The sequence below is a fragment of the Streptomyces sp. NPDC002232 genome (assembly GCF_042890295.1).
Taxonomy (GTDB): domain Bacteria; phylum Actinomycetota; class Actinomycetes; order Streptomycetales; family Streptomycetaceae; genus Streptomyces.
Genome location: NZ_JBIARV010000001.1, coordinates 1,081,309 through 1,306,950, shown reverse-complemented (window position 1 = coordinate 1,306,950; position 225,642 = coordinate 1,081,309). Strand labels below are relative to the sequence as shown.

Sequence of the window (225,642 nt, the reverse complement as noted above, 5' to 3'; positions counted from 1 at the left end):
GCGCAGTTCGCTCTCGCGGGCGGTGGAGGTGGTCAGGACGTGGTCGGCGTACTGGGTGACGGGGCCGTCCGGGCGGCCGGTGACGGCGACCGTGGTGGCGCCCCGGTCGAAGGCCACCCGGAGCGGTTCTATGACGTCGCCGGTGGAGCCGGAGTGGGTGATGGCGAGGGCGACGTCGCCGGAGCGGAGCTGCACGGCGTTGGTGACGGCGAGGTGCGGGTCGCTGTGGGCGTGCGCGACCAGGCCGATCCGGAGCAGCTTCTGGCCGAGGTCCTGGGCGACGAGGCCGGAGGCGCCGACGCCGTAGATGTCGATGCGGCGGGCGACGGCGAGGGCGGCGACGGCGGCGCCCAGCTGGACGGTGTCGAGTCCGGCGGCGGTGTCGGCGAGGGTCTGCTGCTCGTCGTAGGCCAGCTTGGCGACGACGTCGGCGATCGGGTCGTCGACGGCGATGTCGGCGGTGACGGCCGGGGCGCGGCCGGACTGCTGCTGGGCGGCGAGTCCGGCGAGGGCGAGGCGCAGGTCGCGGTAGCCCGGGTAGCCGAGGAGCCGGGCGGTGCGGACGACGGTCGCCTCGCTGGTGCCGGTGAGCTCGGCGAGGCCGGTGACCGTGAGGGCGGCGCAGCCGGCCGGGTCCCCGGCGACGGCCTCGGCGACCCGCTGCATGGAGCGGGTCATGGACGGCGCGAGGGTGCGCACCTTGGCGGCGAGGGCGGCCGGGGCGGGCGGCGCCGCGCCGGTGAAACTTTCCTTCACGTCATTGGTCACACCTGAAAGATACTTTCGCCGCGGGGGAGCGACAAGACCCCGAGGGTCCCGGATCCGGCGGGACTTCCGGCCGTGGTTCCGGCCGGACGTCCGCCGGGATCCGGGAGGGGGCCTTCGCCCTGTCCGTCGTACGGGCGACAATGAGTGCATGGACGACATCGACCCCGTGGAGCAGGCGCTGCACACGGCGCGCGCGCTGGTGCTGGCCGACCTGGTGGCCCGGGAGGTCGCGGCCGCCGAGGTCGTGTCGATGGTCGAGGACGCGGTGACCCACCGTCGCTGGTGGGTGGAGCAGTGGCCGGAGGGGGTGTCGTACGTGGCCGGGCTCGTCGCCCAGGACGTGCAGGACGCCCTGCTGGAGCAGTACGGCCGCTGGCCGCTCTGCCCGGTCTGCTCCTCCGGCGACCCGCACGCCCTCGACGTGGAGCCCGAGCTCGGCCCGGACCCGCACTGGGTCTGCGGCAAGCAGGGCGTGGTGGTGGCCCCGGTGGGCGGCCTGACATGACGGGAGCCCCCGGGTGAGCCTCTACATCGACCCGCCGACCTGGCCGGGCCACGGCCGCATGTGGTCGCACCTGGTCAGCGACGCCTCCTTCGAGGAGCTGCACGCCTTCGCCGCGTCGATCGGCGCGCCGCCGCGCGCCTTCGAGCGGGACCACTACGACATCCCCTCCGACCGCTACGCGGACGCGGTGGCGGCGGGCGCGATCGAGGTCGGCTCCAAGGAACTGCTCCGCCACCTCACGAGCGCGGGCCTGCGCCGCCCGAAGAACCGTCCGGTGTCCTGAGCGGGCGGGTGGGCCTGCGCCGCCTGAAGAGCCGTCCGGCGTCCTGAGCGGGCGGGTGGGCCCGGCGACCCCTCGGTGAGCCGCCCCTAGGCGAGCGCGGCGACGATGGCGCGGGCGCAGTCCAGGGACTCGGTGTGCGTGGTGTCGACCTCCAGGTCGTACTCCACGCCCTCGTGCACGATCCGCGCCTGCCGCGCCGCCATTCCCGCGGTCCGGTCCCCGCGGGCGGTCTCGCGTCCCGCGGCGACCGCGGCCTCGCACCGCACCCCGACCCACAGCACGGGCAGGTCGCCGAGGGCCTCGCGCCAGCGGCGCTGGGAGGCGGCCCCGCCGAGGAAGACGTCGTCGACGACGATCCCGGCACCGGCCCTGGCCATCGCCACGAGCCCTCCGGCCCAGGCGGCCTCCAGGGCGCGGAAGCCCGCTCCGACGCCGACCCCGCCGTCGGTGTCGAAGACGATCCCGTCGTCGGAGTCCCGCATGCTCGCGGGCAGGGCGTCGACGAACGAGTCGACGCCGAAGGCCAGCCAGGGCTCGGGGAGCAGGGACTGAAGGCACCGCACGATCCCGGACTTCCCCGAGCTGGAGCCGCCGTTGAGAAGGATCATCCGTGTCGTCACCGCGCCACCCTAGGGGCACGCGGTGACGGGTCGCAGCCGGATTCCGCCGGCCCTCGCCCCCGCCCTCAGCAGGGGACCTCGGCGCCCTGTTCCGTCTTCCGCCCGGCCGCGCTGGACGTCACGACGCGGGACGTCGAGCGGTGGAGCCGGAGGGCGACCGCCGCGGTGGCCAGGCCGACGGCCGTCATGGCGGCGCCCGCCCAGGCCGTGGAGGCGTAGCCGAGGCCCGCGTCGATGACGGTGCCGCCGAGCCAGGGGCCGCCGGTGTTGCCGAGGTTGAAGGCGGCGGTGGTGGTGGCGCCCGCGAGGGTGGGGGCGGCGCCGGCGACGTTGAACATGCGGGCGTTGAGGGCCGGGGCGGTGTAGAAGGCCGAGACGCCGAGGAGGAAGGTCAGCAGGACCGTGGCGACGGGGCTGGGGGCGAGGAGGGCCAGGGCGGTCAGGAAGACGGTCGAGGCGGCGATGCCGGTGAGGAGGACGCCGAAGAGATGGGCGTCGGCGACGCGTCCGCCGATCGCGGTGCCCACCAGCGCGCCGATGCCGAAGAGCCCGAGGACGCCCGAGACCCAGCCGGCGTCGAGTCCGGAGACGTCGGTGAGGAGCGGCGCCAGGTAGGAGAAGGCGCAGAAGACGCCGCCCGCGGCGAGGGCGGTCATCGCGACGGCGAGGAGGACCTGGCGGTCGCGGTAGATGGCCAGCTCCCGCCGGAGGCGGGGCCGGGTGGCGGGGAGCGGGAGGTGCGGGATGCGGGTGACCACGCCGACGAGGGCGATCGCGGAGGCCGCGCCGACCGCCCAGAAGGCGGAGCGCCAGCCGAGGTGCTCGCCGAGGAAGGCGCCGGCCGGGACGCCGAGGACGTTGGCGATGGAGAGGCCGCCGATCATGACGGCCATGGCCTTGGCGCGGGAGCCGACGGGGACCATCGCGATGGCGACGGCCGCGCCGACCGCCCAGAAACCGGCGCAGGCGAGGGCGCTGACCACGCGGGAGGCGAAGAGGACGGCGTAGTTCGGGGCGAGCGCCCCGGCGACCTGCCCGAGGCCGAAGACCGTGATGAGGGCGATCAAGGTCGTCTTGCGGGGCAGCCGGAGCGTCGCCACGGCGAGCAGGGGCGCGCCGACGACCATGCCGATCGCGAAGGCGGAGATGAGGAGCCCGGCCCGGGGGATGGAGACGTTCATGTCCTCGGCGATGGGCGGCAGGAGTCCGGAGAGCATGAACTCGCTGGTGCCGAGGGCGAAGACGGACAGGCCGAGGATGTACACGGCCAGGGGCATACGGGTGGGGGGTATGGTCTCGGGCGTCGAGGGGGCGGCGGCGGTGGGCTCGGCAGAGGGAGACGGCATGACATGCGTCAACCCTCGATTCGCACCTGTCATTCCGTGGCGCCGGGATGTCTTGGTATACGAGACGAGCGGCCTCGGCCCGCGTTCTTTACGCCGGGTAACAAGATGATCAACGACGGGGTCGGTTTATCCGGCCCTGGGTCCCGGCGTGGCCTTGGTCCCCTTTATTTGATCTTCCCGGACGGGACCCGGCGTGGCATCGTCGCAGGGTAAGCGGCAGTGCCGGTTCGTGGGGGAGAACCGAGTGCCGGCATGTGTCGCGATCCGGGGGGACCGTGCCCGTGGGCATGCCGTCCTCTGTCATGCCCATGTAAAAGCGCTGCCTCACGATCGAGAGATTGTCAGGCCACATGTCCCTGTTCAGAGACGTCGGCAGACGCCGGCGTCGCCTGCGGTACGCCCTCACCCGGGCCACCAGCGCGACCGCGCTGGTCACCGCCACCGCCGTACTCACCGGCCTCGTCCAGGCCTCGCCGGCCGCGGCCGACACCACACCCGAGACCGACACCGGATACGGCCGCAACACCATCGGCCAGGACCGGCGGCTCGACCGCTGTCTCGCCGGCGTCGCGCTGCACGTCGGCGGCCCCCTGATGAAGGCCAAGGCCGTCGAGGGCCTCACCGGCACAGAGCAGCAGCTCCGCGACGCCATTGGGGACCGTGGCTGGATCGGCTACGGACCCCTGGGCCAGGCGGCCGACGCCGACAAGGACCAGCGCTCCGTCCAGTTCGCCGCCGAGACGGCCCGCACCACGGCCCTCGACGATGCCAACAAGCCCTACCGCGAGTCGGCGTGGGCCAGCGACCAGATGGAATGGCACGCGCCGAAGTTCGCCGACGCGATCACCCGGCACGCCGTCGTCGCCCAGACCGAGCTGGCCTGGCGCCTCGGCAAGGACGAGCACAGCAAGGCCAGTCCCGAGGCCGTCGCGCGCGCCAAGGCCGTCGCCCAGGAGAACCACGGCAAGGACGACTGGCACGACTTCTACTCCGACTGGATGCTGGAGGACAGCGAGGTCCGGTGGGACTACTTCGGTGGCACCACGTCCAGCGACATCGCCGCCTACCTGAAGCGCGGCGGCTACGCCGTCGAGGCACCCGCCAAGGACTCCGCCGCCTACCGCATCGAGGTCGAGGACCTCAAGCAGGCCTGGGCCGCCTGTGACTGGCAGAACCCGGTCGACCCGCGACGCAAGCTCAACGAGCCCGTCATGAACGCGATGGTCGAGTGGGAGCAGGAGTACGCCGGGCAGGCCACCCAGCGCGCCGCGATCATCAAGGCCGAGGTCGAGGCCTCGGTGGCGGCCCGCGAGGCCACCGACCTCATGATCCAGTCCATCGAGCAGGCCTGGTTCGCCGACCAGATCCTGACCTGGCGCAAGTACTGGGCGGACACGCTCGCCCGGGACCCGAACACGATCCTGGGCAAGCCCGACCAGGCGTTCTACGACAAGGCCACGGCCGACCTGGCCCGGACCCGGACCAATGTCAGCGGCCTGGTCACCTCCGCCAAGGCGCAGGCCGTCAAGGCGGCCACCGCCGCCCAGAAGGCCGCCACCGCCCAGCAGGAGGCCTGGGGCGTCGCCGACGCCACCCACGTGCCGCGCGGCCGGGGCCTGATGTACGCCCAGCAGTCGGTGCAGGTCGCCCGCGCGTCCTCCGCGGTCGCCGCGGCCGCGTCGAAGGCCGCCGAGACCGCGCTGAACGCCGCCAACGCGACGGTCGCCACCAGCGACACGCTGCTCGCCAAGGCGCAGACCGAGTCGCACGCGATCGACACCGAGTTCCGCCGCGTCGCCGCCCAGGAGGCCGCCGCCCAGGCGAAGGCGGCCGCCGACAGCGCCGAGGCCAACGCCACGGCCGCCGCCGCGAGCGCGAACACCGCGAAGGCCGCCCGTACGACCGCCGAGGACAAGCGCGACAAGGCCAAGACCGCCGCGAGCACCGCGGCCACCGAGCGGGCCAAGGCCCAGACGGAGAAGGCCACCGCCGTCGCCTCCCGCACCAAGGCCGCCACCGAGCGCGCCAAGGCCGCCGCGGCCGAGCAGCGCGCCGCCGCCCAGCAGACGACGGCGACCGCCGCCGACACGGCTGCCGGGACCGCGACCTCCGACGCGCGGGCCAAGCGGACGCTCGCCGACACGAAGGCCGAGGCCGCGCAGACCGCGCGCGAGAAGGCCGTGGTCGCCCTCCAGGCCAAGAAGGCCACCGCCGCCCGTGCCGCCGCCCTCGAAGCCGCGGCCACCGCCGCGGCGGGTACCGCGGCCGCCACCGAGGCCCGCACGGCCGCGACCGAGGCCCGTACCGCCGCCACCGCCGCCGCCCAGGCCGCCACCGCCGCGCAGACCGCCGCGGACCAGGCGACCACCGCGGCCGTCACGGCCCGCTCCGCCGCCACCACGGCGGAGGGCGCCGGGGCGCGCGCCCGGGCGAGTGCGACCGCCGCGTGGTCGGCGTACCGCACCTCCCTCGACGAGGCGTCCACCGCGCACGCCGCCGCGGCCACCGCGCTCGACGCGTCGAAGGACGCGGCGATGCGCGCGGACAACGCCGCCACGGCGTCGGAGAACGCCACCGGGCTCGCGAAGAAGGCCGAGCAGGAGGCGATCGCCGCCGGGACCGGGGCCGCCGAGGCCGTGAAGTCCGCCGGGACCGCCACCGGCCGTGCCTACGCCGCCGGCCAGGCCGCGCTCGCCGCCCGCGACAGCGCCACCGCCGCGGTCACCGCCGCCGGGGACGCCGTCTCGTACGGCGCGCCGTACCAGGAGAAGGACAGCGCGGCCGCGTTCGCCGTGCTCGTCGGCCAGTCGACCAAGACGGTCGCCGAGCAGCAGGCCGCCGCCGCCGAGGCCAAGGCCCATCAGGCCGAGCAGGCCGCGGCGTCCGCGCGGGAGACCGCCGCGCAGGCCTCCGGGGACGCGAAGCTCGCCGCCCAGGTGGCCGCCGCCGCGGCCGCAGACTCGGCCCGCGCCGTCGAGGCCGTCGCCCGTGCCCAGACGTCGGCGGCCGACGCCGCAGGCGCTCAGCAGGGTGCGAAGACCGCGTCCGACGCCGCCGCCGACCACGCCGCACAGGCGGGGAACGACGCCGCCACCGCCCGCCTCACCGCGGACGGGGCGAGCGACGCCGCGACCGAGGCCGAGCGCGAGGCCACGGACGCCGAGCGGCACGCCGCCGAGGCGAACGAAAAGGCCGGCCGGTCCGGTGACGCGGCCAAGGAGGCCGCGGAGAAGGCCGCCCAGGCGGAGAAGGACGCCAAGGACGCCGAGAAGAAGGCCGGCGACGCCTCGGGCGACAGCACCGCCGCCGAGGAGGCCGCGAAGAAGGCCGAGCAGGAGCAGCGCGAGAAGAACGAGGCCGCGCACAGGACCGCGCTCGCGGAGGGCAACACGCCCATCGAGGGCGGCGCGTCCAACTGGCCCGCGCTCGGCGCGCGCGAGGAGAAGATCCTCCTCGACGCCTGTGGACAGACCTGTGTCGACGACTACCGGAAGGGCCTCGCGGCCGTCTCCGTGAACGTCGTCGAATGGGCCGACACCCATGGCGGGCGGATCCTCTTCGAGCAGCTCGACGCCGCCAAGGTGAAGACCTGCCTGGCCGGGTCTGACGTCGACGACTGCCTCTGGGGGCTGGTCGACATCCCGTCGTCCGCCGTGATCGTGGGCCGCGTGCCCGCGCTCGCCCAGGCGATCGAGAAGGTCTCCGACGGCATGCGGACGATCTTCCGCGACGCCGACGACGCCCTGCGGCGGCTCAACGGACTGGCCGCCGTCATCAGTGACGTCCGCTCGACCCCGCGTCTCAACCGGTGCCTCGCGGGTGTCGCCCTGCACGTGGGCGGCGCCAGGACGAAGGCCCTCGCCATCCAGGGCCTGACCGGCGGCGACGCCCAGCTGGAAGCCGTCGTCGGCGACCGCGGCTGGATCGGCTTCATGCCGCTGGGGCAGGCCAACGACCAGGATCGCAAGGACGGTTACGCCTACCTGGACGCGTTCGCGGCCCAGAAGGCGATCCTGGAGGACGCCAACAAGCCGTACGCGATGAGCTCGTTCGACGACGGGATCACGCTGCACGCGCCGGAGTTCGGCGCCGACATCAGCGCCTTCACCGCCGCCACCCAGGCGAAGCTGGCCGACCGCATCGGCTGGGACGCGCACACCAACGCGAGCCCCGAGGCGATCGCCAAGGCCCGGCAGATCACCGAGCAGAACCGCGGCAAGGACAGCTGGCACGACTTCGCGGCCGAGTACATGCTGCGGGACTCGAACGTCAACAACACCCGCTTCTCCGGTGGCACCACGTCCTCCGACATCGCCACCTACCTGCGGCACGGCGGCTTCCCCGCCACGAAGGTCGCCGAGGGGACGCCCGAGTTCCGCGTCGAGGTCGAGAGCCTCAAGCAGGCGTGGGCCTCGTGCAACCACGCCGACCCGGTCGACCCGCGCAACGCCCTGAGCGAGGCCGCCTCCCAGGCCTCGTACGAGTGGGAGCTGGAGTACGCCGGTCAGGCCGCGCCGCGCGCCGTCATCATGCAGGCGGAGGCCGACGCCGCCGCCGCGACCCGGTCCGCCACCGCCGCCATGATCCAGGCCATCGGCCAGGCGTGGCGCGCGGACCAGATCCTGCGTTGGCAGAAGTACTGGCACGACAAGCTGGAGGCCGACCCGGACCACATCCTCAAGCCGAAGCAGGCCCTCTTCGACAAGGCGAAGACGGACCTGGCGAACGCCCGGGGCAAGGTTCAGGCGCTGGTCACCACCGCCAAGGACCAGGCCGCCGCCGCCAACGCCGCCGCGCAGCGCGCGGTGACCGGCCAGCAGCAGGCCTGGGCCATCGCGGACGCCTCCGAGGTGCCGCGCGGCCGGGGCCTGATGTACGCCCGGCAGTCCGTGCAGGTCGCCCGTGCCTCGGGCGCGGCCGCGACGGCCGCCTCCAAGGCGACCGAGACGGCCCTGAACGCGGCGAACGCCACCGTGTCGACGTCCCAGGCGCTGCTCGCCCTGGCGAACACCGAGGCGCACGCCGTCAACACCGAGTTCCGCCGCATCGCCGCCCAGGAGGCCGCCGCCCAGGCGAAGGCCGCCGCGGACAGTGCGGACGCCTACGCGGCCTCGGCCGCGGCGAACGCGGAGACCGCCAAGAAGGCCAAGGCGAAGGCCCTCGCGGAGGAGCAGGACGCCAAGAACGCGGCGGCCGACGCGCAGGCGCAGCGTGCCGTCGCCGAGCTGGAGCGCGCCAACGCGGCGGCGTACCGTGCGACCGCCGAGCGTGAGCGGGACAAGGCGGCCGGCCACGAGGCCGACGCCGTCGCGCAGGGCCGGATCGCGAGCGACGCGAGGGTCTCCGCGGAGGCGGCCGGATCCACCGCCTCCTCCAAGCGGGCCGTCGCCGAGCAGTCGGAGCGCGACGCGGTCGCCGCCCGCGACAGGGCCCTCGAGGCCGAGCAGCGGCGGGACTCGCTGAAGGCGAAGGCGGCGGCCCTGGAGGCCCAGGCAGACGCCGACGACGGTACGGACGCCGCCGAGGCGTCCCGTGCCGCCGCGACCGACGCCCGTGCCGCCGCGAACACGGCGACCACGGCGGCCACCAACGCCCGCGCGTCGGCGAACGCGGCCACGGCCGCGGCCACCAGTGCCCGCGAGGCGGCCACGAAGGCGCAGGGCTCCGCGTCCCGCGCCAAGGCGGCGGCCGACAGCGCCTGGTCGTCCTACATGATCGCGGCCGGCTCGGCCGCCGCGGCGCACGCGGCGGCCGCCGAGGCCATCGACGCCTCGGAGGCGGCGGCGGCCGACGCGAAGGGCGCCAAGGAGCAGTCGGCGAAGGCCTCCGCGGCGGCGAAGACCGCCAAGACGGAGGCGGCCGCCGCCCGTTCAGAGGCAGCGCAGACCGCGTCCTGGGCGGCGACCACCGCGGGCAAGGCGCTCGCGGCGGTGCAGTCGTCGCTCGCGGCGCGGGACTCCGCGGCCGCGGTGACCAGGCCGGCCAACGAGGCGATCGCGCTCGGCGGTCCGTTCCAGGAGGCCGACAGCTCCGCCGCGTTCGCGGTGCTGACCGGCCAGCAGTCGCTGACGATCGCGCAGCAGCAGGCCGCCGTCGCGGCGGCCACGGCGAACCAGGCCGAGGGGTTCTCCGCCGAGGCGAAGGCCCTGGCCGAGAAGGCCGCCGCGGACATGAAGCTCGCGGCGCAGGCCTCGGCCGCGGCCGCGGCGGACGCGTCCCGCGCGGCCAAGGCCTACCAGCGGGCCCAGGCGTCGGCCGCCCAGGCGGCGAAGGACGCCAAGGAGGCCCAGGCGGCGGCGGGCCGCGCCGACGGCTACGCGATGGCGGCCGGCGAGGACGCCCTGAAGGCGTCGTCGGCGGCGTCGGACGCCCAGTCGGACGCCAACGCGGCGGACGCGGCGGCGACCGAGGCGGAGAAGGACGCCGCTCACGCCCGGACGGTGGCGGCCAAGGCCGAGGAGGACGCCGCCAGCGCCCGCGCCACCGCCACCAAGGCGGAGGAGGACGCGACGGCGGCCGAGACGGCCGCGGCCGGCGCCCGGGACGCGGCGGAGGAGGCCCAGGCCGCCGCCGACCGCACCGAGAAGAACGGCAGCAACGAGCAGATCTCGCAGGGCGTCACCACCGGTATCGGTGGGGTGTGGGCCGTTCTGGACCACATCGAGTACATCGGCGAGCCGCAGAACGTCGTCAAGGACAACTGCAACCCGATCATCCACGTCGGGGACTGCAGGATCACGGCGACCGTCACCTACAAATCGCACGTCGACCTGTTCATATGCCTGGCCTCGCCGGAGTCGTACACGGGCAGCTGCCCGGACGCGGACACGGTGTACCTCGGTCCGGACGTCACGGACCCCAAGACCGACCGCATGACGATCACGCTGACGATGGCCGAGTTCAACTCGGGCATCGATCCGGTGGACATCCTGCTCGGTGACTTCATCGGCTGCGCCAAGCTGATCACCCCGGGGGTCTCGGGAGGCAGCTGGGGCGACTGCGCGTGGGCGGCGAGCTGGTTCGTCGCGGGCGCGCTGTTCAAGACGGCCAAGGTCGCGGTGACGGCGATGGACGCCGCCATCAGGACGGGCATCGGCTTCGCCGATGCCTGGAGGGCGCTCCGTACGGTTGGTCTGACCGAAGCCGCGGTCCAGGGCATGGTCGCCCGGATCGTCCGCAAGCTGAACGACACCTGCAAGACCGTCGGCAGGGCGACCTCCGGCGCTTCGTTCAGGACGGCCTCGTTCTCCGCGCCCTCCTTCGCGGCCTCGGCCGGCAACACCGGGCCGGGCTGCTGGATCGGTGGCCTCAACGGACCGGGATTCTGGGCCGCTGAGAACGAGGGCATGGAGGCCGCCGCCGCTGCCTACCAGGCGCGGGTGACGGGCGGAGTCCCGCAGGGCTTCGTCTACAAGCTCAAGATGAAGTACCCGGTGGCGGGCCGCAAGGGCGAGTACGTGAAGCTCGACGGCTACCAGGACGGCAAGCTGATCGACGCGAAGTTCTGGAGCGACAGCGGCGTCATCGACCCGGCGACCGGAAAGTTCAAGTTCTTCGTCACGGCTCCCATCAAGGAAGCCAAGGCCCAGGTCGCCGGAGCCAAGGCGGCGGTCGGGGACACGTATACGCCCATCGTGTACTACGTGAGCTCTCCGGAGGCGGCGACCGCATTCCGGCACATGGTCGCTGACACTCCCGAACTCGCGGGAAAGATCGACGTCATCTACATGCCGTAGCATGCGCCGTCGGTGCGGCCTCCCGGGGGCAATTCGCTTTCCCGGGGGCCGCACCCTGATGATTCGAAAACACTCCGATGAGGATCCAGCAATGAGTCGCATGCTTTTCGTGCTCCGCTATCGGGACGGCGAACCGGAGCCCCTCGACATGAAGCTCGTCAGGGAGGTCCTGGAGCCGTACCTCGTCGCCGCGGGCGAGGACCTCACGGAGGGGGTGCTCATCCGGACCGCCGACGGGCACGAGGTCGATGTGGACGTCAACGACGTCTGCGTCTCCGTCAGCCGCTTCCCGACCGGGCAGTTCTTCGACATCCTCGCCCGGTTGGTGGACCGTCTCGGGGCGGCCGTCCTCTCGTCGGACCGGCCGGTGGTCATCCGTGAGGAGCGGGACCGGGCCGGTCTGTCCGAGGACATCCGTGAGGGCGCGGTCGTCGTCGCGGTGACGGGACCGGCCCTGGAAAGCCACTTCACCGGTTCCTGACCGGGAGCCGACGACCACGAAGGGGGTCTGCCCGGTGCTCACGCACCGGGCAGACCCCCTTTCCCGTACGTCCGACGGCGCCGTCAGCCCCTGACGTCCGCGAGCCGCTTCAGCTGGGCCTCGACCACCGGCTCCGGGATCGCGGCGTGCTTCGGGTCCAGCATGTTCACGCCGTAGAAGGCGGCGACGACGCCGCCGCTGCGGACCACGGTGTACGTCATGGGCACCTGCTGCTTGCCGATGTCGCCGGTGATCCGGTAGGCGACGGTCTCGTCGGCGCCCGCGCCGAGCTTCGGCGCCGGGAGGCCCTCGACCTTGCCGTACGTCAGGCCGAGGGTCTTGAAGCCCTTGGGGCAGGCGGTGACGGCGGCGCGGAGTTCGGTCATGACACGGCCGGCGTCGGCTTCCGAGTGGGAGGCGAGCCACATGGAGCCGACGGTGGCGTTCTTGGCGTCGACGGGCTGGAGGGTGCGGTGGGCGGTGCCGACCGCAGGGAGGTGCGTGAAGCCGCCGATCAGGCTGGCGAGGGGCTGGCAGGCCTTGGTGTCGGACCGCATGCCCTTGCCGGCCTCGACCTCGGACCTGGCGATCTTCTTGGCGTCGAATCCGGCGGCTCTTCCGGTGAGGGCGGCCTTTTCGAGCCGCTCCGCGTCGAGCGCGCCGAGGCGCTTCGCCTCCGCGGAATTCTTCCTGTCGGCGCTGCCGGCGGTCGCCTTCGGCTTTTTGTCGCCGGATTCATCGGATTTCCCGCTGCACGCGGACGCCAGAAGCAGGGCCGGGATGACGGCGGCGATCGGAAGGGCCCTGTGCAGTTTCATTTTCTTTTACTTTCCTGGCGTCTCTCGCGGGTGAAGAACAAACGAAATGATCTTACCGGCGGTAGTGCGCCCCTCTCATTACGTTTCGGCGTCGGAGGGGTCCGTCCGGCCGGTCCGCTCAGCCCTTGCCGGACAAGTCCGTCAATTCCGCCAGCTCCCGCTCCAGGTTCTCCCGCGCCCGCCCCTCCCAGACCGCCGCCCCGTACGGGGTGCGGAAGAGGCGGGGGAGGCCGAGGAGGTGGCGCAGGACGGCGGCGCGGCCCTCGCGGAAGGCCTCTTCCGGGATGAAGGCGTACTCCTCGCGGACCGCTGCCGCATACCCCCGGTAGGTGTCCGGGGCGGTGGCGAGGATCGCCAGGTCGGCGTCGCAGAGGGTCTCGCCGTTGAGGTCGCCCGGGGCCGGGTCGTGGCTGATCGTGAGGCGGACCAGGCGGGCCACCTCGGCCACCTCGTGCGGGGTGAGGCCGGCCTCGGTGAGGGCCTTCTCGGCCAGGAGTGCCGAGCGCTCCTCGTTCTCGGAGCGGTCCGGGCGGTAGACGGCGTCGTGGAACCAGGCGGCGAGCCGTACGAGCTCCAGCTCGCCGCCCTCGCCGCCCTGGTCGGTGAGTTCGTCGACGCGGTCGAGGACCGCCCGCAGGTGGTCGACCGTGTGGTAGCGGCGCTGGGGTTCGGCCCAGCGGGACAGCAGGTTCCGGCCGTACGGGGTGGGGTCGGGGCCTTCGCGGCCGGAGCGCGCGGCGCGCAGGGTGGCGTTCCAGCGGCGGAGCAGTGCGGGGTCCTGGTCGGGGTGCGGCGCGCGGTCCTGGTCTGCGGTCATGGGGGCATTCTGCCCGGCCGGGGGTGCGGAGGGAGTGCTTCCCACGCGCCCTCACCTCACTCTTACATACCCCCCATGGGTATGCTACGGTGCTCCGCACAGGTACCCCCTAGGGGTATGCAGCAGCGAGTGAAGGGTCAGGGCAATGTCAACCGTCAATCCCCGGCGCTGGTGGGCACTTGTCGTGCTCGCCGCCGCTCAGTTCATGGTCATCATGGACACCTCGATCATCGGGGTCGCGCTCCCCGAGATGCAGAAGGACCTGGGCTTCTCGCAGAGCGAGCTCCAGTGGATCTTCAACGCCTACGTGATCGTCTTCGGCGGCCTGCTGCTCCTGGGCGGACGCCTCTCCGACCTCGTCGGAGCCCGGAAGATCTTCGTCACCGGCTGGGCGGTCATGATCGCCGGCTCGGTCGTGGCCGCGGCCGCGCAGACCGCCTGGGTCGAGATCGCCGGGCGTGCCGTCCAGGGCGTCGGCGGCGCGCTCATCGCGCCCTCCGCCATGACCCTGCTCATGATGCTCTTCATGCACGACCCGAAGGAGCTCGGCAAGGCGATGGCGCTCTACGGCGCCGCGGCCCCCGCCGGCGGCACCGCGGGCGTCTTCCTCGGCGGTGTCTTCACCGAGTGGATGAGCTGGCAGTGGGTCTTCATCATCTACATCCCGATCGGCCTCGCGACCCTCGCCGCGACCAAGCTCCTGCCGGACGTCCAGTCCCGCCGCGGCTCCGTCGACGTCCTCGGCGCCGTCGCCGTCACCGCCGGTCTCGCGCTCGCCGTCTTCGCCGTCGTCCGCGCCCCCGAGGTCGGCTGGGGCGCCACCGCCACCGTCCTGGAGCTGGCCGGCGCCGCCGTCCTCCTCGTCCTGTTCTTCGTGATCCAGAAGAGCATCCGCGAGCCCCTCATGCCGCTCAGCGTCTGGCGGGTCCCGCGCCTCGGCTCGGCCAACCTGGCGATGACGCTGCTCGGCGCCGCCTGGATCCCGATGTGGTACTTCCTCAACCTGTACCTCCAGCAGGTCCTGGGCTTCGGCGCCTTCGAGTCCGGTGCGGCGCTGCTCCCGATGACCGTGCTCCTCATGATCTTCATGACGGCGATCACGGCCCGGCTCATGATGAAGGTCGGCGCCAAGCCGCTCATCGCCGGCGGTCTGCTCGTCCTCGCCGCGGGCCTGGTCTGGCTCGCCGCCGTCCCGCCCACCGGCTCCTTCCTGGTCGACGTGCTGCCGGCCTCGCTCGTCGCCGCCCTCGGCATGTCCCTCGCCTACATCCCGGCGATGATCGCGGCCATGTCCGGCGCCCCGCAGGAGCAGGCCGGTCTCGCCTCCGGCATCGTCAACACCACCTACAACGTCGGTTCCGCGCTGGGCCTCGCCGCGCTGACCGCCGTCGCCATGTCGCAGGGCGCCGACCAGCTCGGCAACCTGCCGAAGCTGACCGACGGCTTCTCGTCCGCCTTCGTCGGCGCCGCGATCGTCGCCGCCGTCGGCGGTGTCGTCACCCTCCTCGTCATGAAGAGCGACAAGGCCGTCGCGGCGGAGGCCGCCGCCGCGCCCGCGCCGCAGGGCGAGAAGGTCTCGGCCTGAGCCCCGCCCCCGAGGGGCCGCCCGACGTCCGCGCCGCGGACGCCGGGCGGCCCCTTTCCCGTATGTCCCGAATTTCGCGTACTCCGAAAGGAAAGCCGTGGAACTCCGCACCCGCGCCGTGCACGTCGTCAACGAGCCCATGCCCGGCGGCAGCCGGCCGCTCTCCGTCCCCCTCGTGCAGTCCTCCGCCTTCGCCTTCGACTCCGCCGCCGACCTCGCCGACGCGATGGCCGGCCCCGACGGGCGCTACGTCTACAGCCGCCGGGGCAATCCGACCGTCCGGGCCCTGGAGCAGACCCTCGCCGGTCTGGAGGGCGGCGAGGGGGCCATCGCCTTCGCCTCCGGCATGGGCGCGATCAGCGGCGTGCTCCTCGCCCTGCTGCGGCCCGGCGACCGGGTGGTCGCCCAGCGCTGCCTGTACGGCGGGACGCACGCGGTCCTCTCGGACCTGGCCGAGCGGTACGGGATCGAGGTCGTCCGGATATCCGGCGACGACCCGGCCGAGCTGGAGGCCGCCGCCGTGCACCCCGCCACCCGGCTCCTTGTCCTGGAGACGATCGCCAACCCCACCGGCCAGGTCCCCGACCTGCCCGGACTGCTCGCCGCGGCCCGTGCCCTCGGGGTGACGAGCCTGGTCGACAACTCGCTCGCCTCGCCCGTGCTGTGCCGCCCCCTGGAGCTCGGCGCCGACGTCGTCGTCCACTCCACCACCAAGTACCTCTCCGGGCACTCGGACGTCCTCGGCGGCGTCGCCGTCTTCGCCGACGAGGCGCTGCGCCGCGGGGTGTGGCCCCGGACGGTCGAACTCGGCGCCTGCGCCGACCCGTTCGCGGCCTGGCTCACCCTGCGCGGGATCCCGACGCTGCCGCTGCGGATGCGCGAGCACTGCGCCAACGCCGCCGCGCTCGCCGAGCTGTTCGCGGCCCGCGCCGAGGTGGCGGCCGTGTGCTACCCGTGGCGCCCGGACCACCCCTCGTACGACACCGCCCGGAAGGTCCTGGCCGGCGGGGGCGGGCTGCTCTCCGTGCAGCTCGCGGGGGGCCGGGAGGCCGGCCGGGCCTTCATCGAGCGGGTCCGGCTCGCCCGGCTCGCGCTCTCGCTCGGCGGCGTGGAGACGCTCGTCGCCCATCCGGCGTCCACGTCCCATCGCGAGCTGGACGAGGACGCGCTGGCGGCCGCGGGGATCGCTCCGGGGCTCGTGCGGATGTCCGTCGGCATCGAGGACGTCGAGGACCTCTGGGCCGACCTGGAGCAAGCCCTTCAGGACGGGCCACCGGCCCGTCTTTTGGGTTGACAAAATAAAGGGCTGATTCGTAGATTTGGAGGTGCCAGGAAAAGACACTCCTAGGTCAAGGGGGGCGCGCGATGCGCTACTTCGAGGACTTCCGGCCCGGCGACGTCCACGAGCTGGGCACCGTCACCGTCACGGCGGAGGAGGTGCTGGAGTTCGGCAGGCGCTTCGACCCGCAGCCCTTCCACACGGACCCCGGGCTCGCGGAGGAATCCCCGTTCGGCGGACTGATCGCGAGCGGGTTCCACACCCAGGCGATGTTCATGCGGCGCTACGTCGACGGACTGCTCGCCTACAGCGCCTGTACGGGCTCGCCCGGCATCGACGAGGTCCGCTACCTGCGGCCCGTCCGCCCGGGTGACGTGCTCACCGCGCGCGTCGAGATCCTCGGCTCCACCCCGTCGCCGTTCAACCCCGCCACCGGCACCGTCAAGCCGCGGTGCACGCTCGTGGCCCCCGACGGGACGGCCGTGTTCAGCATGATCCTGCACAGCATCTTCCGCCGGCGGCCCGCCGGCTCCGAGGCCGGCCATCTGTCGTCGATGCCCGCGGCCGAGGATCCCGTCGCCTGTGCGCGACCGGCCAAGACCTGTGTCCCGGTCATGAGCGCCTGACGGACCGTCCGTCCGTCGGGCCCCGAGCACGGCCGTCCGTACTTCCCGCAACCCGACCCGAAGGGGGACCTCCTGTGGAGGCCGTATCCCGCACCGCCCAGTGGACCGCCGCCGCGCGCGCCCTGGAGACCGAGCGCGAGGACCGGCTGTTCGCCGATCCCTACGCGCGCACCGTCGCCGACGAGACCGGCTTCGAGCTGCTCGCGCGCTACGACGGGGGCGGCATCGTGCCGTTCCTCGCCATCCGCACCACCTACCTCGACCGGGCCGTCGTGAAGGCCGTGGAGGAGCGCGGCATCCGTCAGGTCGTCTTCCTCGCCGCCGGCATGGACACCCGCTTCTTCCGGCTGCCCTGGCCGGACGGCGTCACCGTCTACGAGCTCGACCGCCCGGCCCTCCTGGAGGCCAAGGCCGAGATGCTCAAGGACGAGCCCCGGCCCGCCGGACGGACCAGGGTCACCGTCCCCGTCGACCTCACCCAGGACTGGACCGGACCCCTGAAGGAGGCCGGCTGGAAGAGCGAGGAGCCCGTCCTGTGGGTGGTCGAGGGCCTGCTGTTCTTCCTGCCGGAGCAGGCCGTACGGACCCTCATCTCGACGCTCTCCGCGCACGCCGCGCCCGGCTCCGTGCTGCTCGGCGACGTCATCTCCAAGTCGGCCCTGGAGAACCCGCTCGCCCGCGCCTTCATGAAAGCCCTGGAGGAGGACGGCAACCCCTGGCTCTTCGGCACCGAGGAGCCCGAGGCGCTGCTCGCCGACTGCGGCTGGGCCGTGCGCGAGGTCAGGCAGCCCGGTGAGGACGGCGCCGCGTTCGGCCGCTGGCCCTACCCGGTCCCGGCCCGCACCGTGCCGCGCGTCCCCCGCTCCTTCCTGTTCACCTGCGACCTGCCGACGTACGAGGAGGAGACGGCCGCATGAGCGCCCACGACTTCCACCAGAGGGTCATCACCGACGCCGGCGCGGCCGTCCGCGGCCTGACCGTCGCCCTCGGCGAGCGCCTCGGCCTCTACCGGGCGCTGGCCGAGCGGGGCCCGCTCACCGCCGCCGCCCTCGCGGCGGCGACCGGCACGGACGAGCGGTACGTCGAGGAGTGGCTGCACGCCCAGCTGTCCGCCGGCTACGTCGAGCGGCACCCCAGCTCCCTCACGTACACGCTCCCCGCCGACCACGTCGAAGTCCTCGCCGACCCCACGGCCGTCACCTACGCCGCCGGGTTCTTCACCGCCCTCAAGGCGCTGTACGCCACGGAGGACCTGCTCGTCGACGCCTACCGCACCGGCGACGGCGTCGGCTGGGCCGAGCACGACGCGGCCCTCGACACCGGCATGGGCTCCTTCTTCCAGCCCACGTACGAGCACAAGCTCGTGCCCGACTGGCTGCCCGCCCTGCACGAGGTCACCGGCAAGCTCGACGCCGGAGGCACCGTCGCCGACGTGGGCTGCGGCGTCGGACACACCACCCTGCTCATCGCGAAGGCCTTCCCGCACGCCACCGTCCACGGCTTCGACTACTCCGAGGAGGCCATCTCCATCGCGCGGGAGCTCGCCGAGGAGGCCGGCCTGTCCGACCGGGTCGTCTTCGAGGTCGCCTCCGCCGACGACTACCCCGGCTCCGGCTACGACCTGGTGTGCTTCTTCAACGCCCTGCACGACATGGGCGACCCGGTCGCCGCCGCCCAGCACGTCCACAAGTCCCTCGACGCGGACGGCACCTGGATGCTCGTCGAGTCCAACGTCTCCCCGCAGGACATCGACACCCAGACCCCCGCCGCCCGCATGTTCATGGCCCTGTCCGCCGTGATGTGCCTGCCCGTCGCGGTCGCCCAGCGCGGCCCGCACGCCCTCGGCAACCACTCCGGCGAGAAGGCCTTCCGGGCCATCGCCGAGGAGGCCGGCTTCACCCGCTGGCGGCGCGCCACCGAGACCCCGGTCAACGCGGTCTACGAAGTCCGGCCGTAACCCCCGAAGTCAGCGAGGAGAACCGTCATGGGCGTTGCCGCCCTGCCCGTCACCGACCGCTTCATGGAAGTCCTGGAGCGCCTCAGCGAGCGTTCCGTCGAGGACTACTACAACCCGTACCAGACCTTCCAGTGGCCCGAGACGCTGGAGGAGGACCGCTTCTGGATGACGCCGGAGCTGCTCACCGTCTACGGCACCGAGCACTACGACACCCTCGGTGAGGAAACGCTTCGGCGCCTGTCGAAGTGGGAGTCCGTCAACTTCTACAGCCTCAACGTGCACGGCATCCGCGAGCTGCTCATCGAGGTCGTCGGCCGCATCCACATGCCCGGCTTCGAGGTCCCCTCGGACTTCTTCCACCACTTCATCGGCGAGGAGAACGAACACATGTGGTTCTTCTCCGAGTTCTGCCGGCGCTACGGCCACAAGATCTACGGCTCCACCGCCATGCGCGCCGACGCGGCCTGGGAGCCCGAGGTCGAGAACTTCCTCGTCTTCACCCGCATCCTCTTCTTCGAGGAGCTCGTCGACCACTACAACGCCCGGATGGCGAAGGACACCTCCCTCTGCCACACCATCCGCGAGGTCAACCGCATCCACCACCAGGACGAGTCCCGCCACATCGCCTTCGGGCGCGAGCTGGTCTCCCTGCTGTACCAGCGGATGTGCCAGGCCGTGAGCGCCGAGCGGGTCCGCGAGGTCGAGGCGTACCTCAAGCGGTACGTCGTCTACAGCATCAACTCGCTCTACAACCCCCACGTGTACAAGGACGCCGGCGTCGCCGACCCGCTCGCCCTGCGCAACGCGCTGATCGCCGACGGCTCCCGCCGCGCCCACGAGCGCAAGGCGATCCGCAAGCCGCTCTCCTTCTTCCTGAAGACGGGGATCTTCGCCGACGACACCCTGCCCGTCCTCTGAGCGACCCCCCTCACCCGAGAGCCCTCACCTGAGAGGTGCACCGACCATGACCGTGACGACCCCCGAGACCGTCGGGGAGACCAGGGGCCTGCCCACCCTCGGCCCGGAGGCGACCCGCCTGCTGCGGCTCCTCGACGACACCTTCGAGGGCTGGGGAGTGGCCGCGGGCGCCCGTCCGATGACCATGCCCCCGCTCCTCCCGGCCGCCGACCTGGCCCGGCTCGACTACTACGACAACTTCCCCCATCAGGCCGTCGTCGCCGCCCCGCTCGACCTGGAGCGCCGCGCGACCACGCCCTTCTCCGCCGAGACCGGCTGCTTCCCGAGCGAGGCGCTCGAACCCGCCGCGCTCGGACTGCCCTCGGCGTCCTGCTACGCCGTCTACCTCACCCACCAGGGCACCCGGGTCGCCGACGACACCCTCGTCACGATCTGCTCCTGGTGCTTCCGCAAGGAGACGCACTACGAGGGCATGCGGCGCCAGCTCGGCTTCCGCATGCGGGAGATCGTCGCCCTCGGCGGCCGTGAGCACGCCGAGGACCACCTCGCCGCGTTCACCACCCGCATCCAGGCCTTCGCGGAGGCCCTCGACCTGCCGCTGCGCAGGGAGGCCGCCTGCGACCCCTTCTTCGACAAGGGCAGCTCCAAGGCGGTCCTCCAGCGCCTCACCCCGGTGAAGCACGAGTTCCTGTACGAGGACCTGGCGATCGCCTCGGTCAACACGCACCGGAACTTCTTCGGCGAGCGCTGCGACATCACCCTGGAGTCCACCGGCGGCCCGGCCTTCACCAGCTGCGTCGCCTTCGGCCTGGAGCGGTGGCTGTCGGCCCTCACCCGCCGGCACGGCGGCTGGGAGGCCGCCACCCGGGCGGTGCTCGACGCCACCCGCGGGGCGTCGGCCGGCACGAGCGTCGCGGCCGGGCCGGTGATCTGACGTGCCGGCCCGTCCCGCCGCCCCGCCGGCGGGCGGCCTGGGGTGGGCGAACCTCGGCATGGACATCGTGTCCGTCAACCGTGTCCGCAGGCTCCTCGCCCAGTACGGGGAGCGGTTCTTCGAGCGGATGCTCACCCCCGGCGAGCTCGCCGACTGCCGCACCTCCTCCGGGCTCGACGTCCTGAGCCTCTGCGGACGGATCGCGGCGAAGGAAGCGGCGTTCAAGACCTTACGGGTCCGCGGCCGGTTCCTGCCGTGGCCGGACATCGTGGTGCGGCGCTCCGAGGGCGGCTGGCCGCTCGTGGAGCTGCACCGGACGGCCGCCGAGATGGCGGCGGAGTCCGGCATCACCGAGATCACCGTGTCCATCAGCCACGACGTGGACTACGCGGTCGCGGTCGCCGCGCCGATCATCGCCCCCACCCCTTACGTATCCCACAGCAGCTGACAAGGAGCGCAACCATGGCCGACGGCCTGCAGACGGTGAAGAGCTGGATCCTCGAGCGTCACCCCGAGCGCGACGACATCGCGTCCGACCTGGACCTGATCGAGAACCGCCTCATCGACTCGCTGTCCTTCGTCGAGTTCGTCTTCCTCCTGGAGCAGGAGAGCGGCACCGCCATCCAGATGGAGACCCTGGAGGTCGACTCCATCCGCACCCTCGGCGCCATCGAGCAGCACTTCTTCAAGACCCCGGCGGAGGCCCAGGCATGAGCCGCCGCCTCTTCACCTCGGAGTCCGTGACCGAGGGGCACCCCGACAAGATCGCCGACCGGATCAGCGACACCATCCTCGACGCCCTGCTCGCCGAGGACCCGCACTCCCGGGTCGCGGTGGAGACCCTGATCACCACCGGCCAGGTCCACATCGCCGGCGAGGTCACCACCTCCGCGTACGCGCCGATAGCCCAGCTGGTGCGCGAGGCCGTCCTCGACATCGGCTACGACTCCTCCGCGAAGGGCTTCGACGGCGCCTCCTGCGGCGTGTCGGTGTCCATCGGGGCGCAGTCCCCGGACATCGCGCAGGGCGTCGACACCGCGCACGAGGCCCGCGTCGGCGGCGCGGACGACGAGCTGGCGGCCCAGGGCGCCGGCGACCAGGGCCTGATGTTCGGCTACGCCTGCGACGACACGGCCGAGCTGATGCCGCTGCCGATCGCACTCGCCCACCGTCTGTCCCGGCGGCTGACCGAGGTCCGCAAGGACGGCACCGTGCCCTACCTGCGGCCGGACGGCAAGACGCAGGTCACCATCGAGTACGACGGGGACCGCCCGGTTCGCCTGGACACGGTCGTCGTCTCCTCGCAGCACGCGGCCGACATCTCCGTCGACGGCCTGCTCACCCCGGACGTCCGCGAGTACGTCGTCGAGCACGTCCTGAAGCAGCTCGCCGAGGAGGGCGTCGGCCTGGAGTCCGACGGCTACCGGCTCCTGGTCAACCCGACCGGGCGCTTCGAGGTCGGCGGCCCGATGGGCGACGCCGGACTCACCGGCCGGAAGATCATCATCGACACGTACGGCGGGATGGCCCGGCACGGCGGCGGCGCCTTCTCCGGCAAGGACCCGTCGAAGGTGGACCGCTCGGCGGCCTACGCGATGCGCTGGGTCGCGAAGAACGTCGTCGCGGCCGGTCTCGCCCGCCGCTGCGAGGTGCAGGTCGCGTACGCGATCGGCAAGGCGGAGCCGGTCGGCCTCTTCGTCGAGACCTTCGGCACCGGCACCCTCCCCGACGAGACGATCCAGGAGGCGGTGTCGGCCGTCTTCGACCTGAGGCCGGCGGCGATCATCCGCGACCTGGACCTCAAGCGGCCCGTCTACGCGGCGACCGCGGCGTACGGCCACTTCGGACGCGAGCTGCCCGAGTTCACCTGGGAGCGCACCGACCGCGTGGCGGCCCTCAAGAAGGCGGCGGGGGCTTAGGGCATGCGCCTCGCTGTCACGGGATCCATCGCGACCGACCATCTGATGACCTTCCCCGGCTGGTTCAGCGAGCAGCTGCTCGCCGACCGGCTCGACCGGGTCTCCCTGTCGTTCCTCGCCGACAACCTGGAGGTCAGGCGCGGCGGAGTGGCAGCGAACATCGCCTTCGGACTCGGCGTCCTCGGCCTGCGGCCCGTCCTCGTGGGCGCGGTCGGCGCCGACTTCGAGCCGTACCGGGTCTGGCTCAAGGAGCACGGTGTGGACACCGACGCGGTGCGCGTCAGCGCGTCGCTCCACACCGCCCGCTTCGTCTGTACCACCGACCGGGCCCAGAACCAGATCGCCACCTTCTACGCCGGGGCGATGGCCGAGGCGCGCGAGATCGACCTCCGCGAGGTCGTGGCGCGCACCGGTCGCCTGGAGCTGGTCCTGGTCTCCCCGGACGACCCCGAGGCCATGCTCCGGCACACCCGCACCTGCCGTGACCTGGGGATCCCCTTCGCCGCCGATCCGTCGCAGCAGCTGGCGCGGCTCGACGGGGCAGAGGTGCGGGAGCTGGTGGACGGGGCCCGGTTCCTCTTCACCAACGAGTACGAGACGGCTCTCCTCCTGGAGAAGTCCGGCTGGACGGAGGCCGAGGTGCTGCGCCGGGTCACCACCTGGGTCACCACCCACGGCGAGGCCGGCGTCCGCATCCGGGGCGAGGGCCGCGACCCGCTCGCCGTCCCGGCGGTGGAGGTCCCGGCCGTCGTCGACCCGACCGGTGTCGGGGACGCCTTCCGGGCCGGTTTCCTCGCCGCGACCCTGTGGGGCGTGCCCGAGCGGTGCGCGGCGCAGCTGGGCTGCGCGGTCGCGGCGACCGTCCTCGACTACGTCGGGACGCAGGAGTACCGGCTGCACCGGGACTCCCTCCTGGACCGGATCAGGACGACGTACGGGGTGGGCTGCACGGCCACCCTGGTCACCCATCTGAGGGGGCTCACATGAGACGGTCCCTGCGCGAGGAGTTCGCCACGCGGGTCGTCGTCGCCGACGGGGCGATGGGCACGATGCTCCAGGCCGCCGACCCGTCGATGGACGACTTCCGGAACCTGGAGGGCTGCAACGAGATCCTCAACCTCACGCGCCCCGACGTCGTCGCGGCCGTCCACGACGCCTACTTCGCCGTCGGCGTCGACTGCGTCGAGACCAACACCTTCGGGGCGAACCTCGCCGCGCTCGCCGAGTACGGCATCGAGAACCAGGTGTACGAGCTGTCCGAGGCCGGCGCCCGGATCGCCCGCGCCTCCGCCGACGCCCACACGGCCGGCGACGGGCGGCCCCGCTGGGTCCTCGGCTCCATGGGGCCCGGCACGAAGCTGCCGACCCTCGGGCACGTCCCGTACGAGCCCCTCCGGGACGCCTTCCAGCAGAACGCGGAGGGCCTGATCCGGGGCGGCGCCGACGCCCTGCTCATCGAGACCTCGCAGGACCTGCTCCAGACGAAGGCGGCCGTCATCGGCGCCCGCCGGGCCCTGGACTGGGTCGGCGCGGACCTCCCGGTGATCGTCCAGGTCACCGTGGAGACGACCGGGACGATGCTGCTCGGCTCGGAGATCGGGGCGGCGCTGACCGCGCTCGAACCGCTGGGCATCGACATGATCGGGCTGAACTGCGCGACGGGCCCGGTGGAGATGGCCGAGCACCTGCGGCACCTGTCGCGGCACGCGCGGATCCCGATCTCGGTGATGCCGAACGCGGGCCTGCCGGTGCTGACCTCGGACGGCGCGCACTATCCGCTGTCGCCGACCGAACTGGCGGACGCCCAGGAGCAGTTCGTGCGGGAGTACGGGCCGGCCCTGGTGGGCGGCTGCTGCGGCACGACCCCGGAGCACCTGCGGGAGATCGTGGAGCGGGTGCGGGGCGCCGCCGTCCTGGAGCGGCGCCCGGTCACGGAGCCGGGCGCGTCCTCGCTGTACAGCCACGTGCCGTTCCGGCAGGACACCTCGTACCTGGCGATCGGCGAGCGGACGAACGCCAACGGCTCGAAGAAGTTCCGCGAGGCCATGCTCGAAGGCCGCTGGGACGACTGCGTCGAGATGGCCCGCGACCAGATCCGCGAGGGCGCGCACCTGCTCGACCTGTGCGTCGACTACGTGGGCCGGGACGGCGCCGCGGACATGGCGGAGCTGGCGGGGCGGTTCGCGACCGCCTCCACGCTGCCGATCGTGCTGGACTCCACCGAGGTGGGGGTGCTGCGGGCCGGTCTGGAGAAGCTCGGCGGGCGGGCCGTCATCAACTCGGTGAACTACGAGGACGGCGACGGCCCCGAGTCCCGCTTCGCGCAGGTCACCGCGCTCGCCAAGGAGCACGGCGCGGCGCTCATGGCGCTCACCATCGACGAGGAGGGGCAGGCGCGGACGGCCGAGCACAAGGTCGCGATCGCCGAGCGGCTCATCGGCGACCTCACGGGCAACTGGGGGATCAGGGAGTCGGACATCCTGATCGACGCCCTGACCTTCACGATCTGCACGGGTCAGGAGGAGTCCCGCAAGGACGGCGTCGCCACGATCGAGGCGATCCGCGAGCTGAAGCGCCGCCACCCCGAGGTCCAGACGACGCTCGGCCTGTCGAACATCTCCTTCGGGCTCAACCCGGCGGCGCGGATCGTCCTCAACTCGGTCTTCCTCGACGAATGCGTGAAGGCCGGGCTGGACTCCGCGATCGTGCACGCGTCGAAGATCCTGCCGATCGCCCGCCTGGAGCCGGAGCAGGTCGAGGTCGCGCTCGACCTGATCCACGACCGCCGGCGGGAGGGGTACGACCCGCTCCAGCGGCTCCTGGAGCTGTTCGAGGGCGCGACGGCGCAGTCGCTCAAGGCCGGAAAGGCGGAGGAGCTGCTCGCGCTGCCGCTGGACGAGCGGCTGAAGCGGCGGATCGTCGACGGCGAGAAGAACGGCCTGGAGGCCGACCTCGACGAGGCCCTGACCGCGCGTCCCGCGCTGGAGATCGTCAACGAGATCCTGCTCGACGGCATGAAGACGGTCGGCGAGCTCTTCGGCTCGGGTCAGATGCAGCTGCCGTTCGTGCTCCAGTCCGCCGAGGTCATGAAGACGGCGGTGGCCCACCTGGAGCCGCACATGGAGAAGTCGGACGCGGACGGCAAGGGCACGATCGTCCTGGCCACCGTGCGCGGCGACGTCCACGACATCGGCAAGAACCTGGTCGACATCATCCTGTCCAACAACGGCTACAACGTCGTCAACATCGGCATCAAGCAGCCGGTCTCCGCGATCCTGGAGGCCGCGGAGGAACACAGGGCGGACGTCATCGGCATGTCCGGTCTCCTGGTCAAGTCCACCGTGATCATGAAGGAGAACCTGGAGGAGCTGAACGGCCGGGGACTGGCGTCCCGCTTCCCCGTGATCCTCGGCGGCGCCGCCCTCACCCGCGCCTACGTCGAGCAGGACCTCCACGAGATCTACCAGGGCGAGGTCCGCTACGCCCGCGACGCCTTCGAGGGCCTGCGCCTCATGGACGCCCTCATGGGCGTCAAGCGCGGCGTCCCCGGGGCCACCCTGCCGCCGCTGAAACAGCGCAGGGTGCCGAAGCGGACCGCCCCCCTGGTCGAGGTCCGGGAGCCCGAGCCGGCCGGACGCTCCGACGTCGCCGCCGACAACCCCGTACCCGAGCCCCCCTTCCTCGGGACGAAGGTCACCACCGGCATCCCCCTCGCCGCGTACGCCCCCTGGCTCGACGAGACCGCCCTCTTCAAGGGCCAGTGGGGGCTGAAGGACGACGCGACCATCGAGACCGAGGGCAGGCCGAGGCTGCGGGCCCTGCTCGACCGGATCGAACGCGAGCGTCTCGTCGAAGCGGCCGTCGTCCACGGCTGGTTCCCCTGTGTGTCCAAGGGCGACGACCTGATCGTCCTGGACGAGGACGGAGGCGAGCGGACCCGCTTCTCCTTCCCCCGCCAGCAGCGGGGCCGCCGCCTCTGCCTGGCCGACTTCCACCGCGCCGAGGAATCCGGCGAGGTGGACGCGGTCGCCCTCCAGGTCGTCACCGTCGGATCCCGGATCGGCGAGGAGACCGCCCGGCTCTTCGCCGCCGACTCCTACCGCGACTACCTGGAACTCCACGGCCTGTCCGTCCAGCTGGCCGAAGCCCTGGCCGAGTACTGGCACGCCCGGGTCCGCGAGGACTGGGGCATCGGCGCCGGGGACCCGGCCGGCCTGGAGGGGATGCTGCGCACCGAGTACCAGGGCTGCCGCTACTCCCTCGGCTACCCGGCCTGCCCCGACCTGGAGGACCGGGCGAAGATCGCCGCGCTGCTCCGGCCGGAGCGCATCGGGGTCGTGCTGTCGGAGGAGTACCAGCTGCACCCCGAGCAGTCCACGGACGCGATCGTCGTCCACCACCCCGAGGCGAGCTACTTCAACGCGGGAGGCCGCAGGTGAACCCCACGTACTCCTTCGAGTTCTTCCCGCCGAAGACCGACCGGGGCGAACAGACCCTGTGGGACGCGATCCGGCGCGTGGAGGCGCTCGCGCCGGACTTCGTCTCCGTGACGTACGGCGCGGGCGGGTCGTCCCGCGACCGGACGATCGACGTCACGCAGCGGATCGTGACGGAGACGACCCTGCGGCCGGTCGCGCACCTGACGGCCGTCGGGCACTCCGTCGCCGAACTGCGGTCCATCATCGGCGCCTACGCCGACGCCGGGGTCCGGGACGTCCTCGTGCTGCGCGGCGACCCGCCGGGCGACCCGCGCGGCACCTGGACCCCGCACCCGAAGGGCTTCCGGTACGCGTACGAACTCGTCGAGCTGGTGCGCTCGCTGGGCGACTTCCGGATCGGGGTGGCGGCCTTCCCGGAGGGCCACCCCCGGTCCCGCCACGCCCCGGACGACCTCGCGCACTTCGTCGCCAAGTGCCGGGCGGGCGCGGACTACGCCATCACGCAGATGTTCTTCGACGCCGAGGACTACCTGCGGCTGCGCGACCGGGTCGCCGCCGCCGGCTGCGACACCCCGATCATCCCGGAGATCATGCCGGCCACCGACGTCCGCCAGATCCGGCGCTTCGCCGAGCTGTCGGACGCCGCCTTCCCCGAGGACCTGGCGCACCGCCTGGAGGCGGCGAAGGACGACCCGGCCGCGGCGTACCGCACCGGGGTCGAGCACGCGACCGCGATGGGCCTGCGGCTGCTCGACGAGGGTGCGCCGGGCCTGCACTACATCACGCTCAACAAGTCGACGGCGGCCCTGGAAATCCATCGAACCATCATGAGTGCAAGGAGAGTTGCAGCGCATGTCTGACTTCACCGACTTCAAGGTCGCCGACATCGGCCTCGCGGACTTCGGCCGCAAGGAGATCACGCTGGCCGAGCACGAGATGCCGGGCCTGATGGCCATCCGCCGCGAGTACGCCGAGCGGCAGCCGCTGGCCGGGGCGCGGATCACCGGCTCCCTCCACATGACGGTGCAGACGGCCGTCCTGATCGAGACGCTGGTGGCGCTGGGTGCCGAGGTCCGCTGGGTGTCCTGCAACATCTACTCCACCCAGGACCACGCGGCGGCCGCGATCGCCGCCGCCGGCATCCCGGTCTTCGCCTGGAAGGGCGAGACGCTGGAGGAGTACTGGTGGTGCACGGAGCAGGCGCTGACCTGGCCGGGCGCGGACGGGCCGAACATGATCCTGGACGACGGAGGGGACGCGACGCTGCTCGTCCACAAGGGCGTGGAGCACCGCAAGACGGGTGTGCTGCCGGAGGCGTCGAACGAGGAACTGGCCGTCGTCCGCGCCCTCCTGGAGCGCACGGAGCTGGACTGGCCGGCGATCGCGGCGTCGATCCGGGGCGTGACGGAGGAGACCACGACGGGCGTCCACCGGCTGTACGAGATGCACCGCGACGGCGAGCTGCTCTTCCCGGCGATCAACGTGAACGACGCGGTGACGAAGTCGAAGTTCGACAACAAGTACGGCTGCCGCCACTCCCTGATCGACGGCATCAACCGCGCCACCGATGTCCTCGTCGGCGGCAAGACGGCCGTCGTCTGCGGCTACGGCGACGTCGGCAAGGGGTCGGCGGAGTCGCTGCGGGGCCAGGGCGCCCGGGTGATCGTCACGGAGATCGACCCGATCTGCGCGCTCCAGGCGGCGATGGACGGCTACCAGGTCGCCACCCTGGAGGACGTGGTGGAGACGGCCGACCTCTTCATCACGACGACGGGCAACAAGGACATCATCATGGCGTCCGACATCGCCCGCATGAAGCACCAGGCGATCGTGGGGAACATCGGCCACTTCGACAACGAGATCGACATGGCGGGGCTCGCGCGGATCCCCGGGATCGTGAAGGACGAGGTGAAGCCGCAGGTCCACACGTGGACGTTCGAGGACGGCAAGGTCGTCATCGTGCTGTCCGAGGGCCGGCTGCTGAACCTCGGCAACGCGACCGGTCACCCGTCCTTCGTGATGTCGAACTCCTTCGCGGACCAGACCCTGGCCCAGATCGAGCTCTTCACGAAGACGTCCGACTACCCGGTGGGCGTGTACACGCTCCCGAAGCACCTGGACGAGAAGGTCGCCCGCCTCCACCTGGAGGCGCTCGGCGTCCGCCTGACGACGCTCCGCCCCGAGCAGGCGTCGTACATCGGGGTCCCGGTCGAGGGGCCGTACAAGCCGGACCACTACCGCTACTGAGATGTGTACGGACGACACACGTGACCCGTGGCTCCCGGACCGTCTCCTCCGCACGGAGCGGGACCTGCTGATGCCGCTCCTGCGGCGCACCCCCGAGGAGGCCTACGAGCTCCGCACCGCGTGCCCCGGCTGGACCGCGCGCCAGGTCCTCGCCCACTGCGGTGCGGCGCTCGTCCGGATCGTCGAGGGCCGGCTGGAGGAGGGCGTCTTCCTGCCGGAGGCCAACGCCTGCGACGTCGCCGAGCGCGAGGAGTGGCCCGTCGGCCGGATCCTCGACGAACTCGAACGCGGTCTGACGGAGGCGGGCCCGGTCATCGCGGACCGCGAGGACGGCCGCCTCGACGCGGTGGCGCTCGGTGAGTGGGTCCACGCCGGAGACGTCCGGGAGGCCTTCGGGGAGCCCGGCGCCTACTGCGGCGCGGCGCTCGACCTGGCCCTCCCGCTGCTGTCCGTGACGAGCCGCCGCCGGGAGACGCCGCGCCTGGTCGGCGTCCTCGCGGACCGGGACGACCACCCGGTCTCCCTCGGCAACCCGATCGAGGGCCGGCCGACGGCCCGCTTCCACGGCGACGCGGCGACGCTGATCCGGATCTACGCGGGGCGGCCGCTGGTGCGGACGCGGTACGAACTGACGGGCGCGGCGGAACACGAACTCCTGATCTACCGCTGAGCCCGTGCGGGCCCGCGCGCCGCGCCCGTGTGCCCGCGCGGGCGTGCCCGTGCCGCCGCCCGCGTGGGCTCACCCCCGTCCCGTGCGGGGCGCGCCCCGCGTGGGCCCGCGCCCGTCGGGGCCCGTCGCCCACGCCCGGGTGGCCCCGCGGCCCCGTGTGGGCCTACGCCCCGCCCCCGTGTGGGCAATCGTCCCGCTGGGGCGGGACGGGTGGGCACACGGGACGGCGCCCTCAGCGGGGCCTCCGCGTTCCGTGCCCTGGCCCGCACCACCGGTGTGCCGCACCGGGGGTGCGGGTCCACGCACATGAGCCTCCGGCGCCGGCAAGGGCGCCGTTCCGTTGTGCCCACCCGTTCCGCCCCGGCGGAACGCATGCCCACAACGGGGGTGGGCCCCCACCCGAAGGGACCCCATGAGCACGCTCGACCGGCTTCTGCGCGCGCACGTCGACGCGCACCCGCACACCCCCGCCGTCACCTTCGGCCAGGACACGCTCTCCTACCGGGAGCTGTACGACACCGCCGCCGCCCTCGCCGCGCACCTGCACGCGCTCGGCGTCCGTCCCGACGACCGGGTCGGTGTCCACGTCGAGCCGTCGCTCGGCCTGATGACCGGCATCTGGGGCGTCGTCCTGTCCGGCGGCGCGTACGTCCCGCTCTCCCCGGAGTACCCGGAGGAACGCCTCCGGTACATGATCGAGGACAGCGGCGCCCGGGTCGTGGTGACCCAGGACCGCTTCCGGGACCGGGTCGTGGACCTCGCCCCGCCGGGCACGAGGGTCGTGACCCCCGGGGACGTCCGGCCGGGGAGACCGCCCGCGGGCCCCGCGCCGCACCACCTCGCGTACGTCATCTACACCTCCGGTTCCACCGGCCGCCCGAAGGGGGTGATGGTCGAGCACCGCTCGATCGTGTCCCAGATGCGGTGGATGGAGGCGGAGCACGGGCTCGGCCCGGACGCCGTCGTCCTTCAGAAGACCCCGATGAGCTTCGACGCCGCCCAGTGGGAGATCCTCGCCCCGGCCGTCGGCGGCCGGGTGGCCGTCGGCCCGCCGGGGGTCCACCGGGACCCGGAGGGCCTCGTCGACGCGATCCGGGCGCACGGCGTGACCCTGCTCCAGGGGGTGCCGACCCTCCTCCAGGCCCTCGTGGACACGGAGCGGCTCGGCACCTGCCGGGGGCTCCGCCGCGTGTACTCGGGCGGCGAGACCCTCTCCAGGAACCTCGCCGTGCGGCTGCTGGCCGAGCTGCCGGACGCGGAGCTGGTCAATCTGTACGGCCCCACGGAGTGCACCATCAACGCCTCGTCGTACACGGTGGACCGCGCGACGGTCGCCGACGGACCGGCCGCGATACCCATCGGCAGACCGGCGTACGGCACGACCTTCCGGCTGCGGGAAGGCGAGCTGTGCGTCGGCGGGGTCCAGGTGGCGCGGGGGTACCTGGACCGTCCCGAGCTGACCGCCGAGAGGTTCGTGACGGACGCGGCCGGCGAGCGGCTGTACCGGACGGGCGACCTCGCGCACATCGACGACGACGGCACGGTCCACTTCGCGGGCCGGGCGGACAACCAGATCAAGCTGCGCGGCTTCCGCGTCGAGCTGGACGAGATCGCGCTGGCGATCGAGGACCACGACTGGGTCAGGCACGCGGCGGTCATCGTCAAGGACGAGCCCCGCACCGGCTTCCAGAACCTGGTGGCCTGCGTGGAGCTGTCGCCGAGGGAGGCGGCCCTGATGGACCAGGGCAACCACGGCGCCCACCACCAGTCGAAGGAGTCGAAGCTCCAGGTCAAGGCGCAGCTGTCGAACGCGGGCACCCGCGACGACGCCGAGCTCGCGGGCTGCCCGGTGGTGGAGCTGCCGGGGGCGACGCCGACCGGGCGGATGCGCCGTACGGTCTTCGCCCGCAAGACGTACCGCTTCTACGAGGGGGGCGAGGTCACCCGCGCCGACGTCCTCGCCGCCCTGGCCCGCCGCCCCGAGGGCATCGGCTCCCGGTCGCCCGCCGGTCTCACCGCGGCCGACCTCGGCGAGATCCTGCGCTGGTTCGGGCAGTTCACGAGCGAGGAGCGGCTGCTGCCGAAGTACGGCTACGCCTCGCCGGGCGCGCTGTACGCGACGCAGCTGTCCGTGGAGGCGCGCGGGATCGCGGGTCTGGACCCGGGCACGTACTACTACCACCCGGTCCGGCACCGGCTGTACCGCACGGAGGCGTCGGACGAGCCCGGTGAACCGTTCCTCCGGTTCCGCTTCCACGGCCGGCGGGCCGCGATCGAGCCGGTGTACCGGAACAACATCCAGGAGGTCCTGGAGATCGAGGCGGGCCACATGGTGGGCCTCTTCGAGGAGGTCCTGCCGGGGTACGGCCTGGACGTCAGGCGGTGCGGGGACGGGGCCTGGGAGGTCGTCCCGTACGACGGGGCGAGACGGTCCGAGCCGGAGGTGGACCTCTACGTCCAGGCGCACGGGGACGCGGTCCGGGACCTCCCGCGGGGCCAGTACGTCCACGGGGACGGCACGCTGACCCGGGTCTCGCCCTCGCTCGTCGAGAAGAGGCACGTCATCGCGATCAACCAGGCGGTGTACGAGCGGGCGGCGTTCGGCGTCACGGCGGTGAGCCGGACGACGGACCCGGACCGCGCGTACGTCGATCTCGGCCGGGTCCTCCAGCGCCTCCAGCTCGGCGGGCACGGGCTCGGGTTCATGTCCGCGGGCTACAGCTCGAAGTCGGGTCATCCGCTGCCCGCGGCCCGGCGCGTGGACGAGATCCTGACGGCGGCGGGACGGTGGACGGGTCCTTCGTACTTCTTCGTCGGCGGCCGGGTGAGCGAGGAACAGCGGCTGAGCGAGGGGATGTACGAGGACACGGTCCACATGAAGGGCCCGGCGGAGATGATCCGCGACGACCTGGCGCACCACCTGCCGGACTACATGATCCCGAACCGGGTGGTGGTCCTGGACCGGCTGCCGCTGTCGGCGAACGGCAAGGTGGACACGAAGGCGCTCGCCGGCCTCGCGGTGGTCAACGCGGGACTGCACGGCCGCCCGCACGTCCTGCCCCGGACGCGCACGGAGGGCAGGCTCGCGGAGATCTGGGCGGCGGCGCTGAAGTACGAGGAGACCGGCGCGGTCTCCGTCCTGGACGACTTCTTCGAGTCCGGCGGCAACTCGCTGATCGCGGTGGCCCTTGTCACCCGGATCAACCGGGAGTTCGGCGCGGGGCTGCCGCTCCAGATCCTCTTCGAGCGTCCGACGATCGAGAAGCTCGCGCACCGCCTGGACGGCGCCGCCGCGACGCCCTCCTCGCGTCTGGTGCGGCTCCACGCGGCCGGCGCGGGCTCGCCGGTGTACTGCTGGCCGGGGCTCGGCGGGTACACGATGAACCTGCGGCACCTGGCCGAGGAGGCCGGCGTCGACCGGCCCTTCTACGGGGTGCAGGCGCACGGCGTCAACCGGGGTGAGGAGCCGTACGGGACGATCCGCGAGATGGCCGCCGCCGACGTGTCCGCGATCCGCCGCCGCCAGCCCACCGGCCCGTACACCCTGTGGGGCTACTCCTTCGGCGCCTGCGTCGCCTTCGAGTCGGCGCACCTCCTGGAGGCGGCGGGGGAGCAGGTGGAGAACCTCTTCCTGATCGCCCCGGGCTCCCCGAAGGTCCGGTCCTCGGAGACGGGCGGGGCGTCGTACGGCAATCCGGCGTTCGTGACGATCCTGTACTCGGTCTTCGCCGGGACGATCGACCCGGGCGTGCGGGCCGTGGACCGGGCCGGGTTCGTGGCGCGCGTCGCGGCGGACTTCCCGGCCCTGGACCCGGACCTGATCGGGCGGATCGTCGCGATCGTCGAGGAGACCTTCGAGTTCACGTACACCTTCCGGGAGTTGACGGAGCGGCAGGTGAGCTGCCCGGTGACGCTCTTCAAGGCCGAGGGCGACGACTACTCGTTCCTGGAGGGCGCCACGGGCTGGTCGACCCGTCCGCCGACGGTCGTCGAGCTGGACGCGGACCACTACAGCCTGCTCCGGCAGCCGGATCTGACGGAGCTCGTCAAGAAGATCCGCTACCGCCTGGGTCTGTAGCGTCCTCCTCCGGGTCGGCCGGGGGCTTCGAGTGGAGGACGGCCCGGGCCTGTTCGGCGGCCCGGGCCGTCGACTCGGAGACGAAGTCGAGGAAGCGGGCGACGTTCTCCAGGCGGTGACCGGCCGGAGTGCCGGAGCCGAGCACGGTGACGCCCTGCCGCGCGGTCTCGACGATCTGCGCGATGGACCGGGCGGAGGCCGTCATCGCCTGGTACCAGACGTCGTCGTCGACGGTGTAGCGCTCGCGACGGCGGTCGTCGCGCTCCCGGCGGATGAGGTTCTGGCTGTCGAGGAACGCGACCGCCTTGGAGATGGACGCCGGGCTGACCTGGAGGCGGTCGGCGAGCTCGGACGCGGTGAGGCTGCCCGCGTCGGCGAGGGTGAGGCAGGCCATGACGCGGGCCATCATCTTGGGCATGCCCGAGGCCATCATGACGGTCGTGAACGTCTCCTCGAAGGCGCTCACGGCCTCCGCGTCCCGCCCGTGGGCCTGGGGGACGGCGGCCGTCCCCCGGGCCGCGGCCGGCTTGCGGCGGTGGGCGCGGTGCTCGGTGGCGCGGTGGGCGAGGTCGGCCCGGTAGCCGGTGGGGCCGCCGTTGCGCATGACCTCCCGTGTGACGGTCGAGGTCGGGCGGTCGAGGCGTCGGGCGATCTCCGCGTACGCGAGGCCGTCGGCCAACCCGGTGGCGATCTGCTGGCGTTCGGGCTGGGTGAGTCTGCCTCCCGGCATCGCGGTCTCCTTCGCGGTCCGTGCTCCCTGGAGCCCTCAGCATAGCGTTCACCGACATTCCATTGCAACGCACTGAGGGTGCGCTGTTGCATTAGATTCAGAACCATTGCAATGAAATCGCGTAAGTGACCTGCCAAAACAGGGATTTCAAGCAACAACATGCTTGCCGGACTAGCGAACGCAACGTAGCTTTTCCTTCATCGGAAAGAGCGCGGCGGAACACCGCCCGCCACGACCAAGGAGAAGCACCATGCAGAAGTTCGACACCGCCGCCGCGATCGTCACCGTCCTCGCCGTCCCCGCCGGACGCATCCGCCTCCTCGCCTCCGACCGCGCCGACACGACCGTCGAGGTCCGGCCGGCCGACCCCTCCCGGAGCCGCGACGTGAAGACCGCCGAGCGCACCGAAGTCGCCTACGCCGACGGCGTCCTGCGCATCGAGGTCCCCAAGCCGAAGAACGACCTCCTCGGCGGCGACACCGGCTCCGTCGAGGTCACCGTCCAGCTGCCCGCCGGCTCCCGCGTCGAGGCCCGCGCCGCCGCCACCGAACTCACCACCGCCGGCCGCCTCGGCGACGTCACCTTCGAGGGCGCCTACCGGCGGATCACCGTCGAGGAGGCCGCGAGCCTGCGCCTCACGGCCGCCGACGGCGACATCGAGGTCGGCCGCCTGACCGGCTCCGCCGACCTCACCACCGCCCGGGGCGACATCCGCGTCGCCCAGGCCGTCGGCGGCACGGTCGACCTCACCACCCAGAAGGGCGACATCGAGATCACCGCCGCCGCCGGTGTCTCCGCCGTCCTCGACGCCGGCACCGCGTACGGCCGCGTCACCAACACCCTGAAGAACGACGGCACTCCGGCCCTGACCGTCCGCGCCACCACCTCCTACGGCGACATCGCCGCCCGCAGCCTGTAGCCCATCCCACCGACCGACGCGCAGCCCCTGAAGGAGTACCTCACATGACCACCCAGGCCATCGCAGCGACCGGGCTGCGCAAGTCCTACGGCGAGAAGACCGTTCTGGACGGCATCGACCTGAGCGTCCCGGAGGGTTCGGTCTTCGCCCTCCTGGGCCCGAACGGCGCGGGCAAGACCACCGCCGTGAAGATCCTGTCCACGCTGATCACCGCCGACGCCGGACAGGTCACGGTCGCCGGCCACGACCTGGCCACCGCCGCGCAGTCGGTGCGCGCCGCGATCGGTGTGACCGGCCAGTTCTCCGCGGTCGACGGTCTGATCACGGGCGAGGAGAACATGCTGCTGATGGCGGACCTGCACCACCTGCCGAAGGCGCGGGGCCGCCGGGTCGTGGCCGAACTCCTGGAGCGGTTCGACCTGACGGAGGCGGCGGGGAAGCCGGCGTCGACGTACTCCGGCGGCATGAAGCGGCGGCTGGACATCGCGATGACGCTGGTCGGCAGCCCGAGGATCATCTTCCTCGACGAGCCGACCACCGGTCTGGACCCCCGCTCCCGGCACACCATGTGGCAGATCATCCGCGAGCTCGTCACCGGCGGGGTCACGGTCTTCCTCACCACCCAGTACCTGGAGGAGGCCGACCAGCTCGCCGACCGGATCGCCGTCCTCCACGACGGAAAGATCGCCGCGGAAGGCACCGCGGAACAGCTCAAGCGCCTCATCCCCGGCGGCCACATCCGCCTGCGCTTCACCGACCCGACCGCCTACCGCACCGCCACGACCGCCCTCGCGGACGCGGCCCGCGACGACGACGCCCTGGCCCTGCACCTGCCCAGCGACGGCAGCCAGCGCGCACTCCGACTCATCCTCGACCGGCTGGACACGGCCGGCATCGAGGCGGACGAACTCACCGTCCATACCCCCGACCTGGACGACGTCTTCTTCGCCCTCACCGCCACCGACCAGCCCAAGGAAGTAGTCCGATGAGCACCCTCGCCCTCGCCGCCCGCGACACCACCACCATGCTGCGCCGCAACCTCCTGCACGCCCGCCGCTACCCCTCCCTCACCCTGAACCTGCTCCTCACCCCGGTCATGCTCCTGCTGCTGTTCGTCTACGTCTTCGGCGACACCATGAGCGCGGGCATCGGCGGCGGAGACCGCGCCGACTACATCGCCTACCTCGTGCCCGGCCTGCTCCTGATGACCATCGGCTCCACCACCATCGGCACCGCCGTCTCCGTCTCCACCGACATGACCGAGGGCATCGTCGCCCGCTTCCGCACCATGGCCATCCACCGCGGCTCCGTCATCACCGGCCACGTCATCGGCAGCGTCATCCAGTCCGTCGCCAGCGTCCTGCTGGTCGGCGCGGTCGGCGTCGCGATCGGCTTCCGCTCCACCCACGCCACCCCCCTCGAATGGCTCGCCGCCCTCGGCCTGCTGATCCTGTTCGCCCTGGCCCTGACCTGGATCGCCGTCGGCATGGGCATGGTCTCCCCGAACGCCGAGGCCGCCAGCAACAACGCCATGCCGCTGATCTTCCTCCCGCTGATCTCCAGCGCCTTCGTCCCCGTCGACCAGATGCCCGGCTGGTTCCAGCCCATCGCCCAGTACCAGCCCTTCACCCCCGCCATCGAAACCCTCCGCGGCCTCCTCCTGGGCACCGAGATCGGCCACAACGGCTGGCTCACCCTCGCCTGGTCCCTCGCCCTGACCCTCCTCGGCTACTTCTGGACCAGGGCCGTCTTCCACCGCGACCCCCGCTGACCGCAACCCCGCACGACCCCACGAAAGGCCCGCCGCGGCTCACCCGCGACGGCCCTTCGTCGTGCGGTGCTCACACGGGGGCGGCGGCCGACAGGCCCGCGTCGACGGGACCGACGCCGGCTGAAAACCCTTTGCCGGACCGGGGAGTCGGCCGCCAGTCTCTCGGCATGACCAGTCATCCCGTCCGCCCCGTCGCGGACCTCTTCTCCGCCGACGGGCGCCTCAAGGCGATCCCGCGCCGGCCCGCCCGGCGCGAGGCGCTGCTCGCGCACCTCGCCACGACCCTCTTCGAAGCCGACCGGACCTACCGGGAGCCCGAGGTCAACGAGGCCCTGCGCGCCGTGCACGAGGACTTCCCGGCGCTGCGCCGCCATCTGGTGATCGGCGGCTTCCTCTCCCGTACGAAGGACGGCTCGGACTACCGCCGCCCGTACTGCCCCGACACCCCCGGAGACACGGTCCCCGCCGTCGCGTGATCCCGCCGGCCGACCGGCCACGGCTTCGCCCGGCCGGCGTCAGATCTCGGGCAGGAGCCGGATCGTACGGTCGTGAACGGCTCGTTGTCACGGTCGGAGCGCAAGGCCCGCATCAGCTCCGCCTCGACGAAGTCCGTCCCCGGCGCCTCCGCCCGGTCCCGGGGACGCTCCGGCCGTCAGCGGTCGCGCCGGGCGCCCGCCGTCAGGGCGACCGTGCCCGCCACAGCCAGGACCGCGCCCGCGGCCAGGACGCCGTGGCGGGAGCGCCAGGAGAGGACCGACCAGCGGGACTGGGCGGAGAGCAGGGAGCCGAGGCTCGCCCAGGAGCCGATGGAGGCGACCGAGAGGGCGGAGCCGACCGAGCCGACGGAGAGGAAGGAGCCGACCGAGCCGACGGAGAGGTAGGAGCCGACCGAACCGATCGAGAGCATCGATCCGACCGAGCCCACGGACAGGAACGAGTCCCGCGACCAGAGCGACAGGGACGCGCGCGCGTGACGGGTCTGTGGGGTCATGCCGCGATCCTAGGCAGCATGGGCCGCCGCCGGGAGCAGGCCGGTCCGTGGAGACGCCGGTTCCGGGTGCGGGCCGGTCCGTGGAGACGCCGGTTCCGGGTCCGGGCCTGCCTGCGGAGACGCCGGGTCCTGGCCCCTCCGTGCGGGCCCCGGGTCCGGGTGCCGACCGGTCCCGGGGGCCCGTTCCGGGTGCGGGCCCGTTCCCGGAGGTGGCGGTTCCGGGCGTGAGGCCGTCCCGGTGTGGCTCGTTGGACCAATCGGGCCGTCCGTGCGCATCGCTCCAGGACCCGACCGCAATCGCTGGATGCACCACGCATCGAATCGCGGAATTGGTCTAGTCCAAGTTTGGTCCAGGCCATTGACGTGCTCATGGTGCCCGGGGTTTCGTCGTGACCCAACAGTCGTGCGCGACAAGGACGTTGACGCACTCCCGTACCCCCCCCACACAGGCATTGGATCGCCATGAGACGACGCGTACGTTCGCTCCGCTCGGCCCTCACCGCCGCCGTGACCGCCGTGGCCGCCCTCGGCCTCGCCACCGTCGCGACCGCCCCCGCGCAGGCGGCGACGCCGCTGCCCGCCCGGGTCTTCGCCCCCTACTTCGAGTCCTGGACCGGCGAGAGCCCGGCCGCCCTCAGCGCGCAGTCCGGCGCCAAGCACCTGACGATGGCGTTCCTCCAGACCGCCGCCAAGGGCTCCTGCACCGTCCTCTGGAACGGCGACACCGGGCTGCCCATCGCGCAGTCCTCCTTCGGCGCCGACATCTCGACGATCCGGTCCCGGGGCGGGGACGTCATCCCCTCCTTCGGCGGCTACACGGCCGACACCACCAGCACCGAGATCGCCGACAGCTGCACCGACGTCAACCAGGTCGCGGCCGCGTACCAGAAGGTCGTCACGACGTACGACGTCACCCGGCTCGACATGGACATCGAGGTCGACTCCCTCGACAACGCCGCCGGCATCGACCGCCGGAACAAGGCCATCAAGATCCTCCAGGACTGGGCCGCCGCCAACGGCCGCCAGCTCCAGATCTCGTACACCCTGCCGACGACCACGCACGGCCTCGCCGCCAGCGGCCTCGCGGTCCTCAAGAACGCCGTGACCAACGGCGCCAAGGTCGACGTCGTCAACCTCATGACGTTCGACTACTACGACAACGCCGCCCACGACATGGCCGCCGACACCAAGACGGCCGCCCAGGGCCTCTACGACCAGCTCGCCAAGCTGTACCCCACGAAGACGGCCGCCCAGCTCTGGGGCATGGTCGGCATCACCGAGATGATCGGCGTCGACGACTTCGGGCCCGCCGAGACCTTCACCCTCGCCAACGCCCGCACGGTCTACGACTGGGCGGTCTCCAAGGGCATCAACACCCTCTCCTTCTGGGCCCTCCAGCGGGACAACGGCAGCTGTGCGGGCGGCGCCGCCGCGGACAACTGCTCGGGCATCCAGCAGAACACCTGGGACTTCTCGCACGTGTTCGCGCCCTTCACCAGCGGGACGACCGCGCCGACGGACGACTTCTCGGTGACCACCACCCCGGCCGCCGCCACCGTCACCGCCGGCGGCTCCACCTCCGCCACGGTGAAGACGGCCGTCACCGCCGGTACCGCGCAGACGGTGAACCTCTCGGTCAGCGGCCTGCCCGCCGGCGTCACCGCCTCGCTCAGCCCCACGTCCGTGACGGCCGGGGGATCCTCGACCCTCACCGTGAACACCACGGCGACCACCGTCTCCGGCACCTACCAGATCGTGGTCAACGGGGCGAGCGCCTCGGCCGGGCACGCGGCGGTCCTCTCCCTGACCGTCACCGGCGGCGCCACCCAGTGCACCGCGGCCCCGTGGGCGTCCTCGACCGTCTACACCGGCGGCCAGCAGGTCTCGCACAAGGGCCACACCTGGAAGGCCAAGTGGTGGACGACGGGCGAGGAGCCCGGCACCACCGGCCAGTGGGGCGTCTGGCAGGACCTCGGCGCCTGCTGAACCCACCGATGACCTGACGACAGGGCCCGCCGCGCACCGGCGGGCCCTGCCGCGTTTCCGTGCCGCGCTTCAGCCGAGGCCCTGCCGACGTCTCGGCCGCCGCCCCTGCCGCGTCTCCCTTCGCGGCGGTCCCGGTCGCCGCCGTCCCTCCGCCTCGGGCCACCCGGCGGCCGCTCAGTCGATGTGCACGATCTGGAAGGCCTCCGCCATCCGGCCCGGGGGCAGGCCGCCGGCCGAGGCGTGTTCGCCGAGCCAGTCGCGCAGCAGCCCCGCCAGGTCGTCGAAGTGGGCCGTCTGCGAGGTGTGGATGCGCAGGGCCTCGACCTTGCGGTCGAAGACGGAGGTGACGTCGACGTACTGGTTGGGGGTGGGGCCGGTCATCAGCCACAGTTCGTGGACGGTCCACGGCTCCAGGCCCTCCTCCTTGAGGAGCGCCGCGTGGGCGAAGGGGTTGCGGGCCTCGGGGTAGACGGCGCGCAGGGCCGCGTCGCCGACCGCGCGGTGGTCGGGGTGAAGGTCGGCGACGCGGGCCCAGTTGATCTCGGGCGAGGGGATGACGGCGCGCTGCGGCCGTACCTCGCGGATCACCCGGCACAGGTCGCGACGGAGCTCCACCGAGGGCTCCACGAAGCTGTCGGGGTAGCCGAGGAAGCGCACGTCGGCGACGCCGCTGAGCTTCGCGGAGTGGACCTGCTCGGCGCGGCGCAGGTCCGCCATGGCCTGCCGGGGGAGCGCTTCGTCGTAACCGCCCGCGCCGCCGTCCGTGACGATGCAGTACGTGACGCGGGTGCCGCGCTCGATCCACTGCATGACGGTGCCGCTCACGCAGAACTCGATGTCGTCCGGGTGCGCGGCCACGACGAGCAGGGACTCGGGGGTGGTCCGGTTGAAGTCCTCCATGGGGCCAGCCTGTTGGGGCGGCGGGGGCGTCGCAAGGCCACGTCGTGGCGTGAACAGGACATGGCACTTACGCGCCACTCAAAAGCTTGGTAGATTCAAATCATTGGATAATCCGGGTGACGCGCTTGGAGGGTGACCGGCATGTGCAGGATCCTCGGCTCCTTCGCCGCCGGGGCGGACCGCCCCGAGCCGGCCCAGCTCGCGGCGGTCTCCGCCCGCCAGCGCCACGGCGGCCCCGACGAGCACCAGGTGCTCAGCGGGCCCGGCTGGTCGCTCGGCTGCGACCGCCTCGCCGTCACCGACCCGCGCGGCGGACAGCAGCCCTACCGGCTGCCCCACCTGCCCGGCGTCCTCGCCGTGCTCAACGGCGAGATCTACAACCACGCCGAACTCCGCCGTACGCTCGCCGCCCGGGGCCACCGCTTCCCCGACCGCTGCGACGGCACCCTGCTCCCCGCGCTCTACGCCGAGTACGGGCCCGCCTTCGCCGAGCACCTCGACGGCATGTTCGCGGTCGCGCTCCTCGACCTGCGGCCCGGCAGCACCGGACTCGTCCTCGCCGTCGACGACATGGGCATGAAGCCGCTCCACCTGCACCACGACCCGTACGACGGCTCCACCCGCTTCGCCTCCGAGATCCCCGCCCTCCTCGCCTTCGAAGGCGTACGGATCTCCCCCCGCGAGGACGCCCTCGACACCGTCCTCGCCACCCGCACCTCCTTCTCCGCGCACACCGCCCTCGACGGCGTCGACGTCCTGCCGCCCGGCGCCACCGCGGTCGTGCGCCCCGGCGCCGCCCCCGTCGTCCGCCGCCGGGTCCCGCACCGCGCCGCCCCGCTCGGCGACACGCAGGACGTCCTGCGGCACGAGGTGCGCCGGCTCGCCCGGGCCGAGGTGCCCGTCTGCGCCGTCACCAGCGGCGGCCTCGACTCCGGGCTCGTCACCGCCCTCGCCGCCGAGCAGGCCCGCGAGACGGACGCGCCGCCGCTGCACACCTTCCACCTCACCTACCGGGGCCGCTGGCCCGGCTCCGAGGCCGCCCACGCCCGGTCCGTCGCCCGGCGCGCCCGGACCGTCCACCACGAGGTCGCCGTCGACCCCGACGAACTCGGCTCGCTCCTCACCCGCACCGTGCGCCACCTCGGCCAGCCCAACGCCGACCCCATCACCCTCTCCACGTACGCCCTCTTCCGCGCCGTCCGCCAGAACGGCTTCACCGTCGCCCTCGCCGGCGACGGCGCCGACGAACTCTTCGGCGGGTACGACCGGATGCGGGCGGCCCTCGCGGCGGGCCCCGCGTGGGCCGCCGCCTACACGGACGCCCTGTCCGCCGCCCCCCGGCTGCTCCGCGAGCACCTCTACACCGCCCAGTACCGCGCCTTCATCGCCGACACGGGCTCCGCCGCCGACCGCATCGAGCAGGAGCTGTGCTCGGCCGAGGCGGCCGGCGCGGACCGGCTCACCGCGATCAGCGCCTTCGAGACGCGCTGGCGCCTCCCGGCGTACCACCTGCGGCGCCTGGACCACCTGTCCATGGCGTGGGCGGTCGAGGCGCGCCTGCCGTTCTGCCAGCCGTCGGTGGTGGCGCACGCCCGGTCGCTGCCGGTGGCCGCGCGGACGGGGAAGCGGGCGCTGTACGAGGCGGGCCGGGAGCTCCTCCCGGCGTCCGTCCTGAACCGGCCGAAGCAGCCCTTCACCCTGCCCGTCGAGGCGATGCTCGCCCCCGGCGGCCCGCTCCTCGACCTGGTCCGCGAGCTGCTGTCCCCGGCGCGTCTCGTCCTCGGCGGGAAGATCCGCGCGGACCGGGCGGCGAAGCTGCTCGCCCGGCACCTGGAGCGGCCCACGCCGCAGGCCGCGCTGACCCTCTGGTCCCTCGCCGTCCACGAACTGTGGACGGAGGTCGTCCAGGGCATGCGGATCCCGGTGGGCTGTGCGGCCTGACCCCCCGGACGTCTCCGGCCCCGGACCGGCGCCGTGGGGCGCGACGGCTGCGGGGCCCCGGCGCGCGGCCGCGGACGCCGCCCCGGCCGGGCGCCGGGGCACGGCCGGGCGCGAAGGCACGGTCGAGCGCGGAGGCACGGCCGGGCGCGAAGGCACGGCCGGGCGCGGAGGCACCGTCGAGGCGCTCGTCGTGCGGGCCCACGACGCCCCCGGGCCCACCCTCGTGCTGCGCGTCGACCGGCTTCCGCCCGGGGCGCTCGCCCTCGGCGCCGAGCTGAGGGCCGCCCTCGCCGCGACGCCCCGCCCCCGCCTCCACAAGATCGCCCTGTTCGACCCCCGCACCCTCCGCTACCGCTTCGTCCAGGCCCTCCCCGGCGGTTCCTTCGACTTCCGGGCCGGGTGCGGGCACTCCCTCCTCGCCTGCGTCGTCGCCGACGGGCGTCCCGGGCCCGTCACGGTCCGCGCCGTGACGACCGGCGACACCGTCCTGTGCGAGCCCGAGCGCGCACCGCACCACGACGCGTACACGCTCAGCTTCCTGCGCGCCCCGGACGCCCCCGGCACGCTGCCCACCGGCCGCCCCGTCGACGTCCTGCTGGGCGTGCCCGTCTCCCTCGTCCGGTACGGCAATCCGTACGTCTTCGTCGACGCCCGGCACCTGGACCCGCGGGCGACGGAGCGTCAGCTCCTGGCGCTGCGCGCGGAGGCCGCCCGCCGCCTCGGGCACCCCCCGGCCTCCGCCCTCCCCAAGATCGCCGCCGTCGCCGACGGCCCCGGCGGGCTCTCCGTCCGCGCCCTCACGGTCGGCGGCTGGCATCCCGGGCTCGCGCTCACCGGCGCCGCCGCGCTCGCCGCCGCGGGGGCCATCGACGGGACCGTGGTGCCCGTCCCGCGCGGGCCCGTCCGCACCCCCGCGGGCCCGGTCACCGTCTCCGCCGCACCGGACCGCGTCCGCGTCCACCACAAGCGCGCCGAGGTGCTGGAACGCCTGGAACTGCCGTGGCGTGTCCACGCAACGGCGTGAACGCGCACCCCGTCCACCGGCCCCGCACCCCCGCGCCTCTGCCACGCTGCAAGGGACCGGCCATCGGTATCCGTGGGGACGTGGGGAGAGCAGACGCACATGAAATTCGAGAATCTGCGTGTCGTCGTGACCGGGGCGTCCCGCTACTTCGGCCGCGCGCTCGCCGTCGGATTCGCGCATCTGGGCGCGGAGGTCTACGTGTCGGCGCGGACCGTCGAGGCCGCCGAGCGGACCCGTACGGAGGTCATGGGTTCGGCCCGTGACCGCATCCACGCCTTCGGCTGCGACCTGAGCCGGCCCGCCGAGATCCGGGAGTTCGCGGCCCGGGTCGGCGAACGGACCGACCGGGTCGACCTGTTGGTCAACAACGGGGCGCGCTGGCTCGACGGGATGGACCTGGAGGCGGCCAGCGACGCCGAGATCGTGGAGACGATCGAGTCGACGGCCGGCGGCACGGTCCTCATGGTGAAGCACTTCCTGCCGCTGCTCCGCGGCTCGCTGCGGCCCGACATCGTGAACATGGTCGCCGTCCGCGACGCCGAGGGCGCCTCCGCGGCCGCCGGCGCCGCCCACGAGGCCTTCTGGGCGGCGAAGAGCGCGCAGGCGGGATTCGCGGACATCCTGTCGCGCAGGCTGCGGCCCTCCGGGGTCCGCGTCTTCTCCCTCTTCCCGCCCGATTTCTCGACCTCGGACCCGCGCTTCGCGGAATGGGACGGATCGAATCCGGACGGAATAGCGCCCGACGAGAAACTCACCACGCAGGCCCTTTTCGAGTGCATCGTCTACGCCGTCGAGCAGCCCCGCGACTGCTTCATCCGGTCCTTCCACTTCGAGCCCCGCTGACCGACGGAAAACCGCGTCAAGGAGGTCCCATGAGCACCCCCGTCTGGATCACCGCGACCCCGCCCGCCACCCACGGCGAACTCCACATCGGACACCTCGCCGGGCCCTACGTGGCCGCCGACGTCCTCACCCGCTTCCTGCGCGCCGAGGGCGAGGCCGTCCGGTTCACCACCGGCACGGCCGATCACGCCAGCTCGGTCGAGGTCCGGGCGCTGCGCCACCACCGCAAGCCGGAGGAGGTCGCGGAAGGCTACCGGGCCGCGATCACCGCCGACTGGCTGCGGTCCGGCGTGGAGTTCGACCACATCGTCCGCCCCCGCCGCGACAAGGGGTACGGACGCTGGGTGCGGGAGCTCTTCGCGAAGCTGTACGCGCAGGGCGTCATCGCCCCCCGGACGCGGCTGCTGCCCTACTGCGAGCCGTGCGACCGCTGGCTGCACGGGGCGCACGCCACCGGCACCTGCCCGCACTGCGGCGCGGTCAGCGACGGCGGGATGTGCCACGAGTGCGCCCGTCCCAACGACGGCGGCGACCTGATCTCGGCGCGCTGCGCGCTCTGCGACACCCCGGCGGTCGCCCGCCGCTGCCGCCGGCTGTACGTGCCCCTGGAGCCCTTCCGGGAGACGCTCGCCGAGTACTGGGCGACGGCCGGCCTGCCGCCCCGGCTGGCGGCGCTGTGCGAGTCGCTCGTGGAGGACGGGCTGCCGGACATCGCGGTGGGCCACCCCGCCGAGTGGGGTCTGGAGGTGCCGGTGGAGGGCTTCCCCGAGCACCGGATCGACGGCTGCTTCGAGGCCGCCGCGATGCACCTCTTCGGCTACGACGTGACGGGCCCGCTGCCCCGCCGGGCGATTCACTTCTGCGGCTTCGGGCACGCCTTCTGCCACGCGGTGCTGCTGCCGGTGCTGCTGCTCGCGCAGGACGTCAAGCTGCCGCAGGACTTCAACGTCAACGAGTCGTACGTCATCGAGGAGGGCGTCCAGGAGGGCAACGTCTGGGCGCTCGACCTGCTCACCGAGTACGGCTCGGACACCCTGCGCCGGCACGTCCTCCAGGCCCGTCCGCTGGGCCGCCGCACGGTCTTCCGGCGGGAGCGGCTCGCCACCGCCCGGCGCGAGCTCGACGAGAACTGGAACAGCTGGCTGTCCCGGCTCTTCTCGGCGGTGCGGGAGGAGTGCGGCGGCCTCGCCCCGCAGGCGCTGCCCGGCGGCACCGGCTGGGAGGTCCTGGAGCGGCGGCTGCACCGGGGCGTGGACGACCTGCGCGAGGCGTACGGCCCCGACGCCTTCGACCCGCGCCGGGCGGTCGCCGTCCTGGACGAGATGGTCCGCTCGGCGGCCGACTTCGGTCACGTCAACGCGCACGAGCGGTGCCGTCCCAGCACCTCGTGCCGTCACCTCCCCGCCCTCGCGGCCCAGTTGGCCGTCGCGTCGGCGCTCTCGGCGTGGGCGCGACCGGTGATGCCGGAGGGCGCCGACCGGCTGGCGGCGGCGCTCCGGGTGGAGCCGGGGCGTCCGGTCGGCTGGCAGGCGCTCACGGGCCCGCTGCCGGGGACGCGTCTCGCACCGCCGTCGGGCCCGGTCTTCGGGTTCTGAACGCCCGCACCCGATCCGTACTACTAAGCAACTAAGTACTTCAGTATCCGATCGATCCCCGCCCCCTCCCCGTCGCGTGACCGTGCGCGCGAGCGACGCGCAGGGACACGTGGCCCCCACTCCCCAGGAGCCCCACGTGTCCCTGCGCGTCGCCATGCTCAGCGTCCACACCTCCCCGCTCCACCAGCCCGGGACGGGGGACGCCGGCGGCATGAACGTCTACATGGTCGAGCTCTCCCGCGCCCTCGCCGAACAGGGCGTGGAGGTCGACCTCTTCACCCGCTGCCGGGGCGAGGGCGCGCCCCCGCGCGTCGAGCTGGCCCCGGGCGTCCGGGTCCGCCACCTGCACGCCGGGCCCCGCCGGGCGCTGCCCAAGGAGGCGATGCCCGGCCTGGTGGTGCCGTTCGCGCTGGCCCTGCTCAAGGAGGAGCGGCGCTACGACCTGGTCCACTCGCACTACTGGCTCTCCGGGCAGGCGGGCCGGATCGCCTCGGTGGGCTGGCGGATACCGCTGGTGCACACCGCGCACACCCTGGCCCGGGTGAAGAACGCCTCGCTCGCCGAGGGCGACACCCCCGAGCCCGAGCTCCGGGTCCGCGGCGAGCACCAGGTGGTGGGCAGCGCGGACCGGCTGATCGCCAACACGGCCGACGAGGCGGAGGCGCTGCGCTCGCTGTACGGGGCGGAGGGGGCCAGGACCGAGGTCGTCCGGCCGGGGGTCGACCTGCGCACGTTCCGCCCGGGGGACGGGCGGGCGGCGGCCCGGGCCCGGCTGGGGCTGCCGCCCGGGGCGTTCGTGCCGCTCTACGCCGGCCGCATCCAGCCCCTGAAGGGCCCGGACGTGCTGGTGCGGGCGGTGGCTGAGCTGCTCCGGGAGGCGCCGGACCTGCGCCGCCGGCTGCTCGTGCCCGTGGTGGGCGGGCACTCGGGGGCGACCCGGGAGGGCACGGCATGGCGGCTGGCCGAGGAGCTGGGGGTCACGGACGTGCTGCGGCCCTTCCCGCCGGTGCCGCAGGAGCTGCTGGCGGACTGGTACCGGGCGGCGGACGTGCTGGTCGTGCCCTCGCGCAGCGAGTCCTTCGGTCTGGTGGCGCTGGAGGCGCAGGCGTGCGGGACGCCGGTGCTCGCGGCCTCGGTCGGCGGCCTGCCGACGGCGGTCTGGGACGGGGTGACGGGGCTGCTGGTGCGGGGTCACGACCCGGTGGAGTACGCCCGCCGGCTGCGCTGGTTCGCGGCGCACCCGGAGGCGGTGGAGACGATGGGGGCGGCGGCGGCCCGCCATGCGCGCGGGATGAGCTGGCGGGCGTCGGCCGGGCGGACCGTCGAGGTGTACCGGGGGGCACTGGAGCGTGGGGTGGGGCAGGGGCGGCGGCACGCCCCTGCCCCGGCGGCCCCTCTCTCCTGGAGGAACGAGAAGGCCGTAGCACAAGTCTAGCATCTCTTTTGGTTCGACCAAAGGTATGGCGAGCTCCGGATCGTTCAATTCCGTTGTGCGGATGACGGATTGACGCAATCACGCCATGGCGGGTCCACGCAGAGACAATCTCTGGAATCGCCCCGGAGGCGGCGACAGAATGGAGATGTCTTCAGGGAACGCCCGGCGGCACGGGCCCCCGGAAGGCGGAATTGACATTCCAAGTCCTGGAGGAATCATGTCCGTTGCGCAGAACACCGGAATCCGCAAGGCCGTCCGTCAGCTCCTGGTCGCCATGGTCGCCTGTACGGCCGTCGCGGGCGGCGCCGCCTTCGCCGTCGGCTCGGCCGACGCGCCGGTCACCCCGCAGACCGTCGCCGGCGTCACCGAGGACAACGGCTGGCCGGTCGTCCCCCCGAAGCCGACCCCGACCAACTGAGAATATTCCTCCGGGAATTGACCGGGTAATTCACGCGCTCGACCGGGCCCCGCAATCGCTGCCACGATTGTGGGGCCCCGGTGATTCCCGCACGGCCCCGGAGAAGAAGGCCGGGCAGCCTCCCGGCGCCTTCCCGCACGGCCCCGGAGAAGAAGGCCGGGCAGCCTCCCGGCACCCCCTCCGGGCCGCGCGGACCCGGTCAGTCCAGCCAGCCCAGGCGCACCGCGCGCGCCCCCGCCTCGAAGCGGCTCGTCGCCCCCAGCTCCTGCATGAGTTCCGAGATCATCCGGCTGACCGTCCGCAGCGAAACCCCCAGCGTGCGCGCGATCCGCTCGTCCTTCATCCCCGAGGCGAGCATGTGCAGCGCGGCCCGCTGCTGCTCCGAGAGCCCGTCGCCGCCCGCCTCCGCCGCCGCCTCGTTCCCGTACGGGGTCGCCGTGTGCCAGCAGTGCTCGTACAGGCTCAGATACGGCCGCACCAGGGCGCTGCCCCGGGCCAGGATCGCGCCCTCGCCCGGCTCCTCCGGCCGGATCGGCACCAGCGCGAACTGCTGGTCGGCGATGATCAGGTTCATCGGTACCACCGGCGCCAGCCGGATCTCCACCCCGAGCTCCGCCCGCTGCCCGAGGAACTTCTCCATCTGCGGGTCCGTCGCCTCCTGCCGGCCGTAGATGGCGCGCACCCGCACCCCGTTGGCGAGCTGGCGCCGGTCCCGGTCGAGCATCCGCTCCGGGTTCTCCCGCCCCGGCGTCCCCGGGTGCAGGGACGCCGAACTCTCCTGCATGACGTCGGTGATGTCCTCGATGGCCTGCTGGATCCTGCGGTAGTCGGTCAGCGCCTCGACGTGCGTCTCCGCCCGGGTCAGCGCCTCCGCCCGCAGATAGGAGCCCGCGAGGACCTCCAGCGTGCTGTACGCCTCGTCCGCCTCGGCCAGGTGCTCCCGCAGGCGCTCCCGCTCCCGCTCCAGGAGCCGCAGGAGCGCGATCTCCGGGTCGATCGCCGCCACCGTGTCCGTCTCGGAGCGCCAGCTGCCGTCCTGGAGGGCGGTGATGGTGGCGTGGGCCTGCCCGGTGGGCACGATGAGGCCCAGGGCGAGGAGTTCGCGGCGACATCGCTCGTACTCCTCCGGGGCGAGCCCGAGTGCTCTGCGGACCTCCTCGAAGTCCGAGACGCCTCTTCGGCGCAGTTCCTGGTACACGGAAAGGAGGGCGTCGGTCGTGCCGCCCCCGGTGCCGTCGCCCGCGGTGACCATGGCGAAGTGACCCCCTCGTCCTCCGAGTCGCCCCGCCCTCACCCTCGTACGGCTCGGCGGGAGTCCGACCTGCGCTTGCTGCGGTCCGCACGGCCCCGACGGTCCGTGCGCGTCCCCCATGACATCCGAACTCCCGGTACTAGGCCACGGGTTCCGGCCCCTCGCCGTCGAGCAGTCCGAGCCGGGCCGCCTTGACGCCCGCCTCGAAGCGGCTCGCCGCCCCCAGCTCCTGCATGACCTCGGACAGGAGCCGGCTGACGGTCCGCAGCGAGACCCCCAGGCTGCGGGCGATCTGCTCGTCCTTGATGCCGGAGGCGAGCATGTGCAGGGCGGCCCGCTGCTGGTCGGAGAGGCCGTCTCCGCCGGGCTCCCCGGGCTCCTCGCCGTACCGCGCGGCGGCCTGCCAGCAGTACTCGTAGAGGGCGAGGTACGAGCGGACGAGGCCGGGGCCGCGGGCCAGGATCGCGGGCGAGTCCGGGTCGTGCGGGTCCGTCGGCAGCAGGGCGAAGTTCTCGTCGGCGAGGACCATGTTCATCGGGACCACGGAGGAGAGGCGCAGCTCCACGCCGAGCGCCGCCCGGTCCGCCAGGTGCTGGGTCATCTCCGGCACCGTGCCGACCCGGCGGCTGTACATGGCGCGGACCCGCACGCCGCGGGCCGCCCGCGAGCGGTCCCGCTCCAGCTCGGCGGTCATGTCCTCGCGCCGGACGGAGCCGGTGTGCATGACGTGGACGGCGGTGCGCACGGACCCGGTCAGCTCCGCCAGCTCCCGCAGCACCCGCTGCGGGTCGGTGACGATCTCGACCTCGACCTCGGACCGGGGCGCGGTCCCGGCCCGCAGGAACGGTCCGGCGAGGGCTTCGAGGGCGGTGTGCGCGCGGCTGGTGGCGGCGAGGCGGTCCTGGAGCCGGTCGCGCTCCCGGCGCAGCAGTCCCAGCAGGGCGACGTCGGGGTCGACGACGACGGGTCGGAGGGGGGCGGGGGCGGTGGCGTCGGGGGCGGCGGTGAGTCCTAAGGCGGCGAGTTCGCGCCGACATCGGTCCCGCTCGTCGGCGGTGAGCTCCAGGCGGTCCGCGACCTCGTCGAAGCCGGCCTCGGGGCGGGCGCGCAGTTCCTGATAGACGGCGAGAGCCTGTTCGCTACCCGCGCGGGTCACGGCGGCGTTTCTGGACACGGCGCAGCAGACTCCCCTCGGATCCACGCGGACCCTGTTGAATCGCCCCGCTAGACCCTGCCACAAAATCGAACGACACGCACGGAGTTGACCAGCCCTCAGACGGCTTCGGCGTCCGCCCGGCAGTCGGGGCACAGGCCCCTGAAGACGACCTCCGCGTCGTCCACCCGCCACTGCGGCAGGGCGCCCCGGGGCGGCGTGGGCGCGGTCGCGGACACGTTCTCCACCCGGCCGCACGAGGTGCACAGGGCGTGCTGGTGGGGCGGCCCGGAGACCTCGAACACCGCGGGCAGGCCGGGCCGGTCGAACTTGCTGACCAGACCCGTCTCCTGGAAGTGCCGCAGCATCTCGTACACGGCCTGGCTGGTCAGCGTGCCGAGCCGCTCGCGGGCCGTCGTGGTGATGGCCTCGACGTCCAGATGGCCGCCGGCGGCGAGCACCGTGAGCACCTCCAGGCGCGGGCCCGTGACCCGCAGCCCGACGTCGCGCAGCCGCTGGATCACCGCCTCGCGGCCCGTCAGCTCTTCCACGACTGCCATCTTCTCCGCCCGCCACCTGGTCGGCCCAAACGTTTGTGGGCATCGTACCTCTTGCTCGTCAACCCCGGCAGACTCTCTTCGGCCGTCCGTCCGTACGCGTCAGTCGTCCGTCCGGCAGACCAGGAGCACCGATTCGGTCCGCTCGTCGATCCGGTGCCGCCGCCGCCCCTCGATGTGGAGCCCCGCCGCGTGCAGCTCGGCCGCGAGCCGCTCGGGGTCGACGATCCACTTGTCGGTGGTCAGCACCACCCGCTCCGAGGAGACCTTGCCGGTCCTGGCCGCGTAGTAGGTGATCCGCTCGCTCATCGACGGCAGGTCGAACACCTGCCGGGCCACCACCCACTCGTCGATCCCGTCGAAGCGGGGCACCTGGAAGGCCCAGGTCCGCTGCGGCTCCGCGATCAGCCCCGGCAGCTGGTGCGCGGTGTAGTCGAGGGCGAGCGCCCCGCCCGTCTCCAGATGGGCCGCGACCTCGCGGAGCAGCTCCGGCCGCCCGGCCGGCGGGACGGCCGCGACCATGGCGCCCGCGAGGAGCGCGAGCCGGTAGCGGCCCTCCAGACGGAGCCCGGTGAGCTCGGCGCGGTGGGTGACGACGAGCCCGGCCACCTGCGGGCCGATCCTGCGGGCCCAGCCCTCGAGGCGCTCCAGTGCGGAGGCGTCCCGGTCCACGGCTTCCACGGCGAAGCCGTGCCGGGCGAACGGGACGGCGAGCCGCCCGGCGCCGGAGCCGAGGTCGAGGACGGGTCCGCCGGTGGAGCGGGCGAGGCTCAGATAGCGGACGATGTCCGCGCTGTGCGGGCCGAGCAGGGCGTCGTGCAGCCAGACGGAGCCCTCGTCGGCGGGGGCCACCGATTCGAGCCCGGGAAGGGTGTCGGCGGTGACCCGGATCCCGGCGCCCGGGGCGGGCTCCCGCGCCGGGCCGTATCGGGACGGCAGGACCGGGGCGAGCGCCGCGGGCACGACGGGCAGGGAAGTGCCGCTCGGTGTGTGCATCGCTCCTCCAGGGGCTCGCTCGGTCCATGCCGTCCGGACGAGGTACCCGTGCCGCCGGGCCCGCGCCGCTGAGCCCATCCTGACCTGGGGGGCGAACCCCGATCCACCGGATCGGGCTGCGTGAACACGCGATGGCGTGGATCTGCCACGGTGGGCCCGGGCGGGCGGCCGGCGGGGAGGAGCGACCCACCCTCGGGTGAGCGGGCGGCCAGGGGCCGACGGGTCCGGCCCTCGGATCGGGCCCTCAGACGAGCGGGCGGCTCCACCGTCGCGGCGAGAGGGCCGCGAAGCCCACGTGGGAGTAGAAGGGGAGCGCCGGGTCGGCCTCCGCCGGGAGCTCCACCCGCTGCTCCCGCGCGCCGTAGCCGCGCATCCGCTCGGTCGCGGCGGTGAGCAGGGCCGTGCCGACGCCGGTGCGCCGGGCGTTCGGCCGGACCGCGAGCGCGTACACCTCGCCCTCGCCCGGGACCGGGACGCCGCCGGCGGCCACGCCCACGACCGCGCCGTCCGCGTCCGTGGCGACCAGCCAGCCGAGCCATCCGGGCGCGCCCCCCGGAATTTCAATTTCCGCGCGTATGCGGGGGAGCGCGCATTGGGCCGAGATCAGCCGGCGCATCGGGATTTCGTCCAGTATTCCGGCGTAGCTGCTCCGGATGATGTCGGCAAGCAGTCTGGATATCGTCGTCGCGTCGCCGGCCGCTGCCGTACGAACGCCAGCGAGCTGCATTGGTTTTGCACCCTTCGACGTGCCGAGTCCGAGCCCCAACGTACCCACAATAGCGGCGCATTCCGTGATCCGTGACCGATGCGAAATCTACGAATTCGCTTAGTAAATAACGGTGTTCACGATTACAGGGGGAACGAGCAGCAGGCGACGATCAGGGGGGCCATCGCGAGGCCCGCCGCCGCGATCGTGAGCAGCCCGCGCAGCACGGGGTGTCCCGCGCTGTACGGGGTGAGGATGCGCCGCATCCGGACCGCCGCCGACGGCCCGCCCGCGGCGAACGCCGACCGGGGCGCCCGCCCCGAGGCCAGGGCGTACAGCGCGGTCGCCAGCGCGTCCCTGGTGCACCGGCGCAACGCCCGGTCGTCCGCGGCCATTTCGAGCAGCAGCGGTACGGCGGGGCCGCCGTACCGGGCGAGCGGGAGGCGCGCGAAGACGGACGCGAAGGCCTCCGCCGCCGCGACGAGGAGGTGGTGGTGTCCCGCGATGTGCGCCCGCTCGTGCGCGAGGGCCGCCGCGAGCTGGTCGGGGGTCAGGGCGTCCACCGCGCCCGACGAGACGACGACCCGGCGGGAACGGCCCGGCAGGCAGTAGACGGCGGGCCGGTCGTCGTCGAGGACGGTGGCGCGCAGCTCGGGGTCGTACCGTCCGACGAGCCGCAGCACCCCCGCGTGCCGCGTCCGCATCCGCCGGGCCCGGACGAGCCGGCGGACGAACGCGGCGGTGGGCACCGAGAGCACGAGGAGCGACAGCGAGAAGGCGAACCGCTCCCGCCCGTCCAGGTGCAGGATCTGGTCGGGGGTCGGCGGCCGGAGCGTGAACATCATGTCCGCGAGGCGGTGGCTGCTCTCGGCCGAGAGGACCATCTGCGCGGGCAGCAGCGCGGCGGCGGCCGCGAATCCGGCGCCGCACGCGGCCCAGACGGCGAGCGCGAGCCGGGGGACCTGCTGGGCCCAGCGGGCCCGGACCACCTGCCGGGGCACGGCGAAACCGGTGAGCAGCACGATGCCGAGCGGGACGAGGACGTGGTGGTTCACGCGCCGGCCCCGTCCGAGGGCCGCGGCCCCTCTCCCGGGCGGGCGGTCTCCCCGGCGCGCGGGCCGCCGCCGGGCTGCGCGCCCTGGTCGCCCCGGGCGGTGCGGAGGGCCGCGTCGAGGGCGGCCATGTCCTCGTCCGAGATGACCTCGACGAAGCGGAGGAGGGCGGCCGGGCGGTCCTGGCTGTCGCCGAGGGCGTCCCGCATCAGACCGGCCGTGTACTCCTCGCGGCCGCGCACCGGCTCGTAGAGCCAGGCCCGTCCGGTCTTCTCGCGGCGGAGCCAGCCCTTGCGGTGCAGGATGTCCGCCACCGTCATCACCGTCGTGTAGGCGACCCGGCGTCCCCGATTGATGTCGTCGACGAGCTCGCGGACCGTGGCGGGCCGCTCCCAGGCCCACAGTCGGTCCATGATCTCGGCCTCCAGCTCTCCCAGCCGGCGCACGTGCATCCCCTCCCCTTGCGGGCGGCGCTCATCGTACGGGCCGTTCCGCCTTCTCAGGTATACCCCCTAGGGGTACGGTGGCAGGATGTCGACCCTCATGAAGAACCGCTCCTGCGCGAAGGTCTGCGACTCCGGTCTGCCCGGATCGGTGGAGCTGGTGCTCCTCCGGCGGCTGCTCGGCCTCTGTCTCCGGCTGAGCCTCACGCTGTCCGCCGACTGCCCTTCGCGCACGAGCGGTTGACACTGCTTCGGTACCTCGTCACCTCAGGCCGTCATGACGCCCTCACGCCCTGCGTCATCGAGCCGTCCCGCCGTACCGCCGTCGAGCCGTCACGTCCGGATCAGCCGGGCGATGGCCTTGGACGCCTCGCCCACCTTCACCTTCGCCTGGTCCCCGCCCTGCGCGATGGCCTCCGTGACGCAGCAGCTCAGGTGCTCGTCCAGGAGGGCCACCGCGCAGGACTGGAGGGCCGCGTTGATGGCGGAGACCTGGGTCAGGACGTCGATGCAGTAGACGTCCTCGTCGACCATCCGCTGCACGCCCCTGACCTGGCCCTCGATGCGCCTCAGGCGTCTGATGATGTCTTCCTTGTGCTGTCCGTAACCGGCCATGGCGGGCTCCTCGGGGATGGGCGCGGAAGGGGATGCGTCAGCGGTCGGCGGCCTGGAAGCCGCGCAGGCGGAGGCTGTTGCCGACCACGAAGACCGAGGAGAAGGCCATGGCCGCGCCCGCGATCATCGGATTGAGCAGTCCGGCCGCGGCGAGCGGCAGGGCGGCCACGTTGTAGGCGAAGGCCCAGAAGAGGTTCGACCGGATCGTGCCGAGCGTCTTGCGGGAGAGCCGGATGGCGTCGGCCGCGGCCCGCAGGTCCCCCCGTACGAGGGTCAGGTCGCCGGCCTCGATGGCGGCGTCCGTGCCGGTGCCCATCGCCAGGCCCAGGTCGGCCTGGGCGAGCGCGGCGGCGTCGTTCACGCCGTCGCCGACCATGGCGACCGAACGCCCCTCGTCCTGGAGCCTCTTGACGACGTCGACCTTGTCCTGCGGCATGACCTCGGCGATGACCTCGGCGATGCCGACCTCGGCGGCGACGGCCTCGGCGACCGCCTTGTTGTCCCCGGTGAGCAGGATCGGGGTGAGGCCGAGCGCCTTGAGACGGCGGATGGCCTCGGGGCTGGTGTCCTTGACGGCGTCGGCGACCTCCAGGACCGCGCGGGCCTCGCCGTCCCAGGCGACCGCGATGGCGGTCCTGCCGGCCTGCTCGGCGGCGTCCTTGGCGGACTTGAGGGACGGGGTGAGCTCCATCGCCCACTCCTGGAGCAGCTTCTCCCGGCCGACGAGGACGGCGTGGCCGTCGACGACGCCCTGGACGCCGAGCCCGGGGACGTTGGTGAAGTCCTCGGGGGTGGGCAGGGTGCCCACCTTGGCCGCGGCGCCGGTGGCGACGGCCTGGGCGATCGGGTGCTCGGAGGAGTGCTCCAGGGCTCCGGCCAGGCGCAGGACGTCGGTCTCGTCCGTACCGGCGGCGGTGTGGACCTTGATCAGGGTCATCCGGCCGGTGGTGACGGTGCCGGTCTTGTCGAGGACGATCGTGTCGACCTTGCGGGTGGTCTCCAGGACCTCGGGGCCCTTGATGAGGATGCCGAGCTGGGCGCCGCGGCCGGTGCCGACCATGAGGGCGGTCGGGGTGGCGAGGCCGAGGGCGCAGGGGCAGGCGATGATCAGGACGGCGACGGCCGCGGTGAAGGCGGCGGTCAGGCCCTGCCCCGTACCGAGCCAGAAGCCGAGGGTGCCGAGCGCGAGGGCGATGACGATCGGCACGAAGACGGCCGAGATCCGGTCGGCGAGGCGCTGGGCGGCGGCCTTGCCGTTCTGCGCGTCCTCGACGAGCTTCGCCATCCGGGCGAGCTGGGTGTCGGAGCCGACGCGGGTGGCCTCGACGACCAGGCGGCCGCCGGCGTTCAGGGTGGCGCCGGTGACGGAGTCGCCGACGGAGACCTCGACGGGCACGGACTCGCCGGTCAGCATCGAGGCGTCGACGGCAGAGGAGCCCTCGACGACGGTGCCGTCGGTGGCGATCTTCTCGCCCGGGCGGACCAGGAAGCGGTCGCCGACCTGGAGTTCGGCGGTCGGCACGGTGACCTCGCGGCCGTTCCTGAGGACGGTCACCTCCTTCGCGCCCAGCTGCATCAGCGCCTTGAGCGCGGCGCCCGCCTTGCGCTTCGAGCGGGCCTCGAAGTACCGGCCGGCCAGGATGAAGGCGGTGACGCCGGCCGCGGCCTCCAGGTAGATGTTCCCGGCGCCGTCGGTGCGGGCGATGGTGAACTCGAAGGGGTGCGTCATGCCCGGCGTGCCGGCCGTCCCGAAGAAGAGCGCCCACAGCGACCAGAGGAACGCGGCGATCGTGCCGACCGAGATCAGGGTGTCCATGGTGGCCGCGCCGTGCCGGGCGTTGGTCCAGGCGGCCTTGTGGAAGGGCCAGGCGGCGTAGACGACGACCGGCGCGGCGAGCGTGAGGCTCAGCCACTGCCAGTACTCGATCTGCAGCGCCGGGACCATCGCCATGGCGATGACGGGCACGGCGAGCGAGACGGCGGTGATCAGCCGCTGCTTGAGGGGCCGCAGCTCCTCGTCGGCCCTCTCCTCGTCGGTGGGGCCCCCGGCGTGCTCGTCGGCCTGCGGGGCGGCGGGCTCCTGGGCGGTGTAGCCGGTGGCCTCGACGGTGGCGATCAGGTCGGCGACGTCGATGTCGGCGTCGAAGGTGACCTTCGCCTTCTCGGTGGCGTAGTTGACGGTGGCCTCGACGCCGTCCATGCGGTTGAGCTTCTTCTCGATGCGGGCCGCGCACGAGGCGCAGGTCATGCCGCCGATGGCGAGCTCGACCTGGGCGTGGCCCGGAGTGGTCGTGGTCATTTCCTGCTCCTCGGTGTGGCGCGTTTCGGGGGCCGGGGCCCGGGCTTGGGGGAGGGCGGGCCCCGGCGGCCGGGGTGGTGCGGGCGGAGTCCGTCTGCCGGGCGGACCGTCGGGTACCGGGACGGGGGACGCCGGTGGGGTGTCGGTCGGCCCGGCGGCGGATCAGGCCCGGCCGGTCAGCTCGTAGCCCGCGTCGTCGACGGCCGCGGTGATCGCGGCGTCGTCGGGCTCGCCGCCGGTGGTCACGGTCACCAGGCCGCCGGCGACGTCGACGTCGACGGAGAGGACGCCGGCGAGTGCGCCGACGGACTGGGTGATCGCGGTCCTGCAGTGGCCGCACGTCATGCCGGAGACGGCGTAGACGGTGACGGTGCTCTCGGCGACCGCGACGGCGGCGGTCTCCGTGGTGGTCGAGCAGCTGTTGTCGGGGGTGCAGCAGGAGCCCATGGCTTCCTCCTCGGTCGATTCCACTCGATGAATACCCTCGGGGGGTATCCGGTTCTGCCTCCATGTATACCCCCCAGTGGTATCCGGCGCAAGCGTCGACCCGACTTGACTTGATACCCCCCAGGGGTATGGTGAAGTGCATCGGACGCAGGAATGCCCACGCCACCCACGTACGGGAGAGCAGTCATGAACACCGGAGTGAAGATCACTGCCTTTGCCGCCGCGCTCGCCGCGACCTTCGGGACCGCGTACGGGGTCGGCAAGGGGGTCGGCCCCGTCGGGGAGCCGGAGCGGGCGGGACACGGCGGGCACGCCGCGCAGGAGCCCGCGAAGAAGGCGGAGGGCGGCCACGCGGGCCACGAGGAGGGTGCGACCACCCCCGCCTCCTCCCTCCCCGGAGGCCTCCAGATCTCCCAGGACGGCTACACGCTGGCCCTGGACACCCCCACCCCCGCGCGGGGCCGCAGCACCCTGAAGTTCTCCATCCGGGACGCGGCCGGGAAGAAGGTCACCGCCTTCACCACCGAGCACGGCAAGGAACTGCACTTCATCGTCGCCTCGCGCGACCTCACCACCTTCCGTCACCTCCACCCGGTGAGGGCCGCCGACGGCACCTGGTCGGTGGACGCGGACCTGCCGGCGGCCGGCGCCTACAAGGCCTTCGCCGACTTCAAGCCCGCGGCGAAGGGCGCCCAGGGCATCACCCTGGGCGCGGACCTCTCCGTCCCCGGCGCCTATGCGCCGAAGCCGCTCCCGGCCGCCGCCCGGACGGCGACGGTCGACGGCTACCAGGTCCGCCTCGGCGGAGTCCTGGACCCGGGCAAGGCGGGCGAGCTGCGCCTCACCGTCACCAAGGCCGGGAAGCCCGTCACGGACCTGGAGCCGTACCTCGGCGCGTACGGCCACCTCGTCGCCCTGCGCGACGGCGACCTCGCCTACCTCCACGTCCACCCGAACGAGGGCGGCCCCGGCCCCGACGTCTCCTTCACGGCGACGGCCCCCAGCGCGGGCACGTACCGTCTGTTCCTCGACTTCCAGCACGGGGGCAAGGTCCGGACGGCGTCCTTCACGGTCACGGCGGGCGCCCCGGGCACGGCACCGTCCCCGTCCGCGAGCGGGACGGGTGAGGCGGGGCACGATGCGGGCGGTCACGCGCACGGCTAGTCTGGACATTGGACTAGACCTGTAGCCGTCATTCATGGAGGAATGGGCTCGATGAGCAGCAACCGTGCAGTCCTTGAGGTGATCGCCCTCGACGAGGAAGACGCGGTCGCTGCCCAGACCGGTGGAGCCGACCGGCTCGAACTCGTCACCGACATGGCGGCCGACGGACTCACCCCGTCCACGGCCTCCTTCGCCGCCATCCGGGCCGCCGTCGACATCCCGCTGCGCGTGATGCTCCGCCTCGCCGACGGCTTCGCGGCCGGTGACGTCGACGCGCTCGCCGGCCGCGCCGAGGAGCTGCGCGCGGCGGGCGCGGACGAGTTCGTCCTCGGCTTCCTCACCGTCGACGGCGAGCCCGACCTGGTCGCCGTCGAGCGGCTCGTCGCCGTCCTGGACGGCTGCCGCTGGACCTTCCACCGGGCGATCGACCGCGCCGCCGACCGCGACGGGCTGCGCAAGCGCCTCGCCGACCTGCCCGGCCTCGACACCTATCTGACGGCCGGCGCCGCCACCGGCGTCGACGACGGCCTCGCCACCCTCACGGCCGAGGCCGCCCGCACGGGCGAGCCCGGCTACGAGCCCCAGATCCTGGTGGGCGGCGGCCTCCGCCTCGACCACCTCCCGGTCCTCCGCGCGGCCGGGCTCACCGCCTTCCACATCGGCGGCGCGGCCCGCCCCCGCGGCTGGACGGCCCCCGTCTCCCCGGAGGCGGTACGCACCTGGCGCGAGGCGATCGACGCGTAGCCGCCGGGGGTGGCGGAGGGCCGGGGCCGCGCCCCGGTGGGGACGGCTCCCGCCCGCGCCCCGGGCGGGGGTACGTCCTTGCCCTGCGCCCGCGCCCCGGGCTGAGGTGGTTCCGCCCCGCGCCCGCGCCCCGGTGGAGCCCCCCCCGCGCGAAAACGCCTCGCACCCCCGTCGCCGATCTCGCTAGCCTCGCCCGCGTGACAGCCGACAAGATGCGACCCGGCGAGCTCGACATCGACACCGCGCTCGTCGAGCGGCTCGTCGCCCGGAGGTTTCCCGAATGGGCCGGGCTCGCCGTGCGGGCCGTCGCGTCGGCCGGTACGGACAACGCGATGTTCCGGCTCGGCGACGACCTCGTCGTGCGGCTGCCCCGCGTCCCGGACGCCGCGCACGACGTCGAGAAGGAGCAGCGCTGGCTGCCGCTGCTCGCCCCGCACCTGCCGCTGGACGTGCCCGTGCCCGTCGGGCGGGCCGGGGGCGGCGCGGACTTCCCGCTGCCCTGGTCCGTCTACCGCTGGCTCGACGGCGCCGACGCCCACGCCGTCCCGCTCGCCGACCTGGCGCACACCGCCGTCGAGCTCGGCCGCTTCGGCGCGGCCCTGCGCGCGGTCGACAGCACCGGCGGTCCCGCCTCCTCCCGGGGCGGCCCCGTCACCGCCTGGGAGGACGGCGCCCTGGGGCCGGCCCTCCGGGACCTCGACGTCGACGCGGACCTCGCCGCCGCCGCGTGGGAGTCCGTGCTCCGGCTGCCCCGGTGGGACGGCCCGCCCGTCTGGGTCCACGGCGACCTGCTGCCGGGCAACCTCCTCGGCCGCGACGGGCGCCTCGGCGCCGTCATCGACTTCGGGGCCCTCGGCACGGGCGACCCCGCCTGCGACACCATGCCCGCCTGGACGCTGCTCACCTCCGGCACCCGGCCCCTCTTCCGCGAGGCCGCCGGGGTCGACGACGCCACCTGGGCGCGCGGCCGGGGCTGGGCGCTGGCCTGGGGCCTGGTGACCGAGCACTACTACCGGGAGACGAATCCCGTCCTCGCCGGCATCGCCCGCCGCAGCCGCACGGAGGCCCTCGCCGAGTACGCGGCGACGGTCTAGGACGGCACGCCCTGGTCCGGCGCCGTCGGCGGGCTCGCCACCAGCTCGACCTCGAACCCGTCCTCGTTCTCCAGGTACGCCGCGTAGACGCCCTCGCCGCCCGCGTACGGATGCCGGTCGGCGAACATCAGCCGCCAGCCGTGCGCGGGCGCCTCGGCCGCGAGGGCGTCGACGGCCGCCCGGTCGCCCGCGTGGAAGGCCAGGTGGTTGAGGCCCGGCCGGAGCCGGTCGTGCCGGTCCGACGTACGGGCCGGGGACTGCTCCACGACCAGGTAGCAGGAGCCGAGCGCCCAGCTCCGGCCGCCCTCCCAGGACTGGAAGGGCGCGTACCCCAGGGCCCCGAGCAGCCAGCCGAGGCTCCGCTCGGCGCGCGCCAGGTCGCCCACCCACAGCTCGACGTGATGGAGCGAGCCGACCCGGCTCACAGGGCGCCCAACTGCTCGGGAAAGGGGGCGGAGTGAATGATCGTCAGGCCTGACACCGCACGGGTCAGGGCCACGTACAGCCGCCGCAGGCCCGTCCGCTCGTCCGGCTCGCCGTCGACGACCGCGGCCGGCTCGTCCAGGACCACGTAGTCGTACTCCAGGCCCTTCGCGAGCGAGGCCGGGACCAGCGTGAGCCGCGACTCGGACGTGGTCTCCTCGCCGGGGGAGAGATACGGCAGACCGGCCGCCGCCAGCGCCTCCGCGAGCGGCGCGATCCGCGCGTCGGCGGCGATCAGACCGATGGAACCCTCGTGCGCCAGGGCCTCGACGCAGGCGGCGACGGTGTCCCCGTCGAGGTCCTCCGTGCGGCGGACGGCCAGCGAGCCGGGGTTCTCCCGGACCGACTCCACGGCGGCGAGCCCCGGCGACATGTGCGGCAGGAGCCGAGAGGCGTACGCGATGACCTCGCGCGGCACGCGGAAACCGGCCGTCAGCTCCTCCACCAGGGCCTCCGGCTTCCCCAGGTGCGCGAGGGCCTGCGCCCAGCTCTCCGTCGCCCACGGCGTGGTGCCCTGCGCCAGGTCGCCCAGGACCGTCGCCGAGCCGGTCGTGCAGCGGCGGCCCACGGCCCGGTACTGCATGGGGGACAGGTCCTGCGCCTCGTCGAGGACCACGTGTCCGAGCGAGTGCGTCCGCTCGACCAGGTCCTTCGTCTCGTCGATGAGGACGGCGTCGGCCGCCGACCACCGCGCCGCCTTCACGCTCCGCGCCGGCTTCGCCCACAGCAGCAGCTTCTGCTCGTCGTCGGTGAGCAGCCCCTCGGCGTGCTCGGCGAGGAAGTCGGCGTCGCTCAGGAGCCGCAGGACCAGCTTCGCGGGCTCGACGGGCGGCCAGCACTCCTTCACGAGGGCCTTCACCGCCGCGTTCCGCGCGACCGCGTTCTGCACCCGGTCGTCGGGGGCCTCGCCGGCCTCCTCCATGCGGATCAGGACGGCGTGCGCGACGCGCTGCGGGAGGGCCTCGCGGGCGGCGCCGTAGCGGATGTCGCGGTCGAGCAGCTCCTGGACCATCTGCTCCAGTTCGTACGCGGGGACCCGCCAGCGCCGGGAACCGCGGACCACCATCAGGGCCTCCGTCGGCAGCGAGACGTGCGAGCGGACCGCGCGCCGCAGCACCTCCGCCATCCGGGCGTCGCCCTTCACGACCGCCGTCGGCGCCTCGTCCGTGCCGCGGACCTCGACGTGTGCGACGAGGTCGTCGACCGTCGCCTGCTGCACCTCCAGCTCGCCGAGCGCGGGCAGGACCTGCTCGATGTAGTGGAGGAAGGAGCGGTTCGGCCCGATGACGAGGGTGCCGGTGCGGGCGAGGCGCTCGCGGTGGGCGTAGAGCAGGTAGGCGACGCGGTGCAGGCCGACGGCGGTCTTACCGGTGCCCGGACCTCCCTGCACGCACACGGTCCCCGACAGGCCGGAGCGGACGATCCCGTCCTGCTCGGGCTGGATCGTGGCGACGATGTCGCGCATGGGGCCGACGCGGGGCCGCTCGATCTCGGCCTGGAGCAGGCGGCTGGTGTGCTCCAGCTCCTCGGGGTCGGAGAGGTGCTCGTCCTCGTACGCGGTGAGGTCGCCGCCGGTGTAGCCGAAGCGACGGCGCAGGCCGACGTCCTGCGGGTCCTTCTTCGACGCCTGGTAGTACGGCTGGGAGACGGGCGCGCGCCAGTCGATCACCATGGGGTCGCCGTCGGCGTCGTGGACGTGCCGCCGGCCGATGTAGAAGCGCTGGCCCTCCTGCGTGGTGTGCAGGTAGTCGAGCCGCCCGAAGAAGAGCGGGGTGTCCGCGAGGTCGGCGAGCGCCTTGATCCGGTCCTCGATCTGGCGGCCGAGCACCAGGGAGTTGACCCAGTTCGCGGTGACGTCCTTGATGTCGAGCGCCTCGACGTCCTCGCGCATCGCGCGCAGGGCGGCGCGGGAGGAGGCCAGATGGGCGCGCTCGCGCGCGAGGGGGTCGGAAACGGACACGGTGGGGCCTCCGGGCAGGTGGATACGCGGACACGGCGAGGTGGCCGCCGGTTTCCGACCGGACGGCGGCGCTCCACGAACGGGAAGCGGGGGAAGCCGGAAAGTGTAACTCCGGCCGGACACCGGGGCGAACGGATATCACCCTTAGGGGACGGGATCCGACGCGAGGGGGACCCAGGTTCCATCCCCAGACCGATGTATCCGCAATGTCCGGATTCCATGATGGAGGCATGGCAGCGACGACCTTCACCCTCGTGACCACCGTCCCCCGGCCCCAGCTCCTCGCCACGGCCGTCCGCGCGATACGCGCCTTCGGCGGCGCGGCGACCGCCGTAGTCCTTCTGGGCGACTACGGCCCCCCGGAGGCGGGCGTCAGGGACCCCCGCCCCCGGCACCTCTCCCGATCTGAGTAGGTCCCCGCCCCGGCTGAGTACCCGAACGCCTGCCGGGGCCGGGCCGCCGCCTGCTGTGATCGGCACATGACGACGAAGACCTCGACCCCGACCTCGACCTCGGCCGACGACCTGGCGCGCACCACCCGGACCCTGCGCTTCACCGCCCTCGGGGGCTTCGCCGTGCTGCTCGCGCTGCTGGTCCTCACCGCGGCGCTGGTCCTCGGGGACGCCGTCAGCGGCGACGGCCGTTCCGGGGCCTTCACCACCGCCGCCTTCTGGACCTTCCCCATCGGCGCCGGCGCCGGGCTGACCGCCCTCGCCGTCCCCCGGGACCTGATGGCGACCGGGCCCCGCCGGGCCCTGGTGATCGCCCAGTACGCCCTCGGGGCCGTCGGCGTCCTCCTCCAGCTCCTGGACTGACCCGGCTCCGGCGCCGGTCCGGCTCCGGTACCGGCCGGCTACGGCGCCAGCAGCTCGTCCGCGTCGACGATGCGGTACGCGTAGCCCTGCTCCGCCAGGAAGCGCTGCCGGTGGGCGGCGAAGTCCTGGTCGATCGTGTCCCGGGCGACCACCGAGTAGAAGTGCGCCTGGTGACCGTCCGCCTTCGGGCGCAGGACCCGGCCGAGGCGCTGTGCCTCCTCCTGCCGGGAGCCGAAGGTGCCCGAGACCTGGATCGCGACCGTCGCCTCCGGCAGGTCGATCGAGAAGTTCGCGACCTTCGACACCACGAGCACGCTGATCTCGCCGTTGCGGAAGGCGTCGAAGAGCTTCTCGCGCTGCGCGTTCGACGTCTCGCCCTTGATCACCGGGGCGTCCAGGTGCTCGCCGAGCTCGTCCAGCTGGTCGATGTACTGCCCGATGACCAGGATCTGCTGGCCCTCGAACTTCTTGACCAGCGCCTCCGTCACCTTCCGCTTCGTCGCCGTCGTCGCGCAGAAGCGGTACTTCTCCTCGGCCTCGGCCGTCGCGTACGCGAGCCGCTCCGAGTCGGTCAGGTTCACCCGCACCTCGACGCAGTCGGCGGGCGCGATGTAGCCCTGCGCCTCGATCTCCTTCCACGGCGCGTCGAAGCGCTTCGGCCCGATCAGCGAGAAGACGTCGGACTCCCGCCCGTCCTCGCGCACGAGCGTCGCGGTGAGCCCGAGGCGCCGGCGGGCCTGGAGGTCGGCGGTGAACTTGAAGACCGGCGCCGGCAGCAGGTGCACCTCGTCGTACACGATGAGGCCCCAGTCGCGGGAGTCGAAGAGCTCCAGGTGGGGGTAGATCCCCTTCCGCTTCGTCGTCAGCACCTGGTACGTGGCGATGGTGACCGGCCGGATCTCCTTCCGCGTCCCGCTGTACTCGCCGATCTCGTCCTCGGTCAGCGAGGTCCGCCGCACCAGCTCGTGCTTCCACTGCCGGGCCGACACGGTGTTCGTGACGAGGATGAGCGTCGTCGCCTTGGCCTGGGCCATCGCCCCGGCCCCGACCAGCGTCTTGCCCGCGCCGCAGGGCAGCACGACGACACCGGAGCCGCCGTGCCAGAAGCCGTCCACGGCCTGCTTCTGGTACGGGCGCAGCGACCAGCCGTCCTCGGCCAGGTCGATCCGGTGCGCCTCCCCGTCCACGTATCCGGCGAGGTCCTCGGCGGGCCAGCCCAGCTTCAGCAGCGTCTGCTTGATCTGCCCGCGCTCGGAGGGGTGCACGGCGACGGTGTCCGCGTCGAGCCGCTCCCCGACCAGCGGCTGCACCTTCTTCGACCGGAGGATCTCCTCCAGGACGGGCCGGTCGGTCGAGGTCAGCACGAGCCCGTGCGTCGGGTGCTTGGAGAGCGTCAGCCGCCCGTACCGGGCCATGGTCTCGGCGATGTCGACGAGCAGGGCGTGCGGCACGGGGTAGCGCGAGTACTCGACGAGCGCGTCGACGACCTGCTCGGCGTCGTGTCCGGCGGCGCGCGCGTTCCACAGACCGAGCGGCGTCACCCGGTAGGTGTGGATGTGCTCCGGCGCCCGCTCCAGCTCCGCGAACGGCGCGATGGCCCGCCGGCAGGCCTCGGCGAGCTCGTGGTCGACCTCCAGGAGCAGCGTCTTGTCGCTCTGGACGATGAGTGGCCCATTCACGTGCGATCGGTCCTTCCCGGGCCGCTCCGACGACGGCCAATCCTCCAGTCTGCCCGATCCGGGGCCGTGGTGGGCCGGACGTCCGCCCGATCCGGGGCCGTGGTGGGCCGGACGGGAGCGCTAGACCTGGTCGTCCGCCAGTTCCGCGACGCCCGTGATGCGGTGCAGGGGGTACGTGCGGACCTCGTCGGCCGTGTGGTCGTACCCCGTCACGAAGCCGCCCTCCACGCGGACCGGGGCGATGACGCGCTGGCTCGCCGCGCCCTCCGCGTTCACGTAGCCGATCCAGACGGCCGAGCCGGTCATCGCGGCGGCCTGCACGGTGGCCAGGGTCTCGGCCGCCGAGGTGCGCGGCAGGCCGCCCGCCGCCGTCACGGGCGCCGGCTGCTCCTTGCGCACCGCCGTCGCTGCCCGGTCGCCCGCCCGGATCGCCTTCACCGCCGCGCCGAGCAGGGTGGTGTCCGGGGCGGGCGGGCCGTCGGGGACGGGGACCGGGGCCGTACGCGCCGGGGCGCGGTACGCGTCGGCGCGGGTGATCAGGACGTCGCCCTCGGCGGACTCGGCGGCCGGGGCGTACCCCATCGACCGCAGCCCGTCGAGCAGCGACGCCGGGTCCGTCTGCGCGGCGAGCACCGTCGGCGCGAGCCGGCGCAGGCCCAGGGGCGCGGACCGCCGGTCGGCCAGGATCTCGCCGAGGACGGTGTCGTCGTCGCAGCGCACGTACGCGGAGGCCGCGCCGATCCGCAGGTGGCCGTGTCTCCTGGCCACGTCGTCGATCAGGTACGCCAGCGGCTGAGGCACGGGCGTGCGGGAGTGCGCCGTGAGGAAGTCGTGCAGGTCGGAGGCGGACCGTCCGGAGTCGAGCGCGCGCCGCACGGATCCGGGCGTGAACCGGTAGACCGTCGCGCCACCCTTCGATTCCACGTCCGCCAGGACCGCCAGCGCGTCCGCCAGCGGCCGCCGCAGCGGCCCGGGCGCGACGGCCGTCAGGTCGGCCTGGAGGAGCACGTGGTCGACGGCCTCGGGGAGCAGCGGCGCGAGCAGGGTCGCGGCCCGCCCGGCGGCCACCGACAACTCGACCCGGCCGCCGTGGTCGGCGGGGGCGGCGGCCTCCGCCAGCGGCAGGTTGAGCAGGGCGCGGGCGGGGCCCGCGAGCGCGCCCCGGCCGGTGAGCCCGAGCAGCTCCGCCTCGGCGAGCGTCCAGCGGGCGAGCCGCGCCCGCAGGTCACCGGGGAGGTCGGGGCCGTATCCGGGCGCCCCGAAGCCCTCGGCCGCCGAGCCCGCGCCCACCGCCGTCGGACCGGAGCCGGCGGCCGGGCCCGTGGGGGACGGGAAGGTCTGCGCCGGTGCCGTCTGCGCGGTGCCGCGCGGCGGCCGCTCCCAGCGCAGCCGCGCGAACAGCGACTCCGGCTCCGCCGCCGCGCCGGGCGGGAGCGTCGCGAGGAGTTCGAGGACCCGGTGCCGGACCTCCGGCGCGGGCCCCCGGTCCAGGTCCGGGCCGAGCACGGCGAGCGTGCGGCCCTTCGCGTCGGCGCCGCCCACCAGGCCGGGCGTCCGGGTCGACATCAGCCAGGGCGCGACGAGCCGGGCCCAGCGCTCCGCCGCGGGCAGGTCGAGCCAGTCGTCGTACGCGGGCGTCGGCGCGTACCGCTCGTCCGCCTCGCCGTCCGAGGCGAGCAGTCCCGCCCCGAAGCACAGCTCCAGCCAGAAGGCGGTGAGCTGCTCCGACAGGTCCAGGGCCGTCGCGGTCCGCTTCAGGTCCCGTACGGACATCCCGCCCGCCCGCAGCACCTGCGGGCCGCCTTGGTCCCAGGACTTCAGCAGCTCCTCGACGGTCGCGAGCGCCGCGTACGCCTGCCCGGCGGCCGCGCTGTCCACCACCTGGGGACGGTAGTCGCGCGCCACCCCGAGCTCCGGCGCCAGCGGCTCCGGCGCCCGGTGCGCCCGGCCGCCCCGCAGGTGCAGCGCCACCTCGCGCGGCAGCACCATCGTCCGCGCCGACACCGGCAGCAGCAGGCCACGGTCGCGCAGCCAGCGCACCGGAGGCGCCGGGTTCGCCGTCACCTCGCCGTACGGCGGACCCCACACCAGCCGGTCCAGGACGGACAGCGCCTCCGGGGACGCCTCGTCGAGGAGCGCCCCCATCCTCGCCCGGTCCGTGAACAGCTCCGTGAGCACCCGCACCGCCGACACCGGGTCGTGCGTCGCCGTGAGACCGGCCGTCGCGATGATCTCCTGCACCCGGCCCGGCGACATCCCCGCCGTCGCCTCCGCGACCGTCGGCCCGAGACCGGTCGGCGAGGAGTGCTGCGCCGACGGCGCGAGCAGCTCCCGCGCGGTCCGCACGAGCCGCAGCCGGTCCTCCTCGCCCCACAGCAGGGCCTGCTCGCGCAGCAGCGCCACCGCGCCGGGCAGCGCCGCCTCGATCTCCGGATCGCCCTCGTCGCCGGTCAGCAGCCCGAGCAGGACGGGGTACGGGGCGGGGTCGGGGGCCACGGCGAGTGCCTCCGCCGTCTGGAGGGCGAAGCGGTCGAGCCGCTCCAGGGCCCGCACCACCGAGCCCCGCGTGCCGGCGCGGGTCGCCAGCTGCGTCAGGTCGTTCGGTACGGGGTTGAGCAGGTCGGGGCGGGCACGCAGCAGCCCCGAGAGTCCCTCGTCGCCCCGCGCGCGGAGCGACTCCGCGAGCGTGCGGGGCGCCGCGGCGGCGCCAGTAGCTTCGGGCACGTGCGCCTCCCGGTCGAGCTCACCGATCCCCATCCGCCCCACGTTAGCCGCTGTCCAGGCGCTAACGTCGGGCCGTACCGGGCGAACCGGCCGTGGAGGGGCACCGTGGGGATCGAGAGCGACCGTCTGGTCTACGACTATCTGAGCCGGGTCGGCGATCTGGCACAGCAGCGGCAGCTGCCGGCGAGCGACCGGATGAAGCTCGTGTCCGGGCTGCGGAACGAGATCGACCGCAGGCGCGCCACGCAGGGCGAGGAGAGTCCGGCGCAGGTGCGCGGCATCCTCGGCGCCCTGGGCACCCCGGACGAGGTGGTGGACCGGGCGGACCCCGCGGACGGGGCGCCGGTGCCGAAGCCCCGGGCCGGGGAGGGCCCGCCGACCGGGCCGACGGGGTCGGCCGGGTCGAGCGGCGACGCCGGAAACCCGTCACCGCCGTCCGGCGCGTCGGTCCCGGTCGCCGAGCGGGAGGACCGGAAGCCCGCTCCCGTGGGGGACTGGTGGCGGACGGACGCGGACGCCCCCACCGACGAGGACGGGTTCTTCGGCTTCGTCGGCGGGATCGAGCGGCCGGACCTGTTCGCGCCGCCGCCCGAGCCGGAGGAGGAAGCGGAGGACGCGGCCCCGGCTCCGCCCGTGGGGCGGGCGCGTCGCCTGGCCCGGCTCCTGCGGCGGCGCAAGGCGCCGGTCGCGGCGCCGGTCGCGGTCGCGGAACCGGCCGCGCCGTCCCGGTCCCGCCTGGCGAACCCCTTCGTCCTGCTCGCCGCGCTCCTGCTGCTCGGCGGCGCGGTCTTCGGCTCGCTCGTCGCCCTCGCGGCGGGCTGGCTCCTCGCGTACGCCTCCCGGCGGCTGACCCCCGGCGAGGTCAAGGGCGCGGTCCTCGTGATCCCCGGCCTCAGCGCCGCGGCCGGCGTCCTCTGGCTGTGGGGCCGCGTCGAGGGGCGCTGGGGCGAGGCGGTCCCTGCCGGGGGCGAGGCGATGGGCGCGGCGGTCTCCGAGACGTGGCCCTGGGTCCTCCGCGGCGCGGCGACGGCCTCGGCCCTCTTCCTCCTGTGGCGCTCCCGCCGCCACTGACGGCCCCGCCGGTCCGTCGTGCGCGGCGCCCCCGCGCACCCCGCCCGTCGCGGGCCCGCGCCCACGCGTCACGGGCAGGCGCCCCCGCCGCCCCCCGTTGCGGGCCCGCGCCCGCTCGTTGTGGGCCGCGCCCCGCCGTTGTGGGCAGGCGTTCCGCAAGGGGCGGAACGGGTGGGCACAACGGACCCGCGCCCTACCGGCGCCAGAGGCTCCCGCGCCCTGACCCGCACCGACAGGTCCAGCACGTGGTGGTGCGGGTCAGGCCCGGAACGCGGAGGCGCCGCTAAGGGGCGCCGTCCCGTGTGCCCACCCGTCCCGCCCCAGCGGGACGATTGCCCACACGGGCAGTGGGCGAAGGCCCACACGGCGGCGGCACACGGGCACCGGGCGAAGGCCCGCGCGGGTGCGGGCGCCGGGCCCATGCGGCGGCGGGCACACGGGCAGTGGGCGACGGGCCCACTCGGCGGTGGGCAGACGGGCAGCGGGTGAAGGCCCGCACGGGTGCGGCCGCAGGCACACGGGCGCGGGCGACGCCCCCGCACGGACCACCGGCGGAGGCGGTCGACGGCGCCGCACGAGCGACGGCCGGCCCCGCACCGGCGGCGCCGGCCCACCGGCCACGGCCAGCCCCCCGCCCTCAGCGAAGCGTCGCCGGCTCCGGTTGCCACGGCGCCCCCGGCACCACCAGCGGTGACCCCGTCACCGGGTCCGGGACCACGACCGAGGTGAGGCCGAAGACGTCCCGTACCAGCTCCGCCGTGACGATCTCCGACGGCGGGCCCTCCGCGACGACCCGGCCCGCCTTCATGGCGACGAGGTGGTCGGCGTACCGGGCGGCCTGGTTCAGGTCGTGGAGGACGAGGACGACGGTCCGGCCGCGCAGCCGGTTGAGGCGCCGGACCAGGTCGAGGACCTCGACCTGGTGGGAGATGTCCAGGTAGGTGGTGGGCTCGTCGAGGAGGAGCAGGTCGGTCTCCTGGGCGAGGGCCATCGCGATCCACACGCGCTGCCGCTGCCCGCCGGAGAGCGCGTCGACGGACCGGTCGGCGAGCGCGGCGACGTCCGTGCGTTCCATGGCGTCGGCGACCGCCCGCTCGTCCTCCTCCGACCACTGCTTCCACCAGGCCTGGTGCGGCTGCCGGCCGCGGGAGACGAGGTCGGCGACGGTGATGGCCTCGGGCGCGACGGGCGTCTGGGGCAGCAGGCCGATGGAACGGGCGATCCGCTTCGTGGGGAGCTTCGCGAGCGACTCCCCGTCGAGGAGGACCGCGCCGCCCGCGGGCCGCAGCAGGCGGCCGAGCGCTCGCAGCGTCGTGGACTTGCCACAGGCGTTGGGGCCGACGATCACGGTCACCCGGCCGTCGGGGACCGCGAGGTCGAGCTCCTCGACGACGGTGCGGTCCTCGTAGGCGAGGGTCAGCCCGCGGGCCTGCAATCTGCTCTCGACGCTCTCGACGCTCTCGACGCTCACGAGGTTCCTCCAACGGCTCGGCTCCGGACGATGAGCCAGATCAGGTACGGGGCGCCGACCGCCGCCGTGAGGACTCCCACGGGCAGTTCGACGGGGGAGAGGAGCCGCCGCCCGAGGAGGTCGGCGGCGACGACGATCACCGCGCCGGTGAGCGCGGAGCACAGCAGCGGGATCTGTGCCGTGCGGGTCATGCGGCGGGCGATCTGCGGGGCGAGCAGCGCGACGAAGTCGACGGGTCCGGCGACGCCGGTCGCGACCGAGGCGAGGACGACGCCGACGACGACGAGCCCGAGACGGACGCCGCCGAGGCGGACGCCGAGCGCGGTGGCCGTGTCGTCGTCGAGGGCCGCGGTCCGCTGGGCGCGGGCCGCCCACAGCACGGCGGGCAGCAGCAGGAGCAGCGTCCAGCGGATCGGCGCGGTCTCGTCCCAGCCGCGCCCGTTGAGGGAGCCCGTCATCCAGATCTGGGCCTGCTGGGCGACGAGGTAGTCGCCCTTCGTCATGAAGAGCGTGATGAGGGACCGCAGGGCGATCGCGATGCCGATGCCGATGAGGACGAAGCGGGTGGCGTGCAGTCCGCCGCGCCAGGCGAAGACGTAGACGAGGGCGGCGGCGAGGATGCCGCCGGCGATCGAGACGTACGGCAGGACGGTGTACGAGGTGAGGCCGAAGGTCATCGCGGCGACGGTGACGGCCCCGGCGCCCTGGCTGATGCCGATGATGTCGGGGGAGGCGAGCGGGTTGCGGGCGACGGTCTGGATGAGGCCGCCCGCGATGCCGAAGGCCGCGCCGACGGCGAGGGCGGCGACGAGCCTCGGCACGCGCAGCTCCTCGACGACGAACGCCGACGGCGACGGCTCCCCGAGGAGGATCCGTACGACCTCCCCGGGGGAGACGGCCTTCTCGCCGACGCAGAGGTACGCGACGCAGGCGGCGGCCAGGAGCAGCAGCAGGCCGCCGGCGACGAGGGCCGAGCGCCGGTGGACGAGGAAGGAGGCCCGTCCGGCGCGCACGAGTCCGTATCCGGCGGGGCGGACGGGCCCGGCGGGCCGAACGGGCCGGACATCGAGGGTGGTCACGCGGGCACCGCCTTCCGCCGGACCAGGGTCACCAGGAACGGCACGCCGATCAGGGCGGTCATCACCCCGGCGGGGATCTCGCCCGGCGGGAACAGGATCCGTCCGGCGACATCGGCGACGAGCAGCATCACGGGCCCGGTGAGCGCGGCCATCGGCAGCACCCAGCGGTGGTCGGAGCCGACGACGGCGCGGGCGATGTGGGGGACGGCGAGGCCGACGAAGGCGACGGGCCCGGCCGCGGCGACGGCCGCGCCGGTGAGGACGGTCGCGCCCAGCCCGCCCACGATCCGTATGGTCGCGACGCGCTGGCCGAGGCCCTTGGCGACGTCCTCGCCGAGGGCGAGCGCGTCGAGCCCGCGGGCCACGGAGAGCACGAGGACCGCGCCGAGCAGCAGGAAGGGCCAGATCTGGGCGACGATCGCGGTGTCGCGCCCGTCGAGGGAGCCGATCTGCCAGAACCGGAACTCGTCGAGCGCCGAGGCCCTGGTCGTGAGGACGCCGGTGGTGACGGAGAGCAGCAGCGCGTTGATCGCGGCGCCGCCGAGCGCGAGCTTCACCGGTGTGGCGCCGCCGCGCCCGGCGGCCGCGATCGCGTAGACGGCGACGGAGGCGAGGGCGGCGCCGGCGAAGGCGAACCACACGTACCCGCTCAGCTCGTGCACCCCGAGGAAGGCGATGGCGAGGACGACCGCGACCGACGAGCCCTGGCTGATGCCGAGGATGCCGGGGTCGGCGATCGGGTTGCGGGTGATGCCCTGGAGGGCGGTGCCGGCGAGCCCGAGGGCGGCGCCGACCATCAGCCCGATGAGGGTCCGGGGGACGCGGAGCTCGCGGACCACGTCGGCGTCGGTGCCCGTCGCGCCGTGCAGGAGGGCGTCGAGGACGGTGGACGGGGCGACGGGGCGGGCGCCCACGGCGAGGCTGAGCAGGACCGCGAGGAGCAGGGCGACGAGGGCCGCCGAGGTCGCGAGGACCCGTCTGGTACGGAAAGCGGCTGGCATCGGGACCCATCGGGGGGAGTGCGGGTTTGGTGAGGCTTGCCTGAGTGTAGCCAGCACGCATGTGCGAGCACCCGGGCCGGAGGTCCCGCGACAATGGCCCCATGACGACCACGCCTCCGCAGCCGCCCACCGTCGGCTTCGACCTCGACCTGACCCTGCTCGACACCCGCCCCGGCATCCGGGCGACGTGGGTCGCCTTCTCCGCCGAGGTCGGCGTGCCGGTCGACGCCGACCTCGTGGTGAGCCGCCTCGGGCCGCCGCTGGAGCAGGAGATCGCGCACTGGTTCCCGGCGGAGCACGTCACGGAGATGACGGCCCGCTACCGGGCGCTCTACCCGGAGTACGCGATCGCGCCGACGGTCCCGATGCCGGGCGCGCGGGACGCCATGGAGGCGGTGCGTGAGGCGGGCGGGCGGACGATCGTCGTCAGCGCGAAGAACGGCCCGCACGTCGAGCTGCACCTCGCCCACCTCGGCATCGAGCCGTACGCGGTCGCGGGCGGCCTGTGGGCCGAGGGCAAGGCGGAGGCCCTGCGCGCGCACGGCGCCGGGGTGTACGTCGGGGACCACGTCGGAGACGTCCGGGGCGCCGCCGCGGCGGGCGCCCTGTCGGTGGCCGTCGCCACCGGCCCCTGCCCCGCCGAGGAGCTGCGGGCGGCGGGCGCGGACGTGGTCCTGGCGGACCTGACGGACTTCCGTGCCTGGTGGGAGGGGTACCTGGCCTGAGCGTCAGGCGGTCTGGCCGGAACGGGCCTGCCGACGCTGGGCCGCGACCGACCGGAGCACCCCGGCGGCGGCGAGCAGGAATCCGACGCCCATCAGCATCGACACGAGGTACGCCACGGTGGGGAACGGGTCCGTCTTGAGGAACAGCGGGGCCACGGTGACCAGCGTCGCGACCGCGCCGACCGCGAACACGATCACACCGATCTTGACGAGTCCGTCACCCGGGGCACTGTCGTCCACCGGCACGGCGGGGGTTTCACTACGCATCCGGCCAGGGTAGTTCCCAGGCCGGAGGAACACATCGGCGACGTCTTGTCACCGGCCTCCAGCCCATTAGCCTGGTGCCGGCGGGTCGGTCGACCCGCCGTTTGCCATCCCCATCGACGAGGACGAGGACGAGGACAGACGTGCCTACCGGCAAGGTCAAATGGTTCAACAGCGAGAAGGGCTTCGGCTTTCTCTCCCGCGACGACGGCGGCGACGTCTTCGTGCACTCGTCGGTGCTCCCTGCCGGAGTCGACGCCCTGAAGCCCGGCCAGCGGGTGGAGTTCGGCGTCGTCGCCGGGCAGCGCGGCGACCAGGCGCTGTCCGTCACGATCCTCGACCCGACCCCGTCCGTCGCCGCGGCGCAGCGCCGCAAGCCCGACGAACTGGCGTCCATCGTGCAGGACCTGACGACGCTCCTGGAGAACATCACGCCGATGCTGGAGCGAGGCCGCTACCCGGAGAAGGCGGCCGGCAAGAAGATCGCCGGCCTGCTGCGCGCGGTCGCCGACCAGCTGGACGTGTAGCCCCCGGAAGGGGCCCCGGGTCAGGGGAACCGCAGCGCGTCCGGGCCGAGGGGCGGTACGAGTCCCTCGGCCGCGGCGCGCGTGAGCAGCCCGCGCACCGCCGCGTAGCCGTGCTCGCCGAGGTCGGCCGTGAACTCGTTCACGTAGAGCCCGATGTGCTGGTCGGCGACCTTCGGGTCCATCTCCTGCGCGTGTTCCAGGACGTACGGCCGCGAGGCCGCCGGGTCGTCCCAGGCCATCCGCACCGAGGCGCGGGCGGACGCGGCGAGCCGCTCCAGGGTCTCGGCCCCCAGTGAGCGGCGGGCGACGATCGCGCCCAGCGGGATGGGGAGGCCGGTGGTGGACTCCCAGTGCTCGCCCATGTCGGCCAGGCAGTGCAGCCCGTAGTCCTGGTACGTGAAGCGGGCCTCGTGGATGACGAGCCCCGCGTCGACCTTCCCGTCCCGCACGGCGGGCATGATCTCGTGGAACGGCATCACGACGACGTCCCCGACACCGCCGGGCACGGTCTCGGCCGCCCACAGCCGGAACAGCAGGTACGCGGTCGAGCGCTCGCTCGGCACGGCGACCGTCTTCCCGGCGAGGTCGGCGCCGGTCGCCGCGTCGCGGGTCAGGACGAGCGGGCCGCAGCCCCGGCCCAGGGCTCCGCCGCAGGGCAGCAGGGCGTACTCGTCGAGGATCCAGGGCAGCACCGCGTACGAGACCTTCAGGACGTCGTGGCCGTCGGTGCCGCTCTCGGCCCAGCCGTTGGTGACGTCGATGTCCGCGAAGGTCACGTCGAGCCGGGGCGCGCCCGGGACCCGGTCGTGCGCCCAGGCGTCGAAGACGAAGGTGTCGTTCGGGCAGGGCGAGTAGGCGATCTTGAGTTTCACGGGTGCGGCTCCCACGACTCGACGAGGACGGTGCTGCCGAGCAGCTCGAAGGTGTGCCGGAGGGCGCCGAGGGCCTCGCCGATGCGCCAGGCGGCGCGGTCGCGGGGGCCGACGGCGTTCGACACGGCCCGGATCTCGACGACGGGCACGCCGTGCGCGGCGGCGGCCTCGGCGACGCCGAAGCCCTCCATCGCCTCGGCGGCGGCCGTCGGGTGCCGCTCGGCGAGTTCGGCGGCGCGCCGCGCGGTGCCGGTGACGGTGGAGACCGTGAGCACGGGCGCGAGGGCGTACGGGGGGCCGGCGCCGAGCGCGGCGGTGACGCGGCCGGTCAGTGCCTCGGGCACGGGGTGGACGGAGCGGCCGAAGCCGAGCTCCTCGACCGCGAGGTACCCGTCCGTCGTCTCGGCCCCGAGGTCGGCGGCGACGATCGCCGAGGACACCACGACCGATCCGACGGGCGCGGCCGGCTGGAACCCGCCGGCGATCCCGGCGGACACCACGAGGCCGTAGGGGGCCCCGGTCAGGGCTCCGTGGGCGAGTGCCGTCCCGGTCGCGGCGGCGACGGCGGCGGGTCCGACCCCGCCGACGAGGACGTCGACGCGGTCCTGGTGGCGGCGCAGCGTGAGGCCCCCCGGCAGCGGGAGGAGCACGGGGCCGCCGAGGCCGAGGCCGGCGGAGACGGAGTCCGCCTCCGCCGCCACGGCCGTCACGATCAGGATCCGGTGGACCACCGGCGGATCAGGAGTCCTTCTTCAGCTCGAAGTGCCAGATGCCGGTCAGCTTCTTGCCGGTGTTCTCGACGATGGTCACCTGGGTGCTGTTCGGGGTCTCGCCGGTCTGGGACTGCGAGAAGAAGGCGCTGGCCGGGATGGTCCGGTACGTCTTCTTGTACGGCTCGGGCTCGGCCTGCTGGCCGCCGAGGAAGATCGTCCAGCCGTTGTCCGCGATCTTCGGATCCACGCCGAAGCGGATCTTGTCGTCCGCGGAGACCTTGATGGTCTTCTCGGCCTTCTTGTTGAGGCACTGCTGGATCTGCGACTCCTTGATGGCTTCGCCGTCGTTGTAGCAGGCGGCCTCGGAGTTCACCGATTCGGTCCCGACCGTCAGGGTCGCGAGCGGAGTCGGCTTGTCGCAGGCGGAGAGGACGAGGAGCCCGGCGGAGACGGCCCCGAGGGCGACGGCGGCCCGGCGGCGCGAGCCGGAGAAGAACGCAACGGTCATGAGCCGAAGGCTATCGGGCCGCCGCGTCCGCGCCACGCGGGGGTACGGCGTGCCGCCCCGGCGTACCGCTTCCGCGCGGAGTTCCGGGCCCCGGGGACCGCGATCCGGCCGTACGGGCGGGACGCCTCCGACGGGCAGATCGCGCCCCACGGGCAGGACGCCCCATACGAGCAGGACGCCCCCGACCGGTAGGACGACCCCGCTGGTGGGAAGCCCCGACGGGCAGGAAGCCCCGACGGGCAGGTCGCCCCCCCACGGGCAGGGCGCCCCCGACCGCCGCTAGGCCACCTTCGTCCTCGGGCGGCCGCCCTTGGGGCCCTGGCGGCCGCGGGACGCCGTCAGGAGGCCGCGGACCGCCAGGACCCAGCCCAGGGCCAGGATCCCGGCGGCGACGGACATGCCCAGGGTGCCGTTCAGGGGCAGGGCGATGCCGATCCCGCCGCCCACCACCCACGCCATCTGCAGCGCCGTCTCGGACCGGGCGAACGCCGAGGTCCGCACCAGCTCCGGGACGTCCCGCTGGATGAGCGCGTCCAGGGACAGCTTCGACAGGGCCTGGGTGAGTCCCGCGACCGCGCCGAGGACGGCGACCATCAGGCCGCCGAAGAAGATCGCCGTGCAGATCGCCGTGCCGCAGACCACGGTGAGCATCGTGGCGATGATCACCTCGGGCGCCTGGCCCCGGTCCCGCAGCAGCGAGGCGGCCGCCGTGCCGCAGGCGTTCCCCACGCCCGCCGCCACGCCCACGATCCCCAGCGACACGGCGGCGCTCTGCCCCGACAGCGGGTGCTCGCGCAGCAGGAACGCCAGGAAGAAGATCAGGAATCCGGACAGCATGCGCTGCGCCGCGTTCGCCTCCAGACCGTGCAGCACCGACGGGCCCACCGTCCGCAGGCTCGGCTTCTTCTCGCCGTGCGTCAGCAGGTGCGCCCGCCGCTCGCCCTTCGCCGAGTCCACCTTGTGCGGCATCCGCAGCGCCCAGAAGGTGCCGAGCAGGAAGAGCGCGCACGCCCCGTAGAGGGGCCAGGTCGGCCCGATCATCTGGAGTCCCGCGCCGATGGGCGCGGCGATGCCGGTGGCGAGGAGTCCGGCCAGCGTGACCCGGGAGTTCGCCTTCACGAGCGAGAAGTTCGGTGGCAGGAGCCGGGGCACGACGGCGCTGCGGACCACCCCGTACGCCTTCGAGGCCACGAGGACGCCGAGCGCCGCCGGATACAGCTCCAGGCCGCCCGTCGCCACGGCTCCCGACATGAGGATCGCGAGGACGGCACGGGTCAGCATCGCGCCGGCCATCGCCGCGCGCCGCCCGTGCGGGATCCGGTCCAGGAGCGGACCGATCACGGGGGCGAGGAGGACGAAGGGGGCCATCGTGACGGCCAGGTAGAGCGCGACCCGGCCGCGGGCCTCGTCGGTCGGCACGGAGAAGAAGACGGTGGAGGCGAGGGCGACGGTGATCATGACGTCGCCGGCGCCGTTCACGGCGTGCAGCTCGATCAGTTTGCCGAGACCGGATTCGCCCGCCCCGTGCGCGTGGGTGGCCTTGCGGATGCCCTTCGCGGTCCCGGTGAACGGCAGGTGCAGGACGCGCCCGACCCTCCGGCCCGCTCGGCTGAGCGGCCCGGCTGGATCATGCGATCGTACGGGGGACCGTGCGGCTGCCACTCCGTCATAGTGCCCCACGGGCGCGCCCGGCGAACCGTGCCACGACGGACGAGCTCCGAGGAGAGGTCCGCCGGAAGGCGGCGCGGGACGGCTCCGGAGGACGGGCGGGGGCCGCTCTCCGGACGGGCCCCGGCGGGCGTGTCGCGAGCGGGAGCGGGCCGCGTGCGGGGTGCGTACGGGGTGCGTCCGCGCTGGGTACGGGGCCCGGCGCGGCCCGTCCGCGCCCTCACCCGCCCGGCCCGTGGGCACCCCTCGGACGCGTCCGTTCGGAGCCCGTCCCCGGGTCCGTCTCAAGGCGGTTCGGCGGTGCGCGGCGTCCGCGATCCGGGCCACTTGGGACGGGCAGGTGGGCGGAGGCCCGCGAACGGGGTAGCGTGCGTAGCGCGTCACCGGCGGAATCTCTCGGCCGCGCGCCTCTTCGGCATCCCGCAGAATGGATGACGTTAGGTGTGCCCGAGACGCGCGAGACAAGTCGGGTGCGGACGTCGATGCGGCCCTCTGGTCCGCTCCGCCCGCGGCCCGTGGCTTCGCTCCCGCCCCTCGGCCGGCGCACCCGTGAGACGGCGTAGGAGAGAAGCGAGACCTGTGAGTGCTGCGACGACGCGAAGCGGTACCCCGCGTACCCCGCGAGCCACGCGTATCCCCGACCGCCTGTGCGCGGAGGCCGTAGACCTCGCGCGGGAGGCCGCCGAGGAGGCGGCCGCGCCAGGGATCGTCGGCGCACACGTCGAGGTCGTCGCGGAGGGCGACCGGGTCGTCACGCACTACTTCGAGTCCAAGGAGCCCGGCTACCGGGGCTGGCGCTGGGCGGTGACCGTCACCCGCGCCTCCCGCGCGAAGAACGTCACGCTTGACGAAACCGTCCTGCTGCCCGGCTCCGACGCGCTCCTCGCCCCCGAGTGGGTGCCGTGGAGCGAGCGGCTGCGGCCCGGCGACATGGGGCCCGGCGACCTCCTGCCCACCGAGCAGGACGACCTGCGCCTGGAGCCCGGCTACTCGGGCGAGGACGCGCCGCCGCCGAACTCGGCCGTCTCCGAGGAGATGGAGGAGCACCTCGACGAGGAGGACGCCGAGCTGACCTCGCGCACCCCGTCGCGGGGCGCGATCGCCGCGGTCGCGGACGAGCTCGGCATGCGCCGGGCGAGGGTCCTCTCCCGCTACGGCCTGCACGAGGCGGCCGACCGCTGGGACGAGGCGTTCGGCGCGAAGACGCCGATGGCCGTCGCGGCGCCCGCGTCCTGCGAGTCCTGCGCGTTCCTGGTGCCGGTGGCCGGGTCCCTGAGGCAGGCCTTCGGCATCTGCGCGAACGAGTTCTCCCCGGCGGACGGCCGGGTCGTGTCCCTCGCGTACGGGTGCGGCGGGCACTCGGAGGCCGCGGTCATGCCGAAGCCGCCGCGGCCGGCGCCGCCGGTGCTCGACTCGATGGCGGCGGACGCGTTTCCGCTGCGGCCGGCGAAGGACTCGGGCTCGACGACGGAACCGGACGCGACCTCGGAAGACCTGGGCCACTCGTAGCCCACCGGCCCCTCGGTCCGCCAGGACCTCCGCCCAGGCGGGGCGCCCCACGCGGATGCGGCGCCTGCCGCCCGTGCGGGCCCGCCGGCCTTGCTGGCCGCACCCGTGGCGGCCCGCACCCGTCCGAGCGCCCGCCTCGCGCGCTCGGCGGCCCCGCCGCCCGTGCTGGCCGCACCCGTTGCGGCGCCCGTCGCCCGGCGGTCCCGCCGCCCCGCCCGCGCGGGGGCCCGCCGCTCGTTCTGGCCGCACCCGTGCGGCGCCTGGTGCGACGCGGTCCCGCCGCCCCGCGCCCGTGTGGGCGCTCGCCCGCTGCCCGTGTGCCGCCGTCGCCCGCTGCCCGTGTGGGCAATCGTCCCGCTGGGGCGGGACGGGTGGGCACACGGGACGGCGCGCTGAGCGGCGCCTCCGCGTTCTGGGCCTGGACCCGCTCCACAAAGGTGCCGTCACCGGTCGTGCGGGTTCAGGTCCAGGAGCCTCTGGCGCCGGCAGGGCGCTGGTCCGTTGTGCCCACCCGTTCCGCCCCTTGCGGAACGCCTGCCCACAACGGCGGGGCGCGGGCCCACAACGGTGGGGCGCGGGCCCGCAACGTGGCGCGGCGCCGGTCCGCAGCGGGCCGGCCGCGGGCCCCGAAACCGCAGGCCGCAGGCCCGTCGCGGACCGGTCGGAGGCGGGCCCGAAAAGGGCAGGCCGCAGCTAGGGGCGGGCTCGTCATGGGGCGGGCGTTTCGCGCGGTACCTTCGGGCCCCGGGCATCGACGTCCGGGAACGACCGCCCCGCAGAGTGGAGTCAGACGTGAGCGTCAGCGTCCGGACGACGACCGACGGAACCGACCCCTTCGGCACCGCACGGCTGCGGCGGGGTGTGCTCGATGCCTGGGGCGCGAGCCCCGCCCGCTTCCGTGAGGACGCCAACGCCGAGGAGGACCTGGCCCTCGGCGGCTACCGCGACCGCCTCGTCGTGGAACTGGCCCAGAACGCTTCGGACGCCGCCCACCGCGCCGGCGTCACCGGCCGCCTGCGCCTGACCCTGCATCCGGCGGACCACGAGGGCCCCGCGCTCCTCGCCGCCGCGAACACCGGCGCCCCGCTGGACGCCACGGGCGCCGAGTCGCTGTCCACGCTGCGCGCGTCCGCGAAGCGCGAGCAGACCCACGGCGCCGTCGGCCGCTTCGGCGTCGGTTTCGCCGCCGTCCTCGCCGTCACGGACGAGCCCGCCGTCCTGGGCCGGCACGGCGGCGTCCGCTGGTCCCTGGCGGAGGCGCGCGAACTGGCCGCCGAGGCCGCCCGGTACAGTCCGGGCCTCGGCGACGAACTGCGCCGCCGCGACGGCCACGTACCGCTGCTCCGGCTCCCGCTGCCCGCCGAGGGCACCGCGCCCGACGGGTACGACACCGTCGTCGTCCTGCCGCTGCGGGACACCGCCGCCGAGGACCTGGCGGAGCGGCTCCTCACGTCCGTCGACGACGCCCTGCTCCTCACCCTTCCGGGTCTCGCGGAGATCGTCGTGGAGACCCCTGGGGGTGGCGTACGGACCCTCCGCCGCTCCGAGGAGGACGGGTACGTCCGGATCGACGACACGGGCACCGGCGGCCACCGCTGGCGGACCGTCACCCACGGCGGCCCGCTCGACGCCGGGCTCCTGAAGGACCGTCCGGTCGAGGAGCGGCTCCGCCCGCACTGGTCGGTGACCTGGGCCGTACCGGTGGACCCGGAGGGGGCCCCGAAGTACCCCCGGACGACCCCCGTGGTGCACGCCCCGACGCCCACGGACGAGCCGCTGGGCATCCCCGCCCTGCTCATCGCGTCCCTCCCGCTCGACACGGCCCGGCGGCACCCGGCGCCGGGGCGGCTCACCGACTTCCTGGTGCAGCGAGCGGCCGACGCGTACGCCGAACTCCTCGCGGAGTGGCACCCGGTGACGACGGCGACGCTCGACCTCGTGCCGGGTCCGCTCGGCAAGGGCCCGCTCGACGGGGCGCTGCGGGAGGCGATCCTGGACCGGCTGCCGAGGGTCGCGTTCCTGGCTCCGGCCGCTCCCTCCGAGGAGCTGCCGGCGCTCCGCCCGATCGAGGCGGAGGTCGCGGAGGGCGCGGGCGCGGAGACCGTCGAGGTGCTCGCCGAGGTCTTCCCGACGCTCCTCCCGGCCGGCCTGGAGCGCCGCCCCGAGCTGCGCACCCTGGGCGTGGGCCGGGTCCCCCTGACGGAGGCGATCGACCGCCTGGCGGGCGTGGACCGGGCGCCGACGTGGTGGTGGCGGCTGTACGACTCGCTGGCCGGGGTCGACCCGGACCGGCTGACGGGCCTCCCGGTGCCGCTCGCGGACCCCGCCGACGGCACCCGGATCCGGGCGACGATCGGTCCCCGTCAGGTGCTCCTGCCGCAGGACCGGACGCCCGCCGAGCTGACCCGGCTCGGGCTGAAGGTGGCGCACCCGGAGGCGGCCCATCCGCTGCTGGAGAAGCTGGGCGCCCTCCCGGCCACGCCCCGCGCGGTCCTGACGACCCCGCAGGTCCGGGCGGCGGTCGCGGCGTCGCTGGACGCGGGGGAGATCTGGGACGAGGACGCGGACGCGCTGGACGCGGAGGAGCTCGCCGACACGGTCCTCGCGCTGGTGCGCGACGCGGAGCTGGAGCCGGGCGAGGAGCCGTGGCTGGGCGCGCTGGCGCTCCCGGACGAGGACGGCGAGCTGTCCCCGGCGGGCGAGCTGGTCCTGCCGGGCTCGGCGTTCGCTGCGGTGATGCGGGAGGACGAACTGGCCTTCGTGGACGCGGACCTGGCGGCCCGCTGGGGCGAGCAGCCGCTGGCCGCGTGCGGGGTGCTGGCGAACTTCGCCCTGGTCCGGGCGACCGACCTGGTCCTGGACCCGGACGAGGTGGAGCCCCGTGAGGGCGACTACCCGGAGCCGGACGACGCGGGTCTGCTCGACGCGGTCGACGTGTGGTGCGAGGACGTCCTGGACCGCCTTCCGATGACTCCGGTGCCGCCGGTGGCGACGGAGATCGTGGCGGTGCGGGACCTGGATCTGGTCGACGACGGCGCCTGGCCGCAGGCCCTCGCGCTGCTGGCGCAGCCGCCGCTCAGGGACGCCCTGACGCAGCCGGTGCGGATCCTGCTGCCGGACGGCCGGACGGAGACGGTCCGTTCGTACACGGCCTGGTGGCTGCGCGACCACCCGGTCCTGGACGGCCGCCGCCCGGCGGGCCTGCGCGCGGCGGGGTCGGATCCGCTGCTCGCCGGGCTGTACGACCCCGCCGACGCGACGGGCTTCGAGGACGAGCAGGTCCTGCGGGCCCTGGGGGTCCGCACCTCGGTCGCGGCGCTCCTCGACGAGCCGGGCGGCGGGGCGGAGCTCCTGGCTCGCCTGGCGGACCCGTCGCGGGAGGTGACGGCGGTCCAGCTGCACGCCCTGTACACGGCGCTCGCCGACCTGGACCCCGAGCAGGTGACGCTCCCCGACGACCTGCGCGCGGTCGTGGACGGCGAGCTGGTCGTGGTGGAGGCGTCGGAGGCGCTGGTGGCGGACGCCCCCGACCTCCTCCCGCTGGCGGGCGGCCTGCCGCTGCTGCCGGTGTCCCCGTCGCGCGCCGACGACCTGGCCGACCTCTTCCAGGTCCGGCGTCTGAGCGAGGTCGTGGAGGCCGAGGTGACGACGGCCGGCGAGGAGCACGAGGTCCCGCCGTCGGTCCACGCCCTGCTGGGTCCCGCGACCCCCGCCTCGTACGTCGAGCACGAGGAGCTGCGCGCGGGCGGCGTCGAGCTCGACTGGCGCCGCACCCCGGACGGCGTGGTGCACGCCGCCACCCTGGAGGGCGTGGCCGCGGGCCTGGCCTGGGCGGCCGCCCAGTGGCCCCGCCGCTTCGAGGTGGCGGCCCTCCTGGAGGACCCGTCGCGGACGGCGGAACTGGCCCGCGACCGCTGGTTCGACTAGCGGGCCCCGGCCCGGCCGGCACCCCCGGCCGGGCCGCTACGCCGCGAACCGGTGGTCCACCCAGCGCCAGGCGGCTTCCAGGAGGGCCGCGCCGGCCGCCGCGATGCCGACCGCCGTCCACGGCATGGTCACGCCCACCAGCTTCAGGGCGAAGAAGTCCTGGAGCCAGGGGACGGCGAGGACCAGGAGGAAGGCGGCTCCCATGGCGGCGACCAGGGTCACGCGCCACCAGGTGTAGGGGCGGGCGATGATCGCGAGGACCCACATGGAGACCAGGAAGAGCGTGAGGGTGGCCGCGCTGGTCTCGGCGGCCAGGGCGTCCGGGCCCGTGTAGTGGTGGCGGGCCAGGAGGTAGGTGGTGAAGGTGGCCGCGCCGGCGACGACGCCGCCGGGGACGGCGTACCGCATGACCCGTCGCACGAAGTTCGGTTTCGCGCGTTCCTTGTTGGGGGCGAGGGCGAGGAAGAAGGCCGGGATGCCGATGGTGAGGGTGGACAGCAGCGTCAGGTGGCGGGGGAGGAACGGGTACTCCACCTGGGAGCAGACCACCAGGACGGCGAGCAGGACCGAGTAGACCGTCTTCACGAGGAAGAGGGTGGCGACGCGGGTGATGTTGCCGATCACCCGCCGGCCCTCGGCCACCACCGACGGGAGGGTGGCGAAGCTGTTGTTCAGCAGGACGATCTGGGCGACCGCCCGCGTCGCCTCCGAGCCGGAGCCCATCGACACGCCGATGTCGGCGTCCTTCAGGGCCAGGACGTCGTTGACGCCGTCGCCGGTCATGGCGACGGTGTGGCCGTGGGACTGGAGCGCCGCGACCATGTCCCGCTTCTGCTGCGGGGTGACCCGGCCGAAGACCGCGTTCTCGTCGAGGACCTTCGCCATCTCCTCCCGGTCGGCGGGCAGCCGGCGGGCGTCCACGGTGTTCTCGGCGCCCGCCATGCGCAGCTTTCCGGCCACGGCTCCCACGGAGACGGCGTTGTCGCCCGAGATGACCTTGGTGGCGACGTTCTGGTCGGCGAAGTACGCGAGGGTGTCGGCGGCGTCGGGGCGCAGGCGCTGTTCGAGGACGACGAGGGCGGTGGGGTGGGCGTCGGCGGTGAGGTCGGGGGAGTCGAGGCCGTGGGCCGTGCGGGCGAGGAGGAGGACGCGCAGGCCTTCCTCGTTGAGGTGGTCGATCTCGGGGAGGACGGGGTCCCCGGCCTTCAGGAGGACGTCCGGGGCGCCGAGGAGCCAGGTCGAGTTCTCCCCGTCGCCCTCGCTGAACGAGGCACCGCTGTACTTGCGGGCGGAGGAGAACGGCAGGCTCTCCGTGCAGCGCCACTCCACCGTCTCCGGATAGGCGTCGATGATCGCCTGGAGGGAGGCGTTCGGGCGCGGGTCGGACTCGCCGAGTGCGCCGAGGACCTTCCGTACGTACGTCTCGTCCGCGCCGTTCAGGGGGCGCAGTCCGGTGACGTCCATGCCTCCTTCGGTGAGCGTGCCCGTCTTGTCCAGGCAGACCACGTCGACCCGGGCCAGGCCCTCGATCGCGGGGAGCTCCTGCACGAGGCACTGCTTGCGGCCGAGGCGGATCACGCCGATCGCGAAGGCGACGGAGGTCAGCAGGACGAGGCCCTCGGGGATCATGGGGACGATGCCGCCGACGGTGCGGGCGACGGCGTCCTTGAAGTTGTCGTCCTTCACCACGAGCTGGCTGATGACGAGCCCGATGGCGGTGGGGATCATCATCCACGTCACGTACTTGAGGATCGTGGAGATGCCGGTCCGCAGCTCGGAGTGGACCAGGGTGAAGCGGGACGCCTCCTCGGCGAGCTGGGCGGCGTAGGCCTCGCGGCCGACCTTGGTGGCGGTGAAGGCGCCGCCGCCGGCGACCACGAACGAGCCGGACATCATGCGGTCGCCCGGTTTCTTCACCACCGGGTCCGCCTCGCCGGTGAGGAGCGATTCGTCGATCTCCAGGCTGTCGGCCTCGGCGACCTCGCCGTCGACGACGACCTTGTCGCCGGGGCCCAGTTCGATGAGGTCGCCCAGGACGATCCCGGAGGTGGAGATCTCGGCGGCCGTGCCGTCGCGCCGCACGGTGGGTTTCGCCTCGCCGATGACGGCGAGGCCGTCGAGGGTCTTCTTGGCGCGGAGTTCCTGGAAGATGCCGATGCCGGTGTTCGCGATGATCACGAAGCCGAAGAGGCTGTCCTGGATCGGGGCGACGAAGAGCATGATCACCCAGAGCACGCCGATGATCGCGTTGAAGCGGGTGAAGACGTTCGCGCGGACGATCTCCGTGGTGGAGCGGGAGCTGCGGACGGGGACGTCGTTGACCTCGCCGCGGGCGACGCGTTCGGCGACTTCGGCGGAGGTCAGCCCGGCGGGGCGGTGCACCACGGGCGGCCCGGTCGTCCCCGTTCCGCCGCCGTCCGTGTCGATCTTCGCCCGCTGAGTCATGTTTTCGACGGTACGGCCGGATTCGGTCGTTCACCTGCCGAGAAAGGCGAAGATCAGACCGGGGGAGGAGGGGAATCGTCCCCTGGTCCCACCTGCCGGGTGGGTGTCGTCCGACCGGCGGGGGTCATGCCCCCGGACGCGCCTCGGGGGCCGGGCCGGCCGCCTGGGCCGCCGCGTGCCGCTTGATCGCCGCGTCGCGCTTCCGTACGTACCAGATGCCGATCAGGCCGAGCCCGGCCCCGGCGAGGCAGGTCCACACCCACCAGGTGAGGTCCCGGTCGTCGAACCAGCCGTAGAAGGGGACCTGGACGAGGAAGAGGACGAACCAGAGGATCGTTCCGCCGGTGATGGTGGCGACGACGGGCCCTTCGAGGGGCTCGGGTGCCTCGTGCTTCGGTGTCCACTTCGCCATGGGGCCCAGTCTAGGTGGCGCGTTTTCGGGTCTACGCGCGGAGATGGACTCCCGCTCGTTCATGTGTTCATACTGAAACGGTTTGCCTCTGGCGGGTTCCACTCGTATGAACCGCCAAAAAGGACTTCTCAGAACCTCCGAAGAGGAACCCCCATGAGCACGACGGCCCCCGCCAAGGCCATGCCCCCCGAGACGCCCGGAAACCCGGCCTCCGGACTCGACCGCTACTTCAAGATCTCCGAGCGCGGCTCCACCGTCGCCCGCGAGGTCCGAGGCGGCTTCGCCACCTTCTTCGCGATGGCCTACATCATCGTGCTGAACCCGATCATCCTCGGCAGCGCCAAGGACATGTACGGGCACCAGCTCGACGGCGGCCAGCTCGTCACCGCGACCGTCCTCACGGCGGCCTTCTCGACGCTCCTCATGGGCGTCATCGGCAACGTCCCGATCGCGCTCGCCGCCGGCCTCGGCGTGAACACGGTCGTCGCGCTCCAGCTCGCGCCGAAGATGTCCTGGCCGGACGCCATGGGCATGGTCGTCCTCGCCGGCCTCGTCGTCATGCTGCTCGTCGCCACGGGACTGCGCGAGCGCGTGATGAACGCCGTCCCGGTCGGCCTGCGCAAGGGCATCGCGATCGGCATCGGCCTCTTCATCATGCTGATCGGCCTCGTCGACTCGGGCTTCGTCTCCCGCATCCCCGACGCCGCGCACACCACCGTCCCGCTCCAGCTCGGCGGCTCGGGTCACCTCACCGGCTGGCCGGTCCTCGTCTTCATCCTGGGCACGCTGCTGACCCTCGCCCTGATCATCCGCAAGGTGCCGGGCGCGATCCTGATCTCGATCGTCGTCATGACGATCGTCGCCATGGTCATCAACGCGGTCGCGACCGTCCCGTCCTGGGGCCTCACCACCCCGGAGTGGCCCGGCAACCCGGTCGCCTCGCCCGACTTCGGCCTCGTCGGGCAGGTCAGCCTCTTCGGCGGCTTCGACAAGGTCGGCATGCTGACCGGTGTCCTCTTCGTCTTCACCGTCCTGCTGTCCTGCTTCTTCGACGCGATGGGCACGATCCTCGGCGTCGGCGACGAGGCCAAGCTGATGGACAAGGACGGGAACTTCCCCGGCATCAACAAGGTCCTCCTCGTCGACGGCCTCGCCGTCGCCTCCGGCGGCGCGACCTCCTCCTCCGCCACCACCTGCTTCGTGGAGTCCACGGCCGGTGTCGGCGAGGGCGCGCGCACCGGTCTCGCCTCGGTCGTGACCGGCGCCCTGTTCTCGGTGGCGCTGTTCCTCACGCCGCTCGCGACCATGGTGCCGTCGCAGGCGGCGACCCCCGCGCTGCTCGCGGTGGGCTTCCTGATCCTGGCCGGGTCGATCAAGGAGATCGACTGGAGCGACTACACCATCGCGGTGCCGGCGTTCCTGGCCATGGTGATGATGCCGTTCACGTACTCGATCACCAACGGCATCGGCATCGGCTTCATCACCTTCAGCGTGCTGCGCCTCGCGGCCGGACGGGGCCGTGAGGTCCCGGTGGCGATGTACATCGTGTCGGCGGTCTTCGTCTTCTACTACGCGATGCCGGCGCTCGGCCTCACGTGATCGCCGGGTTCGGCCGCGGGGGAACCGCAGGCCGGACCGTAGAACTTCTCCGTCTCGTCGACCGCGGTCTTGAACCGCTCGTCGAAATCCTCGCGAATGAGCGTCCGGGCCACGTAGTCCTGGACGCTCATTCCCCTTTTCGCGGCGTGACTCCTGAGCCGGTCGAGCAGCTCACCGTCGATGCGCAGGCTGAGCACTGTCGATCCCATGCCGTTCAGGGTCGGGGCAGCCGGGGGCTCTTTGCGTCACTTTCCGGATCCGGCTCACTCGTTCGGGTGATACATGGATGCCGAAGCGTGATCTGGCGTGTGCCGTGCTGTCGCCAGGCGCGGGGGAGGGCGGTGTGATGCGTGTGACGTCCGCCCGTTCCTGTTGGTATTTAGACAGAGTAATGAGTTAGGCTAACAAACATGCCAGATCTGTCCCACGGCACCGCCGACGACGTCGCGGCCGTGAACGCGCTCCGCTCCTCCGTCATGCGACTGGGCCGACGCCTCAAGCACCAGCGCGTCGACGAGTCGCTGAGCCCGACCGAGATGTCGGTGCTCGGCACCCTGTCGCTCTGCGGCTCCGCCACCCCCGGCGAGCTGGCGCGCAAGGAGCACGTCCAGCCGCCGTCGATGACCCGCATCGTCGCGCTGCTGGAGGCCAAGGGACTGGTCCGGCTCGAGCCGCACCCCGACGACCGGCGGCAGAAGGTCGTCAGCCAGACCGAGCAGGCCGAGGCCATGCTGGAGGAGTCCCGCCGCAAGCGGAACGCCTGGCTGGCCTCCCTCGCCGAAGGGCTGGACGAGGACGAATGGGCGAAGCTGCGCGCGGCGGCCCCGGTCCTGGAGAAGCTCGCCCACCTGTAATCCCCTGCGCCAAGGAGGCGACGCACTTTGAGTACGGGACCCGGAGCAGACTCCGCACCCGTCCACCGACCCACCCTCGACACCCGTGGGCGGGGGGAAACCTTCTCCTCGCTCAGGATCCGGAACTACCGGCTGTTCTTCACCGGAGCCATCGTCTCCAACACCGGTACCTGGATGGCCCGGATCACCCAGGACTGGCTGGTCCTGAGCCTCACCGGCTCGGCCGCCGCCGTCGGCATCACCACGGCCCTTCAGTTCCTGCCGATGCTCCTCTTCGGCCTGTACGGCGGTGTCATCGCCGACCGCTACCCGAAGCGGCGCCTGCTGCTCGTCAGCCAGGCCGCCCTCGGACTGTGCGGCCTCGCGCTCGCCGTCCTCACGCTCTCCGGGTCGATCCAGGTCTGGCACGTGTACCTGATCGCCTTCCTGCTCGGCATGGTCACCGTCGTCGACAACCCCGCCCGGCAGGCCTTCGTCTCCGAGATGGTCGGCCCCGGCCAGCTCCGCAACGCCGTCTCCCTGAACTCCGCGAACTTCCAGTCCGCGCGGCTCGTCGGACCCGCCGTCGCCGGTGTCCTCATCGCCGGGGTCGGCAGCGGGTGGGCCTTCCTGCTGAACGGACTCTCCTTCCTCGCGCCCCTCGTGAGCCTGCTGCTCATGCGGACGAACGAGCTCCACAAGGTGGAGCGCGCCCCGCGCGGCAAGGGACAGCTCCGGGAGGGCCTGCGGTACGTCGCCGGGCGGCCCGACCTGCTCTGGCCGATCGTCCTCGTCGGCTTCGTGGGCACCTTCGGGTTCAACTTCCCGATCTGGCTCACCGCGTTCTCCGACGACGTCTTCCACGTCGGCGCCGGCGCGTACGGCTTCCTGAACACCCTCATCGCGGCGGGCTCCCTGGTGGGCGCCCTCGCCGCGGCCCGCCGCGGCTCCACCCGGCTGCGGATGGTGGTCGTCGCCGCGGCCGTCTTCGGCGCCCTGGAGGTCGCGGCGGCCCTGTCGCCGACGTTCTGGCTGTTCGCGGTGCTGCTGGTGCCGGTCGGCACGATCGGCCTCACGGTGAACATCGCGGCGAACTCGGCGGTCCAGATGGCCACCGACCCGGTCATGCGGGGGCGCGTCATGAGCCTCTACATGATGGTCTTCGCCGGTGGTACGCCGATCGGGGCACCGCTCCTCGGCTGGGTCACCGACACGTACGGCGCGCGCGTCGGCTTCGCCGCGGGCGGCCTGATCTCGCTCATCGCGGCGGTCGTCGTGGGCCTGGTGCTGGCCCGCGTGGGCGGCCTCAAGGTCGCGATGGGCTGGCACCGCGGACACCCGCGGGTGCGGTTCGTGGCGCGCGAGCGCCTCGTGACCGCCGCGTAGCCCTCGTGCGGGCGGCGGACCCGGCCCCCAGACGTGGCCCCGGTGCGGGCGGCGACCCGGGCCCCCGACGTAGCCCTCAGGAGGGCGGCGGACCCGGCCCCCCGACGTATCCCGGGGCGGGCGGCGGACCCGGCCTCCCCGCCGTGGCCCCGGTGCGGGCGGCGACTCGGCCCCCCGACATGTCGCCCCGGGGCGGGCGGCGGCACCCGGGTCCTGGTCGGGCCCCGGTCCCGGCCGGGCCCCGGTCCTGGTCGGGACCCGGGACCCCGCGCACTCCCGGGCCCCCGGAGCGGGGCCCGGGGCCTTGTCCCCGGCCCCGGGCCCGGCAAGCTCAGGGCGGCGACGCCGTTCTCAGAGGCGTCGTTCCAGGATCTGGCCCGGCCAGTCGCCGACCCGGAAGGGTTCGGTGCGGGTGAAGCCCTGGCCCTCGTAGTACGCGATCAGGCGGCCCTCACTGCCCGCGAAGCAGTCCACCCGGAGGAGCGAGACCTCCTGGCGCCGGGTCTCCGCCTCCGCGTGGGCCAGAAGCGCCGCGCCCACCCCGTGGCCGTGGAACCGGGCGTCCGTCGCGAGGAGCCGGACGTACACCTCCGGCTCCCCGGCCGGCGGGACGTGCGGGCCCGGGTGCGGGGTCAGCGTCATCGTGCCCGCCGGCACGCCGTCGATCTCGGCGATCCACGGATCGCCCTCGGACATCGTCCGCTCGACCTGCTCCACTGCCTTCGCCCGCGCGGAGAACGACTCCGTGCCCCACTGGGCGGTGATCCCCTTGCCGTTGAGCCACACCACGGCGCTGTCGAGTATCGCGAGTATCGCGGGGAGGTCCTCCGCCCCGCCCTTCCGGATCTTCATCTCCGTGAGACTAGCCGCACAACCCTTCGAGGCGGCCGGAAGTCGTATCCACCGGAAAGATCTCGTAGGGGGAGGAATACGCCTTGAACGCTGCTTCGTCTCGTCGTCGTGTCCCGGTGTCGGTGGGGATCGTCCTGGCGGTGGTCGCGTCCGGCCCGTTCCTCGCCCCGCCCGCCGCCGCGGCGCCCCCGGCCGTGACCGCTCCGGCCGCCGCGGCGCCGATCGCCGTCCCCTTCCTCGCCTCCGGCGGTGAACTGGTCGACGCCGGGAGGACCGGCTTCCTCTCCCAGGACGCGGACGGCCGCGCGCGCTGGACCCGCTACGCGGACGGGGTGTCGACGGTCTTCGAGAAGCACGAGGGCGACTACGTCCTCGGCGGCGGGCCCGGCTCGGACGTCGTCGTGGTCGCGCACGCGGTGAACAACCCCGGGGACGAGGAGATCCCGACCTCGACGGTGCGCGTGTACGACATGGCGACGGGGGCCGCGCCTGTCACCCTCGACCTGACCGCGAGCACGGAGACCCGCGGCTTCCTCGACGCCGTCTCGGGCTCGACCCTCCTGGTGACCGACCGCCCGCGCCGGCAGGTCAAGCTGATCGACCTCGACGGCGGGCGGCCGACCGTCCGCCCGGTGGGCGGCTCGTACGCCGAGCCCGTCTGGATGCCGGACACCCTGTCCGGCACGGCGGTCCTGCGGGACCGCGACCGCGACCAGGTCGTCGACGTGCGGACGGGGCAGCCCACCGGGACGTACCGGACCGCTCCTGACCCCGGCTGGCCGACGCCGTACGTGCCGAGGTCCTCCTTCGTCGCCCCCGACCGGGTCGGCTGGACGGAGCGCACCGGCGGCAAGCTGCTCCTCGCCACGGCCGTACGGGGGCAGGACGAGGTCGTGCGGACCCCGCTCGGTCCGGACGACGCGACCACGATCACCGGCGGCCTGCTCGGCGACTGGTTCCTGTGGGGCGCCGGTCCGGGCAACGCCACTCCGTGGCACGCGTTCTCGGCCCGCTCCCTGAAGGACGGGTCGACGGTGGAGCTCCTCGACCACGCCACGGACGTCGCCCGGGGCCCGGACGGCACCTTCCTCGTCCTCGGGACCAGCGCCGCCCGTGGGGCGGGCGTCTACCGGGTCGCGGTCGGCGCGGACGGGCGCCCAGCGGCCGAGCTGATCGCCGCCACCGGCGAGCCGGCCGGAGCCACCCCCCTGGCGTACGCCGGGGGCGCGCCCGCCACCGTCGACCTGGACGGCGTCGCCAAGGCCCGGCTTTCCTGGAAGTTCTCCACGACCCGGGCGGACCTCACCGTCCGGATGAAGCCGAAGAACGGGTGGGAGACGTTCGAGACGGTCGTCCGGCCCGCCTCCGGCTCCGGCGCCTTCCCGGACGGAAGCCTCGGGTTCGACTGGCCCGGCGAGGTGGGCCAGGGGGAGCCGAGGCCCGCCCCCAACGGCGCCTACGAGTGGACGGTCACCGCCCGGCCGTGGAACGGCATGCCCACGGTCACCGTCTCCGGCACCCTCACCGTCACCCGGTCCCCCAAGGCCCACGACTTCGACGACGACGGGGCGCCGGACCTGGTCGCGAGGGACCGGGACGGCTACCTGGACCAGATCGGCACGCGCTGGGACGACGCGCGGGGACGGCTCGTCCCGCTGAGGAGCAACACCTCCGGACTGCGCGGCTGGAACGTGTACGACCAGGTTGAGGCCACCGGCGACCTCGCCGGTTCGAACGCCGCCGACCTGGTTGCCCGCGACCGGGACGGGGTCCTCTGGCTCCACCGCGGCACCGGCAGCCAGAGCCGGGTCGGCTACGAGCCGCGGGTGCGGATCGGCGGCGGCTGGAACACGTACACCCAGCTCACGGGAGGCAGCGACCTCACGGGGGACGGGCGCCCCGACCTGGTCGCGACGGACAGGGGGGCGACCTGTGGCTGTACCGGGCGACGGGGTCGACGACGGCTCCGTTCGAGGCCCGGAGGAAGATCGGCCACGGATGGGGGATCTACGACCGGATCACCGCCACGGGGAACATCGGCGGCGGTACGGCCGGTGATCTCGTGGCCCGCGACAAGGCCGGGACGCTCTGGCTCCACCTGGGCAGGGGCGACGGCACCTTCGCGCCCCGGACGGTGATCGGCGGCGGCTGGAAGGTGTACGCCGACGTCGTCGGCATCGGTGACGGCGACAAGGACGGGCGCCCCGACCTGTACGCCCGGTCGTCGACGGGCGCCCCGGCCGCGTACTTCTACGCGGGCACGGGCGACTGGAAGGCCCCGTTCGAGCCCCGTGCGACGACCGAGGCCGGAACGGGGGAGAGCTGGGGCGGCGGCGTCGTCCAGCAGGTCTCCTGACCCCGCCCCGGCGTCCCCGCCCTGCCACACTGCTGCCATGAGGCTCTTCGCCGCCGTCGTGCCCCCTCGGGAGTGCCTGGACGAGCTGGAGCACGCCGTCGACCGGCTGCGCGGGCTGCCCGGCGCGGACGGGATCCGCTGGACCGAGCGGACCGGCCGGCACCTCACCCTCGCGTTCCTGGGGGAGGTCGGCGAGGAGCTGCTGCCGGAGCTGGGGACACGTCTGGAGCGGGCCGCGCACCGGACGCCCGCCTTCACGCTGCGGCTGCACGGCGGCGGCCGTTTCGGGCGGCGGGCGCTGTGGGCGGGTGTCGCCGGTGACCTGGAGACGCTGCGGCTGCTCGCCGAGCGGTCGGACGCCGCCGCGCGCCGGGCCGGGGTCCCGATGGAGGAGCACCGCCGCTACCGGGCCCATCTGACCGTCGGCCGCGCGCGGGGCGAGGACGTGGCGCTCGGGGCCTTCGTGGACGGGCTCGGGGGCTTCGAGGGGGCGCGGTGGCGGGTCGGGGAGCTGCTGCTCGTCCGGTCGAACCTGCCGGTGAGCGGGGTGCGGGGCGAGCGGCCCCGGTACGAGACGGTCGCCGCCTGGCCCCTTGAGGGGCGGGAGGGGCGCTCGGGTTAACCTCGTCGGGTGGACCCGAAGACCCGAAACCGGATCATGGCCGGTGTGCTCGTACTGATGTTCGCGATCATCGCGGTGGCCTCGCTGGTGGGCCGCTAGCCTCCCGTACCCCGCCCGGCCCATGCTGTGGGAAGCCCCTTGCTTCGAGTGCGCTCGAAGCAGTTGGCTTGACGTCCATGGAGTACACGCAGCTCGGACGCACCGGACTCAAGGTCAGCCGACTCGTCCTCGGGACGATGAACTTCGGACCCCAGACGGACGAGGCAACCAGTCACGCCATCATGGACACGGCCCTCGAAGCGGGGCTCAACTTCTTCGACACGGCCAATGTGTACGGCTGGGCGGAGAACAAGGGGCGGACGGAGTCGATCATCGGCTCCTGGTTCGCCCGGGGCGACGGCCGTCGCGACCGCACGGTCCTCGCCACCAAGGTGTACGGGAACATGGGCCCCGACGGCGAGGCCTGGCCCAACCACGACAAGCTCTCGGCGCTCAACATCCGCCGGGCCGTCGAGGCCAGCCTGAAGCGGCTGGGGACGGACTACATCGACGTCTACCAGTTCCACCACGTCGACCGTGCCACTCCCTTCGAGGAGATCTGGCAGGCCGTCGACGTGCTGATCCAGCAGGGCAAGATCCTGTACGCCGGTTCCTCCAACTTCCCCGGCTACAAGATCGCCCAGGCCAACGAGACCGCCGCCCGGCGCGGCTCGGTCGGGCTCGTCAGCGAGCAGTGCCTCTACAACCTCTTCGAGCGGCGCGCCGAGATGGAGGTCGTCCCGGCCGCGCAGGAGTACGGCCTCGGGGTCATCCCCTGGTCGCCGCTGCACGGCGGTCTGCTCGGCGGCGTCCTGAAGAAGGAGACCGAGGGCAAGCGGCGCACCGAGGGGCGCGCGGCGGCCACGCTGGCCGACCCGGCGGTGCGGGCGCAGCTCCAGGCGTACGAGGACCTGCTCGACAAGCACGGTCTCCAGCCGGGCGAGGCGGCGCTGGCCTGGCTGCTCACCCGTCCGGGCGTCACGGGTCCGATCGTCGGGCCGCGCACCCCGGAGCAGCTGGCGGGCGCGCTGCGCGCGCTGGAGCTGGAGCTGAGCGAGGAGCTGCTCGCCGGTCTGGACGAGATCTTCCCCGGTCCGGGCCCGTCCCCGGAGGCCTTCGCCTGGTGACGGGCGGGTAGGGCCCCGGTCCGAGGGCGGCGCGGGGGGCTGGTGCGGGTGGTGGCCCCGGCCGGGAGCCGCCCGGCCGACCGGGCCCCGGCCTGGTCCCAGCCCGCTGTGGCCCCGGTCCGGCCCGCTGTGCCCCGGCCTGGGCCCAGCCCGCTGTGCCCCCGGTCCGGCCCGCTGTGCCCCCGGTCAGGGGCCGCCCAGCCAGCTGGTGGCGTCCAGGCGGAACGCCGTCTCCGCGGGGACGACGTTCCGCAGGGCCGCCTCCATGTCCCGGACGCGGTCCGCGCCGAGGGTCGCGGCCCATTCCGCCCGCAGGTCGTCGAAGACCGCGGCGGAGCGGGCGAGGGCGTCGTGTCCGCGGGGGGTGAGGCGGACGAGTTTGCGGCGGGCGTCCTCGGGGTCGTCGGCGCGTTCGGCGTAGCCGGCGGCGAGCAGCCGGTCGACGGTCTTTCCGGCGGCCTGCTTGGAGACGCCGAGGCGGCGGCCGATGTCGCTGGCGGTGGCGCCCCCGGCGCCGATGGCCTGCATGGCGAAGCCGAAGGCGGGGCGCAGGTCGGGGTGGCCCTCCTCGGCGAGCCGGGCGTGGAGCCGGTCGATGAGGGTGCGGAAGCCGCCGAAGAGGAGCAGGGGGAGTTCGTACCCGGGCGTGGCGCGCGCGGGTGCCCCCTTGCCGATATCGACAACCTGGTTTACGTTTTCTCCAGCGACATGGTCAACCATGTTGTCCATTCTATCGTCCGTCCTGGGGGAACCACCGTGTCCGCACCGCTCGACCTGTCCGCCCGCACCGCCGCCGCCGTCGCCCTCCTCAAGGAGTCCCCGGAGACCCTCGACGGCTTCCTCCGGCTCAGTGCGATCTTCGAGTCCACCACCCTCGCCCCGCACTCCCGCGAGACCGTCGTCCTCACCGTCGCCGAGCGCCATCAGTGCCACCTCTGCGTCGACATGCACGAGACGAAGCTCGCCGCCCTCGGACCGGCCCCCGACGCCGAACGCCTCGACGCCGTCAGGACGTTCACCCTCCGGGTGCTCGCCTCGTCCGGAGCCGTGAGCGACGAGGACCTCGCCGCCTTCGAGAAGGCCGGGTACTCCCGCCGCAACGCCCTGGAGGTCGTCCTCGGCATCGGCACCTACACCCTGTCGACCTTCGCGAACCGCCTCACCCGCGCCGCCTGACCCCTCACACGGCGCGGACGTACGGACCGCCGACGCCCCACGCCTGGTGCATCGCTCCGGCGAAGGCGGCGGCCAGCTTCCGCTCCCCGGACGGGCCGGGATGCGTGCCGTCGTAGGTGTCCGCCCGCAGGTCGTACGAGTCCGGGACCGACGCCAGCAGCAGCGGCGACGCGGCCGTGTCCAGGTCCGCGACCGCCTTCGCCAGGAGCTCGTTGAAGCGGGCGCACTCGGCGGCGAACCCGGCGTCGTACCCGGCCCGGACGTTCGGTATGACCGGCAGGAGCACCGCCCGGACCCGCGGGTTCGCCGCCCGGGCCGCCGCCACGAACGCCCGGACGTTCTCCTCCGTCTGGTCGCTGTTCGTGTAGAAGCCCAGGTCGATCAGGCCCAGCGAGACCAGCAGGACGTCCGCGCCCGTGGCCGCCACCGCCTCCCCGATCACCGGCGCCATGTGCAGCCAGCCCTCGCCCCAGCCCGCCAGATGACGCCGGGCCGGAGCCGGGAACGCCGGATCGGGGTACGCCTCCGAGGCCGGCGCGTCGACGGCCGGGTCGTACAGGCCGGAGCGCGGGCCGACGATCTCGTACCCGCCGGGAAGCGTCGCCTCCAGGTGCTCCCACATGCGGTAACGCCAGGTCCAGTCGCCGGCGCGTCCGATGGTCATGCTGTCGCCGACGAACAGAAAACGCATGGTCACATCATCGCGGACCGCGTCCCGGAGCTGCGACGTGATCCGGGACACGGGACCGGGTCAGCCGTTCAGGAAGGACCCGACCCTCGACACGACCCACGCCGGGTCGTCGTGCCACGGGAAGTGCCCCGCCCCCGCCAGGACCGCGCACCCCGCCTTCGGGAAGAGCGCCGCGTACGCGGTCGCCGTCGGCACCGGCGTGTTGACGTCGCCCTCCCCGGCCACCACGAGCACCGGACGGCCGAACTCCGCGAACACCGCGCGCGTGGCCTCCGGTTCGAAGGCGCCCTCGCTCGCGTAGACCGCGGCGCCCTCCGCGTTCCGCTGCCGCTCCGTCGCCGCCTCCCGCTCCCGCGCGGCCTCGTCCCAGGTCCCGTGGAAGAACGGCGCCACCGCCTTGAACGTCTCCGGCGTCCCCCGGCCCTCCGTCAGGTCCTCCAGCGCCACGTACGCCTCCGCGAACCACGGCTCCCCGGTCCGCAGCCGCGCCGCCGCCAGCCGCTCCTCCCCGGACGTCTCCAGGCCGACGGCCGCCGTGCCCGGCGTCAGCAGCACGAGCCGGGCCACCCGCTCCGGATGCCGGGCCGTGTACAGCGCGGCCAGGTTCGCGCCCGCCGAGTGCCCGAGCAGGTCGACCGCGTCCAGACCGAGGTGCGCGCGGAGCGCCTCCACGTCCTCCACGAGCCGGTCGCAGCGGTACGAGTCCGGGTCCTCCGGCACCTCCGAGGCGCCCGTGCCCCGCAGGTCCAGCCGGATCAGGGTGCGGTGGGCGCCGAGCCCGCCGAGCTCGCCGAGATACACCGAGTCCTGGAGGGGGCCGCCGGGCAGACAGATCAGCGGAGCGCCGGAACCGGACACGTGGTAGGCGAGCAGGGTGCCGTCGGGAGCGGAGAAGGTAGGCATGAGCGCGACCCTGGCAGTGCCGTCCCCGCAGGTCAAGCGGGATCCCCCGGGGCCGTGGCACGCTTGATCCCATGCGATCTGCTCTGTGCGCCCTCGGCGCGGCCGCCGCCCTGGTGCTGCTCCCGGCCGCCCACGCCCGTGCCGAAGGGCAGGAACCCGACCGGGACTTCACGATCGAGGACTCCCGGATCACCGAGTCCAGCGGACTCGCCGCGAGCCGCGCCCACCCGGGGATCTACTGGACGCACAACGACCAGGACGCGCCCCTGATCTACGGCGTCGACTCCCGTACGGGAAAGACCGTCGCGACCCTGACCATGGCGGGCGTGGGCACCCCCCGCGACATGGAGGCGATCGCCGTCGGCCCGGACGGCGACCTCTACGTCGGCGACATCGGCGACAACCTCGACGGCTCCTGGGACCACGTCTGGATCTACCGCTTCCCCGAGCCGGCGACCCTGAAGGACCAGACCGTGCGGGCGAAGCAGTACGTCGTGAAGTACGCGGACGGGCCCCGCAACGCCGAGGCCCTGATGGTCCATCCGAAGACCGGCCGGGTCTACATCGCGAGCAAGAAGGAGGACGGCGGCGGGCTGTACGCCGGCCCCGAGCACCTCTCCGCGTCGGGCACGAACGTCTTCCGGCGCGTCGACGAGGTGCCCTGGGTCACCGACGGCGCCTTCTCGCCGGACGGCGACCGGCTCGTCCTGCGCGGCTACTTCAGCGCCAGGGAGTACACCTGGAAGGACGGCCGCCTCGGCGACGAGGGCACCGCGGTCGGCGCCCCCTTCCAGGGCCAGGCGGAGTCCGTGACGTACACCCCGGACGGCTCGGCCTTCATGTTCGGCTCCGAGGGGAGGAACAGCCGGGTGGTACGGGTGGACCGGGCCGACCGGCCCGCGCGGCAGCCGGCCCGGACCCCGGGCGGAGCCTCCGACTCCCCGTCGGCGTCCCCCGCGCAGGGGGGCCAGGGCAGCGTCACCACCGGCTTCCTCGTCCTCGCCGGCGCCACCGTCCTCGTGGTCGGCGTCAAGCGCCTGCTGAGGAAGGGATAGCCGGAGGGCCCGGCACCGAGACGTCTCGGTACCGGGCCCTGCGTGCGACCTAGGGGGTCAGAGCTTCTCGATGACGTAGTCGACACAGGCCGTCAGGGCCCGCACGTCCGCCGGGTCGATCGCCGGGAACATCGCGATCCGCAGCTGGTTGCGGCCCAGCTTGCGGTACGGCTCGGTGTCCACGATCCCGTTGGCGCGCAGCACCTTCGCGACCGCCGCCGCGTCCACGTCGTCGGCGAAGTCGATCGTGCCGATGACCTGCGAGCGCTTCGCCGCGTCCGTCACGAACGGCGAGGCGTACTTGGACTCCTCGGCCCAGCCGTACAGCGCGTCCGAGGACTCCTTCGTCCGCGCCACGGCCCAGTCGAGACCACCCTGGCCGTTGATCCACTTCAGCTGCTCGTTGAGCAGGAACAGCGTCGACAGCGCCGGGGTGTTGTACGTCTGGTTCTTCAGCGAGTTGTCGATCGCCGTCGGCAGCGAGAAGAACTCCGGGACGTGACGGCCGGACGCGTGGATCCGCTGCGCCCGCTCCAGCGCGGCCGGGGAGAAGGCCGCGAGCCACAGGCCGCCCTCGGCGGCGAAGGACTTCTGCGGAGCGAAGTAGTAGACGTCCGTCTCGGTGATGTCGACCGGGAGGCCGCCCGCGCCGGAGGTCGCGTCGACCAGGACGAGCGCGCCCTCGTCGGCGCCCGCGACCCGCTGGATCGGGGCGGCGACACCGGTGGAGGTCTCGTTGTGCGTGTACGCGTAGACGTCGACGCCCGCCTCGGCCACCGGCTCCGGGTGCGTGCCCGGGTCGGAGGAGATCACGGTCGGCTCGGCAAGCCAGGGAGCCAGCTTGGCGGCCTTCGCGAACTTGGAGGAGAACTCGCCGAAGGTGAGGTGCTGCGACTTGTTCTCGATGAGGCCGTGGGTCGCGACGTCCCAGAAGGCGGTCGAACCGCCGTTGCCCAGGATCACCTCGTAGCCCTCGGGCAGCGAGAACAGGTCGGAGATGCCGGCACGTACCTCGCCGACCAGGTTCTTGACCGGAGCCTGGCGGTGGGACGTGCCGAGGAGGGAGGTGCCGGTGGCGGCCAGGGCGTCCAGCGCCTCCGTACGCACCTTGGAGGGGCCCGCGCCGAAACGGCCGTCGGCGGGCTTGATGTCAGCGGGAATCCGGATCTCAGCCACGAGGCGGAGAGTATCGGGTCGGGGAGGGGCCGGTCGCCGGATGTCCGCCCGATGAGACGAGGACTGAGACATCCTGGGCTTGTGGGAAGACACCAGGAAGACCCGTCCGGACTGGCATCCGACCTGCGCGCCGCCGTCGCCGGAGACGTCGACTTCTCCGCCACCGCGAGGGCGCTGACGACCATGGACGCCTCCAACTACCGCCGCGTTCCGGCCGGTACGGTCGCGCCGCGCGACGCCGCCGACGTCGCGGCCGTCCTGGAGGTGTGCCGGGCGCACGGCACCACCCCGGTCGTCGCGCGCGGCGCCGGGACCTCGATCGCGGGCCAGGCGACCGGCACCGGCGTCGTGCTCGACCTCACACGGCACATGGACGGGATCGTCTCCCTGGACCCCTCCGCGCGCACGGCCGTCGTCCGCCCCGGACTCGTCCTGGACCGGCTGCGGGCGGCGGCCCGCCCGCACGGGCTGACCTTCGGACCCGACCCCTCCACGCACAGCCGCTGCACCCTCGGCGGCATGATCGGCAACAACGCCTGCGGGGCGCACTCGGTCGCCTGGGGCACCACGGCGGACAACGTGCGCTCGCTCGATGTGGTGACGTACGGAGGCACGGCGTTGACGCTGGGGCGCGACGGGCGGGGCGCCCCCGACGGGCTCCTCGGCCTGGTCGACCGGAACCTCGCCCTCCTGCGGACCGGATACCCGGCGGGACTGCCGCGCCGCATCTCCGGCTACGCCCTCGACGCGCTGCTCCCCGAGCGCGGCGTCGACGTGGTCCGTTCCTTCTGCGGCAGCGAGGGCACGCTGGGCGTGGTCACGGAGGCGACGGTCGCGCTCGTCCCGCTGCCGGCCGAGCCGGTCCTCGTGGTCCTCGGGTACGCCGACGAGAGCGCGGCGGCGGACGCCGCGGCCGGGCTCCTCCCGCACGGGCCGCTGACCGTGGAGGGCATGGCCGCCGACCTCGTGCGGGGAGCGTCCGGACTGCCCCGGGGCGGGGCGTGGCTGTTCTGCGAGGTCGACGGCGCGGGGGCGGCCGCCCGCCTGGTGCGGGCGGCGGACGCCCTCGACGCCGCCGTGGTGCGGGACCCGGCCGGGCAGCGCGCGCTGTGGCGGATCCGGGAGGACGCGGCGGGGACGGCGACGCGGCTGCCCGGCGGCGGGGACGCGTGGCCCGGGTGGGAGGACTGCGCGGTGCCGCCGGCGCGGCTCGGCGCCTATCTGCGGGACTTCCGCGCGCTCCTCGCGGAGTTCGGCCTCCGGGGAGTCCCGTACGGGCACTTCGGGGACGGGTGCGTGCACGTGCGGATCGACTTCGACCTGTGGACGGAGCCGGGCGTACGGGACTTCCGGCGCTTCTCGGAGGCGGTCGCCGACCTCGTGGTCGCCCACGGCGGCTCGCTCTCCGGGGAGCACGGCGACGGGCGGGCGCGGGCCGAACTGCTGCCCCGGATGTACGGGGACGAGCTGGTCGGGCTGTTCGGGGCGGTCAAGGACGTGTGGGACCCGGACGGGGGACTGAACCCGGGGACGCTGGTGCGGCCGGAGCCGCTGGACTCGGGTCTCCGCTTCACGGGCCTCCCGGTGGTGGCGACGGGGACGGGCGCCGGGGTGGGCAGGGCCGCGGCGAGGTGCGTGGGCGTGGCGAAGTGCCGGGTGGCGGGGCCCAGCACCGGGCCGGGCGTGATGTGCCCCTCGTACCGGGCGACGGGGGAGGAGAAGCACTCCACCCGGGGCCGGGCGCGGCTCCTCCACGAGATGGCGCTCGGCGAGGTGATCACCGACGGCTGGCGCTCGGAGGAGGTCCGGGACGCGCTCGACCTGTGCCTGTCCTGCAAGGGCTGCCGCAGCGACTGCCCGGTGGGCGTCGACATGGCGGCGTACAAGGCCGAGTTCCTGGACCGGCACTACGCGCGGCGGCCCCTCGCGCGGCCCCGCTCGCACTGGACCATGGGCCGGCTCCCGGGGTGGCTCGCGCGGTTCGGGCGGGGGCTGAACGCGGCGATGGCGCTGCCGTTCGCGGCGCGCCTGGCCGGGGTGACGCCGGAGCGGGCGATGCCGAGGGTGGCGGAACGGTCCTTCGTGTCCTGGTTCGCCGAGCGCGCCTCGAACCGCACGCCGGCGCTCACGCTGTGGCCGGACACCTTCACGAACCACCTGGCGCCCGAGGTGGGCGAGGCGGCCGTCCGCGTCCTGGAGGACGCGGGCCTCGGCGTGGAACTGCCGCCGGGGCGGGTCTGCTGCGGGCTGACGTACGTGTCGACGGGGCAGCTGGGGGCGGCGCGCAAGGTGATGCTGCGGACGCTCGACGTGACGGAGGAGCTGACGGGCCCGGTGGTCGTCCTGGAGCCCTCGTGCGCGGCGGCCCTCAGGACCGACCTGCCGGAACTGCTGCCGGACGACCCCAGGGCGGCGCGCCTGGCGTCGTCGGTGGTCACCTTCGCGGAGGCGCTGGAGACACTGGCGCCCGACTGGACTCCGCCGCGCCTGGACCGGCCGGTGACCGGCCAGACGCACTGCCACCAGCACGCGGTCCTGGGCGACGGGGCGGACCGCCGGCTGCGGGAGAGGGCGGGCCTGACGGGCGAGCTGGCGGGCGGCTGCTGCGGCCTGGCGGGCAACTTCGGCTTCGAACCGGGCCACTACGAGGTGTCGGTCGCCTGCGCGGAGGACCAACTGCTGCCGGCCCTCCGCGCGGCGGAGCACCCGACGGTCCCCCGCTCGGCGGAGCACCCGACGGTGCTGGCGGACGGCTTCTCGTGCCGCACCCAGATCGCCGACCTGACGGAACACCGGGGCCGGCACCTCGCGGAACTGCTGGCGGAGGGGTTGGGGGAGGGGTTGTAGGTGCGGGTTTGAGGTTCACGGGGTGGGGCTGGGCGGGGGGTGCGGGCTTCTGAGGCGCATGGGGCGGGGCTGCCTCGTAGGTGTCGGGTGGGACCGCCCTCTCTCCGAGAGTCGCACCTTCCGCCGCCGCGTCAAGGGCGCCTACGGCGTCGCTGCGCGATGGGCTGCGCCCACCCTTGACCCGGCGGCTCCAGGCGCGAAAGACCTCTCGGAGGGCGGTCCGGGGGGCGGGTCCACGCGGGGCTTCGGGCAGTGTCGGGGGTTTGTGTGGCGGGTTGCGGCCCGGTGGGTGGGGGCTGGGTTCGCGGTCGGGGTGGGTGGGACACCGTCCCCGCGCTGTCGGTGCGCGGTCGTGGAATGGGGCGGTGGGGGTTGGCTTGGCGGGTTGCGACCGTCTCGCGGCCGGGCTTCAGGCCCCGCTGGTCATTCCCGGTGGGTGGGGAGGAGCGGGGACGGGTGGGGGGAGTGGGGACGGGTGAGGACGGGGGGTTTCTCCGGGTAACTCGAAGGAATCACCCCATCCAGGCCCCGAAGACGGGCGTTACCGGGAGTAGGTGGGAGTTGCCACCGCGAATGGGAGTGGCAGTGGATGTGCGACGTGGTTTCCCCGGGTAACTCGGAGATCTGACCCCCTGGGACCCTGAGCGAGGAGCGTTACCGGGAGTACGCGGGAGTTGTCACCGCGCATCGCCCCTACTCCTCGTCGGACGGCTTCCCTCACACCTCACCCCCACCCCCGCCCCCTCCCCCCACCCGGAATGACCAGCGGGGCCTGAAGCCCAGCCCGGACCCCGACCCGCAACCCGCCAAGCCCACCCCCGACGCCCCATTCAACGATCGCGCACCGGCAGCGCAGGGAACGCGTCCCACCCACCCCCGCCACAAACCCAGCCCCCACCCACCGATCCGACACCCGCGACCCAAACCCCGGACACTGCCCGGGCCCCCGCGTGGACCCGCTCCCCGGGCCGCCCTCCGAGAGGTCTTTCGCGCCTGGAGGTGACGGGTCAAGGGTGGAGCGCAGCGGAATCGGCGCAGCCGACGCGACGAAGGAGCGCCCTTGACCCGTCGCCGGAAGGTGCGACTCTCGGAGAGAGGGCGGCCGCACCCGACACCCACGATCCCGGACGCGCCCCTGCCGCCCTCGCCTTGGCCCCAGCCCCCCCCGACACACACGCACGCCCTACTCCGCCTCCCGCACGATCTCCCGCGCCATCGTGACCAGTTCCCCCGTCGCCGGGTGCGGGAAGGCGTCGCGCCAGGCCAGGACCAGGGGGAGCGGGGGCGCGTCCGGGAGGGGCCGGTAGGTGACGCCCGGGTGCGGGTGGAGCGCGGCCGTCGAGGCCGACGAGACGCCGATGCCGCGCCCGGCGGCGATCGCCGTCAGCCAGTCGTCCGTGTTGGCGACCGTGAGCGTGCCCGCCGGGCGGGCGTCCGGAGGCCAGAGCGCGAGGGTGGTCGTGCCGGAGACCGTGTTGAGGACGACCGTCTCGGCCGCGAGCTCGCCGAGCGCCAGCCGTGCGCGGTCCGCGAGCGGGTGGTCGGCGGGCAGGGCGGCCACCCGGTGCTCGGTGGCGAGTTCCTCCGTCACCAGGCCGGGCGCGTCCACCGTGCCCCGGAGCAGGGCGGCGTCGACCTCGCCGCGGGCGAGGCCCGCCGTGCGGTCGTCGACGCGGAGGAGTTCGAGCGGCGTCTCGGGGTGGGCGCGCTGCCAGCGCCGGAGCAGGGGGGTGGTGTACGGGCCGAAGGCCGACCAGGCGTGCCCGAGGCGCAGCGGGCGGTGGCGCAGCCTGGCCGGGTCGACGGCGGCGTCGAAGGCGGCGAGGGCGGCGGCGGCCCGGTCCTGGAAGGCGCGGCCCTCGGCGGTGAGCGCGAGGTGGTGGGTGGAGCGGTCGACGAGCCGGGCGCCGAGGTGCTGTTCCAGGGCGGCGAGCGTGCGGGACACGGCGGGCTGGGTGAGGTGGAGCCGGGCGGCCGCCCTGGTGAGGCTGGCCTCCTCGGCGATGGCGAGGAAGCAGCGGAGGTGACGCAGCTCGATGCTCATGCGTCCGGAGCATAACCGCAGCACAATCGGCATTTCCGGTGCCGCGCGAGGGCTCGTAGCGTGGAGGGGAAATCCGGCTGCGCCCGGGACGGGGGTGCATTATTCTGGACCATGGGTCTAATTGAATGAACTTATGTGGGTGAAGGAGCCGTCGGTGGACAGTCCGGTCAAGGAGATGGCCCCGGCCGTCGCGCCCGCGGCAGCCGCGGTGGGGCCGGGGGCGGCCCCGGGCGCGCCCGGCCCTCGCCTCGGGCCCGTCGCGCTCGTCGTCACCGGCGGGCTGTCCGTGCAGTTCGGCTCGGCCGTCGCCGTGCTCCTGATGCCCCGGGCGGGCGCGCTCGGGGTGGTCACCCTGCGTCTGGTGCTCGCCGCCGCCGTCCTGCTGATCGTCTGCCGGCCGAAGGTCCGGGGGTACGGCCGGGCGGACTGGGGGACGATCGTCGCGTTCGGTGCAGCCATGGCGGGCATGAACATCCTCTTCTACCAGGCCGCCGACCGGATTCCGCTGGGTGCGGCCGTGACCCTTGAGGTCCTCGGCCCGCTGATCCTCTCGGTGGTCGCCTCGCGCCGGCTGATGAACCTCCTCTGGGCCGGGCTCGCCCTCGGCGGCGTCGTGCTGCTCGGGGGCGGCGGCTTCGACCGCCTGGACCCGCTCGGCGCGGCCTTCGCGCTGGCGGCGGGCGCGATGTGGGCGACGTACATCGTCTTCAGCGCGCGGACGGGCCGCCGCTTCCCGCAGGCGGACGGGCTCGCGCTGGCGATGGCCTTCGGTGCCGTCCTCAGTCTGCCGCTCGGCATCGCGGAGGCGGGCGACAAGCTCCTCGTGCCGTCGACGATCGGCCTCGGCCTCGCGGTCGCGCTGATGTCCTCGGTCCTGCCGTACACGCTGGAACTCCTCGCCCTGCGCCGCCTGCCCGCGCCGACCTTCGCGATCCTGATGAGCCTGGAACCGGCCATCGCGGCGGCGGCCGGCTTCCTCGTCCTCAGCCAGGCCCTGTCCGCGACGGACGCCCTCGCGATCGCCCTGGTCATCGGCGCGAGCATGGGCGCGGTCCGCACCCAGTCCCGCCGGGCGCGGGCGGAGGTCCCGTAGGACGTGTGGTCGCAGTCCGGTCCGCCCCGCTGGGCGCCGACGGGAGTCCGACGGCGGGCTCGGGGGTCGTCCGGCCGGGTGCCTATGATCCGCGCATGATCGCCGAACTGCAGTGCGTCGTCCTGGACTGTTCCGCGCCCCGCGAGCTCGCCGGGTTCTACCGGGCGGTGCTCGGCGGGGACGTCGACCGGCCGGACGCGCGCTGGTCCCTGGATGAGGGCTGGTCCACGCTGCACGCCCCCGGCGGGCTCGTCCTGTGCTTCCAGCGCGTCGCCGGCCACCGCCCGCCGGTCTGGCCGGACCCGGAGCGCCCCCAGCAGTTCCACCTGGACTTCGGCGTCGCGGACCTGGACGCGGCGCAGGAGCAGGTCCTCGCGCAGGGGGCGCGGCTGCTCGACGACGGGGCGGGCGCGCGGAGCTGGCGGGTGTACGCGGATCCCGAGGGCCATCCGTTCTGCCTGGTCAGGCACTGACCCGATCCGTTCGATCGTTGACCGCGGGGCTGTTGAGGGCGGCGTGGGGCGGTGCGGATCATGGAGGGGTTCTCAGCCGTACGAGGAGGGGGAGCCGACCATGGCCCTGGAGATGCGAGACCGGTGCGAGCGCTGCGGGACGGCGGCCCTGGCCGTGGACGGGCCCGCGCGGATCTGCACGTACGAGTGCACCTTCTGCGTGCCCTGCGCCGACGCCATGGAGGACGTCTGCCCCAACTGCGGCGGCGAACTGGTGGCGCGCCCCCGGCGCGCCCGCGCCTAGGGGTGCGCGGGGGGAACCGTGCGCTGGGCCTGGTGTGCGCGGCCGTCCTGCTGGGCGGCTGCTCGTCGTCCGAGCCCGACGGGACGAGGGCGCAGTGGCGGGAGTACTGCGCCCGGCTGGGGGCCTGGCAGGAGGCGAGGAACTCCGTGGACACCCTCCGGGAGGCGCCCGGCGGGGCCGAAGCGCTCGCCCAGGCCGTGATGTCCGCCGCCAGCGTGCTCGACCGGACACGGCGGGACCAGGACAGCGTCCACGTCCTCGGCGACACCGCCTCCGCCGTCACGGAAGCGGACCTGGTGGCCGAGGGGCGCGTCGTGTCCTCCTGCGACCGGGCCGGTTTCGAGACGCTCGTGAGGTAGGTCGGTAGATCGGTAGATCGGTAGGCCGGTGGCCGGTGGCCGGTGGGTCGGCGGGGCGCAGGGGTCGGGTCGGTGGGCGTCGGGGCTCCGGCGCGCGGGTTGGTGGAGGGGTGGCCGAGGGGGGTCTATACACTCAACGTATACACCGTGCGTATAGTCAGGGCGCATGGCACCGTCCGCACCCACGCCCCTCGGCCCCCGGCTCCTCAAGGCCGTCATCGTCTCCACGCTCGGAGTCGCCGCCGCGCACCTGATCCTGTCCGACACGCTCTATCTGTCGTTCGCCGGTCAGGCGGCCTCGTCGCTGGGAGCGGGGCCGGGCTACTCGGCGGACCAGGCGTTCACGACGGCGCTGATCAACACGTTCCTGGTCATGCCCCTGGTCCTGTGGATCGGGATGCTCGTCAGCGGGGAGCGGCGCGTGGGGCCGATGGTGCTCGTGGGGACGATCGCCTGGGTCACGGCCGTCGGGAACGGCATCGATGTGATCGACGACGCCCCCGACGCGATCCTCCCGATCCGGTCCCTGGCCCTCGTGGTCGTGGTGACGGCCCTGGGGTCCCTGATCCGGAGGAAGAAGCGGGGCTGACCGGCGCCCGCGCCCGCGTCGATGTTGCCCCGCCGAGCCGGTGCCCCGCGTGGCCGTCTGCGGCCGGGGGCGTGCGACGGTCGGGGCCCGGGCCTCAGGCGCCCGCCCGCTACGCGCTTCCGTGCGGCGGCCCGCCTCTCGCGCTTCGCCCCCGCCTGGGCCCGCGCCCGTGCGCCCGACGCTGCGCCCCGCGCCCGTGCGCCCGACGGGGCTGCGCCCCGCGCCCGCAGTGCCCGCGCCGCCCGTGATGGGCCTTCGCCCCCGCGTGCCTATGCCGCCCGCTGCGGGCCCGTCGCCACGCCCGTGTGGGCAATCGTCCCGCTGGGCGGGACGGGTGGGCACACGGGACGGCGCCCTTTCGCGGCGCCTCCGCGTCCTGTGCCTGGACCCGCACCGCCCGGGTGCCGTCACCGGTGGTGCGGGTCGGGGCGCGGGGGCCTCTGGCGCCGGCAAGGGCGCCGTCCGTTGTGCCCACCCGTTCCGCCCCTTGCGGAACGCCTGCCCACAACGGGGTCCGGCATGGGCGCGGGCCACAGTGGCGGGGCGCCAGCTCCGGGCCCGGCCAGCGCCTGCCCGGGGCGGGCCAACGCCCGGGCAGGCGCCCGCAACGGCGGGGCGCGAGCCCCAACGGGTCGGCGTGGGCGGGCCCGCAACGCGCCCGCAGGGACCCGCGCACGCGCCTCGCAGGCGCGAGAAAGTAAAGCAAGCACGCTTGATTGTTTCTGGGGGCGCTGGCATGCTCCTCCGCGAAGGCCCGTGACCGCCCGTCCCCCGAGGGGAGCGCACCGTGTCCGACCCCGTCGTCGTCCTCGACGACCTGCGTGACGAGAGTGCAGAACTCGACCGTCTCGTAGCAGAGTTGAGCGAGGAGCAGTGGGGCACGGCGACCCCCGCGCCCGGCTGGACCCTCGCCCACCAGATCGCCCACCTCGCCTGGACCGACCGGGCCGCCCTCCTCGCCGCCACCGACGCGCAGGCCTTCGCCGCCGAGACGGAGAAGGCACTCGCCGCGCCCGACCGCTTCGTCGACGAGGGCGCCGAGGAGGGCGCGAAGCTGCCGCCCGCCGAGCTCCTCGCCCGCTGGCGCACCGGCCGGGAGCTGCTTCAGGAGGCCCTGCGCGCGGTCCCGCCCGGCGTCAGGTTCCCCTGGTACGGGCCGCCGATGAGCGCCCAGGCCATGGCCACCGCCCGGCTGATGGAGACCTGGGCGCACGGCCAGGACGTCGCCGACGCGCTGCACGCCGTCCGGCCGCCCACGGCCCGGCTCCGGCACGTCGCCTGGATCGGCCACCGCGCCCGCGACTACGCGTTCCTCGTCCGGGGCGTCCCGGCGCCCGCCGAGCCCTTCCGGGTCGAACTCGACGCCCCCGACGGCACCTTGTGGACGTACGGCCCCGAGGACGCCGCCCAGCGGGTCACCGGGCCCGCCCTCGACTTCTGCCTCCTCGTCACCCAGCGCGTCCACCGGGACGACACGGCCCTGGTCGCCGAGGGCGCGGACGCCGAGCGCTGGCTCGGCATCGCCCAGGCCTTCGCGGGCCCGGCGGGCGCGGGCCGCGCCCCCGAGGGGGACCGGTGACCCTCCGCATCGGCAACGCCTCCGGCTTCTACGGCGACCGGTTCGACGCCGTCCGCGAGATGCTCACCGGCGGCGAGCTCGACGTCCTCACCGGGGACTACCTCGCCGAGCTGACCATGCTCATCCTCGGCCGCGACCAGCTCAAGGACCCGGCCGCCGGATACGCCAAGACCTTCCTGCGGCAGATGGAGGAGGGCCTCGGCCTCGCCCACGAGCGCGGGGTCCGGATCGTCACGAACGCGGGCGGCCTGAACCCCGCCGGTCTCGCCGACGCCCTGCGCGCCCTCGCCGCGAAGCTCGGCCTGCCGACCCGGATCGCCCACGTGGAGGGCGACCGGCTGCCCGCCCGGGACGGCGCCCTCGCCGCCAACGCCTACCTCGGCGGCGCCGGCATCGCGGCCTGCCTCGCCGCCGGCGCCGAGGTCGTCGTCACCGGCCGGGTCACCGACGCGGCCCTCGTCACCGGGCCCGCGCAGTGGCACTTCGGCTGGGGCCCGGAGGCGTACGACGAGCTGGCGGGCGCGGTCGTCGCCGGGCACGTCCTGGAGTGCGGCACCCAGGCCACCGGCGGGAACTACGCCTTCTTCCGGGGCCATGACGTGCGCCGCCCCGGCTTCCCCGTCGCCGAGCTGCACGCCGACGGCAGCGCGGTCGTCACCAAGCACCCCGGCACCGGCGGCGTCGTCGACACCGGCACGGTCACCGCACAGCTGCTCTACGAGACCGCGGGCGCCCGCTACGCCGGGCCCGACGTGACCGCCCGGCTCGACACCGTCCGCCTCACCCAGGAGGGCCCCGACCGGGTCCGGATCGACGGCGTACGGGGAGAGGCCCCGCCCCCGACCCTCAAGGTCGGCCTCAGCAGGCTCGGCGGCTTCCGCAACGAGGTCGTCTTCGTCCTCACCGGCCTCGACGTCGAGGCCAAGGCGGCGCTGGTCCGGGAGCAGGTCCACGAGGCCCTGGCGAAGAACCCGCCCGACACGGTCCGCTGGGACCTCGCCCGCACCGACCGCCCCGACGCCCCCACCGAGGAGACCGCGAGCGCCCTGCTGCGCCTGGTCGTCCGCGACCGGGACCCGGAGCGGGTCGGCCGCGCCGTCACGGGCGCGGCGATCGAGCTGGCGCTGGCGAGCTACCCCGGCTTCCACGTCACCGCGCCGCCCGGCAAGGGCGCCCCGTACGGCGTCTTCGAGACGGCGTACGCACCGGCCGGCGAGGTCCCGCACACGGCGGTCCTCCCCGACGGGACCCGCCGGGAGCTCGCCCCGCCCGTGCGGACCCGCGCCCTGGAACCCGTACCGGACCCGGAGCTTCCGCCGCCGCTGCCCGCAGGGCCGACCCGGCGGGTACCGCTCGGCCGGATCGCCGGGGCGCGCAGCGGGGACAAGGGCGGTGACGCCAACGTCGGCGTGTGGGTGCGCACGGAGGAGGAGTGGCGCTGGCTGGCGCACGCGCTCACGGTGGAGCGGATCGTGGAGCTCCTGCCCGAGGCCGCCGGTCTGACCGTCACCCGGCACCTGCTCCCGCGGCTGCGCGCGGTGAACTTCACGATCGCCGGGATCCTCGGGGAGGGCGTCGCCTCGCAGGCCCGCTTCGACCCGCAGGCCAAGGCCCTCGGCGAATGGCTCCGCTCCCGCCACTTGGACGTCCCGACGTCCCTGCTGCCGGACACCGACCCCACCCCGGCCCCGCCGGACATCCGGTCCGTCAACGCCCCGCCCGACACCGACCCGACCCCGGCCCCACCGGACGCCGTCCCCGACCCCGCCTCATCCGCTCCCGGGCCCGCCTCCATCCCGTCCACCCCCACCCCGCCCACCCCCGCCCCGGAGGAACTCCCGTGACCGTCCTCGCCTCCGCCCTCGACACCGGCGGGTCCGACCACGCCTCCCACCGCGCGGCCATGCTGGAGAAGCTTGCCGCGCTCGACGCCGAGCACGCCAAGGCCCTCGCCGGCGGCGGCGAGAAGTACACCGACCGCCACCACCGGCGCGGCAAGCTCCTCGCCCGCGAGCGCGTCGAGCTGCTCGTGGACCCCGACAGCCCGTTCCTGGAGCTGTCACCGCTCGCGGCCTGGGGCAGCGACTACACCGTGGGCGCCTCGCTCGTCACCGGCATCGGGGTCGTGGAGGGCGTGGAGTGCCTGATCACCGCCAACGACCCGACGGTGCGCGGCGGCGCCTCCAACCCGTGGACGCTGAAGAAGGCGCTGCGGGCCAACGAGATCGCGTTCGCCAACCGGCTGCCCGTCATCTCGCTCGTCGAGTCCGGCGGCGCCGACCTGCCCTCGCAGAAGGAGATCTTCATCCCGGGCGGCGCGCTCTTCCGCGACCTCACCCGGCTGTCCGCCGCCGGGATCCCCACCGTCGCCGTGGTGTTCGGGAACTCGACGGCGGGCGGCGCGTACGTCCCCGGCATGTCCGACCACGCCGTGATGATCAGGGAGCGTTCGAAGGTCTTCCTCGGCGGCCCGCCGCTGGTGAAGATGGCGACGGGGGAGGAGAGCGACGACGAGTCCCTCGGCGGCGCCGAGATGCACGCGCGGACCTCGGGGCTCGCCGACCACTACGCCGTCGACGAGGCCGACGCGATCCGCCAGGCCCGCCGGATCGTCGCCCGTCTCAACCACCGCAAGCACCACGCCGACCCGGGGCCCGCCGCGCCGCCGAAGTACGACCCGGAGGAGCTGCTCGGGATCGTTCCCGGCGACCTGAAGACCCCGTTCGACCCGCGCGAGGTGATCGCCCGGATCGTCGACGGCTCGGACTTCGACGAGTTCAAGCCGCTGTACGGGACCTCGCTGACCACGGGCTGGGCCCGGCTGCACGGCTATCCGGTCGGCATCCTCGCCAACGCGCAGGGCGTCCTCTTCTCCGCCGAGTCGCAGAAGGCCGCCCAGTTCATCCAGCTCGCCAACCAGCGGGACGTCCCGCTGCTGTTCCTCCACAACACCACCGGCTACATGGTCGGCAGGGAGTACGAGCAGGGCGGCATCATCAAGCACGGCGCCATGATGATCAACGCGGTGGCGAACTCGAAGGTCCCCCACCTCTCCGTCCTCATGGGCGCCTCCTACGGCGCCGGGCACTACGGCATGTGCGGCCGGGCCTACGACCCGCGGTTCCTCTTCGCCTGGCCGAGCGCCAAGTCCGCCGTCATGGGGCCGCAGCAGCTCGCCGGCGTCCTGTCGATCGTGGCCCGCGCGAGCGCCGCCGCGAAGGGGCAGCCGTACGACGACGAGGCCGACGCCGGGCTGCGCGCCCTGGTGGAGGCGCAGATCGAGTCCGAGTCGCTGCCCATGTTCCTGTCGGGGCGGCTCTACGACGACGGCGTCATCGACCCCCGCGACACCCGCACGGTCCTCGGGCTGTGCCTCTCCGCGATCCACACGGCACCGGTCGAGGGCGCGCGCGGCGGCTTCGGCGTCTTCCGAATGTGAGGCACTGATGATTCTGACCGTACTGGTCGCGAACCGGGGCGAGATCGCCTGCCGGGTCTTCCGCACCTGCCGCGAGCTGGGCATCTCCACCGTCGCCGTGTACTCCGACGCGGACGCGGACGCGCTGCACGTCCGGGAGGCCGACGCGGCGGTACGGCTGCCGGGGGCGGCGCCCTCGGAGACGTATCTGCGCGGCGACCTGGTGGTGGCGGCGGCCCTCGCGGCGGGCGCCGACGCCGTCCACCCCGGCTACGGCTTCCTCTCCGAGAACGCCGACTTCGCGCGCGCCGTGACCGACGCGGGCCTGGTCTGGATCGGCCCGCCGCCCGAGGCGATCGAGGCGATGGCGTCGAAGACCCGCGCGAAGGAGCTCCTCGGCCTTCCGCCGCTGCGCGCGGCGGACGTCACCGCGGCCGATCTGCCCGTCCTGGTGAAGGCGGCGGCGGGCGGCGGCGGCCGAGGCATGCGGATCGTACGCGAACTGGAAGCACTGGAAGGGGAGTTGCGGGCGGCGTCGGCGGAGGCGGCGAGCGCGTTCGGCGACGGCGAGGTGTTCGTCGAGCCGTACGTGGAGAACGGCCGGCACGTCGAGGTGCAGCTCCTGTGCGACGCGCACGGCACGGTCTGGGCGCTCGGCACCCGGGACTGCTCCCTCCAGCGCCGCCACCAGAAGGTGATCGAGGAGGCCCCGGCGCCCGGCCTCCCGGCCGCGCTGGAGGCGAGCCTCCTCGACACGGCCGTCCGGGCCGCGAAGTCCGTCGGCTACGTCGGCGCGGGCACGGTCGAGTTCCTCGTCGCCGACGGCCCCGAAGGTCCCGGCTCCGCCCCCCGGGTCCACTTCCTGGAGATGAACACCCGCCTCCAGGTCGAGCATCCGGTCACCGAGGAGGTGTACGGCGTCGACCTCGTCGCCCTCCAACTGGCCGTCGCCGAGGGCCGCGCCCTGTCGCCCGAGCCCCCGGCGCGCCGGGGCCACGCGGTCGAGGCCCGGCTCTACGCCGAGGACCCGGCGCGGGACTGGGCCCCGCAGACGGGCGTCCTGCACCGCTTCGAGACGCCCGCCGGGGTGCGCGTGGACACCGGGTACGCCTCCGGGGACGCGATCGGCGTCCACTACGACCCGATGCTCGCGAAGGTGATCGTCCACGCCGGGACCCGCGAGGAGGCGCTCCGCAAGCTGGCCCACACCCTGGAGCGGGCCGTCGTGCACGGTCCGGCCACCAACCGGGGCCTGCTGGTCGCCTCGCTGAGGCACCCCGAGTTCGCCGGGCCGGACGCTCTCGACACGGGCTTCTATGACCGGAACCTGGCCGCGCTGACCGCGCCCGCGCCGGGCGGGGAGTACGCGGCGGTGGCCGCCGCCCTGGCCGGGGCGTCCGCCGCCACGGGCCGGTTCGGCGGCGGCTGGCGCAATGTGCGCTCGCGGGACGAGACGAGGACGTACGGCGGCCACGAGGTCCGCTACCGGCCGGCCAGGGACGGCGGGTACGAGGTCACGTCCCCGCAGGGCGTGCGGGTGGTGGCGGCGGCGCCGGACCGCGTGAGCCTGGAACTCGCGGGCGTGGTGCGGCACTTCGAGGTCACCGCGTACGAGGACACGGTCCACGCCGGGGCCCACCGTCTCACCGTCCGGCCCCGCTTCACCGACCCCGCCGATCTCCAGGAGCCCGGCTCCCTGCTCGCCCCGATGCCCGGCACCGTCGTCCGGGTCGCGGACGGCCTCGCCGTCGGCGACCGGGTCACCGCCGGACAGCCGCTGCTCTGGCTGGAGGCCATGAAGATGGAGCACCGCGTCATCGCCCCCGCCTCCGGCACGCTCACCGCGCTCCACGCCGTCCCCGGCCGCCAGGTCGAGGTCGGAGCCCTGCTCGCCGTCGTACAGACCGAAGCACAGGAGGAAGTCCCCGCATGAGCACCCTCATCGAGACCGAAGAGCTCACCGCGCTCCGCGCCGCCGTCTCCGCGCTGGGGCACCGGCACGGCCCCGGCTTCGACCGGGCCGCGCTGTGGGCGGAGGCCGGCAAGCTCGGCTATCTGGGTGTGAACCTCCCGGAGGAGTACGGCGGCGGGGGCGGCGGCATGGCCGAGCTGTCGGTCGTCCTGGAGGAGGCGGGCGCGGCCGGGGCTCCGCTGCTCATGATGGTCGTGTCGCCCGCGATCTGCGGCACGGTCATCGCCCGCTTCGGCACGGAGGAGCAGAAGCGGGCCTGGCTGCCGGGTCTCGCGGACGGGTCGAGGACGATGGCGTTCGGGATCACGGAGCCGGACGCGGGCTCCAACTCGCACCGCATCACCACGACCGCGACCCGCACCGAGGAGGGCTGGGTCCTGAACGGCCGGAAGGTGTTCGTCTCGGGCGTGGACATCGCCGACGCGACGCTGATCGTGGGCCGCACCTCGGACGCCCGCACGGGCAGCCTCAAGCCGTGCCTCTTCGTCGTTCCGCGCGACACGCCGGGCTTCGGGCGGCGGCACATCGAGATGGAACTCGACGCGAACGAGAAGCAGTTCGAGCTGACCCTCGACGACGTGCACCTGCCCTTCGAGGCGCTGGTGGGCGACGAGGACGCGGGTCTGCTGCAACTGTTCGCGGGGCTGAACCCCGAGCGGATCATGACGGCTGCCTTCGCGATCGGCATGGGCCGGTACGCGCTCGCGCAGGCGGTGCGGTATGCGAAGGAGCGCCAGGTCTGGAAGGCCCCGATCGGCGCCCACCAGGCCATCGCGCACCCCCTCGCCCAGGCCCACATCGAGCTCGAACTGGCCCGGCTGATGATGGCGAAGGCCGCGCACCTCTACGACGCGGGCGACGACATGGGTGCGGGCGAGGCCGCGAACATGGCGAAGTACGCGGCGGCGGAGGCCTGCGTGAAGGCCGTCGACACCTCGGTCCACACCCTGGGCGGCAACGGCCTCACGAAGGAGTTCGGCCTCGCGCGGCTGGTCACGGCGGCCCGGGTGGCCCGGATCGCGCCGGTCAGCCGGGAGATGATCCTGAACTACGTCTCCCACCAGACCCTGGGCCTGCCCAAGTCGTACTGACGGGACCGGGGCGGCCTAGCCCGCCCCGCCCGGAGGTCAGGTGGAGTCCGGGCCCGACGAGGTCTCCCCGAGTACCGCCCTCCGCAGTGATCCTGGCGACCACCTTCCACCTCCCCAGGGGGCAACGCATGGTGTTCCACAGCCCGTACGAGCCCGTTCCCGCCGTCTCCCTCCCCATCCACGACGCCGTCCTCGGGCGGGCCGCCGAGTGGGGTGACGCGCCCGCCCTGATCGACGGCGCCGGGGACCTCGCCCTCACCCACGGACAGGTCGACGCCTTCCACCGGCGCGTCGCCGCCGGGCTCGCCGGGGCCGGGGTGCGGAAGGGCGACGTGCTCGCCCTGCACAGCCCCAACACCGTGCTGTTCCCGGTCGCGTTCTACGCCGCCACCCGCGCCGGCGCGGCCGTGACCACCGTCCATCCCCTCGCGACGCCCGAGGAGTTCGCCCGGCAGCTGCGGGACTCGTCCGCGCGGTGGATCGTGACCGTGTCGCCGCTGCTCGCCGCCGCCCGCGCGGCGGCCGAACTCGCCGGCGGGATCGAGGAGATCTTCGTCTGCGACCGGGCCGGGGACGGCGAGGGCGTCCGGTCGCTCCAGGACTTCCTCGGCTGCACCGACCCCGTGCCGGAGATCGACGTCGACCCCGACCGGGACGTGGCCGCCCTCCCGTACTCCTCCGGCACCACCGGGATCCCCAAGGGCGTCATGCTCACCCACGCCTCCATCGCCACCAACCTCGCGCAGCTGGAGCCCGTCGTGCCGATGGGTCCCGGTGACCGGATCCTCGCGGTCCTCCCGTTCTTCCACATCTACGGGCTCACGGCCCTGATGAACGCCCCCCTCCGGTCCGGCGCCACCGTCGTCGTCCTGCCCCGCTTCGAGCTCGACGCCTTCCTCGGCGCCATCCAGAAGCACCGGATCAACGGCCTGTACGTGGCCCCGCCGATCGTCCTCGCCCTCGCCAAGCATCCGCTCGTCGCCGACTACGACCTGTCCTCCCTGGAGTACATCGTCAGCGCCGCCGCGCCCCTCGACGCCGCGCTCGCCGCGGCCTGTTCGGCGCGGCTCGGGCTCCCGCCGGTCAGCCAGGCGTACGGCATGACGGAACTGTCCCCGGGCACCCACGTCGTCCCGCTCGACGCCCCCGCGCCGCCGCCCGGCACCGTCGGCCGGCTGCTGCCCTCCACCGAGATGCGGATCCTGTCCCTCGACGACCCCGCGCGGGACGCCGCCCCCGGCGAGGAGGGCGAGATCGCCATCCGGGGGCCGCAGGTCATGAAGGGCTACCTCGGGCGCCCCGACGCCACCGCCGCCATGATCGACGCCGACGGCTGGGTGCACACCGGCGACGTCGGCCGCGTCGACGAGGACGGCTGGCTCTTCGTCGTCGACCGCGTCAAGGAACTCATCAAGTACAAGGGCTTCCAGGTCGCCCCCGCCGAGCTGGAGGCCCTCCTCCTCACCCACGAGGGGATCGCGGACGCCGCCGTCATCGGCGTGACCGACGCCGACGGCACCGAGATCCCCAAGGCCTTCGTCGTCCGGCGGCCCACCGCGCCCGGCCTCACCGCCGAGGAGGTCGTCGCGCACGTCGCCGCGCGCGTCTCGCCGTACAAGAAGGTCCGCAGCGTGGAGTTCATCGACACCGTCCCCCGGGCAGCTTCCGGGAAGATCCTCCGAAGGGAACTGAGGGAGCGCGCATGAGCCTGGTCGACGTCACCGAGGAGCGGGGCATCGCCACCCTCGCCCTGAACTCCCCGGCCACCCGGAACGCGCTCTCCGCGCCGCTCGTCACCGAGCTCGCCGACGCGCTCACCGCCTGCGGCAAGGACGCCTCGGTCCGCGCGGTCGTCCTCGGCCACACCGGCTCCACGTTCAGCGCGGGTGCCGATCTGAAGGCCCCGCCCAGCCCGTACGCCTTCGTCGACCTGCTCCGGCAGATCGTCGAGCTGCCGAAACCGGTCGTCGCCCACGTCGGCCCCGGCAGCCGCACCCGCGCCGGCGGTCTCGGCCTGCTCGGCGCCGCCGACGTGGTGGTCGCGGGGGAGGGCGCCGACTTCGCCCTCACCGAGGTACGGATCGGGGTCGCGCCCGCCGTCGTCTCCCTCACGCTGCTGCCCCGGCTGGAACCGCGCGCGGCGGCCCGGTACTACCTGACGGGCGAGCGGTTCGGCGTCCCCGAGGCCGTCGCCATGGGCCTCGTGACGGCCGGGGACGAGGAGCTGCCCGCCGTCCTCGACGCCCTCCGCGCCGCCTCCCCGCAGGGCCTGCGCGAGTCGAAACGGCTGGTCACCGCTAAAGTCCTGGAGACCTTCGAACGCGACGCGGAGGACCTGGTGCAGAGGTCGGCCACGCTCTTCGCCTCCCCCGAGGCGCGCGAGGGGATGACGGCCTTCCTCGAACGACGGGACCCCGCATGGCGGCTCTGACCGCGCCCAAGCCCGACCGGAACCCCAAGCAGGACCGGAGCCGCGCCACCCGGCAGCGGCTCCTGGAGGCCGCCGTGTCCTGCCTGGCCGAGCACGGCTGGGCGGGCTCCACGGTCTCGGTCGTCGCCGAGCGGGCCGGGGTCTCCCGGGGCGCCGCCCAGCACCACTTCCCCACCCGCGAGGACCTGTTCACCGCCGCCGTCGAGTACGTCGCGGAGGAGCGCTCGCAGGCCCTCCGGGCGGTCCGCACGGACGACCGCGAGCAGGCCGTCGCCGCCCTCGTCGGCCTCTACACCGGGCCCCTCTTCCGGGCCGCGCTCCACCTGTGGGTCGCGGCCTCCGGCGAGGAGCAGCTCCGCGAGCGGGTCACCGAGCTGGAGGCCCGCGTCGGGCGCGAGTCCCACCGCATCGCCGTCGAGGTCCTGGGCGCCGACGAGTCCCGCCCGGGCGTCCGCGAGACCGTCCAAGGCCTCCTGGACATGGCCCGCGGCCTGGGCCTCGCGACCCTCCTGACGGACGACCGCGCCCGCCGGGAACGGGTGGTGGCCCAGTGGGCGCGACTGGTGAACGAGACACTGAGCGAGTAGCCCGGCGTCCGGCCGCTCGGCGACGCCGCCGAGGCGGCCGAGGCGGCCGACGGCTCCCGGCTCCGGTCCGGCGTACAGCCACGGCGTACGGCCCCGGCGCCGATTCCGCCCGGTGCCCGGCCGCGACCGGCATCCGGGGCTCCGGCCCGGCGCACAGTCACGGCGTACGGCCCCGGCGCCGATTCCGCCCGGTGCCCGGCCGCGACCGGCATCCGGGGCTCCGGCCCGGCGTACAGCCACGGCGTACAGCCCCTGCCCCGATTCCGCCCCGTGCCCGGCCGCGACCGGCATCCGCCGCCGTGTGCATTCTCCTGCCCCGCCGCCCCCCGGCCGGAAGCCTCGCGCGCTCGCGCCGCGCACGGCGGCGATCTTCGCGCGCACCCGCCCTCCGGCGGGACTCCGGCGTGACTTCGAGCCAACCCGGGCCGGACGTGACCGGGGCCACAGCCGCCCGGTCCCCGTCGCAGTACGCTGACTCCATGCTCCTGCTCGTACGCCGTCGCCACGTGGACTTCGTCCGCGTCACGAGCATGAGCTGTCGCCGCTCCGCCTGACCTTCCGGGGTACCACTCCACACCCCTGCGGTCCCTCGTCCGAGCCCCAGCCGACCGGCACCCGTGGCCCCCGCCCCACCCTTGGCGGCCGCCCCGGGCACCCGTACACCCGCGGATGCACCCATGACGAACAGCTCGTACCCCTCGCAGCTCCCGATCGTCGACCTCTCGGCGGCCGACCGGGACCTCCAGGCCCGGAGGCTGCTCCACGCGCAGCTCCACTCGGCCGCCCACGACGTGGGTTTCTTCCAGCTCATCGGGCACGGCATCTCCGAGGCCGAGACCCAGGCCCTGACCTCGGCCATGCACGCCTTCTTCGCCCTGCCCGAGGCCGACCGGCTCGCCCTCGACAACATCAACTCGCCGCACTTCCGCGGCTACACGCGCATCGGCGACGAGCGCACCGCGGGCGCCCGCGACTGGCGCGACCAGCTCGACATCGGCGCCGAGCGCCCCGTGCGCGAGCCCGCGCCCTGGGAAGCCCCCTACTGGTGGCTCGAAGGCCCCAACCAGTGGCCGGCCGCCCTCCCGGAGCTCCGCGCGGCCGCCCTGCACTGGATCGACCGCCTCAGCGGCGTCGCCGAGCGGCTGCTGCACGAGCTGCTCGCCTCCATCGGCGCGCCCGCGGACTTCTACGACGACATCTTCGGCCCGCGCGCCCACCCGCACCTCAAGCTGGTGCGCTACCCGGGCAGCAGCGGCGAGGGCGACGACCAGGGCGTCGGCGCGCACAAGGACTACGGCTTCCTCACCCTGCTGCTCCAGGACCAGGTCGGCGGGCTCCAGGTGCAGCGCGAGGACGGGGACTTCCACGACGTGCCGCCGCTGCCGGGCGCCTTCGTGGTGAACCTGGGCGAGCTCCTGGAGGTCGCCACGAACGGCTACCTGGTCGCCACGAACCACCGGGTGGTCTCGCCGCCCGGAGCGACGGAACGATTCTCCGTGCCGTTCTTCTACAACCCGCGCCTCGACGCCCGGATCGCGCCGCTGGAGTTCCCCTTCGCGGACCGCGCGCCCGGCGTCACGACCGACCCGGCCAACCCGCTGTTCGCCGAGTACGGCCGCAACGAGCTCAAGGGCAAGCTGCGCGCCCATCCGCTGACGACGGCACGCCACCACGCGGACCTGCTGCTCGCCCAGGACGAGCAGGCGCAGCTGGTCTAGCGACCGGCCCGGACGCGCCGGTGGCGCCTGGCGGGGCTGTGCGGGCCCGCCAGGCGCCACCGGCGCGTCATGCGCGTGGAGACCTACCGACCGGCAATGTCGCCGTAGCCCTCGATCTCACGCGGGTCCCGCTGGCCGGGGCCCGTGTAGAGCGCCGAGGGGCGCACCAGGCGCCCGGTCCGCTTCTGCTCCAGGATGTGCGCGGACCAGCCGGCCGTCCGCGCGCAGGTGAACATCGACGTGAACATGTGCGCCGGGACCTCGGCGAAGTCCAGGACGATCGCCGCCCAGAACTCGACGTTCGTCGCGAGCACCCGGTCGGGGCGGCGGTTGTGCAGCTCCTCCAGGGCGGCCTTCTCCAGGGCCTCGGCGACCTCGAAGCGGGGCGCGGCCAGCTCCTTGGCGGTGCGGCGCAGCACGCGCGCGCGGGGGTCCTCGGCGCGGTAGACGCGGTGGCCGAAGCCCATGAGCCGCTCGCCCTTGTCGAGGGCCTGCTTCACGTACGCGGTGGCGTCGCCGGTCCGCTCGATCTCCTCGATCATGCCGAGGACGCGGGAGGGCGCGCCGCCGTGCAGCGGGCCGGACATGGCGCCGACGGCGCCGGAGAGGGAGGCGGCCACGTCGGCGCCGGTGGAGGCGATGACGCGGGCGGTGAAGGTGGAGGCGTTCATGCCGTGCTCGGCGGCGGAGGTCCAGTAGGCGTCGACGGCCTTGACGTGCTTCGGGTCCGGCTCGCCGCGCCAGCGGATCATGAAGCGCTCGACGACGGACTCGGCCTTGTCGATCTCGCTCTGCGGGACCATCGGGAGGCCCTGGCCGCGCGCGGACTGCGCGACGTACGAGAGGGCCATGACGGCGGCGCGGGCGAGGTCGTCGCGGGCCTGCTCGGCGGAGATGTCGAGAAGCGGTTTGAGGCCCCACACGGGCGCGAGCATCGCGAGCGCGGACTGCACGTCGACCCGGATGTCACCGGAGTGCACGGGGATCGGGAAGGGCTCGGCGGCCGGCAGGCCCGGGTTGAAGGCGCCGTCGACGAGCAGGCCCCAGACGTTCCCGAAGGAGACGTGACCGACGAGGTCCTCGATGTCGACCCCGCGATAGCGGAGGGCGCCGCCCTCCTTGTCGGGTTCGGCGATCTCCGTCTCGAACGCGACGACTCCCTCGAGCCCGGGTACGAAGTCGGACATCAGGCGGCTCCTCTATCGATGATCGATCAACCGTGTTGGTCGATGGTGGGGAATCAACAGTCATCCAGCCCAAGAGTCTGTACGGTTCCGATGATGCGGGGAAGCGTGACATCCGGCACACTCCGCTGATTCGGCGAGAGAGGATTAGCGCCCCGTGGTGCCGGGCAGACTGGGCTGCTGCGGCAGGATGGCCCTGTGACCGACGCCCTGGACCCCGCCGACATGCGCGAGCAGTACCGCACCACGGAGCTCTCCGCGGCCGACCTCGCGCCCGAACCGATCGGCCAGTTCGCCCGCTGGTTCAAGGAGACCGCCGCGAACCCGGCGATCCACGAGCCGAACGCGATGATCGTCTCCACCGCGACCCCCGACGGCCGCCCGTCCTCCCGGACGGTCCTCATGAAGCACTACGACGCGGCCGGCTTCGTCTTCTTCACCAACTACGCCTCCCGCAAGGGCAGGGAGCTGGCGGCCAACCCGTACACCTCGCTGCTCTTCCCCTGGCATCCGCTGGCCCGCCAGGTCATCGTCACCGGCCGGGCGGTCCGGATCGCCCGCGAGGAGACGGTCGCCTACTTCCGCACCCGCCCGCACGGCTCCCAGCTCGGCGCGTGGGCCAGCCCGCAGTCCGAGGTGATCCCGTCCCGGGCGGACCTCCTGAACCGCTACGCCGAACTGGCCGCCCGCTACCCGGAGTCCGAGAAGGTCCCGGTCCCGCCGGAGTGGGGCGGCATCCGTGTCGTCCCGGAGGCGGTGGAGTTCTGGCAGGGCCACGAGAACCGCCTCCACGACCGGCTGCGCTACGTCCACGAGGAGGGCGCCGGCTGGCGGGTGGAGCGACTGGCCCCCTGACGGGGCCGGACACGCAGGCGACCCGTGAGTCTTGGCACCGTCCGCCTAGGTTCGGACGGAGCCGGCCGGCCGGACTGCCGGCGACTCACGGGTCGGGTGACTGCGTTGGTGTTCGGCAGAAGGCCTGCCGAGGTGCACAGAGTGCGACTGGCAGGCCTTAGCCCGCAGTCACCTCACGAGTCCGAAAAGAAATCATGTTTTCGGATCACCTCCTTTCGCGTGTACCCACAGCCTAGGAAGCGTCCGCACCCGGCTCAACCCATTTATTCGAGCCCCGGAACTCGCTGAACTTCGCACAACTTCGCGGAACAGGGGTGTGCCCTGCGTCACGTTGAAGTTGAATGGTCCCAGCATGGGGGGTGCCTGGATGAGTGCATTCACGGGGGCCACGAGCGACGCCGTGTCCGTCCCGGGGGCGGGGGCCGATCTGCTGGCCGCGCTGCTCGACGGGATGGACGCCGCGCTCTGCGCGTTCGACGCCGACGGGACGGTCACGCACTGGAACCGGGAGGCCGAGCGGATCCTCGGCTGGTCCGCCGGGGAGGCCGTGGGCCGGCGCGGATTCGAGGGGTGGGCGGCGCGCAGCGCCGACGCCGAGGAGACCCTGGGCCGGCTGATGGGGGCCATGAAGGGCCCCGGGCGGCAGGTCCACGAGTTCGTCCTGTTCCGCAAGGACGGCGGGCGGGTCCTCGTGCGGAGCCAGGCGGCCGGCGTGCGCGGCGCGGACGGCGCCCCGGCGGGCGTGTACTGCGCCTTCACCGAGGTCCACGTCCAGCTGGACCTGGAGCGCTCGGTGGCCCTCAGCGAGGCCCTGTTCGACGACGCCTGCTGGGGCGTCGTCCTCGTCGACGCCGATCTGCGCCCCGCCATGGTCAACGCGCACGCGGCCCGTGCCTTCGGGACCGGGCGGACGGTCCTGCTCGGGCGACCCCTGGGCGAGGTCGTCACGCACGGCGCCGAAGAGCTGGAGGCGGCCTTCCAGCACGTCCTGGCGGAGGGCACGCCGCCCGCGCCGGCCGAGGTGTGGGTGACGCTCGGGGCGGCCGGGGAGGAGCGGCGCCGGTGCTGGCGCAGCGGCTTCCTGCTGCTGTCCTCGCCGATGGCGGAGGAGCCCGTGCCGCTGGGGGTGGCCTGGCTGTTCCAGGACGTCACCGAGGAGCGGCTCGCGGCGCGCGCGGCGGACCGGCTGCGGTTCCGGTGGAGCCAGCTGCACCGGGCGGGCGCGGCGGCCGCGGAGTGCGAGGACCCGATGGAGGCGGCGACGGTCCTGCTGGACTTCGCGCTGGCCGGGTTCGCCGACCACGCGCTGGTGGACCGTCCGGCGGGGGAGCGGCGCCTCACCCGCGCCCTGGCGACGCCCGCGGGCGCCGCTCCTGGCCCGTCCTCGCCGGTCGTGGGCGGCGGCATCCCGCTGCGGTACGGGCCGAGGCACCCGGCGCTCCAGGCCTGGGACCGGGTCGGCACGGTGCGGGCGAGCGCGGGCCGCACCGCCGAGGTGTGGGCGGAGGCGCACCAGTGGCCGGGGGACGCGGCGCACGCCCTGTGCGTGGTCCTGCGCTCCCGGGGCCGGACGCTCGGCGTCCTGACGTTCCTGCGCGCGGCCTGCCGCAAGCCCTTCGAGCGCGAGGACGTGGTGTACGCGGAGTCGGTGGCGTCCCGGGTGGCGGCGGAGCTGGCGCTCGGCTGACCGGCAGGGAAGGGCGCCGGTTCCTGCCGGGGTCCGGCATGGTCGGCGCCCGGCGCCGGGGCGATGATGGGCCCACGTCCGAGAGAGACCGTGGGGGTGGCGCCGTGCTGGCGTGGGTGGTGGGAGCGGGCATGCTCCTGGGAGTGGTGGTGATCGCGCTGGGCGTGGTCACGTACCGGACGTACTGGGTCCCGCCCTGGTCGCGCGGGCACGTCAAGCGGCCCCGGCTGCTGGGCGGGGGGTCGGTGCTGACCGGGCTGGGGGTCCTCCTGCCGGGCCTGGTGTACTTCGGCGTCGTGCCGGACCCCTCCTGGGAGGCCCGGTTCTTCGGCGCGAACGCGCTGATGCTGTCCGGCCTCGCCTGCATCGCCGCGAGCCAGCTCCTGGGGCCGCCGCGCGCGAGGACCCCGCGCGGCGACGGCCCGGTGACGCCGTAGGGCCCGGCCCGGCGGCTAGTGCCGGAAGAAGATCCGGTCCGCGTACTCGGTCATCACGCGCCCGTTCCACTCGTGCCCGCCGTCGACGTTGCCCGAGCGCAGCAGCGGCGGCTCGATGCCGAGGCGGACCAGCTCCTCGGCGGCGGCGGCCATGGTGGCCTGCATGAGGGCGCTGGTGACGACGGTGGAGGCGGGCGCGAAGGGCGCCTCGATGCCCTCGTGGGTGAGCTCCGCGTCGCCGATGGCGATCTTCGAGTCGAGGACGATGTCGCAGTGGTCCTTGAGGTACGTCCCCGAGACGTGCCGGGACTTCGTCTCGGTGGCGTACGCGAGCGAGGTGACGCCGATGACGGTGAGGCCGAGCGCGCGGGCGTTCATGGCCATCTCGACGGGCAGGGCGTTGCGCCCGGACAGCGAGATGATGATGAGGACGTCCCCGGACTTGGCGGGGGACGAGTCGAGGACCGCTCCGGCGAGGCCGTCGACCCGCTCCAGGGCGGAGCCGAGGGTGGCGGGCATGACGTCGACGCCGACGACGCCGGGGACGGCGAGCAGGTTCATCAGGGCGAGGCCGCCGGCCCGGTAGACGACGTCCTGGGCGGCGAGCGAGGAGTGGCCCGCGCCGAAGGCGAAGAGCCGGTTGCCGCTCGCGACGGCCCCGGCGATCGCGGCGCCCGCGGCGGCGATCTCGGCGGAGTCCCCGTCGCGGACCTGCTGGAGCAGGTCGATCGCGGCGTCGAAGAACTGTCCGGCCAGCTTGCTCTCGCCCATCGCGGCGGCTCCTTCTCGTCGTGCTCCGGTAGTGGTTCTCGTCGCGGTCGCCGATCACGGTGCGGTCTGGACCATTGCTCTGTCAATACCGCCTCACCCCCGGCGCGGCCCGGTTGTCCGCCGGATGCGTCAGTATTGGTGCAGGGCCAGCGCACGACTCATCGAGGGGCACGTATGTCCGGACTGATCGACACAACGGAGATGTACCTCCGCACCATCCTCGAGCTCGAGGAAGAAGGTGTGGTCCCCATGCGTGCCCGGATCGCCGAGCGGCTCGACCAGAGCGGCCCCACGGTGAGCCAGACGGTGGCCCGGATGGAGCGCGACGGCCTGGTGGCCGTGGCGAGTGACCGCCACCTGGAGCTCACCGACGAGGGCCGCAAGCTCGCCACCCGGGTGATGCGGAAGCACCGCCTGGCCGAGTGTCTCCTGGTCGACGTGATCGGCCTGGAGTGGGAGCAGGTCCACGCCGAGGCCTGTCGCTGGGAGCACGTGATGAGCGAGGCCGTGGAGCGGCGCGTCCTGGAGCTGCTGCGGCACCCGACGGAGTCGCCGTACGGGAACCCGATCCCGGGTCTGGAGGAGCTGGGCGAGAAGGCGGAGGCCGAGGCGTTCCTGGACGACTCGATGGTGTCCCTCGCCGATCTGGACGCCGGCGGCGGCAAGACGGTGATCGTCCGGCGGATCGGCGAGCCGATCCAGACCGACGCCCAGCTGATGTACACGCTGCGGCGGGCGGGCGTGCAGCCCGGCTCGGTGGTGTCCGTGTCGGAGTCGGCGGGCGGCGTCCTGGTCGGCAGCAGCGGCGAGGCGGCCGAGCTGGACGCGGAGGTCGCGGCGCACGTGTTCGTCGCGAAGCGCTGATGCGGTAGCGCCGGCAGGAGCGCGGAAGGGGTGCCCGGAAGGGGCGCCCCTTCCGGCGTTTCCGGGCTCAGAGGTACCGGGCTCAGAGGTACGGGGCGAGGACGCCCCACAGGCTCAGCGCGAGCAGGCCGAGTGCGGCGAGGGCGCCGAAGAAGTACTGCGCGATCACGAAGGGGAGCCACTTCCGCTGGACGTGGCGGCCGGGCCACTGCGCGTCGTAGACGACCAGGATGTGCGGGGTCGAGTTGTTCGAGGAGTACTGGGAGAGCTCGTTGCCCTGGGTGTCGGTGAACTTGTAGTACGACGACCGCTTCCCGTTCGCGTAGACGTCCGCCGTGGCCCGGACGGTGACCCCGCGCCGGGCGAGCAGCCACCGGTCCCGGAGGTTGCTCGCGGTGGCGAGGACGCCGCCCAGGCCGAAGAGCGTGCCGAATCCGGCGAAGAAGGCGATGAAGCCCATCTCGCCGCCGTGTGCGGAGGTGGTCCACCAGACGTAGGCGGTGTAGGCGCCGACGAAGCCGAGGCTCCAGCCGAGCACCGACCACCAGCGGACCGCGCCCGTCTCGGCGGTGAGGGTGACCAGGGAGCTGCCGGCCGGGTCCCGCTCCTCGGGGAGGGCGGCGGTCAGGGCGGTCTGGAACAGGGTGGTGGCGGTCGGGTTGCCGCCCGTGATCCAGTGCGCGGCGCCGTCGGTCAGGACGAGCTTGAGGGACGTCTCGGTGTCCCGCCGGACGTCCTGGATCACGGCGAGGGGGATCTCCGTGCGCCGCTCGGTCGTCGTGATGACGACCCTCTCGGCTTCGAGGGCGGCGGAGTCGGAGCCCTTGGTGAGGATCTGAGGTGACAGCACACTCCGTGGACCCGCACGGGCGCGATCCGGTTGTACGGCTCCGGGTCACGAAGCCGCATCGGATCGGCCTCGGGAGCCCAACATCCCGGCGTGCGCCCCGTTTTACGCCGGAATCGCCACGCCCGCGCCCTCGCCGTGCCACGCTGGTGGTGGCCGGGCGCGGAGGGGGTGGGGCCATGAGGGCTACGGGCGGCAGAGGGCCCCGGCGCCTTCCGGCGCCGGGGCCTGTCCTCCCCTGTGCTGACCTGGAGCCCCGAGCTCTCAAGGTCATTCCCCTCGGACCCCTTTTCCCCGAGTGGTCCGCCTCCCGCTCAAGATCTCCCCTCGGCAGCGCGCGTCAATCCTTGAGCCCTGTCACTCGAACGAGGGGTGTTGTGCGGCAGGAGCGCATTTTCGAATGCGAGTTCGATAGTCTGGCGAGGTTCGACGGAAGAGAGGGGGTGCCGGATCCATGGCGCGACGACTCGACGTCACCGGAGCCGACGGCGTCCGGCTGACGGCCTGGGACCACATGGCCGGGCCCGCCGGCCGAGGAGCCGGGGAGCATCCGGCCGCACCCGACGGACGCGGCATCGTTCCCCAGCCCGGTCCGGACACCGCCCGCCCCGGCGGCCGGCCCGTCCCCCGGCCCGCGCGGGCCCCGCAGCAGCTCCCCCCGGCTCCGGAGGGCCGGGCCCCGGCGCCCGGAGTGTTACTCCTCCACGGCCTGATGGGCCACGCCGGACACTGGGCCCCCGCCGTCCGCCGCCTCACCGGCGGCCACCGGATCGTCGCCCTCGACCAGCGCGGCCACGGCGCCAGCGAGAAGCCCGCCGCCGGGCCCTTCACCCGCGAGGCGTACGTGGCGGACGCCGCCGCCGTCGTCGAGCAGCTCGGCCTCGGCCCGGTCACCCTCGTCGGCCACTCCATGGGCGCGCTCACCGCCTGGCAGCTGGCCGCCGAGCGCCCCGACCTGGTCCGCGCCCTCGTCATCTGCGACATGCGCGCCTCGGCCCTCGGCGCGGCCTCGCAGCGGGCCTGGCAGGACTGGTTCCGCCGCTGGCCCGCGCCCTTCCCGTCGCTGGAGGCCGTCCACCGCTGGTTCGGCGACGAGGACCCCTGGGTGGAGACCCCGAATCCGGCGCGCGGCGCGTTCTACGCCGAGGTGATGGCCGAGCACCCCGACGGCTGGCGGCCGGTCTTCGACCCGGAGCAGATGCTGACCTCGCGCGAGACCTGGGTCCACGACGCCCACTGGGACTCCCTTGCCCAGGTCCGCTGCCCCACCCTCGTCGTCCGCGGCCTCGACGGCGAGCTGGGCCGCGCGGAGGCCCAGGAGATGGTCCGGGTCCTGCCCCACGGGGCGTACGCGGAGATCCCCGACGCCGGCCACCTCCTCCACTACACCCACCCGGAGGCCTGGAGCGAGGCCGTGGAGCCCTTCCTGAACGGCGTTCTCACCCCCTGACGGCAGGGATTCGGCCACGGCGCGATACGGTCCCTCCCACGGCGCGTCGAGCAGCAGGTCTCCGCGCCGCTGGGAGGGAACTCGATGCGCAATTCCATGCTGCGGCGCGTGGCCACGATGGCCACGACGCTGGGGCTCACCACGCTCGGCCTCTTCGGCGCGGGCGCGGCGCCGGCGCAGGCGGCGATCCGCGACTGCCCGTCCGGCTACTTCTGTGCCTGGAAGTCCGACAACGGCACCGGCACGATGTACAAGACGAACGTGAACCGGGCGACGCTCGGCACGTGGGACGACTCCTTCAAGTCCGTCGTCAACCACACGAACAAGTACGCCTGCCTCTACGACGCCCCGAACTACGACGTCGACGGCGGCACCTCCATCTGGGCCCCGGACCCGGCGGGCACCGAGTGGGGCTACTCGTGGAGCAGCGTCAGCTCGGTGAAGTTCGTCCCGACCGAGCGCGAGTGCGTCCTGCCGCCCTACCCCGCGTGGGCCGCGTACACCGCGCCCAAGGCGGCGGGCTTCGGCGACATGAACGCCGACAGGAAGTCGGACGTCATCGTCCGCGACGAGGCCGGCCGCCTCTGGTTCCTGCCCGGCGACAACACCGGCCGCCTGGTCGGCACCGGCGGCTGGAACGCCATGAGCACCCTCACCCGGCACGGTGACCTCAGCGGCGACGGCCGGGAGGACGTCGTCGCCCGCGAGGCGACCACGGGCAAGCTGTGGCTCTACCCGGGCACCGGCACGGGCGCCCTCGGCAGCCGCAAGCTGATCGGTTCCGGCGGCTGGAACGCCATGAACCACATCACCGCCTTCGGCAACCTGACCGGCGACGCCCGCTCGGACCTCCTCGCCGTCGAGAAGTCCACGGGCAAGCTGTGGCTCTACCCGGGCACGGCCACCGGCCTCGGCGCCCGCAAGCTCATCGGCAGCGGCGGCTGGAACACCATGAACGCGCTGGTCGGCCCCGGTGACATGAACGGCGACAACCGGCCCGACCTGATCGCCCGCGAGGCCGCCACCGGCAAGCTCTGGTTCTACCCGGGCACCGCCACCGGCGGCGTCGGCGCGCGCGTGCTGATCGGCTCCGGCGGCTGGAACGCGATGGCCTCGTTCCTCCCCCTGGGCGACCTCAACGCCGACGGGCGCAACGACCTCGCGACCCTTTCGAACAGCAGCTACGTCGGCGAGGGATGCCGGGGCGTGGGCTGCCTCGTCCTGTACTCCGGCAAGGGCACGGGCGCGCTGTACGCGGGCGCCCCCGAGGACGAGAACTGGATGGACCTGAACGCGTTCTGATCCCCTGGCGCGAAGGAGGGCCTCCACCCGTCGGGTGGAGGCCCTCGACCCGTCAGACGGCCGAGACGAAGACGTCCCAGGCGGCGGGGGAGACCTCGAAGGACGGGAGGGCGGTGTTCTTGGAATCGCGGACGTGGACGGAGTCGGGCTGGGACGCGACCTCGACACAGTCGCCCTGCTGGTCGCTGCTGTAGCTGCTCTTGTGCCAGTTGAGGTCGGTGCTCATAGCTTTCGTGCCACCTGTTCGATGAGTCGTGCAGAGTCCGCCGGGCTGAAGGCTTGGGCCCGTAGCGCGCTGTAGCGGGCGAAGCAGTCCCCCACGTCCGGTTGTTCGCTGAGAAAGTACCTGCTGCCCTGCCCTTCGACATAGACGAGTTGATTGCGGCGCTCCTCAGTCTCAAGGAGCGTGAATGACCCGCTGAGTCCTGCATGAACCCACAGGTCGTCCGGCATGACCTGGATGGTCACGTTGCGCAGCTCAGCACACTCCCGGATGTGCAGCAGGTTCTCCCGAAGCACCTCTGGGCCGCCGATGGGCTTGGTGAGTGCAGCCTGCTCCACGACGAAGGTCACCAGAGGTGATGGCTTGCGGCGGAACAGCGCCTGCCGCTTGATGCGTGCCACCACACTGGCCTCTATGTCCTCGTCCTCCAGAGCGGGGACGGAACAGTTGAAGACGGCTCGTGCGTACGCAGGGGTCTGAAGCAGCCCGGGGATGAGCTGGACTTCGTACTTGTGGATGCCCGCCGCCTTGGCCTCTTCCTCCATGTAGTCCTCGAACCAGGCAGCGATTCCACTCGCCGCCACTTCTTCCGCCACCTTCAGAAGTGCACCTTGTGCACCCAGCATCCCGTCCGACAGCTCGACGAATCTGCCCCTCGGACGCCGCTGCCCGCGCTCGATCATGGCCACCTGGGACTTGGAATACCCGGCCCTCTGGCCCAGCGCCTCCTGCGAGACACCGGCCCGCTCCCGGTAGAAGCGCAACAAGGCGCCGAAAGCCTTGGCGGCGCCCACATTGCCTGTGTTCTCTTTGTTCACACCCGACCTCCCCGAGTGCACAGTCCTGCACAACCCGACTGTGTCCCTGGTCACAGAACACCACGCCCCGTCACGCTGAGCGCATGAATCAGCGCAACTCGTTTGGTGACGCGCCCGATTGGGTACCTGCGTCCGGTCACGCCCTCCGTCACGCCGGAGTGCACTTCGACGCCGTGCGGATCGGGGGCTTCCTCGGTGAGGACGTGGCGTACCGGCTGATGTCGTTCACGGACTTCCAGGCCGGGCCGATCGTCCGGGCGGTGACGGGGGAGCGGAACCACTACTTCCTGCTGCCGCCGCAGACCGCCGCCGCGCACGCGTGGCCGGCTCCGGCGCGGGCGTTGAGCCGGAACGGGCGGGGGGAGGCGTTCGTGGGGATTCCGGCGCTGCACGGTGTGACCTGGCCACTCGACTGGCGGTCGCGGCCGACGGTCGAAGATCCGTTCGTAGAGCCGGAGTTGTTGCATCACACGGTGAAGTGTGCGCTACGGTAAGCACATCATCACGCTCCGTGAGAAACGGAGCGGTCCCCGGTGGTGCGGCAACACCATGACCCGGGGACCTTCACTCCAGTGGAAGCTAGAGGTCCACCAGAAATGCTTCGGCATGTTATCGCTCCGGTTCAGTCCTTCACCAGGGTCTCGAACGGCGTCGTGCGCCATCCGCGTCTGAACAACGACGCGAAGCTCCTCCTCATCTACGTGCAGGGCCTCCCCGAGGACGCGAGCGCCAAGCCGCTCGGGGAGCACGCCACCGACCTGGGCATGCGGCCCCGGGCGTACCACCGGGCGAAGGAGTGCCTGGTGGAGAACGGGTTCCTGCACGAGTGGAAGTTCCAGAGCGGGCGCGGGTACTGGACGACGACGCAGCTGCTCTCCAACACCACCCTGACGAGTGAAGAGGCGGCGGCCGCCCGGGACGGGGTTCCGACCGGGTCTCCGGATGTCGGCGAACCGACCACCGGAAAGCGGAAACCCCGGCGGGCCGGAAGCCAACTACCGGTAGACAAAGACCTTGGAAGTAAGACCTCTCCCCACCCACCCACCGAAGAGCCGGCGCCGAAGCCGGAAGCGGAGGAACCGGCTCCGGAGGATCCGCCCTCGTCGGATCCCGAAGTCGTCCAGGCCGAGCGCCTGTTGCTGTCGCTGCGGCACCAGAACCGGGAGCTGCTGCTCGGGGTCCGGGAGGCCCGTGGCCTGGCCGAGGCGGCGGCGGAGTGGCTGCGGCGCGGGGTGTCGGCGGCGGATCTGCGGCACGCCCTGACGGCCCATCTGCCCCGGGCCGGTGTCCGCTCGGCGGTCGGGTTCCTGCGGCACCGGCTGACGGTGAAGCTCCCGGTCCCGCTGCTGCCGGAGGCCCCGACGCCCGAGGAGCGGCACGAACCCGCCCGACCCGCCCTGGTGACCTGCGAGGGCCCCGGCGACGAGCACGTCTTCCGTCCGGTCGGCGACGAGACGCACTGCGGCGCCTGCCGCATGGAACGGGCCCGTCGGGCGGCAGGGATCGGGCCCCGGGAGACCGCCCTGCGCCCGTCCTGGCGGACCCGCGTCGAAGAGGTACTGGCCGAGGGCGCCGCCCCCGCCGGGTGAGCGGGCCCCCGGGCGAGCCCGGTCCGCGGGGCCCGGCTAGCGCCGGTCCTCGCGGCCCCGCCGTACGTCGCGGCGGACGTCGTCGTAGACCATGCGCAGGTCGACGAACTCCAGCGCGTACCCCACGCCCCGCGCGACCCATCCGATGGCCCGCACCAGCACCTCGTCCATGACGGCCCGCCTTCCCCCGATTGCCTGTCACCTCTTCAGACTCGGTGGCGGGACGGGAGGTTGAGCCGATCTCACCGGCGGCCAGGCCCCGTCAGGGCCGTTCCAGTCGCCAGACCCGGTCCTCGCCCGTCTCCGCCGGGGTGGTGGGCTCCTGGGGGCGGCGGAGGGTGCCGTCGAAGCCGAGGCGGGCGGGGATCCCGGCGCTCGCGTGGTTGGCGGCGTCGTGGACGATCTCCACGGCCGTCACGCCGGGCAGCCGGAACGCCTGCTCGACCAGGGCGCGGGCGGCGCGCGTGGCGAGGCCCCGGCCGGTGACCGACGGGTGCAGCCAGTAGCCGATCTCGATCGTGCCGTCCGGGGTGTCGTCGAGCCGGTGCAGCCCGCAGGAGCCCACGATGGCGCCGTCGAGCACGACCGCGTAGCTGTACTGCTCCCCGCGCGCCCACAGCTCCGCCCGGCCGCCCAGGAAAGCGGCCGTCTCCTCCCGGCCGTGCCGGGCGGCCCACGGCATCCAGGGGCGCAGGTGCTCCACGGACTCGTCGATCACTCGGAAGAACTCCGGGAGGTCCGCCTCGCCCTCGAAGGCGCGGAGCGTCAGCCCGCCGGGGAGTTCGACGCGGGGGTCGGGGCCGGGCGAGGGCGGTGAGAGGTCCATGCGGCGAGGATCGTGCGGGCCGGTCACCGGGGCAACGGGATTTCGACGGGCTCCGGCGCGGTCGCGGGTGCGGGCCTGCGCAGGCGGGCGAGGTCGAGCAGGAGGAAGGCGACCGCCGTGCCGCACAGGATCGTGGACTGCGGGGAGGCGCTGACCCCTTCGAAGTTGAGGAAGCTCTGCAAGGCGCCGGCGAAGAGCGACCCGACCGCCACGTCCCCGACCGTGCCCTCCCCGGTGCGCAGGCTGCAACCGCCCGCCGTCAGCGCGAGCAGGCAGGAGATCATGAACGTCTTGCCCAGCTCGCCCTGCACGGTCGCGCCGATCTGGGCCGTGTAGAGCAGCCCCACGACCGTCGCGAGCAGGAACGACGGCAGGAACAGGTGGACCGTGACCCGCGACCACGTCTGCTCCCGCGCGGCGAGCCGGGCCTCCTGCCGGGGCAGGTACCAGGCCGTCACCAGGAACAGCGCGGCGGCGACCAGGGCGACGCCGGGGATCCCCAGGTCGTTGGAGGCCAGGCTGTTCAGGAGCGGCGCCCGGACGTTCGCCATCTGCTCCGGGGCGATGTCGGTGACCAGCTGGTCCGCGCCGATGAGGACGGCGACCGCGGAGAACAGGGCGTGCCCCGTCCGGGCGTGGAGCGAGAGGAAGCCGCTGAGGAACGCGAAGGGCACGGCCGCCAGGAGGGCGAGCAGCAGCCCGAGGAACATCGCCCCGTTGTCCTCACCGGTGCTGTTCACGCCGATGATGGCCGCGCCGAGCCCCGCCACGCCCACCGTCGCCGGTTCGATGCGGCCGCCGCGCAGCAGCAGGAGCTGGGAGAGGGCGAGGACGCCGGGTATCGCCGCGGCCGTGACGACGCCCAGGAGCAGCCCGTCGGCCTGCCCCGCCTCCACGGCGCAGGCGACGGTCAGGGCGAGCGTGGCGGCGCCGACGACGCCCCGCCAGATCCCCTGACCCCGCCGGGTCGCGGTGGCCGGTGCGGTGTTCTCCATGCGTAGGCTCCCAGCCGTTCGGTCGATCGGAGGAGAGACATCATGGGGGACGCGATGGACCACGATGAGGGTTTGGTGCGAACCCTGCTCCAGGAGCAGCATCCGGACCTCGCGGAGCTGCCGCTCCGGCCGGTCCCGGGCGGCTGGGACAACCAACTCTTCCGGCTCGGCGACGCCTTGGCCGTACGGATGCCCCGGACCGAACGGGCCCCCGGGCTGCTGCGCAAGGAGCTGCGCCGGCTGCCGCACCTCGCCCCGCTGCTCCCGCTGCCCGTCCCCGTGCCCGTGCGCGCCGGGGAGCCGTCCGCGCGCTTCCCCGGCACCTGGACGGTGGCCCGCTGGGTCCCGGGCGAGCCGGCCGACGCCGTCCCCGTCACGCGCGGCGACCACGCGGCCGGGACGCTGGCGGACTTCCTGCGGGCGCTGCACCGCGAGGCCCCCGGCGACGCGCCCGCCAACCCCGACCGGGGGGTGCCCCTCGCGGGCTTCGCGGCCGGGTTCGAGGAGGGTCTTGAGCTGCTGGCCGCGCACGCCGACCCGGGGGCCGTGCGGCGGGTCTGGGAGGACGCCCTCGCGGCCCCCGGCCCGCAGGGGCCGCCGGTGTGGCTGCACGGCGACCTGCACCCGGCGAACGTGGTCGTCGCGGACGGCACCCTCGCCGGTGTCCTCGACTTCGGCGAGCTCTGCGCGGGCGACCCGGCGACGGACCTCTCGGCCGCCTGGCTGCTGCTGCCGCAGGGGGCGGCCGACCCGTTCCTCACGGCGTACGGGAGGGCCGACGAGGCCGCCGTCCGGCGCGCCCGGGGCTGGGCCCTGCTCCGCGCGGCCGGTCTGATCGCCATCGGCCGCGCGGGCGACCGCGGTCTCCCGGGCGGGAAGCCCACCTGGGGCCCGGCGGGGCGGGCCGCCCTCGGCCGGGTGCTGGCGCACGGAGCGCGCTGAGCCCCGGTCCGGGACGGGCCCGTCCTCGCGCGCGCCTACCCCTTGCTGACCGCCACCAGGATCTCCGGCAGGCGCTTCGCCGCGATCGGGGCGGCCAGCTTCAGGCCCCCGAAGGTGAGGAGCGCGCCGTAGAGCAGCCCCGCCGGAAGGAGCAGCCACAGCAGGGACTGCTGGTCGGAGACGTGCAGGTAGATCGTCGCCGCGATGAGCGGGGAGCACAGCACGCCGGCCGAGACCATGCCGCCCAGGATCGAGATCCAGGCCAGCCCGCCCTGCCCCGGCGCGACGTTCTTGTAGCCGCTGTCCTGCGGGATCGAGTACGGGAAGCGCGCCGACGTCAGCGCGCCCGTGCCGACCATCGCGCCGAGCAGGCCGAGGGCGAGCCCGAGGGCCTCGGGGATCTGCTGCCACGCGCCGAGGACCCCGGCCGTCACGCCCGTCACGAGGACCGTGAACGGCAGCGTGATCACGAGCAGGGCCTGCGCCCGCGCCCGGAGTTCGACGTAGGCGTCGGCCTTCGTGGAGATGGTCTGCGCGACCATCCAGAAGGCCGAGCCGTCCTGCCCGAACTGGTTGTACATCAGCATGCCGAGCATGCCGGAGGCGAAGCACGCGAAGTAGATCGAGCCGCCGCCCTGGAAGGCGTTGAAGAGGGGGACGATCAGACCGATGGCGAGCGAGGTCACCCACGAGGCCTTCGTCTTCGGGTCGCGCCACACGTACCGCAGGCTGCGCTCCATGACGGCGCCGGTCTGCCCGCCCGGCAGGATCCGGGCGAGCAGGCCCGAGCCCGCGGCCTTCTCCTCGGCGCCCGCGTCCGAGGCCGCGCCGATCGTGGAGCCGTCCGGCTCGACCATCAGCCGCACCAGGCTCCGCTGCCACCAGGACAGGAGCGCCGCCAGGGCAGCGACCGTGAGCAGCAGCCGGGCCGCCGCCACCGCGTAGTCGCCCCGGCTCGCCGAGTCGACCGCGCCGATCGCGGCGGCCGGCGGGAGCCAGCCGACGACGGCCGTGGCCGGTTCGAGGGCTCCCAGGCCGCCGGACTGGCCGAGCCGCTGCGCGGCGAAGTTCACGAACTGCATGCCGACCGCGATGATCAGACCGCTCAGCAGGGCCAGGTCCCGGCCCTTGCGCGAGGTCAGCAGCCGGATGTTGGCGGCGGCCACGGCCCGGGACAGCGCCACGCACGTCACCGCGGTGAGCGGGACGGCGAGGACGGCGAGGACGGTGGCGACCGCGCCGTGCGCCACGGCCAGGACCGCGCCCACGGCCAGGGCGGTGGTGAGGACCGGGCCGACGCCGACGAGGGAGGCCACGAGGAGCGCCCGGACCAGCGGCCGGGGCAGCAGCGGCAGCATCACGAGCCGCGAGGGGTCGAGGGTCTCGTCCCCGCTCGGGATGAACAGCGGCATGAACGTCCAGGACAGCGCGAGGACCCCGACGAGGAGGACCGCGACGGTGTCGGCGTCCTCGTGGCCCCGGAGCAGGGCGAAGCCCAGCACCGTGCCGGCGGCGAAGAGGGCGCCGAAGACGATCGTCACGATGTACGCGGCGGTCCGCCCGCCGGACTGCCGCAGCCCGTTCTTCAGCAGCGACAGCTTGAGCCGTACGAAGACGGACGTGAGCGACGGCGCGGCGGCGGCCGTCGGCACGGGGGAGGCGGTCGGCAGGGGGGAGGCGGTGGCGCTCATCGCTGCGTACCGCCCGTGCCCGAACCGGCGGCGCCGGAGCCGCCGCCCAGCCAGTCCAGGGAGTCCCCGGCGGCCGCGCGGCCGTTCGCGCCGACCAGCTCCAGGAAGGCCTCCTGGAGGGAGGACGCCGAGCCGCGCACCTCGGCGAGCGGGCCCTGGGCCCGGATCTGGCCGCCCGCCATGACGGCGACCCAGTCGCAGAGGGACTCGACGAGCTCCATGACGTGGCTGGAGAAGACGACGGTCGCGCCGGAGGAGGTGTACCGCTCCAGGACGCCGCGGATGGTCTGCGCGGAGACCGGGTCGACGCCCTCGAAGGGCTCGTCGAGGAAGAGGACCTCGGGGTTGTGGAGGAGCGCGGCGGCGAGGCCGATCTTCTTCCGCATGCCGGTCGAGTAGTCGACCACCAGCTTGTTCTGCGAGCCGGTCAGGTCCAGCACGTCGAGGAGCTGCGCCGCCCGCTTGTCGACCTCGGCGCCGGGCAGGCCCCGCAGCCGGCCGGTGTAGGCGAGCAGCTCACGGCCCGAGAGGCGCTCGAAGAGCCGCAGTCCCTCCGGCAGGATGCCGATGCGGGCCTTGACCTGGGCGACCGACTCCGGGTCGGCCCACACGTCGTGCCCGGCGACGAGGATCCGGCCGTGATCGGGCCGCAGCAGGCCGGTGATCATGGAGAGGGTGGTGGTCTTGCCGGCGCCGTTGGGCCCGACGAGTCCGATGAACCGGCCCGCGGGCAGGACGAGATCGATCCCGTTCACCGCGATCTGCTGGCCGAAACGCTTCCACAGCCCCTCGACCTGCACGGCGGGCACCGCACCTTCCCCCGGTGCGGTGCCCGCCTTGTCGTACGCTCCGTCAAATGCCTGGTCAGGCATGGTCCGTCAACCTCTCGGTCGTCCCCGTGCTTACGGGGACACCCTAAGGGCGGGACCGGCCGGGCCCCCAGGTCATGGCGTACGGCTTCGCGCCTCCGCCGCTTCCCGGCCACACGCGTACGCGAGGGCGCTGATCAGCTCCTCGGCGTCGGGCAGCCAGCGGTTCGCCTGGGTGGGGCGCCGGGCCCACTGCACGGCGCCGCAGCCGCCGATGCGGGTCGGCGGGGCCGCCACGTAGTGGCCCTCGCCGCGCGTGGTGAGGTCGACGGCGGCCGGGGCCCAGCCGAGCTTGCGGACGAGGTCCGGCACCTTGGTCGCGGCACCGGGCAGGACGAAGAAGTACATCCGGCGGTCCGGGGTGCAGGTGACCGGGCCGAGCGTCAGCTCCATCCGCTCCATGCGGGCGAGGGCCAGGAAGCCGGCGGACTCGGACACCTCGATCGCGTCGAAGGTGCGGCCGGTCGGCAGCAGGATCGACGCCTTCGGCGTCTTCGACCACATCCGCCGCGCCCCGACCCCGCTCCCGGTCGCCTGGGTCGACCAGTCGGGCCGGACCGCGTGGGCGCCGGGCACGGCGCACTCGTCCGCGCCGCAGGAGCAGCGCTCCCTGCCCTCGACGGCTTCCAGCCAGGTCCCGGGAAACACGTCCCAGTGCCGCTCCTCCGCGTACCGCACGGCGCTGTCCAGCAGCTGCTCGCCCCGCTGCTCGGGGATCGGCGCGGCTTCCCTGACTCCCATGGTCTCTTCCACGGACAGCACAACTGCCCCCGTCACCTGGGGTTACGGGCGCGGCGGTCGCCGCGTTGACGCATCGATCCTGCACGCGGGGCGCATGGGTGCACGAGCGGGGGCGCGTGGAGGACCGGGGAGCGGGGGTGGGTACGCAGAGGTGGGGGGCGTGGGTGGAGAGGCGTTTCTTCTCGTGACCGACGTGTCCGGTTTCGCGTGTTCACATCTGCATTGACCGCATATTCGCCGGGCATTGATCAGTTCTCTCGTGATCACCGCACGGCCTCAGGGGGTACTCATGGCAGCCAGGCCACTCGTTCCGCGTCAGCTCAACGAACGGCTCCAGTCGCTCATCCAGGAGGCCGGCTGCTCCAACGCCGGCCTCGCCCGCAGGGTCAACATGGTCGGCGCGGAGCGCGGCCTCGACCTGCGTTACGACAAGACGTCGGTGGCGCGCTGGCTGCGCGGCCAGCAGCCGCGCGGCCGGGCGCCCGGGATCATCGCCGAGGCGATCGGCCGCAAGCTGGGCCGCTCGGTCACCATCGACGAGGTCGGCATGGCCAACGGCCGGAACCTCGCCGCCGGGGTCGGGCTCCAGTTCGCGCCGACCGTGCCCGGGGCGATCGAGCAGGTCTGCGAGCTGTGGCGCAGCGACGTGGGACGCCGGGACTTCCTCAGCGGCTCCACGGTCGCGGCCTCGGCGCTCGTCGAGCCCAGCAGAGACTGGCTGATCACCGGTCCCGATCCGCACGTGGCCCGGATGGCGGGGGCCCGGGTCGGGGTCGCGGACGTGGCGGCCGTGCAGGAGATGACGGCCGCGCTCGTCGACCTCGACCGGCGCTTCGGCAGCGGCCACGTGCGGCCGGTGGTCGTGCACTACCTCAACAGCGTGGTGTCGGGGATGCTCTCCGGCTCCTACCGGGAGGCGGTGGGGCGCCGGCTCTTCGCCGCGGTCGCCCGGCTGACCGAACTCGCCGGGTACATGGCGGTGGACACCGGCGAACCGGGCCTCGCGCAGCGGTACTACATCCAGGCGCTGCGCCTCGCGCAGGCGGCGGGCGACCGGGGATACGGCGGCTACGTGCTGGCCGCCTCGATGAGCCACCTCGCGGCCCAGCTCGGCAACCCGCGGGAGATCGCCCAGTTGGCGCGGGCGGCGCAGGAGGGCACGCGCGGGAAGGTGCCGCCGCGCGCGGAGGCGATGTTCCTCGCGGCGGAGGCGCGCGGGCACGCCCTGATGGGAGACGTGCGGGCCTTTGACGCGGCGGCGGGCCGGGCCGCGGCGGCGCTCGACCGGGCCGATCCGGCGGCGGGCGACGACCCGGCGTGGATCGCCCACTTCGACGCGGCCTACCTCGCGGACGAACTGGCGCACTGCCACCGGGACCTGGGGCAGGCGGACGCGGCGGCGCGGGCGGCGCGGGAGTCGATCGCCGGGCATCCGAAGTCGCGGGCGCGGCGGCGCGCGATCGGGCTCGCGCTGCTCGCCGCGGCGCAGGTCCAGCAGCGGGAGGTGGAGCAGGCCTGCCGCACGGGCACGAAGGCGCTCGAACTGCTGGGCACGCTGCGGTCGTCGCGGGGCGCGGAGTACCTGGACGATCTGAGGGAGCGCCTGGAGCCCTACGCGGGGGAGGCGGTGGTGCGGGAGTTCGGCGCGCGGATGGAGCTGTACGCCGCGTAGAGGCCCGCGGCCGTTTCGTGAACGGCTTGTGTAACCGGGCTCACACGTGTGTGCGGACCCGTGTCGGCACCCGGTAGCGTGAGTCGACGATTCCGTAGGTTGGTCCATCAGTGGGAGTCCCGGTGACGCAGAACGGACAGGGTCCGGAGCAGGGCGGCGGTCAGCCGTGGGGCGGCGCCTGGGGTCCCGCCGGTGGCCCGCCGGGCGGGCAGCCGCTGCCGCCCGCGCAGCCGCTGCCCCCGGAGGCGCCGCAGGCCGCCGCCGACATGCAGTCCACCCAGTACCTGCCGCCTATACCCCCGCAGCAGGGCGCGCCGCAGCCCGGCTACGGCTACCCCGGGCCGGGTGCCCCGGCCGCCGGCGACCTCCAGGCGACCCAGCACATCCCGCCGGTGTCCGGCGGGATGCCGCCGGCGCAGGGGATGCCGCCGCAGCAGGGCGGGATGCCGCCGGCCCAGGGCGCCCCGCAGGCGGGGTACGGCTACCCGGGGCCGGGCGCCCCGCAGCCGGGCTACGGCTATCCGGGACCGGGCGCCCAGGGCGCCCCCCAGCCGGGCTACGGTTACCCGCACCCCGGCGCCCCGTCCGCCGGCGACCTCCAGGCCACGCAGCACATCCCCCCGGTGCCGCCGCAGCAGGGCGGGGGCTCCGACACCCAGTTCCTCGGCACGGGCCCGCTCGCCCACCAGGGGCCCGGTCCGGCCGGCGCCTCGGACGCGACCCAGTACATCGCCCCCGTGCCGCCGCAGGAGCCCGGTGAGCGGCAGCCGCCCGCCGAGTTCGACAGCCTCTTCCGCACGGAGGCCCCCCGGCCGCCCCAGCAGCAGCGCGCGCCGCAGGGCTACCAGCAGCCGGGCCCGGCCCCGTACCAGCAGCACCAGCAGCAGCCTCCGCAGCCGCCGCAGCAGCAGTTCGGCTTCCAGGACGCGTACTACGAGGACGAGGAGCCCGCGCCGCGCCGCAAGTCGCCGGTCGCGCTGATCGCCGCCGTCGTCGTCGGCTGCGCGGTCGTCGGGCTCGGCGCCGGGGCGCTGCTCAGCGGCGGCGACGAGGAGAAGGACCCCAAGACCGGCGGGCAGAACGTCGCGGCGAGCTCGGCCGCGCCCTCGGCCCCGGCCGAGAAGCCCGCGGAGAAGCCGGCCGACCCGGCCGAGCCGCAGGCGAAGGAGCTCAGCAAGCTCCTCGCGACGAGCAGCAGCAGCCGCGAGACGGTGATCAGCTCGGTCGCGGCCATCAACCAGTGCAAGGACCTCGACCAGGCGGCGAGCGACCTGCGGGGCGCCGCCGAGCAGCGCCGGGGCCTGATCGCCAAGCTCCAGGCGCTGTCCGTCGACAAGGTCCCGGACAACGCGGCGCTCACGGCGTCCCTCACCAAGGCCTGGCAGGCCTCGGCCTCCGCCGACGACCACTACGCCGCCTGGGCCGACCAGATGAAGGCGAAGAAGGCCTGCAAGGGCGGCAAGGCCCACTCGACCAGCCAGCGGACCGCGGGGGACGCGAAGAGCGGCGAGGCCACCCAGGCCAAGAAGTCGGCGGCCGGGCTGTGGAACCCGACCGCCGCGAAGTACGGCCTGGAGAAGCGGAGCTGGACGCAGCTCTGAGGGCCGAGCCCGGAGGCTAGCGGGCGCTGAGGACGGTCTCGCCGACGTCGACGAAGCCGGGCTTCTGCGCCACGAGCCGCCCCTGGCGCACCACCTGGAAGGTCACCTCGCGGTTGACGATCCGGGTGAAGCCGGGGGCGCCGAGCATGTCCTCGTACTTCCAGCGCAGGCCGGGGGTGAGGCCCCCGGTGTCGATCCGCTCGCCCCGGTCGAGGGCGTGGCTGATCTGCCCGGCCGTGACCGTGTCCGCGTCGAGCCCCTCGACGACGTCCTTGAGGACCGTGTAGGCGATCCACGTGGTCTGCACCCCGGCGTCGGCCGGGTCGACCCGGTTGTCGGCGAAGGCGTACTCCTGGATGACCTTGCGCATCGGTGCCCAGCTCCGGTCGCCCGCCTCCGGGTACCAGCCGGTGACGAAGGCGCCCTCGAAGGGGCTGTGCGGGCCGCCGGTGCGGTCGATGACGGGCTGGTCGACGCTGCCGAGGACCGAGGAGATCCGAACGGTCCCGGGCTCGCCCTCCTGCTCGGGGAGCCGCCGGAAGGAGTCGAAGAAGGTCTGGGTGCGCTCGCCGAGGACGGCGGTCACGCAGCCCTTCTCGTCGCCGGCCCGGGTGCGGGCGCGGCCGGCCTGCCGGGTGTACTCGGCGGCGTCCTCCTGGGCCGGGATGTCGACGGCGCTGCGGTGACTCGCCCGGCGCAGGCCGGAGTTGAGGAGCTGGGGGAGCTTGTCCCCGGCGGTGGTGTCGGGGCGGACGAGGGAGACCCGCTCGCAGGATCCGGCGAGCTGCATGCCGTGCCCGGCGATCAGGGAGGCCACGCCGCCGTTGACGGGGTACGAGAGCGGGCTGGTGAACTCGTCCTCGGCGATGCCGTAGCCGCCGATGTACGGGATGCCGGCGGCCTCCAGCGGGGCCATGAAGGCGCGGCCGTTCTGGCTGTACGAGCCGACGACGGCCACCGCCTTCTCGCGCACGGCCCGGCGGGCGCAGGCGGCGGCGCCGGAGGGGCTGTTCTGCTCGTTGCAGGTGAGGACGCGCAGCTCGTGCCCGTCGATGCCGCCCCGGGCGTTGACCCACCGGGCGTAGGTCTGCGCCATCGCGGGCATTCCGGGCATGTTCGTCGCGCGCGTCCGGTCCGGAGCCCACGTCATCACCGTGACGGGCTCCCTGGAGCCCCCCGTGGCCCCAGGGAGCACGCCACAGCCGGTGAGCAACGACGCTCCCGTCGCCGCGGTCGTGACGTACGCGAGGAGTGAGATCAGTCGCTTACCGGTCATGGGTACGCACATTTCCGCCCCACGGGTAACGCGGGAGTGAGCATGGTTCAACGGTGGGTGACGTGAAGGTGAATTACGGGGGTCCGTGCCCTGATGAGGAGGGGGCGAGTCCGCTTGTCCGACCCGGAACGTACGATCGAAACGTGTCCAGTCCAGTCCCCAGTCCAGTCTCCGGTTCGGTGAACTCTTCCCGTCGCGGCCGTCGCTCCTCCACCATGGGCGGCATGCCGCTCAACGACATGCCGTGGTGGCGCTGGCGCAGCAACGTGCGCTCGGCGCTGCACATGCTCTCCGACCCCGGATTCCACGAGACGACCTGGCTCACCGGCCGGGAGGGGTACGGCGACGTCACCGACGCCGTCTACCGCCTCGTCGAGGACACCTGGCTCGACAACTGGTCCGCCGAGAAGTACGTCGGCTCGATCTTCCGGGACTCCGGCGAGGCCGCCCTCGTCGACGTCGCCGTCCTCCGGGTGCTCCGCATCATGCACCAGGTGGGCCCGGACGCCCAGGTCTCCGCCTACCTCCAGCACCCCGGCTGGCCCGAGGCCGTGCGCGCCGCCCGCGAGGCGCACGTACGCCTCGCGCACGCCGACGGCGAGGACCCCGACACGCCCCCGCGCTCCCTCGACGTGCTCCATGTCATGACCCGGTCCTGAGCCGTTCCGCCTGGCGGACGGTGGTCCGTCCGGCGGGGCGTCTGTGGCAGGCTGACGGGATGACCGACCAGTACGTCCTCACGCTCTCGTGCCCCGACAAGCAGGGCATCGTGCACGCCGTGTCGAGCTACCTCTTCATCACCGGGTGCAACATCGAGGACAGCCAGCAGTTCGGAGACCGTGACACCGGTCTCTTCTTCATGCGGGTCCACTTCTCGGCCGAGGCCCCGGTGACCGTCGACAAGCTCCGGGCGAGCTTCGCCGCTGTCGGCGACGCCTACGCCATGGACTGGCAGATCAACCGCGCCGACCAGCCCATGCGGGTCGTGCTCATGGTCTCCAAGTTCGGCCACTGCCTGAACGACCTGCTCTTCCGCTCGCGGATCGGGGCCCTGCCGGTGGAGATCGTCGCGGTCGTCTCCAACCACACCGACTTCCAGGAGCTCGTCGGCTCCTACGGCATCCCCTTCCGGCACATCCCCGTCACCAAGGACACCAAGGCCGCGGCCGAGGCGGAGCTGCTGGAGCTCGTCCGCTCCGAGAACGTCGAGCTGGTCGTCCTCGCCCGCTACATGCAGGTCCTCTCCGACGACCTGTGCAAGCAGCTCTCCGGGCGGATCATCAACATCCACCACTCCTTCCTCCCCAGCTTCAAGGGCGCCAAGCCCTACCACCAGGCGCACGCGCGCGGCGTGAAGCTGATCGGCGCGACCGCGCACTACGTGACGGCCGACCTCGACGAGGGCCCGATCATCGAGCAGGAGGTCGAGCGGGTCGGCCACGAGGTGACGCCGGACCAGCTGGTGGCGACGGGGCGGGACGTGGAGTGCCAGGCGCTGGCGCGGGCGGTGAAGTGGCACGCGGAACGCCGCATCCTCCTGAACGGCCGCCGCACGGTGGTCTTCGCGTAACCCTCCGCCGGGCCGGCCCCCGGCCCGGTGCGGGCCGCGCTCCCGGCGCCCAGGCCTTGGCCCGCTGCCGGTGTGGGCCCGCGCCCCCGGCGCCCAGGCCTTCGCCTGCCGCCGGTGCGGGCCCGCGCCCGCCGTTGTGGACCCCGCGCCCGGCCCGCTGCGGGCCTGGGCCCGCCCGTTGTGGGCCTGCGTCCCGGCCGTTGTGGGCAGGCGTTCTGCAAGGGGCGGAACGGGTGGGCACAACGGACCCGCGCCCTGCCGGCGCCAGAGGCTCCTGGGCCCGAACCCGCACCGACAGGCGTCCGTCACGCGTGGTGCGGGTCAGGGCGCCGGACGCGGAGGCGCCGCTAAGGGGCGCCGTCCCGTGTGCCCACCCGTCCCGCCCCAGCGGGACGATTGCCCACACGGGCGTGGGCGACGGGCCACACGGGCGTGGGCGACGGGCCCACGGCGAGCGGCGGGCGCGGGCCCGCGCGAGGCGGGGCGAAGGCACACGGGCCCGGGGCGCGGGCGAACGCCCATACGGGCGCGGGGCGAAGGCCCACGGGCGCGGGCGGCGCGGCGCACGGGCGTGGGCGGAGGCCCGCACCGGGCGGCGCGGGCCCACGACGGGGCCCGGCGGGGCGCGGCCCACAACGGGCTGGGGCGCGGCCCGCGACCGGGCCCGGCCGGGTTACAGGCGGCTCAGGGACGCTGCCGCGGAGAGGACGTCGCGGATCGCCTCGCGGTCCCCGTCCTGCCCCGCCGCCGCTTCCTCCGGTGTGATGTGCCCCGCCACCAGCTGGCAGAACTCGACCCCGTCCATCGCCACCTGCGCGACCGCCCGGTCCGGTGAGCCGACCGCCGCCGGGGAGTCCAGGGCGATGTACCAGTGGCCGCCGCCCGCGCCCTCCACCTCCAGGTGGAGCGAGCGGCCCGGCGCGCCCGCCGTGACGAGCTCCTTGGCCGGGCCGGCCAGACCCGTGCGGCGGCGGTTGGCGAGCGCCGCGGGCAGCAGCCGGGCGGCCAGGTCGATCATGCCGTGCAGGTGCGCCCCGCTGGGCGGCGCGTACGGATAGGCGACCGCGTTCGCGATGTCGTCCGCGTGCCGCCAGCACTCGAAGGCCCGCTCCAGGAGGGAGTCCTGGAGCGGGAGGGCGAAGTCCTTGTACGTCACGGTCAGGTCCGCCACCCCGCGCCCCGCGAAGGCGGCCGTCCGGATCAGCGTGTGCGACTGGTCCCGCCACGGTCCCCGCAGGGAGCGGTTCGGCGGCCGGTCCAGGGCCGCCCAGAAGGCCTCGGTCCGCTCCGTCGGGGAGAGCTCCGGGACGTCCGCGCCCAGCGGGTCGTCCAGGCCGAGCGCCGCCGACACCAGGCCGTCGACCGCGAAGAGGTGGCCGATGACCGCCGCGACGGTGGCCTTGCGGCGCACCACGCGGTTCTCCTCGTACCACTTGAGCCGCACCGGCGCGTGCCACTCGGACTCGCCGATGTCCCGCAGGAGCGCGTCGAGCCGGGCGGTCTCCGCGTCGTAGGGCGTGACCCAGTCGGGGATCGGGATGCGGGCGGGGCGGCGGCCCAGGCAGTTCTCCAGGACCCGGGAGCGGAGCAGCGGGTCGAGGTCCAGGTCGCGGTCCTCGTGGAGGAGGGCGACGGCGTCGCGGAGCCGGAGCGCCTCGTCGGCGCAGGGCGCGCAGGCGGTGAGGTGGTTCTCGACGGCCAGGGTCTCGCCGGCCGAGCACGCCGACAGCGCCCAGGCCCCGAGCAGGGACTTGAGCACGCCGTGGCTGAGGTCCGGCACCTCGGGCTCCTCGCCGTCCACGTCCGGTTCCTCCACCTCCTCCGGGAGCCGTGCCGTCAGGTCCGCGTGGTCGTCGGCCGACCGGCGCGGGCCCGGTATCCGGGGGACGCGGGCGACGTCGTCGCCCTCGCCCTCCGCCGCGCCGTCCGCCCCGGTCACAGCGCCCGTCCGTAGCCCGGCGGCGAGGAGCCTTCGAGCGGCCGGGTGTGGGCGGAGGAGAGCAGCTGGAGCCCGAGCCGCAGGCGCCGGCGGGCCTCGTCCTCGGTGACGCCGAGGTCGGCGGCGGTCTGGCGGTAGTCGCGCCGCTGGAAGTAGGCCAGTTCGAGGGCTTCCCGCAGCGGGGCCGGCATGGAGGTGACGATGTAGTCGGCGCGGGCGGCGACCGTGGCCCGGTGCACCTTCTGCTCCAGCTCCTCGGTGGAGCCGAGCCCCGTCTCCGCGTACGCCAGGGCCTCGGCCTGCCGCAGCCGGTGCACGGCCTGCCGCTGGGTCAGCTTGGCGACCCACGCGCGCATGCTGCCCTGCTTCGGGTCGTAGGACTCCGGGTGCTCCCAGACGTGGCCGAAGACCTCGCGGGTGACCTGGTCGGCCGCCTCGTCGTCGCCGAGCACCCGGTGGGCGAGGCTGTGCACCAGGGCCGCGAACCGGTCGTAGAACTCGCCGAGGGCAGCGGCCTCCCCGCGCTCCAGCCGCTGCTGCATCCTGCGGTCCCAGCGCGGTGGTGTGTCCATCGGCATGAGGCCCTCCGTCCCGGTTCCCCTCCAAAGTAGTGCGCCGTTCCGACAACGCACTCCTGTTTGCCGCAAGTGCGCTCTTGACGCGGAATCGGATGGTAAGGAAAGCGTCATCCTTCGCGCGGGAGGTTTCGCCGCCCGTCACGGGGGCAGGCGCCGGATGTGACGACGATCGAGGTCGACGAGGACGAACACGGCCCCTGGACGGTCTTCCGTGTCCAGGGGGAGCTGGACCTGGTCACCTCTCCCCGGATACGCGCCCGCGTGCACGACGCGGTCGCGGGCGGCCGTCACGACCTGATGATCGACCTGACCGACGTGCAGTTCTGCGACTCCAGCGGCGTCGGCGTGCTGATCGCCTCGCGCCGGCTGCTCCGCTCCTGCGGCGGGCGGCTGCGGCTGATCCTCCCCGAGCAGCGGGACGACCGGGGCGGGCACGTCGACCGGGTGCTGTCGGCGCTCGGCGTCCGCCGCCTCTTCGACGTGTACGAGGACCTTCCCGAGGCCCTCACCGGGGTGTGCCGAACCGCTCCCTGAGCCGGTACTTGAGCACCTTGCGCAGGGTCTCGTTGCGGGGGAGCGCCTCCACCACCTCCAGCTGCTCCGGCAGCTTGTGGACGGAGAGGCCGGCCTCCCGCAGGAAGGCCGTGACCTGCGGGAGGGCCAGGGGTGCGGCGCCCGGGGGCTGTTCGACGACGGCGCAGACGCGCTCGCCGCGCTCGGCGTCGGGGAGGCCTATGACGGCGGCGTCGCCCACGTCGGGGTGCCGGTGGAGGAGGTCCTCGATCTCCTTGGCGGAGATGTTCTCTCCCTTGCGGATGATGATGTCCTTGATCCGGCCGGTGAGGACGAGGTGGCCGCTGGGCGTGAGGTGTCCGAGGTCGCCGGTGACGAGGAAGCCGTCCTCGTCGAAGGCGGCGGCGGTCTGCGCCGGGTCCAGGTAGCCCCGGCAGACCGCCTCGCCGCGCAGCCGCACCTCGCCGTCGCCGGTGATGCGGATCTCCATGCCGGCGGGCGGGCGGCCCTCGGTGGAGGCGAGGTGTTCGTCGCTGTCCTCGGGGTCGCCCATCGTGATCATGGGGACCTCGGTCATGCCGTACCCGTGGGTGAGGCGGCAGCCCAGCTCCTCCCGTACGGCGTGGTAGATCTCGGGCGGCTTGGGCGCGCCGCCGCCGGCCAGCAGGCGGAGGGTGGGGATGACGGGCTTCCCGGGCCGCTTGCGCTGCTCGGTGAGGAACATCGAGTAGAAGGCGGTGGAGCCGCCGGCGACGGTGACGCCGTGCCGGTTGTACTCGTCGAGGGCCTCGGGCAGCGCGAAGTGCTCGGACATCACGGCCGGGAAGCCGTAGAGCAGGAGCATCACCGTGTAGTCGGGTCCGGCGATGTGCGCGTACGGGAAGGCCATGGAGCCGACGTCCCGGTCCGTCAGCCGCAGGGCGTGCGCGAGGCAGGAGCCGCCGGCGAGGAGCGAGCGGTCGGTGTGCAGGACGCCCTTGGGGTCGGAGGTGGTGCCGGAGGTCCAGTAGATCCAGCGGACGTCGGTGCCGGAGGACGGCGGGGGCGGGAGGACGGCGGGGTCGCCGTCCGGTAGGTCCCCGTAGGCCTCGAAGATCCCCTGTGCGCCGAGCCGCCGTGCCATCTCCGCATGGTCGAATCCACGCCAAGTTCCGGGGACGGCGAAGTGCTCGGCCCGGGACGCGCGGAGCGCGAAGCCGACCTCCTTGTCCCGGTAGAAGGGGATCACCGGGGTCTGCACGGCGCCGAGGCGGGCGAGGGCGAAGGAGAGCACGGCGGTCTCGATGCGGGTGGGCAGCTGCCAGGCGACGACCGTGCCGGGCCGCACCCCCCGCCCGTACAGGCCGGCGGCGCACCGCTCGGCGCGCTCGCGCAGGCCCTCGAAGGTGAGGACGCGGTCGCCCTGGAGGAGGACGGGCCGGTCGGGGGTGAGCGCGGCGCGGCGCTCGACGAGCTCCCAGAGCGTGCGGGACTCGCCCAGGGCGTGTGCGGTCTCGGTCATCCCGTACTCCTCATGGCTGACGTTCCGTCAGATGGTGCGGTGAGCGTAGAGGTCCGGCGCTTGTCGGTCCAGGGGGCGGGGGCTAGCCTGATCCCATCAGATCTGACGGGTCATCAGAAACCGGAGAAGGCTCCATGACGGAACTGCCCCGCATCATCAGCGTCGACGACCACGTGATCGAGCCCGCCCACCTCTTCGAGACCTGGCTCCCGAAGAAGTACCGCGACCGCGGGCCCCGGCCCCTCACGGCCGGCATCGGCGAGCTCGCCTACGTCGCCGGGAAGTACCAGATCACGATGGACCCCGACGGCCCGCCCACCGACTGGTGGATCTACGAGGACCTCAAGTTCCCGTACAAGCGCAACATCGCCGCCGTCGGCTTCGACCGCGACGACATGACCCTGGAGGGCATCACCCGGGCCGAGATGCGGCGCGGCTGCTGGGACCCCAAGGCCCGGCTCGCCGACATGGACCTCAACCACGTCGAGGCCTCCCTCTGCTTCCCCACCTTCCCCCGCTTCTGCGGACAGACCTTCGCCGAGGCCCACGACAAGGAGGTGGCCCTCGCCTGCGTCCGCGCCTACAACGACTGGATGGTCGAGGAGTGGTGCGGCGACAGCGGCGGCCGGCTCATCCCGCTCTGCATCATCCCGCTCTGGGACATCGACCTCGCCGTCGCCGAGATCCGCCGCAACGCCGCCCGGGGCGTCAAGGCCGTCACCTTCTCCGAGATCCCCACCCACCTCGGCCTGCCGTCGATCCACTCCGGCCACTGGGACCCGTTCTTCGCCGTCTGCCAGGAGACCGGCACCGTCGTCAACATGCACATCGGGTCCAGCTCCCAGATGCCCGCCGCCTCCCCCGACGCCCCGCCCGCCGTCCAGGCCTCCCTGAGCTTCAACAACGCCATGGCCTCGATGATGGACTTCCTCTTCAGCGGCGTCCTCGTGAAGTTCCCCCGCCTCAAGCTCGCCTACAGCGAGGGCCAGATGGGCTGGATCCCGTACGCCCTCGAACGCGCCGACGACGTCTGGGAGGAGCACCGCGCCTGGGGCGGCGTCCGCGACATCGTCCCCGAGCCGCCCTCCACGTACTACTACCGGCAGATCTTCTGCTGCTTCTTCCGCGACAAGCACGGCATCGCCTCGCTCGACGTCGTCGGCCGCGACAACGCCACCTTCGAGACCGACTACCCCCACGTCGACTCGACCTTCCCGCACACCAAGGAGGTCGCCCTCGACCACGTCCGGGGCCTCGACGACGAGACCGTCTACAAGCTCATGCGCGGCAACGCCATCCGGATGCTGGACCTCGGGATCGTCTGATGGACCTGTCCTGCACCGACGAGGAGGAGGCCTACCGCGCCCGCCTGCGCGAGTGGCTCGCCGCCACCCTCCCCGGCCTCCCCGAGCGGCCCGACCCGCTCGACTGGCCCGCCCGCCGCGCCTACGACTGCGGCTGGCAGCGCCGCCTGCACGACGCCGGATACGCCGACACCCACTGGGACGCCTCCCCGACCCAGCGCCTCATCTTCCTGGAGGAGACCGAACGCGCCGGCGCGCCCTACGTCGGCGCCAACTTCGTCGGGCTCCTGCACGCCGGACCCACCGTCGCCGCCGAGGGCACGGCCGCCCAGCGCGCCCGCTGGCTGCCGCCGATCCTGCGCGGCGACGAGGTCTGGTGCCAGGGCTTCAGCGAACCCGAGGCCGGCTCGGACCTCGCCTCCCTGCGCACCCGGGCCGTCCGGGACGGCGACGCGTACGTCGTCACCGGACAGAAGATCTGGACCTCGCACGCCGAGGTGGCCGACTGGTGCGAACTCCTCGTCCGGACCGACCCCGACGCGCCGTCCAAGCACCGGGGCATCACCTGGCTCGCCCTGCCCATGGACGCGCCCGGCGTCACCGTACGGCCGCTGCGCACCCTCGCCGGATCGACCGAGTTCGCCGAGGTGTTCCTCGACGAGGTGCGGGTGCCCGTCGAGAACCGCGTCGGCGCGGAGAACGACGGCTGGCGCGTCACCATGGTCACCCTCTCCTTCGAACGCGGCACCGCCTTCGTCGGCGAGGTCGTCGCCTGCCGCCGGCTCCTCGGCGAACTCGCCCGCACCGCCCGCAAGAACGGCACCTGGGACGACCCCGTCCTCAGACGCCGGCTCGGCAGGCTCTCCGCCGAGTTCCAGGCCCTGTGGCGCCTCACCCAGGCCAACGTCAGCGAGGCCCAGGCCACCGGCGGGGTCCCCGGCACCGGGGGCTCCGTCTTCAAGCTGCACTACTCGCACGCCCGCCAGGAGCTGTACGACGCGGCCGCCGTCGTCCTGGGGCCCGACGCGCTCGACCTCGGCCGCGACTGGACGCTCGACCGGCTGTCCTCCCTCTCGTACACCATCGCCGCCGGCACCTCCCAGATCCAGCGCAACATCGTCGCCGAGCGCATCCTCGGCCTGCCGAAGGGACGGTGACCCCGCCATGGACTTTCGCCTCACGGAGGACCAGCGGGCGCTGCGCCGAGGCGTACGGGACCTGCTCGCGCGCCGCTTCGGCCGGGAGGCGCTGCGGGCGGCCGTCTCCGCGCCCGCCCCGGCCCTGGACCGGGACCTGTGGCGGGAGCTGGGCGCCGCCGGGTTCTTCGCGCTGCGGCTCCCCGAGGCGGAGGGGGGCGTCGGGCTCGGGCTGCCCGAGGCCGTGCTCGTCTTCGAGGAGGCCGGGCGGGTGCTGCTGCCGGGGCCGCTGGTCGCGACGCACCTGGCCGCCGGGACCGTGCCCGGGGCGGCGGACGGATCCGTCGTGGTCACCGCCGTGGAGGAGGGCCTGGTCCCGTGGCTCGACGGGGCCGACGTGGTCCTGGGCGACGCCACCGGCGCCGTACCGGTGCGGTCGGTCGACCCGCTGACGCCGCTGCACCGGGTGCCGGGACGCGGGGAGCCGGCCGCCGAGGCCGTGCTCCTCACCGCCGCCGAGCAGGTCGGCAGCTCCGCCGCGACCACCGGGGCGGCCGTCTCCCACGCGCGGACGCGGTCGCAGTTCGGGCAGCCGATCGGGGGGTTCCAGGCGGTGAAGCACCTCTGCGCCGGCATGCTCGTGCGGACCGAACTGGCCCGCGCGGCGGTGTGGGCCGCCGCCGTCACCCGCGATCCCGTCGAGATCGCCGGGGCCAAACTGCTCGCCGACGAGGCGGCCGTCGCCAACGCGCGGGACTGCCTCCAGGTCCACGGCGGGATGGGCTTCACCTGGGAGGCGGACGTGCACCTGCATCTGAAGCGGGCCTGGGTGCGGGCCGAACTGCGGCTGCCGGCCGCCCGGGCCGAGGAGGCGGTCGCCGCCGGACTCTAGCCACACCGGGCACGCGGCGCGTCACGGAACGTCGATATCGGGTTGTGTCCTTCGGCGGGGCCGTCACGGCCCGGAGTCGGCCTCCGCCTCCGGTACGCTCCGTGGGATGCGCGAGCTCGATGGCCCGGATCGTCCCGGTGTCGCCCCTGGGGCGGCCCCGCGACCCGGAATGCCCGCCGCTCGCGCCCGGCGTTCGACTCCCCGCAGCGGGCGTCGCACAGTATGGACCATGCGTACTCCTTCGCGCTGGAATATGCCCGAAGCGCTTGTTGCGGTGACTGTACGTCAACCATGCTGTCTCACAAGGGAATCACGTTCCGTAAAGGTGTGTCCGCCGGTTCGGATGGTGTGAGCGGTGCAGATGCTTCTTCAGGTTCAGTTGGAGGTCGGGCCCGACCCGGCCGAGGTGGGGCGAGCCCGGAGGTGGGCCCGGTCGCGGCTCGCCGGCTCGGGCATAGGGGACGACGAGCCGCTCGCCGACACGCTGGTGCTGCTCATCTCCGAGCTCGTCACCAACGCCGTGGTGCACACGGGCTGCCCGGCCGTGCTGCGGATGCTGTTCGCCGCGGGGGGCGGCGGGGTGCGGGTCGAGGTCGCCGACACGAGCGACCGGCCGCCCCGGCCCCGGCACGCGGAGGGCGACGACACCAACGGCCGCGGCCTGGAGCTGGTGGACGGCCTCGCGGACCGGTGGGGCTGGCAGCCGGAGGGTGCCGGCAAGAGCATCTGGTGCGAGGTGGACCGGGTCGCGCCCGTGACGCCGGGGCCGGTGGCCGTATCCCCCGGACGGGTGCGGTGTTGACGATTCGTTCCGTTTTGCCCACCCTGGGGTGAGCGATTCGTGGCGAGGGGAGCCGAGGGCCGTGGCCCTCGGCACGAGCGGGTCGCGGCCGGGCGGCGGCGGGCCGTGGCGTGCTCGGGGCGCGTGCGAGCGCGCCGCCGCCCGCGCGAGTGGGGTGAGCGCTGTGAGTTGCGCGCGTTCCTGGGGCTAGAAGACCGCGACCGGGGCCACCGGTGTGCCGGTGCCGCCGACGAAGGGCTCGGGCATCGCGGAGAGCAGGAAGGCGTAGCGCCTTGTCTGTGCACAGGCTGTGGACAGATTCTCCAGATTCCAGTTCTGCCCCTGGAGCATGCCCATCTCGACCAGGTCGAGGGCGTGCACGGGCAGCCAGAGGTCCTCGATCTCGGGCGGGAAGATCTCGAAGGTCAGCGTGTCGTTGGCGACGGCCGCGACGTCGTGGGCGTGGAACCACTCCGGGGCGCGCACCGAGAGGCCCGGTGACGGGAAGGCGTACCCGTGCCGGTCCCCGGCCAGGTACAGCTGGATCTGCCCGGTCCGTACGAGCACGATGTCCCCGGACCGTACGGTCACGCCGCCGAACTCGGCCGCCTCGTCCAGGTCCTCGGGCGTCACGGCGTGGTCGCCCGGCAGCCGGTCGACGCCCTTCGCGGCGGCCACGTCCAGGAGGACGCCCCGGCCGACGATGTGACGGGCCGTGTGGATGCCGCTGAACGCGGAGCGGCCGTGCGGGGTCACCGAGGCGGCGGGGCGGCCGTTGTAGATGCGGCCCGAGTGGGAGACGTGCGTCAGGGCGTCCCAGTGGGTGCCGGCCTGGAGGCCCAGGGTCACGGCGTCGTCGCTGGTGGCGACCGTGCCGGGGCCGAAGATCTCCTGGTTGACCTGGACCATCACATGGAGCGGGTTGACCCGCCCGGGGATCATGCCGGTCTGGACGCCGTCCTGCTTGAGGTCGAGGGCGAGCGGGACGCGCAGTCCGGTGCGGACGGTGGCCGCGGCCTCCCGCACGGCCTCGTCGGTGACGAGGTTCAGCGTGCCGATCTCGTCGTCCTGCCCCCAACGGCCCCAGTTGTTGACGCGGTTGGCGATCTCGTGGAAGGCGGCGGGAAGAGACATCGGGGCCTCCGGGGTCTTGTTTTCCGGTATCTGACGGACCGTAGAATCCTGACGACGAACGAATCTAACGGACCGTCAGAAAGTGCGGGAAGGGGCCGGGCATGGGGAACTTCTTGGCTGGCAAGGTCGTCGCCGTGACGGGGGCGGGGCGCGGCATCGGCCGGGCCGTCGCCCTCGCGTGCGCGGCGGAGGGCGCCAAGGTCGTCGTCAACGACTACGGCGTGTCCATCGAGGGCGGCGAGCCGACCTCGGAGGTCGCCGCGTCCGTGGTGAAGGAGATCGAGGCGGCGGGCGGATCGGCGGTGGCGGTCGCCGACGACATCTCCACGATGGCGGGCGGACAGCGGATCGTGGACGTGGCCCTCGCCGAGTACGGCCGGATCGACGGGGTCGTGTGCGTCGCCGGGATCCTGCGCGAGCGGATGCTCTTCAACATGTCCGAGGAGGAGTGGGACCCGGTCGTCGCCACCCATCTGAAGGGCACCTTCACCGTCTTCCGGGCCGCGTCCGCCGTCATGCGCCGGCAGGGCACCGGCACCCTCATCGGCTTCACCAGCGGAAACCACCAGGGATCGGTGGCCCAGGCCAACTACGCGGCGGCGAAGGGCGGCATCATCTCGCTGGTCCGCAGCGCGGCCCTCGGCCTGCACAAGTACGGCGTCACCGCGAACGCCGTCGCGCCGGTCGCGCGCACCCGGATGTCCGCGAACGTCCCCATGGAGCTCAAGGAGATCGGCGAGCCGGAGGACGTGGCGGCCCTCGTCGTCTACCTGCTGAGCGAGCGGGCCCGCGAGGAGCGGATCACCGGCCAGGTGTACACGATCGCCGGGCCGAAGATCGCGGTCTGGGCCCAGCCGAGGGAACTGCGCGCCGGATACGCGGAGGGCGGCGCGTGGACCCCCGAGCGCATCGCGGACTTCCTGCCGGGGACCGTGGGGACGGACCCCATGCCGATGCTGGCCCGCCTGGAGGAGATGGCGCGGGCCGCCGCCGCCGGCGAGCGTCCCAACGCGGGGAAGGAGAACGGATCGTGAGAGGCGTCGTCTTCGACGGGAAGCAGGTCAGGGTCGTCGACGACCTGGAGGTGCGCGACCCCGGCCCGGGGGAGGTGCTCGTGGCGATCGCCGCCGCCGGGCTCTGTCACAGCGACCTGTCGGTCATCGACGGGACCATCCCCTTCCCGCCGCCCGTCGTCCTCGGCCACGAGGGCGCGGGGACCGTCGCGGCCGTGGGCCCCGGCGTCACCCACGTCGAGCCCGGGGACCACGTCGCCCTGTCCACCCTCGCGAACTGCGGCGCCTGCGCCGACTGCGACCGCGGCCGGCCGACGATGTGCCGCAAGGCCATCGGGATGCCGGGGCAGCCCTTCTCGCGCGACGGGCGGCCGCTGTTCCAGTTCGCGTCGAACTCGTCCTTCGCGGAGCGGACCGTCGTCAAGGCCGTGCAGGCGGTGAAGATCCCCCGGGACATCCCGCTGACCTCCGCCGCCCTGATGGGCTGCGGCGTCCTCACCGGGGTCGGAGCCGTACTGAACCGGGCGAGGGTCGGCCGCGGCGACACCGTCGTCGTCATCGGGACCGGCGGCATCGGGCTCAACGTCCTCCAGGGCGCCCGGATCGCGGGCGCGCTGACGATCGTCGCCGTCGACACGAACCCGGACAAGGAGGAGACGGCCCGGCGGTTCGGGGCCACGCACTTCCTCGCCTCCGCCGACGGCGTGCGGGAGATCCTGCCCACCGGCGCCGACCACGTCTTCGAGTGCGTCGGCCACACGGGCCTCGTCCGGACCGCGATCGACCTCCTCGACCGGCACGGGCAGGCGGTCCTGCTCGGCATGACCGCGCCGAAGGCCGAGGCGACCTTCCCGCCGGCCGCGATGTTCCTCGACAAGTCGATCCTGGGCTGCCGGTACGGCTCCTCGCGCCCCCAGAAGGACATCGCCCTGTACGCGGAGCTGTACCGCTCCGGAGCCCTGCTCCTCGACGAGCTGGTGACCCGGACGTACCCCGTGGAGGAGTTCGCCCGCGCGGCCGAGGACGCGGAGCGGGGGAGGGTGGCGCGGGGGGTGCTCACCTTCTGAGGGGTACGCGCGCGGGTGCACGCCGAGGGCGGTCCTCAGACGGTGGCCGCCCCCGTGCGGAAGGTGCGGCGGTAGGACGTCGGGGTCACCCCGATCGCGGTCATCAGGTGCACCCGCAGCGACTGGGCCGTGCCGAAACCGGCGTCCTGGGCGACGCGGTCCACGGGCAGCCCCGTGGACTCCAGGAGGTGCCGGGCCCGCTCCACCCGCTGCTGGGTGAGCCACTGGCCGGGGCTGATGCCGACCTCGTCGCGGAAGCGGCGCGTGAACGTCCGTACGCTCATCGCCTCCTTCTCCGCCAGGTCCCGCAGCTGGATCGGCTCGTGGAGGTGGGCCAGCGCCCAGGCCCGCGCGGCCGTCGTGGTGTGGGTGCCGGCCTCCGGCAGCGGGCGCTCGATGTACTGGGCCTGGCCGCCCTCCCGGTGGGGCGGGACGACCGTCCTGCGGGCCACGTCGTTGGCCACGGCCGTGCCGTGGTCGCGGCGCACCATGTGCAGGCACAGGTCGATCCCGGCGGCCACCCCGGCCGAGGTCAGGACGTCGCCGTCGTCGATGAAGAGGACGTCCGCGTCGACCCGCACGCTCGGGAAGAGGCCCTGGAAGTGCTCCGCGGACGCCCAGTGGGTGGTGGCCGGGCGCCCGTCGAGGAGGCCCGCGGCGGCCAGCACGTACCCGCCGGTGCAGATGGCGACCAGTCGCGTGCCGGGCCGGATGCGCGCGAGCGCCGAGGCCAGCTCCTCCGGCAGCCTGCCCTCGTCGTAGACCGGCCCGAGCTCGTACGAGGCGGGCACCACGACCGTGTCGGCGGCGGCGAGCGCCTCCGGGCCGTGCTCGACGACGATCGAGAAGTCGGCGTCCGTCCGCACCGGACCGGCCACCGGGGCGCAGGTCACGATCTCGTACAGCGGCCGCCCCTCGGGGTCCTTCGCGCGGCCGAAGATGCGGTGCGGGATGCCCAGCTCGAAGGGGAGGATGCCGGGCAGGGCGAGTACGGCGACGCGGTGCGGCGACGGCACGGGCGGGCGCCCCCTTCATAAATGGGTGGTGGTCCAGACCACACGCTGGTAGCTCTACTTGTCCGTGACGGACAACACGTACAAGTCTGAGGCCACCGGGCGGATTCCCGCACCGGTCGTGCCGCCCGCGCTGTGGAACCGTAACTTCCGGCTCTTCTTCGTCGCCCGGGGCGTCGCCGTCTTCGGCGAGGGTATGGTCCCGGTCGCCTTCGCCGCCGGACTCCTCGGGGCCGGCCACTCCGGCTCGACCGTCGGCTACGCGCTCGGCGGCTGGACGGCCGCCTTCGCGGTCTTCGTCCTCTTCGGCGGCGTCCTCGCCGACCGGTTCACCGCCCGCCGGATGATGATCCTCGCCGACCTGCTGCGGCTGCCCGGAGCCGCGGTCCTCGCCGTCTCCTTCACGCTCGGCAGCCCGCCGCTGTGGACCGTGTACGCCCTCTCCGTGCTCAGCGGCGTCGGCGCCGCCCTCTTCCAGCCGGGCGTGGCCTCCACCATCCCCCGCATCGCCCCCGACGTGCAGCGCGCCAACGCCGTCCTGCGGGTCGTCGAGGCGCTCATGACCATGGCGGGACCGGCCGCCGCCGGGCTGCTCGTCGCCGTGTGGAACGCCGGGGCCGCCTTCGCGGTCAACGGGACCACCTTCGCCGTCAGCGCCGTCTGCTTCCTGCTGATGCGCCTCGCCCCGATCCCCTCCGACACCGCCCGGCGCGACTCCTTCGGCGCCGAACTCGTCGGCGGCTGGCGGGAGTTCCGCTCCCGGAGCTGGCTCTGGGGCGTCATCTCCATCTGGACGGTCTACGGACTGACCGTCGCCGGACCCATGGTGCCGCTCACCGCGAGCCTGGTCACCGAGGACCACGGCTCGGCCGCGTACGGCGTCCTCATGGCCGTCAACGGCGCCGGGAGCGCCGTCGGCGGCCTCCTCGCGATACGGCTGCGCCCGCGCAGGCCCCTCGCGGCGGGCGCGGTGGCGCTCACCGGCCTCCCCGTGAACCTGCTCCTGCTCGGCCTGGGCGCCCCGGTCGCGGTCCTCGGCGCGGGCCAGTTCATCGGCGGGGCGGCCTTCGCCTTCTGGCTGGTCATGTGGTCCACCTCGGTCCAGACGCACGTCCCGCAGGAGGCCCTCAACCGGATGCACGCGTACGACGTGGCCGGCTCGCTCCTGATGATGGGCGTCGGCCGCACCCTGTCGGGGCCGGTGGCGGCGGCGGTCGGCACGGAGACGGTGCTGCTCACGGGCGCGGGGATCGCGGTGCTCGTGGTGGCGGCGCTGCTGGCGGTGCGGCCGATCAGGAGCCTGCCGCGGGCGTGAGCGGACAGGCCGCGCGTCCCGACGCGTGCCTCGCCCCCGTGTCCCGACGCGTGCCTCGCCCCCGTGTCCCGACGCGTGCCTCGCCCCCGTGTCCCGGCCCCGTGTCTCGCCCAGTGTCCCGGCCCGTGTCCCGATCCTTTGGAAACCTGTCATTCGGGCCAATGGCCGGGCGCGCGGCGGGCCGGGATGCTCGATGGCATGGCCCAGACAACCGAGACGGTTCCCCTCGCCCCCGCGGGACAGCCCCGCACCCCCCGCGTCCACCGCGCCTGGTTCGTCGCGGCGGTCACCTTCGTCACGATCATCGGCGCCGCCGCCTTCGCCTCCCTGCCGGGCCTTCTCATCGAGCCGCTGCACCAGGAGTTCGACTGGTCGCGGGGGACGATCGGCTTCGCCGTCTCGGTGAACCTGGCCCTCTACGGCCTCACCGCGCCCTTCGCCGCCGCCCTCATGGACCGCTTCGGCATCCGGAAGGTCGTGGCGGTCGCCCTCACGATCATCTCCGCCGGATCGCTCCTCACGGTCTGGATGACCGCGGCCTGGCAGCTCGTCCTCTACTGGGGCGTCCTCGTCGGCCTCGGCAGCGGCTCCATGGCCCTCGCCTTCGCCGCGACGGTCACGAACCGCTGGTTCGTCGCCCGCCGCGGCCTGGTCACCGGCATCCTGACCGCCGCCGGCGCCTCCGGCCAGCTGATCTTCCTGCCGCTGCTGTCCTGGCTGGTCGAGCGGCACGGCTGGCGCCCCGCCGCGGTGACCGTCTCCCTGGCCGCGCTCGCCGTCGTCCCCTTCGTCTGGCTGCTGCTCCGCGACCACCCGGCGGACGTCCGGCTCGCCCCCTACGGCGGGGAGTACGCCGAAAAGCCCGCCCCCGTCACGGGCGCCGCCCGCCGCGCCGTCACCGTGCTCCTCAAGGCGGCCCGCACCGGCCCCTTCTGGCTCCTCGCCGGCTCCTTCGCGATCTGCGGCGCCTCGACGAACGGCCTGGTGAAGACGCACTTCGTACCGGCCGCACACGACCACGGGATGCCGGTCACGGCGGCGGCCGGGCTCCTCGCGGTGATCGGTGTCTTCGACGTCGTCGGGACGATCGCCTCCGGCTGGTTCACGGACCGCTTCTCGCCGCGCCGACTGCTGGCCGTCTACTACGCCCTGCGCGGCGTCTCGCTCCTCTTCCTGCCCATGCTGCTGGCGCCCTCGGTGCACCCCCCGATGCTGTTCTTCATCGTCTTCTACGGTCTCGACTGGGTCGCCACGGTGCCGCCGACGATCGCCCTGTGCCGCGAGCACTACGGCGAGGACTCGGCGATCGTCTTCGGCTGGGTCCTCGCCTCCCACCAGGTCGGCGCGGCGGCGATCGCCTTCGCGGGCGGGGTGGCGCGGGACGTCTTCGGCACGTACGACGTCGTCTGGTACGCCTCGGGCGCGCTGTGCGCGGCGGCGGCGCTGATGGCCCTGGTGATCCGCGGCCGACGCCCGTCGGCCCTCGTGGCGCCTTGACCCTCGGCCCTGCGGGTCGCCGGCGCGCGTGGCTGTACGGCCCCTGGCCTGCGCCCCCGTGAGGGCCCGTGCGGGCCCGCGCCCTGACCGAGGGCGCCGCCCCGGCCGCGTGCGGGCCGCGCCCCCGTACAGGGCTCAGCCCCGCGCCCGCGTGCCCGCGCCGCTTGCGGGCCCTCGCCCGCGCGCCTGTGCGCCCGCGTCCCTTTGCGGGCCTTCGCCCCGCCCCCGCGTGCCCGCGCCCGCTTCGGGCGGTGCCGTCGGCCGCCCCCCCCGTGTGGGCAATCGTCCCGCTGGGGCGGGACGGGTGGGCACACGGGACGGCGCGCTGAGCGGCGCCTCCGCGTTCAGGGCCTGGACCCGCACCGCGCGTGACGGGCACCTCGTGGTGCGGGTTCAGGACCAGGAGCCTCCCGCGCCGGCATGGGCGCTGGTCCGTTGTGCCCACCCGTTCCGCCCCTTGCGGAACTCCTGCCCACAACGGGGGCGGCGGGGCGCGGCCCACAACGGCGGGGCGCGGGTCCGCAACGCCGGGGCGCCGCCCGCAACGCCGGGGCGCGGGTCCGCGACGGGGAGGGACCAACACGCCCGGCTACGGCGTGAAGTGGCCGAAGCGGCCCTGGTGGAAGAGGAGAGGGGCGCTGTCCCGCGACGCCCCCAGGCCCTCCACCCGCCCCACCACGATCAGATGGTCCCCGCCGGTGTGGACCGCGGTGATCGCGCAGTCGATCCAGGCGGGCGCCCCCGCCAGCCGGGGGGAGCCGGTGACCGGGGCCGGGGCCCAGTCGACCCCCGCGAACTTGTCCGCGCCGCTGACCGCGAAGGACCGGCACAGCGCCCCCTGCCCGGCCCCCAGGACGTTGACGCAGAAGGTCCCGGCCGCCGCGATCCGGGGCCAGGTCGTCGAGGTCCGGGCGACCATGAAGACGACCAGGGGCGGGTCGAGGGAGAGGGAGGCGAAGGACTGGCAGGCGAAGCCGGCCGGTCCGTCCGCGTCGAGGGCCGTCACGATCGTGACGCCGCTGGCGAAGTGCCCGAGGACCCGGCGGAACTCGCCGGGTTCGACGGGCGCCCGCTCGTCCTCCCGGACCGCCCGCAGGGCGGGCCGGGGCAGTGGTTCGACGGCCGTCGGCGCACCGACCGCCCTGAGGTGTCGGACGGCGGTGGCCGCCATCCCCGCGTGTCCCATCACACCGACCATTGAAACTGACGGTGTGTCAGATGGGAACCCCTCGGGGACGACGGCCACAGCGGGCGGTCGGTGGTCAGCCCGCGACGGCTCCCGTCGACCGGGTCCAGGCCACGCCGTTCAGGTGTCCGGTCCGCAGCGCCGTCACCCGGACGGTGATCTTCGTCCCGCGCTGGGCCTTGGTGAGCGTGAAGGTGGCGCGGGTGGCCCCGCTGACCGCCCGCCCGTTCGCGTACCACTGGTACGCGTACGAGGTCGGCGCCGGCGTCCACGTCCCCCGGTTCAGGGTGAGCGTCCGCCCGACGCGGACCGTGCCCGAGAGGGACGGCGTCCGGGTCGCCCGGGGCGCGACGCCCTGCACGGCCGCCGCCCCGCTCACCGCGGTGAGGGTCGGGTGCCCGGTCTTCCGCGCGACCACGGTCACCGACAGCTGCTTGCCCTGGAGCGTGGCCGGGATCGTGTACGTGGAGGCCGTCGCCCCCGCGATCGCGACGCCGTTCGCCCGCCACTGGTACGCGAGCGAGGTCACCGGCAGCGACCACGAACCGGGCTTCGCCGTCACCTTCCCGCCGACGACCGCCGTCCCGGAGATCCCGGGAGCGGCGGTGCTGCGGAGCGCCGCGACGACGGTCACCGACGGCTTCATGTACTGCGCGCCGAACACGTGGACGCTGAGCTCCAGCGAGCCGAGCGGCGCCCGCGTCAGGTCCAGGGCCACCGTCATGCTGCGCCGGTCGGGCGCCACGGAGAGGGTGGTGGACTCGGCGCGGAAGGACCCGCTCGTCACGACGACCTTGGCCGACGCGGGCAGCGCCGTGCCGGTGACGGTCATCGCGACCTTGCCCCGCCCGACCGTGGCCGGTCCGACGGTGCCGAGGGAGCGCTCGTCGGGGCCGCAGAGGTAGCCGTCGCAGGCGAACTGCGCCGTGACGGGTGTGGTGGCCTGCGCCGGCTTCTCCGGCAGACCGATGACGAGCGTGCTCGGCTTGGCCGTCCTCGGGTACCCGCCGGGCAGCGAGCACTGGTAGACCTCGCCCTCGCTCGTGTACGCGCCGCCGCAGAAGTTCACCCTGCTGGTCCGGTCGTACATCCGGGGCCGCGGCATGGTCGCGAAGGTGCCGGCCGGGCTGAAGGCGACGGAGTAGCGGTCGCCCGCGGCGGTCGGCAGCGATCGGCACAGCGTGGAGTGCTGCTCGCTGAGGCTGCCCGTGACCGGCCCGAAGCCGTAGCTCACGTTCGCCACCGGGGCGCACTCCGGGGCGGGCCCGGCCGGTGTGCCGATGCGCGCGGCGTCCAGCCGGTACGCGGCGGGCGAGGTGCCGCCCGCCGGGACCTGGAGGAGCACCTGGTAGGCGGTCGAGCCGGTGGCGGCGCAGCCCTTGGTGAAGTAGTCGCAGACCACGTCGCCCTCGGCGTCGAAGGCCATGAGCCGGACCGCGTCGTTCGCGTCCCGGACGTCCAGGTGCAGGGTGTCCCCGGCGGCGGACGTGGTGACCCGGCGGCACTGGAAGGTGCCGGGCGCGGCCGGGACGCCTCCGGTGGACGGGCCGCCGACGGCGACGGCCGCGGTGCCGAGGCAGCCGCGCGCGGTGGCGGTGACGTCCTGGCGGGTCAGGACGGTCTCCGCGGTCACGTCACGGCCCTGGACGAGGACCGTGTGGGCGAGGTCCGGGGTCAGGTCGCAGACCGAGAACGTGCCGTGGTAGTTGCGGATCTCGCAGCTGACCCTGCCCTTCGCGTCGACGACGACGGCCTCGGCGGACGAGCCGCCCGAGCCCTTCGCGATCTGGAAGAGCTCGTTGGCGGAGTGGGATCCCGCGGGGATCGTCAGGCACTCGGCGAAGATGCCGCCCCCGGTCTTCACGACCGTCCGGGCCGGAGCCGTGCCGAAGTCACCGGCGGTGAAGGTCCGGCAGGCGGAGGGAACGTCGGTGCGGTGGACGACGAGCCCGTAGCTGTCGTCGCCCTCGTACGGGTCCTCGTCGCTGACGAGGGCCCGGTACGGGGCGGTGCCGCCGAGCACGCAGGTGGCGTCCCACAGGTTCGTGGCGGCGAGGCACTGCTCGGCGCCGGTCACGTCGTACACGGTGATGTCGGTGGTGAGGTCCGACTGGACGGCGAGGTGCGCGCCCCGCGGCAGCGTCAGGTTCAGGCAGTCGACCTCACCGGGGGCGGAGAACGTACCCCGGTGGGCGGCGCCGAGCGCGACCCCGTCCACGCAGCCCTCGCGGGAGGCGCGGCCGAACACCTGGACGGCGTCGTCGGTGAGGACGGTGTACGCCGTGCCCGCCGTGAGCGCGCAGAGCCCGTCGTACGCCTGGCAGACGAAGGTGCCGTCCTGCGCGTACACGGCGACGGTGGAACGGCTGCCCTCCGCGCTCACGGCCCGCACGTCGTAGCGGCCGGAGACGGTGGGCGTGAAGGTCTTGCACCCGGTCGCGGACCCGGTCCGGTCCGGCGCGGTGCCGTAGACGGACGGGGCGACGGTCGCGCAGCCCGCCGGGTCGGACAGACGGCGGACCTTCAGGGTGTACGGGGCGTGGGCGCCGTCCTCCTCGTCGCCGACGACCGCGTAGACGCGGTACGTCCGCGGGCCCTGGTCCCCGTCGGTGCCCACGGGCCCGTCGGGGAGGACGCAGCCCTCGGAACCGTCCTGGTTGCGCTCCGCGCAGAGGCGCGCGCCCGTGCTGTCGGAGATCCAGTCGGAGCTGTCGCCGTAGCTGACGCGCCGCAGGTCCCTGGTGATCCGCTCGCCCGGGACGGCGGTGAAGGAGTGGCAGACGACGCCCAGCGGGCCGGCGCCCGTGCCGGTCGCCGGGGCCGTGTCGTACGCGGTGCCGGGGACGGCGGGGCAGTCGCCCGGGACGCCGGCCATGAGCGGGACGAGGGCGAGCCGGTTCCGGGCCGTGCTCCAGTCGGTGTTGACGAGCTTGAGCGTGTACGAGCCGACGGCCAGGTCGCACCAGGCGGCCTTGTAGCCCCAGCTCTGGCACTCGACCCGGTCCTCACCCGCGTACAGCTCCGGGTAGGTGTCGTGGCTGCCGTCGAGGAGGATCCGGTGCGTGCCGGGCTTCTCCACGGTGACGGTGAAGCAGGTGCTGCCCTGCGCCTCGATCTCGACCTGCCGCACCGTGTCGCCCGGGTCGCCGAGCGGCGACAGCGCCAGCGCGGGACAAGGAGCGGTGGTGGCCGTCGGCTCGGGCGTGGGCTCGATGGTGGCCGTCGGGTCCGGCGTCGGCTCGGTGGTGGTGGCCGTCGGCTCGGGCGTGGGCTCGATGGTGGCCGTCGGGTCCGGCGTCGGCTCGGTGGTGGTGGCCGTCGGCTCGGGCGTCGGCTCGGTGGTGGTGGCGGTGGCCGTCGGCTCGGGCGCGTCCGGAGCCTGCGCGCCGCGGGCCGAGGCCGGCGCGGGCGCCGAGACGGCGGGCGCGGGCGTCGCCGCGAGCGCCGTACCCGTCGGGATCATCGGCCCCACCAGGGCCGTCAGCAGGGCAGGGACGAGCAGCAGCGTTCTCGCGGATCGTCTGGATCTCGCGCGAGAGCGCGCGAAGTTCGGCATGGTTCCGTTCCCCCCGGAGCGGTGGTGACATATGCGCGTCACACCCTACGGGCCGCCCCGGACGGCGTCGCGCGACTATTTCCCCTCGTACCGCGCCTCCCGCCGCTCCACGAAGCTCGTCACGCCCTCCTGGGCGTCCCGGGTCGTCATGTTGATCTCCTGGGCCGTCGCCTCCGCCGCGAAGGCGGTCGAACGGTCCGTGTCCAGTGACGCGTTCACCAGCTGCTTCGTCAGGGTCAGGGCCCGCGTCGGGCCCTGCGCGAGGCGTTCGGCCCAGTCGCGGGCCGTCTTCGTCAGCTCGTCCGCCGGGACCACCCGGTTCACCAGGCCCATCTCCCGCGCCTCCGCCGCCCCCACCGCGTCGCCGAAGAACATCAGCTCCTTCGCCCGCCGCGGCCCGATCAGCCGGGGCAGCAGGTACGCGCCGCCGCCGTCCGGGACCAGGCCCCGCCGCACGAACACCTCGATGAAGCGGGCCGAGTCCGCCGCGAGCACCAGGTCGCAGGCGAGGGCCAGGTGCGCCCCGATCCCCGCCGCCGTCCCGTTCACCGCCGCGATCACCGGCTTCTCGCAGTCCATCACCGCGCCGATGAAGCGCTGCGCCCCGAGCCGGATCATCCGCGCCACGTCCCCGGCCACCCGGTCCCCGGTGGACGGCGCGCCCCGCAGGTCCGCGCCCGCGCAGAAGCCGCGCCCGGTGGCCGTCACCACCACGCAGCGCACGCCCGGGTCGGCGGAGGCCTCGGCCAGCAGCGCGATGATCCGCTCCCGCTGGTCCCAGGTGACCGCGTTCATCACCTCGGGACGGTTGAGCGTGATCCACGAGACACCGTTCTCGACGGTGTGCAGGACGTCGGACACGGGAGCTCCTATCGGCAGACCGCGAGCGCGTCCAGGGCCACCGCCCCCTGCCCGCGCGGCAGCACCATCAGCGGGTTGATGTCGAGTTCGGCGAGGTCGCCGTCGAGTTCGAGGGCCATCCGCTGGACCCGGAGCACGACCTCGACGAGCGCGTCGACGTCGGCCGGCGGCGCGCCCCGTACGCCGTCGAGCAGGGCCCGGCCGCGCAGTTCGCCGAGCATCGAACGGGCCTCGGGCTCGCCGAAGGGCGGCACGCGGACGGCCGTGTCGTTCAGGACCTCCACCAGGACCCCGCCGAGGCCGACCGTGACCGTCGGTCCGAACAGGTCGTCGTGGGTCACGCCCACCACCATCTCGACCCCGCGCCCGACCATCTGGCAGACGAGGACGCCGTCGAGGTCGATCTCCTCGAAGCGCGCGATGTCGGTGAGCTCGCGGTACGCGTCCCGGACCTGGCTGGCCGAGGTCAGCCCGACCTTCACCAGGCCCAGTTCCGTCTTGTGGGCGAGCTGCGCGCCCGAGGCCTTCATCACGACCGGGTAGCCGACCAGCCCGGCGGCCCGGACGGCCGCCGCGGCGCTGGTGACGAGCTGCTCGCGCGGCACCCTGATCCCGTAGGCCCGCAGCAGCTGCTTCGCCGCGTGCTCGCTGAGCCGCCGGCCGGGCCGCAGGAGGGCCTGCGCCTTGCGGAGGGACGGGGAGGGGGTGCGCGGGGCCTCGTCGAAGGGGGAGCGGTAGGCGGTGGTGAAGCGGTGGTGGTCGAGGTAGGCCTTCACGGCCCCGATGCAGTTCGCGAAGGTGCGGAAGGTCGCGACGCGCGAGGAGCCGAGGAGGGTCGTGCGGTACGCCTCCTCCGTGCCGACTGGTGAACCCCACACCACGCACACCAGCTTGTCCGTCGCCTCGGCCGCGTCGACCAGGTCCTGGGCGAGCCTGTCGCTCATCGGCGGGAAGGGGCCGGTGATGGGACAGATGAGGACCCCGACGGACGGGTCCGCGAGGATCGCGTCGATGATCTTCCGGCCGCGCCAGTCGCCCACCGGGTGCCCGCCGTTGTCGACGGGGTTGGCGACGTTCAGGTACTCCGGGATCCACTGGTGGAGCTCGTCCTGCTTGGCACGGTGGAGGGTGGGGAGTTCGAGCCCGGCCGCCGTGGCCAGGTCGGCGAAGTGGGCCCCCGTACCGCCGGAGATGGAGTAGACGACGACCCCGTCGGCCCGCGGCGTGCGCGCGCGGGCGAGGAGGGCCGAGGTGTCCTGGAGCTGGTCGAGGCCGTCGACGCGGATCACGCCGTACTGCCGCATGGCCGCGTCGACGACCCGGTCGGCGCCGGTGAGCTTGCCGGTGTGGGAGGCGGCGGTGCGGGCGCCGGTCTCGGTGCGGCCGACCTTCACGGCGACGACCGGGACGCCTTCGCGCGCGGCCCGGTCGGCGGCGAGGAGGAAGGACCGGCCGTCCTTGAGCCCCTCGACGTAGCAGGCGATGGCCCCGACCTCGGGGCGCCCGGCGAAGTACGCGAGGAAGTCGGCGGTCTCCAGGTCGGCCTCGTTGCCGGTGGGCGCCCAGTGGGAGAGGCGGACCCCGAGCTCCTGGAGGGTGAAGACGGGCCGCCCCTGGTGGCCGGACTGGGTGATGAGCGCGACGGCGGGCCCTTCGAGGTCGTCGCGGAAGCGCTCGAAGGCGTTGAGGTTGGTGTTGGGGCCGAGGAGGCGGATCCCGGAGCGGCGCACGGCGGCGGCGAGGCGCTCCTGCGCGGCGGCCCCGGCCTCTCCGGTCTCGGCGAAGCCCGAGGCGAAGGCGACGGCGAACTTCACCTTGGTATCGGCGAGTTCCTCGATGACCGGCAGTGGGTCGGCGACGAGGAGGACGGCGAGGTCGACGGGTTCGGCGAGCGCGCCGACGGAGGGGACGCAGTCGATCCCGAAGACGCTGGTACGGGTCGGGTGCACGGGCACGAGACGGGCGCCGACCCGCTCGGCCCAGGCGAGCAGCTGCCGGGTGATGCCGGTGTTGGGCCGGCCCTCGGCGTCCGACGCGCCGACGACCGCGACCGACTCGGGCCGGAAGAAGCGGTCGAGGTCGGGGACGGGGGCGTGCAGCGGGCGCCCGCTGACGTCGACGTCGCCGGCGACGGCGGTGACGCCGTGCACGGCGTCCCGGGGCGCGTCTCCGCAGGCGACCACGCGGGCGCGGAGATCGGTGGTGAAGGTGCCGTGTGTCGATCCAAGCATGTGTGTGTCGCCCGCCCTTCACCCGTCCGTATACACCTGACGATCAGTCAGATTACAGAACTGACGCTCAGTCAGGAATGGGTGTGCGCGGAGCAGTCGCGCGGCGGACCCCCGGACGCCCGTGCCGTGGGCCCCTTCCGGGCGCGCCCCGGCGGCGCCCGGCGGCCCCCGGACGCGGCGGGGCCTCCCCGGAGCGGGACGTCCTCGCGCCCACCCCGTGCCGCCCTCGCGCCCGTCCCGGTCCCGCCCCGCCCCGTCCCGGTCCCGTCCCCGCCCCGGTCCTGCCCCGCCCCGTCCCGGTCCCGCCCCGTCCTGGTCCTGCCCCGCCCCGGTCCGCGCCCCCCCGTCAGCCGCGCTTCGTCCGGGCGATCCGGCGGGCGATCCGCTCCGCGTCCCGCGCCATCTCGCGGAACATCCCGCTGATCGGGTTCGTGAAGCCGGTGAAGTACAGCCCCGGCGCCTCGCGCGGGCTCCGCGCCCCGTGCGTCACCGGCAGCCCGCGCGCGTCGAGCACGTCCAGGTGTCCGAGCAGCGGCTCCAGGGCGCGCCGGTAGCCGGTCGCCGCGATCACCGCTTCGGGGGAGATCCGGCCGCCGTCCGCGAGGAGCACCTCCCCGCCCTCGAAGCCCTCCACGGCCGCGACGATCTCCACCTTCCCCGCGCGCACCGCGTCGACCAGGCCGACGTCCTGCACGGGGATCGCGCCCTCCCGCTGCCGGGTGGCGAGCCCCCGGTCCGGCCGGGGCAGCCCGTGCGCCGTGAGGTCCGGCGCGGCGAACCGGGCGAGCAGCGCGCCCAGCCGGTCGACCACCGCCACCGGCAGCCGCCGCACCAGGATGCCCGAGCGCTGGGCGGGCCAGCCGAGCGTCGTGCGGCGCACCAGGTGCGGGACGGTCCGCACCGCGAGCCGCACCCGGGCCGCGCCGCCGTCGGCGAGGTCGGCGGCTATCTCGGCGCCGGTGTTGCCGATGCCCACGACGAGCACGTCCCTGCCCTCGTACGGCCGGGGGTTCCGGTAGGCGCGCGCGTGGACGAACTCGCCGCCGTACCCGCCGCGCCCCGGCCACTCGGGCAGGTGCGGGGTGTGGTTGTACCCGGTGGCCACCACCACCGCGCGTCCGACGAGCCGGCGCCCGCCGGTGGCGTGCAGGACCCAGTCCCCTTCGGCCCGCTCGACGCGGTGGACCTCGACGCCGGTCACGATCTCCAGCTCGTGCTTCTCCGCGTACGCCTCCAGGTAGCGGACGACGTCGGCGCGGGCCGGCCAGCGGCCCGAGGAGCGGGGGATCCTCAGGCCCGGGAGGGCGGAGAGCCGCCGGGTGGTGTGCAGCCGCAGCCGGTCGTAGTGGGCCCGCCAGGAGGCGCCGACGGCGTCGGACTTCTCCAGGACGACGGCCCGGACGCCCCGCGCGCGCAGAGCGGCGGCGACGGCGAGTCCGCCGGGTCCGCCGCCGATGACGTACACGGGGTGGACGGGAGGTGCGGGGGGTGTGATGGCCATGAATGCTGAGCGTAATGACGTGTACACGCAGTGGGTCTCGGGCGGGCGGGGATTTCGGTTGCGAATCGGTCACGCGGGCCCGCCCCTTGCGGCCCGGCCCGGACTGCGCTGAACTGACGTACCGTCAGATTTGCTCACCGGGAGGGTCCGCATGCAGACCGTCTGGCTCACCGGCGCCGAATGGCTCGCCGTCCTCCGCATCGGCCTCGGCCTGTGGTGGCTGGAGAGCTGGCGCCACAAGGACAAGAAGGGCTGGTTCGAGCGCGGCACCGGCATCGCCTGGGCCGCGGACGTCGCCGGCAAGCACCGGTGGGCGGCCGTGAGGAGCGGCTTCGACACCGTCGTCGCCCCGCGCCCCCGGCTCATGGCGTACGTCGTCGTCTACGCCGAACTCGCCCTCGGCCTCGGCCTGGTCGCCGGCTTCCTCACCCCCGTCGCCCTCGTCGGCGGCCTGCTCCTCAACCTCCTCTACCTCGTCCTGATGATCCACGACTGGGCCGAGCAGGGGCAGAACGCGATGATGGCGCTCATCTCCCTCGTCGCCCTGCTCGCCCTGTCCTGGCAGACCTGGTCCCTCGACTCGGCGATCGGACTCTTCTGATGACGGCCACCCCGGCGAACCTCCCGGACATCGACGCCTTCACCCGCCCCTACTGGGACGCCGCGGCCGAGGGCCGGCTCCTGCTGCGCCACTGCGACGCCTGCGACCGGGCCCACCACTACCCGCGCGAGTTCTGCCCGTACTGCTGGAGCGAGGACGTCCGCTGGAAGCGGGCGAGCGGCCGCGCCACCCTCTACACCTGGTCCGTCGTCCACCGCAACGACCTCCCGCCCTTCGGCGACCGCGTCCCGTACGTCGCGGCCGTCGTCGACCTCGCGGAGGGGCCGCGCATGATGACGGAGGTCGTGGGGGTGGCGGAGGGCGACCTCAGGATCGGGATGGAGCTGGAGGTCGCCTTCCGCCGGGAGGGGCGGGAGGTGCGGGACGGGCAGGAAGGGCAGGAAGGGCACGTCACCGTCCCCGTCTTCGGCGCGGCTCAGACCGGCGAGACGTTGCGCCAGAGCTGACGGAGGTCGCCCGGGTCGCAGGCGGCCATCATCATGAACGGGGGCCCGGCCACGAGGCACTGGCCGTTGCTCACGTTCATGAGGGTCCGCCCGCGGGAGGTCGTGGCCTGGACGCGCCACGACTGGTCGCTGGACCCGTCGCAGGCCACCGCGGTGCCACCGACCGTCCCGTTCGGGTCGAGGCAGTGGCCGCTCTGCCGGTTGACCAGCCGGAAGGTGCCGTTCGCACCGGCCTTGTACGTCCAGGAGTACCAGACGGGCCTGCCGCCCTGGGCCGAGCCGCAGTCGTAGTTGTTGACGAAGACGCCGTAACCCGCGTTGTACTCGCCCAGGCACGTGCCGTCGGAGTTCTTCAGCGAGTACGTCCCCGAGGGCGTCGAGCTGGTGGGCGGCGGAGGCGCGGGCGCGTGGGTGGTCGGCCTCGGGGTGGGACGGCTCGTGGCGCCGCCGGAGGACCCGGACCCGGAGGACGAGCCGGATCCGGAGGACGAGCCGGACCCCGATCCCGAGCCGGACCCCGATCCCGAGCCGCCGCCGGACCCGCCGGACGCTCCCGAACCGCCGGACGTCGCGGTCGCGCCGCCCGAGGCCGTTCCCGAGCCGCCCCCCGCCGCGGACCCGCCCCCGGCGTCGCCGGATCCGCCCCCCGCCGCGCCGCCCCCGACGGAGGCGCCCCCGGGCGGGGCGGCCGAGCCGCCCGGGGGCTTCGTCGGCGGCTTCGTGGACGGCTTGGCCGAGGGCTTCGCCGACGGCGTCCCCGTCCCCGTCGAGGACGGTACGGAAGCGGGCTGCGAGGCCACCGTCGACGGCGGCGACGAGGCCTCCGGGGCCGCGCCCAGACGGCCGATCTCGTACGGGCCGAGGGCGACGGTCAGCGTGGTGCCGGTCGCCACGACGACGGGCACGGCGAACATCACCAGCTTGTTCCGCCGCCGGGGCTTGTCCGGGGCGGCCTGACCGGTGACGGCCACCGCCCCCGGGGGCACCGGCTCCCTCGGGGCCTGCGGGGTGAGCGCGGCCGTCGCCACGTCCCGGGCGGGATCGACCCGCTCCAGCTCCTCCAGCTGCTCGGCGGTCGGCGCCCCGGCGGCGAAGGCCGCCCGCGCGGCGATCCGCGCGGCGACGGCCTCGGGCCAGACGGCGTCCGCCGCGCCGTCCTCGGCGAGCGCGACCAGCTCGTCGGCCGTCGGCCGGTCCGCCGGATCCTTCGCCAGACACGTCCGTACGAGCTCCGCGAGAGCGGGGTCGCCCTCGGTGAGGCGCCCGAAGTCGGGATCGCCGTGGACGACCCGGTAGAGGAGGTCGGGCCCGGAGCCGTCCCCGAAGGGAGGCCGCCCGTTCGCCGCGTACAGCAGCAGGCTGCCCAGGGCGAACACATCGGCCGCTCCGGTCAGCCGCCGGTCCGCGACGGCCTGCTCCGGCGCCATGTAGGCGGGCGTGCCGATGACCATGCCGGTCTTGGTCAGCCGGCTCTGGTCGGCGGCGCGGGCCACGCCGAAGTCGATGAGCGAGAGGCCGCGGTCGGTCAGCATCACGTTGGAGGGCTTCAGGTCCCGGTGCACCATGGCGGCGCCGTGCACCAGCCGCAGCCCGGCCGCTCCCTCGCGGAGCAGCCGCCACAGGGCGCCCCCGGAGAGCGGACCGCCGTGCAGGCGGAGGGCCTCGTTCAGGGTGATGCCGGGGATGAACTCGGTCGCGAACCACGGCGGCCTCGCCGTGCGGTCGCTCGCGAGGAGCCTGGTGTTGGCACCGGCGGGCAGCCGGGCCAGGTTGTCGAGCTCGTGCCCGAAGTGGCTGAGGAAGTCGGGGTCCTCGGCGAGTACGGGCAGGACCCGCTTGACCGCCGCGAACTTGCCCGGCACGGCGCCGAGATAGACCCGCCCCATTCCACCGGACCCGAGCACACCGAGCAGTCTGAACGCCCCGATCCGACGCGGGTCGCCCGACTCCAGCGGGATGGCCCCGCTGCCCCGCAAACTGTCCCCACTCGACTGGTCTTTCGGTTCCCCCTGCATGGGCCACACAGTAACCGAGCGCCCGTGGCACCTGAATGGAGGTCAACTGGTCTTTGCGAGGCTGTTGTTGGGGGAGCGGCGGAAGGTGAGCGTCCTCGGTTCCCCGTGCCGGTCCGCCCCCTCGCATCCCCCCGCTACGGTGCCCACGGCGCGGACAGCAGGTCGGCGACGCTGCGCCGTTCCCGGGTCGCGAGGGGCTCCTCGGCCGCCTTCCCCAGCGCGATCATCGACACGATCGCCCACCCCGGCTTCGGGCCCAGCTCCTTCGTCAGCCCCTCCAGGTCGAAGGCCCGGAACTGGTGCGACGCCAGCCCCAGCGCCTCCGCCTGGACGGTCAGATGGGCGACGGCCTGGCCGAGGTCGTAGTCCGCGAACTCGGAGTGGAGCAGCTCCGTGTCCTCCACGAACCGCCGCGTCAGCGTGACCACCAGCAGCCCCGCGTCCGTCGCCCACCGCGCCGAGCTGGGCGCGAGGTGCCGCACCACCCGCTCGTGGTCCGGCTCGCCCGGCCGGCTGGTGAAGAACCCCCACGGCTGGGAGTTCCCGGCCGACGGCGCCCACCGCGCCGCTTCGAGCAGCAGACCCAGGGCCCGGTCGTCGACGGCGCCCGACGGGTCGAACCGGTAGGGGCTGAACCGTCCCGCCAGCAGGGGATGGAGGGCGGCCGACAGTTCCGGATCACGTCGCATGTCCCGGTCCAACCCTCGTGCCCCACGGGCCTATTCCGACGGTCCCGTCCCAGGGGGGAATCCGCGATTCCGAGGTGGGGCGGGCCCCACCGTCGGCCGGGGGGCCGTCGGATGTCCCGCCGTCCGGCCGCTCCGTAGCGTCGTCGCCATGACCCACACCACGACCCGCACCCGCTTCCGGCACGTACGCCGGTCCCTGGCCGCCGCGACCGCGGTCGTCCTCACGGCCCTCGCCGCCGCCCCGGCCGTCGCGGCGTCCGAGTCCCGTCCGGTCCGTACGGCACAGCAGAGCACGGCACGCGGGGAGCTGCTCGGCGTCACCCCCGTCGCCGACCTGAGCAGGGCCGAGGTCGCCGCGTTCCTCAAGGGCGCCGGGATCGACCCGGCGACCGTGCGGTACGGCGTGCGCGGCTACCGGATCACCTACCGGACCGTGACCCCGCAGGGCGCGCCGACCACCGCCACCGGCCTCCTGGTCCTCCCCAAGGGCGGCGAGCGGCGGCTCGACCTGGTCGCCGACACGCACGGGACGATGGTCCACCGGGACTACGCGCCCTCCGTCGCCGAGGACTTCGGCCTGTACGCGCCCTACCTGCACGCCGCCGCGGGCCGCGCGGTCGCCGCCCCGGACTACCTCGGGCTCGGCAAGGGCCCGGGCCTGCACCCGTACATGGACACCGCCTCCTCCGTCTCCGCCTCGCTCGACATGCTGCGGGCGTCCCGCACCGCCGCGCGGGCCCTCGGCAGGCCGCTCACGGGAGACGTGTACGGCACCGGGTTCTCGCAGGGCGGCCAGGTGGCCATGGCGCTGGGCCGCGAGCTGGCCCGGGGCGCGGACCGGCACTTCCGGCTGCGGGCGCTGGCGCCGGTCGCGGGCCCGTACGACCTGCGGGGCGCCGAGATCCCCGCCCTTCTCGACGGCCGGGTCAACGACATCAGCGGGGTCTTCTACCTGTCGTACTTCCTGACCGCGCAGAACCGGCTGCATCCCGTCTACGGCGACCCGGCCGAGGCGTTCCGCCGGCCCTACGCGGGATACGTGGAGGAACTCTTCGACACCCGGCACACCGAGGAGGAGATCGTCACCCAGCTGCCCGGCTCGGTGAAGGAACTGCTGACCGAGGACTTCTACGCGCGGCTGCGGCACCCGGACGGCGGTCTCCTGGCCGCGATCGAGGCGCAGGACGGGACCTGCGACTGGAAGCCGGCCGTGCCGGTCCGGCTGCACAGCGCGTCCGGCGACACGGACGTCACGATCGCCAACTCGGTCGACTGCGCGGCCGATCTGGCCCGCCACGGCGTGAAGGCCCCGGTGATCGACCACGGGAAGGCCGACCACAACGGTTCCTTCAAGGAGGCGGGGCCCGAGATCGTGCGCTGGTTCGACGCGCTGGCGCGCCGCTGACCCTAGCGCACGACCCCCTGCCCCACGGCCGCCAGGATCTCCGGCGCCGCCTCCGCGAGCGTCGCGAAGTGGCGGTGGGCGTCCGGGTGCGGCGCCGGGGTGTTCACGGTCCAGACCGTCATCCCGGCGTCCAGCCCCGACCGCACCCCCGAGGGCGCGTCCTCGATCACCAGGCACTCCGCCGGGTCGGCGCCCAGCTTCTCCGCGGCGGTGAGGTACGGGACGGGCGACGGCTTCCCCTCCGCGACGGAGGCCGCGTCGACGATCAGCCCCGGGAGGCGGAGGCCGGTCCGCTCGAACCGCCCCCGCACCCGGTGCTCGTAGTTCGACGTCACCAGCGCCCACCGGTCCGCCGGAAGCCCGGCCAGCAGCTCCGCCGCCCCCGCGAAGGCCGCGTACGAGCCCGTACGGACGTCCTCGTCCTCCAGCGCGTGCAGGAGGGCGAGGCACGCGTCCGGGTCCGCACCCGGGAGGACCGCCGCGAAGGTCTCCACGGGCCGCGTCCGCAGCGCGACGGCGTACACCTCGTCCCCGTCGAGCCCGTGGCGCGCGGCCCACGCGTGCCAGACGCGCCGCTGGTTCTCGACGGCGTTCATGAGGGTGCCGTCGACGTCGAAGAGAACGAACTTCAGGGAGGTCACGCCCCGGATGCTACGTCCAGGAAGGCGGCCCAGGTCGCGAGGGCGACGGCGAGCTGGGGGCCGTGGGGGTTCTTGGAGTCGCGGACGTGGATGAGGGCGGGAGTCTGGAGGAGCCCCGCCCGGGAGCCGGACGAGGGCGGCTACGGGCTGCTGCTCGTCGCCGCCCTCGCCACGGCGTGGGGCGTGCGGGACCGTCCCGTCGGCAAGACGGTGTGGGCGACGGTCCCGCTGGGAGGCCCCCTGATCCGTCAGAACACGAGCGTCGGGTAGGACGACGGCCAGACGTAGCTCCGCAGGTCGAAGTCGCCCAGGGGCGCTCTCCAGTTGCCGGTCCCCTTGACGAGGTGCACGCCGCCGCCGTCGCTCTCGGCCACCAGGTCGGCGTGGCCGTCGCGGTCGACGTCGCCCACGCGGATCGGCGTGAGGGGTGCCCATCGGTCGCTGATCCGGGTGCGGGCGGCGAAGGTGCCGTCGCCCTTGGCGAGGTAGAGCCAGAGGACGCCGGCCGTGTCGCGGGCGACGAGGTCTCCGGCGGTGGCGCCGCCGAGGTCTCCGGTGGCGGTGATCGCGTTGTAGATCCCCCAGCCGCCGCCGACCTTCACCCGCGCGGAGAACGGGGCCGTCGCGCTTCCGGTGCCCTTGTACAGCCAGAGGACGCCGGTCTTGTCGGTGGCGAGGAGGTCCGGGCGGTTGTCGCCGTCGATGTCGCTGCCGCCGGTGAGACGGTCGTAGATCTGCCAGCCGCCGCCGACGCGCACACGGGGCGCGAGCGTGCGGCCGGCGCCCTGGTGGAGCCAGAGGACGCCGGTCTTGTCGCGGGCGACGATGTCGGCGTACGAGGAACCGGCGATGTTCCCGGGGGCGACGAGCCGGTCGTAGGTGTTCCAGCCGGTGCCGATGCGGACGGCGTCCTTCTCCTGCCAGGCCGGACCGTACCTGTCGGTGTACCCGTCGTGCACGAACAGGTCGCCGTTGCCGTACCGCACGAGCAGGTCGGGGGTGCCGTTGTCGTCGAAGTCGTGCGAGGTCGGCTTGCCGGTGACCTTGAAGGTGCCGTCGAGGACGAGGGCGGGGCCGACCCCGTTGATGGGGGTCGCCGTCATCTTCCAGGTGTAGTCACCGTTGTAGGCGGTGAGCTTGGGGCCGAGGAGACCGTCCCACTTGGCCGTGTACCCCCCGTCGGAGAGGTAGGCCGGGACCGGGATCCGCGTACCGGTCGCCGTGTGCACCAGCTCGACCCGCACCCTGGCCTGGGTCCAGTTCAGGGTCCACGACAGGGGCACCGGGGCGGGCGTGGCATCGAAGTCGATCGTCTCGGGGACGTTCTGCCTGACCAGCTGGAGGGACGTGGACTCGCCGGTGCTCGCGACCAGGGTGACCAGCGGACGGGCGCCGTCGGCGCCCGGGGCGATCCGGTAGAGGCCCTCGCCGTGTGCGAGGGTTCCGCCCCGCGCCACCTGCGTTCCGTCGGGGCCGTCGGCGGAACTCGACGAGTGCTCCAGGAGCTTGACCGTCTCCCCGGTCGTCAGCGAGCGGGCGTACAGCGCGTACAGCGCGTTCGGCTGGCCGGTCGTCGTCGTCCTGAGGGTCCGGTACGTCACCCAGTCGCCGCTCAGCTCGATGGCGACGGTGGTGGTGACGCCCAGGTCGTGGCGCACGGTCTCGCCGGTCCCGCGCCGCGTCACGACCACCGTGGCCGGGGCGGTGCTCGCGGGCTGCTCCACCCAGGCGATGTGCGTGGCGGACAGCGCGAGGCCGCCCACCCCGGCCCCCGGGAGCTCGTACTGCTCGACGACCGCGTGGGCCGCGACGTCCACGACGGCCGCGCGCTGGTGCGCCGCCCCGTCGACAGTGGTCGTGTACCGGACCACGGCGGTGCCGGGCGACTCCACGGACACGGAGGTGATCACCGCGTCGTCCGGCAGGCCGGTCACCGTGTCGTCGGTCAGGGCGCCTTGCGACGTTCCGACGATGTGGAGTTCGGTGCCGCCCGCCGCACGGGCCTTCTTCATGACGAGGCGCGTGCCCGCGTACCCGGCGATGGTGTAGCCGGCGCCGAGGGGGTTGGTGTCGATGACCAGGGGCTCGCCTTCCCGGCCCATGTCGCGGAGCGTGAAGACGCCGTCGGCGTTCTGGACGACGATGTCCGTCCGAGGTGCCGCGCGGTACGAACCCGCGGGAAGCACCGTCTCGACGCCGTCGGAGAAGCGCGTCCAGCGCCAGGTGAGCCGCGGGCCGGTCTGCCCGCTGAGGAAGCCCGTCGGGCCGACGCCCGTGACGGCCGCGTCCCGGGGGAACGGCGCGACGGTCCGCTCCGCCTCCTGCCCCGCGGCCACCGGGGCCGCGAGGGCCGCCGGTGCGGCCGTGGCTGTCGCGCCCGCCGTGAGGGCGAGGACGACGGCGACGGAGGCGGTGAGCCGGTGCCGGGTGGTGCGCATGTGCTGGTTCAAGGCCCTGCTTTCTCGGGGGAGGTCCGGCTCGGGTCAGAAAAGCGTCTTGCCCTGGCGCGACAGCTCCGGCGGCGTCGCGATGTTGGTCCGGCCGGAGAAGGGCGTGCGCCAGTCGCCGGTGCCCGGGTAGAGGGCGAGGCTGTCGTCGCGGCCGCCCATGAGGCCGTCGCCGAGGAGGTCGGGGCGGCCGTCGCGGGTGACGTCGCCGATGGCGACGATCTCGCTGTACCGGTTCCAGCCGCTGCCGATGCGGGTGCGGGCGGCGAAGGTGCCGTCGCCCTTGCCGAGGTAGAGCCAGAGGACTCCGGCGGTGTCGCGGGCGACGAGGTCGCCGGCGGTGCCGCCGCCGATGTTCCCGGTGGCGACGACGGTGTTGTAGACGCCCCAGCCGCCGCCGACCTTCGTGCGGGTGGCGAAGGGGCTGGTCACGCTGCCGGTGCCCCTGTAGAGCCAGAGGGTGCCGGTCTTGTCGGTGGCGACGAGGTCGGGGCGGCCGTCGCCGTTCAGGTCGGAGCCGGCGGTGAGCTGGTCGTAGCCGCCCCAGCCGCCGCCGACCTTGGTACGGGTGGCGAAGGGGCTGGTGGACCGGCCGGTGCCGGCGTAGGACCAGAGGACGCCGGCCTTGTCCCGGGCGATCAGGTCGGAGTGCTCGGTGCCGCCGATGTTCCCGGGGGTGACGATCCGGTCGTAGGCGTCCCAGCCGGATCCGACGACCTTCTCCGTCAGGTCGCCCGTCCGCACGGCGTCGAAGGTCTGGCGGGCGTCGTACAGCGAGAGCCGGCCGCCGTCGCGGTAGAGCAGATCGGGCGAGGTGCTGTCCGAGAACCCGTGGGGCGCCTGCTTGCCGACGACCTTGAGGGTGCCGGTCCGCTCGACCGCGGGGGCGACGCCGTTGGTGGGCCGGAGCGTCATGCGCCAGGTGTAGTCGCCGTTGTACGCGGCGGTGCCGCCGTCGAACATGCCGGACCACGAGGCCTGGATCCGCCCCGATGGGGTCGGCTCGACGGCCAGGGTCTTGCGCCGGCCGGACGCGGTGTGCGTCAGCTCGACGGTCGCCTTCGTGTAGCCGATGCCGGTGAAGCGCCACTCCAGCGGAACGCCGCCGTAGCCCTTCGTGCTGAAGTCGACGGTCTCGGGGACGTTCTGGTCGGTGATCGTGCGGGCGATGGAGCGGCCGGTGCTCGCGACGAGAGTGGCGGCCGGAGTGCCGTCCGGGCCGGGCGCGACGCGGTAGACCCCCTCGCCGTGCTCGACGGTGGCGCCCTGGACGAGCAGGCCGCCGCCGACGTCGGCGCGGACCCGGTCGACGGTGTCGAGGAGCTTGACCGTGCGCCCGTCAGTCAGCGACCGGGCCGTCAGGGCGTAGAACGGGTCGCGGGAGTAGGCCGCGGTCCCTCCGGGCACGGCGTACGCCACCCAGTCGTCGCCCACGAGGTCGACCGTCGGGGACGAAGCCCACGGGAGGGGGACGCGGGTGCTCTCCTCCTCGGCCCGCCGGGCCACCCGGACGGCGGCGTTCCCGGTCCCGCTCGCCTCCACCCAGGCCAGGTGGGTGGCGGAGGCGCTCGCGTCGGCTCCCCGCTCGGCCCCCGTGAGGACGCGGGTCCCCACGACCTTCCCGGTGGCGACGTCCACCAGGGCCAGGCGCTGGGTGGTCGTCCCCTCCTGCGTGTGGTGGAGGAGCAGGGTGTCGGGGGAGGACAGGTCGTACCAGCTCACCAGGTCGCCGGGTACGCCGGGGACCGTGTGGTCCACGAGAGTGTCGCCCCGCTTGCTCAGGAGGTGGACGTCGGAGCCGCCCCCGGCGCGCGGGACCTTGAGGACGAGGGTGGAGCCGGCGAGGCGCTCGAACTGGACTCCCCGGCCGAGGAACGCGATGTCGATCACGACGGGTTCGGCGCCCGTCGCCATGTCGTAGAGCTCGTACCGGGTCCCCTCGTACCGGACGACGACGTCGGAGGCCACGCTGCCCGCGTAGGTGCCCGTGCGCAGCAGGGTGGTGGTGGCGCCGTCCGCGTACCGCGTCCACTGGTAGTCGGTTCCGGCGGCGGCGGTGTAGGTCCGGCTGAGGAAGCCCGAGGGGCCGTTGCCGATGACCGGGGCGTGGGGCGCGAGCGCGGGGACGTCCTGCTGCTCGCCCGTCGTCGAGGCGGCGGCCGGTGCGGCCCCCGTCGCCAGGGCCGTCGGTGCGGCGGTGAGCGTGCCCACGGTCACGGCCAGGGCGACGGTGACCGCCGTGGTGAGGCGGTGCCGGGACGTACGTGCTCGGGACAAAGCGATGTCCTCCCCCTGAGGTGTGGATGCGGCGTCCATCCGCCACACCCACACGACTCGCGGGCCGTTCGCATGGTTGTACGTCGGGCGTCGGGAGATCAGAAGCTCAGGAGACCGAGGTGAACTTGGTGCCCTCGCCCGCGTACAGCGACGTCGACTGACGGGTGAAGGGGGCGCCGGTGGAGCCCGTCGAGCGGTAGACGTAGGTGCCGGCCGATCCGTACCCGATCAGGTCGGGGCGGCCGTCGCCGGTCACGTCCCCCGCGCCGACGAGCTGGCTGAAGCCGCCCCAGCCGCCGCCGATCCTGATCCGGGGCGCGAAGGTGCCGTTGCCGTAGCCGAGGTGGAGCCACAGCACGCCGGCGGTGTCGCGGGCGACGAGGTCTCCGGCCGAGGCGCCCGCGATGTCGCCGGTGGCGGTGATCTGGTTGTAGACGCCCCAGCCGCCGCCGACGCGGACCCGCGCGGCGAAGGGCGCGGTGGCGGAACCGGTGCCCTTGTAGAACCAGAGGACGCCCGAGGCGTCCGTGGCCAGGAGGTCGGACCGGCCGTCGCCGTTCAGGTCGGAGCCGCCGGTCAGCCGCTTGTAGCCGCCCCACCCGCCGCCGATCCGCACCCGCGCGGAGAGCGTGCCGTCGCCCCGGCCGAGGTACTGGTAGAGGGAGCCCGAGCCGTCCACGGCGAGCACGTCGCCGTGGGAGGTGCCGGCGATGTCGCCGACCGCCTCGATCTGCTGGTAGATCCCCCAGCCCGTGCCGATCCTCGTCCGGAGGGCGGGCTTGGCCTGGCCGCCGACCGGCCAGTCGAAGAGGTCGTCCCGCCACAGGGCGCCGGCGGCGTCCCGGGCGATGACGTCGGTCGAGCCGTTGTCGTTGAGATCGTGCGCGTTGGCCCGGCGCACCACCTGGAAGCTGCCCGAGACGGTCGCCGGGCCGCCGACACCGTCGGTCGGCGCCGCCGTCGCCTTCCAGGTGTAGCTGCCGTTGGGGGCGCTGATGCCCTCCAGGACGCCGTCCCAGACGAAGCTGAAGCGGTTGCCCGGGAGGGGTGCGGCGAGGCGCTTGGTCAGCTTCTTGCCCGTGGTGACGTGCGTGAGGGTGAGGTCGACGGTGGCGTTGCCCCGGGAGAGCGTCCACTCCATGGGGAGCGTGGTGCCGGCCTTCTCCAGGTCGACGAAGGTGGCGATCCTGGAGTCGGTGAACTGCACGGCCAGGACCCGGCCGGTGCTCGCCTCCAGCGCGACCGACGGGCGCTCGCCGCCGCTGCCGGAGATCCGGAAGAGGCCGTCGCCGGCCGCGCCGAAGCCGCGCACGAGCAGGGAGCCGTCGGGGGCGTGGGCCACGCTGGAGAAGTTGTCCAGGACCTTGTACGGCTGGGCGGCCGGGTCGGTGAGGCTGCGCGCGTACAGCGGTCCGGGCGTCTCGGCGGTGGCGGTGCCCGGGACGCCGTAGAAGACGGTGTCCCCGACGATGCCCGCGACGACGGAGCGGGTGAGCGCGCCGGTCAGCGGGATGCGCGTGGTCGAGCCGGTGCCGAGCCGGTGCGCGCCGATCTCCAGGCCGCCGTCCTGGGACGCGTGGACCCATGCCTCCCACGAGGAGGTGAGGGCGCCGGTGGACGACTGGTCCCACGCGGCGGTGCCCGAGCTGCCGCCCCAGTCGACGACGGTGCCGTTGCCGACGTTCCCCTTGGCGTACCAGTACACGATCCTGTCGGTGGGGATGTAGGGCTCGCGGACGCTGCCCAGGACGACGAAGTCGTTGCCCGCGGAGGCGACGACCTTGTAGTCGACGTTCTTGGGACGGGAGGAGAGCTTGCTCTTCTTGGTGACCCCGTTGACCTTCGAGAGCTGCCACAGCTCGTGGTAGTCCCCGGTGGTCGCCACGCTGACGAAGAGGTTCTCGTTGACCACGCCGACGAGCTTCGTGCTGCCGGACGGGAACTCGGCCCCGATGTTGAAGGACGCGCGCCAGGCGCCGCCGTTCTTCATGTCCCGTACGGAGAGGGTGCTGCCGTCGCCGGTCACGAGGAGGTCGGAGTTGCTGTCGTAGCCGCTGACGCCGGTGCCGACCGTGGTCACCGATCCGTCGGAAGAGGCGTGCCACTCCAGGACCTCGGTGCCGGAGCCGTCCTTCCGGGACGTGAGGTAGCCGGTGTCGCCGACGCTGACGATCTCGGCGTCGACGGGCAGGTTCGTCGCCGTGGCGCCGGTGGTGCCCGCCACGGCGGCGGGGACGGCCGCGACGGCCGGGACGGCGACGAGGGTCCCCGCCACGGCGGTGACCGTGGACAGGGTGAGGAGGGCGGCCGCGAGCCGGCGGCCGGAGGTCCGGGTGTGCTTCACGTTTCGAGTCCTTCGAAGGCGGGTGGAAGGACGGGACGCGGCTGCGGCGGCGCGTCCCGGTGGTGCATCTGCTCGTGCGGCGGCGAAGGGCGTCGGAAGGCGTCGCGGCGGCGTCGGTGAGGAGCGCCGGGGGACGTCGGAAGGCGCCGGGAGGCGTGACGAGGCGTCGTGGGACGTCAGGCGGCGGGGCCGTACGGGCCGGTCGGTGCGGGCTGCCGGGCCGCGGGGGCCGCGAAGGCGGCGTGGAGGGTCACGACCTCGACGGCGACGACGGCTCGGGCGCCGTCTCCCGTCGGGAGGCCGGTCGTCGCCGGGGCCTGGCCGGGGCGGTGGGTCGGATCGGTGGTGCGCACTGCGTTCAAGGTCTTCCCCCGTGAGAACCGGTCGTCGCGCGCGCGAACGCGCGTGCGACGACCGGTCAGACTGACGAGGGGGCCCGGGGGTTGTACGCCGGGCGGCCGAAAACGCGCCCCGGCAGAAGTGGGAACGTCCGCTCCGGTACGTGCGGCGCCGGACCGGTCCCGGGGGCTCCGGTACGTGCGGCGCCGCACCCCATCGGCCCACCGGCCCCTGCGTGCTCGGGTACGCGCCTCACCGGACCGGTCCCGGGAGCTCCGGTACGCGCGGCGCCGGTCTACCGGCCCCCTGGGCGCTCCGCTACACGCCCCGGCGCGCTCCGCTCCGCGCCCCGCCACGCCGCCGGGGCCCGTCGGACCCGGCGGCCTACCCGCCCCGTCGCTCCACCACGCCCCGCGCGTACGCCGCCTGTCCCGCGTGCTGGAGGTCGTCCGCGATCACCGACATCAGGCGGACACCGAGGGTCACCGGCGGGTCCCAACGGGTGTCGACGACGCGGTCCAGATCGGCGTTCGTGACCCCGCGGATCAGCTCCTCGGTGCGGGCGTGCACGGCGTCGTGGTAGCCGAGCAGCAGCTCGGCCGGGGCGCGCACCGCGGCCACCTGCGCCCGCGTCTGCCCGTAGCCGGTGGCGCCCTTCGGGAAGGGCAGGCCGAAGCGGTCCGCCCAGCCGTCCGAGGTCCACACCTGGTCCGTGCCGAAGGCGTCCGCGAGGTGGTCGTCCTGGACGCGGGTGAGGTGCCAGACGAGCCAGGCGACGGAATTGGCGTCGGGGTCGACGCGGGCGGCGAGCTCCTCGTCGGCGAGTCCCTCCACGGCCTCGTGGACGACCTCGCGGATCCGGCCGAACGCGTCGACCAGCAGACCGGCACTGTTCACGACTGGTTCCTCTCCGCTCGTCCCCCCGCCTTCCACCGCGCCACCTCGGCCTCCACGTCGAACGGCCGCAGGTTCAGCGGGGGCCCGGCCGGCGGCCGGGCGAGGGCTTCGGCGATCTTCGTGTTGATCTCACCGAGGACGCGGCGGACCTGGCTCTCCGAGACGGCCGAGGCGATCTCCGCCCGCGCGTCCTCGGCCGCCTTGCGCAGGGCCAGGGAGGGCGGCAGCACGGACGCGCCCTCGCGGTGCATCTTGCCCTTGATCCACCACAGCTCGTCGTACGGGGCCGAGTCGTCGGGCAGGGGCTTCCCGAATCCGGGCAGGCTCCGGAAGTCGCCGCGCTCGGCTGCCTCGCGGATCTGTTTGTCGACGAACGACTCGAAGCTGACTCCGGGCGGCTTGCGTTCGGTCATGTGTCCAGCGTACGGAAAGGGCAGGAGCCCCGCTCGTGCCCTGGGGCACGGAGCGGGGCTCCTTGGGTACTGCTCTAGTCGTGCGCGTTCGCCGACCCGGGCAACTTAGGCCGGGGAGACGTTCTCCGCCTGCGGGCCCTTCGGGCCCTGCGTGACGTCGAAGGTCACGAGCTGGTTCTCCTCGAGCGAGCGGAAGCCGTTCGCGTTGATCGCGGAGTAGTGGACGAAGACATCCGGGCCGCCGCCGTCCTGGGCGATGAAGCCGAAGCCCTTTTCAGCGTTGAACCACTTCACGGTTCCGGTAGCCATGAGCCCTCCTATGGGCCAAAGGGTCGCCCTGCTCCAGAACCTGCAAACAAGTCTGAAAACTACAAAAGCCTGCGGGTCACATGCTCCGCAGGCTCTGTACTGCAAGGGAAACCAAACTGCAACTTGCGTTGAGCGTAGCACGCAGGACGCTCGGGGCGGTAGAGGGAAAGATCACGTCACCCGCATGTTTGATTCCGTTCCGTGTGCTGACACGTGTGCCCCGCCGATGCCCACTCCGCGAGACGGGTCTAGCCTCGCGATGTGGACAAAGCAACCGACGACCACCAGCGCAGCCGGCCCCGCGTCGGACACATCCAGTTCCTGAACTGCCTCCCCCTCTACTGGGGCCTCGCCAGGACCGGGACGCTCCTCGATCTGGAGCTCACCAAGGACACCCCGGAGAAGCTCAGCGAGCGGCTCGTCCGGGGCGACCTCGACATCGGGCCCATCACCCTCGTCGAGTACCTCCGCAACGCGGACGACCTGGTCGCGCTCCCCGACATCGCCGTCGGCTGCGACGGCCCCGTCATGTCCTGCGTGATCGTCTCGCAGCGGCCCCTGGAGGAGCTCGACCGCGCGCGCGTGGCCCTCGGCTCCACCTCCCGCACCTCGGTCCGCCTCGCCCAGCTGCTGCTGGCCGAGCAGTACGGGGTCGAGCCCGACTACTACACCTGCCCGCCGGACCTCGGCCTGATGATGCAGGAGGCGGACGCCGCCGTCCTCATCGGCGACGCCGCCCTCCGGGCCTCCCTGCACGACGCGCCCCGGCTCGGCCTCCAGGTCCACGACCTCGGGCTGATGTGGAAGGAGTGGACGGGACTCCCGTTCGTCTTCGCCGTCTGGGCGGCCCGCAAGGACTTCCTGGCGCGCGAACCGGAGACCGTCCACGAGGTCCACCAGGCGTTCCTCGCCTCCCGCGACCTCTCGCTCGAAGAGGTCGCCAAGGTCGCCGAGCAGGCCGCCCGCTGGGAGACCTTCGACGCCGAACTGCTGGAGCGGTACTTCCGCACGCTCGACTTCCGATTCGGCCCCGAGCAGCTCGCCGGCGTACGCGAGTTCGCCCGCCGCACCGGCCCCACGACCGGCTTCCCGGCGGACGTCAGGGTGGAACTCCTGCCGCCACCGGCACGATAAGCGGCCCGGCCGGGCGGAATGCCCGGCCGAGGGGGGGAATGGTGCGGGAAAGAAATACCGGTGCGCCCTCCCGCACGCCGGGCGGGGCCTTTCCGCGAGCCCCCGTGAATAGGGGACGGACCGGCACCGAAGGACGGGTCCCGGTCCGCGCGGGGACGGGCGAGCGGGCCGCGCCCGGAATTCACCGGATATTCGCCCGAGGCCCGTACGGACACCCTGCGGAAGCCGCCAGGAGCCCTGGCGTACGCTGGTTCGGTCGATCAGAACCCCTCCGAAAGGGACGCACCCGGTGACCGAGAAGGCCGAACTCCAGTCCGTTCTCGACCGCGCCGCGGCGGGTGGCCGGATCACCCCCGAGGAGGCGCTCGACCTCTACCGCTCGGCGCCCCTGCACGCGCTGGGCGCCGCCGCCGACGCCGTGCGCCGCCGCCGGTACGCGGGGACCGAGCACATCGCGACGTACATCATCGAGCGGAACATCAACTACACGAACGTCTGCGTGACGGCGTGCAAGTTCTGCGCGTTCTACGCCGCCCCCAAGGACACCAAGAAGGGCTGGACCCGGGACCTCGACGACATCCTGCGCCGCTGCGCGGAGACCGTGGAGCTCGGCGGCACCCAGATCATGTTCCAGGGCGGCCACCACCCGGACTTCGGCGTCGAGTACTACGAGCAGCACTTCGCCGCCATCAAGAAGGACTTCCCGCAGCTGGTCATCCACTCCCTCGGCGCCTCCGAGGTCGAGCACATGGCCCGCATCTCCGGGGTCTCCGTCGAGGAGGCGATCACCCGCATCCACGCCGCAGGCCTCGACTCCTTCGCGGGCGCCGGCGCGGAGCTGCTCCCCGAGCGGCCGCGCAAGGCCATCGCCCCGCTCAAGGAGAGCGGCGAGCGCTGGCTGGAGATCATGGAGATCGCCCACAAGCTGGGCGTCGAGTCCACCTCCACCATGCTGATGGGCACCGGCGAGACCAACGCCGAGCGGATCGAGCACCTGCGCATGATCCGTGACGTGCAGGACCGGACGGGCGGCTTCCGGGCCTTCATCCCGTACACGTACCAGCCCGAGAACAACCACCTCAAGGGCCGCACGCAGGCCACGCTCTTCGAGTACCTGCGGATGATCTCGATCGCCCGCCTCTTCCTCGACAACGTCGCCCACATCCAGGGCTCGTGGCTCACCACGGGCAAGGAGATCGGCCAGCTGACCCTGCACTACGGCGCGGACGACCTCGGCTCGATCATGCTGGAGGAGAACGTCGTCTCCTCGGCCGGCGCCAAGCACCGCTCCAACCTGCGCGAGATGATCGACATGATCCGCACGGCGGACCGCGTCCCGGCCCAGCGCACCACGACCTACGAGCACATCGTGGTCCACGACGACCCGGCGGACGACCCGGTCGACGAGCGCGTCGCCTCGCACATCTCCTCCACGGCGATCGAGGGCGGCACGGCACACCCCGAGCTGAAGCTCCTCGACGCCCGCTGAGACCCGTGCTCACCCTCCACGCCGCCGAGGCGTCCCCGGAGACCGCCGTCCTCGTCGACGGCGCCCGGATCGCCGCCGTCGGCCCGTACGAGGAGCTGGCCGAGGCGCACCAGGACGCCCGGCTGCGCCGCTGGCCGGGCATCCTCACCCCCGGCCTGCTCAATCCGTACGCCCCCGAGCTCCTGGAGCGGACCTACCACCCGGACCCGCGCGAGGCCGACACGTACGGCACCGCGCCGGTCACGGGGGAGCGGGCCGCGGAGATCCTCCGCGCCGACCCCGCCCGGCTCGGCGCGAGCGCCCGGCGCGGGGTCCAGCGGATGCTGGCGCACGGCACGGTCGCCGTCGCCGGGGAGCTGCGCACCCGGGGCGCCCTGGACGCGGTGCGCCGCGCGGGTCTCGCGGTCGGCCGGCGCCCCGAGGTCCTCCCCGGGCCCCCGGCGCTGTCGCCCACGCCCCTGATCCTGCTCCCGCGCCTGGCTCCCGGCGGCGCGGCCCGCTTCGCGGTCTTCGACGTCGCGGACACGGCGGAGCTGGTGCGCCGGGGGGCGTCGACGTGCGTGGCGACGGTGATCGACGGCCGACTGGTCCACCGGTCGCGCTGACGCCCGAGCGGTCGGGTCCTCGTGACGCCCGGCGCGGCTCCGGGCGGGCCCGCTCCGGACGGCCGGGGTCCGCCTGCCAGAATGGGCGGATCCGTCCGCACCCGATCTTGCGAGGCCGAACGCCGGTGACCCGAGCATCCCTGGACAAGCAGCCGCACGAAGTCGCCTCCATGTTCGACGACGTGGCGGCCAACTACGACCTGACCAACGACGTGCTCTCGCTCGGCCAGGACCGGCGCTGGCGCAAGGAGGTCGCCCGGGCGGTCGACGCGCGCCCCGCGCAGAAGATCCTCGACCTCGCGGCCGGCACGGCCACCTCCTCGCAGCCCTTCGCGCGGGCGGGGGCGTACGTCGTCCCGTGCGACTTCTCGCTCGGCATGCTGAAGGTCGGCAAGAAGCGGCACCCCTGGATGCCGTTCACCGCGGGCGACGGCATGCGGCTGCCCTTCAGGGACGACGTCTTCGACGCCGTCACCATCTCCTTCGGGCTGCGCAACATCCAGGACACCGAGCAGGCGCTCCGCGAGCTGTACCGGGTGACGAAGCCCGGCGGGCGGGTCGTGATCTGCGAGTTCTCGCACGCCACCTGGGCGCCCTTCCGGACGGTCTACGAGGAGTACCTGATGCGGGCCCTGCCGTCGGTGGCGCGCGCGGTCTCCTCCAACCCCGACGCGTACGTGTACCTCGCCGAGTCCATCCAGTCCTGGCCGGACCAGCCCACGCTCGCGGGCCTCCTGCGCGAGGCCGGCTGGTCGGACGTGGCCTGGCGGAACCTGACCGGCGGCATCGTCGCCCTGCACCGCGGCTTCAAGGCGGAGTAGCCACCGCCCCTCGGGCCGCCCCTCCGGCCCGGCCCGCACCGCCCGTCCTAGACTTCCCTACGTCCTCTTCGCCGACCTTTCGGGAGACCCGCCGTGACCGAGAAGCCCCTCTCCGAGCACAGCGCTGACGTGATCGTCGTCGGGGCGGGCCCGGCCGGCTCCACCACCGCCTACTACCTGGCCAAGGCCGGACTCGACGTCCTGCTCCTGGAGAAGACGGCGTTCCCCCGCGAGAAGGTCTGCGGCGACGGCCTCACCCCGCGCGCCACCAAGCAGCTCGTCTCCATGGGCATCGACATCTCCGAAGAGGCCGGCTGGCTGCGCAACAAGGGCCTGCGGATCATCGGCGGCGGCGTGCGGCTCGAACTGGACTGGCCCGAGCTCGCCTCGTACCCGGACTACGGACTCGTCCGCAAGCGCGACGACTTCGACGAGCAGCTGGCCCGCCAGGCGCAGAAGGCCGGTGCCCGGCTGTACGAGCGCTGCAACGTCGGCGCGCCGGTCATCGACGACCGCACGGGCCGGATCACCGGTGTCCACGCGAAGCTGGGCGAGGAGAAGCGCGAGGTCACCTTCCACGCCCCGCTCGTGGTCGCGGCCGACGGCAACTCCACCCGGCTCTCCGTGGCCATGGGCCTGCACCGGCGCGAGGACCGCCCGATGGGCGTGGCGGTGCGGACGTACTTCACCAGCCCCCGCCACGACGACGACTACCTGGAGTCCTGGCTGGAGCTGTGGGACCGGCGCGGCGCGCAGGACCGGCTGCTGCCCGGCTACGGCTGGATCTTCCCCATGGGCGACGGCACGTCCAACGTCGGCCTCGGCATCCTCGACTCGTCCTCCGCCTTCAAGGAGCTGGACTGGCGCGAGGTCCTCAAGGCCTGGTGCGCCTCCATGCCGGAGGACTGGGGCTACACCCCGGAGAACATGACGACGCCGATCCGGGGCGCCGCCCTGCCGATGGCCTTCAACCGGCAGCCGCACTACACCAGGGGCCTGCTGCTCGTCGGTGACGCGGGCGGTCTCGTCAACCCGTTCAACGGCGAGGGCATCGCCTACGCGATGGAGTCGGGCCAGATCGCGGCCGACGTCATCGTGCAGGCGCACGCCCGCGCGACCCCGGCCCAGCGCGAGCTGGCCCTGCGGAACTACCCGCAGGTCCTCAAGGACACCTACGGCGGCTACTACACGCTGGGCCGCGCGTTCGTGAAGCTCATCGGCAACCCGAAGATCATGAAGCTGGCGACCCAGCGCGGTCTGAGCCACCCGCTGCTGATGAAGTTCACGCTGAAGATGCTGGCCAACCTCACCGACCCGACGGGCGGCGACGCGATGGACCGCATCATCAACGGCCTCTCGAAGGTGGCCCCGAAGGCCTGAACGCCCGGCGGTAGTCGGTCGGGGACACCCCGACCGCGCGGGTGAAGTGGCGGCGCAGATTGGCCGCCGTACCGAGTCCGGTGCGGTCGCCGATCTGCTCCACGGGCAGGTCGGTCGACTCCAGGAGCGTCTGCGCGCGGGCCACCCGCTGCCGGAGCAGCCACTGCAACGGGGTGGTGCCGTGGGCCTCCTGGACCCGCCGGTGGAAGGTCCGCGGGCTCAGCCGGGCCCGTCGGGCGAGCAGGTCGACGGTCAGCGGCTCGGCCAGGTGCTCGGTGGCCCACTGGAGGACCGGTCCCAGGCTGTCCTCGTCGCTCGGCGGCACGGGCGCCTCGATGAACTGGGCCTGGCCGCCCGCGCGGTGGGCCGGCACGACCAGGCGCCGGGCGAGCTGCCCGGCGACGCCCGCGCCGAGGTCCTTGCGCACCAGGTGCAGGCAGAGGTCGAGGGCGGCGGTGGCCCCGGCGCTGGTGAGGACCGTGCCCTCGTCGGTGTAGAGCACCGAGTCGTCGACCAGGACCCCGGGGTGACGGGCGGCCAGCTGGCCGGTGTGCTGCCAGTGCGCGGTGGCCCGGCGTCCGTCGAGGAGTCCGGCGGCGGCGAGCGCGAAGGCGCCCGTGCAGAGGGACACCATCCGCGCCCCCGAGGCGGCCGCGGCGCGCAGCGCGGCCACGAGCTCGGCCGGGACCTCCTCGCCGTCCTCGACGACGGCGTCGGGGACGGACGGCACGATGACGGTGTCCGCGCCGACGAGCCCCTCCAGACCGTGGGAGGTCCGCACCGAGAACACCCCGGTTCCCGCCTCGCCGCACAGACGCAGCTCGTACCAGGGGTCGGCGAGGTCCGGCTGGGGGTTGCCGAAGACGGCGCAGGCGATGGCGAGCTCGTACAGCTCCCACAGGGACGTGCCGGTCCGGCGGTCCGGCACGACGGCGATGGCGACGACTCCGGGACTCATGTCCGCGACCCTATGCCGACCGGCCGAGATGCGGGCAGGAATTTTGCGCCCGTGGTCAGTCCTGCCACTGTCGGCGGGGTGCCGCCGCTGCGAGCGTGGACGCCATGAACGCACAGCACCCCACCACCACGACCACCGTCTCCGTCCTCGGCCTCGGGCAGATGGGCGCGGCGCTCGCCGCCGCCTTCCTGGCGGCCGGCCACCCCACCACCGTCTGGAACCGCACGCCGGAGAAGGCCGACGCCCTCGTCGCCGGAGGCGCGGTCCGCGCGGCCGGCGTCGCCGAGGCGGTCGCCGCGAGCGAGCTCGTCGTGGTCTGCGTCCTCGACTACCCGGCGGTGCGCGAACTCCTCGACCCGGTCGTGGAGTCGCTGCGCGGACGGGTCCTCGTCAACCTCACCAGCGGCTCGCCCGAGCAGGCCCGCGAGAGTGCCGCGTGGGCCGCCGGACACGGCGTCGGCTATCTGGACGGCGGCATCATGACGACCCCGCCGGGGGTCGGCGACAGCGCGAACATGATCCTGTACGCGGGCGGGCCGGAGCTGTTCGCGGCGCACCGCGCGACGCTCGCCGTGCTCGGCGACCCGATCGACCTCGGTCCGGACGCGGGTCTCGCCTCGCTGTACGACGCCGGGCTCCTCGGCCTCATGTGGTCGGTCTTCGGCGGCTGGCTGCACGCCACCGCCCTCGCCGGCGCGGACGGGGTGCCGGCCCGGGACTTCACGGCGCTCGCCACCCGCTGGCTGTCGACGGTCTCCTGGTTCATGACGGGGTACGCGGAGCAGATCGACGCGGGGGAGTACCCGGGATCGGACGCGACGATCGACGTCCAGGTGGCGACCATCGGCCATCTGCTCCACGCGGGCGAGGTGCGGGGCGTCGACGGGCGGCTGCCGAGGCTGCACCTGGAGCTGATGCGGAGCGCGGTGGAGGCGGGTCACGGCGGCGACAGCTACGCCCGGATCATCGAGGTCTTCCGGAAGTAGGACGAAACGCCCCCGTAGGGGCGGAAAAGGCGAAAGCCGTCACTCCCCCGAGGAGTGACGGCTTTTCACCGTGAAGGCGCAATCAGAGGATGCGGACCGCGCCGGAGGGCGTGTCCCAGTCCATCGTGTGCTCGACGACACCGGTGGAGGGGTTCTGGGCGCCGACGTACTTGCCGCCGCCGACGTAGATCGCGACGTGGTACGAGCCGCTGCGGCTGCCCCAGTAGAGGACGTCGCCGGGCTGGAGGTCGCTCAGCGAGACGGAGGTGCCCATGCTCGACTGCTCGTACGAGATGCGGGGCAGGTCGATGCCGGCGGCCTTGTAGGCGGCCTGCACGAGGCCCGAGCAGTCCCAGGAGTTCGGGCCGGTGCCGCCGGAGACGTACGCGTCGCCGATCTGGGCCCTGGCGAAGGCCACGATCGCGGCGGCGGAGCCGGAGGGGGCCTGCGTCTGCGAGTCGCCCTGCGAGGCGCCGGAGCCGCCGTCCGAGGACGAGGAGCCGCCGTCGTCCGACGTGCTCGTGCTGGTGAGCTGGGTGCGGACGGAGTCGCGGGAGGCGCGCTCGCGCTCCGCGGCCTCCTTGCGCTCCTGCTCGGCCTTGAGGCGGGCCTTCTCGGCGCGCTCGGCCGCGGCCTTGCGCTCGGCCTCGGCCTTGGCCTTCTTGGCCTCCTTGGAGGCGGTCTGAAGGGCCGCGTCCTCGCGGGACCGCAGGTTCTGGTCGAGGGCCTCCTGCTGGGAGGCCTCGGCGGACGCGGCGACGGCACTGGCGATGCCGGTGACGCCGTCGAGGGAGCCCAGGGTGGGCATTTCGATGGTCTCGGTCACCGGCTCGGCATTCGCCGGCCCGGCAGCACCGGCCACCGCGATGGTGCCGAGGACGCCACCGGCAACTCCGGCGCGGAGCGCGAGCTTCGAGGCGCTGCGGCGGGGCTTCCGGTGGCTGGGTATGTGAGCGGTGTGGGACATGGGAACAACCGCTATCAGGGCATCAGGGTTCCCTTCAAGAAACGTGGGTTGCGCCACAGTTACGTTCGGAACCCGTGAATCCGCTTCCGTGGCAGCCTTATTGACGCCGTAACGGGCAAATCGGGCATGGGTCATCCGGCCCTTGATCACGGGTTTTCATTGAAAAGCCCGAATTGCCCGACGCTTACCACCTCTTGACACCGATGGCCAAGCTCTCTTCTTTTGGGGCTCATGTGAAGTGACGCAGGTCACACCCGCGTCTCGCGGGAGCTCGTGAAAGCGCGCACGTGTCCACCTCCGTACGCCGAACCCCCCGACCGGGCGACGGGCGGATCCTTTATCACCCGGGTCCGTCCACCGCCAATTTGCTTGTACTGGCCAACACTTGATAGTGCGACACCCCCTCCGAACAGCGATTTCCGGTCCGGATGTCACATCTGGTGATCACCTGGGTGCTTCGCGCAACAAGATCACCGCTCATCCGACTTCATGATCCTTCGTCAGGTGGCGGAGATCACAAAGTCCTTGCTGTACCCCGTGTCGCAGATCACAGAGGGGCAGGCATAAGATGCGGGGCAGCCGGGCTTGTGAACTGCCTCACATGGGGGCGATCTTTCACGCCCGGCGGTGCGGTCCAACGGTCAAGGACGACTGGAAGGAGCGAGGAGCGTGAATGCGTACGCGCCCGTCCTCGTGCTCGGTGCCCTGGGTGCGGGGTTTGCGATCTTCTCCGTGGTCATGGCCACGCTTATCGGGCCAAAGCGGTACAACAGGGCAAAGCTTGAGGCGTACGAGTGCGGCATCGAACCGACGCCCACTCCCGCCGGAGGCGGTCGCTTCCCGATCAAGTACTACCTGACGGCGATGCTCTTCATCGTCTTCGACATCGAGATCGTCTTCCTCTACCCCTGGGCCGTCACCTTCGACGCCCTGGGGCTTTTCGGGCTCGTGGAGATGCTGCTCTTCGTGCTCACCGTCTTCGTCGCCTACGCGTACGTGTGGCGGCGCGGCGGCCTGGAATGGGACTGAGGGGCTGAGGGGCACCTATGGGACTCGAAGAGAAACTCCCGAGCGGCTTTCTGCTGACGACGGTCGAACAGGCCGCGGGCTGGGTGCGCAAGGCGTCCGTGTTCCCCGCGACCTTCGGCCTCGCCTGCTGCGCCATCGAGATGATGACCACCGGAGCCGGCCGGTACGACCTGGCCCGCTTCGGCATGGAGGTCTTCCGCGGCTCGCCGCGCCAGGCCGACCTGATGATCGTGGCCGGCCGGGTCAGCCAGAAGATGGCGCCCGTCCTGAGGCAGGTCTACGACCAGATGCCCAATCCCAAGTGGGTCATCTCCATGGGCGTCTGCGCCTCCTCGGGCGGCATGTTCAACAACTACGCGATCGTGCAGGGCGTCGACCACATCGTGCCGGTCGACATCTACCTGCCCGGCTGCCCGCCTCGTCCGGAGATGCTCCTGGACGCGATCCTCAAGCTCCACCAGAAGATCCAGTCCTCCAAGCTCGGCGTGAACGCCGAGGAGGCGGCCCGTGAGGCGGAGGAGGCGGCGCTCAAGGCCCTGCCGACCATCGAGCTGAAGGGTCTGCTCCGGTGAGTGACGAAACCCCCAACCCCGAGAAGGACCAGGGCGGGCAGAACCTGCCGGGCCAGCGCGGGGACCACGGCGAGGAGGTCCGCGTCCAGCGCGGCATGTTCGGCGCGAACAACGGCGGGGACACGTCCGGCTACGGCGGCCTCGTCCGCTCCGTCCGGCTCCCCGGCCCGGCCGCCCGCCCCTACGGCGGCTGGTTCGACGAGGTCGCCGACGAGCTGGAGGGCGCCCTGGAGGAGCAGGGCCTCCTCCCGGAGAACGCGATCGGGAAGACGGTCGTCGACCGGGACGAGCTCACCTTCCACGTCGAGCGCGAGCACCTGGTCCGCGTGGCCCGCACCCTGCGCGACGACCCGGCGCTCCGCTTCGAGCTCTGTACCGGCGTCTCCGGCGTCCACTACCCCGGCGACAAGGGCCGCGAGCTGCACGCCGTCTACCACCTGCGTTCGCTGACCCACGGGCGGCTGATCCGCCTGGAGGTCTCCGCCCCGGACGGCGACCCGCGCATCCCGTCGCTCGTCGCCGTCTACCCGACGAACGACTGGCACGAGCGCGAGGCGTACGACTTCTTCGGCATCGTCTTCGACGGCCACCCCGCCCTCACCCGGATCATGATGCCGGACGACTGGCAGGGCCACCCGCAGCGCAAGGACTACCCCCTCGGCGGCATCGCCGTCGAGTACAAGGGCGCCCAGATCCCGGCTCCGGACCAGCGGAGGTCGTACAGCTGATGTCCACCGAACACGCGTCTCCGCGGGAGACCACAGAGGGCGCCGTCTACACGGTGACCGGCGGCGACTGGGAAGAGGTCGTCCAGTCCGCCGCGAAGGCCGACGACGAGCGCATCATCGTCAACATGGGGCCCCAGCACCCGTCCACCCACGGCGTGCTCCGGCTCATCCTGGAGATCGACGGCGAGACCGTCACCGAGGCCCGCTGCGGCATCGGCTACCTCCACACCGGCATCGAGAAGAACCTCGAGTTCCGGACCTGGACGCAGGGCACCACCTTCGTCACGCGCATGGACTACCTCACCTCGTTCTACAACGAGACGGCGTACTGCCTCGGCGTGGAGAAGCTCCTCGGCGTCACCGAGCAGATCCCGGACCGCGCCAGCGTCATCCGGGTCCTGCTCATGGAGCTCAACCGGCTCTCCTCGCACCTGGTGTGCATCGCCACCGGCGGCATGGAGCTCGGCGCCACCACGATCATGATCTACGGCTTCCGGGACCGCGAGATGATCCTGGACCTGTACGAGCTGATCACCGGGCTCCGCATGAACCACGCGTTCATCCGCCCCGGCGGCCTCGCCCAGGACCTCCCGCCCGGCGCCGTCGACGCCGTGCGCGAGTTCGTGAAGACGATGAAGAAGAACCTGCCGGAGTACGACAAGCTCGCCACCGGCAACCCGATCTTCAAGGCCCGCATGCAGGACGTGGGCTACCTCGACCTCACCGGCTGCATGGCCCTCGGCGCCACCGGACCGATCCTCCGGTCGGCGGGCCTCCCGCACGACCTGCGGAAGACCGACCCGTACTGCGGCTACGAGAACTACGACTTCGAGGTCCCGACCGCCGACAGCTGCGACTCCTACGGACGGTTCCTCGTCCGCCTGGAGGAGATGCGCCAGTCCCTCCGCATCGTCGAGCAGTGCCTCGACCGCCTGGAGCCCGGCGCCGTCATGGTCGGCGACAAGAAGATCGCCTGGCCGGCCCAGCTCGCCCTCGGCACCGACGGCCTGGGCAACTCCACCGACCACATCGCGAAGATCATGGGCACCTCCATGGAGGCCCTGATCCACCACTTCAAGCTGGTCACCGAGGGCTTCCGGGTCCCCGCCGGACAGGCCTACGCCGCCGTGGAGTCGCCCAAGGGCGAGCTCGGCGTCCACGTCGTCTCCGACGGCGGCACCCGCCCCTACCGGGTCCACTTCCGCGACCCGTCCTTCACCAACCTCCAGGCCATGGCCGCGATGTGCGAGGGCGGCCAGGTCGCCGACGTCATCGTCGCCGTCGCCTCCATCGACCCCGTGATGGGAGGCGTCGACCGATGACCGACCAGATCAGCCTGGGCATGCCCCAGCTCCCCGCCCCCGCCTACCCGGCGGACGTCCGCGCCCGCCTGGAGGAGGACGCGAGGGAGATCATCGGCCGCTACCCGGACTCCCGCTCCGCGCTCCTGCCGATGCTGCACCTCGTGCAGTCGGAGGAAGGCCACGTCACCCGCACCGGCATGCGGTTCTGCGCCGAGCTCCTCGGCCTGACCACCGCCGAGGTCACCGCCGTCGCCACCTTCTACACGATGTACCGGCGCAAGCCCTCCGGCGACTACCAGGTGGGCGTCTGCACCAACACGCTCTGCGCGGTCATGGGCGGCGACGCCATCTTCGAGGAGCTCAAGCAGCACCTCGGCGTCGGCAACGACGAGACCACCGAGGACGGCACGATCACCCTCGAACACATCGAGTGCAACGCCGCCTGCGACTTCGCACCCGTCGTGATGGTCAACTGGGAGTTCTTCGACAACCAGACGCCCGAGTCCGCCAAGAAGATGGTCGACGACCTGCGGGCCGGACGCACCGTCGAACCCACCCGCGGCGCCCCGCTGTGCACCTTCAAGGAGACCGCCCGCATCCTCGCCGGCTTCCCCGACGAGCGCCCCGGCGCCGTCGCGGCCACCGGCGGCGCGGGCCCCGCCTCGCTCGTGGGCCTCCGACTCGCCAAGGGCGAGCAGCCGCACCACCGAATCGTCCACCCGCGCGGTGAGACCTCCGGTCAGGAGGGGGAGTGATGACCTTGGCCGCCGAGATCAACAACAGCAGCCCCGAGAAGCTGCTCGCCCCCGTCCTCTCCGCCTTCTGGGACCAGCCCGAGTCCTGGACCCTGGAGACGTACGAGCGGCACGAGGGATACCGGGGGCTCCGCAAGGCCCTCGCGATGAGCCCCGACGACCTCATCGCCTACGTCAAGGAATCCGGCCTCCGCGGACGCGGCGGCGCCGGCTTCCCCACCGGCATGAAGTGGCAGTTCATCCCGCAGGGCGACGGCAAGCCGCACTACCTCGTCGTCAACGCCGACGAGTCCGAGCCGGGCACCTGCAAGGACATCCCCCTCCTCTTCGCCAACCCGCACTCCCTCATCGAGGGAATGATCATCGCCTGCTACGCGATCCGCTCCGAGCACGCGTTCATCTACCTGCGCGGCGAGGTCGTCCCCGTCCTGCGCCGCCTCCACGAGGCGGTCCGCGAGGCCTACGCGGCCGGCTACCTCGGCCGGAACATCCTCGGCAGCGGCCTGAACCTCGAACTGACCGTGCACGCCGGCGCCGGCGCGTACATCTGCGGCGAGGAGACCGCCCTGCTCGACTCGCTCGAAGGCCGCCGCGGCCAGCCCCGGCTGCGGCCCCCCTTCCCCGCGGTCGCCGGTCTGTACGCCTGCCCCACCGTGGTGAACAACGTCGAGTCCATCGCCTCCGTTCCCGCGATCCTGAACAAGGGCAAGGACTGGTTCACCTCGATGGGCAGCGAGAAGTCCCCCGGCTTCACGCTGTACTCGCTCAGCGGGCACGTCGCCACGCCCGGCCAGTACGAGGCGCCCCTCGGCATCACCCTGCGCCAGCTCCTCGACATGAGCGGCGGCATGCGCCCCGGCCACCGCCTCAAGTTCTGGACGCCCGGCGGCTCCTCCACCCCCATGTTCACCGACGAGCACCTCGACGTGCCCCTCGACTACGAGGGCGTCGGCGCCGCCGGATCCATGCTCGGCACCAAGGCCCTCCAGTGCTTCGACGAGACCACCTGCGTCGTCCGGGCCGTCACCCGCTGGACCGAGTTCTACGCCCACGAGTCCTGCGGCAAGTGCACGCCCTGCCGCGAGGGCACGTACTGGCTCGTCCAGCTGCTCCGCGACATCGAGGCCGGCAAGGGCGCGATGTCCGACCTCGACAAGCTCAACGACATCGCCGACAACATCAACGGCAAGTCGTTCTGCGCGCTCGGCGACGGCGCCGCCTCACCGATCTTCTCCTCGCTGAAGTACTTCCGCGACGAGTACGAGCAGCACATCACGGGCAAGGGCTGCCCCTTCGACCCGGCCAAGTCGACCGCCTGGGCGGACAACCACAAGGAGGTGACCGCATGACCGTCACCGAGTCCGGACCGGCGGGAGGCGGCAGCCCGGCCGTGCCGCCGGAGGACCTCGTCACGCTGACCATCGACGGCATCGAGGTCTCCGTCCCCAAGGGGACCCTGGTCATCCGCGCCGCCGAACAGCTCGGCATCGAGATCCCGCGCTTCTGCGACCACCCGCTCCTCGACCCCGCCGGCGCCTGCCGCCAGTGCATCGTCGAGGTCGAGGGACAGCGCAAGCCCATGGCCTCCTGCACCATCACCTGCACCGACGGCATGGTGGTGAAGTCCCAGCTGACCAGCCCCGTCGCCGAGAAGGCCCAGCACGGCGTGATGGAGCTGCTGCTCGTCAACCACCCGCTGGACTGCCCCGTCTGCGACAAGGGCGGCGAATGCCCCCTACAGAACCAGGCCATGTCCCACGGACAGGCCGAGTCCCGCTTCGAGGGCGTCAAGCGGACCTACGAGAAGCCCGTCCCGATCTCCACCCAGGTGCTGCTCGACCGCGAGCGGTGCGTCCTGTGCGCCCGCTGCACCCGCTTCTCCAACCAGGTCGCGGGCGACCCCATGATCGAGCTCATCGAGCGCGGCGCGCTCCAGCAGGTCGGCACCGGCGAGGGCGACCCCTTCGAGTCGTACTTCTCCGGCAACACCATCCAGATCTGCCCCGTCGGCGCCCTCACCTCGGCCGCCTACCGCTTCCGCTCCCGCCCCTTCGACCTGGTCTCCTCGCCGTCCGTCTGCGAGCAGTGCGCCGGCGGCTGCGCCACCCGCACCGACCACCGGCGCGGCAAGGTCATGCGGCGGCTCGCCGCCGACGACCCCGAGGTCAACGAGGAGTGGATCTGCGACAAGGGCCGCTTCGGCTTCCGCTACGCCCAGCAGCGCGACCGGCTGACCACCCCGCTCGTCCGGAACCAGGAGAGCGGTGAGCTGGAGCCCGCCTCCTGGCCCGAGGCCCTGGAGGCCGCCGCCCGCGGCCTCGTCCGCGGCCGGACCGGCGTCCTGACCGGCGGCAGGCTGACCGTCGAGGACGCCTACGCCTACGCCAAGTTCGCCCGGATCGCCCTCGACACCAACGACATCGACTTCCGGGCCCGGATCCACTCCGGCGAGGAGGCCGACTTCCTCGCCTCCGCCGTCGCCGGCCGGGGACGCGACCTGGACGGGTCGGGTGTCACGTACACCTCCCTGGAGGCCGCACCGGCCGTACTCCTCGTCGGCCTGGAGTCCGAGGAGGAGGCCCCCGGCGTCTTCCTGCGGCTCCGCAAGGCCTGGCGCAAGCACGGCCAGAAGACCTACGCCGTCGCCCCGTTCGCGACCCGGGGCCTGGAGAAGGCGGGCGGCACCCTGCTGCCCGCCGCCCCCGGCACCGAGACCGAGTGGCTCGACGCCCTCACCTCCCGGGTCGGCCTGTCCGAGGACGGCGCCGGCGCGGCCGAGGCCCTCCGCCAGGAGGGCGCCGTCCTCGCCGTCGGCGAGCGGCTCGCGGGCGTGCCCGGAGCGCTCACCGCCGCCCTGCGCGCCTCCGCCGCCACCGGCGCCCGCCTCGTCTGGATCCCGCGCCGCTCCGGCGAGCGCGGCGCCGTCGAGGCCGGAGCCCTCCCGGCGCTGCTGCCCGGCGGCCGGCCCGCCACCGACCCGCGCGCGCGTGAGGAGGTCGCCGCCGCCTGGGGCGTCCGCGAACTCCCGCACCGCTACGGCCGCGACACCGGCCAGATCGTCGAGGCCGCCGCCGCCGGAGAGCTCGGCGCGCTGCTCGTCGCCGGCGTCGAGGTCGCCGACCTGCCGGACCCGGCACGCGCGCGCGAGGCCCTCGACGCGGCCTTCGTCGTCTCCCTGGAGCTGCGGCCCGGGGAGGTCACCGACCGCGCCGACGTCGTCCTGCCCGTCGCCGCCGTCGCCGAGAAGCCCGGCACCTTCCTCAACTGGGAGGGCAGGGCCCGGATGTTCGAGGCCGCGCTGAAGCCCGAGCAGATGACCCGGCCCCTGGCGCCGACCGACGCCCGGGTGCTCCACATGCTGGCCGACGCCCTCGACGTCCACCTCGCCCTGCCCGACCTCCGGTCCGTGCGGCGGGAGCTGGACCGGCTCGGCGGCTGGACCGAGGAGCGGGCCTCCGAGCCCACCGCGCACGCCGTGCCCGCGCCCCGGCCCGGCGACGGGGAGGCCGTCCTCGCCGGACACCGCCTCCTCCTCGACCTCGGCAGGCTCCAGGAGGGCGACACCGCGCTGGCCGGCACCCGGCACGCCGCGGTCGCCCGGCTCTCCGCCGCCACCGCCGCCGACACCGGCGTCAAGGACGGCGACGTCCTGGAGGTGACCGGCCCCGCGGGCTCCACCGCCTTCCCGCTCCAGGTCACCGAGATGCCCGACCGCGTCGTCTGGCTCCCGCTGAACTCGGCCGGCCGAGGCGTCCTCTCCGACACCGGCGCCCACCCCGGCGACCTGGTCCGCATCGGCCCGGCGACCCCGCAGGAGGTGCAGGCATGACCACGCCGCTCGCCGCCGAAGACCTGTCCATGTTCGGTACGGACCCCTGGTGGCTCGTGCTGATCAAGGCCGTCTTCTGCTTCGCCTTCCTGATGGTCACCGTGCTCTTCTCCATCGTGTGGGAGCGCAAGGTCGTCGCCTGGATGCAGCTGCGCGTCGGCCCCAACCGGCACGGCCCCTGGGGCATGCTCCAGTCCCTCGCGGACGGCATCAAGCTGATGCTCAAGGAGGACGTGATCGTCAAGAAGGCCGACAAGGTCGTCTACGTCCTCGCCCCGATCATCGCCGCGATCCCCGCCTTCATGGCGATCGCCGTGATCCCCTTCGGCCCGGCCGGCGACGAGGTCTCGATCTTCGGCCACCGGACCGCGATGCAGCTCACCGACCTGCCGATCGCGATGCTGTACGTCCTCGCGGTCGCCTCCGTCGGCATCTACGGCATCGTCCTCGCCGGCTGGTCCTCCGGCTCCACGTACCCGCTGCTCGGCGGGCTCCGCTCGTGCGCGCAGATGATCTCGTACGAGATCGCGATGGGTGCGGCCTTCGCCTCCGTCTTCCTCTACTCCGGGTCGATGTCGACCTCGAAGATCGTCGAGGCGCAGGCGGACCGCTGGTTCGTGATCCTGCTGCCGGTCTCGTTCATCATCTACATCGTCACGATGGTCGGCGAGACGAACCGCGCCCCCTTCGACATGCCGGAGTCCGAGGGCGACCTCGTCGGCGGCTTCAACACCGAGTACTCGTCCATCAAGTTCGCGATGTTCATGCTCGCCGAGTACGTGAACATGGTGACGGTCTCGGCCGTGTCGGTGACGCTCTTCCTCGGCGGCTGGCGGGCCCCGTACCCGGTCTCCACCTTCTGGGAGGGCGCGAACCACGGCTGGTGGCCGATGCTCTGGTTCGTCATCAAGGTGCAGCTGTTGCTGTTCTTCTTCATCTGGCTGCGCGGCACCCTGCCCCGCGTCCGCTACGACCAGCTGATGAAGCTCGGCTGGAAGGTCCTCATCCCGGTCTCCGTGGTCTGGCTGATGCTGGTCGCCACCGTCCGCGCCCTGCGGAACGAGAACATCGCCTTCGCCGACATCGTGCTGTACGTGGCCGGCGCCGTGCTCGGGCTGCTGCTGCTGTCCTTCCTGGTCGACCTCTTCCGCGACCGGAGGGCGAAGGCGGCCGGGGCGGGCGCCGCGGAGGAGACCTCCTTCGACCCGATGGCGGGCGGCTTCCCCGTACCGCCCAAGCCCGGACAGTCCCTGCCGGCCGTGCCCCGGCGCAGGCCCCGGCGCGACCGGGACCTCGTTGTCAGTGGCGCCCCCGATACTGCTACTGCGAGTGATGGAAAGGAGACGGACGGTGTCTGACTTCCAGAATCCGGTGGCCGGCTTCGGCGTGACCTTCAAGGCCATGTTCAAGAAGCGGCTGACCGAGCAGTACCCGGAGCAGCAGAAGACGACGGCGCCCCGCTTCCACGGCCGGCACCAGCTCAACCGTCACCCCGACGGCCTGGAGAAGTGCGTCGGCTGCGAGCTGTGCGCCTGGGCCTGTCCCGCCGACGCCATCTACGTCGAGGGCGCGGACAACACCGACGAGGAGCGCTACTCGCCGGGCGAGCGGTACGGCCGCGTCTACCAGATCAACTACGCCCGCTGCATCCTCTGCGGACTGTGCATCGAGGCGTGCCCCACGCGCGCGCTGACCATGACGAACGAGTTCGAACTGGCCGACTCCTCCCGCGAGAACCTGATCTACACCAAGGAGCAGCTCCTCGCGGGCCTGGAGGAGACCATGGTCGACTCGCCGCACGCGATCTTCCCCGGCATGACCGAGCAGGACTACTACCGGGGCCTGGTCACCGAGGCCGCGCCCGGCACGGTCCGCCAGGTCGCCGTGTCCAAGGGGGAGAAGGGCGAGCCGGAGGGGGCGGACGCATGAGCGCGAACCTCGCGGCGTACACGACGTCCACCGGTGAGGCCTTCCAGTTCTGGGTCCTCGGCACCGTCGCCGTCGTCGGCGCGCTGTCCACGATCCTGATGAGGAAGGCCGTGCACTCGGCCCTCAGCCTCGCCGGGACCATGATCGTCCTGGCGGTCTTCTACCTCGCCAACGGCGCGTACTTCCTCGGCATCGTCCAGATCGTCGTCTACACCGGCGCGATCATGATGCTCTTCCTCTTCGTCGTCATGCTGGTCGGCGTCACGGCCGCGGACTCGCTGAAGGAGACCCTCAAGGGGCAGCGCTGGTGGGCCGCCGCCTGCGGCCTCGGCTTCGGCATCCTGCTGGCCGCCGGCATCGGCAACGCCTCGCTGTCGCAGTTCGCCGGACTCGGCGCGGCGAACAGCGCCCACGGAGGGAACGTCGAGGGCCTCGCCGCCCTCATCTTCACCAAGTACGTCTTCGCCTTCGAGATCACCGGCGCGCTGCTGATCACGGCGGCCGTCGGCGCGATGGTGCTCACCCACCGCGAGCGCACCGAGCGGGCCCGCACCCAGCGCGAGCTCTCCGAGCAGCGCGTGCGCGAGGGTTCGCACGTGCCGCCGCTGCCCGCCCCCGGCGTGTACGCCCGGCACAACGCCGTCGACGTCGCCGGACTGCTGCCCGACGGCACGCCGGCGGAGCTCACCGTCATGGGGACCCTGCGCAAGCGGGGCCAGATCCGGGACGTGTCCGCCGAGGCGATGGCCGACCTCAAGGCACTGGAGCAGCGCTCCGAGGAGCGGCTCGGCCGGAACCGGGACGAAGAGGAGGCCACCCGGTGAATCCCGTCAACTACCTGTACCTCGCCGCCCTGCTGTTCACCATCGGTGCGGCCGGGGTCCTGATCCGGCGGAACGCGATCGTCGTCTTCATGTGCGTCGAGCTCATGCTCAACGCCTGCAACCTCGCGTTCGTCACCTTCTCCCGCATGCACGGCAACCTCGACGGCCAGATCATCGCGTTCTTCACGATGGTCGTCGCCGCCGCGGAGGTCGTCGTCGGGCTCGCGATCATCGTGTCCGTCTTCCGTGCCCGCCACTCGGCCTCGGTCGACGACGCCAGCCTGATGAAACTGTGAGGGGCTGACCGTGGAAAATCTCATTGCGCTGCTCATCGGGGCGCCCCTGCTCGGCGCGGCGGTGCTGCTCCTCGGCGGGCGGCGGCTCGACCGGTACGGGCACTGGCTCGGCACGCTCCTCGCGGGCGTGTCGTTCGCGCTCGGCCTGGCGCTCTTCGCCGACATGCTCGGCAAGGGCGCGGACGACCGCGCCCTGCACCAGACGCTCTACACCTGGATCCCCGTCGAGGGCTTCCAGGCGGACATGGCCTTCCAGCTCGACCAGCTGTCGATGACCTTCGTCCTGCTGATCACCGGGGTCGGCACGCTCATCCACGTCTACTCCATCGGCTACATGGAGCACGACGAGCGCCGCCGCCGGTTCTTCGGCTATCTCAACCTGTTCGTCGCGGCGATGCTCCTGCTCGTCCTCGCCGACAACTACCTGCTGCTGTACTTCGGCTGGGAGGGCGTCGGCCTCGCCTCGTACCTCCTCATCGGCTTCTGGCAGCACAAGCCCAGCGCGGCCACCGCCGCGAAGAAGGCCTTCCTGGTCAACCGGGTCGGCGACATGGGCCTGTCGATCGCCATCATGCTGATGTTCACCACCTTCGGCACCTTCGCCTTCGGGCCGGTGCTCGCGGCGACCGACCAGGCCTCCGAGGGCAAGCTGACCGCGATCGGCCTGATGCTGCTCCTCGCCGCCTGCGGCAAGTCGGCCCAGGTGCCGCTACAGTCCTGGCTCGGGGACGCGATGGAGGGCCCGACCCCGGTCTCGGCCCTCATCCACGCGGCCACGATGGTGACCGCCGGCGTCTATCTGATCGTCCGCTCCGCCGACATCTTCAACGCCGCTCCGGACGCGCAGCTCGTCGTCACCGTCGTCGGCGCGGTCACGCTCCTCTTCGGTGCGATCGTCGGTTGCGCGAAGGACGACATCAAGAAGGCGCTCGCCGGTTCGACGATGTCGCAGATCGGCTACATGATCCTGGCGGCCGGGCTCGGCCCCATCGGCTACGTCTTCGCGATCATGCACCTGGTGACCCACGGCTTCTTCAAGGCCGGGCTCTTCCTCGGTGCCGGATCCGTCATGCACGGCATGAACGACGAGGTCGACATGCGCAGGTACGGCGGCCTGCGGAAGTACATGCCGGTCACCTTCGTCACCTTCGGCCTCGGCTACCTGGCGATCATCGGCTTCCCGGGTCTGTCCGGCTTCTTCTCCAAGGACAAGATCATTGAGGCGGCCTTCGCCAAGGGCGGCACCGAGGGCTGGATCCTCGGCGCGGTCACCCTGCTGGGCGCCGCCATCACCGCGTACTACATGACCCGCGTGATGCTGATGACCTTCTTCGGCGAGAAGCGCTGGCAGCCCGACGAGAAGGGCGAGCCGCCGCACCCGCACGAGTCGCCGAAGTCCATGGTGATCCCGATGGTGCTGCTCGCCGTCGGCTCGGTCGCCGCGGGCGCGCTCTTCGAGTTCGCCGGCTTCGTCGAGTGGCTGGAGCCGGTCACCGGCTTCGAGCACGGCCACGCGCCGATCAGCGCCGCGGCCGTCACCACCGCCACCGTCGTCGTCATGGTGGTCGGCGTCGGCCTCGCGTACCTCCAGTACGGCCGCAAGCCCGTCCCCGTGGTCGCCCCGCGCGGCTCGCTCCTCACCCGGGCCGCCCGCCGCGACCTGCTCCAGGACGACTTCAACCACGCGGTCTTCGTCACCGGCGGCACGCACCTGACGCGCTCGCTGGTCTACGTCGACCACAGCCTGGTCGACGGCGTCGTCAACGGCACCGCGGCCTCGGTCGGCGGACTCTCCGGCCGGCTGCGCAAGCTCCAGAACGGCTACGTCCGCTCGTACGCGGTCTCCATGTTCGGAGGTACGGCGGTGCTGATCGCCGCGACCCTGCTGATGAGGGCGGTGTAACGCTCATGTCCTTCCCGCTCCTTACGGCGACGGCAGCGGTGCCGGCGGTCGGTGCGATCCTCACCGCCGCCGTCCCCGCGGCCCGCCGCACCGCCGCCAAATGGCTGGCGCTGCTCGTCTCGCTGGCCACGCTCGTCCTGGCCGGGGTGGTCTGGGCCCGGTTCGAGCCCGGCGGCGACCGCTACCAGCTGGTCGAGTCCCACTCCTGGATCAAGGCCTTCGGCGTCCGGTACGAGCTCGGGGTCGACGGCATCGGGGTGGCGCTCATCGCGCTCACCGCCCTGCTGATCCCGTTCGTCGTCCTGGCCGGCTGGCACGACGCCGACCCGCTGGAGACCTCCTCGAAGCGGTGGCGGCCGACGCAGGGCTTCTTCGCCCTGATCCTCATGGTCGAGGCGATGGTGATCCTCTCCTTCGAGGCCACCGACGTCTTCCTCTTCTACATCCTCTTCGAAGCCATGCTCATCCCGATGTACTTCCTCATCGGCGGCTTCGGCGACCGCGCGCACAGCGGCTCCGACGAGAACGCGGCGGCCCAGCGCTCCTACGCGGCGGTCAAGTTCCTCCTCTACAACCTCGTCGGCGGCCTGATCATGCTCGCCGCCGTCATCGGGCTCTACGTGGTCGCGGGGAACTTCTCGCTCACCGAGATCGCCGAGGCCCGCGCCAACGGCTCCCTGGAGATGGCGACCAGCACCGAGCGCTGGCTGTTCCTCGGCTTCTTCTTCGCCTTCGCGGTGAAGGCGCCGCTCTGGCCGCTGCACACCTGGCTGCCGAACGCGATGGGCGAGGCCACCGCCCCGGTCGCCGTCCTCATCACCGCCGTCGTCGACAAGGTCGGCACCTTCGCGATGCTCCGCTTCTGCCTCGGCCTCTTCCCCGAGGCCAGCAAGTGGGCCACCCCCGCGATCGTCGTCCTCGCCCTGATCAGCATCGTGTACGGGGCGCTGGTCGCGGTCGGCCAGCGGGACATCAAGCGCCTGGTCGCGTACGCGTCGATCTCGCACTTCGGCTTCATCATCCTGGGCATCTTCGCGATGACCACCCAGGGCCAGTCGGGTGCCACGCTCTACATGGTCAACCACGGCATCTCGACGGCCGCGCTGATGCTCGTCGCCGGCTTCCTGATCTCCCGGCGCGGCTCGCGGCTCATCGCCGACTACGGCGGTGTCCAGAAGGTCGCCCCGGTCCTCGCCGGCACCTTTCTGATCGGCGGTCTCGCGACCCTGTCGCTGCCCGGACTCGCTCCGTTCGTCAGCGAGTTCCTGGTCCTGGTCGGCACCTTCGCCCGGTATCCGGTGGCCGGGATCATCGCCACCACCGGCATCGTCCTCGCCGCGCTCTACACCCTCGTCCTGTACCAGCGGACGATGACCGGGCCGGTGAAGGAGGAGGTGCGGGCGCTGCCCGACCTGAAGGCCCGTGAACTGGCCGTGGTCGTCCCGCTGATCGCCGTCCTGATCTTCCTCGGGGTCTTCCCGAAGCCGCTGACGGACGTGGTCAACCCGGCCGTGGAGCACACCATGTCCGACGTCCGGCAGACGGACCCCCAGCCCCAGATTCAGAACGTGGAGGCGGCCAAGTGAGCCCCATGGCTGTCCACAGCTTGTGGACGAACGCTGCCGAACCGCTGGACAAGATCCCGGCGCCCCACATCGAGTACACGCAGCTCTCGCCCGTGCTCATCGTGCTCGGCGCCGCGATCGTCAGCGTCCTCGTCGAGGCCTTCGTGCCCCGCCGGGGCCGCTACCACAGCCAGGTGTTCCTGTCGGTCCTCGCGCTCGCCGCCGCCTTCGCCGCCATCGTCGGCCTCGCGGCGGGCGGTTACGGCTCCACCAAGGCCCACATCGCGGCCATGGGAGCCATCGCCGTCGACGGACCCGCGCTCTTCCTCCAGGGCACCATTCTCCTCGCCTCCCTGGTGGCGATCTTCACCTTCGCCGAGCGCAGGCTCGACCCGGCCGACCACGGCCACAAGGTCGACTCCTTCGCCGCCGAGGCCGCCGCCGTCCCCGGCAGCGACCACGAGAAGGCCGCCGTCAAGGCCGGTTTCACCACCACCGAGGTCTTCCCGCTCGCGCTCTTCGCGATCGCCGGCATGCTGGTCTTCCCGGCCGCCAACGACCTCCTGACGCTCTTCGTCGCCCTGGAGGTCTTCTCCCTCCCGCTGTACCTGCTCTGCGCCGTCGCCCGCCGCAAGCGGCTGATGTCGCAGGAGGCGGCCGTCAAGTACTTCCTGCTCGGCGCCTTCTCCTCGGCCTTCCTGCTCTTCGGGATCGCCCTGCTCTACGGCTACGCGGGCTCCGTCTCGTACGCCACCATCGCCCGCGTCGTCGACGGCTCGATCGGCGCCGTCGACCCGGCGCTCGCCGACACCATGGGGAACGACGCGCTGCTCCTCATCGGCTTCGCCATGGTCCTCATGGGGCTGCTCTTCAAGATCGGCGCCGTGCCGTTCCACATGTGGACCCCGGACGTCTACCAGGGCGCCCCCACCCCGGTGACCGGCTTCATGGCGGCCGCCACCAAGGTCGCCGCCTTCGGTGCGCTGCTCCGCCTGCTCTACGTGGTGCTCCCCGGGCTCACCTGGGACTGGCGCCCGGTCATGTGGGGCGTCGCCGTCGTCACCATGCTCGGCGGTGCGGTCGTCGCCATCACCCAGACCGACATCAAGCGCCTCCTGGCCTACTCGTCGATCGCGCACGCGGGCTTCCTGCTCGCCGGTGTCATCGCGGCCACCCCGAGCGGCATCTCGTCCGTCCTCTTCTACCTGGGGGCGTACTCCTTCGTGACGATCGGCGCCTTCGCCGTCGTCACCCTGGTCCGGGACGCGGGCGGCGAGGCCACCCACCTGTCCAAGTGGGCCGGTCTCGGGCGCCGTTCGCCGCTCGTCGCGGCGGTCTTCGCGGTCTTCCTGCTCGCCTTCGCCGGCATCCCGCTGACCTCCGGCTTCGCCGGGAAGTTCGCGGTCTTCAAGGCGGCGGCGGAGGGCGGCGCGGGCGCGCTCGTCGTGGTCGGTGTGATCTCCTCGGCGATCGCCGCGTTCTTCTACATCCGGGTCATCGTGCTGATGTTCTTCAGCGAGCCGAAGGCGGACGGCCCCACGGTCGCCGTGCCCTCCGCCCTCACGGGCATCACGATCGCGGCGGGCGTCGCGGTCACCCTGGTCCTCGGCCTCGCCCCGCAGTACTTCCTGGACCTGGCGAATCAGGCGAGCGTGTTCGTCCGGTAGGGCGGACCGCGCGCGCGAAGGGGCCCGGCTCGGGGGCGAGCCGGGCCCCTTCGCGGTCCTGACACGGCGCGCCCGGCGTGGCATCGTGGACGCGCCTATTGGTCTGTACCTCTTGGGGAGGGGGTCCTGTGCGCGGGACCACGGTCTTACCCGGGGCGCCCAGCGCCGTGCCCCGCGAAGGAGAGCCGCCGGTGCACCGGCTGGAACTGCGACGCCCCGGCCAAGTGCCCTTCGCCGCCGGGGGATTCGACGCCATGGGCCCGATGTCCCGGGCCGACTATCCGCACCGCCACACCTTCTACGAGATCGTGCACGTCGTGGAGGGCACGGGCACCCACGTGCTCGACACCGAGCGCCACCCCGTCCGGCCCCCGCAGCTCGGCGTCATCCTGCCCGGCCAGGTGCACCGCTGGGAGGGCGTGCGCGGACTCGAAGGGTCGCTGGTGCTGTTCACCCCCGAGTTCCTGATGGGCGGGGCGGCCGACGAGGAACTGCTCCGGCGGCTGGGCGACCGGCCCTGGGTGGACCTCGACCCGGCCGCGCACGAGCGGACCTCCCGGCTGATGGAGGAGCTGGCCGAGGAGTACCGGAGCGGCGACGACGGCTTCGCCGGGGTGCTCCGGTCGCTGCTGCACGTGCTCCTGGTCCGGGCCGCCCGGATGCCGGGCGAGCGGACCGCGTCCGCCCCGCCGCGGGGGCTCGCCGGGGAGTTCCTGGCCCTCGCCGGCCGGGCCGCCGCCGAGGGACTGTCCGTGCGGGAGTGCGCCGGGCGGCTCGGGGTGTCGGCGGGGCACCTGAACGAGGCCGTGCGGGGCGCCACCGGCCGGACGCCCGCCGCCCTGCTGCGGGAGTCCCGGGCCCGCGAGGCGCAGCGGCTGCTGGTCTCCACGCGGCTCTCCGTGCGGCAGGTGGCCGCACGCGTCGGGTTCGACGACCCCGCCTACTTCTGCCGCTTCTTCCGCCGCGAGGTCGGACGCAGTCCGGGCGACTTCCGAAAACACCACGACCGCCCGCTTCCGTCCCTCGAAGGCGGCGCCGGGGCCTCGTAGGTTCGTGCCGATCCCAGCCCCCCACCCGAGGAGCCAGGCACATGGACAGCGAGACCAGCACCGGGCACGTCACCCGCAAGACCGTGCTGCGGGCCGCCGTCGCGGCCGGCATGGCCGTGCCCGCCGTACTCATGGGCGTCCCCGCCCTCGCCCGGACCCTGACCGACGGCGCGGCGCCCCTCGACCTCACCCCGGACTGCGATGACGGCGACGACCCCACCCCGCCGCAGATGGAGGGGCCCTACTTCAAGCCCGCCTCCCCGCAGCGCAGCAGCCTGCTGGACGGCCCCGGCACCCGGCTGACCGTCAGCGGCTACGTCTTCGGGCGGGCCTGCCGGCCGATATCCGGCGTCCTGCTGGACTTCTGGCAGGCCGACACCAACGGCGCCTACGACAACACCGGGTTCAAGTTCCGCGGGCACCAGTTCACCGGCGCCGACGGCGGCTTCAAGCTCACCACGATCGTCCCCGGGCTCTACCCGGGCCGCACCCGGCACCTCCACGTCAAGGTGCAGGCGCCCGGGCGGCCCGTGCTCACCACGCAGCTGTACTTCCCGAACGAGCCGAGGAACAACACCGACTCGCTCTTCGACGCCCGGCTGCTGATGACCGTCCGGGACGGCGGCGGCGGCCGGGAGGCCGCCTTCGACTTCGTGCTCGACGTCCCCCAGGACCCGGGCCCGACGCCGACGCCGACCGCGACCCCGACCACCGCCCCGCCCGGCGGCACCTGGACCGCCGGCCGGGCGTACCGGCCCGGGGACGCCGTCACCTACGGCGGCCGGGGCTATGTGTGCCTCCAGACGCACACGGCCCAGGCCGGCTGGGAGCCGCCGAACGTCCCGGCCCTCTGGCGGGCCGTCTGACGCTCAGGCGGAGGGCACGACCCGGCCCCGGACCTCGCCCAGGGTGACCCGGGTGCCGTCCGGGCCCGGAGCCCACGCCGTGAGGACGACCTCGTCGCCGTCCTCCAGGAACGTCCGCTTGCCGCCCGGCAGTTCGAGGGCGTCACGGCCGTTCCAGGTCAGCTCCAGGAGCGAGCCGCGCTGGTTCACCTCGGGCCCGGAGACCGTGCCGGAGCCGTACAGGTCGCCCGTGCGGAGCGAGGCGCCGTTCACCGTCATGTGGGCGAGCTGCTGGGCCGCCGTCCAGTACATCGAGGAGAACGGCGGCTCGGCCACCACCTCGCCGTTGATCTCCACGGAGATCCGCAGGTCGAAGCCGCCCGGCTCCTCCTCGGCCGTGTCGTCCAGGTACGGCAGGAGGGGGAGGTCCCGGGCGGGCGGGGCGGTGCGGGCCGCGTCCAGGGCCTCCAGGGGCGTCACCCACGCCGAGACCGAGGTCTGGAACGACTTGCCGAGGAACGGGCCCAGCGGCACGTACTCCCAGGCCTGCACGTCCCGCGCCGACCAGTCGTTGAGCAGCGTCAGACCGAAGACGTGCTCCCGGAAGTCCGCCAGCGGGACCGGCTTCCCGAGCTCCGAGGGGGTGCCGACCAGGAAGCCGACCTCCGCCTCGATGTCCAGCTTGACCGAGGGGCCGAAGACCGGGGCCGGGTCGGAGGGGGCCTTGCGCTGCCCCGAGGGGCGTACGACATCGGTGCCGGAGACCACGACGGTGCCCGCCCGGCCGTGGTAACCGATGGGCAGGTGCTTCCAGTTGGGCGTCAGGGCGTCCCCGTCGGGACGGAAGATCCTCCCCACGTTCGTCGCGTGGTGCTCGCTCGCGTAGAAGTCGACGTAGTCCGCGACCTCGTACGGCAGGTGCAGCGTCACCGCGTCCAGCGGGTGCAGCAGCGGCTCGATGTCCGCGCGGTGCGCGGGCACCGTCACCCAGGCCGTCAGCGCCCGGCGGACGTCGCGCCAGGCGGTCCGGCCGGCCGCGAGCAGCGGGTTGAGGCTCGGCTGCGCGAGCAGCGACGCGTACGGGGAACCGAGCGCGTGCGCCGCGGCACCGGCGTCCAGGACGTGCCCGCCGACGCGGACGCCGAGCCGGCGCCGCCCGGGCTCGTCGGCGGTGGAGAAGACGCCGTACGGGAGGTTGTGCGGGCCGAAGGGATCGCCCTCGGCCAGGTCGAGCGGGCTGTGCTCGGACATCGGTGCGTGCCTCGCTTTCCACGGGTGTGGGGGACACGTTACGGGTCGGGCCGCCGGGCGCGGATGACATGGATCACACAGAAACCGCGGCCTCCGTGGGCAACTGTCCGCGTATGTGCGGGTTGTGTCGAGGAAGCGTCCGGAACACCCCCGCGAGCTGGGAGAACAGGGCTGCCGCGGGCGCCTGTCCGGCCCTACGATCACCGTGGTGTCGCGCCGCGTGACGGAGCCGCGGGCGCGCGCCCACCACATTCTTCGCTGTCTTTCTCTGACCAGGAAAAGGTCCACAACGTGAAGATCCGTCGCATCCTGGCGACCGCCGTGGCCGCAGCCGTGACCACCCCGGTCGTGTTCCTCTCGGCCGCCCCGGCGTTCGCCGACACCAAGCCCACCTCCGCGCCGACGAAGCCCGCGTCCCACGAGGACGACCCCGAGGACGACATGCCGTCCCTCGATGAACTGAAGGCCGCCGTCGCCGCGGCGCAGAAGGCGTACGACGAGGCCGTCACCGACCTCGGCAAGGCCACCGAGGACCGCAAGGCCCTGGACGACGCCCAGCACGCCCTCGTGGTCGCGGTCGCCGACGCCCAGAAGGCCGTCGACGAGGCCGCCGCCAAGAAGACGGCCGCCGACGAGGCGCTCGCCACGGCCGAGAAGGCCGTGGCGGACCTTCCTGAGACGGCGACCGACGAGGAGAAGAAGGCCGCCGCCGACGCCGTGACGGCCGCCAAGGCCGCCGTCGACGCGGCCGTCGCCGCGCAGACCGCCCCCGCCGAGAAGCTGAAGAAGGACACGGCCGCCCTCGCCGCCGCCAAGGACTCCGCCGACCGCGCGGTCAAGAGCGCCGAGAAGGTCGAGAAGGCCGCCAAGAAGGACCTCGACGACGCCAAGGAGGAGCTCGCCTTCTACGAGGAGATCGGGGAGGAGTGCACGGAGGACTCCGCTGTCAAGGTCACGCTCACCGGACCGGAGAAGGTCACCGCCGGGAAGCCCACCGTCTTCTCGCTGCGCGTCACCAACACCTCCGACCACGCCCTGGACGTGGTCAACGCCTACGCGAACGCCATGCGGCAGCCCGCGGCCGGCGAGGAGATCGACGAGGACACGGACTTCTCCGAGCTCGTCCTCCCGCTCGAGTGGTCCTCCCCGGACGTCCTGGAGTGGACGAAGTTCAGCGAGGAGTTCGACTCCATCGAGGTCGGCAAGCTCGCCAAGGGCGCCAGCTACGACGTGAAGCTCCGCCTCACCGTCGACGCCAAGGCCGCCGCCGGCAAGGGCATGGTCTTCGCCTACGGCGAGTACGAGAACAACGACGGCAGCTGCGGCATCGGCGACGACTTCGCGAACGCGACCTTCGACATCCTCGCCGCCGACAAGGGCGACAAGCCGGAGCCGAAGCCGTCGGAGACGACGCCGACCCCGGCCCCGAGCGTCACCACCGGTGGCAACTCGAACACCACCCAGCAGGGCGGCTCGTCGAACACCCCGGTGAACGGCACCCTCGCCGCCACCGGCGCGAACGACACCCTGCCGCTCGGCTACGCCGCCGCCGGGGCCGTCGCCCTGGGCGCCGGCGCGCTGGTCGTCGCCCGCCGCCGCAAGGCCGGCGCGCAGGCGTAACACCTGACCGGTCCCCCGTACGGCGTGAGTTCAGCCCGCCGTGCGGGGGATCCTCTTCTCCCAGGTCCGGTGGAAGACGACCTCGCCGCCCTCCTTGCACACGACCTCGTTCTCGGTCAGGAAGACGTCGGCGTCGCAGGAGATCTCCGAGCGGGTGTCGATCGTGACGTCCCAGGCGAGCTCGGGGCGGTGCAGCCGGACCGACCACTCCGAGCGGGTCCGCGCGGACAGCGGGCCGCTCTCCTCGATCGTGTAGGTCTCCACGGCGTCCTCGGTGAACTCCAGGCCGTCCGGGTACACGCGCGTGCCGCCGTACTTCGGGTCGACCTCCAGGGTCCACTCGCCCCGGGCCACGTCACGGACCACCACGCGCTCCGGCCGCGGCTCCTCCAGGGTGCGCGGGTAGACCACCCCGAGGGGCGGGGACTGCTCGGGCTCCTCCCACGTGACGGCGTCCTCGGTGTGCGCCCGGACCGGCAGGGTCAGCGAGGAGCCGGCCGGGTCGAGGGTGAAGCCGGCGGCGTCGGGCTGGGGCCAGATCCACGGCCAGTACGTGGAGGAGACGGCGAGGCGGACCCGGTGGCCGGGCGCGAAGGCGTGCCCGATGCCGTTCAGCTCGAAGTCGAAGTTCTCCGTCTCGCCGATCTGGGCCTCCACGGCCCGGTCGCGGCCGTAGCGGGCGGAGAAGTTCAGGGCGCCCCGGGTGACCAGGGTGGAGGAGCCGTCCGGGGCGACGTCGCAGAGCCGGGCGATCACCTGTCCTGTGGGGGCCGCGGTGCGCAGCGCGAGGCGTACGGAGGGCCGCCCCAGGATCCACAGGGGGCCGCCGTCCTCGGGGACGGGGAAGTCGAAGCAGGCCGAGTGGGCGTCCTCGTCGCGCTGGTCGGGCGGCAGGTCGGCGTCGTTGCCGAAGGGGAAGAAGCGGCCCGCGTCGAGGCCGGTCTGCTGGGGCGAGTCGACCACGACGGGGGCGCCCTGGAAGCCGTACGTGACGGGGGTGACGTGCGGGGAGGGCCAGGCGGGGTCGGTGACCCAGCGGCCGGGCAGCTCCTCGTAGACGGTGGCCGGCGGGTGCGAGTCGCTGATCCAGGTCCGCAGCAGCGGCTCGGCCATCACGTCGTTCTCGGCGCCCTTGAGGTGGTGGTCCCACCAGCGCAGGGTCTCCTGGAGGAAGCCGATCGCCGGTCCCGGCGGCAGGCCCCGGTCGGGGTACTGGTGGGACCAGGGGCCGATGATGCCGCGCACCCGGTCCTGGGGGAGGTGGTGGGCGAGCCGCAGGACGGTGTCGCGGTACGGGTCGTGCCAGCCGCCGACGGCGAGGACGGCGGCCCGGATCGCCCCGTAGTCCTCGCAGACGCTGCCGTGCTTCCAGTAGGCGTCGCGGGTCTGGTGGGCGAGCCAGGTGTGGATGAGCGGTTCGACGGCCGCCAGGCGCCGCAGCCACAGCTCGCGCCACTCCTCGCCCGCGTACAGCGGGTCCGGGGGCCGGGAGACGAAGGCGAGCATGGTGGCGGCCCAGGCGTGCATGTCGACGCCGAGGACCGAGCCGCCCATGTAGTGGACGTCGTTGTCGTAGCGGTCGTCGGTGGAGCAGACGGTGACGACCGCCTTGAGCGGTTCGGGGGCGAGGGCGGCGATCTGGAGCGAGTTGAAGCCGCCCCAGGAGATCCCGAACATGCCGACCTTGCCGGTGCACCAGTCCTGCTCGGCGAGCCAGTTCACGACGGCGACGCCGTCGGCGAGCTCGACCGGGTCGTACTCGTCGCCGGGCAGGCCCTCGCTGTTGCCGTGGCCGCGGACGTCGACCCGCACGGAGGCGTAGCCGTGGCCCGCGTACCAGGGGTGGCGCTGCCAGTCGCGCGGGGCGGTCCAGTCGGTGAGGCGGTACGGCAGGTACTCCAGGAGCGCCGGTACCGGCTCGTCGGTGAGCGGGCGCCACACGCGCGCGTACAGCCTCGTCCCGTCGGGCAGCGGGATGCGGATGTCCTCGTGGCGGGTCTCGTACGGGAAGTCGGTACGGATCTTCGTCATCAGGTCACCTCAGTGGACGGGGTGCATGGTGCGGCGCAGCCAGGGCGCCAGGGCGATCACGACGAGGCCGGCGACGACGGCGACGGCGCCGTTCACGCCGAAGTAGACGGGCTTGGAGACGTCGTCGTAGAGCTTCACGGTCTGGGCCTGGATGCCGTTCGCGAGGGCGAGGGAGAGGAACCAGAGCGACATGGTCTGGCTGGAGAAGGCCTTGGGGGCGAGCTTGCTGGTGGCGGACATGCCGGAGGTCTCCAGGAGCACGTCGCCGAGGCCGAGCAGCAGGTACGAGCCCACGATCCACCACGCGGCCATCCGGTACGTGTCGTCGGCGTGCCCGGAGGTCGGCAGGACCATCAGGAGGAAGGACAGGCCGCCGAGGATCACGCCGTAGGCGATCTTGTTGGAGGCGTGCGGCTGGCGGTGCCCCATCCGGGCCCAGACGGCGGCCACCACGGGGGCGAGGAGGACCTCGAAGGCGCCCAGGGCCGAGGCGTACCAGCTCGCGGGGAAGTCGAAGCCGAGGATGGTCGTGCGGGCGTTCGTGGAGGCCAGCAGGATCATCGTCGAGTACGCCTGGAAGAGGATGAAGTTGAACACCACCGACGCCAGGAAGAGCACGATGTACGGCCGGAGGCGGCCGCGCTCCTCGGCCGTGACCCGGGGGCTGGTGAACATCACCCAGAAGTAGACGACCGGGGCGATCACCGAGATCACCGTGAGCACGTCCACGAACCGGTCCATGGTGAGCCAGCCGGCGAGCGCGAGGACCGTGGCGAGGACGGCGGTGACGAGGGCGCCGACGATGATCATCCGGACCGCGCGGCGCAGGGCGTCGGGGGCCAGCGCGAACTCGGCGGCGTGCTTGCGTCCGGCCAGGTGACGGCGGCCCGCGACGTACTGGATCAGGCCGAGGGTCATGCCGAGGGCGGCGGCGGAGAAGCCCCAGTGGTAGCCCTCGTGGTCGGCGAGCCAGCCGGTGATCAGGGGGCCCGCGAAGGCGCCGATGTTGATCGCCATGTAGTAGAGCGCGAAACCGGCGTCGCGGCGGTCGTCGTCGGTGCGGTAGAGCTTGCCGACCATCGTGGCCACGTTCGGCTTGAGCAGTCCGGTGCCGGCGCTGATCAGGCCGAGTCCGACCCAGGTCATGGCACCCGTCGGCACGGCCATGGCGTAGTGCCCGCAGGCGATGAGGATGCCACCCCAGAGGACCGCGCGGTAGGAGCCGAGGATACGGTCGGCGAGCCAGCCGCCGGCCACCGAGACGAGGTAGACGAGGGTGCCGTAGGCGGCGGCGACGGAGGCCGCCGTGCCCGGGTCCATGCCGAGGCCGCCCTCGGCGGCGGTGGCGGCGAAGTAGAGGACGAGGATCGCCTGCATGCCGAGGAAGGAGAACCGCTCCCAGACCTCCAGGCCGGAGAGGGTCAGCAGACCCCTTGGGTGCCCGAGGAAGGCGCGGTCGTCCTCGGGGGGCGGCTGCTCGCCGTTCGGATCGGTGTCGATCGTTGTTCGGGACAAAACGCTTACTCCTGGTCGTATGAGCTGATCCCGAACATACCGGGGGCGACGGGAAGGCGCCCACGGTGATCGAAAGGTGACCGGATACGCTGGCTTGAGTGAATCGAGCGACACATCGACAATCCATGTGATCGTCAACAGTCCATGTGAACAATCCGTGTGATCGTCAGCAGGCGTCAGCAGACAGGAGACCCCCTCGTGACCGTCGTCGGGCCGTTCGGTCTTAGCGTGCGGGACCAGGCTCTTGAGGCCGATGTCCAGACCGGTTTGGCGGCCGTGGAGGCGGGCCTCCTGGACGCCACCAAGAGCGATGTCCCCTTCATCACGGAGGCCGCGCAGCACCTCGTGCTCGCCGGGGGCAAGCGCTTCCGCCCGCTGCTCGTGATGCTCGCCGCCCAGTTCGGCGACCCCTACGCGCCGGGCGTCGTGCCCTCCGCCGTGGTGGTCGAGCTCACCCACCTGGCCACGCTCTACCACGACGACGTCATGGACGAGGCCGACGTCCGCCGGGGTGTGGACAGCGCCAACACCCGCTGGGGCAACTCGATCGCCGTCCTCACGGGTGACTTCCTCTTCGCCCGCGCCTCGCACACGCTCGCGGACCTCGGTCCCGAGGCCGTACGCATCCAGTCCGAGGCGTTCGAACGGCTCGTCACCGGTCAGATCCTGGAGACCGCCGGTCCGACGGACGGCCGCGACCCCGTCGACCACTACCTCGACGTCCTCGGCGGCAAGACCGGCTCCCTCGTCGCCGTCTCCTGCCGCTTCGGCGCCATGATGGCCGGCGCCGACGACAGCGTCGTCGACACCCTCACCCAGTACGGCGAGCGGCTCGGCGTCGCCTTCCAGCTCGCCGACGACGTCCTCGACATCGCCTCCGACTCCCACGAGTCCGGCAAGACCCCCGGCACCGACCTCCGCGAGGGCATCCCGACCCTCCCCGTCCTCCGCCTGAGGGCCGCCGCGGCCGCCCACGGGCGCCCGGAGGACCTGGAGCTCGTCGCCCTGATCGACGGCGACCTCGGCGACGACGAGCGGCACGCGGAGGCCCTGCGGCGGCTGCGCGCCCACCCCGCCCTGGAGCAGGCGCGCCGGGACACCGTGCGGTACGCGGAGGAGGCGCGCGCGATGCTGGCGCCGCTGCCCGAGGGGTACGCGAAGGCGGCCCTGGCCGAGATGTGCGACGCGGTGGTCCACCGGGCGGGCTAGGGAGTGTCACGACACGCCCTGGGGGGGCGTCGCGCTCCCGTTCCGCCCCGCGACGCCCGGCCCTTCTCAGGGTCGGGTCATCCCGAAGCAGTACGTGAGGTTGATCCCGGGGTCTGACGCTTCCGCTCCGCCGTCCTGGTGAGATGGAGACATCATCCACAGGGGCAGCACGGCACGGAGGTAACGGAGACCATGGCAGAGACCCGTAAGGCGAGCCGGTTCGTCGTCCCGGTCGCGGTGGCAGGAGTGGCCGCGGCGACCATCGGGCTCGTCCCGGCGCTGGCGGCGTCCGGTGACCCGGACCTGCCGGAGATCACGGCCCAGCAGCTGATCGAGAAGATCGCCGCCTCGGACACCCAGACCCTGTCCGGCACCTTCCGGATCTCCACCGACCTGGGGCTGCCGTCCCTCGGCGGCCTGGCGTCCGGCCTCGGGGGCCTGGGCGGCGGGGGCGGCTCCTCGTCCGCCGACCCGACCGAGAAGCTCACCGAGCTCGTCTCGGGCACCCACACCCTGCGCGTGGCGGCGGACGGCCCCGAGCGCCAGCGGCTCACGCTGCTCGACGGCTCCGACGAGTACAGCCTGATCCACAACGGCGACGACGTCTGGGGCTACGACAGCAGGTCGAAGGAGGCCTTCCACGAGAAGGGCGCGGCGTCCGGCGCCCCCGAGAAGGAGCAGAAGCTCCCCGGCACCCCCAAGGAGCTCGCCGACGAGGTCCTGAAGGCCGCGGGCGACACCACGTCGATCACGGTCGGCGGGACGGCGAAGGTGGCCGGCCGGGACGCGTACCAGCTGGTGATCAAGCCGAAGCAGAGCGGTTCGACGGTCGAGTCCGTGAAGATCGCGGTGGACGCGGCGAACGGCACCCCGCTGAAGTTCACCCTCTCCTCGGTCCAGGGCGGCAAGCCGGTCGTCGACGCCGGCTTCACGAAGGTCGACTTCGGCCGGCCGGCCGCCTCCGAGTTCACCTTCGAGGCACCCCAGGGCACCAAGGTCACCGAGGGCGCGGCGGAGAAGGCGGCGGAGGAGTCCGGCGGCGACCTGCCCAAGGGCTTCGAGGAGGGCTTCCCCGGCCTCGGGAAGGGCTTCGGGGACTTCGGGGACTCCGGGGAGGGCGTCAACGTCATCGGCGAGGGCTGGACGGCCATCGCGAAGCTCGACACGGGCGCGCCGGCGCCCGGGACCGACGAGGCGCCGAAGGAGATCCAGGGCTTCCTGGACTCCTTCGGCGACAAGGTCACCGGCAAGTTCGGCTCCGGCACCGTCTTCAGCACGAAGCTGGTGAACGCGCTCCTCACCGACGACGGCAAGGTCTACGTCGGCGCGGTGACGAAGGACGCGCTGGTGGACGCGGCGAACGCCGGGAAGTAACGCCGGGAAGCAGCGCCGGCAGGCAACGTCGGCGAGTAACACCTGCGCGCGGCGGCCGAGTTGGGACCCCGGGCGGGTCGGGGGCGGAATTCACCGACCCACCCGGGAGTTTCACGCCTCGCGGGAGGCTTACGGGAAGGTCAGCTTGAAGCTGTTGATGTATCCCGTGTCGGCCGAGGCCTTGTCCTGGACGCGGAGCTTCCAGACGCCGTTGGCGACCTCGGAGGAGGCGTTGACGGTGTAGGTCTGGTTGATGTTGTCCGCGCTGCCGCCGGCCCGGTTGTGCAGGTTGTAGACGGAGCCGTCGGGGGCGATCAGGTCGACGATCAGGTCGCCGATGTAGGTGTGGACGATGTCCACGCCGACCTTGAGCGTCGAGGGCGCGTTGCCCGTGACGCCGGTGACCGTCACCGAGGAGGTCACCGCGGCGCCGTTGTCCGGGACGGAGACGTCGGCGGTGTTCTCGAAGACCTTGCCCGTCGGCGGGGTCGTCGTGCCGGCGGACAGGTTCCAGATCGCGTACGCGATGGCGTCGGCGTTGCGGTCCAGGGCGGTGTCGTTGATGTTCGCCGTGGTGTCGCAGGACGCGTGGTAGCAGCGGTCGAAGGCCTGGCCGGCCGTGCCGCCCCACTTCTGGGCCTGCGCCGAGGTCTTGGTGTAGTCGGCGCCGGAGAAGAGCCCGCCGACGGGGATGCCCACGTTCTTGAAGGGCGCGTGGTCGGAGCGGCCGTCGCCCTCGGTCTCGATCTCGGTGGGTATCCCGAGCCCGGAGAAGTAGGTCTTGAAGGTCTGCTCGATCGTGGGGTCGTCGTCGTAGACGAAGTAGCCCGGGTTCGGCGAGCCGATCATGTCGAAGTTCAGATAGCCGCTGATCTTTGAACGCTCGGCGGCGGGCAGGTTGTTCACGTAGTACTTCGACCCGACGAGCCCGAGCTCCTCGGCGCCCCACCAGCCGAAGCGCAGGTGCTTCGTCGGCTGGAGCTGCGCGCGGGAGACGGCGAGCGCGGTCTCCAGGGTCGCGGCGGACCCGGAGCCGTTGTCGTTGATGCCGGGACCGGCGGTGACCGAGTCGAGGTGCGAACCGGCCATCAGGACCTGGTTCGGGTCGCCGCCCGGCCAGTCGGCTATCAGGTTGTAGCCGGTGGCGCCGCTGGAGGTGAAGGTCTGGAGGGTGGTCGTGTAGCCGGCGGCGTCCAGCTTCGCCTTCACGAAGTCGATCGACGCCTTGTAGCCGGTGCGGCCGTGGGCGCGGTTGCCGCCGTTGGCGGTGGCGATCGACTGGAGGTCCGCCAGGTGCTGCTTGACGTTGGCCAGCGGGATGTCGGGCGCGGCGACGGCCGCCCGCGATCCGGCGGAGGCGGTACCGGTCAGTCCGCCGAGGGCGAGCGCCGCGAGTGCGGCGGCCGCGGTGACGCGTCTGGGTACGGAGAGGTTCATGTGGGGGCTCCGGATTCCGAACGGGGATGGGACGGAACGTGCGAGACGCCTCGGGCGTGGGTGCCACGAGGCGCTGGAGCTGTGCGAGTGCGCTGTTGTTCAGTTGTGCGGTCGTTCGGTCGTGCGTGCTGAATGTTCAGTGAGAGTTTGACTTCACGTCAAGAGCGGAAACCGGTCAGGTGCGTTCGCTCACCGGACGAGGGCGTCGGCGACGGCCTCCCGGACCCGGGGATCGGGGTCCTGCCCCAACTCCCGCAGCAGCTCCGGGACTCCGGGCGTCGACCAGTACGCCACCGCCTGGACCAGCGCGATCCGCACCTCCGGGTCGGGGTGCCCGGCGAGCCCGGCGAGCCGCGCCAGCGGGCCGCGCCGCCGCAGCGCGTAGCCCTCCAGGGCCTGGAGCAGCGCCGCCGTGTCGTCCCGCGTCCGGGCCGCCTCCAGCCGCGCGAGGAGCACCCGGGGCGGGGGCGGCGGTCCGTCGAGGGGGTGCGGGCGGCGCTCCGCGAGCCGCCGTGAGCCGTAGCCCCCGCGCTCCCGGCACCCGAAGCAGAGGCAGGGCGCGGTGCCGTGGACGTCGGGCCGGTAGCGCCAGCCGTTGACCTGCCGCACCGCCCGGATGTGCCGCACCTCGGCCGCGGTGACGGACCGCGGCAGGAACACCTCCCAGCCCCGGGCGTCCGGGGCCCGTGCCACCCGCCGTACCGCCTCCGCCGCCGTCACGAGGGCCGGCTCGCGGTCGCTGTACCGGCCGACGCGCACCCGCTCCTCGTCCGGGAGCCGCACGTGCACGGCGACGAACCCGCGCGGGCCCGGCCGGCGGGACAGCTCGCGCAGCCACTGGTGGGTGAGGGTGTACGAGGGGAGGACGGGGAAGAGGAACACCCCGCGCCACTCGCCGCGCCCGGCGGCCCGGAGCCCGGAACGGCGCACGCGCGCCGCGTGCGCGCCGGGGGTGAGGTGCACGAAGGTCGCCATGGGGGGGTGATCGCTCCTAGGGGGTGTCTTGGCGGTCGGACCGGGCGCGCGGTGGCACCGGGCCGAGCACGCGGGGGATCATCGGGGGGGGGGGCGGTCGAGGATCTCGATGTACGCGATCCGGCCGTGGACCTCGCGGACGAGCGGCGGCTCGGAGGGCGGACCGTCTCCCGGGGACGTGCTGCTCATGCGGGGGAGTCTGGCCGTCCGGCGCGCGATCGGCACCCGGATTTTCCGCCGGTGGCGTGACGCGGGAGCACGGCGGGACGGTGGGCGACGGACGGCGGGGGGCCGCAGGCACTAGGGTCGGGCTCCCTCGACCTCCCCGCCCCGAAGGAGCGCACGCACATGAAGATCGCCGTACTGGGAACGGGCGAGGTCGGCCGACGGCTCGCGACCAAGCTGGTCTCGCTGGGGCACGAGGTGGCCCTGGGGTCCCGCACCGCGGACAACGCGGACGCCACCAAGTGGGCGGGGGAGCACGGCGGGACGCACGGCACCTTCGCCGACGCGGCCGGCTCGGCCGAACTGGTCGTCAACGCGACGGGCGGGCTCGTGTCCCTGGCCGCCGTCGAGGCCGCGGGCGCGGCGAACCTGCGCGGCAAGGTCCTGATCGACGTGTCCAACGCGCTCGACTTCTCCGGGGGCTTCCCGCCCGAGGTCGGCCTGCCCGACGGCAGGAGCGTCGCCGAGCACCTTCAGGCCGCCTTCCCGGAGGCGCGGGTCGTCAAGACGCTCAACACCATGACCAACACCGTCATGGTCGAGCCCGGCCGGGTCCCCGGGCACCACAACGTCTTCCTGAGCGGCGACGACGCGGACGCGAAGGCCGTGGTCGCGGAGCTGCTCGCCTCCTTCGGCTGGGCCGCCGACCGCATCATCGACCTCGGCGAGCTGTCGAGCGCCCGTGCCACCGAGCAGCTGATGCCGCTGTGGCTGCGGCTCTACGGGGTGCTCGGCACCGGGGACTTCAACTTCGGCGTCGCGGGCGGCTGAACCCGCAGGTGGTCCAGGAGGCCCTCCGGCTCCGGGTAGGGCGTCTCCCGGGGCAGGAGCCGGGCGGCCGCCTCCAGGTCGCCGGACCGGACCAGGCCGTGGACCTCGTGGGCGAGGGCGGTCACGTCGGTGACGGAGACCGTCCACTCGTCGGCGTACCGCCGGGAGGCCTCGCCCGACAGGCCCAGCTGGAGCGAGCGGTACGGCAGCGGCCGCAGGTGCGCGTCGCGCTCCGGGTCCCACTGGACCCGGGCCGGCGCCTGCCGCAACTGCCGCTTCCAGGCGGCCTGGTCGGGGTGGAAGCCGCGCTCGTAGTGGGAGAGGCAGGCGTTCCGCAGGGCCCATTCGAAGCCCTCGCGGGTGATCTCGACGGCGAGGACGGTCTCCTGGCCCTCCTTCGTCCCCCAGCCGCAGCGGTACATCATCCACAGGAACGACGGCTTGATCCACGTCATCCGGTCCCGCTTCCACTCGGCGGGGAAGCGCCCGTCGCGGGCCGCGGGCCGTCCGATCGCGGGCCGGTACGCCTGGTAGACGGTGACCGTGCGGTCGGTGTGGAGCGCGCGGATCCGGTACTTCGGTTCTTCCATGCGCCTCAGGGTGCGGGGAGAACGGCGGGCGCGGCCACCGGATTTCCGGGGGCGCCCGACCGCTCACGCTGCGTCTCGCACCGCCGCCCGACGCCAGGCCCGCCCCCGACGCACCCGCCTCACACCCCCGCCGCCTCCCGCGCGTCGTACGCCTCGCGGGCCGCGGCGATCTCGTTCTGGTGCCGCTCGGTCCAGGTCACCAGGGAGCGGATCGTGGTGTGCAACGTGGCTCCCAGCGCCGTCAGTTCGTACTCGACGCGCGGCGGGACCACCGGATGGACGGTCCGCTTCACGAGGCCGTCGCGCTCCAGCTGGCGCAGCGTCACGGTCAGCATGCGCTGGCTGACGCCGTCGATCTCCCGCTTGAGCTCGGTGAACCGCAGGACGCGGCGGTCGAGCAGGGCGATGACGAGCAGGGACCACTTGTCGGCGACCCGGTCGAGGATCTGCCGCACCTCGCAGTCCTCGCGCGTGTCCCACTGGAAGGGGTCGGGGTCCCCCGCGCTTCCGTAGGTTCCCTCGCAGTGACTCGGGTACTTCGAAGTGCCTTCTTCCATGGCACCCGATCCTCCCGCAGGATGCAGGTGGTTACAAGAGGGAACCGACCCCCTCCTTCGTAACCGCTCACCCCGACCCGCCTCGTCCTGGAGACAGTTGTGTCCCTACGCGCCTGGAGCCTGCTTC

At 73.3% G+C, this 225,642-nt stretch carries 199 protein-coding genes and 1 pseudogene (2 of these 200 cut by a window edge); 119 read left to right on the top strand and 81 right to left on the bottom strand.

The annotated features are described in order from the left end of the window. Positions 1-768, bottom strand: partial view of a MurR/RpiR family transcriptional regulator gene (locus ACFYXU_RS05985; protein WP_361392868.1) — the 5' portion only. It extends 150 nt beyond the left edge of the window; 768 of the gene's 918 nt are visible here — the first part of the coding sequence; it begins with the start codon at positions 766-768; the stop codon falls past the left edge of the window. Positions 769-916: 148 nt separating this feature from the next. On the opposite strand from ACFYXU_RS05985, the gene ACFYXU_RS05980 reads away from it, so the two are divergent. Together ACFYXU_RS05980 and ACFYXU_RS05975 are read left to right on the top strand one after the other, a co-directional pair. After that, positions 917-1,273 (top strand): hypothetical protein, encoded by a 357-nt coding sequence (locus ACFYXU_RS05980; RefSeq protein WP_361392870.1) that lies wholly within the window; start codon positions 917-919, stop codon positions 1,271-1,273. A 13-nt stretch (positions 1,274-1,286) separates the two neighbouring features. Continuing rightward, positions 1,287-1,556, top strand: a complete 270-nt coding sequence (locus ACFYXU_RS05975) for a DUF4031 domain-containing protein (protein ID WP_389456628.1) — start codon at positions 1,287-1,289, stop codon at positions 1,554-1,556. An 86-nt stretch (positions 1,557-1,642) separates the two neighbouring features. Here ACFYXU_RS05975 and cpt read toward each other — a convergent pair whose 3' ends face one another. Further along, positions 1,643-2,164 (bottom strand): chloramphenicol phosphotransferase CPT, encoded by a 522-nt coding sequence (gene cpt, locus ACFYXU_RS05970; RefSeq protein ID WP_389456749.1) that lies wholly within the window; start codon positions 2,162-2,164, stop codon positions 1,643-1,645. A 77-nt stretch (positions 2,165-2,241) separates the two neighbouring features. Next, on the bottom strand, positions 2,242-3,453 hold the full coding sequence (locus ACFYXU_RS05965; RefSeq protein ID WP_389407652.1) for a Cmx/CmrA family chloramphenicol efflux MFS transporter: 1,212 nt from the start codon (positions 3,451-3,453) through the stop codon (positions 2,242-2,244). Positions 3,454-3,872: 419 nt separating this feature from the next. Between ACFYXU_RS05965 and ACFYXU_RS05960 the strand changes: the two genes are divergently transcribed. Together ACFYXU_RS05960 and ACFYXU_RS05955 are read left to right on the top strand one after the other, a co-directional pair. After that, positions 3,873-11,258, top strand: coding sequence for a hypothetical protein (locus ACFYXU_RS05960; RefSeq protein WP_389456626.1), 7,386 nt, complete (start codon positions 3,873-3,875; stop codon positions 11,256-11,258). Between the two features lie 91 nt (positions 11,259-11,349). Then, the gene (locus ACFYXU_RS05955; RefSeq protein ID WP_389456624.1) at positions 11,350-11,739 is read left to right on the top strand and encodes a hypothetical protein; all 390 of its coding nucleotides are present in this window, start codon (positions 11,350-11,352) and stop codon (positions 11,737-11,739) included. Positions 11,740-11,822: 83 nt separating this feature from the next. On the opposite strand, the gene ACFYXU_RS05950 is transcribed toward ACFYXU_RS05955, so the two are convergent. Further along, positions 11,823-12,557 (bottom strand): hypothetical protein, encoded by a 735-nt coding sequence (locus tag ACFYXU_RS05950; RefSeq protein ID WP_389456622.1) that lies wholly within the window; start codon positions 12,555-12,557, stop codon positions 11,823-11,825. Positions 12,558-12,675: 118 nt separating this feature from the next. Continuing rightward, entirely contained in the window at positions 12,676-13,374 is a 699-nt protein-coding gene (locus ACFYXU_RS05945) for a hypothetical protein (RefSeq protein WP_389456620.1), read from the bottom strand. A gap of 145 nt (positions 13,375-13,519) precedes the next feature. Here ACFYXU_RS05945 and ACFYXU_RS05940 point away from each other — a divergent pair, with 145 nt between their 5' ends. The 16 genes from ACFYXU_RS05940 to ACFYXU_RS05865 all read left to right on the top strand — a co-directional run bounded on the left by ACFYXU_RS05940 (position 13,520) and on the right by ACFYXU_RS05865 (position 34,026). After that, positions 13,520-14,959, top strand: a complete 1,440-nt coding sequence (locus ACFYXU_RS05940; RefSeq protein ID WP_361392884.1) for an MFS transporter — start codon at positions 13,520-13,522, stop codon at positions 14,957-14,959. A gap of 97 nt (positions 14,960-15,056) precedes the next feature. Continuing rightward, positions 15,057-16,253: a trans-sulfuration enzyme family protein gene (locus tag ACFYXU_RS05935; RefSeq protein WP_376507319.1), complete on the top strand. Its 1,197-nt coding sequence runs from the start codon at positions 15,057-15,059 to the stop codon at positions 16,251-16,253. A gap of 71 nt (positions 16,254-16,324) precedes the next feature. Further along, positions 16,325-16,864 carry a MaoC family dehydratase gene (locus ACFYXU_RS05930; protein ID WP_329851393.1) on the top strand — a complete coding sequence of 180 codons (540 nt, stop codon included), beginning with the start codon at positions 16,325-16,327 and terminating at the stop codon, positions 16,862-16,864. 74 nt (positions 16,865-16,938) lie between these two features. Continuing rightward, entirely contained in the window at positions 16,939-17,781 is an 843-nt protein-coding gene (locus ACFYXU_RS05925) for a class I SAM-dependent methyltransferase (RefSeq protein WP_389407580.1), read from the top strand. Next, on the top strand, positions 17,778-18,821 hold the full coding sequence (locus ACFYXU_RS05920; protein WP_389456617.1) for a class I SAM-dependent methyltransferase: 1,044 nt from the start codon (positions 17,778-17,780) through the stop codon (positions 18,819-18,821). Before ACFYXU_RS05925 ends, ACFYXU_RS05920 begins: the two co-directional genes overlap by 4 nt. Before the next feature lie 27 nt (positions 18,822-18,848). Next, positions 18,849-19,739, top strand: coding sequence for a diiron oxygenase (locus ACFYXU_RS05915; RefSeq protein WP_361392889.1), 891 nt, complete (start codon positions 18,849-18,851; stop codon positions 19,737-19,739). A gap of 46 nt (positions 19,740-19,785) precedes the next feature. Next, positions 19,786-20,673 carry a hypothetical protein gene (locus ACFYXU_RS05910; RefSeq protein WP_329851387.1) on the top strand — a complete coding sequence of 296 codons (888 nt, stop codon included), beginning with the start codon at positions 19,786-19,788 and terminating at the stop codon, positions 20,671-20,673. 1 nt (position 20,674) lies between these two features. After that, complete coding sequence (acpS, locus tag ACFYXU_RS05905; RefSeq protein ID WP_361392891.1) at positions 20,675-21,121, top strand: holo-ACP synthase; 447 nt, start codon at positions 20,675-20,677, stop codon at positions 21,119-21,121. A gap of 14 nt (positions 21,122-21,135) precedes the next feature. Next, the gene (locus tag ACFYXU_RS05900) at positions 21,136-21,387 is read left to right on the top strand and encodes an acyl carrier protein (RefSeq protein ID WP_329851384.1); all 252 of its coding nucleotides are present in this window, start codon (positions 21,136-21,138) and stop codon (positions 21,385-21,387) included. Next, on the top strand, positions 21,384-22,592 hold the full coding sequence (gene metK / locus ACFYXU_RS05895; protein ID WP_389456615.1) for a methionine adenosyltransferase: 1,209 nt from the start codon (positions 21,384-21,386) through the stop codon (positions 22,590-22,592). Before ACFYXU_RS05900 ends, metK begins: the two co-directional genes overlap by 4 nt. 3 nt (positions 22,593-22,595) lie before the next feature. Then, a complete protein-coding gene (locus ACFYXU_RS05890; protein WP_361392895.1) occupies positions 22,596-23,579 on the top strand; it encodes a carbohydrate kinase family protein in 984 nt (327 codons plus the stop codon). After that, entirely contained in the window at positions 23,576-27,031 is a 3,456-nt protein-coding gene (gene metH, locus ACFYXU_RS05885; RefSeq protein ID WP_389456613.1) for a methionine synthase, read from the top strand. The genes ACFYXU_RS05890 and metH overlap by 4 nt, the downstream gene beginning before the upstream one ends. Further along, a complete protein-coding gene (gene metF, locus ACFYXU_RS05880) occupies positions 27,028-27,891 on the top strand; it encodes a methylenetetrahydrofolate reductase [NAD(P)H] (RefSeq protein WP_389407577.1) in 864 nt (287 codons plus the stop codon). The genes metH and metF overlap by 4 nt, the downstream gene beginning before the upstream one ends. Continuing rightward, positions 27,884-29,278: an adenosylhomocysteinase gene (ahcY, locus tag ACFYXU_RS05875; protein ID WP_361392901.1), complete on the top strand. Its 1,395-nt coding sequence runs from the start codon at positions 27,884-27,886 to the stop codon at positions 29,276-29,278. Before metF ends, ahcY begins: the two co-directional genes overlap by 8 nt. 1 nt (position 29,279) lies before the next feature. Then, the gene (locus tag ACFYXU_RS05870; RefSeq protein ID WP_389407576.1) at positions 29,280-29,948 is read left to right on the top strand and encodes a maleylpyruvate isomerase family mycothiol-dependent enzyme; all 669 of its coding nucleotides are present in this window, start codon (positions 29,280-29,282) and stop codon (positions 29,946-29,948) included. Positions 29,949-30,360: 412 nt separating this feature from the next. Beyond that, complete coding sequence (locus ACFYXU_RS05865; protein WP_389456611.1) at positions 30,361-34,026, top strand: amino acid adenylation domain-containing protein; 3,666 nt, start codon at positions 30,361-30,363, stop codon at positions 34,024-34,026. Here ACFYXU_RS05865 and ACFYXU_RS05860 read toward each other — a convergent pair. Beyond that, positions 33,995-34,756 (bottom strand): helix-turn-helix domain-containing protein, encoded by a 762-nt coding sequence (locus tag ACFYXU_RS05860; RefSeq protein WP_361392907.1) that lies wholly within the window; start codon positions 34,754-34,756, stop codon positions 33,995-33,997. The two genes, ACFYXU_RS05865 and ACFYXU_RS05860, sit on opposite strands and share 32 nt — an antisense overlap. A 250-nt stretch (positions 34,757-35,006) precedes the next feature. Between ACFYXU_RS05860 and ACFYXU_RS05855 the strand changes: the two genes are divergently transcribed. The 4 genes from ACFYXU_RS05855 to ACFYXU_RS05840 all read left to right on the top strand — a co-directional run bounded on the left by ACFYXU_RS05855 (position 35,007) and on the right by ACFYXU_RS05840 (position 37,922). Further along, positions 35,007-35,675, top strand: a complete 669-nt coding sequence (locus ACFYXU_RS05855; protein WP_329851366.1) for a DUF4097 family beta strand repeat-containing protein — start codon at positions 35,007-35,009, stop codon at positions 35,673-35,675. A 44-nt stretch (positions 35,676-35,719) separates the two neighbouring features. Further along, positions 35,720-36,664, top strand: coding sequence for an ATP-binding cassette domain-containing protein (locus tag ACFYXU_RS05850; protein ID WP_389407573.1), 945 nt, complete (start codon positions 35,720-35,722; stop codon positions 36,662-36,664). After that, on the top strand, positions 36,661-37,446 hold the full coding sequence (locus ACFYXU_RS05845) for an ABC transporter permease (RefSeq protein WP_376507331.1): 786 nt from the start codon (positions 36,661-36,663) through the stop codon (positions 37,444-37,446). The genes ACFYXU_RS05850 and ACFYXU_RS05845 overlap by 4 nt, the downstream gene beginning before the upstream one ends. 167 nt (positions 37,447-37,613) lie before the next feature. Next, complete coding sequence (locus ACFYXU_RS05840; RefSeq protein WP_389407572.1) at positions 37,614-37,922, top strand: DUF2087 domain-containing protein; 309 nt, start codon at positions 37,614-37,616, stop codon at positions 37,920-37,922. A 176-nt stretch (positions 37,923-38,098) separates the two neighbouring features. Here ACFYXU_RS05840 and ACFYXU_RS05835 read toward each other — a convergent pair whose 3' ends face one another. Then, on the bottom strand, positions 38,099-38,437 hold the full coding sequence (locus ACFYXU_RS05835; RefSeq protein WP_376507333.1) for a hypothetical protein: 339 nt from the start codon (positions 38,435-38,437) through the stop codon (positions 38,099-38,101). A 462-nt stretch (positions 38,438-38,899) separates the two neighbouring features. On the opposite strand from ACFYXU_RS05835, the gene ACFYXU_RS05830 reads away from it, so the two are divergent. Beyond that, a complete protein-coding gene (locus ACFYXU_RS05830) occupies positions 38,900-40,423 on the top strand; it encodes a chitinase (protein WP_389456609.1) in 1,524 nt (507 codons plus the stop codon). 174 nt (positions 40,424-40,597) lie between these two features. On the opposite strand, the gene ACFYXU_RS05825 is transcribed toward ACFYXU_RS05830, so the two are convergent. Next, complete coding sequence (locus tag ACFYXU_RS05825) at positions 40,598-41,323, bottom strand: PIG-L deacetylase family protein (protein ID WP_329851350.1); 726 nt, start codon at positions 41,321-41,323, stop codon at positions 40,598-40,600. 141 nt (positions 41,324-41,464) lie between these two features. Here ACFYXU_RS05825 and asnB point away from each other — a divergent pair, with 141 nt between their 5' ends. The 6 genes from asnB to ACFYXU_RS05795 all read left to right on the top strand — a co-directional run bounded on the left by asnB (position 41,465) and on the right by ACFYXU_RS05795 (position 48,579). Beyond that, complete coding sequence (gene asnB / locus ACFYXU_RS05820) at positions 41,465-43,264, top strand: asparagine synthase (glutamine-hydrolyzing) (RefSeq protein ID WP_389456606.1); 1,800 nt, start codon at positions 41,465-41,467, stop codon at positions 43,262-43,264. Then, positions 43,254-44,288 carry a hypothetical protein gene (locus ACFYXU_RS05815; protein WP_389456604.1) on the top strand — a complete coding sequence of 345 codons (1,035 nt, stop codon included), beginning with the start codon at positions 43,254-43,256 and terminating at the stop codon, positions 44,286-44,288. Before asnB ends, ACFYXU_RS05815 begins: the two co-directional genes overlap by 11 nt. A gap of 99 nt (positions 44,289-44,387) precedes the next feature. Then, positions 44,388-45,131 (top strand): SDR family oxidoreductase, encoded by a 744-nt coding sequence (locus tag ACFYXU_RS05810; RefSeq protein ID WP_361392928.1) that lies wholly within the window; start codon positions 44,388-44,390, stop codon positions 45,129-45,131. Positions 45,132-45,160: 29 nt separating this feature from the next. After that, complete coding sequence (locus ACFYXU_RS05805) at positions 45,161-46,726, top strand: class I tRNA ligase family protein (protein ID WP_361392930.1); 1,566 nt, start codon at positions 45,161-45,163, stop codon at positions 46,724-46,726. A gap of 154 nt (positions 46,727-46,880) precedes the next feature. Then, a complete protein-coding gene (gene mshA, locus ACFYXU_RS05800) occupies positions 46,881-48,161 on the top strand; it encodes a D-inositol-3-phosphate glycosyltransferase (RefSeq protein ID WP_376507485.1) in 1,281 nt (426 codons plus the stop codon). Positions 48,162-48,378: 217 nt separating this feature from the next. Then, a complete protein-coding gene (locus ACFYXU_RS05795; RefSeq protein ID WP_329851342.1) occupies positions 48,379-48,579 on the top strand; it encodes a hypothetical protein in 201 nt (66 codons plus the stop codon). A 199-nt stretch (positions 48,580-48,778) separates the two neighbouring features. Here the strand turns inward: ACFYXU_RS05795 and ACFYXU_RS05790 are convergent, their stop codons facing one another. From ACFYXU_RS05790 to ACFYXU_RS05760, 7 genes and pseudogenes are all read right to left on the bottom strand, one after another. Next, a complete protein-coding gene (locus tag ACFYXU_RS05790; protein ID WP_376507339.1) occupies positions 48,779-49,831 on the bottom strand; it encodes a LuxR C-terminal-related transcriptional regulator in 1,053 nt (350 codons plus the stop codon). Positions 49,832-49,970: 139 nt separating this feature from the next. Beyond that, positions 49,971-50,987 carry a LuxR C-terminal-related transcriptional regulator gene (locus ACFYXU_RS05785; RefSeq protein WP_376507340.1) on the bottom strand — a complete coding sequence of 339 codons (1,017 nt, stop codon included), beginning with the start codon at positions 50,985-50,987 and terminating at the stop codon, positions 49,971-49,973. 116 nt (positions 50,988-51,103) lie between these two features. Then, positions 51,104-51,544 carry a transcriptional repressor gene (locus ACFYXU_RS05780; protein WP_361392936.1) on the bottom strand — a complete coding sequence of 147 codons (441 nt, stop codon included), beginning with the start codon at positions 51,542-51,544 and terminating at the stop codon, positions 51,104-51,106. A gap of 99 nt (positions 51,545-51,643) precedes the next feature. Beyond that, entirely contained in the window at positions 51,644-52,537 is an 894-nt protein-coding gene (locus ACFYXU_RS05775; RefSeq protein WP_361392938.1) for a methyltransferase domain-containing protein, read from the bottom strand. Between the two features lie 244 nt (positions 52,538-52,781). Continuing rightward, the gene (locus ACFYXU_RS05770; RefSeq protein ID WP_376507341.1) at positions 52,782-53,264 is read right to left on the bottom strand and encodes a GNAT family N-acetyltransferase; all 483 of its coding nucleotides are present in this window, start codon (positions 53,262-53,264) and stop codon (positions 52,782-52,784) included. Between the two features lie 122 nt (positions 53,265-53,386). Further along, positions 53,387-54,298 carry a M56 family metallopeptidase gene (locus ACFYXU_RS05765; RefSeq protein WP_329851334.1) on the bottom strand — a complete coding sequence of 304 codons (912 nt, stop codon included), beginning with the start codon at positions 54,296-54,298 and terminating at the stop codon, positions 53,387-53,389. 83 nt (positions 54,299-54,381) lie between these two features. After that, a pseudogene (locus ACFYXU_RS05760) lies at positions 54,382-54,741 on the bottom strand (BlaI/MecI/CopY family transcriptional regulator); the annotation flags it as partial. Positions 54,742-54,826: 85 nt separating this feature from the next. On the opposite strand from ACFYXU_RS05760, the gene ACFYXU_RS05755 reads away from it, so the two are divergent. Then, positions 54,827-54,982, top strand: a complete 156-nt coding sequence (locus ACFYXU_RS05755) for a hypothetical protein (RefSeq protein ID WP_361392942.1) — start codon at positions 54,827-54,829, stop codon at positions 54,980-54,982. A gap of 89 nt (positions 54,983-55,071) precedes the next feature. Here the strand turns inward: ACFYXU_RS05755 and ACFYXU_RS05750 are convergent, their stop codons facing one another. From ACFYXU_RS05750 to ACFYXU_RS05740, 3 genes are all read right to left on the bottom strand, one after another. After that, positions 55,072-55,353, bottom strand: coding sequence for a metal-sensitive transcriptional regulator (locus ACFYXU_RS05750; RefSeq protein ID WP_015035316.1), 282 nt, complete (start codon positions 55,351-55,353; stop codon positions 55,072-55,074). Between the two features lie 37 nt (positions 55,354-55,390). Further along, positions 55,391-57,652, bottom strand: a complete 2,262-nt coding sequence (locus ACFYXU_RS05745; protein ID WP_376507342.1) for a heavy metal translocating P-type ATPase — start codon at positions 57,650-57,652, stop codon at positions 55,391-55,393. A 162-nt stretch (positions 57,653-57,814) separates the two neighbouring features. Next, positions 57,815-58,099 carry a heavy-metal-associated domain-containing protein gene (locus tag ACFYXU_RS05740; protein ID WP_389456747.1) on the bottom strand — a complete coding sequence of 95 codons (285 nt, stop codon included), beginning with the start codon at positions 58,097-58,099 and terminating at the stop codon, positions 57,815-57,817. Positions 58,100-58,285: 186 nt separating this feature from the next. On the opposite strand from ACFYXU_RS05740, the gene ACFYXU_RS05735 reads away from it, so the two are divergent. The 3 genes from ACFYXU_RS05735 (at position 58,286) to ACFYXU_RS05725 (ending at position 61,101) form a co-directional block, all read left to right on the top strand. Then, positions 58,286-59,263 (top strand): hypothetical protein, encoded by a 978-nt coding sequence (locus ACFYXU_RS05735; RefSeq protein WP_389456601.1) that lies wholly within the window; start codon positions 58,286-58,288, stop codon positions 59,261-59,263. A 51-nt stretch (positions 59,264-59,314) separates the two neighbouring features. Next, a complete protein-coding gene (locus ACFYXU_RS05730) occupies positions 59,315-60,007 on the top strand; it encodes a copper homeostasis protein CutC (protein WP_389456599.1) in 693 nt (230 codons plus the stop codon). Positions 60,008-60,219: 212 nt separating this feature from the next. Beyond that, entirely contained in the window at positions 60,220-61,101 is an 882-nt protein-coding gene (locus tag ACFYXU_RS05725) for an aminoglycoside phosphotransferase family protein (RefSeq protein WP_389456745.1), read from the top strand. Here the strand turns inward: ACFYXU_RS05725 and ACFYXU_RS05720 are convergent. Both ACFYXU_RS05720 and ACFYXU_RS05715 read right to left on the bottom strand, forming a co-directional pair. Beyond that, positions 61,098-61,526 (bottom strand): VOC family protein, encoded by a 429-nt coding sequence (locus tag ACFYXU_RS05720; RefSeq protein WP_389456597.1) that lies wholly within the window; start codon positions 61,524-61,526, stop codon positions 61,098-61,100. The two genes, ACFYXU_RS05725 and ACFYXU_RS05720, sit on opposite strands and share 4 nt — an antisense overlap. Further along, positions 61,523-63,562: a HelD family protein gene (locus ACFYXU_RS05715; protein WP_389456743.1), complete on the bottom strand. Its 2,040-nt coding sequence runs from the start codon at positions 63,560-63,562 to the stop codon at positions 61,523-61,525. The genes ACFYXU_RS05720 and ACFYXU_RS05715 overlap by 4 nt, the downstream gene beginning before the upstream one ends. Positions 63,563-63,774: 212 nt before the next feature. Here ACFYXU_RS05715 and ACFYXU_RS05710 point away from each other — a divergent pair, with 212 nt between their 5' ends. Both ACFYXU_RS05710 and ACFYXU_RS05705 read left to right on the top strand, forming a co-directional pair. After that, complete coding sequence (locus ACFYXU_RS05710; protein ID WP_329851321.1) at positions 63,775-63,957, top strand: hypothetical protein; 183 nt, start codon at positions 63,775-63,777, stop codon at positions 63,955-63,957. A 66-nt stretch (positions 63,958-64,023) separates the two neighbouring features. Beyond that, a complete protein-coding gene (locus ACFYXU_RS05705) occupies positions 64,024-64,359 on the top strand; it encodes a hypothetical protein (RefSeq protein WP_329851319.1) in 336 nt (111 codons plus the stop codon). A 38-nt stretch (positions 64,360-64,397) separates the two neighbouring features. Here the strand turns inward: ACFYXU_RS05705 and ACFYXU_RS05700 are convergent, their stop codons facing one another. Next, on the bottom strand, positions 64,398-66,038 hold the full coding sequence (locus ACFYXU_RS05700; RefSeq protein WP_329851318.1) for a DNA repair helicase XPB: 1,641 nt from the start codon (positions 66,036-66,038) through the stop codon (positions 64,398-64,400). 120 nt (positions 66,039-66,158) lie between these two features. Next, complete coding sequence (locus ACFYXU_RS05695; RefSeq protein ID WP_389456594.1) at positions 66,159-68,795, bottom strand: helicase-associated domain-containing protein; 2,637 nt, start codon at positions 68,793-68,795, stop codon at positions 66,159-66,161. Between the two features lie 72 nt (positions 68,796-68,867). Between ACFYXU_RS05695 and ACFYXU_RS05690 the strand changes: the two genes are divergently transcribed. Continuing rightward, positions 68,868-69,833 (top strand): hypothetical protein, encoded by a 966-nt coding sequence (locus ACFYXU_RS05690; RefSeq protein WP_389456592.1) that lies wholly within the window; start codon positions 68,868-68,870, stop codon positions 69,831-69,833. A gap of 637 nt (positions 69,834-70,470) precedes the next feature. Here the strand turns inward: ACFYXU_RS05690 and ACFYXU_RS05685 are convergent. Genes ACFYXU_RS05685 through ACFYXU_RS05675 form a run of 3 tightly spaced genes read right to left on the bottom strand, consistent with a single transcriptional unit; the run spans position 70,471 to position 73,384 of the window. Beyond that, positions 70,471-71,304 carry an ABC transporter ATP-binding protein gene (locus ACFYXU_RS05685; protein WP_389456589.1) on the bottom strand — a complete coding sequence of 278 codons (834 nt, stop codon included), beginning with the start codon at positions 71,302-71,304 and terminating at the stop codon, positions 70,471-70,473. After that, the gene (locus ACFYXU_RS05680; protein WP_376507351.1) at positions 71,301-72,383 is read right to left on the bottom strand and encodes a FecCD family ABC transporter permease; all 1,083 of its coding nucleotides are present in this window, start codon (positions 72,381-72,383) and stop codon (positions 71,301-71,303) included. Before ACFYXU_RS05680 ends, ACFYXU_RS05685 begins: the two co-directional genes overlap by 4 nt. After that, positions 72,380-73,384 (bottom strand): FecCD family ABC transporter permease, encoded by a 1,005-nt coding sequence (locus tag ACFYXU_RS05675; RefSeq protein ID WP_389456586.1) that lies wholly within the window; start codon positions 73,382-73,384, stop codon positions 72,380-72,382. The genes ACFYXU_RS05680 and ACFYXU_RS05675 overlap by 4 nt, the downstream gene beginning before the upstream one ends. 101 nt (positions 73,385-73,485) lie before the next feature. On the opposite strand from ACFYXU_RS05675, the gene ACFYXU_RS05670 reads away from it, so the two are divergent. Further along, positions 73,486-74,109, top strand: a complete 624-nt coding sequence (locus tag ACFYXU_RS05670; protein WP_376507353.1) for an HAD family hydrolase — start codon at positions 73,486-73,488, stop codon at positions 74,107-74,109. A 3-nt stretch (positions 74,110-74,112) separates the two neighbouring features. Here the strand turns inward: ACFYXU_RS05670 and ACFYXU_RS05665 are convergent, their stop codons facing one another. Next, positions 74,113-74,376 (bottom strand): hypothetical protein, encoded by a 264-nt coding sequence (locus ACFYXU_RS05665; protein ID WP_376507354.1) that lies wholly within the window; start codon positions 74,374-74,376, stop codon positions 74,113-74,115. Positions 74,377-74,516: 140 nt separating this feature from the next. On the opposite strand from ACFYXU_RS05665, the gene ACFYXU_RS05660 reads away from it, so the two are divergent. Then, complete coding sequence (locus tag ACFYXU_RS05660; protein WP_030694234.1) at positions 74,517-74,900, top strand: cold-shock protein; 384 nt, start codon at positions 74,517-74,519, stop codon at positions 74,898-74,900. Between the two features lie 20 nt (positions 74,901-74,920). Here ACFYXU_RS05660 and ACFYXU_RS05655 read toward each other — a convergent pair whose 3' ends face one another. From ACFYXU_RS05655 to ACFYXU_RS05640, 4 genes are all read right to left on the bottom strand, one after another. Continuing rightward, positions 74,921-75,772, bottom strand: a complete 852-nt coding sequence (locus ACFYXU_RS05655) for a 1,4-dihydroxy-6-naphthoate synthase (RefSeq protein WP_329851306.1) — start codon at positions 75,770-75,772, stop codon at positions 74,921-74,923. After that, positions 75,769-76,503, bottom strand: a complete 735-nt coding sequence (locus ACFYXU_RS05650) for a futalosine hydrolase (RefSeq protein WP_376507356.1) — start codon at positions 76,501-76,503, stop codon at positions 75,769-75,771. The genes ACFYXU_RS05655 and ACFYXU_RS05650 overlap by 4 nt, the downstream gene beginning before the upstream one ends. A gap of 7 nt (positions 76,504-76,510) precedes the next feature. Next, on the bottom strand, positions 76,511-76,993 hold the full coding sequence (locus ACFYXU_RS05645) for a DUF2771 domain-containing protein (protein ID WP_329851304.1): 483 nt from the start codon (positions 76,991-76,993) through the stop codon (positions 76,511-76,513). 279 nt (positions 76,994-77,272) lie between these two features. Beyond that, positions 77,273-78,655 (bottom strand): MFS transporter, encoded by a 1,383-nt coding sequence (locus ACFYXU_RS05640; RefSeq protein ID WP_376507357.1) that lies wholly within the window; start codon positions 78,653-78,655, stop codon positions 77,273-77,275. A 585-nt stretch (positions 78,656-79,240) separates the two neighbouring features. Here ACFYXU_RS05640 and ACFYXU_RS05635 point away from each other — a divergent pair. Beyond that, on the top strand, positions 79,241-80,170 hold the full coding sequence (locus ACFYXU_RS05635; RefSeq protein WP_329851302.1) for a DUF3027 domain-containing protein: 930 nt from the start codon (positions 79,241-79,243) through the stop codon (positions 80,168-80,170). A gap of 780 nt (positions 80,171-80,950) precedes the next feature. Next, positions 80,951-84,097, top strand: coding sequence for a sacsin N-terminal ATP-binding-like domain-containing protein (locus tag ACFYXU_RS05630; RefSeq protein WP_389456584.1), 3,147 nt, complete (start codon positions 80,951-80,953; stop codon positions 84,095-84,097). Positions 84,098-84,133: 36 nt separating this feature from the next. On the opposite strand, the gene ACFYXU_RS05625 is transcribed toward ACFYXU_RS05630, so the two are convergent. Together ACFYXU_RS05625 and ACFYXU_RS05620 are read right to left on the bottom strand one after the other, a co-directional pair. Further along, the gene (locus ACFYXU_RS05625) at positions 84,134-86,542 is read right to left on the bottom strand and encodes an HAD-IC family P-type ATPase (RefSeq protein ID WP_389407555.1); all 2,409 of its coding nucleotides are present in this window, start codon (positions 86,540-86,542) and stop codon (positions 84,134-84,136) included. Positions 86,543-86,666: 124 nt separating this feature from the next. Next, a complete protein-coding gene (locus tag ACFYXU_RS05620) occupies positions 86,667-86,954 on the bottom strand; it encodes a DUF2530 domain-containing protein (protein ID WP_376507361.1) in 288 nt (95 codons plus the stop codon). 153 nt (positions 86,955-87,107) lie between these two features. Here ACFYXU_RS05620 and ACFYXU_RS05615 point away from each other — a divergent pair, with 153 nt between their 5' ends. Beyond that, on the top strand, positions 87,108-88,553 hold the full coding sequence (locus ACFYXU_RS05615; protein WP_376507362.1) for an NCS2 family permease: 1,446 nt from the start codon (positions 87,108-87,110) through the stop codon (positions 88,551-88,553). Here ACFYXU_RS05615 and ACFYXU_RS05610 read toward each other — a convergent pair. Then, complete coding sequence (locus ACFYXU_RS05610) at positions 88,523-88,762, bottom strand: hypothetical protein (protein WP_329851297.1); 240 nt, start codon at positions 88,760-88,762, stop codon at positions 88,523-88,525. The two genes, ACFYXU_RS05615 and ACFYXU_RS05610, sit on opposite strands and share 31 nt — an antisense overlap. A 201-nt stretch (positions 88,763-88,963) precedes the next feature. Here ACFYXU_RS05610 and ACFYXU_RS05605 point away from each other — a divergent pair, with 201 nt between their 5' ends. Beyond that, positions 88,964-89,407, top strand: coding sequence for a MarR family transcriptional regulator (locus ACFYXU_RS05605; protein WP_329851296.1), 444 nt, complete (start codon positions 88,964-88,966; stop codon positions 89,405-89,407). A 27-nt stretch (positions 89,408-89,434) separates the two neighbouring features. Beyond that, entirely contained in the window at positions 89,435-90,772 is a 1,338-nt protein-coding gene (locus ACFYXU_RS05600; RefSeq protein ID WP_384565993.1) for an MFS transporter, read from the top strand. A 351-nt stretch (positions 90,773-91,123) separates the two neighbouring features. On the opposite strand, the gene ACFYXU_RS05595 is transcribed toward ACFYXU_RS05600, so the two are convergent. Continuing rightward, complete coding sequence (locus tag ACFYXU_RS05595) at positions 91,124-91,624, bottom strand: GNAT family N-acetyltransferase (RefSeq protein ID WP_389456581.1); 501 nt, start codon at positions 91,622-91,624, stop codon at positions 91,124-91,126. 83 nt (positions 91,625-91,707) lie between these two features. On the opposite strand from ACFYXU_RS05595, the gene ACFYXU_RS05590 reads away from it, so the two are divergent. From ACFYXU_RS05590 to ACFYXU_RS05575, 4 genes are all read left to right on the top strand, one after another. After that, complete coding sequence (locus ACFYXU_RS05590) at positions 91,708-93,762, top strand: hypothetical protein (protein ID WP_389456579.1); 2,055 nt, start codon at positions 91,708-91,710, stop codon at positions 93,760-93,762. Next, positions 93,687-93,980 carry an FG-GAP repeat domain-containing protein gene (locus ACFYXU_RS05585; RefSeq protein WP_389456577.1) on the top strand — a complete coding sequence of 98 codons (294 nt, stop codon included), beginning with the start codon at positions 93,687-93,689 and terminating at the stop codon, positions 93,978-93,980. Before ACFYXU_RS05590 ends, ACFYXU_RS05585 begins: the two co-directional genes overlap by 76 nt. A gap of 37 nt (positions 93,981-94,017) precedes the next feature. Then, positions 94,018-94,602 (top strand): RNA 2',3'-cyclic phosphodiesterase, encoded by a 585-nt coding sequence (gene thpR / locus ACFYXU_RS05580; protein ID WP_389456575.1) that lies wholly within the window; start codon positions 94,018-94,020, stop codon positions 94,600-94,602. A gap of 176 nt (positions 94,603-94,778) precedes the next feature. Continuing rightward, complete coding sequence (locus tag ACFYXU_RS05575) at positions 94,779-95,768, top strand: aldo/keto reductase (protein WP_361392988.1); 990 nt, start codon at positions 94,779-94,781, stop codon at positions 95,766-95,768. 186 nt (positions 95,769-95,954) lie between these two features. On the opposite strand, the gene ACFYXU_RS05570 is transcribed toward ACFYXU_RS05575, so the two are convergent. After that, a complete protein-coding gene (locus tag ACFYXU_RS05570; RefSeq protein WP_376507367.1) occupies positions 95,955-96,488 on the bottom strand; it encodes a MarR family winged helix-turn-helix transcriptional regulator in 534 nt (177 codons plus the stop codon). A 36-nt stretch (positions 96,489-96,524) separates the two neighbouring features. Between ACFYXU_RS05570 and ACFYXU_RS05565 the strand changes: the two genes are divergently transcribed. Beyond that, positions 96,525-96,944: a carboxymuconolactone decarboxylase family protein gene (locus ACFYXU_RS05565; protein ID WP_389456572.1), complete on the top strand. Its 420-nt coding sequence runs from the start codon at positions 96,525-96,527 to the stop codon at positions 96,942-96,944. Between the two features lie 4 nt (positions 96,945-96,948). On the opposite strand, the gene ACFYXU_RS05560 is transcribed toward ACFYXU_RS05565, so the two are convergent. Both ACFYXU_RS05560 and ACFYXU_RS05555 read right to left on the bottom strand, forming a co-directional pair. Then, positions 96,949-97,635 carry a GDSL-type esterase/lipase family protein gene (locus ACFYXU_RS05560; protein WP_329851286.1) on the bottom strand — a complete coding sequence of 229 codons (687 nt, stop codon included), beginning with the start codon at positions 97,633-97,635 and terminating at the stop codon, positions 96,949-96,951. Between the two features lie 60 nt (positions 97,636-97,695). Beyond that, entirely contained in the window at positions 97,696-98,538 is an 843-nt protein-coding gene (locus ACFYXU_RS05555) for an alpha/beta fold hydrolase (RefSeq protein ID WP_389456570.1), read from the bottom strand. A gap of 71 nt (positions 98,539-98,609) precedes the next feature. Between ACFYXU_RS05555 and ACFYXU_RS05550 the strand changes: the two genes are divergently transcribed. Next, entirely contained in the window at positions 98,610-99,593 is a 984-nt protein-coding gene (locus ACFYXU_RS05550) for a WD40 repeat domain-containing protein (RefSeq protein WP_389456568.1), read from the top strand. 57 nt (positions 99,594-99,650) lie between these two features. On the opposite strand, the gene serC is transcribed toward ACFYXU_RS05550, so the two are convergent. Continuing rightward, complete coding sequence (gene serC / locus ACFYXU_RS05545; protein WP_329851282.1) at positions 99,651-100,769, bottom strand: phosphoserine transaminase; 1,119 nt, start codon at positions 100,767-100,769, stop codon at positions 99,651-99,653. Between the two features lie 51 nt (positions 100,770-100,820). On the opposite strand from serC, the gene ACFYXU_RS05540 reads away from it, so the two are divergent. Then, complete coding sequence (locus ACFYXU_RS05540; protein WP_389407548.1) at positions 100,821-103,616, top strand: FAD-binding and (Fe-S)-binding domain-containing protein; 2,796 nt, start codon at positions 100,821-100,823, stop codon at positions 103,614-103,616. A gap of 1,183 nt (positions 103,617-104,799) precedes the next feature. On the opposite strand, the gene ACFYXU_RS05535 is transcribed toward ACFYXU_RS05540, so the two are convergent. Next, complete coding sequence (locus ACFYXU_RS05535) at positions 104,800-105,660, bottom strand: LysR substrate-binding domain-containing protein (protein ID WP_376507374.1); 861 nt, start codon at positions 105,658-105,660, stop codon at positions 104,800-104,802. Positions 105,661-105,835: 175 nt separating this feature from the next. Between ACFYXU_RS05535 and ACFYXU_RS05530 the strand changes: the two genes are divergently transcribed. The 14 genes from ACFYXU_RS05530 to ACFYXU_RS05465 all read left to right on the top strand — a co-directional run bounded on the left by ACFYXU_RS05530 (position 105,836) and on the right by ACFYXU_RS05465 (position 121,253). Further along, a complete protein-coding gene (locus tag ACFYXU_RS05530) occupies positions 105,836-106,753 on the top strand; it encodes a DMT family transporter (RefSeq protein WP_389407650.1) in 918 nt (305 codons plus the stop codon). A 95-nt stretch (positions 106,754-106,848) separates the two neighbouring features. Next, positions 106,849-107,226: a VOC family protein gene (locus ACFYXU_RS05525; RefSeq protein ID WP_376507376.1), complete on the top strand. Its 378-nt coding sequence runs from the start codon at positions 106,849-106,851 to the stop codon at positions 107,224-107,226. 100 nt (positions 107,227-107,326) lie between these two features. Continuing rightward, positions 107,327-107,509 (top strand): DUF1272 domain-containing protein, encoded by a 183-nt coding sequence (locus ACFYXU_RS05520; RefSeq protein WP_329851276.1) that lies wholly within the window; start codon positions 107,327-107,329, stop codon positions 107,507-107,509. A gap of 32 nt (positions 107,510-107,541) precedes the next feature. Continuing rightward, positions 107,542-107,868: a hypothetical protein gene (locus ACFYXU_RS05515; protein WP_389456565.1), complete on the top strand. Its 327-nt coding sequence runs from the start codon at positions 107,542-107,544 to the stop codon at positions 107,866-107,868. A gap of 166 nt (positions 107,869-108,034) precedes the next feature. Next, positions 108,035-108,457, top strand: a complete 423-nt coding sequence (locus ACFYXU_RS05510) for a hypothetical protein (RefSeq protein ID WP_389456563.1) — start codon at positions 108,035-108,037, stop codon at positions 108,455-108,457. Positions 108,458-109,244: 787 nt separating this feature from the next. Next, positions 109,245-110,036 (top strand): TIGR03084 family metal-binding protein, encoded by a 792-nt coding sequence (locus tag ACFYXU_RS05505; RefSeq protein WP_376507379.1) that lies wholly within the window; start codon positions 109,245-109,247, stop codon positions 110,034-110,036. Continuing rightward, complete coding sequence (locus ACFYXU_RS05500; protein WP_389456561.1) at positions 110,033-111,880, top strand: acyclic terpene utilization AtuA family protein; 1,848 nt, start codon at positions 110,033-110,035, stop codon at positions 111,878-111,880. The genes ACFYXU_RS05505 and ACFYXU_RS05500 overlap by 4 nt, the downstream gene beginning before the upstream one ends. Further along, on the top strand, positions 111,877-113,475 hold the full coding sequence (locus ACFYXU_RS05495) for an acyl-CoA carboxylase subunit beta (RefSeq protein ID WP_376638920.1): 1,599 nt from the start codon (positions 111,877-111,879) through the stop codon (positions 113,473-113,475). Before ACFYXU_RS05500 ends, ACFYXU_RS05495 begins: the two co-directional genes overlap by 4 nt. A 7-nt stretch (positions 113,476-113,482) precedes the next feature. After that, positions 113,483-115,387 carry an acetyl/propionyl/methylcrotonyl-CoA carboxylase subunit alpha gene (locus ACFYXU_RS05490; RefSeq protein WP_389456559.1) on the top strand — a complete coding sequence of 635 codons (1,905 nt, stop codon included), beginning with the start codon at positions 113,483-113,485 and terminating at the stop codon, positions 115,385-115,387. Next, positions 115,384-116,517, top strand: coding sequence for an acyl-CoA dehydrogenase family protein (locus ACFYXU_RS05485; protein WP_361393024.1), 1,134 nt, complete (start codon positions 115,384-115,386; stop codon positions 116,515-116,517). The genes ACFYXU_RS05490 and ACFYXU_RS05485 overlap by 4 nt, the downstream gene beginning before the upstream one ends. Before the next feature lie 128 nt (positions 116,518-116,645). Beyond that, the gene (locus ACFYXU_RS05480) at positions 116,646-118,223 is read left to right on the top strand and encodes an AMP-binding protein (protein ID WP_389456556.1); all 1,578 of its coding nucleotides are present in this window, start codon (positions 116,646-116,648) and stop codon (positions 118,221-118,223) included. Beyond that, positions 118,220-118,948: an enoyl-CoA hydratase family protein gene (locus tag ACFYXU_RS05475; RefSeq protein ID WP_389456554.1), complete on the top strand. Its 729-nt coding sequence runs from the start codon at positions 118,220-118,222 to the stop codon at positions 118,946-118,948. The genes ACFYXU_RS05480 and ACFYXU_RS05475 overlap by 4 nt, the downstream gene beginning before the upstream one ends. Then, complete coding sequence (locus tag ACFYXU_RS05470; RefSeq protein ID WP_329851265.1) at positions 118,936-119,535, top strand: TetR/AcrR family transcriptional regulator; 600 nt, start codon at positions 118,936-118,938, stop codon at positions 119,533-119,535. Before ACFYXU_RS05475 ends, ACFYXU_RS05470 begins: the two co-directional genes overlap by 13 nt. A 677-nt stretch (positions 119,536-120,212) precedes the next feature. After that, positions 120,213-121,253, top strand: a complete 1,041-nt coding sequence (locus ACFYXU_RS05465) for an isopenicillin N synthase family dioxygenase (RefSeq protein WP_389456552.1) — start codon at positions 120,213-120,215, stop codon at positions 121,251-121,253. Positions 121,254-121,336: 83 nt separating this feature from the next. Here ACFYXU_RS05465 and ACFYXU_RS05460 read toward each other — a convergent pair whose 3' ends face one another. Then, on the bottom strand, positions 121,337-122,440 hold the full coding sequence (locus ACFYXU_RS05460) for a citrate synthase 2 (RefSeq protein WP_329851260.1): 1,104 nt from the start codon (positions 122,438-122,440) through the stop codon (positions 121,337-121,339). Positions 122,441-122,662: 222 nt separating this feature from the next. Here ACFYXU_RS05460 and pdxH point away from each other — a divergent pair, with 222 nt between their 5' ends. From pdxH to ACFYXU_RS05445, 3 genes are all read left to right on the top strand, one after another. Beyond that, on the top strand, positions 122,663-123,292 hold the full coding sequence (pdxH, locus tag ACFYXU_RS05455) for a pyridoxamine 5'-phosphate oxidase (RefSeq protein ID WP_376507489.1): 630 nt from the start codon (positions 122,663-122,665) through the stop codon (positions 123,290-123,292). 367 nt (positions 123,293-123,659) lie between these two features. Continuing rightward, entirely contained in the window at positions 123,660-124,979 is a 1,320-nt protein-coding gene (locus ACFYXU_RS05450; RefSeq protein ID WP_361393033.1) for a PAS domain-containing protein, read from the top strand. Positions 124,980-125,110: 131 nt separating this feature from the next. Then, positions 125,111-125,416, top strand: coding sequence for a hypothetical protein (locus ACFYXU_RS05445; protein ID WP_376507385.1), 306 nt, complete (start codon positions 125,111-125,113; stop codon positions 125,414-125,416). Between the two features lie 15 nt (positions 125,417-125,431). Here the strand turns inward: ACFYXU_RS05445 and ACFYXU_RS05440 are convergent, their stop codons facing one another. Further along, positions 125,432-126,187 (bottom strand): SIS domain-containing protein, encoded by a 756-nt coding sequence (locus ACFYXU_RS05440; protein WP_361393037.1) that lies wholly within the window; start codon positions 126,185-126,187, stop codon positions 125,432-125,434. A 174-nt stretch (positions 126,188-126,361) separates the two neighbouring features. Between ACFYXU_RS05440 and ACFYXU_RS05435 the strand changes: the two genes are divergently transcribed. Next, complete coding sequence (locus ACFYXU_RS05435; protein ID WP_329851255.1) at positions 126,362-127,051, top strand: metal-dependent transcriptional regulator; 690 nt, start codon at positions 126,362-126,364, stop codon at positions 127,049-127,051. Positions 127,052-127,133: 82 nt separating this feature from the next. Here ACFYXU_RS05435 and ACFYXU_RS05430 read toward each other — a convergent pair whose 3' ends face one another. Next, the gene (locus tag ACFYXU_RS05430) at positions 127,134-127,901 is read right to left on the bottom strand and encodes a hypothetical protein (protein ID WP_389456549.1); all 768 of its coding nucleotides are present in this window, start codon (positions 127,899-127,901) and stop codon (positions 127,134-127,136) included. 451 nt (positions 127,902-128,352) lie between these two features. Between ACFYXU_RS05430 and ACFYXU_RS05425 the strand changes: the two genes are divergently transcribed. Together ACFYXU_RS05425 and ACFYXU_RS05420 are read left to right on the top strand one after the other, a co-directional pair. Continuing rightward, complete coding sequence (locus tag ACFYXU_RS05425) at positions 128,353-129,348, top strand: alpha/beta fold hydrolase (protein WP_376507386.1); 996 nt, start codon at positions 128,353-128,355, stop codon at positions 129,346-129,348. Between the two features lie 84 nt (positions 129,349-129,432). Next, positions 129,433-130,650: a peptidase inhibitor family I36 protein gene (locus ACFYXU_RS05420; protein WP_389456546.1), complete on the top strand. Its 1,218-nt coding sequence runs from the start codon at positions 129,433-129,435 to the stop codon at positions 130,648-130,650. A gap of 52 nt (positions 130,651-130,702) precedes the next feature. Here ACFYXU_RS05420 and ACFYXU_RS05415 read toward each other — a convergent pair whose 3' ends face one another. Both ACFYXU_RS05415 and ACFYXU_RS05410 read right to left on the bottom strand, forming a co-directional pair. Further along, entirely contained in the window at positions 130,703-130,876 is a 174-nt protein-coding gene (locus ACFYXU_RS05415; RefSeq protein WP_389456544.1) for a DUF397 domain-containing protein, read from the bottom strand. Further along, positions 130,873-131,691, bottom strand: coding sequence for a helix-turn-helix domain-containing protein (locus ACFYXU_RS05410; RefSeq protein WP_389456542.1), 819 nt, complete (start codon positions 131,689-131,691; stop codon positions 130,873-130,875). Before ACFYXU_RS05410 ends, ACFYXU_RS05415 begins: the two co-directional genes overlap by 4 nt. 83 nt (positions 131,692-131,774) lie before the next feature. Between ACFYXU_RS05410 and ACFYXU_RS05405 the strand changes: the two genes are divergently transcribed. Then, a complete protein-coding gene (locus ACFYXU_RS05405; RefSeq protein ID WP_361393047.1) occupies positions 131,775-132,185 on the top strand; it encodes a hypothetical protein in 411 nt (136 codons plus the stop codon). A gap of 102 nt (positions 132,186-132,287) precedes the next feature. Continuing rightward, entirely contained in the window at positions 132,288-133,280 is a 993-nt protein-coding gene (locus ACFYXU_RS05400) for a hypothetical protein (protein WP_389456540.1), read from the top strand. Positions 133,281-133,316: 36 nt separating this feature from the next. On the opposite strand, the gene ACFYXU_RS05395 is transcribed toward ACFYXU_RS05400, so the two are convergent. The 3 genes from ACFYXU_RS05395 to ACFYXU_RS05385 form a co-directional block, all read right to left on the bottom strand. After that, positions 133,317-133,451, bottom strand: coding sequence for a hypothetical protein (locus ACFYXU_RS05395; protein WP_361393051.1), 135 nt, complete (start codon positions 133,449-133,451; stop codon positions 133,317-133,319). A 91-nt stretch (positions 133,452-133,542) separates the two neighbouring features. After that, entirely contained in the window at positions 133,543-134,106 is a 564-nt protein-coding gene (locus tag ACFYXU_RS05390; protein ID WP_389456538.1) for a GNAT family N-acetyltransferase, read from the bottom strand. 23 nt (positions 134,107-134,129) lie between these two features. Continuing rightward, entirely contained in the window at positions 134,130-135,101 is a 972-nt protein-coding gene (locus ACFYXU_RS05385; RefSeq protein ID WP_389456536.1) for a hypothetical protein, read from the bottom strand. A gap of 54 nt (positions 135,102-135,155) precedes the next feature. Between ACFYXU_RS05385 and ACFYXU_RS05380 the strand changes: the two genes are divergently transcribed. Then, a complete protein-coding gene (locus tag ACFYXU_RS05380; RefSeq protein WP_389456741.1) occupies positions 135,156-136,043 on the top strand; it encodes an aminoglycoside phosphotransferase family protein in 888 nt (295 codons plus the stop codon). A gap of 35 nt (positions 136,044-136,078) precedes the next feature. Here the strand turns inward: ACFYXU_RS05380 and ACFYXU_RS05375 are convergent, their stop codons facing one another. The 3 genes from ACFYXU_RS05375 to ACFYXU_RS05365 form a co-directional block, all read right to left on the bottom strand. Next, entirely contained in the window at positions 136,079-137,734 is a 1,656-nt protein-coding gene (locus ACFYXU_RS05375) for a transporter (protein ID WP_389407529.1), read from the bottom strand. Further along, positions 137,731-138,606, bottom strand: a complete 876-nt coding sequence (locus ACFYXU_RS05370; protein WP_376507398.1) for an ABC transporter ATP-binding protein — start codon at positions 138,604-138,606, stop codon at positions 137,731-137,733. Before ACFYXU_RS05370 ends, ACFYXU_RS05375 begins: the two co-directional genes overlap by 4 nt. Before the next feature lie 72 nt (positions 138,607-138,678). After that, on the bottom strand, positions 138,679-139,344 hold the full coding sequence (locus ACFYXU_RS05365; RefSeq protein WP_376507399.1) for a bifunctional DNA primase/polymerase: 666 nt from the start codon (positions 139,342-139,344) through the stop codon (positions 138,679-138,681). A gap of 289 nt (positions 139,345-139,633) precedes the next feature. On the opposite strand from ACFYXU_RS05365, the gene ACFYXU_RS05360 reads away from it, so the two are divergent. Continuing rightward, the gene (locus tag ACFYXU_RS05360) at positions 139,634-141,016 is read left to right on the top strand and encodes a transcriptional regulator (RefSeq protein WP_389456533.1); all 1,383 of its coding nucleotides are present in this window, start codon (positions 139,634-139,636) and stop codon (positions 141,014-141,016) included. Between the two features lie 122 nt (positions 141,017-141,138). After that, positions 141,139-142,617, top strand: coding sequence for a hypothetical protein (locus ACFYXU_RS05355; RefSeq protein ID WP_389456531.1), 1,479 nt, complete (start codon positions 141,139-141,141; stop codon positions 142,615-142,617). Positions 142,618-142,633: 16 nt separating this feature from the next. On the opposite strand, the gene ACFYXU_RS05350 is transcribed toward ACFYXU_RS05355, so the two are convergent. Beyond that, positions 142,634-143,905: an ABC transporter substrate-binding protein gene (locus tag ACFYXU_RS05350; RefSeq protein WP_389456530.1), complete on the bottom strand. Its 1,272-nt coding sequence runs from the start codon at positions 143,903-143,905 to the stop codon at positions 142,634-142,636. Between the two features lie 203 nt (positions 143,906-144,108). Here ACFYXU_RS05350 and ACFYXU_RS05345 point away from each other — a divergent pair, with 203 nt between their 5' ends. Beyond that, positions 144,109-144,552, top strand: coding sequence for a hypothetical protein (locus tag ACFYXU_RS05345; protein WP_329851436.1), 444 nt, complete (start codon positions 144,109-144,111; stop codon positions 144,550-144,552). 59 nt (positions 144,553-144,611) lie between these two features. Continuing rightward, positions 144,612-145,463: a formyltetrahydrofolate deformylase gene (gene purU, locus ACFYXU_RS05340; RefSeq protein WP_329851227.1), complete on the top strand. Its 852-nt coding sequence runs from the start codon at positions 144,612-144,614 to the stop codon at positions 145,461-145,463. Positions 145,464-146,136: 673 nt separating this feature from the next. Here purU and ACFYXU_RS05335 read toward each other — a convergent pair. Continuing rightward, complete coding sequence (locus tag ACFYXU_RS05335; RefSeq protein ID WP_389456528.1) at positions 146,137-147,402, bottom strand: zf-HC2 domain-containing protein; 1,266 nt, start codon at positions 147,400-147,402, stop codon at positions 146,137-146,139. Further along, positions 147,399-147,980 carry a sigma-70 family RNA polymerase sigma factor gene (locus ACFYXU_RS05330; RefSeq protein WP_376507404.1) on the bottom strand — a complete coding sequence of 194 codons (582 nt, stop codon included), beginning with the start codon at positions 147,978-147,980 and terminating at the stop codon, positions 147,399-147,401. The genes ACFYXU_RS05335 and ACFYXU_RS05330 overlap by 4 nt, the downstream gene beginning before the upstream one ends. A 159-nt stretch (positions 147,981-148,139) precedes the next feature. On the opposite strand from ACFYXU_RS05330, the gene ACFYXU_RS05325 reads away from it, so the two are divergent. After that, complete coding sequence (locus tag ACFYXU_RS05325) at positions 148,140-148,514, top strand: STAS domain-containing protein (RefSeq protein ID WP_361393075.1); 375 nt, start codon at positions 148,140-148,142, stop codon at positions 148,512-148,514. Here ACFYXU_RS05325 and ACFYXU_RS05320 read toward each other — a convergent pair. Then, entirely contained in the window at positions 148,486-149,994 is a 1,509-nt protein-coding gene (locus ACFYXU_RS05320; protein WP_389456526.1) for a class I adenylate-forming enzyme family protein, read from the bottom strand. The two genes, ACFYXU_RS05325 and ACFYXU_RS05320, sit on opposite strands and share 29 nt — an antisense overlap. A gap of 134 nt (positions 149,995-150,128) precedes the next feature. Here ACFYXU_RS05320 and ACFYXU_RS05315 point away from each other — a divergent pair, with 134 nt between their 5' ends. From ACFYXU_RS05315 to ACFYXU_RS05300, 4 genes are all read left to right on the top strand, one after another. Next, positions 150,129-151,319 carry an amidohydrolase family protein gene (locus ACFYXU_RS05315; RefSeq protein ID WP_376507406.1) on the top strand — a complete coding sequence of 397 codons (1,191 nt, stop codon included), beginning with the start codon at positions 150,129-150,131 and terminating at the stop codon, positions 151,317-151,319. After that, positions 151,319-152,455 carry an acyl-CoA dehydrogenase family protein gene (locus ACFYXU_RS05310; protein ID WP_376507407.1) on the top strand — a complete coding sequence of 379 codons (1,137 nt, stop codon included), beginning with the start codon at positions 151,319-151,321 and terminating at the stop codon, positions 152,453-152,455. The genes ACFYXU_RS05315 and ACFYXU_RS05310 overlap by 1 nt, the downstream gene beginning before the upstream one ends. A gap of 7 nt (positions 152,456-152,462) precedes the next feature. Next, positions 152,463-153,326: an acyl-CoA dehydrogenase family protein gene (locus ACFYXU_RS05305; protein ID WP_389456524.1), complete on the top strand. Its 864-nt coding sequence runs from the start codon at positions 152,463-152,465 to the stop codon at positions 153,324-153,326. Positions 153,327-153,687: 361 nt separating this feature from the next. Then, a complete protein-coding gene (locus ACFYXU_RS05300) occupies positions 153,688-154,128 on the top strand; it encodes an ATP-binding protein (protein WP_384561196.1) in 441 nt (146 codons plus the stop codon). Positions 154,129-154,314: 186 nt separating this feature from the next. Here ACFYXU_RS05300 and ACFYXU_RS05295 read toward each other — a convergent pair whose 3' ends face one another. Beyond that, positions 154,315-155,241, bottom strand: a complete 927-nt coding sequence (locus ACFYXU_RS05295; protein WP_376507410.1) for a cyclase family protein — start codon at positions 155,239-155,241, stop codon at positions 154,315-154,317. 101 nt (positions 155,242-155,342) lie between these two features. Between ACFYXU_RS05295 and ACFYXU_RS05290 the strand changes: the two genes are divergently transcribed. Together ACFYXU_RS05290 and ACFYXU_RS05285 are read left to right on the top strand one after the other, a co-directional pair. Beyond that, positions 155,343-156,275 (top strand): SDR family NAD(P)-dependent oxidoreductase, encoded by a 933-nt coding sequence (locus tag ACFYXU_RS05290; RefSeq protein WP_361393087.1) that lies wholly within the window; start codon positions 155,343-155,345, stop codon positions 156,273-156,275. Continuing rightward, positions 156,272-157,321: a Zn-dependent alcohol dehydrogenase gene (locus tag ACFYXU_RS05285; protein ID WP_361393089.1), complete on the top strand. Its 1,050-nt coding sequence runs from the start codon at positions 156,272-156,274 to the stop codon at positions 157,319-157,321. The genes ACFYXU_RS05290 and ACFYXU_RS05285 overlap by 4 nt, the downstream gene beginning before the upstream one ends. Before the next feature lie 35 nt (positions 157,322-157,356). On the opposite strand, the gene ACFYXU_RS05280 is transcribed toward ACFYXU_RS05285, so the two are convergent. Continuing rightward, positions 157,357-158,337 carry a helix-turn-helix domain-containing protein gene (locus ACFYXU_RS05280; protein ID WP_329851209.1) on the bottom strand — a complete coding sequence of 327 codons (981 nt, stop codon included), beginning with the start codon at positions 158,335-158,337 and terminating at the stop codon, positions 157,357-157,359. Positions 158,338-158,401: 64 nt separating this feature from the next. Between ACFYXU_RS05280 and ACFYXU_RS05275 the strand changes: the two genes are divergently transcribed. Next, positions 158,402-159,649: an MFS transporter gene (locus ACFYXU_RS05275; RefSeq protein ID WP_389407520.1), complete on the top strand. Its 1,248-nt coding sequence runs from the start codon at positions 158,402-158,404 to the stop codon at positions 159,647-159,649. A gap of 198 nt (positions 159,650-159,847) precedes the next feature. Further along, entirely contained in the window at positions 159,848-161,146 is a 1,299-nt protein-coding gene (locus tag ACFYXU_RS05270) for an MFS transporter (RefSeq protein ID WP_389407519.1), read from the top strand. Between the two features lie 589 nt (positions 161,147-161,735). Here the strand turns inward: ACFYXU_RS05270 and ACFYXU_RS05265 are convergent. From ACFYXU_RS05265 to ACFYXU_RS05245, 5 genes are all read right to left on the bottom strand, one after another. After that, complete coding sequence (locus ACFYXU_RS05265) at positions 161,736-162,332, bottom strand: flavin reductase family protein (protein ID WP_389407518.1); 597 nt, start codon at positions 162,330-162,332, stop codon at positions 161,736-161,738. A 76-nt stretch (positions 162,333-162,408) separates the two neighbouring features. Then, entirely contained in the window at positions 162,409-165,795 is a 3,387-nt protein-coding gene (locus tag ACFYXU_RS05260; protein ID WP_389456521.1) for a hypothetical protein, read from the bottom strand. Between the two features lie 168 nt (positions 165,796-165,963). Further along, positions 165,964-166,749 (bottom strand): enoyl-CoA hydratase/isomerase family protein, encoded by a 786-nt coding sequence (locus ACFYXU_RS05255; protein ID WP_389407516.1) that lies wholly within the window; start codon positions 166,747-166,749, stop codon positions 165,964-165,966. Positions 166,750-166,757: 8 nt separating this feature from the next. Next, positions 166,758-168,980 carry an acetate--CoA ligase family protein gene (locus ACFYXU_RS05250; RefSeq protein WP_389407515.1) on the bottom strand — a complete coding sequence of 741 codons (2,223 nt, stop codon included), beginning with the start codon at positions 168,978-168,980 and terminating at the stop codon, positions 166,758-166,760. Between the two features lie 346 nt (positions 168,981-169,326). Further along, a complete protein-coding gene (locus ACFYXU_RS05245) occupies positions 169,327-170,481 on the bottom strand; it encodes a flavin-containing monooxygenase (RefSeq protein ID WP_389407514.1) in 1,155 nt (384 codons plus the stop codon). Positions 170,482-170,632: 151 nt separating this feature from the next. Here ACFYXU_RS05245 and ACFYXU_RS05240 point away from each other — a divergent pair, with 151 nt between their 5' ends. After that, positions 170,633-171,082: a DoxX family protein gene (locus tag ACFYXU_RS05240; protein WP_329851202.1), complete on the top strand. Its 450-nt coding sequence runs from the start codon at positions 170,633-170,635 to the stop codon at positions 171,080-171,082. Beyond that, the gene (locus ACFYXU_RS05235) at positions 171,082-171,549 is read left to right on the top strand and encodes a Zn-ribbon domain-containing OB-fold protein (protein WP_389407513.1); all 468 of its coding nucleotides are present in this window, start codon (positions 171,082-171,084) and stop codon (positions 171,547-171,549) included. Before ACFYXU_RS05240 ends, ACFYXU_RS05235 begins: the two co-directional genes overlap by 1 nt. Here ACFYXU_RS05235 and ACFYXU_RS05230 read toward each other — a convergent pair. Together ACFYXU_RS05230 and ACFYXU_RS05225 are read right to left on the bottom strand one after the other, a co-directional pair. Further along, positions 171,519-173,453, bottom strand: coding sequence for a protein kinase (locus tag ACFYXU_RS05230; RefSeq protein WP_389407512.1), 1,935 nt, complete (start codon positions 173,451-173,453; stop codon positions 171,519-171,521). The two genes, ACFYXU_RS05235 and ACFYXU_RS05230, sit on opposite strands and share 31 nt — an antisense overlap. A gap of 245 nt (positions 173,454-173,698) precedes the next feature. Next, positions 173,699-174,253: a nitroreductase family protein gene (locus ACFYXU_RS05225; RefSeq protein WP_389407511.1), complete on the bottom strand. Its 555-nt coding sequence runs from the start codon at positions 174,251-174,253 to the stop codon at positions 173,699-173,701. A gap of 148 nt (positions 174,254-174,401) precedes the next feature. On the opposite strand from ACFYXU_RS05225, the gene ACFYXU_RS05220 reads away from it, so the two are divergent. Next, positions 174,402-175,658 carry an alpha/beta hydrolase gene (locus tag ACFYXU_RS05220; RefSeq protein ID WP_389407510.1) on the top strand — a complete coding sequence of 419 codons (1,257 nt, stop codon included), beginning with the start codon at positions 174,402-174,404 and terminating at the stop codon, positions 175,656-175,658. 2 nt (positions 175,659-175,660) lie between these two features. On the opposite strand, the gene ACFYXU_RS05215 is transcribed toward ACFYXU_RS05220, so the two are convergent. Beyond that, entirely contained in the window at positions 175,661-176,299 is a 639-nt protein-coding gene (locus ACFYXU_RS05215) for an HAD family hydrolase (RefSeq protein WP_389407509.1), read from the bottom strand. Next, positions 176,296-176,391 (bottom strand): DUF397 domain-containing protein, encoded by a 96-nt coding sequence (locus ACFYXU_RS05210; RefSeq protein WP_389407648.1) that lies wholly within the window; start codon positions 176,389-176,391, stop codon positions 176,296-176,298. Before ACFYXU_RS05210 ends, ACFYXU_RS05215 begins: the two co-directional genes overlap by 4 nt. On the opposite strand from ACFYXU_RS05210, the gene ACFYXU_RS05205 reads away from it, so the two are divergent. Further along, positions 176,390-176,569: a hypothetical protein gene (locus ACFYXU_RS05205; protein ID WP_389407508.1), complete on the top strand. Its 180-nt coding sequence runs from the start codon at positions 176,390-176,392 to the stop codon at positions 176,567-176,569. The genes ACFYXU_RS05210 and ACFYXU_RS05205 overlap by 2 nt on opposite strands. On the opposite strand, the gene ACFYXU_RS05200 is transcribed toward ACFYXU_RS05205, so the two are convergent. The 7 genes from ACFYXU_RS05200 to ACFYXU_RS05170 form a co-directional block, all read right to left on the bottom strand. After that, positions 176,548-178,749 carry an FG-GAP repeat domain-containing protein gene (locus ACFYXU_RS05200; RefSeq protein ID WP_389456519.1) on the bottom strand — a complete coding sequence of 734 codons (2,202 nt, stop codon included), beginning with the start codon at positions 178,747-178,749 and terminating at the stop codon, positions 176,548-176,550. The two genes, ACFYXU_RS05205 and ACFYXU_RS05200, sit on opposite strands and share 22 nt — an antisense overlap. Before the next feature lie 33 nt (positions 178,750-178,782). Next, on the bottom strand, positions 178,783-181,023 hold the full coding sequence (locus tag ACFYXU_RS05195) for an FG-GAP repeat domain-containing protein (RefSeq protein WP_389407506.1): 2,241 nt from the start codon (positions 181,021-181,023) through the stop codon (positions 178,783-178,785). A 106-nt stretch (positions 181,024-181,129) separates the two neighbouring features. After that, on the bottom strand, positions 181,130-183,367 hold the full coding sequence (locus ACFYXU_RS05190) for an FG-GAP repeat domain-containing protein (RefSeq protein ID WP_389456517.1): 2,238 nt from the start codon (positions 183,365-183,367) through the stop codon (positions 181,130-181,132). A gap of 176 nt (positions 183,368-183,543) precedes the next feature. After that, positions 183,544-183,720, bottom strand: a complete 177-nt coding sequence (locus ACFYXU_RS05185) for a hypothetical protein (RefSeq protein WP_384824837.1) — start codon at positions 183,718-183,720, stop codon at positions 183,544-183,546. A gap of 370 nt (positions 183,721-184,090) precedes the next feature. Beyond that, complete coding sequence (locus ACFYXU_RS05180; protein WP_389456515.1) at positions 184,091-184,603, bottom strand: DUF664 domain-containing protein; 513 nt, start codon at positions 184,601-184,603, stop codon at positions 184,091-184,093. Continuing rightward, positions 184,600-185,016 carry a DUF1992 domain-containing protein gene (locus ACFYXU_RS05175; RefSeq protein WP_389407504.1) on the bottom strand — a complete coding sequence of 139 codons (417 nt, stop codon included), beginning with the start codon at positions 185,014-185,016 and terminating at the stop codon, positions 184,600-184,602. The genes ACFYXU_RS05180 and ACFYXU_RS05175 overlap by 4 nt, the downstream gene beginning before the upstream one ends. A 105-nt stretch (positions 185,017-185,121) precedes the next feature. Continuing rightward, positions 185,122-185,325 carry a cold-shock protein gene (locus ACFYXU_RS05170; protein ID WP_015035453.1) on the bottom strand — a complete coding sequence of 68 codons (204 nt, stop codon included), beginning with the start codon at positions 185,323-185,325 and terminating at the stop codon, positions 185,122-185,124. A 261-nt stretch (positions 185,326-185,586) separates the two neighbouring features. Here ACFYXU_RS05170 and ACFYXU_RS05165 point away from each other — a divergent pair, with 261 nt between their 5' ends. From ACFYXU_RS05165 to ACFYXU_RS05145, 5 genes are all read left to right on the top strand, one after another. Further along, positions 185,587-186,459: a menaquinone biosynthesis protein gene (locus tag ACFYXU_RS05165; RefSeq protein ID WP_329851188.1), complete on the top strand. Its 873-nt coding sequence runs from the start codon at positions 185,587-185,589 to the stop codon at positions 186,457-186,459. Between the two features lie 289 nt (positions 186,460-186,748). Next, positions 186,749-187,948 (top strand): cyclic dehypoxanthinyl futalosine synthase, encoded by a 1,200-nt coding sequence (gene mqnC / locus ACFYXU_RS05160; protein WP_329851186.1) that lies wholly within the window; start codon positions 186,749-186,751, stop codon positions 187,946-187,948. A 5-nt stretch (positions 187,949-187,953) separates the two neighbouring features. Further along, complete coding sequence (locus tag ACFYXU_RS05155) at positions 187,954-188,553, top strand: hypothetical protein (protein WP_376507426.1); 600 nt, start codon at positions 187,954-187,956, stop codon at positions 188,551-188,553. A 125-nt stretch (positions 188,554-188,678) separates the two neighbouring features. Continuing rightward, positions 188,679-189,374 carry a demethylmenaquinone methyltransferase gene (locus ACFYXU_RS05150; protein ID WP_376507427.1) on the top strand — a complete coding sequence of 232 codons (696 nt, stop codon included), beginning with the start codon at positions 188,679-188,681 and terminating at the stop codon, positions 189,372-189,374. 93 nt (positions 189,375-189,467) lie between these two features. After that, positions 189,468-190,754 (top strand): geranylgeranyl reductase family protein, encoded by a 1,287-nt coding sequence (locus tag ACFYXU_RS05145; RefSeq protein ID WP_361393128.1) that lies wholly within the window; start codon positions 189,468-189,470, stop codon positions 190,752-190,754. Here ACFYXU_RS05145 and ACFYXU_RS05140 read toward each other — a convergent pair. Further along, positions 190,720-191,712 carry a helix-turn-helix domain-containing protein gene (locus tag ACFYXU_RS05140; protein ID WP_376507429.1) on the bottom strand — a complete coding sequence of 331 codons (993 nt, stop codon included), beginning with the start codon at positions 191,710-191,712 and terminating at the stop codon, positions 190,720-190,722. The genes ACFYXU_RS05145 and ACFYXU_RS05140 overlap by 35 nt on opposite strands. Positions 191,713-191,816: 104 nt before the next feature. Between ACFYXU_RS05140 and ACFYXU_RS05135 the strand changes: the two genes are divergently transcribed. Further along, positions 191,817-192,698 carry an NAD(P)-dependent oxidoreductase gene (locus ACFYXU_RS05135; RefSeq protein WP_389407503.1) on the top strand — a complete coding sequence of 294 codons (882 nt, stop codon included), beginning with the start codon at positions 191,817-191,819 and terminating at the stop codon, positions 192,696-192,698. Between the two features lie 82 nt (positions 192,699-192,780). Here ACFYXU_RS05135 and ACFYXU_RS05130 read toward each other — a convergent pair whose 3' ends face one another. Next, positions 192,781-193,665: a C40 family peptidase gene (locus ACFYXU_RS05130; RefSeq protein ID WP_389407502.1), complete on the bottom strand. Its 885-nt coding sequence runs from the start codon at positions 193,663-193,665 to the stop codon at positions 192,781-192,783. A 669-nt stretch (positions 193,666-194,334) separates the two neighbouring features. On the opposite strand from ACFYXU_RS05130, the gene ACFYXU_RS05125 reads away from it, so the two are divergent. From ACFYXU_RS05125 to ACFYXU_RS05050, 16 genes are all read left to right on the top strand, one after another. Then, positions 194,335-194,694 carry an NADH-quinone oxidoreductase subunit A gene (locus ACFYXU_RS05125; RefSeq protein WP_019888619.1) on the top strand — a complete coding sequence of 120 codons (360 nt, stop codon included), beginning with the start codon at positions 194,335-194,337 and terminating at the stop codon, positions 194,692-194,694. Between the two features lie 17 nt (positions 194,695-194,711). Beyond that, positions 194,712-195,266, top strand: a complete 555-nt coding sequence (locus ACFYXU_RS05120; RefSeq protein ID WP_030318842.1) for an NADH-quinone oxidoreductase subunit B family protein — start codon at positions 194,712-194,714, stop codon at positions 195,264-195,266. Beyond that, positions 195,263-195,994: an NADH-quinone oxidoreductase subunit C gene (locus ACFYXU_RS05115; protein ID WP_389407501.1), complete on the top strand. Its 732-nt coding sequence runs from the start codon at positions 195,263-195,265 to the stop codon at positions 195,992-195,994. Before ACFYXU_RS05120 ends, ACFYXU_RS05115 begins: the two co-directional genes overlap by 4 nt. Beyond that, positions 195,994-197,316: an NADH-quinone oxidoreductase subunit D gene (locus ACFYXU_RS05110; protein WP_376507433.1), complete on the top strand. Its 1,323-nt coding sequence runs from the start codon at positions 195,994-195,996 to the stop codon at positions 197,314-197,316. Before ACFYXU_RS05115 ends, ACFYXU_RS05110 begins: the two co-directional genes overlap by 1 nt. Continuing rightward, positions 197,313-198,053 (top strand): NADH-quinone oxidoreductase subunit NuoE, encoded by a 741-nt coding sequence (gene nuoE / locus ACFYXU_RS05105; protein ID WP_376507434.1) that lies wholly within the window; start codon positions 197,313-197,315, stop codon positions 198,051-198,053. Before ACFYXU_RS05110 ends, nuoE begins: the two co-directional genes overlap by 4 nt. Further along, complete coding sequence (gene nuoF / locus ACFYXU_RS05100) at positions 198,050-199,402, top strand: NADH-quinone oxidoreductase subunit NuoF (RefSeq protein WP_361393138.1); 1,353 nt, start codon at positions 198,050-198,052, stop codon at positions 199,400-199,402. Before nuoE ends, nuoF begins: the two co-directional genes overlap by 4 nt. Beyond that, positions 199,399-201,882, top strand: coding sequence for an NADH-quinone oxidoreductase subunit G (locus ACFYXU_RS05095; RefSeq protein ID WP_376507435.1), 2,484 nt, complete (start codon positions 199,399-199,401; stop codon positions 201,880-201,882). Before nuoF ends, ACFYXU_RS05095 begins: the two co-directional genes overlap by 4 nt. Next, the gene (gene nuoH, locus ACFYXU_RS05090; protein WP_389407500.1) at positions 201,879-203,240 is read left to right on the top strand and encodes an NADH-quinone oxidoreductase subunit NuoH; all 1,362 of its coding nucleotides are present in this window, start codon (positions 201,879-201,881) and stop codon (positions 203,238-203,240) included. The genes ACFYXU_RS05095 and nuoH overlap by 4 nt, the downstream gene beginning before the upstream one ends. Continuing rightward, positions 203,215-203,811 (top strand): NADH-quinone oxidoreductase subunit NuoI, encoded by a 597-nt coding sequence (nuoI, locus tag ACFYXU_RS05085; protein ID WP_189800459.1) that lies wholly within the window; start codon positions 203,215-203,217, stop codon positions 203,809-203,811. Before nuoH ends, nuoI begins: the two co-directional genes overlap by 26 nt. Next, on the top strand, positions 203,808-204,635 hold the full coding sequence (locus ACFYXU_RS05080; RefSeq protein ID WP_329851166.1) for an NADH-quinone oxidoreductase subunit J: 828 nt from the start codon (positions 203,808-203,810) through the stop codon (positions 204,633-204,635). Before nuoI ends, ACFYXU_RS05080 begins: the two co-directional genes overlap by 4 nt. Further along, positions 204,632-204,931, top strand: a complete 300-nt coding sequence (gene nuoK, locus ACFYXU_RS05075) for an NADH-quinone oxidoreductase subunit NuoK (RefSeq protein ID WP_017239464.1) — start codon at positions 204,632-204,634, stop codon at positions 204,929-204,931. The genes ACFYXU_RS05080 and nuoK overlap by 4 nt, the downstream gene beginning before the upstream one ends. A 10-nt stretch (positions 204,932-204,941) precedes the next feature. Then, positions 204,942-206,834, top strand: coding sequence for an NADH-quinone oxidoreductase subunit L (nuoL, locus tag ACFYXU_RS05070; RefSeq protein WP_361393144.1), 1,893 nt, complete (start codon positions 204,942-204,944; stop codon positions 206,832-206,834). A gap of 5 nt (positions 206,835-206,839) precedes the next feature. Continuing rightward, the gene (locus tag ACFYXU_RS05065; protein ID WP_389407499.1) at positions 206,840-208,420 is read left to right on the top strand and encodes an NADH-quinone oxidoreductase subunit M; all 1,581 of its coding nucleotides are present in this window, start codon (positions 206,840-206,842) and stop codon (positions 208,418-208,420) included. Further along, positions 208,417-210,066, top strand: a complete 1,650-nt coding sequence (gene nuoN, locus ACFYXU_RS05060; RefSeq protein WP_389407498.1) for an NADH-quinone oxidoreductase subunit NuoN — start codon at positions 208,417-208,419, stop codon at positions 210,064-210,066. Before ACFYXU_RS05065 ends, nuoN begins: the two co-directional genes overlap by 4 nt. Positions 210,067-210,194: 128 nt before the next feature. Further along, positions 210,195-211,115, top strand: coding sequence for a helix-turn-helix domain-containing protein (locus tag ACFYXU_RS05055; protein WP_389407497.1), 921 nt, complete (start codon positions 210,195-210,197; stop codon positions 211,113-211,115). Positions 211,116-211,156: 41 nt separating this feature from the next. Beyond that, entirely contained in the window at positions 211,157-211,981 is an 825-nt protein-coding gene (locus ACFYXU_RS05050; protein ID WP_329851160.1) for a carbohydrate-binding protein, read from the top strand. A 3-nt stretch (positions 211,982-211,984) separates the two neighbouring features. Here the strand turns inward: ACFYXU_RS05050 and fahA are convergent, their stop codons facing one another. Continuing rightward, positions 211,985-213,211, bottom strand: coding sequence for a fumarylacetoacetase (fahA, locus tag ACFYXU_RS05045; protein WP_389407496.1), 1,227 nt, complete (start codon positions 213,209-213,211; stop codon positions 211,985-211,987). 291 nt (positions 213,212-213,502) lie between these two features. Here fahA and ACFYXU_RS05040 point away from each other — a divergent pair, with 291 nt between their 5' ends. Continuing rightward, positions 213,503-214,831 carry a peptidase gene (locus tag ACFYXU_RS05040; protein ID WP_389407495.1) on the top strand — a complete coding sequence of 443 codons (1,329 nt, stop codon included), beginning with the start codon at positions 213,503-213,505 and terminating at the stop codon, positions 214,829-214,831. 30 nt (positions 214,832-214,861) lie between these two features. Here ACFYXU_RS05040 and ACFYXU_RS05035 read toward each other — a convergent pair whose 3' ends face one another. Both ACFYXU_RS05035 and ACFYXU_RS05030 read right to left on the bottom strand, forming a co-directional pair. After that, on the bottom strand, positions 214,862-216,862 hold the full coding sequence (locus tag ACFYXU_RS05035; protein ID WP_361393155.1) for a CocE/NonD family hydrolase: 2,001 nt from the start codon (positions 216,860-216,862) through the stop codon (positions 214,862-214,864). 9 nt (positions 216,863-216,871) lie between these two features. After that, entirely contained in the window at positions 216,872-218,377 is a 1,506-nt protein-coding gene (locus ACFYXU_RS05030; protein ID WP_376507443.1) for a peptide MFS transporter, read from the bottom strand. Between the two features lie 198 nt (positions 218,378-218,575). On the opposite strand from ACFYXU_RS05030, the gene ACFYXU_RS05025 reads away from it, so the two are divergent. After that, positions 218,576-219,586 (top strand): polyprenyl synthetase family protein, encoded by a 1,011-nt coding sequence (locus ACFYXU_RS05025; RefSeq protein WP_376507444.1) that lies wholly within the window; start codon positions 218,576-218,578, stop codon positions 219,584-219,586. A 192-nt stretch (positions 219,587-219,778) separates the two neighbouring features. Continuing rightward, positions 219,779-220,960 carry an outer membrane lipoprotein carrier protein LolA gene (locus tag ACFYXU_RS05020; protein WP_376507445.1) on the top strand — a complete coding sequence of 394 codons (1,182 nt, stop codon included), beginning with the start codon at positions 219,779-219,781 and terminating at the stop codon, positions 220,958-220,960. A 129-nt stretch (positions 220,961-221,089) separates the two neighbouring features. On the opposite strand, the gene ACFYXU_RS05015 is transcribed toward ACFYXU_RS05020, so the two are convergent. Next, positions 221,090-222,397, bottom strand: coding sequence for a M28 family metallopeptidase (locus tag ACFYXU_RS05015; protein WP_376507446.1), 1,308 nt, complete (start codon positions 222,395-222,397; stop codon positions 221,090-221,092). Between the two features lie 189 nt (positions 222,398-222,586). Then, positions 222,587-223,372: a HEAT repeat domain-containing protein gene (locus ACFYXU_RS05010; protein ID WP_389407494.1), complete on the bottom strand. Its 786-nt coding sequence runs from the start codon at positions 223,370-223,372 to the stop codon at positions 222,587-222,589. Positions 223,373-223,720: 348 nt separating this feature from the next. Between ACFYXU_RS05010 and ACFYXU_RS05005 the strand changes: the two genes are divergently transcribed. Then, positions 223,721-224,368: an NADPH-dependent F420 reductase gene (locus ACFYXU_RS05005; RefSeq protein ID WP_389407492.1), complete on the top strand. Its 648-nt coding sequence runs from the start codon at positions 223,721-223,723 to the stop codon at positions 224,366-224,368. On the opposite strand, the gene ACFYXU_RS05000 is transcribed toward ACFYXU_RS05005, so the two are convergent. Together ACFYXU_RS05000 and ACFYXU_RS04995 are read right to left on the bottom strand one after the other, a co-directional pair. Further along, a complete protein-coding gene (locus ACFYXU_RS05000; RefSeq protein WP_376507450.1) occupies positions 224,317-224,958 on the bottom strand; it encodes a DUF4291 domain-containing protein in 642 nt (213 codons plus the stop codon). The genes ACFYXU_RS05005 and ACFYXU_RS05000 overlap by 52 nt on opposite strands. A gap of 119 nt (positions 224,959-225,077) precedes the next feature. Next, the gene (locus tag ACFYXU_RS04995; RefSeq protein ID WP_361393173.1) at positions 225,078-225,515 is read right to left on the bottom strand and encodes a helix-turn-helix domain-containing protein; all 438 of its coding nucleotides are present in this window, start codon (positions 225,513-225,515) and stop codon (positions 225,078-225,080) included. 99 nt (positions 225,516-225,614) lie between these two features. Between ACFYXU_RS04995 and ACFYXU_RS04990 the strand changes: the two genes are divergently transcribed. Further along, a protein-coding gene (locus ACFYXU_RS04990) for an MFS transporter (protein WP_376507451.1) crosses the window boundary here: on the top strand, positions 225,615-225,642 show its 5' portion. The gene runs 1,361 nt beyond the window's last position; 28 of the gene's 1,389 nt are visible here — the first part of the coding sequence; its start codon is at positions 225,615-225,617; the stop codon falls past the right edge of the window.

What these genes read in the sequence shown, in the direction of transcription:
- ACFYXU_RS05980 (WP_361392870.1), top strand. Translation starts at nt 917, where the DNA reads ATGGACGACATCGACCCCGTGGAGCAGGCGCTGCACACGGCGCGCGCG.
- cpt (WP_389456749.1), bottom strand. Translation starts at nt 2,164, where the DNA reads ATGATCCTTCTCAACGGCGGCTCCAGCTCGGGGAAGTCCGGGATCGTG.
- ACFYXU_RS05965 (WP_389407652.1), bottom strand. Translation starts at nt 3,453, where the DNA reads ATGCCCCTGGCCGTGTACATCCTCGGCCTGTCCGTCTTCGCCCTCGGC.
- ACFYXU_RS05960 (WP_389456626.1), top strand. Translation starts at nt 3,873, where the DNA reads ATGTCCCTGTTCAGAGACGTCGGCAGACGCCGGCGTCGCCTGCGGTAC.
- ACFYXU_RS05955 (WP_389456624.1), top strand. Translation starts at nt 11,350, where the DNA reads ATGAGTCGCATGCTTTTCGTGCTCCGCTATCGGGACGGCGAACCGGAG.
- ACFYXU_RS05950 (WP_389456622.1), bottom strand. Translation starts at nt 12,557, where the DNA reads ATGAAACTGCACAGGGCCCTTCCGATCGCCGCCGTCATCCCGGCCCTG.
- ACFYXU_RS05945 (WP_389456620.1), bottom strand. Translation starts at nt 13,374, where the DNA reads ATGACCGCAGACCAGGACCGCGCGCCGCACCCCGACCAGGACCCCGCA.
- ACFYXU_RS05940 (WP_361392884.1), top strand. Translation starts at nt 13,520, where the DNA reads ATGTCAACCGTCAATCCCCGGCGCTGGTGGGCACTTGTCGTGCTCGCC.
- ACFYXU_RS05930 (WP_329851393.1), top strand. Translation starts at nt 16,325, where the DNA reads ATGCGCTACTTCGAGGACTTCCGGCCCGGCGACGTCCACGAGCTGGGC.
- ACFYXU_RS05920 (WP_389456617.1), top strand. Translation starts at nt 17,778, where the DNA reads ATGAGCGCCCACGACTTCCACCAGAGGGTCATCACCGACGCCGGCGCG.
- ACFYXU_RS05915 (WP_361392889.1), top strand. Translation starts at nt 18,849, where the DNA reads ATGGGCGTTGCCGCCCTGCCCGTCACCGACCGCTTCATGGAAGTCCTG.
- ACFYXU_RS05910 (WP_329851387.1), top strand. Translation starts at nt 19,786, where the DNA reads ATGACCGTGACGACCCCCGAGACCGTCGGGGAGACCAGGGGCCTGCCC.
- ACFYXU_RS05900 (WP_329851384.1), top strand. Translation starts at nt 21,136, where the DNA reads ATGGCCGACGGCCTGCAGACGGTGAAGAGCTGGATCCTCGAGCGTCAC.
- metK (WP_389456615.1), top strand. Translation starts at nt 21,384, where the DNA reads ATGAGCCGCCGCCTCTTCACCTCGGAGTCCGTGACCGAGGGGCACCCC.
- ACFYXU_RS05890 (WP_361392895.1), top strand. Translation starts at nt 22,596, where the DNA reads ATGCGCCTCGCTGTCACGGGATCCATCGCGACCGACCATCTGATGACC.
- metH (WP_389456613.1), top strand. Translation starts at nt 23,576, where the DNA reads ATGAGACGGTCCCTGCGCGAGGAGTTCGCCACGCGGGTCGTCGTCGCC.
- ahcY (WP_361392901.1), top strand. Translation starts at nt 27,884, where the DNA reads ATGTCTGACTTCACCGACTTCAAGGTCGCCGACATCGGCCTCGCGGAC.
- ACFYXU_RS05870 (WP_389407576.1), top strand. Translation starts at nt 29,280, where the DNA reads ATGTGTACGGACGACACACGTGACCCGTGGCTCCCGGACCGTCTCCTC.
- ACFYXU_RS05865 (WP_389456611.1), top strand. Translation starts at nt 30,361, where the DNA reads ATGAGCACGCTCGACCGGCTTCTGCGCGCGCACGTCGACGCGCACCCG.
- ACFYXU_RS05860 (WP_361392907.1), bottom strand. Translation starts at nt 34,756, where the DNA reads ATGCCGGGAGGCAGACTCACCCAGCCCGAACGCCAGCAGATCGCCACC.
- ACFYXU_RS05855 (WP_329851366.1), top strand. Translation starts at nt 35,007, where the DNA reads ATGCAGAAGTTCGACACCGCCGCCGCGATCGTCACCGTCCTCGCCGTC.
- ACFYXU_RS05850 (WP_389407573.1), top strand. Translation starts at nt 35,720, where the DNA reads ATGACCACCCAGGCCATCGCAGCGACCGGGCTGCGCAAGTCCTACGGC.
- ACFYXU_RS05845 (WP_376507331.1), top strand. Translation starts at nt 36,661, where the DNA reads ATGAGCACCCTCGCCCTCGCCGCCCGCGACACCACCACCATGCTGCGC.
- ACFYXU_RS05840 (WP_389407572.1), top strand. Translation starts at nt 37,614, where the DNA reads ATGACCAGTCATCCCGTCCGCCCCGTCGCGGACCTCTTCTCCGCCGAC.
- ACFYXU_RS05835 (WP_376507333.1), bottom strand. Translation starts at nt 38,437, where the DNA reads ATGACCCCACAGACCCGTCACGCGCGCGCGTCCCTGTCGCTCTGGTCG.
- ACFYXU_RS05830 (WP_389456609.1), top strand. Translation starts at nt 38,900, where the DNA reads ATGAGACGACGCGTACGTTCGCTCCGCTCGGCCCTCACCGCCGCCGTG.
- ACFYXU_RS05825 (WP_329851350.1), bottom strand. Translation starts at nt 41,323, where the DNA reads ATGGAGGACTTCAACCGGACCACCCCCGAGTCCCTGCTCGTCGTGGCC.
- asnB (WP_389456606.1), top strand. Translation starts at nt 41,465, where the DNA reads ATGTGCAGGATCCTCGGCTCCTTCGCCGCCGGGGCGGACCGCCCCGAG.
- ACFYXU_RS05810 (WP_361392928.1), top strand. Translation starts at nt 44,388, where the DNA reads ATGAAATTCGAGAATCTGCGTGTCGTCGTGACCGGGGCGTCCCGCTAC.
- ACFYXU_RS05805 (WP_361392930.1), top strand. Translation starts at nt 45,161, where the DNA reads ATGAGCACCCCCGTCTGGATCACCGCGACCCCGCCCGCCACCCACGGC.
- mshA (WP_376507485.1), top strand. Translation starts at nt 46,881, where the DNA reads ATGCTCAGCGTCCACACCTCCCCGCTCCACCAGCCCGGGACGGGGGAC.
- ACFYXU_RS05795 (WP_329851342.1), top strand. Translation starts at nt 48,379, where the DNA reads ATGTCCGTTGCGCAGAACACCGGAATCCGCAAGGCCGTCCGTCAGCTC.
- ACFYXU_RS05790 (WP_376507339.1), bottom strand. Translation starts at nt 49,831, where the DNA reads ATGGTCACCGCGGGCGACGGCACCGGGGGCGGCACGACCGACGCCCTC.
- ACFYXU_RS05780 (WP_361392936.1), bottom strand. Translation starts at nt 51,544, where the DNA reads ATGGCAGTCGTGGAAGAGCTGACGGGCCGCGAGGCGGTGATCCAGCGG.
- ACFYXU_RS05775 (WP_361392938.1), bottom strand. Translation starts at nt 52,537, where the DNA reads ATGCACACACCGAGCGGCACTTCCCTGCCCGTCGTGCCCGCGGCGCTC.
- ACFYXU_RS05770 (WP_376507341.1), bottom strand. Translation starts at nt 53,264, where the DNA reads ATGCAGCTCGCTGGCGTTCGTACGGCAGCGGCCGGCGACGCGACGACG.
- ACFYXU_RS05755 (WP_361392942.1), top strand. Translation starts at nt 54,827, where the DNA reads ATGTCGACCCTCATGAAGAACCGCTCCTGCGCGAAGGTCTGCGACTCC.
- ACFYXU_RS05750 (WP_015035316.1), bottom strand. Translation starts at nt 55,353, where the DNA reads ATGGCCGGTTACGGACAGCACAAGGAAGACATCATCAGACGCCTGAGG.
- ACFYXU_RS05745 (WP_376507342.1), bottom strand. Translation starts at nt 57,652, where the DNA reads ATGACCACGACCACTCCGGGCCACGCCCAGGTCGAGCTCGCCATCGGC.
- ACFYXU_RS05740 (WP_389456747.1), bottom strand. Translation starts at nt 58,099, where the DNA reads ATGGGCTCCTGCTGCACCCCCGACAACAGCTGCTCGACCACCACGGAG.
- ACFYXU_RS05735 (WP_389456601.1), top strand. Translation starts at nt 58,286, where the DNA reads ATGAACACCGGAGTGAAGATCACTGCCTTTGCCGCCGCGCTCGCCGCG.
- ACFYXU_RS05730 (WP_389456599.1), top strand. Translation starts at nt 59,315, where the DNA reads ATGAGCAGCAACCGTGCAGTCCTTGAGGTGATCGCCCTCGACGAGGAA.
- ACFYXU_RS05725 (WP_389456745.1), top strand. Translation starts at nt 60,220, where the DNA reads ATGCGACCCGGCGAGCTCGACATCGACACCGCGCTCGTCGAGCGGCTC.
- ACFYXU_RS05710 (WP_329851321.1), top strand. Translation starts at nt 63,775, where the DNA reads ATGGCAGCGACGACCTTCACCCTCGTGACCACCGTCCCCCGGCCCCAG.
- ACFYXU_RS05705 (WP_329851319.1), top strand. Translation starts at nt 64,024, where the DNA reads ATGACGACGAAGACCTCGACCCCGACCTCGACCTCGGCCGACGACCTG.
- ACFYXU_RS05695 (WP_389456594.1), bottom strand. Translation starts at nt 68,795, where the DNA reads ATGGGGATCGGTGAGCTCGACCGGGAGGCGCACGTGCCCGAAGCTACT.
- ACFYXU_RS05675 (WP_389456586.1), bottom strand. Translation starts at nt 73,384, where the DNA reads ATGCCAGCCGCTTTCCGTACCAGACGGGTCCTCGCGACCTCGGCGGCC.
- ACFYXU_RS05670 (WP_376507353.1), top strand. Translation starts at nt 73,486, where the DNA reads ATGACGACCACGCCTCCGCAGCCGCCCACCGTCGGCTTCGACCTCGAC.
- ACFYXU_RS05665 (WP_376507354.1), bottom strand. Translation starts at nt 74,376, where the DNA reads ATGCGTAGTGAAACCCCCGCCGTGCCGGTGGACGACAGTGCCCCGGGT.
- ACFYXU_RS05645 (WP_329851304.1), bottom strand. Translation starts at nt 76,993, where the DNA reads ATGACCGTTGCGTTCTTCTCCGGCTCGCGCCGCCGGGCCGCCGTCGCC.
- ACFYXU_RS05625 (WP_389407555.1), bottom strand. Translation starts at nt 86,542, where the DNA reads ATGACTCAGCGGGCGAAGATCGACACGGACGGCGGCGGAACGGGGACG.
- ACFYXU_RS05620 (WP_376507361.1), bottom strand. Translation starts at nt 86,954, where the DNA reads ATGGCGAAGTGGACACCGAAGCACGAGGCACCCGAGCCCCTCGAAGGG.
- ACFYXU_RS05615 (WP_376507362.1), top strand. Translation starts at nt 87,108, where the DNA reads ATGAGCACGACGGCCCCCGCCAAGGCCATGCCCCCCGAGACGCCCGGA.
- ACFYXU_RS05610 (WP_329851297.1), bottom strand. Translation starts at nt 88,762, where the DNA reads ATGGGATCGACAGTGCTCAGCCTGCGCATCGACGGTGAGCTGCTCGAC.
- ACFYXU_RS05605 (WP_329851296.1), top strand. Translation starts at nt 88,964, where the DNA reads ATGCCAGATCTGTCCCACGGCACCGCCGACGACGTCGCGGCCGTGAAC.
- ACFYXU_RS05595 (WP_389456581.1), bottom strand. Translation starts at nt 91,624, where the DNA reads ATGAAGATCCGGAAGGGCGGGGCGGAGGACCTCCCCGCGATACTCGCG.
- thpR (WP_389456575.1), top strand. Translation starts at nt 94,018, where the DNA reads ATGAGGCTCTTCGCCGCCGTCGTGCCCCCTCGGGAGTGCCTGGACGAG.
- ACFYXU_RS05575 (WP_361392988.1), top strand. Translation starts at nt 94,779, where the DNA reads ATGGAGTACACGCAGCTCGGACGCACCGGACTCAAGGTCAGCCGACTC.
- ACFYXU_RS05570 (WP_376507367.1), bottom strand. Translation starts at nt 96,488, where the DNA reads ATGGTTGACCATGTCGCTGGAGAAAACGTAAACCAGGTTGTCGATATC.
- ACFYXU_RS05560 (WP_329851286.1), bottom strand. Translation starts at nt 97,635, where the DNA reads ATGCGTTTTCTGTTCGTCGGCGACAGCATGACCATCGGACGCGCCGGC.
- ACFYXU_RS05555 (WP_389456570.1), bottom strand. Translation starts at nt 98,538, where the DNA reads ATGCCTACCTTCTCCGCTCCCGACGGCACCCTGCTCGCCTACCACGTG.
- ACFYXU_RS05550 (WP_389456568.1), top strand. Translation starts at nt 98,610, where the DNA reads ATGCGATCTGCTCTGTGCGCCCTCGGCGCGGCCGCCGCCCTGGTGCTG.
- ACFYXU_RS05540 (WP_389407548.1), top strand. Translation starts at nt 100,821, where the DNA reads ATGAGACGAGGACTGAGACATCCTGGGCTTGTGGGAAGACACCAGGAA.
- ACFYXU_RS05535 (WP_376507374.1), bottom strand. Translation starts at nt 105,660, where the DNA reads ATGAGCATCGAGCTGCGTCACCTCCGCTGCTTCCTCGCCATCGCCGAG.
- ACFYXU_RS05530 (WP_389407650.1), top strand. Translation starts at nt 105,836, where the DNA reads ATGGCCCCGGCCGTCGCGCCCGCGGCAGCCGCGGTGGGGCCGGGGGCG.
- ACFYXU_RS05525 (WP_376507376.1), top strand. Translation starts at nt 106,849, where the DNA reads ATGATCGCCGAACTGCAGTGCGTCGTCCTGGACTGTTCCGCGCCCCGC.
- ACFYXU_RS05520 (WP_329851276.1), top strand. Translation starts at nt 107,327, where the DNA reads ATGGCCCTGGAGATGCGAGACCGGTGCGAGCGCTGCGGGACGGCGGCC.
- ACFYXU_RS05510 (WP_389456563.1), top strand. Translation starts at nt 108,035, where the DNA reads ATGGCACCGTCCGCACCCACGCCCCTCGGCCCCCGGCTCCTCAAGGCC.
- ACFYXU_RS05490 (WP_389456559.1), top strand. Translation starts at nt 113,483, where the DNA reads ATGATTCTGACCGTACTGGTCGCGAACCGGGGCGAGATCGCCTGCCGG.
- ACFYXU_RS05485 (WP_361393024.1), top strand. Translation starts at nt 115,384, where the DNA reads ATGAGCACCCTCATCGAGACCGAAGAGCTCACCGCGCTCCGCGCCGCC.
- ACFYXU_RS05480 (WP_389456556.1), top strand. Translation starts at nt 116,646, where the DNA reads ATGGTGTTCCACAGCCCGTACGAGCCCGTTCCCGCCGTCTCCCTCCCC.
- ACFYXU_RS05475 (WP_389456554.1), top strand. Translation starts at nt 118,220, where the DNA reads ATGAGCCTGGTCGACGTCACCGAGGAGCGGGGCATCGCCACCCTCGCC.
- ACFYXU_RS05470 (WP_329851265.1), top strand. Translation starts at nt 118,936, where the DNA reads ATGGCGGCTCTGACCGCGCCCAAGCCCGACCGGAACCCCAAGCAGGAC.
- ACFYXU_RS05465 (WP_389456552.1), top strand. Translation starts at nt 120,213, where the DNA reads ATGACGAACAGCTCGTACCCCTCGCAGCTCCCGATCGTCGACCTCTCG.
- ACFYXU_RS05460 (WP_329851260.1), bottom strand. Translation starts at nt 122,440, where the DNA reads ATGTCCGACTTCGTACCCGGGCTCGAGGGAGTCGTCGCGTTCGAGACG.
- pdxH (WP_376507489.1), top strand. Translation starts at nt 122,663, where the DNA reads ATGCGCGAGCAGTACCGCACCACGGAGCTCTCCGCGGCCGACCTCGCG.
- ACFYXU_RS05450 (WP_361393033.1), top strand. Translation starts at nt 123,660, where the DNA reads ATGAGTGCATTCACGGGGGCCACGAGCGACGCCGTGTCCGTCCCGGGG.
- ACFYXU_RS05445 (WP_376507385.1), top strand. Translation starts at nt 125,111, where the DNA reads ATGCTCCTGGGAGTGGTGGTGATCGCGCTGGGCGTGGTCACGTACCGG.
- ACFYXU_RS05440 (WP_361393037.1), bottom strand. Translation starts at nt 126,187, where the DNA reads ATGGGCGAGAGCAAGCTGGCCGGACAGTTCTTCGACGCCGCGATCGAC.
- ACFYXU_RS05435 (WP_329851255.1), top strand. Translation starts at nt 126,362, where the DNA reads ATGTCCGGACTGATCGACACAACGGAGATGTACCTCCGCACCATCCTC.
- ACFYXU_RS05425 (WP_376507386.1), top strand. Translation starts at nt 128,353, where the DNA reads ATGGCGCGACGACTCGACGTCACCGGAGCCGACGGCGTCCGGCTGACG.
- ACFYXU_RS05420 (WP_389456546.1), top strand. Translation starts at nt 129,433, where the DNA reads ATGCGCAATTCCATGCTGCGGCGCGTGGCCACGATGGCCACGACGCTG.
- ACFYXU_RS05415 (WP_389456544.1), bottom strand. Translation starts at nt 130,876, where the DNA reads ATGAGCACCGACCTCAACTGGCACAAGAGCAGCTACAGCAGCGACCAG.
- ACFYXU_RS05405 (WP_361393047.1), top strand. Translation starts at nt 131,775, where the DNA reads ATGAATCAGCGCAACTCGTTTGGTGACGCGCCCGATTGGGTACCTGCG.
- ACFYXU_RS05400 (WP_389456540.1), top strand. Translation starts at nt 132,288, where the DNA reads ATGCTTCGGCATGTTATCGCTCCGGTTCAGTCCTTCACCAGGGTCTCG.
- ACFYXU_RS05395 (WP_361393051.1), bottom strand. Translation starts at nt 133,451, where the DNA reads ATGGACGAGGTGCTGGTGCGGGCCATCGGATGGGTCGCGCGGGGCGTG.
- ACFYXU_RS05390 (WP_389456538.1), bottom strand. Translation starts at nt 134,106, where the DNA reads ATGGACCTCTCACCGCCCTCGCCCGGCCCCGACCCCCGCGTCGAACTC.
- ACFYXU_RS05385 (WP_389456536.1), bottom strand. Translation starts at nt 135,101, where the DNA reads ATGGAGAACACCGCACCGGCCACCGCGACCCGGCGGGGTCAGGGGATC.
- ACFYXU_RS05380 (WP_389456741.1), top strand. Translation starts at nt 135,156, where the DNA reads ATGGACCACGATGAGGGTTTGGTGCGAACCCTGCTCCAGGAGCAGCAT.
- ACFYXU_RS05375 (WP_389407529.1), bottom strand. Translation starts at nt 137,734, where the DNA reads ATGAGCGCCACCGCCTCCCCCCTGCCGACCGCCTCCCCCGTGCCGACG.
- ACFYXU_RS05370 (WP_376507398.1), bottom strand. Translation starts at nt 138,606, where the DNA reads ATGCCTGACCAGGCATTTGACGGAGCGTACGACAAGGCGGGCACCGCA.
- ACFYXU_RS05365 (WP_376507399.1), bottom strand. Translation starts at nt 139,344, where the DNA reads ATGGGAGTCAGGGAAGCCGCGCCGATCCCCGAGCAGCGGGGCGAGCAG.
- ACFYXU_RS05360 (WP_389456533.1), top strand. Translation starts at nt 139,634, where the DNA reads ATGGCAGCCAGGCCACTCGTTCCGCGTCAGCTCAACGAACGGCTCCAG.
- ACFYXU_RS05350 (WP_389456530.1), bottom strand. Translation starts at nt 143,905, where the DNA reads ATGTGCGTACCCATGACCGGTAAGCGACTGATCTCACTCCTCGCGTAC.
- ACFYXU_RS05345 (WP_329851436.1), top strand. Translation starts at nt 144,109, where the DNA reads ATGGGCGGCATGCCGCTCAACGACATGCCGTGGTGGCGCTGGCGCAGC.
- purU (WP_329851227.1), top strand. Translation starts at nt 144,612, where the DNA reads ATGACCGACCAGTACGTCCTCACGCTCTCGTGCCCCGACAAGCAGGGC.
- ACFYXU_RS05330 (WP_376507404.1), bottom strand. Translation starts at nt 147,980, where the DNA reads ATGCCGATGGACACACCACCGCGCTGGGACCGCAGGATGCAGCAGCGG.
- ACFYXU_RS05320 (WP_389456526.1), bottom strand. Translation starts at nt 149,994, where the DNA reads ATGACCGAGACCGCACACGCCCTGGGCGAGTCCCGCACGCTCTGGGAG.
- ACFYXU_RS05315 (WP_376507406.1), top strand. Translation starts at nt 150,129, where the DNA reads ATGACGGAACTGCCCCGCATCATCAGCGTCGACGACCACGTGATCGAG.
- ACFYXU_RS05310 (WP_376507407.1), top strand. Translation starts at nt 151,319, where the DNA reads ATGGACCTGTCCTGCACCGACGAGGAGGAGGCCTACCGCGCCCGCCTG.
- ACFYXU_RS05305 (WP_389456524.1), top strand. Translation starts at nt 152,463, where the DNA reads ATGGACTTTCGCCTCACGGAGGACCAGCGGGCGCTGCGCCGAGGCGTA.
- ACFYXU_RS05300 (WP_384561196.1), top strand. Translation starts at nt 153,688, where the DNA reads ATGCTTCTTCAGGTTCAGTTGGAGGTCGGGCCCGACCCGGCCGAGGTG.
- ACFYXU_RS05295 (WP_376507410.1), bottom strand. Translation starts at nt 155,241, where the DNA reads ATGTCTCTTCCCGCCGCCTTCCACGAGATCGCCAACCGCGTCAACAAC.
- ACFYXU_RS05290 (WP_361393087.1), top strand. Translation starts at nt 155,343, where the DNA reads ATGGGGAACTTCTTGGCTGGCAAGGTCGTCGCCGTGACGGGGGCGGGG.
- ACFYXU_RS05270 (WP_389407519.1), top strand. Translation starts at nt 159,848, where the DNA reads ATGGCCCAGACAACCGAGACGGTTCCCCTCGCCCCCGCGGGACAGCCC.
- ACFYXU_RS05265 (WP_389407518.1), bottom strand. Translation starts at nt 162,332, where the DNA reads ATGGGACACGCGGGGATGGCGGCCACCGCCGTCCGACACCTCAGGGCG.
- ACFYXU_RS05260 (WP_389456521.1), bottom strand. Translation starts at nt 165,795, where the DNA reads ATGATCCCGACGGGTACGGCGCTCGCGGCGACGCCCGCGCCCGCCGTC.
- ACFYXU_RS05250 (WP_389407515.1), bottom strand. Translation starts at nt 168,980, where the DNA reads ATGCTTGGATCGACACACGGCACCTTCACCACCGATCTCCGCGCCCGC.
- ACFYXU_RS05245 (WP_389407514.1), bottom strand. Translation starts at nt 170,481, where the DNA reads ATGGCCATCACACCCCCCGCACCTCCCGTCCACCCCGTGTACGTCATC.
- ACFYXU_RS05240 (WP_329851202.1), top strand. Translation starts at nt 170,633, where the DNA reads ATGCAGACCGTCTGGCTCACCGGCGCCGAATGGCTCGCCGTCCTCCGC.
- ACFYXU_RS05235 (WP_389407513.1), top strand. Translation starts at nt 171,082, where the DNA reads ATGACGGCCACCCCGGCGAACCTCCCGGACATCGACGCCTTCACCCGC.
- ACFYXU_RS05225 (WP_389407511.1), bottom strand. Translation starts at nt 174,253, where the DNA reads ATGCGACGTGATCCGGAACTGTCGGCCGCCCTCCATCCCCTGCTGGCG.
- ACFYXU_RS05220 (WP_389407510.1), top strand. Translation starts at nt 174,402, where the DNA reads ATGACCCACACCACGACCCGCACCCGCTTCCGGCACGTACGCCGGTCC.
- ACFYXU_RS05205 (WP_389407508.1), top strand. Translation starts at nt 176,390, where the DNA reads ATGAGGGCGGGAGTCTGGAGGAGCCCCGCCCGGGAGCCGGACGAGGGC.
- ACFYXU_RS05175 (WP_389407504.1), bottom strand. Translation starts at nt 185,016, where the DNA reads ATGACCGAACGCAAGCCGCCCGGAGTCAGCTTCGAGTCGTTCGTCGAC.
- ACFYXU_RS05170 (WP_015035453.1), bottom strand. Translation starts at nt 185,325, where the DNA reads ATGGCTACCGGAACCGTGAAGTGGTTCAACGCTGAAAAGGGCTTCGGC.
- ACFYXU_RS05140 (WP_376507429.1), bottom strand. Translation starts at nt 191,712, where the DNA reads ATGAGTCCCGGAGTCGTCGCCATCGCCGTCGTGCCGGACCGCCGGACC.
- ACFYXU_RS05135 (WP_389407503.1), top strand. Translation starts at nt 191,817, where the DNA reads ATGAACGCACAGCACCCCACCACCACGACCACCGTCTCCGTCCTCGGC.
- ACFYXU_RS05130 (WP_389407502.1), bottom strand. Translation starts at nt 193,665, where the DNA reads ATGTCCCACACCGCTCACATACCCAGCCACCGGAAGCCCCGCCGCAGC.
- ACFYXU_RS05120 (WP_030318842.1), top strand. Translation starts at nt 194,712, where the DNA reads ATGGGACTCGAAGAGAAACTCCCGAGCGGCTTTCTGCTGACGACGGTC.
- ACFYXU_RS05110 (WP_376507433.1), top strand. Translation starts at nt 195,994, where the DNA reads ATGTCCACCGAACACGCGTCTCCGCGGGAGACCACAGAGGGCGCCGTC.
- nuoE (WP_376507434.1), top strand. Translation starts at nt 197,313, where the DNA reads ATGACCGACCAGATCAGCCTGGGCATGCCCCAGCTCCCCGCCCCCGCC.
- ACFYXU_RS05095 (WP_376507435.1), top strand. Translation starts at nt 199,399, where the DNA reads ATGACCGTCACCGAGTCCGGACCGGCGGGAGGCGGCAGCCCGGCCGTG.
- nuoH (WP_389407500.1), top strand. Translation starts at nt 201,879, where the DNA reads ATGACCACGCCGCTCGCCGCCGAAGACCTGTCCATGTTCGGTACGGAC.
- nuoI (WP_189800459.1), top strand. Translation starts at nt 203,215, where the DNA reads ATGGAAAGGAGACGGACGGTGTCTGACTTCCAGAATCCGGTGGCCGGC.
- ACFYXU_RS05080 (WP_329851166.1), top strand. Translation starts at nt 203,808, where the DNA reads ATGAGCGCGAACCTCGCGGCGTACACGACGTCCACCGGTGAGGCCTTC.
- ACFYXU_RS05065 (WP_389407499.1), top strand. Translation starts at nt 206,840, where the DNA reads ATGTCCTTCCCGCTCCTTACGGCGACGGCAGCGGTGCCGGCGGTCGGT.
- ACFYXU_RS05050 (WP_329851160.1), top strand. Translation starts at nt 211,157, where the DNA reads ATGGACAGCGAGACCAGCACCGGGCACGTCACCCGCAAGACCGTGCTG.
- fahA (WP_389407496.1), bottom strand. Translation starts at nt 213,211, where the DNA reads ATGTCCGAGCACAGCCCGCTCGACCTGGCCGAGGGCGATCCCTTCGGC.
- ACFYXU_RS05035 (WP_361393155.1), bottom strand. Translation starts at nt 216,862, where the DNA reads ATGACGAAGATCCGTACCGACTTCCCGTACGAGACCCGCCACGAGGAC.
- ACFYXU_RS05020 (WP_376507445.1), top strand. Translation starts at nt 219,779, where the DNA reads ATGGCAGAGACCCGTAAGGCGAGCCGGTTCGTCGTCCCGGTCGCGGTG.
- ACFYXU_RS05015 (WP_376507446.1), bottom strand. Translation starts at nt 222,397, where the DNA reads ATGAACCTCTCCGTACCCAGACGCGTCACCGCGGCCGCCGCACTCGCG.
- ACFYXU_RS05010 (WP_389407494.1), bottom strand. Translation starts at nt 223,372, where the DNA reads ATGGCGACCTTCGTGCACCTCACCCCCGGCGCGCACGCGGCGCGCGTG.
- ACFYXU_RS05005 (WP_389407492.1), top strand. Translation starts at nt 223,721, where the DNA reads ATGAAGATCGCCGTACTGGGAACGGGCGAGGTCGGCCGACGGCTCGCG.
- ACFYXU_RS05000 (WP_376507450.1), bottom strand. Translation starts at nt 224,958, where the DNA reads ATGGAAGAACCGAAGTACCGGATCCGCGCGCTCCACACCGACCGCACG.
- ACFYXU_RS04995 (WP_361393173.1), bottom strand. Translation starts at nt 225,515, where the DNA reads ATGGAAGAAGGCACTTCGAAGTACCCGAGTCACTGCGAGGGAACCTAC.